The sequence below is a fragment of the Actinophytocola algeriensis genome (genome assembly GCF_014203735.1).
GTDB lineage: Bacteria > Actinomycetota > Actinomycetes > Mycobacteriales > Pseudonocardiaceae > Actinophytocola > Actinophytocola algeriensis.
The window spans coordinates 575,626-805,125 of the sequence record NZ_JACHJQ010000002.1 but is presented as its reverse complement, the minus strand read 5'-3'; the positions used below and the strand labels follow the sequence as shown (position 1 = coordinate 805,125).

Genomic DNA, 229,500 nt, shown 5'->3' with positions numbered 1-229,500 from the left:
GGTCGTCGACGGGTCGGGTTCGCCGTTGACGCCGTCCCAGCAGCCGCCGCTGGTGGATGGCACGAATCAGCCGGAGGTGCCGAGTCAGCGGCCTCCTGTTGTGGATGGCGAGAACTCGCCGGTGGTGCCGTCGCAGCCGCCGCCGTTGGTCGGGCAGCCGAATCCGCAGGTGGAGCAGCCGGTCGTCGACGGGTCGGGTTCGCCGTTGACGCCGTCCCAGCAGCCGCCGCTGGTGGATGGCACGAATCAGCCGGAGGTGCCGAGTCAGCGGCCTCCGGCTGTCGATGGGGAGAACCCGCCGGTGGCGCCATCCCAGCAGCCGCCGCTGGTTGGGCAGCCGAGTCCGCAGGTCGAGCAGCCGATTGTCAGCGGGTCGGACTCGTCGGCGACGCCGCCCCAGCCGCCGCCGTTGGTCGGCCAGCCGAACCCGGAGGTGGAGCAGCCGATCGTCAACGAGTCCGACACGTCGCTCACACAACAGCCCCCGGCGATCGACGGCGAGAACCCGCCGGTGGCGCCGAGCCAACAGCCTCCACCGGTCGAGAAGGTGGAGCAGCCGCCCACCGATGACTCGGACTCGTCGGTGGTGGACCAAACCAACCCGCAGGTGCTGCCCGACCAGGAGCAGCCGACGGTGCGGCACCTGCCGCTCGACGGCAACGGGCAGCAGCCGAACCTCCCACCGTCCGGTCAGGACACTCACCAGCCGCAGTACGTCGACCCGCTGACGCGGCAGCCGGTGCCGGAACAGCAACAGCAGCTGCCGGAGTCGTCGAACCAGCAACCGCCGGTGGTCGCCCAACAGCCACCCCCGGTGGTCGCCGGCCAGGACCGAGGCAACCAGCCCACCACACCGACGGCCGTGCCCCAGAGCACCCGCGTCCCCACCCCGCCCAACACCCGCAAACCCCCGCCAATCCCCAAACCCACCCCGAAGACGACGCCGAACGCCTCCGCGCCGGTCGTGCCCCCGGTCCGCCCGAGCACCCCCATGACGACCGAGGCAGCCGCCGCCCTGGGCGACACCTCCCCGGCCCCCATCCCGGTGGAGACCCACGAGCTGGTCACCAACCCACGCCACCGCACCCCACCGGTCCGCAAGCGCCAGGACAACGACCAGCCGAGCAACGACCAGGGCGAGCAAAGCAAGTCCCCGAAGGCCGACAACCAGCAGAACAAGACACCGGAGATCGACGGCGAGCAGCCCAAGGCGCCGCAGGACAAGAGCGACAGCCAGCGGGACCAGGGCGAGCAAGGCAAGAGCCCGAACACCGACGGCGAGCAGAGCAAGCTCCCAGAGGACAACGGCGGGCAGAGCAGCAGTCAGCAGGACGACAGTCAGCAGAGCCGCACGCCAGAAGTCGACGTCGAGCAGCCTAAGGCGCCGCAGGACAAGAGCGACCAGAGCAACAGCGAGCAGGACAACAAGGGAGAGCAGAGCAAGTCCCCGAAGGACACCGGGGAGCAGAGCGACAGCCAGCAGGACAAGAGCGAGCAAAGCACGGCGCCGAAGGACAAGGACCAGCAGAGCAAGACACCGGAGATCGACGGCGAGCAGCCCAAGGCGCCGCAGGACAAGAGCGACCAGAGCAACAGCGAGCAGGACAACAAGGGGGAGCAGAGCGAGTCCCCGAAGGACACCGGGGAGCAGAGCGACAGCCAGCAGGACGACAGTCAGCAGAGCAAGACGCCGGAGGTCGACGGGGAGCAGCCCAGGGGGCCGCGGAACAAGAGCGACGGTCAGCAGAACGACGGCGAGCAGAGCAAGGGCCCCAACGGCGAGCAGGTCGACGGCCAGCAGGACAAGAGCGAGCAAAGCACGGCACCGAAGGACAAGGACCAGCAGAGCAAGACACCGGAGATCGACGGCGAGCAGCCCAAGGCGCCGCAGGACAAGAGCGACCAGAGCAACATCCAGCAGGGCAAGAAGCCGAAGACCGACGGCGAGCAGAGCACCAGCCAGCAGGACAAGAGCGAGCAGACCAAGGCACCCAGGGACAACGAGCGGCAGAACAGCCAGCAAGACAAAGATCAGCAGAGCAAGACCCCGAAGATCGATGGTGAACAGCCCAAGGGGCCGAAGGACAAGAGCGACCAGGGCAAGAGTCAGCAGGACAAGGGCGAGCAGAGCACGGCACCGAAAGACAAGAGCGACCAGAGCAAGAGTCAGCAGGACAACGGCGAACAGAGCACGGCACCCAAAGACAAGGGCCAACAGAGCAACAGTCAGCAGGACAACGGCGAACAGAGCACGGCACCGAAGGACAAGAGCCAGCAGACCAACAGCCAGCAAGACAACATCCAGCAGACCCACCAGAACAACCAACGCGACAATCAAGACAACAGCCAAGACAACCATCGAGACAACAACCAGCCGAACACCCAACTACCCCAAATCCAACGGGAAGCCGACACCGCCCGCGACCACGTAGCCTCAGCCTTCGGCGTGGCGCGTGCCGCCCACCGGCAGGCGCAGAGCCACCTACCCGCGATCGCCCGGTCCGTCCGCGACGCGCACGGCGCCGTCCTCGGCACCTCGGACGCCGTTGCCCGGGCGCAGCAGCGCGTGCAGGACGCCGGTCAACACCGCGCGAACCTGAACCAGCAGCTCACCAACCTCCGCGGGCAGCAGAACCCCAACCAGGCCGCCATCACCGCCACGGAAGCGGCGATCGCCACCGCGGGCCGGGCCGTGCGCACCGCGCAGGCCGACCTCACGGCCACGCAGGCCTCGCACACCACGGCGACCAACGCGCACAACGACGCCGTCGCCGCGCAGAACCGGGCTCAGCAGGCCGTCAACAGCGCGGGCGCCGCCGTGCGGCGGATCAACAACCAGCTCACCATCGCCAACAACGCTGCCGCCGCGGTGGCGGCCGCCACCGACATCACCACCGCCACCAACCACCGGAACACCGCGCGTGATGCCGAGACCAGGGCGAACACCGCCCGGGACAGTGCCAAGCAGAACGCCGCCACCGCTGAGCAGGCCAAGACCGACGCCACGGACGCCGCCAAGCAGGGCGGGGTCGAACGCGGGCTCACCCAGCTGTCCTCGCTGCCGCCCGGCGCCGAGCTGACCATCGACACGCTCGGGCCGCTGAACCAGGTCGCCGACATGCTCGCCGGGCTGACCGGGGCGCCCTCGGGCGCCGTCAACACCCAGCTCACCAACCTCGGACCGGACGGCCTCGCGAACGCCATCAACGACGGCACGCTCACCATCACCACGCCGACGGGCCCGGTCACGGTCTCACTCACCGCCGACCTGCACCGGCCGGCCGACACCCGGTACGCGCCGCAGCACGACCAGCCCGCCACGACCTCCCGCGACAGCTCGGCGGAGAACTCGAACCCGCTCAGCCAGTCGACGTCGAGCAGCCTGCCGGTGCGCATCCCGGTGCTCTTCATCAGCCCCATCGACGCGGTGGGCGGGGCGATCCGGCCGATGGTCTACGTCGGCGGGGTGGTGAAGCGGGCCCAGAAGTTCGACTCCGGCACCACCTCGAGCAGCAGCACCACCAACCAGCAGACGTACGTGCCGACCACCATGTCGATCACCGCAACGCGGCCGGGACAGCCACCGGCGACGGCACCTGTCCAGACCGGGTTGCGGCTGCCCTCGATCACCCGTACGAACGTCCTCACCCCGAACCCCGTCCCGAACGGCGCGTTCGGGTCGCTGACACCCGTGCCGGTGACCGTCCCGCGGTCGTTCGTGCCGACGCTCGGCGACACGGCGACCGCCGCGCAGGTCCTCCACACCCAGTTGCTCACCCGGAACCAGCACCCCGCGCAGGTCACCGTGGGCGGCACCAACGTGGCCGTCACGCCCACCGGACCGCCCACGATCACGCTCGTCGGCACCTCCGGCGTCGACCACTCGCACTCCAACAGCCATTCCAACAGCTCGTCGACCACCAGGGGCAGCGACTCCACGTTCGGCGCCGGCCTGTACGGCGGCCTGAAGGGCTGGTTCGTCGGCGCGTTCACCGACTTCAGCACCGGCGCCACCGACGGCACCAACCCCGCAGGCGAGCACGGCACCAGCCACTCCACGAGCGACACCGAGCTGGTGTACCGGATCGACCGGCCCATGCGCGTCGGTGGCGCCAACGGCGTGGTGGACACCGTGTCGAGCTCGGTCCAGGTGCCGGTGCCGCTCGCCCGCTCGCTCGGCCTGCCGCTCCCACCGCACCTGTCCGGCTCCCAGAACGTCAACGCCGCCGGGAACCGGCCGACCGCGTACTACTTCGGCAAGGACACGATCCAGTCGGTCAACACGACCAACGTCACGCGCGACCTGTCGCACGGCCTGAGCGCCAAGGGCCAGGCCGCGGTCAACACCAAGTTCGGTTCCCAGAACGGCGCGCGGGACGCGATCTACAACGCCATGCACGGCGGTGACCAGGTCACCTGGCAGGACGGCGGCCGCACCCACGTCCTCGACGTGTACGCCCGTCCCGTGCCGCCGACCACCACCGCACCGTCCGGGCTGACCCAGTCGGGCGCCGAGGACAAGAGCGCCGACCAGTTCCGCCGCACCTACGACTCGAAGCGGTCCGGCCGGTTCGGCGTCGGCGGCGCGCACCTGTTCACCGGCACCGACAGCCCGAACCCCAACGCGCCGAAGGCCACCCCGAAGGACGGTCTACCGAACCCCTACCAGGGCGGGCCCAGCACGTCCGGCGGCCTGCCCCGCGCCTCGATCACCGGCACGTGGGAAGGCGGTCACTCCAACAAGTCCGGCTACACCGGCAAGGACGGCCGCGCGAGCACCTACGACGGCGACCTGCGCGACTTCACCGGCGACGTCGAGTTCGTCACCGTGCACCGCTCCACGAAGACACCGAACTGGGCGCAGCGGTTCTTCTTCGGCGACCGCCAGCTGTTCGGGCCGACCGCCGACAACCGGATCACGGGGCCGCAGAAGGCGGACATCGACCAGGTCATCGCAGGCAACCGGCCCGGGCGCGCCGACCTGCGCACCGTGACGGTGCACAACGCGATCGAGGTGGCGACCGCCGCGGACAAGCTGGAGTGGGCCACCCGGCCGCTGCCGAACAGCACCATGAACCCCGGCATCTACCTCGGCACCCCGCCGACCGCGCCGCCGCGCGTCAACCACGCGGCGTTCGGCGACTACACCAACGTCGAGCACGTGTACGTCACGCCCAACACCACCGAGGGCGTGTACATCGCGATGGCGAAACGTGTCGAGGCGGCGGCGGGCTCCACGGCGGGCCCCGGCGCGACCCGCATCCCGCCGAGTGGTTCCGGGAACTGGTCCTCGTGGGGGCAGCAGCAGTTCACGGAGTCGAGGCCCGACCCGGCGAACCCGGCCGGTCCACCGGTCACCAGGACCTACAACTACAAGAACTCCGAGCTCACCCGCCCGGACACCACCTCCAACGACGCGGTGCGCGACTTCGTCGGTCAGGCGGGCAGCCGGGGCACCGCGACCCAGGGCATCGGCGGCGCCCCCAAGAGCACCGGCCGGATGGTGCAGACCGGCAGGCTCACCGACTTCAACGGTGCCCTGACGGCGAAGGTCGACTACTCCGCGCCACGCCTGATCGACATCCGCCCCAACGGCACGCTGAAGCGCAACCAGGCCGGCGACCACGTCACGGGCAGCACCAAGTCCAACACCTTCGGCATCGACGCCGAGATCAGCCTCGGCTACGCGTCCAAACGCGACGGCAACGTCGCCGCCCTGCTGCGCGGCGTCCTCGGCGGCGGCTGGAAGGGCGGCAAGAGCCACGCCGTCGACCTCACCAGCGGCGCCAAGCACGCGTACGAGTACAAGGGCCCCACCGCGTTCGTGCTGATGGACGCCCGGTACACGTACGAGGCGGACATGAACATCCGCAACGTCATCAGGACCAGGCCGTTCACCGACCTGCCGGTGACCGTCGACCAGCCGAACGGTGTCATCGTGGAGATGCCGGTCGCGCACGCCATCGACCTGTTCGGCGCGGCCGGTGTGCCGGTGCCGACGGACCTCGCGGGTGCGCTGCCCGACGCGAAGACCCCCATGGCCAACCCAGCGCAGACGTTGCTGGCGGGCAACACCGGCTACGCCTCCTACAGCGACACCACCGTCGTCGGCGCCACGCTCAACGGGCCGCTCACGCAGGTCGAGACCACGCTCGACAACCTCGGCGTCACGAGCGGGAAGTGGCGCGCCGACATCCTCGGCCAGATCGACAAGATGCTGAACAGCCCGAGCGGGCACGTGTGGCTGAAGGACGTGCTCGTGGGCGGCCAGGGGCACGGCGGTGTGATCTCCGTGCCGAACTCCGGTGCCGCGCTGGAGGACGTTGTCGACATCCGGGTCACCGCGCAGGAGTCGAACCGGCCGCACCCCGCGCCGCCTGCCCGGCCGATCGACCCGGACAAGCAGAGCAACGCCGACTACGTCACCTCGTCCGTGCAGGACAAGAAGAACAGCGCGTGGAGCGCCGCTGCCGCGATCGAGGCGGGGTTCAACAGCCGTCAGGTGCCCTCGGTCCCGCCGGGGCAGCCGGACGCGAACGGGGTGGTGCGGCAGTCGCAGCCGAACGCCGGTGCGTCGACCGGTTCGTTCACCCCGCAGGTGTTCGGTGGCAGCAAGACGTGGAAGACCGACGAGGTCCTGCCGAGCAGCGAAAGCGACAAGGTCAACACGCAGGTCGACACCGACAAGGTCGGCAGGACGGGCCACGAGGTCGACTACCAGCTGACGATCACCCGTCGACGCGCCCCGATGCCGCTGGTCGACACGCCGCTGCTCGGCGTGCCCAGCCAGTTCGACATGGACCGCACGGCCCCCGCGTTCAACCTGCCGGGGTCGGTCGACCTGCTGTCCCCGAGCGCTGACGCGTCGCCGCCGCTGACGCGGCCGGGGGCGACGCCCACGTTCGACGTGCTGCCCGCACAACCGGCACGGCCGACCCCGATGTTCGACCCGAAGGGCGGCTGGCGCCTCGAGTCGATCGGCGCCGACACCGCCAAGGCGATCCACGACGCGCTGTACGCGCAGCTCGGCAACCAGAAGCTGCCGGCAGGCACGGTGCCGCAGACCCAGATCGACACGGCCGCGAACAACACGACGAGCTACACCAGGCCGGGCAGCAACTCGGAGTACGTGGCGCACACCATGACGAAGGGCTCGTCGATCCACAGCGGCGGGAACGCCATCTTCACCGGCGACAAGTACCACTCCGAGAACACCGTCGGCGGCAAGAACACCTTCTACGACAAGCTGTTCGACTACGGCCTGTCCGCCGACTTCCACCAGAACAGCTTCCGGTTCGTCCAGGCCCTGCCGGAGGGCACGGAGATGAACCTGTCGCAGGAACACGAGAAAGGCAAACCCGAGGGCACGACGACGACCGTGTCCACGAGTTATGGTCCGTCGCTGCCGTTCTTCGCGGGCAGCACGTCCAACACCGGCGCCGCGGGTCCCACGACGGTCGGCACGGGCCCGCCGGTGTCGGAGAACATCACCAACGACGTCACCACCGCGACGTCGTCGAAGACCGGCGGCACCGACGGCGTCAAGTACACGGGCAGGTCGTACCTGTTCCTGGCGAACGCCGACTTCTACAGCGACGTGACCCGCAAGGGTTCCAACTGGACCCACTCGGCGGTCGAGTCGATGCGCGGCGTGTTCGGCAACCGTCCCGACGCCCACACGGTGGTGAGGATCGGTTCGCGGGATGACCTCCACGTCCGGGTGTGGGAACAGGAGGCGCTGGACAAGCGGCTGATCACCATCTCGGACGTGTGGCACCACGCGAACAAGCCGGCGCCGGACGGGTTCACGGTGACCCGCGACGCGGCCGGGGCCGTGTTGCACCACGCTGGTCAGGCCGCGCCGCCCGCGCCCGCGTCCACAGCGCCGGGGCGGACGCTGCACGTGGCGGACGGTGTGGGGCTGGGCGATGTGCGGTCGTTCGTCGGGACGCTGCCGAGGGACATGCGCCCGACCGCGTACACCGTCGACCCGGCCTCCCCTCTCACCCCGGACGCCATCCACGCGGCGGTCGACGACCTCCCGGAACCACCGCCACCGGCAACCACGACGACCACCAACACCGACAGCGGTGGTGGGTCGAGCAAGGGTGGCGGGTCGAACAACGGTGGTGGGTCGAACAACCTCCAGCCGCCGGATTCCAGCAGGGGAGACCAGGGCTCGTCGTCGGGACCGCGGAACAACGACCAGACGTCCGGCAAGGGCAAGGCCCCGGAACAGTTGCCCGCCCCGAACGACGGCAACGGCAAGGCGCCGTCCTTCGACGACTCGGACGACTTGTACTCGGCACCGGCCGACCATCGAGGCAAAGCCTCGGCGCCCGAACAGTTCGTCGACCCGAACAGCGGCAACGGGAAGGCGCCCGCCAACGAGCAGTCCGTGGAGCAGCAGGGCAAGGCGCCTGCGAACGAGCAGGGCGGGAGCCGACAGCCGGAAACCCGGGACCCGAACCCGGACCCAGCCCGGACGACGCGAGTCGACGACGCTCAGGACGCGCTCGGGAACCTCCCACCGGAGCATCAGACCGAACTGTCCGTCGAGCGGCCCGCTGCGGAACAGGCGGCGCGCCGACAGCTGCCGAACCCACTGCCCGACCCCGCCGCGGAAGCGGGGATCGGCGAGCGATCGCGCGACGAGTTCCAGCCCGACGGCGGCCCGGTCACGAGCAACCAGCGCAGCGCCGCCCCCGGCTCGACGGACCAGCTCGGCGCCGCGTTCGACACCGCGAACCAACCACCGGCCCACGAAGACACCGCGAACACGGGCCACACCCCAGCAGAATCCGGACCGGGCAAGCGATCCCGCGACGACTTCGAGGCCGACGGCCCGTCCACCCGTTACGAACCACCCGCGACCCGCCCCGTGCCGGAACGGCTGGTACCACCGTCCCAGGCGGACGTCGACGCGCTGCGTGCCGCCGTGCCGCCCGGCTCGCGGTTCACCGACCCGGCCGACTTCGCCGCGCTGGTCAACGGCACGCGCACGGATTTGGGCCGCGACGTCAACTGCGTGGACGCCTCCCTCGCGTTCCACGCGACCTGGCACGGCGACCCGCGCGTCGCGGGCAGCGCCCCGCGGGGGCCGGCGAGTGGCGCGACGGCGGCCGCCGAGGAGCTGGGGTACGCGCCGGAACTGGTCGGGCGCGGCGCCGACGGGCTCGCCGAGGTGATCGACCGGATCCGGCGCGGCGGTCACGGGTCCGACGCGCTCGTGTTCGGCTTCCCGCGCACCGGCCGGGGACACGCGTGGAACGTCGTGAACCACCACGGCGAGATTTCCATTGTGGACAGTCAGGCTGGCACGGTCGTGCCTGCCGGGCCCGGCGCGCTGCCCGACCTCGACCGGGTCTACGCGATCCCGCTGGACGCCGGCAACGAGTTCATCACCGGGTCGCGCACCCAGCCGCCCCCGGCACCGTCGAGCAGCGACCCGTACGCGCTCGCCGAGCACGAGCGCGCCGTCCGCGTGCACGAGCTGCGCGCGGCAGCGGCGGCGGGGGAGGAGATCCCGGTGCCGGACAACGGCGGGAGGCTCGTGCCCTCGCTCGGCGGGCTGCGGCTCGTCGGCGCGACCGTCACCGCCGCGCTCGCCGCGGAGCTCGCCGCGATGACCGGCCGGGATGTGATCGCGCTCGTCATCGGTGCCGACGCGGAGGAACCCGAACCGCTGCGGTTCACCCCGACCGGACGGCCGCTTCCCGTGTGAGTGAACTCTTCGCGGCCTCCCGACCGTGTCAGGGATGAGTGGGAGGAGGCCGTGTGGAGATCACCGTTGAACGGGTCCGGCACGCGCTCGTCGTCGGGAGGCTCGACGCCGACGGCGCCGCGGTCTTGCTGGCGGCGAACCTGCCACCAAAGCGGGACCGCACGTTCGTCGTCGTGGGCGCCTCCTCCGTCGACGCGATGCGGCGGCTCGACCCGTGGGTCGTCGCCGATCTCGCCGACGAGGTGCGTGGCGACCTGTGCGTGGTGGCGCCGGGCTTCGGGTCGATGGGCGCGGACGGGACCCTGCCGCCCGCCCGGCTGCTCGCGGACCGGCTCGGTGTCGAGGTCACCGCCGCCGACGGCGACCCGGTCGGGCTCGCGGACGGCAGCGTGTTCGTCCCCGGACCGGCAGCGGGCTGGGTGTCGTACCGGCCGGGTGGCAGGCGCACCCGCGTCGGCGCCCGGTTCCCCGCCCCGTGGTGGCAGGACGGACTGCCGGAGGAGGCCGAGCACCTCACCCACGTGCCCGTCGGGCTGTGGCTGCGCCGCCCGGGCAGCGAGGTCCGGCCCGGCGACCCGCTGCTGCGGCAGGTGCCCGACCGCGACCGGATGTACGTCGTGCTCGGCGCGCCGGGTGAGCGGCCACCGGCCGGGGAGACCGTGGCCGAGGTGCTGCGCACGCTGCCCGACGAGGCACGCGACCGCGCCGTCCTCGCCTGGTACGGCGCCGCCGGGCAGGCGGGCGAGCTGGCCCGCGCCGTCGCCGACGCACTCGGCACGCCGGTGCGGGTGGCCCACGGCGTGCCGGGCGACAGCGGACTGGTGCACGTCGACGAGCACGGCACGGCCCGCTGGCGGCCGTTCGCGGTGGAGAGCGTGTACCGGCCCGGCGGGGCCCCGCCGGTGCTGGACCGGTGGGTCGCGCCGCCGCGCCTGCCCATGGCAGAGCCGGGGTCGTTCCGGCTGGTGCCGGGCTGGCGGGTCGACGTCGTGGCGCGGGGACTGGTCGTGCGCCCGGAGACGGTGCGCCCCGACCCCGCGGTCCTGACCGCGCTGGCGGCCGAGACCGGGCCGACCGCCGACATCGTGTTCGCCACCGACGGTCCGGTGCCCGACGGCGTGCTGCCCGCACTGGACCGCCTGGTCCCCGAACTGCCCGCCGACACGAGAGCGGCGCTGCGCATCCTGCCCGCCGACGAGGCCGCCGCGGCGGCGCTCACCGGTGTCGAGGCCGCGGACCACGTCGCGACCGCCGTCACCCTGCTCGACGGCACCGCACCAGGACGGGACCACGCCGTGCCGCCCGTGGGCCGGGTCGTCGTGACCGCAGACGGCCGGATCGTGCCCGAGGCGCCGATCCTCGCCGTCCCGGCACCCCGCGTGGTCTTCACCGCGCCCGTCGCGCCGCTGCCCGCGGTGCCCGCCCCGACGGCGGCACTGGACATCCGGGACGGGGTGCTGGTCGTCGCCGAGGAGGTGGACGAGGAGGAGCGGACCTTCGCGGCCGTGGCGCCCGAGCAGGACGAGGAGGAGACCGAGGCGCCCGAGTTCGTGGCGACCGGTGACGACGCCACCGTGCACACGACCCTGGACCCCGTGCGCGTGGTGGACGGGTTCGCGCCCGCCGTCGGCCCGGTGCTGGACGCCACCACCGTCCCGGACGAGCCACCCAGGTTCGCGCCGTCCGCCGCGCCCGCCGAGGAGGCCGTGAGCGTGGACGAGCCCGTGGCGACCGGGTTCACGGCGTCGGCCGCGCCCGGGGTGCCCGACGCGGACCGCGAGGCCGCGGTGGTCCAGCCCGTCGTGCCCGGGGTCGTGGCACCGGCCGTCGCGGGCCACACCCGGGACACCACGAGGGAAACCACCGTGGTCGTCGTCGGCGCGGGCGGGGACGAGGAGGAGTCCCACCTGGCCGACCTGGCGAACGTCGCCGCGGCGGTCAGCGCGGGGATCCCCAGCGTCGCCGCGGCCACCGCCGTGCCCGCGGTCGTGCCCGTCGCCCAGCCGGAGCAGGCGGCCGAGCCCGCCGCGCGGCCGGTCGCGTCCGTCACCGGACTGCTGCCCGGCCGGGAGTTCGCCCGGCCCGCGGGGAGCGGTGGCCCGGCGGCGATCGAGGTGCCCGAGCACGTGCGCAGCACGGTCGCGCAGCGGCGCGCCATGCGCGCCAAGCTTGGTTCCCGCTACGACATCGCGACCCGCGCGGTCACCCGGCTGCTCTCCGAGCGGCCCGGCCTGCGGTTCGGCGCCGGTGACCACGCGGCGCTGCTCGCCGAGCTGGCCGTCGTGCGGGTGTTCGCCGACGACCCGGCTGGGGACTACGACGCCGACTTCTACGTGTGCCTCGCCGACGGGCTGCGGCGGCTGCCGACGGCACGCGCCGTCGTGGTGCGCGGCATCCCGGCAGGCACCGACCTGCGGCCCGAGTTTGTGATCCGCCTGCCGACGCCGCTGGTCGCCGCGCCCGTCACGGCCCCGGAACCGGTCGGGCCCGCCGAGGCACTGATCTGGACGACCACGGCCCGCCGGCTCGACGGGCTGCTCGACGACCCGCCGCCCGCGGAACCGGACGACGACCGGGAACCCGCCCCCAAGCGGGGCGTCGACGTCGTGCTCTCCGGGCACACCCGGCTGCGGGTGCTCGCCGTCGCGCCGACGCCGGTCCGGCGTGTCCTGCTCGCCGAGGACGGCGCCGCCCCGGAGGCCGCGCTGACCCGGCTGCTCGCGGCCGCCGCGGTACGCGAGGAGGCCGTGGCGACCGCGGCGACCAGCAAGTGGTTCGGCGCGCTGCCCGAAGCGGGCTGAGCGGGCGGGATGAGCGGCGGCATGGGAGGACGTGTGGATCAGCACCGGGAGTTGCTCGCGCTGGCAGGCCGCGCGCCGGACGGCTGGCTCGTCATCGCGCGGGAGGCGCTCGCCGACGACGACACCGCACGGCTCACCGCACTGCTCGACGTGCTGCCGGAGGAGAAGACCAAGTCGCGGCCGTACACGTTCGCGCCGGAGCCCGGCGGCTACGAGAAGGCCGACCGGACACTGGTCGCCGCGGTCCGCACGCACGCGGCCGCCTGCTGGGCCACCACGAGGGACGGCTCCGATCGCGTGTACCTGGTGCAGGCCACCGAAGACACCGACGACACCGACCTGCCCTCGGTCGCCGCCGCGGGCCAGAAGGCGCTGGCCCGGCTCGAGGACACACCCAAGGTGGAGGTGTTCGGGCCGGACACCGAGCTGCCCGACTACCACGAGCGGGCGCTGCTCGCGGCCACGCTGCTGTGGTCGGCGACGCCGGGGACCCCCGTGCACGTCGCCCGCGCGTTCGACGGGGCCGGGGTGCGCGGCCCCTGGTTCGCACCCGACCACGAGCTGGTCGTCGACCCCGCGGAACGCGGGCGGCTGCTGGAGTTCCTGGCGGGCGGCGAGGTCGTGCTCGCCGCGAACGGCAGGCTGACCGACGTGCTCTCCGGCGCGGCGGGCGCGGTGCCCGCGGGCCTGCGCTCCGACGGCACCTGGGTCTGGTCCGACGCGAGCGGGTACTACCTCGACCGCTACCAGCTCGCGCCCGACCCCGAGCTCGCGGTCCACGCGATGGCGACCGAGCCCGCGGGCGCGCAGCTCTCGCCCCTCGTCCGCCACCACGTGCGCGTGGCGCTCAACCCGACCGACCAGGAGGACCCGACGTGGCGAGGATGACCGGTGTGCGCTCCATGCTCGGGGTGTCCCCGACCGAGCCGGACTGCTACCGCACCATCGGCGACGCGATCAGCGCGGCCCGCGACGGTGACGTGATCTCGGTGCGGCCCGGCGTGTACCCGGAGTCGATCGTGCTCGACCGGGACGTCACCCTGTCCGGCTCCGGCTCGGCGGGCGACGTGCGCGTCGAGTCCGTCGGCGAGGCCGTGCTGCGGGTGGCCGTCGAGCACGTCGAGGTGTCCGGGATCGAGTTCGCGCACCGCGACGGCGAGGTCGCGGTCGACCTCCGGGCCGGTGCGCTGCGCCTGGACGAATGCGTGATCACGGCCGACTCCGAGGTCGCGGTCGTCGCGCGCAAGGACGCGCAGTTCCGGGCGGACGGCACCACCGTGCGCAACAAGGGCGGCGCCGGCGTGCTGGTGTTCGACGGCGCACGGGCCGAGCTGTCCGGCTGCACGCTCACCGAGGTGGCCACCACCGCGGTCGTCGCCCGCTCATCGGGCTCCGCCGCCCTGACCGACTGCGCGGTGACCGACGCGAAGGGCGCCGTGCTGGCAGCCGACCGCGGCGTCGTCGAGCTGCGCGAGTGCCGCGTCCGCGACATCACCGGCACCGCGATCGTCGTCGAGGAGCACGGCGCGCTGGTCGCCACCGGCACCGAGATCTCCGATGTGGACGGGGTGGCCCTGCTGTCGGCAGGCGGGTCGCGGCCGGTGCTGCGCGACTGCCGCGTGCGCGACACGACCGCGCAGGCGATCGTGGTGGTGCAGAGCGCGTCCGTCGAGCTGGACCGGGTCACCGTCGACAGCGCCAGAGGGCACGCGGTGCAGGTGCTCGACGGCGCGACCGGCGACCTCTCCGAGTGCGTGTTCACCGGCACCGGCCACGACGCGGTCGTCGCGGGCGAGGACGGCACCATCCGGCTGGCGGGCTGCGAGATCAACGGCGGCTCGGGCAACGGCGTGGTCGTCGAGCGCCAGGCCAGGGCGACGGTGACCGACTGCCGCGTCGTCGGTGCCGCCTCGGCCGGGCTCACCGCCCGCGACCAGGGGCGGCTCGTCGTCGAGGGCGGCGAGGTGCGGGAGTGCCAGTCCGGGGTGACGTGGCACGGGCACGCGGACGGCTCGATCGCGGGCTGCGCGGTCCGGGACAACCTCGGCGACGGCATCGCGGTGCTGTCCGACCAGGACGTCGAGGTCGGCGACAACGTGGTGGAACGCAACCTCGGCGACGACGCCCAGCTGCCCGGCGGCGCCACGCCGTCGCTCAGGACCGGGTCCGAGGAGAAGGGCCACGGCCCGAAGGACGCGGAGGAGCTCGTCGACCTGCTCGGCGAGCTGTCCGGGCTCGTCGGGCTGGACGGGGTGAAGCGCGAGGTGGAGACGCTGGTGCGGCTGCACCAGATGTCCGAGCGGCGGGCCAGGGCCGGGCTGCCGTCACCGCCGCTGTCGCGGCACCTCGTGTTCACCGGCGCCCCCGGCACCGGCAAGACCACCGTGGCCCGGCTGTACGGCCGGATCCTCACCGCGCTCGGTGTGCTCAGGTCCGGTCAGCTGGTCGAGGTGGCGCGCCCGGACCTGGTCGCGTCGGTGGTCGGCGGCACCGCGATCAAGACCACCGAGATGTTCACCAAGGCCGTCGGCGGCGTCCTGTTCATCGACGAGGCGTACACGCTGTCGGCGGGCAACGGCAGCGGGGGCGGACCGGACTTCGGCCGCGAGGCGATCGACACGCTCGTGAAGCTGATGGAGGACCACCGCGACGAGGTCGTGGTGATCGTCGCGGGCTACACCAACGACATGCGCTCGTTCCTGGCCGCCAACCCCGGTCTGTCGTCGCGGTTCTCCCGCACCATCGAGTTCGCCGACTACTCCTCCGCCGAGCTGGTCACGATCGTCGAGGGCCTGTGCCGCGGCCACGACTACCGCCTCGAGTTCGAGACCAGGGCCGCACTGCACACCTACTTCACGAACCTGCCGCGCGACGCCGCGTTCGGCAACGGCCGCACCGCGCGGAAGGTGTTCGAGGAGATGCTCGGCAGGCAGGCCTACCGGCTCGCCGACGATCCGGAGGCCGGGCACGTCGCGCTCACCAGGCTCATGCCCGACGACCTCGGGCCGCTGCCCGGCTCGTCGGTCGGCGCGGGTGCCGGCCGGGTGGACGAGGAACGGATCGAGCAGCTGCTCGCCACCCTGCGCGGCCTGGTCGGGCTGGACGAGGTGAAGGCCGAGGTGTCCGACATGGTCGACCTGCTCGCCTCGGCGCGGCGACGGCAGGCGATGGGCCTGCCCGCGCCGTCGGTGAGCAGGCACCTGATCTTCGCGGGGCCGCCCGGCACGGGCAAGACGACCGTGGCGCGGCTGTACGGGTCGCTCCTCGCCGCGCTGGGTGTGCTGGCGCAGGGACAGGTCACCGAGGTCGCCCGCGCGGACCTGGTCGGCGAGTACGTCGGCCACACCGCGCGGCGCACCACGGAGGCGTTCGACCGCGCGCGTGGTGGCGTGCTGTTCATCGACGAGGCGTACACGCTGTCCTCGAGCCGGGGGAGCGGCCACGACTTCGGCCGCGAGGCGATCGACACGCTCGTGAAGCTGATGGAGGACCACCGCGACGAGGTGGTGGTGATCGCGGCGGGCTACGAACGGGAGATGGGTGGCTTCCTCGCGGCCAACCCCGGTCTGTCGTCCCGGTTCTCCCACCGGGTGCGGTTCGCCGACTACACGCCCGACGAGCTGGTCACCATCGTCAACCAGCACGCCACCGACGCGGGCTACGAGTGCACCGGCCCCACCGTCGCCGCCCTGCGCACGCACTTCGCGAAGATGCGCCGCGGCGAGTCGTTCGGCAACGGCCGCTACGCCCGGCAGGTCCTGGACGCGGCCATCGCGCACCACGCCCGCCGCACCCGCTCGCTGACCGACCCGACGATGGACGACCTGTGCGTGCTGCTGCCCGACGACGTGCCGGCCCCACCCCGCCCGGACCCAGTGCCGTGAAAGACGCGTGGAGCGGGATGCCCCGAAGACGCTTTTCGAGACAGCAACGATGCACGAGCCCCCTTCGGGACGCTCGGTGTGATGAAGGACCCCTTCGTAACGCCCGGTGTGATGAAGGACCCCTTCGTTGTGCTCACCGTGATGAAGGACCCCTTCGTAACGCCCGGTGTGATGAAGGACCCCTTCGTTGTGCCCACCGTGATGAAGGGCCCCTTCATGACATCGGGCCACGTCCCGAAAGTGCCTTTCACGGCATGAAGGCCAACCGAGCATAGGGTGGAAGCCGACCACAAAGGGGCTCCCTGCCATCCCGTCGACCTGGCGAAGCCCGATCACACCGGATCAAGGGGGCACCAACAACCCAAACCGGCAGCAAAACTCGGAACCGCCCCCTTGATCCGGTGTGATAGCCCGTAGGGAGGTCGACGGGATGGCAGGCAGACCCGCACCCAACGCAAGCGAACCGCCAAACCGAGAAGCCATCCCAGAGACCTGCCCCTCCGGCGAGGAGCCCCCGGAGGGCACACCCGCCCGCCGAGAACAGAGGCAGATCCAGGCTGAGCGCACCACGAAAGCCCACCGGGCGCGAGGGCCCCGGTGGGCTTTCGTCGGGTGGAGCGACGGGTCAGGCGGCTTCGAGCTGCCGTTCGGGGACCACGGCGCGCAGCGCCCGCAAAGCGTTGTGCAGCCTGCTCTTCACGGTGCCCGACGGCACGCCGAGCGCCTTGGCGGCGGACGCGGCGGTGCGGTCGGCGTAGTAGACCTCGACGAGCGTGTCGCGGTGCACGGGGGAGAGGCCGTCGAGGATCGCGCCGACCACCACGCGCGTCTCCACCTCGTCGCTGGCCGGGGGCAGGACCACCGCGTACTCGAGGTCCTGGTCGGGCAGTTCGACCTCGGTGGGCCGGGCACGGCGGCCGCGGTGCTGGTCGACGGCGATGTTGTGCGCGACGCGCATCAGCCAGCCGCGGACCGAGCCGTGGTTCTCGGTGAGCCGGTCGAGGTGGCGCCAGGCCCGCACCCACGTCTCCTGCACGACGTCCTCGGCCGCGTGCCGGTCGCCGCCGGTCAGTCGGGTGGCGTAGTTGTGCAGAGCGGCGCCGTGGGCGCTCATGACCGCGTGGATGCTGACATCCGCACCGACCCCGACACCGACACTGGCACTGGCACTGGCACCGACACCGGAGTTGCTTCCCATGTCCCCGACCTCCCCGTCTCGCTTGGCTTCACGAGAAGCCTCGCGCCGGCGGACAGGGAAGTCGCTGGGTCTATCCCCCCAGGTCAGGAGGTTATCCCGCCCCCTCGGGTAGGGATAACCCCATTGACCAACTCAGCGTCACGAAAGGTCGGAGCAGGGGATGGCATTCGGGTCATCCTCGCCACCCGCGACCCACTGGATGTCACGGAACGTCACGTCGAGCGGGCCTTGGGCGTAGACGAGGAACGGCGTGTCGACGAAGGCCTTGTTGAGGCCCATCTCGGTGAAGCAGCTCAAGGGGATCTCGATCTCCGTCTGCTTGCCGACCGGCAGCCGCTGGAACAGCTCGGTGACGTTCAGCTCGGCGGCGCACGGGTAGCGGCAGTGCGCGGCGATCGAGGTCGTGCCGGAGCCGGACTCGTGCACCAGCACGTCGAACCGCAGCGCACCCTTGTTGTCCACGTACGGCGACAGGTCCTTGGTGGAGTTCACCGTCTGCAGGTACACCTGGCCGGGCGTCCCGCCGTGCCATGTCACCCGCAGCCCGTCACCCGAGGTCGCGGAGATCGCCGCGTGCTGCGCGGTGGACGTGCCGACCAGCTCGGTGCCGTCCCACTTCTCCGGCGAGGCGATGAACGCGCGGTAGGGCGGGGTCAGCTTGTCGCCGAACACGGTGAGCGGCTCGGGCAGCGGTGGCGGCGCCTCCACCGACCCCTGCGCGGAACCGGTGCCCGGGGCCGCGACGGTGCCGGACGCGGAGGCCGTGGCCCCCTCGGTGGTCGTGGTGGTCCGCCCCCGGGTCTGCTCCTGGGTTTTCGTGTTGGCGGCGGCGTCGACCGTGTGCCCGCCGTCGTCACCGGTCAGCATCAGCGTGGCGACCAGCGCGCCGACCACGACGACCGCCGCCGCGCTCGCGGGCACGAGCCAGCGCCGCCGCGCCCGCGCGGGCGCGACGGCCGGTTCGACGGGCGGGGGCGCCGGTGCGACCGCGGGCGCCGGCTTGTCCAGTACCTGCGCGGCGACCGCGGCCGCGCCGAGGGCGACGGTGAACTTCGGGTGCTGCGTCACGCGCACCGGTCTGTCGAACTCCTCGAACACCAGCTGCGTCACCAGCGGCACCCGCGACGAGCCGCCCGCGAGCAGGACGGCGGAGAGGTCGTCGTCGCGCAGGCCGGCGGACGCGATCGTGCGCCGCAGCGCGCTGACCGTCAGCTCCACCGACGGGCGGATCACCGCGTTGAACTCCAGCCGGGTGACCGTCACCTCGCGCGGTCCGGACGGCAGCGGCACGGCCAGCGTCACGTCCGGTTCGGTGGACAGCTCGATCTTGGCGCGCACGCAGAGCGCGCGGATCCGGGCGAGCGCGTCGGCCGCGACCGGGTCGATCGGGTCGAGCCTGCTGATCGCGCCGTCGAGCTTCTCGTCGAGGTGGGCGAGCAGCGCGTCGTCGAAGTCCATGCCGCCGAGGTGCTCGATGCCCTCCGGCGTGCCGAGGATCTCCATGCTGTCGGCCCGCATCCGCAGCACGGTGGTGTCGAGCGTGCCGCCGCCGAGGTCGTAGACGGCGACGACCTCGCCGTCGCCGAGCGTGCGTTCGCGGCTGTAGTGCCGGGCCGCGGCCTCCGGCTCGGTGATGAGCGAGTACTCGGCGATGTTCGCCAGCCTGGGCACCTCGGCGAACTGCTCGCGCCGGTACGGACCCCAGATCGCGGGACAGGTCAGCACCACCGACTCCGGCGGGCCGCCCATGAGGTGCGCGACCTGGTCGAGCGAGGTCCGCAGCTGGGCGGCCATCAGCGCGGCCGGTGAGTAGGCGGCGCCTCCGAGCATGAGCGGGGTCGGGTCACCGAGCCTGCGCTTGTACCCGCGGCCGAGCCGTGCCGGGTCGTCGGCTGCCGAGGTCACGGCGGCGGCGCCGGTGAGCAGCGTCCCGTCCGGGGTGTGGCAGGCGACCGACGGCACCACGATCTCCGGTGAGAGCGCCACCATCCGCGTCCCGGCCGCGTCCCCCACCGCCGCGGCGGTGAACGTGGTGCCAAGATCGATACCCACGGCGTACCGCACGACACCTCCATGTGATCGGTCTCGTCATCAAAGCAACCCCACGCAAGTCAAGTCAATCACACACAAGCGCAGGTTGATTACAGTACGGAGCAACATGGTGCGGGGGATATCCCTACCTGGGAAGAGGGGCGGCACCCTTGCCGCGCGTGCACGGTACGACAACCCTGGCAGAGTGCACCGCTTCGCCCGCTGGCCGCGCCGTCTCGGCGCCTCGTTGCCCGGTCTGCTCCGGCCACCCGGCCGCGCCGACGTGCGGCACCGCTTCGGTCTCGAGCGGACCCTGCACGACGGTGCCGTCGCCGACATGTCCGCGCTGGCACTGGAACTCGGCATGATCTCCGCGACGGTCGGGGACACGCACGTGGAGGAACGTATCGCGGCGGCGCAGGACCGGCTCACCGGCATCCTCGAAGACCTCCGCCACGTCGGCACCGTGATCTACCCGCCGGTGCTCGCGACCGCGGGCCTCGGGCCGGGCCTGCTGGCCGTCGCGGAACACCGCGGGCTGCGGATCCTGCTCGACCTGCCCCGCACCGAACTGAGCGCGGAAGCCAGGTCCCGCACCGGTTTGCTCGTCGCCGACCACTTTCACACACTGCGGCCCGGTAGCGTGGTGCGAGTGCGCGTGCGAGGACGGCGGATCGTGCGGGTGACCATCACCGACCGGGAACCGGGCACCCGCGAGCGCCGCGAACACCGGGCGGTGCTGCGATGCGCGTAGCGGTCGCCGAGGACGGTGCCCTGTTCCGGGAAGGCCTCGCACTGTTGCTGCAGGCAGCCGGGCACGAGGTCGCCGGGTGCTACCCCGACGGCGACGCACTCGTGGCGGCCGTCGCCGCCGAACCGGTCGACGTCGCGATCCTCGACATCCGGATGCCCCCGGGTCCCGACGGCGGGCTGCAGACCGCGGAACGCGTGCGCGCACTGCGCCCCGACACCGGGATCCTGCTGCTGTCGCACTACGCCGAGACGCACTACCTCATGCGAGTGCTGGAGATCGGCGCGGAGCGGATCGGCTACCGGCTCAAGGAACGGGTCGCGGGCGTGCGGGTGCTCGGCGACACGCTGGACCGGATCGCGGCGGGCGAGATCGTGATCGAACCGGTACTGGCGCGGCGGCTGGTGAAGGGCGGCGCTTCCCAGACCGGCACGGCGCTGGCCTCGTTGAGTGAACGGGAAACCGACGTGCTGCGGCTGATGGCCGAAGGTCGCGCGAACAACGCGATCGCCGGCGAGCTGTACATCTCGGCCAAGGCCGTGGAGAAGCACGTCGCGGCGATCTTCACCAAGCTCGGCCTGCCGGGGGACGCGACCGTGCACCACCGGCGCGTGCTCGCGGTGCTGGCGTTCCTGCAGGCGAACCGGATCGACGGTGCGGCGCCGTGACGGGGGAGTCGTGACCGGGCAGGTGCTGCGCAGGCGCCGCCCCGGTGTGCCGCCCTACGAGGTGGCCGCCGCGGAGCCACCGGAGAGGCTCGTCGCCGCACTGGTCCGCAACCTGGCCGAGGGTGTGGGCGGGCAGACCGCCTACGCGGTACCGGCCGACGCCGGACATGTGGTTGTCGCGTCCTGGCCGGCCGGCCTGACCGCGGTCGTCGACGCGGCGGGTGAGGAACCGGTCGCCGGCGGCGGTGCGGTGTCGGTCCTCGCGCCGAGCCGGTGGGACGACGCGGCACGGACGATGCTCCGCGACACCGCCGTCTGGCTCGGTGTCGCGGTGCGCCTGACCCGGCAGCGGACCGACCGCGACGCGGCGGACCTGCGGGCGCGCCGGTTGCGGGGCGAGCTGACCACGGCCCGCACCCGCCTGGACCGGGTCCGCGACCTGGAGCGGCACCGCCTGGTCCGCGCGATCACCGCGACGACCCTGCGCGACCTGGACGAGGTGCGGACCCGGTTGCGCGCGGCAGGCGCCGACCTCGGTGACGTCCGCGACGCGCTGGACGAGCTCATCGACGACTTCCGCGTCGTGGTCCGCGGCGTGTTCCCCGCGATGCTGCCCGACCGCGGCCCCCGCGCGGCACTCGAGGAGCTGGCGGCGACGCTGCCCCGCCCGGTGTCGTTCGCGGGCGACCTCGGCAGGCGGACGGGCTGGCAGCTGGAGTCCGGCTTCTACCACGCGGTCGCGGCGGCGCTGAACCTGTTGGCAGGCAAGGAATCCCCGCACCCGATGACGGTCGTGTTCGGGTGCGACGACGCGCTGCGGGCCCGCATCAGCGCGGTGGGCGCGCTGACCGCGGCGCAGCTGCACACCGCGCTGGGGCAGGACATGGAGCGGGTCGCAGTCCTGGGCGGCGACATGGTCTGCACCGTCGTCGACCGCACCGCGGTGATCACCGTGCGCCTGGCGGAACGCATCGAGCCGGTCGCGGCGCAGGCAGCGGACCCGGCCACGTTCGAACGGTCCGCCATCCACCGCCAGGTGCGCGACCTGGTGCGGCAGGGCCAGGAAGCCACCGAGGGCAGGCCGGAACGCGCGTCGTGGGACGTGGTGGCGGAGCGACTGACGATGCCGGTGCGACTGGCTGTCGTGGGGCCGGGGACGGCGCCTCCTTCTGCTCCTGGCGTTTCGGTGCTCGCGGTGGACGCACCGGCGGACCGGGTGCTGGCAGAGGAGTTCCTGGCCGAGTCCGGCCCGCGAGGTGGCGTGGCGGCCGTGCTGTGCCGCACCGTGCCGACACCGGAGTTCCGCACCGCACTGCGCGGCGGCAGGCACCGGGTGGCGCTGACCGAGTCGGGCCAGGAAGAGTTCGCGTCCCACCTGACGGCGGTGGTGGCAGCGCTGTCGGCCCGCGCTCCGGTGATCACCGCCCGCCGCGCGGTCACGACGATGACCGACCTGGTCCGCACCCTGCCGAACGACCACCACCTGCGGTGGGCGGTCGACCGCATCGGCGCGGACACCCACGAGTTCGCCGAACTGGACCTGCTCGACGACCTGACCTGCGGTGTCGTGCTACGTGGCCTGACGACCGCCGCGACCCGCCTCCTGGGTGCGGACGGCATGGATCCCCGGGCCCGCCTGGGCCTGCTCCCGACCACCACCGACGACCAGGTGGCAACAGCGGCCCGCGACGCGATCACCCGCTGGCGCGCCCACGGCGAACACCCGGCGGTCGGCGGACGCGACCGTGCGGCGTGCGAGGTGCTGGTCCGCACGGCGGAAGGCCTGCTGCCGCGTTGAGCGCCGCTGCGCGGCACCGGACCATCAGAGTGGGACCACCCCCGTGACCGTGGTCCCCGCCCCCGGCGCGGACCGCACCTCGACCACCCCACCCACCGACGCCGCCCGCGCGGTCAACCCGGGCAGCCCCGCCCCCGGCGAGGCCACCGCGAACCCGGGCCCGTCATCGGAAACGCTGAACTCCAGCCCCTGGTAACTGTCCCGCACGCTGACCGTCACCCGCGCGCCCGCCGCGTGCTTGTGGGCGTTGTTCACCGCCTCCAGGACCACGAAGTACACAGCGGACTCGACCGGTGCCGGGTAGCGCCGCCGCAACGCCGCCGTGTCGAGGGTGACGTCGTCGTGGCGGGACAGTGCCAGGGCGAGCGCCGCCGCCAGGCCGTCCGCCACCAGGGCACCCGGCAGTATCCCCGCCGCCGTGTCGAGCAGGACCTGCTCGGCCTTGTCCAGCTGTGTCAGCAGATCGGCGAACCCGCCGGTGATGTTCGCGTGTTCGGCCAGTGCCAGCGACATCCGCAGCGCCACGAGGTGGTGTTGCGCCCCGTCGTGCAGGTCGCGTTCCAAGCCGCGGCGCTCCTGCTCCATCTCCGCCGCCGCGCGCCACCGGTCGTCGACCAGTGCGCGGGCCGCCGCGTCGCCGTCGCGGCGCAGGCGGTCGGTCTCCTCGGCCAGCCGGAGCACGGCCACCGGTGCGCCCAGCACGGCCGCGACCCCGGGCAGCGCGCCGACCGACTCCGGCGCCACGGCCAGCACGCCGACAACCGTGCCGCCGTAGGAGATCTCGGTCTCGAGCCACGGGCCGCCCTCGCCCCATGCGAACCGCCGGCCGCCGACGACCAGCGCGCAGCCCGCCGCGCCCACCGCCGCACCGACCACGCGGGCGAGCGCGCGCGGGTCCGGCTCCTGACCGTCCTGCGCGAGGTAGGCCGTGATCGCCTCGGCCACGCGTCGTTCCCGGGTCCGCACGCTCCGACGTTACCTACCCGCGATTCGCTCCGCTCACCCCGGGAGTGACCAGGAAGGGGTGGCGCACGGACCCGGTGTGCGGCAACGGGACCGCGCTTCGCCGGTTACGCGGCGAAGAAGTAGCCGCTGACGTCCACGAGCAGGTCGGCGGTCCCGTCGCTGCCGTTGTGGAAGGTGCCGTTCGAGCCGCCGGTCAGCGCCATGTTCGACACCGGACCGCCCGCCGGGGTGAAGTTCAGCGTGGACTCCGCCGCCCCGGCGAGCGCGTACGCGATCAGGTAGCCGGAGCCCCGGGCGTTCACGACGGTCACGTTCGACACCACCGACCGTGGGGTGACGCCGAACCGAGGCGGCGGGGCGTTCCCGTCCAGCGGGTGGGTCACGTCCGCGCGCGGGGCGATCGGTGTGCCGCTCGTGCGGGTGTCGACCGCGCGCTCCGGCCGCACCGGGACGAAGTAGCCGTCGCCGCCGGGGATGTAGTAGCCCAGGATCGTGACGATCAGGTTGGTCCTCGCGTGGGCGTAGAAGCTGACCCGGCCGTCCTGTCCGACCGGGACGGTGACGGCCTTCCCGATCGTCTCGCCCGCGGCGAAGTTGACGTTCGACGCCGTCGGGCGCGCGGTGCCCGCCGGGTAGGCGGTGACGAACCCGGACGCGGCCGGGTTCACGACCGTCACGTTCAGCAGGACCGAGGTCGCCTCGCCCGGCGCGAGGTCCGACGGGCTCGCCGTCGCGACCACCGGGCTCACCGTGCCACCGGCGGGGATCACCGCGGGCACACCGGCCTCCTGGCCGTGCCCGGTCCGCGTGTCCAGCACCCGTTGCGGCCACAGCTGGTTCATCGCGTCGGCGGACCCGTTCCGCACGTAGTACCCGAGCACGTCGGCCACCAGGTCGACGGTGCCGCCGCTGCCGTTGTACAGGTTCAGGTGCCCACCGGTGCCGAGCGCGACCGTGGCCGGGTTCGACACGGTCCGGCCCGCCGTGTAGTTCAGCGTCGACACCACCGGACGGGTGGCACCGTCCGGGTAGGTGGTGACGAAACCGCTCGACGACGGGTTGGTGGCCGTGACGTTCACGATGACCGCCGTCGCGTCGGCCGGGATGCCCCGTTGTCCGCCCACCGCGAGCCGGACCGTGCCGTTCGGGCCGACCTTGCGTGCGGTGCCGCCGGTGCGCGTGTCGAGGAAGCGGGCCGGCCCGTATGAGACGAATCCCGAGCCGTACGTGGTGAAGGTGATGGGCTTCGTGGTGGCCACGTTGCCGGCGACGTCGGTGATCGTCGCGGTGACCGTGTACGTGCCGGGCCGGTCGAAGCGGCGCGTCGTCCCGAGTGTGTCTCCAAACGTCCAGGAGGGGTTGCCGTCTCCGACGTCGAACCGCACGGACTTCGGGCTCCACGGGTGGTCGGGTCCGAGGTCGACGGAGAGCAGCGCGGAGACCGCGCCATACGGGTCCGCGGTCACGGTCGGGGTCATCGCGCCGCCCGCGGGCACGACGGTGACCTGCCACTGCCGGTCGAGTACCAGCTTGGATGGCGTGGTGGCCTGGAACGCCACGGTGTACGTGCCGGGGGCGGAGAAGGTGTGCGGCGCGGAGCACGCCTGGGCGGTGGTGCCGTCGCCGAAGTCGATCGTGCAGGTGACCGGGAACCCCCAGTCCGACGTGACGTCGCTGGTCACGGCCACCTCACCGCCGACCGGCGCGCGCGTCGCCGAGACCGACACGCTCCACCGGACGAACCGGTCCTGCGCCTCGCGTGCGCCGCGGTCCAGGTACGGGTACGCGCCGCTGCCGGTGTTCGCCACCCGGGGGTCGTCCACCCGCGGTCCGTCGAACGCCGGGTCGATCACGCCGGGGGCGTCCGCGTTGCCGGAGTCCACCTCGGCGTCACCGTCGTCGGGGTGGACGTCGCTGTCGTGCGCGCCCTGGCCGGTGGCCGCGTACAGCTCGGCCGGGCTGAGGTAGTAGTCGTCCCCCCACCTGTAGGGCGGCCAGCCGTCCACGATGTTGTAGTCCAGGGTGGTACCCGGCACGGCGGCCGCGTCCACCTCGATCGCGCGTCGTGAGCAGGGCGCGGAGACGACGTTGTTCTGCACCGAGACGGTCGTCGCACCGGTGATGGCGAGAGCCGCGCCGCACGCGCCGTCGATGGTGTTGCCGGTGATCGCGGCGTCCGTGGTCGACTCGACGAGCACGCCGAGGTTGCGGTACCGCTCCATGACGTTGCCCGTGACGGTGACGCGGGCGCCGCCCGACACCTGGACGGGCCTGCCCTCGCCGTCGAGCCAGGACCGGCTGACCACGACGTCGGTCGCGTCGGTGATCCGCACCCCGTGGCCCCCGTGGCCTCTGGCGCGGAGCCGGTCGATCGTCACGTGGGATCCGCCGTCGACGAGCACGGCGGGGTCGTGGTAGCCGGGCGACGTCCTGAGGTCGTGGAGGACGACGTGCTCCACGTGGTCGAGCGTGATCAGCGCGTCGCGTGGGCCCGAGGGGACGGTCACCTCGCCGCCGGTGATGGTGATCGGCGCGTCCTCGGTGCCGGAGCGGGTGAACACCGCCGCCTGCTGGACCTGACCGACCTTGATGGTCTGTCCCGGCTCGACCACGTCGGCGGCCGCCTGGAGCGTGCAGTACGGGGTGGTCGCCGAGCCGGGGCCGCTGTCACTGCAACCCGTGATCTGGTTGACGTGCAGGGTCTCCGCCTGCGCGTGCGCCGGTGGCGCGATGAGCAACGCGGCTGATGTGGACACGGCGACGACCAGGGCAAGGCCCGCGCGCATGAGCGCTCCCTCCAGACGGACTACCTCGAAGTCGAGGTCGCGCACGGCGGAGTTTTCGTTACCGTGGACCAGCCTGCGGGCCTGGGCGGTCAGACGAGTTCGCGTTCGAAGCAGAGCGACAGGCTCGAGCCGGCGTAGTTGCCGAACAGCGGGATCTCGCGGTAGCCCTCGCGGCGGTAGAACCGTTGTGCGTCAGGCTGTTCGGTGCCGGTCTCCAGGCGTACCGTGTGCCAGCCCCGCTGCGCCGCGGCCGACTCCAGTGCGCGCAGCACCCCCGTCGCGACCCCGGAGCCGCGCCACTCCGGCACGACGTACATCCGCTTGATCTCGGCGGCGCCCGCGTCCAGGCGGCGCAGCGCTCCACAGGCGACCGCCGTGCCGTCGTCGCCGACCGCGACGAGGAAGAGGTCCACGTCGGCGGCGGACGGCGGGGGGCCGGGCTCGTGGTCGTCGCTGCCGTAGCGGGCGTCGAGCTCCGCGCGTTGCCGTCGCCGCAGTTCCGCACCCGCCGGGTCGTCCCACGGCCGGGTCTCGATGATCCAGTCCGTACTCATAACATCTGTTACCGTAACAGCTGCTACGACGCCCAGGTGAGGAGATGCGACCGGTGTCACGCACCGCCGACCTGCCTGCCCAGCACGAACGGCTCTCCCGCGCCGTGTGGGAAGTCCTTGCCGGACAAGGGATCGAACGGCTCACGCTCAGGTCGGTCGCCGCGGCGGCCGGCTGCACGACGGGTCTGGTCATGCACCGCTTCCCGAACCGCAAGGCCCTGCTGCGGCACGCGCGGCAGCTCCTCCACGAACGCACGCGCGAGCGCGTCGAGCGGCTGGAGGCGACGGCGGCGAACCCGCGCGCGGCGCTGCACGCGGTGCTCGCGCAGGGCATGGCCCTCGACGAGGAAACCGCCACGGAAAGCATTGTGTGGGTGGGCTTCCTGGCCGCCACCGTCGGCGACGCCGAGCTCGCCGCCTTACACCGCACGAACAACGAGGCCTGGCGCGACCGCATCAGCAGGCTGGTGGCCGCCGCCGCCCCGGCATGGCCGAAGCCCCGCGTGACGACGACCGCCTTCGCACTGATCGCGATGGTCGAGGGCGCCGCGGCCCTGGCGTCCGCCGACCCGGCCACCTACCCGCCGAAGGCGCAGCAGGCCATGCTGGACGCCACCCTGACCGCCTTCGGCCTGTAGCGTCACGACTCCGCGGGGCCCGCGTACAGGTATGCGCCGGGTGCGCGCGGGTCGGCCACCAGCCGCACCGCGTCACCGTTCCTCGGGATGTGCAGTTTGGACACCAGCGTCCGCACCGCGACCCGGCTCTCGTCGGGAAGCTGTACGAGCAGGTCGACGACCGGGTCGAAGTTGACCAGCTGGCCGGTGTCCTGGATGGACACCACGGTCGCCCGCACGGTCGGCACACCCGCGGCGATCATCGCCTGGACGTCCGCGCCGTTGTTGAACGCGCCGACCGCGCCCTGGATGCGGGCGAAGTCCTCCGCACCGACGAACGCCTTCGTCATCCGGCCGTAGAAACCCTTGCCGCTCGCCACCTTGTTGGCGATCTCCGCACCACGCTCAGCACGGCTCTTGCGGTTGCCGAACAGTCCCATGTCGTCCCCTTCGTTCGTCTCCCTGACGAGGACGACGCTATGGGAGCGCGGTGTCTACCGATCCCAGCTTCTACTCGGTGACGTCGGTCAGGCTGCCGTCCGCCAGGTGCTCCTCGACCGACTTGGGCAGCAGGTACGCCGTGCCACCGCCGGGCTGGTTGTGCCACGGCACGGTCTGGCCCGACAGCGTCCGCAGCTCACGCACCACGCGGTAGCGGCGCATGCCCTGCTGCTCGCGTTCGGCCCGCAGCGACATCGCGGCGAACTCGGTGGCCTCGGCGAACGTCAGGTTCCCCGCGGGCCCGCCGTAGCGGACCACCTCACGGCCCGGCATGAGCACCGCCATGTGCTTCTCCGCGATCAGCGTGAGCGGCGGTTCGCCCGGCAGCGGCTGGACCGGCCAGTCGTTGAGCGCCTGCGCCGTGTTGCGGTCGCTGCCGCCCGCGCGCAGGTTCGTCGGGATGATCGTCAGCGTGCCGAGCAGGTACGCACCCGCGTCCCACAGAGACGTGAACCGCTGCGGGTTGCGGGCCTTGCCGCGCTCGTAGTCGGCGACCTGCCACTCGTCACCGACCCGCTCGAGGCACGTCGCGCCCTCGGCCGAGTCGAGGATCCGGTACGCCTCGGGGATCGCGCCCGCCTCGCTGACCCGCCGCTCGATGATCGCGAGGACCCGGCGGTCGCGGTCGGTCAGCTCACCGGGCGCGGGCGCCGCCGGAGCCTGGGCCGCGGCCGGTGCCTGCGGGGCCGCGGGTGCCTGCGAAGTCGCGGGTGCCGCTTGCGGGGCGGCGGGGACCTCACCGGTCAGCGCGATGTACGCGGCGTCCTTGGCGTCCTGGTCGAGCCCTGGCGCGGTGAACCCGTTGGCACGGATGTGCGCGACGAAGTCCGCCTCCGGTGGCACGCCGTGCTTCGCCAGGTAGTGCGGCACGGACGCGGGCCAGATCCACGTCCCGTCGGTGTGGAACGCGGCGGGCACGTCCGGTGCGCTGCTCGGGTCGAACAGGTCGTTGTCGAACCCGCGTCCGCCCATGATCACGTGCGCGGTGTTCAGGTACTCCAGCACCTGGCCCACCTCGCCATCGGGCACCGGCGGCCGGTTGACGACCGGACGGCCACCCGGGTCGCGGTAGTCGAAGATGCGCGCGTGCCGGAAACGGCCCGCGACCTCGGCCACCCGCTCCGCGTTCGGCAGGACCGCCTTCATCCAGTCCGCGACGTTGTCCGGCGTCCTCGGGAACATCTCCAGCTCGTCGAGCACCGCGGTGCGCGGCGGCGCCTGCCGCCAGCGCGGGTCCTCCTTGGACAGGTAGTTGATCGAGATCTTGATCGGGTACTCGACCACGGTGCTGGCGGCCGACCAGGTGCCGGCGTCCTCCCGGTACATGCCCGCCCGCAGCTGCCGGTAGTACTCCACCAGCTCACGCGGCGGCTCCCATCCCCGGAGCTGGCCGTCGATGCCGAGGATGTGCCCGACCATCTCCTCGTGGTTGCCGGCAGCCCGGTACATCACGCGGATCTGGTCGCGGTCGGCAGGCGCGCGCAGGACGAGCAGATCGGCGATCTTCCGCTGCAGTTCGCGCTGTTCCTCGAAACCGAGCGGCGTTGGGCGGGTCATGAAAGGAGGTCCTCCTACCAGGCGAGGCGAGGTCAGTTCGTTTCCGGTTGGCCTGTCCTGGCCTGTTCGATCGTGCGCCGGAGCCAGCCGGGGACCGCCTCCGCGGGCCGCGGATAGGTCGTGAGGTCACGCTCGAAGAACGCGGGCTGGATCGGTGGCTCCCACAGCGGGTCGTGGTCGTAGTTGTAGAAGATACGGAACTCACCCGGTGGGTTGATCACGTACCTCGCCGACAGCCACGCGCCACGCTGCTGGTCGTACATCAGCTTCCGCAGCTCCAGCAGCGCCTGCCCGGCCGTGGCGGGTGGCTCGACCTCGGGGGTGGACATGTCGGACATGATCACCGTGAGGCCGAAGTCCTGCACCCCCTCGACGATCTTCGCGATCAGGTCGATCCGGCGCCACCCCTGCGGTGCGGTGCCGATCAGCGCCGCACCGATCTGCTGCAGCAGCTCCTCGTACCGCTTCTGGCGGGCCTGCTCGTCCCAGGGCTCAGACATCGTGTCGCGATTCTCCTGCTAGTTGTCGTAACGCCGGAAGTGCAGCCTGATCCTGCCACTGCTGTCCCGCATGACCCACCGCTCGTGCACCGCCGTGGGTTGAGACGGGTTGGCGGCGTGCGAGCCTTCCGTCTCGAGGTCGTGCCACAGGTGGTCGGTGCCGCGGTTCTGCTCGCGCCCGGCCTCCCGGTCCTGGCCGTACCAGGTCTCCCTGGACGGCTGGCCCTTCTGCGGCCGGTTCTCGTCGCTGTCCTGCGGGAACTGGTTCCGCGCGTCGGGTGCGCCGTCGGCCGCGGTCGGCCGGATGTGCCCACCGTCCGTGCCGGAACCCAGCGCCGCGATCAGGTCCTGTGCTTCCTGGCTGCGTGGCGCGGAGTGGCCGTAGGTGCGTTCGTCGGTCGCGTGGAAGGTCACCCCGTGGTCGTTCGTCACGTAGACGTCCTGACCGTTGATCCTGGTGACCGTGTTCGGCGGCAGGTTGTTGAGCTCCGGGTTGAGGTCGGCGACGAGCACGTTGTTGTTGGCCCCGTTGCCCGGGCTCGACCACGTGTCGATCGCCACGACCCCCGCCGTGCCCGTGTTCGGGTCGGCGTCGCCGGTGTAGAGCGTGGTCGTCCTGCCGTTCGACGTGTGGACGATCTGGGAGTTCGGCGGCCAGCCGGTCCGGTCGGACAGCGGGTCGGTGCGGGTCGGCGGGCGCACCCGGTCGTCGGCCGGCGAGAGGTTCGGGTCGGCCGACGGGAACGGATGGGTGCCACCGGGGGTCTGCGGCGGGTTCCACTGCGTGTAGCGGGGCGGCAGGCCGGCGTCGTCGGTGGTGTAGACGTGCTGGGAACCGCCCACGTCGACCCGGTAGGTCGTGTTCGGCTCCGGGTACGACGCGTCCGGGTTCTCGTCCGCCCCGCCGGCCTTGAGCCCGTCGCGCGTGTTCGACACCTCGAGGTCGGCGTGCGTGATCGTGCCGGTCCCGTCGGTGTAGTACGTGCCCCGGCCCGGGACGTTGTACTGCGAGTTGGGCGTGAGCCCGTCCCGCCCGATCAGCCGCTCGCCGTGCCGCAGCGGGCGGTGCGGGTCGTTCGGGTTGGCCGCCGCGGCCGCGTTGTTGTCGACGTTGATCGTGTGCGGCGCACTGGGGTCGGTGACCGTCGGCGGGTTCCACGGCGACTGGATCCGGCCGCGGTCGACGTCGCCGCCGTGCTGGATCGGCTGGCGCGGGTCCGTCGGCGGTGTCGCGTCGCCAGGCGTGGTGCCGTCCGTGCCGTCCGTGCCGTCCGTGCGGTCGGTGCCGTCCGGGCGATCGCCCGGGTCCGGGGCGTCGCTGGGCGCGGGACCGTCGCCGGGGGCCGGGCCGTCACCCGGTGTGGCCGGTGGCCGGTTGTCGACGGGCAGGCCGTTGTGGCCCGCGTCGCGCACGTTCCCGTCGGGGTCGAACGACCGCCAGCCGCCGTCCGGCGGGATGGTCGGCCGGGCCCGGCCCCGGTCGTCCACGCTGTCCACGCTGGACGAGTACGGCGTGGTGTTCTGCTCACCGGACCACGACCGCTCGGTCGGGGCGATGACCTGCGCGTTGGACGCCCGCGCGAGGTCGGCGGCCAGCCCGTCGGGGCTCCTGCCCGCCTCACACCCGTTGAGGATGATCGGGTCGGTGCCGTTCCAGCCCAGGTGGCGGGCCAGGTCGGCGAGGTCCGCGCCGTTCAGCTGCTGACCGTTGACGATCGCGTGCTGCCCGTCGCTGTGCACGTCGAGGATGAAGTGCCCGTCGATCGGCGCCACGGCGTTCGCCGCGTTGCGGGTGCGGACGTCCGACGGGTCGAACAGCGCGCCACCCGCCGGGGTGCGGAAACTGCTGTTGTCCGCGACCGGCCGCAGGTTGTCCGACAGCGGTGGCGTGTCGGTGGCCGGCGTGCTCGTGTCGGTGTCCGGCGTGGGGTCGACACCGTTGTGGGCGTCGTCCACGGAGACGGTGTCGGTGTTCTGCGTGCCGTCCCCGTTGTCCCGGCCGAACGAGTCCGGCAGCACCCGCCCGTCGGTGGGCGGCACGTGGACCTCGCGGAGGGTGCCGTCGTTGATCAGCTGCTGGAGCTTGACGTCCTCCGGCAGCGTGAACTGCCGCCCGCCGCCGGGCTGCCCGAGTGCCGGTGCCACGTCGGCCAGCTCGCCGGGCAGCCCGTTCGGGTCGTCGACGACGTACACGTGGTAGCCGACCTCGGCGTTGTCCGGGAAGATCGCCCGGTCGCGGTAGTGGTACGGCTGCCCGTCCGTGCCCAGCGGCGAGAGGAACCGGCCGCTCTCGGCGCCGAAGCGGTCGAGCACCGTGCCCGGGGGCAGCGTGACCTGCCGTTCCGAGCCCGGCACCGCACCGTCGTTGTCGGGCCACTTGTTGGTCTTGAAGGTGCCGTCGGGCCGGTGGTGCGCGTTGAACTCGTCGCGCGAGCCGTGCTCGCCCCACGGGTTGTGGTCGGAGATCAGCGGGGCCACGCGCTGGTCGTAGCTGCCCATCCCGTTGGAGCGGTCGCCGCCCATCGGGATGTACTCGCCCATGTCGGCGAACCTGTGCTCACCCTGGCGGTTGCCGAGGTAGTTGAGCGGCACACCCTCTTCGTCGACCGGCGGGCCGTCGTCGGTCTCACCCTTGATCGGCGGGGTGTCGGTGTCCGTGCTGTCGGTGGTGCTGGTGTCGGGGTCCGGACCGTCGGTGTCCGGGGTGGGCCCGTCGGAGTCCTCGCCGTTGATGGGCTGGTCCGGGGAGCGGGAGACGTCCGGTTCCGGAGACCGGTCGGGCCCGGTGCTGTCGGGACGGCTGCCGTCCGGACGGGTGTCCGTGTCGGGGAGGGCCGTGGCGTCCGGTCGAGCGGGGGCGTTGCTGCCGTCGGGCCGCGTTCCGTCTGGGCGGGTGGTGTCCGGACGGGTGCTGGCGTGGGGTCGGCCGCCATCGGGGCGTGTTCCGTCTGGGCGGCTGGTGTCCGGGCGCGTGTTCGCGTCGGGCCGGGTGCCGTCAGGGCGGGTGCCGTCGGGACGGGTGCTCGCGTCGGGACGACCGCCATCGGAACGGCTGCCGTCCGGGCGGGTCCCCGCGTCGGGACGGGGACCGGCGTCGGGTCGGGCAGGGGTGCTGCCGTTGGGCCGAGCACCGTCCGGCCGGGCTCCGGCGTCGGGACGGGACCCGTCGGGGCGGGTTCCGGTGTCCGGTCGGGCTGTGGCGTCCGGCCGGTTCCCGTCGGGGCGGGGGCCTGCGTCCGGGCGTGGGGCCGGGCCGCCGGGCTGGGTGCCCGGGTGGGGCTGACCGGCCTGGGGCGGACGGTTCAGCGCCTCCGGGCGAGGACCGCCTGCGTCCGGACGGGGGCCGAAGCCCTGTCCGGCGTTGGGGTTGGCGCCGGGGCCGAACGGGCGTGCACCGGGGCCGAACTCCGGCCGCGGGCCACCCGACTGCGGTGCCGGTCCACCCGACTGCGGTGCGGGTCCACCCTGCTGCGGGCCGCCGAAACCTGCCGCCGGCGGTGGGCCCGCGAAGCCCTGGTTCGGCTGCTGGGGGACGCCGCCGCGCTGGTCGGGCATCCGGTCGGAGGGTCCACTGCCGCGGGTGTCGCTGAACGAACCGGTGTCGGCGAACGCGGACGGGCTCGCGGTGCTGGCACCCGTGGTGGTGAAGGAGCTTCCCTCGTTCTGACGGCCGCCGGGGCCACCGCTGCCGGGGCCGCCCATGGGTGCGCCACCCATCGGGCCTCCGCCACCCTGGTTGTTGCCGCCTGGGCCGTCGCCGGGGGAGTTGAAGCCGTTGCCGGTGTTGTAGCTGCCGGTGTTGTAGCCGCCGGTCGGGCCGAAGTTGCCAGAGTTCGGCGTCGGACCACCCGGCCCGCCGGAGGGGAGACCACCAGGGGTCGGACCACCGGGCGTGGGGCCACCAGGAGTCGGGCCGCCCGGCATGGGGCCACCCGCGCTCGGACCACCAGGAGTCGGGCCGCCGGGAGTGGGACCACCAGGCATCGGACCACCTGGGGTAGGACCACCGGGCGGCGGCCCGCCTGCGTTCAGGTTGTTGGGCGTCGGGCCACCAGGCGTGGGACCACCAGGCGTGGGACCGCCAGGAGTCGGGCCACCAGGAGTCGGGCCACCAGGAGTCGGGCCGCCAGAGCCGGGACCGCCCGGCGTCGAGCTGCCCAGTCCACCCGGACTGGAGCTACCAGGGGTGGAGCTACCCGGAGCGGAGTTGCCAGGGCTCGAACTGCCAGGAGAAGAGTTGCCTGGGGACGAGTTGCCTGGCGACGAGTTGCCCGGGGACGAGTTGCCCGGGGACGAGTTGCCCGGCGAGGAGTTGCCCGGGGACGAGTTGCCTGGCGACGAGTTGCCTGGCGACGAGTTACCCGGAGAAGAGTTGCCCGGCGAGGAACTGCCAGGGGTCGAGCCACCCGGAGTCGAACCGCCGGGGCTCGAGTAGCCGCTCGCCGAACTCGGTGCGGGACCACCCGGCCGGGGCGCACCCCCCGGCGACTGCGACGGCCCGCCACCCTGCTGACCACCGTTGAACCCGCTCGGCGAGTTCTGCCCAGGCCCGTCACCAGGCCCGGTCATCGGCAGCCGAGGCGGCGCACCGGACCCGGGCGCGTTCGAGCTACCCGGCCCGTCCGGCGGCGGCGTGAGACCGCTGGCCGACGTCGTGCTGTCCGGGTTCCGGTTCCCCGGCGCACCCGGCGGCGGCGTCGACGAACCAGGACCGTCCGGCGGGCCGGACGACCCGGGGGACGACGGCGGCGGCGAGGACGGTGATCCTGGCGACCCAGGAGGCGGAGTGCCCGGCGAACCGGGAGAGCCGGGGATGTTCGAGCTGTCCGGCGTGTTCACCGTCGGCGTGTCGAAGTGGGTCTTCGCGCCACCGATGCCGCCGCCGACGCCGCCGGAGACACCCGCGCGGAGCAGGTCGCCGCCGGTGATGTCCTGGCCGGTGATCGCGGCCGTGGCCACCGTGGACGCGACACCCTCGACGCCGCCGCGGACGGCGCCTTCCGCGATGTTGCCGCCGAGGCCGGTCGCGCGGGTCGGGATGAAGTCCATGCCGCCGCCGATGGCGCCCGAGATGGCGCCGGAGAGCGCGGCACCGCCGGTCTTGTTCCAGTCCCAGCTGGTGCGGTCGCCCTTGGCCATCTGCAGGCCCTGGATGGCGACGTCGATGCCGACCTCGATCAGGACCTCCTTGAGGATGGCCATGATCAGACGGCGGAAGATCATCTGGACGGTGATGCGCGTGGCGGCCTGCGCGATCGGGATGCCGGCCGTGGACGCGCCGAAGGTGCCGAAGGCGGCGGCGATCAGCGCGGCGATCTCGATCGCGAGCATGATCAACGCGGCGATGATCGAGTACTTGGCGTACTCCACCTCGAGCGCGCAGTTGTCACACGAGTCGCCGAGGCCCTCGCAGGCTTCCTGGAGCTGCGTCAGGTAGGCCTCTGAGCCTTCGACGAACTGGTTCCAGTACAGCTCGAACTTGTCGGCGGCTTCGCCTTCCATCCCGGCCATGGCCTGGTCCGCGGCGGTCTTCGCCTGCGTGATGACCTCGCCGACGTCGACGCCCCCCGCACGCCAGGCGTCGCCGAGCGCACGAAGCTTGTCCTCGTCGCCTTCCGGCCAGCTCTCCCCTACGACAATGGGGAAGAGCCAGGTGATCTCTGGTGGGATGGTGATCGACAACTGTTCAGCCTTCCACTGCCCGGTATTCTGTGGCGCCCTGGTCATCGACGTTCTCGTACGAGTTCGCCGATTCCTCGAGCGCCGTCTTGATCGCCTGCAGCGCCTCGGCGAGTGAGCCGAACGCGTCACGCACCTTCTGCGAGTTCGGCACGTAGTCCTTGGCGAAGGACTGACCGGACTCGTCGTTGCCCCAGCACTCGCCCTGGCCGTCGAGCGCGCTGCCGAGGGTGGTCCCCGCCTGGCTCAGCGCGTCCCCGGACTCGCCGAAGCCACCGGCTCCGCTCCGGAGCCGGTCCGTCTGGACATTGAATCCACCAGCCATGGGGGCCTAGTCCCTCCCGTAGATGCTGCCGCTGTCGTCGTCGTCCTCGTCGCGCCGCGATGGGCGCGAGGGCAGGTCGTCGTCCTGGCCCGCGTCGCCGGGGGCGGGTGGGCGCAGCAGGTCGGTGAACGACGGTGCGCCCTCGAAGAGGTTGGACAGGTCCGGGGTGTCCGCCGTGAGCGGGGACAGCGCGCCCTCGACCTGTTCCCGCGCCGACCGGGCCGCGGCCTGCGTGGTCTGCAGCACCGCCTTGGCCAGGGTCTCGGGGGTGTAGCGGTCGAACGCCGCCCACGAGAACTCGATGTTGGTGAGCACGCCGGCCGGGTTCACCTCGGCGCGCACCAGTCCGTCCTCTGAGCTGGCCTTGCCGGTGACCGCGTTCGCCTTGGCCTGCGCGTCGGCAAGATCGGACGTGCGGCGCCGCAGGTCGCTCATCAGCGCGGCGACGTTCTCGCGCATGGCGGCGTTGCGCGCCTCGAGCTGCGCCCTGCGGTCGTCGTTCTCGGACATCGTTCTGCTTCCCCCTCGCGGGACTGTCACGGGCTCCGACGCACGGAACCCCGATCCGGATTCACCGAATGCCGACTTTTTTCGCGGCTCCTGTGCGGCGCGGCTACAGCTTCACACACCGCCCCTCCTGCGGGCGGCCCAACCCTCAAGATCCACATTAAAGAAGCGGTGCCCCGGGAGAGCCGGGGCACCGCTTCGGGAAGACCGCGTCAGCGCGCGGTGAGGAACTGGTCGGGACGCAGTGCGCGGGCGACGACACGGGTGTCGCCGATCCACCCGAAGAAGCCCTGTCCGTACGCCTCGGCGAACTGGGTGCCGCCGATCGCGAACGGTTTGCCGAGGGTCGAGATGCCGGTGGACTCCTCGGCCGCGTTCCTGGCGATCCGGGAGCCGTCGACGTACATGGTCGTGTGCCTGCCGTCGTTCACCACGGCCACGTGCATCCAGTGGCCGACGGGCACGGCGTGACTCCACGACGTGGGGTCGGCGTCCCCCGGCACCGGGTACACGACGAACTGCAGGAACCGCTCGCCCGACAGGTTCAGGCTGCAGGTCGGCTCGTCGTCGGACCAGCCGCTGTGCTTGCCGGCGTCACCGGCGCGGCCCTCCCAGCTGAGGATGCCCATCCACGCGTGGTCGCCGGTGAACGGCGACGGCAGCTTGAGGAACGTCTCGATGGTGTAGCCGGACTCGAAGCGCATGGCGTTGACCGGCGCGCCCGGCCCGGTGCGCAGCACGGCGCCGCGGTCGGGTTGCTTGCCGCCGTCGAACCGCAGGCTCGCGTGGGCGGGCGCGTCGTCGTGGTGTTCCGCCGACCACGTCAGCGCCCCGGGGCCGCTCGCGTGCAGCAGCTCGGCCTTCAGGTCGTTGCCGTTGCCGGTCAGGTCCCGCGCGACCGTGCCGGGCGGGACCGGGGCGCCGTCGGTGCCCGCACCCGCGAGCCCGGTGTGGTCGAAACGCCAGTACGCCACGGTGCCGCGGGGCATCACCGCACGCGGCGGGCGCGGCGCGGGCAGCACCGGCGGCGCGAACCCGGCGAACCTGGTGCCGAAGTCGACGGGCACGGTGAACCGGTCGACGTCGCCGGTCAGCTCCGCCGTCTCCTCCTCGAGCAGCGACGGCTTGTCGGCGACCCGCTCGCGCAGCCACGGCGAGAACGTCTCGACGTCGATCACGTCGCGGACCAGGTCGAAGTGGTAGAGCCGCACCATCCCGGCGCCGCCGTAGTAGCGGTCCTGGTAGTTCGTGATGTGCAGGTGCACGGGGTTGCCGTGGTCGTTGGTCATGGTGGTGCGCCCCGGCGGCCAGTAGTGCCCGCCGAGCGCGAGGAAGATCTGGTCGTTGCCGCGGATCAGCCGGTCCCACAGCCGCTGCCCGTTGTCGGACAGGTGCGCCAGCCCGGCGTCGTCGGCCCACACCAGGTCGTGGGTGGTCAGGATCGCGGGCAGGGTGGCGTGGGTGTCGATGACCCGCTGCGCCCACGCGATGCCCGCGTCGGACGCGCGCCAGTCGATCGCGAGCACCAGCCACCGGCGGCCGCCCGCCTTCACGACGTGGAAGTGGTGGTAGCCGTCGGGTGACGCGCCACCGAACGTCTTGTCCTTGCTGAAGCGCCGGGGGCCGAACGTGCGCAGGTAGGGCGTGTCGCCGCGCTGGTCGTCGCCGGACACGTCGTGGTTGCCGGCGAGGACGCTGTAGGGCAGCTTCCCGTCGGCGGTCCGGAACACGCGGTCCGCGAGCCGCATCTCGGTCTCGGTGCCGTGCTCGGTGACGTCGCCGAGCTGGGTCATGAACGCGATGCCCGCCTCGCCGCGAGCCCGCACCAGCCAGTCCAGCGCCGCACGCACCGGCTCCGGGTCCGACCCGCCCTCGTCGAGGAGGTACTGGGTGTCGGGCAGCACGGCGACGGCGAAACGCGGGCTGTCCTCGTCCGGGCGGTCGCCGGCCCTGGTTGTCGCCGTCGCGGCGGCGGCGCCCGCGGCACCCGCTGTCGCGGCGACGACCGGGGCACTGGCGGCGGCCCACAGCAGGCTGCGGCGCGACACGTCTTTCGATCCGGGGGAGGTCGATCTGGGGGCGGTGTCCACGCGCACAGCCTGCGGACCCCGGCTGACGGCCGGGTGACGTACGGCGGAACGGCGGCTGACGGCGCCAGGAATGACAGGACCGTCTCGTCGCGGGTTCACCGCGCACGGCCCGCGCGTTCACCCGCGCCCGGGGGCCACCGGCGGTCGCGCTTTCCCTTGCCACACAAGCGGATCTGACCGGCAGCGTGGCGCTCGCCGTGAACCCGTTGGGGCACAACGACTCTACGTCGCGATGACCGCACGCCGCGCGGCCCGCGTGTCGGGCATCCGGGCCCGTCGCCCCGCATGCTGGCCGCGCCACGGGAGGTCACACTGTGAAACGGGGGCTTCGCTGAACTGGGTGGACCGCATCAGAGCCCGTTTGCGTGGGGGACCGCCGGGTAGCCGATCCGGGTCCGATCGTGAGGGGATCGCCATGTCGTGGACCAAGGTCGTGCTGACGCGCTTGCTCATCGGGGAGATCGTGCACCTGGCGCTGAAAGTGCTCCAGCCCGGTGTGCACGCCAACCACGTGCTCGTCGTGCTGAGCGTCTTCGTCGTGACCACGGTCTTCGGCGTCGTGCCCGGCCCGAAGGCCCCGACCGACTAGCGGCTCGAGCGGGGCGGTTCGGTCGGGTTCGACTGCCTAGCGGTGTGACCGCAACAGCCGGAGCACATCGTCGTCGGTGACCTGGCGGAAGTCGGCGTACGCCTGGCCGACCGCGTAGAAGTACGGCGGCGCGTGCAGGCTCACGATCGCGTCCGCGTCCTCGGCGAGGTCGCGTTCGGCCTGGGCCGCGCAGGTCGGTACCGCGAGCACGACGCGCCGCGGCCCGTTCTCCCGCACCCACCGCAGCGCGGCGCGGGCGGTGACACCGGTGGCGAGGCCGTCGTCGACGACGACCACCTCGCGGCCCTCGACCGCGGGCGCGGGCCGGTCACCCCGGTACGTGCGCGTCCTGCGGTCGATCTCCGCCCGCTCCCGCCGGATCGTTTCGGCCAGGTCCGTCTCGGTGACCCCCAGGTCGGCCAGCGTCAGCTCGTCCAGCACGGGCTCCCCGTCCTCGGCGAGCGCGCCGATGCCGAACTCGGGCTGGCCCGGCGCGCCGATCTTGCGCGCGACCACGATGTCCAGGTCACCGCCCAAGGCCGAGGCGACCTCAGCCGCGACGGGCACGCCGCCGCGGGGCAGCGCGAGAACGAGCGGCCGCTCGTCGTGGACGTGCCCGGCGAGTGCGCAGGCCAGTTCCCGTCCCGCGTGTGTCCGGTCGACGAACCTCGTGCACGTCACTGTCGATCTACCGGATGTCGGCCACATGGGCAGAGGTGTTCCCGGCCACGTGCCGGTAATCCGCGTGGCCGTGTGCTGGACCGTTTCAGACGGTCAGCGTTCGTCGTGTTTCTGGTCGTCCTGCTGGGCCTCGTGCGCGTTCTCCTGCTGCGGCGCGCCACCCAGTTCGTTGACCAGCTCGTCGAAAATCGGCGTGGTCATCACGCTCTGTTCGGACATGGTTCCTCCCCGTTCCCCTGTCGAGCGCGGACGCTCCCACACGTCACGCTCAAACTGGACACTACTGCGCGCGCGACCCGGGGTGTCAAGTGGACTGGGTATGCACGAAAAGCGCGGAGTTCAGCGGGCGAACAACACCGCCCCCGGCAGGCGGCCCTCCGGGTCGAGGATGACGCGGGCCTCCACCGCGAAACCCGCCTGGTGGAGCCATGCCGTCATACGCGCGGGTGGGCGGCGGTGGACGTGCACGTTCATCGGGTGGCCGCCGTAGCCGTCGGTCTTCAACGTGGTGCCGTTGCCCTCGTGGAAGCCGACCATCAGCGGGGCACCCGGTCGCAGCACCCGCCGGAAGTGCGCCAGCGCGATCGCCGCGTCGTCGTCCGGCATGTGGATCAGCGACCACCACGCCAGCAGACCGCCGACCGAGTCGGCCCGCAGGGCCAGTTCGGTCATCGAGCCCACGTCGAACCGGATACCGGGGTGGTCGCGGCGGGCCACCTCGACCATCGCGGGCGACAGGTCGATGCCGAACGCGTCCAGGCCCGCGTCACGCAGGAAACCCGTGACGTGGCCGGGGCCGCAGCCCACGTCCGCCACCGGGCCGCCGCCGGCGGCGCGCACCAGGTCGGCGAACAACGTCACCATCGCGCGCAGGTACGGCTTCGTCGTCAGGCTGTCGCGCACCTGGTCGGCGTAGTGCTCGGCAACCGTGTCGTACGACGTCCTCGTGTTCACCAGCCAGCTCATGTCGCTGACGCTAGTGTGCCGCGCCGGACCGAGGTCGAACGGCAGCCGCGCGGCCGCAGGTCGATCGCCGTGACCGGCGGGTCGGCGTGCGCCAGCGGCGCGGAGTCCACACAGGACGCGAGCAGCAGGTCGCCGCCGAGCACGAGCCCGTCGACCCGCCGGGCAGGCACCCCGCCCGGAGTTGCGCGGCGCGTCCGAGGCCGTCGTCTTCGACACCCCGGCGGCCCGCGCCAGCCCGATCAGGGTGACCGGCTCCTCGGTACTCACGACGGCACCATACGGACCGGTCAGCCCAGGAGCGCGGACGTGGTGCCGAACGCCAGGACCGCGGCGCCGAGCCCCGCGACGACCGTGACGACCACGTTCATCACGGCGTAGAACCACGCCTTCTGCTCGGCCAGCCGCAGGGTCTCGTAGCTGAACGTGCTGTAGGTGGTCAGCGCACCGCAGAACCCGGTACCCACCAGGGTGAGCACGGTGTGCGGGACCGCGGTGCCCGCACCGGCGAGCGCGCCGAGCACCAGGCTGCCCGCCACGTTGACGCTGAGCGTGCCCCACGGGAACAGGCTGTCGTGGCGGGACTGGACGAGGCGGTCGGTGAGGTACCGCAGCGGTGCCCCGACCGCGGCACCGAGGAACACGAGGACCGCGGTCACGTGACGATCCACCGGGTGACCCGAACCCCGGCGAGCACCGCGAACAGCGCACACACGAGCGTGCCGGCCAGGTAGAGGAACGCGACGCCGACCGTGCCGGGGCGCAGCAACCCGTGGATCTCGACGGCGTAGGTGGAGTACGTGGTGTACCCGCCGAGGACGCCGACCCCGAGGAACGGCCGCACCAGCCGGTGGGCCGTCCACGCCTCGGTGACGAGGACCATCAGCACCCCGATGAGCAAGCAACCCGACACGTTGGTGACGAACGTGGCCAACGGGAAGTGCCCCGCCGGGGTGGGCAGCGCGACGGTGAGCCCGTAGCGGGCGAGCGCGCCGAGGCCACCGCCGAGCGCGATCGCGCCGAGCACCGGCAGCGCCGGTTCGCCGCGCTGCGCCGGGACCCGCAGGTCCACATCGGAATCGATCGGTTCGGTCATGCTCGCAGGCACGATACCTGCTCAGCCGAGCACGTACCGCGCGGCGATCCGCACGCCGTCCGTGCGCACCTCGAAGGCCTTGGCCGCGGCCGCCGCACCGAGTGCTCGCTCGAGCGCCCCGGTGAGCGACTCGTCGCCCGCCGCCCCGATGCCGAGCGCCTGCACGCGGTCGGCGAAGTAGTACTGGTCGTAGCGGTGCGGCACGACGACCTGCGGCACCCCGGCGAGCGCGGCCGCGGTCGTGGTGCCCGCGCCGCCGTGGTGCACGACCGCGGCCACCCGCGGGAACAGCGCCCCGAAGTTCGCCTCGGTGATGGCGAGGCAGTCCGGCGCGGCGGCCAGGTCCAGGTCGGCCCAGCCGCGCAGCACGATCGCGCGCCGCCCGAGCGCCCGCGCCGCCTCGACCACCGCCGCGCCCGTCGACCTCGGGGTGTGCGTGCTGCCGAACCCGAAGTAGACCGGCGCCTCGCCGTCCGCGAGGAAGTCGGTCACCTCGGGCGGAAGCGGACGTTCGTCGGGCAGCAGCCACGCCCCGGTCTGCGTCACGTCGAGATCGGCAGGGGCCGGCCACGGCGCGAGCGCGGGGTCGGCCGCCAGCAGCGGCCGGTCGGTGAGGATGTGGGCGAGCACGTCCGTGACCGGGGCCAGACCGGCGGCCGTGCGCTGGTCGTTGAGCGCGGGCCCGAACACGGCGTTCCGGCGCGCCGCCTCCTGCGCCCAGACCGTGCGCGGGTCGGCGCCGGGTTCCGGTCGCGGACCGGGTAGCCGCGGTGGGAGGTGGTGGGCCGAGGGGAACGCGATCGGGCTGTAGTCGGCGAACACGTAGCGCAGACCGAGCAGCTCGGCCACCGAGTGGGCGGCCACCTGCAGCTGGTTGCAGCCCACGAGCACGTCGCAGCCCGCCGCGGCCGCCCGCAGCGTCGCGAACTGTCCCGCGACCATGTCCGCGACGGCGTCCTTCGGATCGCCCGTCGCGCCGCTCCGCACCCGTGGGCCGACGGGCACGAACGGCACGGCGTGCGCGGCGGCCAGTTCCGCGAAGTCCGGCGGCGCGGACAGGCGGGCCTCGTGCCCGAGTTCGCGCAGCCGCACGGCGAGCGCCAGCAACGGCTGGACGTCACCTCTGGACCCGGTCGTCGACAGCAGTGCACGCATCGGAGTTCCCCCTCGTCGGTCGGCGTGAGCTGCGAGTATTCGCCGCCGACGGGGTCTTGCCGCAAGACCGGGGGTGCGCTATACGTTCCAGTGGGAGAGAAATCCGCTGACCGCGTCGCAGAACGCCGCGCAGTCCTCGTCGGTGATCTCCAGGCTCAGCGCGATCATGCCGCGGCGGGCGAGGTGGAAGCCGCTGGCCAGCATCTCCAGGTGGAACAGTTCGCGGTCCTCCGGCGCCGGGCGCAGGTCCCGGGGGGAGACGACCGGACCCGGTCCGAAGTGGACTGTCAGCATGCTGCCCATGCCGGTCCACACCATCGGCCTGCCGGCCGCGATGGCGTTCAGATCGGCGCGCAGGCGTTCGCCCCGCTCGAACAGCTCGCGTGCGGCCGATGGCGGGAACAGCTCGGTGAGGCCCACGTACCCGGCGGCCATGCTCAGCACGTTGTTGTTGAACGTCCCCGCGTGTGCGACGTGGCCGGGGCGGCGCGGGTCGTACCTCGCCATCACGTCCGCGCGGCCGCCGAAGGCGCCGAAACTCATGCCACCGCCCGTGTACTTGCCGAGCGTCGTCATGTCCGGTGTGATGCCCAGCAGCTCCTGCATGCCACCGCCCGCCATCCGGGACGTCATCACCTCGTCGAAGACCAGCAGCGCACCGGTCTCGTCGGCGCGGTCGCGCAGGTACGCCAGGAAGGCCGGGTCGGCGGGCAGGCAGCCGCCGCTGCCCAGCATCGGTTCGACCAGGATCGCGGCGAGGTCGCCGGCGTGCCGGTCGATCACCGCGGCCGTCTCGGCGATGTCGTTGTACTCCGCCACCACGAACCGGTGCGGCACGTTCAGCGGGAACCCGCTGTCCCCGAAGGACAGCACGGAACCGTGGTAGGCGCCCGTGAACACGAGGATCGTGCCGCGGCCGGTGTGCGTGGTCGCGGTCGCCAGCGCCAGCAGGTTCGCCTCGGTGCCCGAGTTCGTGAACCGCACCAACTCCAGGCTTGGCACGCGTTCGCACAGCACCGCCGCGAGCCGCGCCTCGTCCGTGCCGTGCGCGCCGAGGTTCCAGCCGCCGTCGAGCGCGTGCTCGACCGCCTTGCGGATCATCGGGTTGCTGTGGCCGTACAGCCCGGCCGTGTAGTCGCCGAGCAGGTCGACGTAGGTGTGCCCGTCCAGGTCGGTCAGGCGGCTGCCCACGGCCCGCGTCATCGTGAGCGGGAACGGTGTGTAGAACAGCGTCGTCCTCGTGTTGCCGCCGGGCAGGTGCCGCGCCGCCTCCTCGTGGGCCGCGCGGCTCGCCGGGTTCGCCGCGACGAACCGCGCTCGGGCCCGCTCGAGCGACATGTCACGCCGCCTGGGAGAAGAACCGGTCCCTGATCCGTCCGATCGTGCGGAAGTCCGCACTGGACACGTCGTCCATGGAGATCTCGGTGTCCAGTTCGGACTCGATCAGGTACAGCAGCTCCACGAAGTGCATCGAGTTCAGCACCCCGGTGAGCACCAGGTCCTCGTCCTCGCCGATCGGGCCGCTGTCCGGGCACTTGGTGCGCAGGAAGTCGGTGATGAACACGGGCACACCCGGTGCCGGTGGTTGGCTCGCACGCTCGCTCACGACATCTCCTTGACGGGGTTGATCCGGACGGTGACGGGCAGGTCGCAGCCGTGGTGCGCCACCCGGCCGCCGACCTCGAGCGCTGTTGGCACCAGGCGGTTCGTGCGCAGTGCGACAGCCGGGTCGGTCAGCAGCGGGTTCGCACCCGCCACGCCGGCCGCGAACAACGCGAAGACCGGATCGACGATCTTGGTCTCGCCGTCGTCGTCGGTCACCTCGACCCACGCGTGCACGAGGTCGAGCATGCCGACGACCCACCCGATCCTGGTGGTCGCCGCGTACCCCGCGGCCCGGCAGCGGAGCGCGAGCCACCGGCTCGCCGACTCGCAGGTCGCCACCCGGTGCGACGTCACCAGCGTTTCGTCGTCGCGCAACGCGTCCGGCAGCTTCACCCACCGCACACCGAGTCCGGCGAACTCCTCGACGAGCCCGCGCAGCACCGGCGACCGCAACGGTGCCGCGCGGCCTTCGGTGCGGATGGTCGCGGTGACCGTGGACGCGCGGACCACGTCCCGCGACGGGGCCGGGGTCACCGCGCCGCCGTAGCGGTCCGGCCTCGGCACGGCCAGCGTCACGTCCGCGCACGCGCAGTCCGCCGTGAGGGTGAACCCGAGCGTGCGCGGCGACAGCAGCGCGTCGGCGGAGGCGCGCATCCACCGCAGCGAGAACGCGAACGCCTGCTCCGGCACCGTGCGCCCGGTGCCGGAGTGCAGGCCGAGGTTGAACAGGTCGCGGCCGTCGAACCGGTCGCCGGACACCGTCAGTCCGTCGTGGACGAGCGCGTCGATGGCCCGGTCGTCGCAGCCGAGCAGCTCCGCGGCCGTGGCCCGGTCGGTGTCCGGGACGTGGTGCTCCGGCGGGATGAGGTACATCCCGTCCAGCGACAGCGCGGTGGCCGTGGTCACGACGCCACCTTGACGGGGCAGTCGCGCCACATCGTGCGGACCACCGCGCCGGTCCGCAGCACGTACTCGTCGCGCAGCGTCCAGCCCAGCAGCTCGTTGATCCGCACCTGTTCCTCGCCGGCGGACGTCTCGAGATAACCGGGCAGACCGAGCGCGTCCGCCCGCGCCTGGCCCGCCCGCAGCAGCGCGTACCCGACGCCGGGGGAGTCGTCCCGCCTGCCGAGCACCGCGTACCAGACGTGCGGTTCCGTGGGCTTCAACCGTTCCAGGTCGTTCGAGATGCGCACGCAGCGCGCCACGGCGACCGGGCCGGCGAACAGGCACGAGAACGACCGCAGCAGCCACCCCCACCACGGGGTGGGCCGTTCGCCGTGCTCGTAGGAGATCATGACCCCGTCGAGCCGGTCCCCGCGGACCGCGCCGAGCGCGAACCCCTTCTCCCACCGGCAGATCAGCAGCTCCGCCAGGTACAGCAGCGTCAGCGACGCCTGCTTGCGCCACCCGGCGACGGTGCCCGCCGCCGCCCAGATCGTGCCGTCCCGGTAGGCGTGCGCCAACAGCCGCGCCGCCCGCCACGTGTCAGACCACGCGAGGTCCCGTGTTTCCAGCCGCATGGCACACCTCTCAGGCCGCTGCCTTGTACACCGACTGCATCTTGTGCGAGAACCACTCGCCGACCGTGACGCGCTCCAGCTCGCTGTTCGTCTCGGCCATCGGCTCGATCGTCGCGTCGTGGTTGGGCAGGTAGAAGAACGGGATCGAGATCCGCGACCGCACCGCCGCGTCCGGTGGCGTGACCACGCGGTGCACGGTCGACGCCCACTGGCCGCCGGTCCAGAACGCCATCAGGTCACCGATGTTCACCACGAAGCTGCCGGGGATCGACGGCACGTCGAGCCAGTCGTCGCCGCGCTGCACCTGCAGGCCGCCCAGCTCGTCCTCGATGTACAGGACGGTCAGGCTGCCCCAGTCGGTGTGCTTCTCCCGCCGCAGCGCCTCGAGGTCGGGCTCCGCGTAGTAGTAGTTCGCGAGGACCAGCGACACGTGGTTGTCGAACTTGTCGTCGAAGAACCGCTCCGGCAGGTCCAGCGCCAGCGCGGACAGCCGCATGATGTCCGCCGACAGGTCGGTCATCGCCGCGATGTAGTCGTACCAGGTCGCCTTGAAGCTCTCGTCCGGCCAGATGTTCGCGGCCTTCCACGTCGCCGGGTGCGCACCGAGCGCGGCCCGCTCCTCGGCGGGCAGGTCACCGGTCACGTGCGCGGCGAACGCCTCGTACGGGCCGCCGACCCTGCGCAGGCCCGACACCCCGGAACCCTGGTTCAGGCTGCGGTCCTTCACGTCCTCCGGGCTGGTGAAGAAGTCCTTGGTGGTCCGGTACATCCGCCCGACCAGCTCCGGCGCCACGCCGTGCCCGACGACGGTGAAGAACCCCGACGCCTCGCACGCCCTGCCGATCGTCGCCGCGATGGCGGCCCTGCCCTCTTCGGTGTCCCTGGTGGACAGGTCGACCACCGGGACGAACTCGTCTGCCGCGCTCATTTTCCGCACCTCCGTCGGTGGTGGCTCAGGCCGCCCGGCTCTCGGCGGCCGTCTCCTCGATGGCCTCCGGGACCGCCTTCTCGGCGGTCGCGACGACCGGCAGGTCCTTCGCGATCTTGCGGATGTTCCTGGCGTTCGCGACCAGCACGTCGATCGCCGGGATGCCCGCGTTCAGGGGCACCGCGGGGGCGCGCACGGCCGTGTCGATGTTGGTCAGCAGCTCGGGCAGGCAGCGGGGGAACAGGGAGCGCACGAAGCCCGCGCGCTGCCACTCGCGGCGGGCCGACGAGATCGGGTTGCGCCACTTGACCTCACGCAGCCGGAACCGGTTGGCCAGCACGAGCCCCTGGCGGAACTCCTTGTACGGCACCAGCTCCAGGCCGAGGCGCTCGGCGAGCTGCTCGTTCGTCACCGGCGTGACCGGGTAGCTGATGGGCCGCGGCGCGGCGGACAGCGCGTTGTTCAGCACCGCCCTGGACAGCACGTCGCCCGCGACCATCGGGTTGGTGCCACCGAACTGGTAGGTCTGGCCCTGCTGCACCATGTGCCAGACCATGTTCCAGAACGAGTACTCCATGCCGGGGTCCTTGAACCGGGTGCCTGGCCCGCCGAGCGCGAACGGCGCCTGGTACACGTGGATCGGCACGCCGTCGCGGTTCATCTTCAGCGAAAGGTGCTTCACGACGTACTTCATCTTGCTGTAGCCGCAGAAGAAGAAGCTCGGCCGGTAGAAGTCACGCAGTCGCGTGTAGACCTCGCTGCCGACCGACCCGATCACGTGCAGCGTCTTGAACCGCCGGGTGAGGCAGAACTCGGCGAGGGTGACGGTGGGCAGCACCTTCTCCTGCCGGTACCGGGCGTACGGGTACTCGTGCGTGGTGGCGCCCGCGGCGTCGATCACGACGTCCACGTCGGACACCAGGGTCTCGTACGTGGTCTCGTCGAGGCCCATGGACGGTTCGAGGTAGCTGCCCTCCAGCACCACGAGCTTGTCCGACTCCGGCAGGGCCATCTTGTACTTGCGCGCCTGGCGCCTGATCCGCGCCTCGCCCGAGTTCGTCCCCTTGGGACGGACCAGCGCGTACACCTTCTCGACGCGCTCGTCGTCGAGCAGGTCGTGCAGGAAGTGCATGCCGACGAACCCGTTGCCGCCCAGCAGGAGCACGTTCTTGCGCTCATCGTCGGCCCGCCGCGGCAGCGCACGGGAGACGATGGCCGGGTCGGCCGAGTAGTCGACGGACAACAGCTTCGGCCTGCCGGTGAGTAACGCGAGCCGGTCGCTCTGGTGCCGTAGGGAGATGCGCATCGGGGTACCGCCTGTTCGTGAGAGTTACGGGGGGTTTGGTCGCCGCGGCGGCTAGGCCACGCGGCGATCGAGGTGTTGCCAGAAGCGTTCCCGCAGCTCGCGCCGCAGGATCTTGCCGCTGGGGTTGCGCGGCAGCGAGTCGGTGAGTTCGAATCCGGACGGGATCTTGAAGTCGGCGATCCTGCCGCGCAGGAACGCGACGAGCTGGCGGGTGGTCACGGTCTCGCCCTGCCTCGGCACCACGAAGCAGTGGACGACCTCACCCCAGTGTTCGTGCGGGACACCGACCGCGGCGGCCTCCAGCACCGCGGGGTGCGCGGCCACGGCGTTCTCGATCTCCGCCGGGTACACGTTCTCGCCCGCGACGATGATGGTGTCCTTGATGCGGTCCCGGATGAACAGGAACCCGTCGTCGTCGAGGTAACCGGCGTCGCCGGTGTGCAGCCAGCCGTCGACGAGCGTCGCCGCGGTCGCGTCCGGCAGCCCCCAGTACCCGAGCATCGCGGCCGGGGTGCGCAGGCACACCTCGCCGATCCGGCCCGTGGGCAGGGCGTTCCCGTCGGCGTCGACGACCTTGACGGCCACGCCGGGGTAGGGGCGCCCGGCCGCCTGCATGCGCGGCCCGCCGGGCACGTGCTCGGACGGCGGCAGGCACACGGCCGTGTTCCCGCTCTCGGACAGGCCGTAGATCTGCGCGAACTCGCAGTCGAACAGCTCGAGGCACCGGCCGAGCAGCGCCTCGGAGATCGGCGAGCCACCGTAGACCACCTTGCGCAGCGACGCGAAGTCGGCGCGGCGCGGGCGGGGTGGGGCGAGCATCATCTGCAGCTGCGCAGGCACCACGCACGCGGTGGTGACGCCCAGCTCACGGATGCGCCGCACGGCCTGGTGCCCGGCGAACACCGGCACCGACACCATCGTGATGCCCGCGCTGAACCCCTGGATCGACCACCACAGGCCGCCGATGTGGAAGCCGGGGATGCCGATGAGGCTGATGTCGCCCGCTCGCCAGTCGATCCAGTCGAGACCCGATCCCTCCAGCGCCGCCTTGACGGCGAAGAAGCTGCGGTGCGCCAGCACGACGCCCTTGGGGTTGCCGGTCGTGCCGCTGGTGTACACCTGCGCGATGGGCTGGGTGTCGTCGAACGCGGGCGCGAGGTCGGTGTCGTCGGTGCCGCGCCACTCCGCGAGCGCCGGGATGGGCACGATGCGCCGCAGCCGGGGCAGGTCGGCCTTCAGCGTCGCGGTGACGTCGAGGAACTCGTCGTCGGCGAACAGGAGCGTGGCGCCGGAGTCGAGCAGGATGTGGTGCACCTCGGCGGGGGTGAGCCGCCAGTTGACCGGCACCAGGACCGCACCCGCCTTGGCGCAGGCGAAGAGGATGTCGTAGTACTGCTCGGATTCCTTGCCGAGGTAGGCGACCCGGTCGCCGGCCTCCACACCGGACCGGTGCATGGCGTTCGCGGTCCGCGTGCTGGAGCGGTGCAGCTGACCGTAGGTGACGGACCGGTCCTCGCAGAGCACGGCCACGTGGTCGGGCCGCGCGTCCGCGTGGTGCGCGATGACGTCGTGCACCCTCCTCACGCGGCCACCTCCCGCACGTAGTCCACGATGGCCGACTCGGACACGAGGTCCGGGATGACGTTGGGATCGACCTCGACGCCGAACTCCTGTTCCAGTGCCAGGGCCAGCTGCACCTGGCGCAGCGAACTCCAGCCCGGCACGGTCTCCGGGGATAGCCGGGCAGGCACCTCACCCGGAGCGACCGACAACACCGACGCGATCACGTCGCGTACGCGCCCCTCCAACATGTGTTTCCCATCCAGCGATGCGACTGTTGTCCGGAGTAAACAGACCCGAATCCATTGCGCGGTAACTGTCATGAGCAGTCCTCGTGCGACGGTCGCACCGTCTTGTGGTGATCCTGCGCCCGCCGTATAACTCGGCCATGGTCACCGCGCTCCCGCCCGGTTCGAGGCTGCCGGCGCTGATTCAGACGGCGTTGTTCATGACGGTGCGACCGCACCTGCTGCGCCGCATGCGGCGACTGCACGGTGACGTGTTCACCGTTCGCCTGCTGGGCAGCAAGACGGTGGTGACGCTGTCGCACCCGTCCCACATCCGCGAGGTCTTCGCCGGTACGCCCGCGGTGTTCCACGCGGGCGAGGGCAACGAGATCCTCCGCCCGGTGATGGGCCCCCACTCGGTCATGATCACCGACGAGGACGAGCACCTGCGTTCCCGCAAGCTGCTGATGCCCGCGTTCAACGGCGCGGCCCTGCGCGGCTACGGCGACATGATGGCCGACCTGGCGGAGGCCAATGTGGGCACCTGGCCCACTGGGCGGCCGTTCGAGGTGCACGAGGCGATGAACGAGGTGACGCTGGAGATCATCCTGCGGGTGGTGTTCGGCATGTCGGACGGCCCGAGGCTCACGGCACTGCGGCCGCGCATCCGCACCCTGACGGACATCAACCCGATAACGGCACTGGGCTGGAGCTACCCGGCCCTGGCGAAGCTGCCGCCGTGGCGCGGGAGCGCGGACAACCTGCGAGAGGTGGACCGCCTCCTGTACGAGGAGATCACCGATCGCAGGGCGGCGGATGTGACGGCCCGGCGTGACGTCCTGTCGAGACTGCTGAGCGTGGCGGGCACGGACCTGACGGACGCCGAACTGCGCGACCAGATGATCACCCTGCTGCTGGCGGGCCATGAAACCACGGCGACGGCACTGGCGTGGACCTTCCACGACCTGTCCCGCAACGAGCCGGTGCTCCGCAAGGCCCAGCAGGCGGCCGACACGGACGACGAGGACTACCTGCAGGCAGTGGCAAAGGAAGCACTGCGGCGGCACCCGATCATCCAGAACGTCCCCAGGGTGCTGACGGAGCACACGGCCATCGCTGGCCACCACCTGCCCGCGGGGACGATCGTCGCGCCGAACACGACCCTGGCGCACGAGGACCCGGCCCACCACGAGGCGCCGGGGGAGTTCCGCCCGGAACGCTTCCTGGGGAAACCGCTGCCACTGGGCACGTGGATCCCGTTCGGCGGCGGCGTCCGCCGGTGCCTGGGGGCGGGGTTCTCACTGAAGGAGATGGCAGCGGTCCTGCGCGCGGCCCTGACCAGGTACGATCTGCGCCCGGCCCGGCAGGCCCCGGAGTTCGCCAAGCCACGCAACATCACGCTGATCCCGAGCCGAGGCGCCCGGATCATCGCCACCCCACGCGGCTGACGCCCGAACCGTCAGCCCCCGTGCGACCTCGGCTGCCACCCGGGCGGCGGGTCCTCACCCACACGTCCGTCCACAGCCTCCCGCAACAGGTCCGCGTGCCCGGTGTGCCGCCCATACTCCTCGATCATGTCGCACACCAGCCGCCGCACCGACGCGTGGTTGCCCTCGGCATCGGCGGCGTGCGCCGCCAGGTCCAGCCCGCCACCGGCGAGCACCGCGGCGAGTTTCGCCCTGGAACGCTCCACCGCGCTGTCCCAGTACCCGTACAGGACCTCCGGTGGCTCGTCGGCGGCCGACGTGAACGGCCAGTCGTCGTCCCAGTCCGTCGGCCACGGGCCCTCGAGGGGACCGCCGGACAGCTTGCGCGTGAACGTGTAGTCCTCCACCACGGCCAGGTGCTTGAGCAGCCCGCCCAGCGTGAGGGCCGACGCGCCGACGCGGGCGGACAGGCCTGCCGCGTCGAGGTCGTCCGCCTTGTAGCGGAACGTCATGCGCAGACGTTCGAGCGCGCCGGTGAGGTGCTCCGCCTCCGTGCCTGTCAGCGGCGGCTCCCATGGTGTGTCGGTCATGGCAGACACAGTAGAGCGTCGAGGTGCGGGGGACCGGAGGTCGTGTGATCGTGGCCGGGTGACGACCACCATGCCACCGGTGCTGGACGGGCGGCGCCGGAACGTCGTCTTCGCGACGATCGTGCTCGGGATGCTGCTCGCGGCGCTCGACCAGACGATCGTGGGCACGGCGCTGCCGACGATCGTGGCCGACCTCGGCGGGGCCGCGCACATGTCGTGGGTCGCGACCGCCTACCTGCTCGCCGAGACCGTCGCCACGGCGCTCGCGGGCAAGTTCGGGGACCTGTTCGGGCGCAAGCTGGTCTTCCAGGTCTCCACCATCGTGTTCATCACCGGCTCGTTCCTGTGCGGCACGGCCACCTCCATGACTCTCCTGGTCGCGTGGCGTGCCGTGCAGGGGATCGGCGCGGGCGGGCTCATGGTCACCGCCATGGCGCTGATCGCCGACGTCATCCCGCTGCGGGAACGCGGCAAGTACCAGGGCGCGATCGGTGCGGTGTTCGGCGTGTCGACCGTGGTCGGGCCGCTGCTCGGCGGGCTGTTCACCGACCACCTGTCGTGGCGGTGGGCGTTCTACGTGAACGTGCCGATCGCGATCGTCGTGGTGTTCGCCGCCGCGCGGACCATCCCGGTGGTGCGCGCGCAGACCAGGGCCGTCATCGACTACCTGGGCATCGGGCTCATCGCGGTCGGGGCCAGCGCGCTGGTGCTCGCCACCAGCTGGGGCGGCACCGAGTACGCGTGGGGCTCGCCGGTGATCGTCGGGCTGTTCGCGGGTGGCGTGGTCGCGCTCGGCCTGTTCTGCTGGGTGGAGACCCGCGCCGCCGAGCCCATGCTGCCGATGCGGTTGTTCCACAACCCGGTGTTCGGCGTGTGCTCGCTGCTCAGCTTCATCGTCGGGTTCGCCATGCTCGGCGCGATGATCTTCCTGCCGACCTACCTGCAGTACGTCGACGGTGACTCGGCGACCTTCGCGGGCGTGCGCACGCTGCCGATGGTCGTCGGGCTGCTGTGCGCGTCGATCTTCAGCGGCAACGTGGTCAGCAGGACCGGCCACTACCGGACGTTCCCGGTCGTCGGCTCGGTCGTCACCGCGTTCGGGCTGTTCCTGCTGTCGCGGATGGGGCCCGGCACGAGCGGGTTGCTGGTGTCGCTGTACATGTTCGTGCTCGGCGCGGGTATCGGGCTGTGCATGCAGGTGCTGACGATCGCCGTGCAGAACACCGTCGACTACGCCGACCTCGGCACCGCCACCTCCGGCGTCACGTTCTTCCGCACGCTCGGCGGCGCGTTCGGCACCGCGGTGTTCGGCACGATCTACTCGAACGCCCTGACCACCGGTCTCACCGACGGGGTGGCGGCGGCCGTGCGGACCGGTGCCGCCGACCCGGCCACGATCACCGCCGCGGCCCAGAGCCCGCAGGGTCTGCACGCCCTCCCGGCCGCCGCGGCCGGCCCGATCATCCACGCGTACGCCGACGCGCTGACGACCGTGTTCCTGTGGACCGTGCCGGTGGCGCTCCTGGGGTTCGTCGTGTCGCTGTTCCTCAAACAGGTCCGGCTGCGCGACAGCGCGAGGATCGGCTCGACCGACATGGGCGAGGGCTTCGCGTCGCCGACCGGCGCGGACTCGCAGTGCCTGCTCGAGTCCGCGGTCGGCCGCATCATCCGCGGCACCGAGGCCGACGCCATGCGCCGCATCGTCGCCGCCTCCGGCACCCGGCTGGACGTGGCGAGCGCGTGGGCGGTGATCCAGGTCGAACTGGCCACCCGCATGACCGGCCGGGCCGACCTGAACGCGGTCGCGGCCCGCCGCCGCCTGCCCGCCGAGGTGCTGGCACCGGTGTTCGACCGCGCGACCGCCGACGGCTACCTGACCCGCGACGGCTGGGAGTACACCCACACGGCGGCGGGCAGCGCGGAGGCGGAGCTGATCGTCCTGGCGTGGACCGCGTGGCTGGAGGTACGCGTCGAGCAGGACATCGGCCGCCCACCCGGCACCGACCTGCGCGCCGCGGTGAAGACCGTCGCCCGCCGCCTGCTCACCGAGGACGAGACGGACGGGCCTCGGCCGGTTCCTGTCGGCGCCGGGACCGGTCCTGCCACCCGTTGACATGCTGTCGGCATGCGCGTTGTGCTGATCGCCGTCCTGCTCGTCCTGACCGCCTGCGGCGCGCAGACGCAGGGCCCGGCCCCGGAGACCACCACCTCGGCTGTCGTCGACGACGACACCGGCGCGGCGATGGGTGCCGTCGACACCCTGCTGGCGGCCTGCATCCCGGGCGTGCCAGGGCAGAGCGGCTGCACGTGGGCCAGTCTGTCCGGGGCGGTCACCGAGCTGACCGGTGAGATCCGAGCCGCGGCCGCGCACTCGGATCTCACCGTCGCCCTCGACGGCATGGACGAGGCGGTCGCCGCGTTCACGCCGTGCGCCGGGTGGTTCGACTCCGACGCCACGACCGGAGACCAGCTCACGTGCGACGCGGCGTGGTACGACCTGACCGATGCGTGGACCGCGCTGAAGAAGGCCGCCGACTGGCCGTGACCGGACTCAGCCGGCCGTGCACGGGGTTCCGTTGAGGGTGAACGAGGCCGGCTCCGCCGTGTTGCCCGTGTGGGTGGCCTGGAAGCCGATGCCGACGGACGCGGACTGGTTGATCGTCGTGGTGTAGCTGAGTGGGCGCGCGGTGACCTCGCCGCTCGCCGGGCTGTAGGTGGCGCCCCACCCGGAGGTGATCGTCTGCCCGCCCGGCAGGGTGAACGCCAGCGACCAGCCGCTGATGGGCGCGGTGCCGGTGTTCGTGATCGTGACCGCCGCGGTCAGGCCGGTGTTCCACGCGGTCACGTCGTAGGCCACGCGGCACGGGCCGGAGGTCGGCGGCGGTTCCGTGCTGCCACCGGTGATGCCGAAGAACGCGAGCGCCATGGCCGCCATGCCGCTCATCGGGAGGTTGTGCCCCACGCCCTGCAGGCTGACCGCCTCGACCGGCGCCGTGGTGCCCGTGCCGCCGTACCGGGTGCGGGTCCAGCCGGACCGCGGGCTGTCGGTGTACGCCGGGGTCTGGCTCACGCCCAGCACATTGGTCCACTGCTTGACCTGCTCGCCGAAGTTGGGATAGCGCAGCGTCGAATCCTCGGTGCCGTGCCAAACCTGCATGCGCGGGCGCGCGCCGGTGTAGCCGGGGTACGCGCCGCGGACCAGGTCGCCCCACTGCTGCGGGGTCCTCGTGATCCGCCCGTTCGCGCACTCGCTGTTCCACGTGTTCGGCGGTGTGGTGGCGAAACACGCGAACGGCACGCCCATAAACGCCGCGCCCGCCTTGAACACGTCCGGGTAGTCGCCGAGCAGGACGTTCGTCATCATCGCGCCGGACGACGCGCCGGTCACGAAGATCCGCTCCGGGTCGGGGTCGTAGCGCTGCTGGACGTAACTCACCATCGACCGGATGCCGACGGGGTCGCTGCCGCCGTTGCGCCGCAACGCTTCCTGCGTGTAGACGTCGAAGCACTGCCCGCTGCGCGTCGCGGACGGGTAGATGACGATGAACTTGTACTGGTCGGCGAGCCGCGCGAACTCGGTACCGCTGTGGAAGGCGGGACCGGAGCCCGTGCAGTAGTGGACCGCGACGACGACCGCGGGCCGGGTGCCGATGCCGTCGGGCACGTACAGGTGCATCCGCAGGTTGCTCGGGTTGGTGCCGAACCCGGTGACCTCGACCAGGCTCGCCGCCGATCCCGACGACATCGCCGGTGCCGGTACGCCCAGCAGTGCCGCCGCCAGCAACAGGGCGACCCCCAGCCGGCTCAGGAACTTTCTCACGGGAACTCCTCGGAGACTACGGAAGAAGATCGCCTCAATTTCCGGAAATTTTCGGAGTTTGTGCGCCCGTGAGCGGAATGTACACCATTTTTGTGCCATTGTGCTCTGGCGAAATTTTCGCTTCTGTGAGAGAGCGCCGAATTCCGTAGTTCGCGGTGGCCATGGCGAGAGCGATGGCCCAGAGCGGCCACAGCAACATGGGCAGGGCGACCAGCGGCCAGTCACCGATCGCGCTCAGGGCGCCGTCGTCGCCAAGCGACTGGAGCATGTCCTTCGACGCGGTCGCCACCATCACCGCCACCAGCAGACCGGGCACCACCGCCAGCCGGATCGGCACCCGCTTGTCGCGCAGTCCCGGCAGCCACCGCGGGAACACCTCGCCCCAGGGCCGGACGAGCCCGTAGGTCAGCCACGCGCCGAGGCTCGCGGACACCGCCAGCCCGAGCCCGGCCCACAGGATCGGGGCGCCGAACTCGGCCATGTCGAAACCGGGGACACCGAAGAACATCAGCACCCGGGTGAGCGCGTAGACGAGCGGCGCCTCGATGGCGATCCGTGTCCAGAACCTGGTCCTGGCCGTCACGTGCGCGAGGTCGTGCCCGGCCGCCCGGAACCGCCGTGCGATCACCACGCCGAACGCCGCGACGGCGGTGAGCAGCAGCAGCTGGAGCAGCAGGCCGGGGGAGAGGAACAGCGACGCGTCCGCCTCGGCCAGCCCGAACAGCGGACCGATCAGCGTCGCGGGCAGATATCCGATGGCGATCAGTGTCGACGCGTCCATGAGCGCCACCAGCGCGACGATCGCGGCCCCCGCCGCCCATTCCCTGCCCCTGCGCGGCCAGCACGCGGCGGCCAGCGCGACCAGCGCGCAGCCGAGGAAGACCGCGTTGGCCCAGCCTTCCGGGTAGGTGGAGAGCGCCGAGCTGAACGGGCGGCCGGGGTGGTCGAGCGGGTTGTGGGTGCCGGCCAGCAGCCAGGTGGCGCCGAGTGCGGTTGCGGCGAGGGTCGCGGTCGCCGCCGCGGTCCGTGCGATGTCCATACCGCGACTGTCGCGCGATCGCGGGCGCGGCACGTCCCTCCGGAGTAGCAGTGCGCTCCTCCGCGAGAGTGAAACGCGTCATTTGACGATTGTTCAGACACGGTGGTCTGCCGTCGATAATTCAGCGACATTTGCCGTGCGGGCGCGATTATGAAGTTTCGCGAACATGTCTACTTCGTCACATCACAATCTCTTCCCAAGTTTGCCGGGGAGCTCCACCCTGTGGGCACCGGGGCGCCCTGACGGAGAGGAATGCCCATGTCGAAGAAACCTCCCACCGCGATCCCTTTTGAGTCGATCGACCCGGTGCTCACCCCCCAGGGGCACCGGATCCGGCCGTTGGTCGACGGCCGGGACAACGGCAACGCGCCAGGCATCGAACTGTGTGCCGGCGGTCTGGACGTGCCGGGCGGGTTCATCGCGAACCCGCACCGGCACGTGGAAACCGACGTGATCGTGCTCGTCTACGACTGCGGCGACGAGGGCGCCCTGACACTGTTCGGCGAGAACCTGGAGTTCGAGGCCTTACAACACCGCGGCGACGTGCTCCCCATCCAGAAAGGCTGGCCACACACGGTGGTGAACCTGAGCCTCACCACACCGATCCGCGCCTACGAGTTCCGCTCCAACCGCACCGTCGTGGTCGACAACCCGCTGCTCCCGCACCTGCGCCCGATCGCGGAGGACCGGGGGCGGGAGTTCCTCACCGCCGTCCACGGCTCGAACGCGATGGCGTTAGCCCGCCTCTCCGGACTTAAAAGTGTTGGTCCCGACCCAGCGACACCGGGCGGACCGCAGGCGGTTGGTGGCTGAGCGCCGTCACGTTCCCCTGAGGTACCTGCTGACAAAGCCCAGACCCTGCACAAAGATCCACAGGACACTTTCTAATCGATTGACGCAGGCGGCGGACCTGGCCATCATTTCCGCCGTGGCGAAACATTGTTGCCGCTCGCGCGGTCCGGTGGGCTGCTCCATGTCGTGACCCCGTCACGCCGGAGCCGTCCACCGACCGTGGGCGGCTTTTCTTGTGTCCGAGGGGGAATTGTGGTGCGTTCCGAGGTTCTCATCCGCAGGACTCTGCGGGTACCACGCGTCGAGGGGCCGGGTGGGGACGGCTCGACGGTCGTGCGGCAGCTCGACGCGGTGCTCACCGGCGTCGGCTTCGTGGCGTCCCGCGAGCTGCTCGCACACCTCGACGGGCTGGCGCCGGGTGCCGCGCTCGACCTGGCGGTCGACGTCGTCGGCGCGGTGCGCGAGCTGGTCGGCGACGACGTGGCGCACAACGCCTACTTCATCGACTTCCCGCGCAACGTCCCCGACACGTGGGACTTCTGGCTGTCCTGCCTGCGGGAGACGGTGACCGCCCACGGCGCCGCCGTGCCCGCGGGGGTCGTGAACCTGCTGTCGCTGGCGGGCTACGGCCGCTACCAGCACTCCTACGCCGAGCTGCTCGCGGCGCACGACGAGCTCGTCGCCTCCCTGAAGGACCGGGTCACCGTCCTGCACCTCGGCGGCACGCTCGCCGAGGAGACCACGCGCCTGTACACCGAGCTGGCCGGCAGCGGCACCCCGCTCCACGCGGCCGACCTCGAGCTGCTCGCGGAGCTGGCCGCCGAGTGCCTCGACCACCCGATGGCGATCCCGGTGCGGGAGAACCGCGCGGTGGTCAACGCGGTCCGGCTCGCGCACGGCCTGCCGCTCGTCGCCGTCGACACGGTGGTCGACGTGCTGCGGGTCGCGTGCCGGGCGAGCGGTGGTGACGTGACGCTGGCGACGCCGACCCGGTTCCGGTCGTTCCGCAGGAGCGAGCGGCGGGTGCTGCTCGGCGCGCTCGACGCGGTCGTGTCGGCGAACGAGGGCAAGCTCGGGGACGTCGCGCGGCACGCCGAGGTGTGGAAGCGCCTCGCGGCGGGGCTGCACCCGTACGAGGACGACCGCTTCGTCCGTGCGCGGGAGGTGTTCGACGTGGCGCGCGGCGACCGGGTCGTGCGGTCCATCGCGGGCCGCGCGGAGTTCGCCTTCCGCGCGGGCCGGGTGGCCGACGCCGCCGGGATCCTCGCGAAGGCGCCGGGCATGCTGGTGCGTTCGCTGGACCGGCTGCTGCGCACGGCGACCGACACCGGCGCGGTGCTGACCGGGTTCGAGTCCGTGGTGGGTGAGGTGTCCGGGCGGGTCCTGTGCTCGCTGCGGGAGCACGTCGCCAACCGGTCCGGTGTGGACAGTGCGCGGGTGTTCGCGGGCCGGGCGAAGCGGGCGTGGGTCACCGTGGACGCGCGGCTGCCGCTGCCGGTCGACGTGATCGACCGGGTCCGCGGGATCGTCGACACCGAGCTGGCCGCCCGGCTGTCCGGGTTCGGCCCGGTCGTCGTCGACCCGGCCGTGCTGACCGTCGCGGTGCCGTTGTCCGGCAAGGCGGCCGAGGACGGCTTCGCGGTGCTGCCGCGCGGCTCGTGGTCCGTCGTGGACGGTGAGGTGCTGCGGTTCTTCGCCTACTGGCGGGAGCAGGCGCGGCGCACCGACTACGACCTGTCCGCGTTGCTGCTGGACGACGACTTCCGCTACCGCGGCCACGTGTCGTGGACCAACCTGCGAGACGGCGAGGTCGTGTACTCCGGTGACCTGACCGAGTCGGCGAACGGCGCGACCGAGTTCATCGACGTGCCACTCGACAAGGTCGGGGCGACGCGGATCGTGCCGCAGGTGAACGTCTACGCGGGCGAGGGGTTCGACACGGTCGCCGAGTCGATGTTCGGCTGGATGGTGCGGGACCGCGCGCAGAAGGGCGCACCCTTCGAGGCGCGGACCGTGCGCACGCGGTCGGACCTGCGCGGCACCGGCCGGGTCGCGCTGCCCGCGGTGTTCAGCCGGGACGCGGCCGGGCGGTGGTCGGTGCTGTGGACCCACCTGTACCTGACCGGTTCGCCCAACTTCAACCAGGTCGAGAACAACCGCTTGACCACGGGCATGCTGACCCGCGCGGTCGTCGAGCGGCGGTACCTGATGGTCTCCGACCTGCTCGGCCTGCTGCCCGGCCCGGTCACCACGTGGACGCCGGACCTGGTGCTGACCGAGCCGGTGACCTACGTCGGGCTGACCCGTCCGGACGGGCTGCCGGAGGGGTCGCGGGTGCTGGACCTGGGCACGCTAAACCAGTTGGTGCCCGCGTGATCGGCCGGTAGCCTGGCGGTGCGAGGCAATGAGAGCGCTTCCTTCTCTCACTCCCTTTTAAGGATCTAGCTCTCTCGCCTTCCTCGCGCCGCCGGGCTCACCGGCGCCACCTCGAACACGAGCGTCCGGTTCAGGCGCTCGGCGGCGGCACGCAGCCCGGCCGTGGTCGGCGCGCTCAGCACCGCGTACCCCAGCTTGTCCGCCACGTTGTCGTGCCCGCGGACCTCGTCGCCGGGCCCGGCGAACAACCGCACGTCCACCACCTCCGGCATCGCCAGCGCCTCGGTCAGCCCGTGGACGGCGGTGAGCCTGCCCGCGTGGTCGCTCGACAGCGACTGCCACAGCGCCGGCCGCGGCGGGTGCTGGGTGACCGTCATCGGCTCGTACACGGCCGCCGCCACCGAGGCGGCGATCGTGTCCACGCCGTGGCAGCGCAACGTCAGCTCGTCGAGCCCGTTCCCGCTGGTCCGCGCGCCCATCTCGATCAGGTACGGCACGCCGTCCCGGTCGACGACGAGGTCCAGGTTCAGCGGGCCGGTCCGGTACCGCAGTCGCGCGCAGAGCCGCTCGACCATCGTCACCACCGCGCGCCGCGCCTCGGCGGGGACCTCCGAGGGCATCAGGTGCGCGGTCGTGACGGCTCGCGGCGGCGGGCACAGCGTGCGCGTGGTGAGCGCGAGGAACGCCACCTCGCCGCCGGAGATCACGCACTCGCACCCACAGTGCGTGCCAGGTACCTCGTCCTCGACCACGACACCGCCGCTGTAGGAGAGGTCGCGTGCCGCGGCGACCGCGGCGTCCACCATGGACTTCTCGACGCAGCGCGTGACCCCGCGGCCGCTCTGCGCGTCGACCGGCTTCACCACGGCGGGGCCGCGCCACTCCCACTGCGCCGCGTCGGTGATCTCGCTCCAACGATATGCCGGGAAGCCCAGCTCCTCGCAGACACGCCGGAAGTGCCGCTTGTCCAGCGACGCGCGGGCCGCCTCCCGCGTCATCGTGACCGGCAGCCCGAGCCGTTCGGTCAGCGCGAGCAGCGTCGGCAGCGCGATGTCGGTGGACGGGGCGAGCGCGCCCGCCAGGTCGTCGCGGCCGGCCAGCGCGGCCGCGATCGCCTCCGTGTCGCGTGTGGACAGCGGCAGGAACTCGTCGGCGAGCGCCACCCCGGGCGCGGCCGGCGACCGGTCGACGCAGATCGTGCGGTAGCCGAGCGCGCGGGCGGTCCGGTAGGTCGACAGCGAACCGTCGGCCGCACCCAGGACCACCAGCGCCTTCACGGTGTCGTCCTGGCCAGCCGTCTGTCCACCCAGCGCTCCACGGGCGCCGTCACCACCGCGGCCGCCAGGACCAGGTGCACCACCAGGAACACCGTCGCGCCCGGGACACTGGGCGGGCCGCCGGTGAACACGATGATGTGCGACGCCCAGTCCAGTGTGGACGGGCGGCCGTCGGCGCCCCAGTCGTTCATGACCCAGAACCCGAGGTCGTTCAACCCGGAGATCACGATCAGCACCCCGGCGACGCCGACCTTCAGCACGGTCGCGGTGCGCGCGCCGCCGAGCCGGAACGCGAGCAGTCCGAAGAGGACGATGTAGGTGACCACGAACAGCTGGAACTGGTACACCACCGAGAACTCGCCGTCGGCGCGGTAGTCCAGGATCCGCAGGATCAGCGCCGTGTCCAGGTATCCCATGTAGGCCAGCACGCCGACCACGACCAGTGCGGGCCCGAACCGGCCGCGCGGGAACACCGCGACCGCGGCCACCGCGAACAGGAACGGGCTCAGCTTGAACAGCCACTCCGCGAGGTTGTCGAGCGTCTGGTCCGGCGGCAGCACCACCATGATCAGCCCGGCCAGCACCGCCGCCGGGACCGCGGCGGCGAGCCACAGCCACCGGCGGGCCGAATAGAGCGCCGCCGTCACTTCTCCACCCAGAACGGGCCAAGGGCGAGCGCGTCCACGTCGGTCTTGCGGAAACAGTTGATCGCGTCCTCCGGCGTGCACACGATCGGTTCGTTGTTGTCGTTGAACGACGTGTTGAGGACCATCGGGACGCCGGTGAGCTGCTCGAAGTGCGAGATCATGTCCCAGTACCGCGGGTTGTCGTCCCGGCTCACGGTCTGCACGCGGGCGGTGCCGTCCACGTGCGTGATCGCGGGCACCACGTCCCGCTTGTCCTCGAGCACGTCGAACACCAGCAGCATCACCGCGGACGGGTAGCCGCTCGCGAAGTACTCGCCTGCCTTCTCGGCCAGGCACGACGGCGCGAACGGCCGGAACGCCTCGCGGTGCTTGACCTTCTCGTTCATCCGGGTCTTGGAGTCGGGGTCGCGTGGGTCGGCGAGCAGCGTCCGGTTGCCGAGGGCCCGCGGCCCGCACTCCATGCGACCCTGGAACCAGCCCACGATCAGCCCGTCCGCGACGCGCGCCGCGGTGTGCGCCGCGATGTCGTCGACGCGCTGGTACTGGACGCCCGCGTCCTGCAGCGCCTGCTCCATCTGCGCCTCGGTGAACTCCGGGCCGGTGTACATGTACCCGTCCGTGGGCCGGGGCCTGCCGTACTTCCCGACGCTGACCGCGAGCGCGGCGCCCAGCGACGAGCCGTCGTCGGCGGCCGCGGGCTGCGCGAAGAAGTCCTCGAACGGCGTCTCCAGGAAGATCCGCCCGTTCATCACCGAGTTCAGCGCGACACCGCCCGCCACGCACAGCTTGGTGAGCCCGGTCTTCTGGTGCAGCCACCGCGCGAGGTGGAGGCCGACCTCCTCGAGGCGCACCTGCAGTGCGTACGCGATGTCCATGTAGTGCTGGGGGATCGGGTTGTCGGCGGTGACCTTCGTGCGCTCGCGCGGCGGGCCGAAGGTGTCGATGAACCTGTCCGACATGAGGTGGCGGCCGGACGTGTGGTGGCGGAACCAGTCGAGGTTCAGCTCGTACCCGCCGTCGTCCTCGAGGTACACCAGGTCCTTGAACTGCTCGATGTAGGTGTCCTTGCCGAACGGGGCGAGGCCCATCACCTTGCCCTCGTCCATGGTCGGGTAGAAGCCGAGGTAGTTCGTGACGCCCGCGTACATCGCGCCCAGCGAATGCGGGAACTTGAACCGTCGCAGGTCGGTGATCCTGTCGCCCTTGCCGACCGCGAGGAACGTGCTGGTGCCGTCGCTGCCGATGCCGTCGAGAGTCAGGATCGCGGCCTCGTCCCACGGCGAGATGAAGAACGCGCTCGCCGCGTGCGCGCGGTGGTGGTCGATCAGGTGGACCTTGTACCTGGTCGGCCCCGTGAACCCGAGCGCCTCCCGCACGTCGCGGCCGAGGGTGTAGCCGCGCTTGACGTGGCCGAGGACCGCGCCGCCGACGTGGAAGTTGTCGACACCCTTGCCGCCGTGCCGGAACGTCTCGACCAACCCGGACGCCTTCGCGCCCTGGTCGCCCTGGTTGCGGAACACCTCGAGCGTGGCGGGGAAGTACCGGGCGAACACCTTCGCCGCGTGCAGCGGCTCGCGCCAGCGCTGCCAGAAGTACGCCACGTGGTCCACTTCGGACAGCGTGATGCCGGCCCGCTCCAGGCAGAACCGGATGGCGTCGGTGGGGAAGCGGCCGTCGTGCTTGACCCTGCTGAACCGCTCCTGCTCGGCGAAGGCGATGATCTCGCCGTCGCGCACCAGCGCCGCGGCGGCGTCGTGGTGGCGGCTGATACCGAGTACGTACATGGTGGCTCCGCTGTTCTTCTCGTGTTACGGATGGAGTTCCGGGTGCCTGCGCAGCAGCAGCCCGCGCAGGGTGCCTGCCTTGACGGCGGCGGCGAGGACGAGCGCGGTGAGCCCGCCCGCCGCGCCGAGCCACGGCACGACGGCGAGCGCGATCAGCGCGGTGGCGACCAGGCCGACGACGGCCGAGACCGAGGTGATCGTGAGCACGCTGCTGTTCGTGTTCTCCAGCAGGAAGTTCGCGTACATGACCAGGGTGGACACCGCGACCTCGACGGCGAGGACCGCGCCGAGCACGACGTAGGACCCGGTGGCCAGGAGGTCCCGGCCCGCGGGGAAGGCGACCAGCACGGCCACGACCGCCGCGAACGCGAACCCGCCGCGCTCCGCGGTCCGGAGCAGCCGGAACGTCCGCGCCCGGCCACCCGCGCCGCCCGCGCCACGCAGCCGGGCCGACGTCGCGGGCTGGTAGAGCTTCAACTGGTACAGCACGAGCGAGCCTGCCATGCTCGCCACCAGCACCGCGAGGTACAGCGGGCCGCTGTCGGTGGTCTGCCCGGTGAGCGCCAGCACCAGGTACACAGTGGACAGTGCGGCGACGTCGAGCAGTTCGGACAGGCCGAGCAGCCAGGTGCTGCGGCCCAGCGCGGGCAGCAGCCGCCGCCCGCTCCGCACGCCGAGCACCCAGTCGCGGGGGAGTGCCGCCAGGGAGTAGCCGGTGACCGCGAGCAGGCCGGCGAGCAGCAGCGACAGGTGGGTGGTCGGCGACCAGCCCGCCACCCACGTCACCGCCGTCCCGGCGAGCACCACCGCGGTCATCGCGCCGAACGCGGCCGCGTCCAGCATCGGCCTGCCACGCAGGCGTTGCAGCCCGGACACGGTCATCAGCAGCCCGGTGGCCGCCGACCACGCCGCCGTGACGAGGTAGAGCGTGACCGTCCCCTGTGGATCGACGAGCAGTGCCACGGCGAACGCCGCGACCAGCGCCAGCACCGGTGCCGCCGCGAGCCGGACCACCAGCCGCGCCACCTGCGCGGTGAGGAAACGCATGCGCGGCAACACCTTCAGCGCGGCCTTCTCCGCCGCCGTCGGCACGAACAGCAGCCACGCGCACAACCCCATGGCGTTGGCGAAGCGGCCGAACGACTCGGCACCCCACACCACGGCCAGCGCCACCGCCATCAGCTGGCTCGCCAGCCGGAACACCCCGCGGCCCGCCGCGAGGCGCACCATCACCGACAGCCGGGGCGGTGCCGTGGACGCGATGGTCATGGGCCGGCCAACTCGACCCGCAACGTCCGGTCCACCACCGCGGCCGCGGCCCGCAGCCGGCTGGCGGTCGCCGCCGACAGCACCACGTACCCGACCTTGTGCGCGGCCTGTGTGTACGGCCGCACGTGGTCACCCGGCTGCGCGAACAGCCGCAGGTCCACGACCTCGGGCAACGCCGTGACCTGCCGGATCCCGTGGACGGCCGCGAGGGTGCCCGGCCGGTCCGCTGCGATGACCCGCAGCATCACGGGCCGGGGCGGGCGTGGCGCGAGCACCACCCGGTCGCCGACCGCCAGCGCGATCGTCGCCGACAGGGTGTCGACGCCGCACATCGTCTCGATCAGCTCGGCGAGCCCGTTCCCGCCGGTCCGCGCACCCATCTCGACGAAGTACAGCTGTCCGTCCGGCGCGAGCACCACGTCCAGGTTCAGCGGCCCGCTGACGTACCCCAGCTCGGCGCACAGCTTGTCGAGCATGGTGACGAGCCTGCGGTCGACCTCCGGCGGCAGGTCCGCGGGCAACAGCTGCTCGGCGGTGATGAAGTACGGCGGCGCGGTCAGCGTGCGCGCGCTCACCGCGTGGAACAGGACCCGGCCCGAGGACACGACCGCCTCGACGGTCAGGTGCTCGCCGGTGACGTGCTCCTCGACGACCACCCGGCCGGACGGCGAGTGTTCGATCGCGGCCCGGATCGCGGCCGTCAGCCCACCCGGCTCACCGCACGGCACCACACCGCGGCTGCCGGTGCTGTCCACGGGTTTCACGAGCGTCGGGAACCGCAGTCCCAGCGCGGCTTCCCGCAGTCCCGACCCGACGGTGCCCGCGACCGCGCCGTAGACGGGGAACCCGAGCCGCTCACACACCTCCCGGAACACGGACTTGTCCGCCGACGCCAGCACGGCCTGCTCGGAGATCGGGTCCGGCAGGTCCCAGTGCCTCGCGAGCCAGCGCTGGGACGGCAACGCGATGTCGCTCGCGGGCGCGAGGACGCCGACGATGTCCGTGCGGCCTGCCAACGCGGCGGCGACCTGTTCCGGCGCGCGCGTGCTGATGTGCAGGTACTCGTCGGCGAACGGCACACCCGGCGCGCCCGGCTGGATGTCCACGCAGATCGTGCGGTAACCGAGTTTCGCGGCCCGCTGGTAGGTCGGCACCGCGCCGTCGGCCGCGCCGAGGACCACCAGTGACGTCACGAGCGGACCTCCTCGCCGAGCTGTTCGGTCATCAGCCGGTCCGCCGGGGCGACCGGCATGGTCGCCTCCCGGACGTAGAACAACGCTGGTCTCGCCTGTCCGGCACCGACGGCGACGAGGTAGCGGACCGAGACCGCCAGCACGGTGAGCACGGCGAGCAACGCGCCCAGCACCACGGTCGTGACCACGTCCGTCCTCAGTAGACCGACCGCGGCACCGACCGCGCCGAGCCCGGTGACCGCCGCCGCGAACAACGCGAGCAGCGACGCGGCCGCCGCCATCCGGTTGGAGAAACCCACGAACAGTCCCATCGCGTGCCCGACCAGCCAGCGGAAGTGCAGCTTGGACCCGCCGCGCTGCCGTGCCCGGTGCGCCACCGGCACCGTCGAGTACCGGTTGGTCAGCCGGGGGACGGTGGCGAGGAAGTACGGCGTGCCGAGGCGCAGGTCCACGATCGCGCGGGCCAGTTCGGCACGCACGAGCCGGAACGTCGTCGCGCCGGGTGGGATCTCGATGCCGAGCACCCGCCGGGCGACGAAGTGGTAGAACCGCGCGCCGACCCGCCGCACCAGCGGGTCGTGCCTGGTCTCGCGCACGCCGAACACCGCGTCCTGGCCGGCTTCCGCGGCCGCGACGAGTTTGTGCGCCTCGGCCACCGGAAACTGCACGTCCGCGTCGATGTGCAGGATCCACGACCTGCTCGCGTACCGGTAGCCGGCCGAGAACGCCGCCTCGAAGCCGAAGTTGCGGGTGAACGACAGGTACTGCACGCGCGGGTCGGTGCGCGCGAGTGCGCGCACCTTCTCCAGCGTGCCGTCAGAGCTGCCGTCGTCGACGAACAGCACCTCGAGGTCGTGCTCACCGAGTTCGGTGACGATCTCGCGGTACGCGTGCTCGACGTTGTCGGCCTCGTTGAAACAGGGCACAACCGCGGTCATACCCGTGCTGACCGGACCGGACATGCGTGCCGCCCTAGTTGGCCGTGCGGACGAGCTGTTCGCCTTCCGGGACCGACCAGTGGATGCCCTCGTGCTCGATGAACCAGTCGACCGTGCGGGCCATGCCCTCGCGCAGCGACACCAGCGAGACCGGGTCGATGCCGACCGCGTGCAGCGTCTCCGGGTCGGCGGTGACGACCGCGCCCGCCTGCTCACCCGGCCGCATCGGCAGGTCCTCGACGGGCACGGGGGAGTAGCCGCGTGCCACGCACAGCTCGATGATCAGCTCGGCGACCGACCGGATGCTCGTCGACTCCAGCGGCCCGACCTCGACGACACGGTCGAGCACCTCGCCGCGCGCGGCGACCTCGAGCGCGGACACGAGCGCGCGGGCGACGTCGCCGACCCACACCATGTCGGAGATCTGGCGGCCGCCGCCGTACAGTTCGACAGGCCACCCCGCGAGTGCGCGGCAGATGACGGCGGGGGTTATCTTGCGCACCTTGCCGGAGCCGAACGGCGCGGCGGCGAGCTGCCTCGGGCCGTACGCGTTGACCACGCGGACATTGTTCACGCGTGTTCCCCGGTCGGCGTTGAACATGTGCACAAAACGCTCGACGGCCGACTTGGAGATCGAATAGCTGTTGTTCATCCAATGATTGCCGACGGCGATGTTCACGCCAGGAAGATCATATTGTGCGACGGCCTCGAGGAAATTCAGGCCGCCGATCAGATTCGTTTCCGCGGCCGGCCGCGGATTGCGGATCGTCTCCTGGGTGCCGAGCACGGCCGCGAGGTGGATGATGCCGTCGCAGTGCGCGGCGAGCTCCACCATCGCCGTCGCGTCCCTGATGTCGCCCAGCATCACGGCATGGTCCTGACCTGCGGTTCGACCGTAGTGGTCGAACACGAGCGGCTCGTGACCTCTGCTGATGAGCTCCTCGCAGACATAACGGCCGATGAAACCGTTACCCCCCGTGACGCCAACCTTCATCGATGGATCTCCGATCCCGTCCCACTGTCGAAGTGCCTTGGGTGGTGGCACGCCGCATTTCCTAGCAGGCGAAACGTGTAATGGGCAGTGAGCGCTACGTAATTCGTCCGTTCAGATGAGTGGGAGGTGTGGGGTGCTAGGGCGTTCGGCCGCAGAATCGCACCCGCGAGCCGGGGCAGGCAAACGGGTGGCACACTCCCGGCTCGTGAACATCGAGCCCTGGTGGTGGATGGCTTACCGGCGAAAGGTGGCCTCCGCGTTTCGCACTGTCCCGCTCTACCGGGAACGGTGGGCGCTGTCGGGTCGCACGGACCCCGTGGTGGTGCCCGGGCGGCCGGGTGTACACAGTGGAGCGATTCAGAAGGCCGAGGCGTTGCGCCGCTTGGTCGACCTCGTTCCGCTGGAGGGCGGTACGGCGTTGGTCGAAACGCTCCGCGGGCTCGGTCCGGCGCTCGACGCCCGCTTCTCGTTCCGTGGCACGGGACTCGTGGTAGTTCTGGACAAACCGGATGTATTGCCGCCACATGATCTGCCACGCGGTGTGACCGGCTGCGTCCTCGACCTGAGCGCGGGTCCCGCCGAGAGCGCGTGGCGCGCACTGACCGTCGCGTTGGGACGTGCGATGCCGGTGCTCGCCGTCGGCGCCGACAAGGAGCTCGCGGCACTGGTGGCGGAATTGCCGGAGGACCTCGCGATCCGGCTCGACGCTATTCCCAAGAGGACGGTGGACGAGCTGGACAGTGGTCCGCACGGCCTTCTCCACGATTCACTGCTGGGATATCTTGGCGCGTTGCGACAATGCGGCCGATGGCACCTGGACTGGCGGCGCGTGTACGCACGGGAGACCGACGCCGGGCTCGCGGTCACCCTGCTGACGCAACGGTCGCCGTGTCTCGTCGACATCCTGGTCGGGTCGGCCGCGCTCGGCCGCTGCCCCCGGCACGGGACACCGGTGGTGCTGCCGTGAACGTGACCGTCCACGACCCCCGCCACGACCCCCCACCGACCGGTTGGTCCGGTTTCGTCGCTCGGCACCACCTCCACGCGCCGTGGGACTACGCGCTGATGGGCGTCGAGGCCTGGCTGTCCCGCAACCCGCCGCTGCTGGTGGTGGCACACGCGGACGGCGAGGTCGTCGGCGCGATGGCCGTGATGGTGTGCGTGCCGGGCCGCGGCGACAACTACGCACCGCCGCGGACGCACCGGCTGACACCCACGGTGGCGCAGGTGTACCAGCCGTGGCTCGGTGGCGAGGGGTTCGTGGTCCCGTCCGGTGACGTGGAGGTGGTGCGTGCGCTGGAGAAAGGGGTGCGGGCCCGCCTGGGACCGCCGCTGTTGGGCCTGGTCTACCGGAACGTACCGGCCTCGCTCGCGCCCATGGTGGCCGGCAGGGGACGGCTGGTCCGCCCGGTGACGCCGGCGGCCTCCGTGCTGGAGAACCGGTTCGCCGACGAGGACGAGTGGCTGGCGAGCCTGTCCCGCAACCGCCGCAAGAACGTCCGCCGCATCGACCGGCTGATCGCGGCCGACACCTCGCTCGCGGTCCGGTTCGCAGCCGCGAGGTCCGATGTGGACGGCACGGTGCTGGCCGGTCTGCTCCGCACGCACCGCGCGAAGTTCGGCGGGCAGCCGTTCGACCCGCGTACCCCGGTCGCCGGCGCGTACCTGGCCGCCGCGGTTCGGCGTGCCGACGTCCACACGCTCACCTACTCCGATGTGGACGGTCAGGTGGTGGCGTTCAGCACGTACCTCGACCACCCGGTGACCCCGGTGCTCCAGTTCTGGGCGAGCCGCGAGGACCGGGGACACCTGTACTTCGACTGCCACGCCCGCGCGATCCGGCACGTCATCGCGACCGGCCGCAGGCAGTTGTCCGCGGGCCGGGCGAAGTTCGAGCAGAAGGAGTCACTGGGTTTCGGCGCGTACCCGATGCGCGTGGTCGGGGTTCCCGGACCGCTGGTGGGCCGATGAGCGGAGCGAACCGTCGGATGCGAGGACTTCCCGGTGCCTGCGAGGGGGAGTCGTGAGCTGGGAGGTGCTCGACCCGCGCTATGACGAGGAACCGTCGTACTGGCGGGATCTCCGGGCGAGGGCCGCGCTGCGGGCGGACTGGGCGTGGGAGGTGCTGGCGGCGCAGGCGTGGACGTCCCGCGTCCCGCTGTTCGTGTCGGTGCTGCGCAACGGCCCGGCCGCGGACGGCGTGGTCTTCGCGAACTGGGCCGGACTCCCGGTGCGCCGCAACGGTTTCGTCGGCACCGGCCGGGGCAGGCTCGTCGGTGTCCTGCATGTGCGCAGCCCCGGCACCGGTTCGGTCACCGGCTGGTGGGCGAACGACCTCCCGGTCACCGACTTCCTCCGCGACTACACGTCCGCCATGCGCCGCGAGCTGGGCCTCGGCTGCGGCGGCGCACTGCTGCGCCAGCTGACGACGGCCGAGGTCGAGGCGATGGGCCGCTGCGTCTCCCGCCCGACCGAGGCACTGGGCGTGCTGCGCACGTCGGCGTGGCAGTCGGTCATGGAGTGGGTGCAGTCGATGAAGCGCAAACGCAGGCACAACATGCGGCAGGTCATCCGCACGGTGGACGGCGACGAGGCGCTCACGGTCGACCTGGTTCCCGGCGCCACGCTGGACCCGCTGGAGATCGCGCGGGTGCTGCGCCACAACGAGAAGAAGTACGCGGGGAAGCTGTCCCCCCTGCCGCAGACCACTGGCTACCTGACGGTGCTGCTGCGCCAGCCGGACGTCCTGGTGGGCACCTACCGCGCCACGGACACGAGCGAGCTGGAGGCGTTCATCTCGATCCTCGACCACCCGCGGTGGCCGGTCACCCGCCATTGGTCGGCACGTCCCACCACCCGCCCGGACCGCCCCAACCTGTACCTGGACCACTACCGCAGGGTGGTCGAGTACGCCCAGCGCACCGGCAAGGAAGGCGTGGTCGTCGGCCGGGGCATGCCGGAGCTGAAGGAGTCCCTCCGCGCGGACCTGATCCCGCAACACGCGGCCGCGATCCGCTAGCGGGGACCGCCGTGCCGCCGTGCTCAGGCCATGAGCGGGGTCAGCAGGCGGTGGCGGGACCGCAGCGCGACGCTCACCGCGTCGTCGCGGACCGGGCGCATGCCGGGGCCCGGGGTCATGTCGATGTCCGCCGGTGGCGGGACCGTGCCGCAGGCCGGGCAGAGACCGGTCGGTTCGAGGGCGGTGTCGCACGCGGCGTGGGTGAAGATCCGGCGGCGGCCGTTCGGGGCGCGGTGCCGTTCGCCCCACTGGGAGAGTGCGAACAGTGCGGGCCACAGGTCGAGGCCGCGCTGGGTGAGGCGGTACTCGTGGCGGCCGCGGCGGTACTCGGTGCGTTCGAGGATGCCGTCGTCGACGAGTGTCGTCAGGCGTTCGGTGAGCACGGCCCTGGGGACGTCCAGGTGCGCCTGCAGGTCGGTGAACCGGCGGACGCCGAAGAAGCAGTCCCGCAGTACGAGCATCGTCCAGCGCTCGCCCACGATCTCCAGTGCGCGCGCCAGGGAACAGTCCTGGCCGTCGTAGTTCTTCCCGAGTCCCACGTGACGAGATTATCAGTTCAGTCACTGAACCAGTGAGCTACGGTTCGATGACCGAACTGAAGGGATCGATCGTGAACCGGACACTGGCCGTCGCCGCGGGCGGGACCTTTCTCGTGCTCGTCGCGTTCACCACGCCGCTCGCGTCCCTCGCGGACACGGCCGAGACCCTGCACAGCGACCCGGGCGGGCAGGCCTGGATCCTCAGTTCGATGTCCGTCGGCCTCGCGGTCGCGCTGCTGGTGTCGGGCGCGGTGGCCGACGACCACGGCCGCCGCAAGGTGTTCGTCGCCGGGACGGTGCTCCTCGCGCTGACCTCGGTGCTGGCCGCCGTCACCCCGGACACGCTGGTGCTGGTGATCGCGCGGATCGGGCAGGGGATCGGCGGCGCGGCCGTGCTGTCGTGCAGCCTCGGCTGCATCGCCGCCGAGTTCCCGGCCGGTCCTCGGCGCGCGCACGCCACCGGTGTCTGGGGCGCGAGCGTCGGCGCCGGCATCGCGGTGGGCCCGGTCGTGATGGGCCTGCTGGCGGTCGCGGGTTCGTGGCGGGCGGGGTACTGGCTGCTGGCCGGGTTCGCCGCGGTCCTCGCGGTAGTTGCTCGGCTGACCCTGACCGAGGAGCGGGCCGACCGGCCGCGCCCGGTCGACGTCACCGGCGCGGTCCTGCTCGGCGCGGGGCTGGTCGCGCTGCTCTCCGCTCTGGTCGAAGGGCGGCAGGACTGGGGCAGGCCGGTCGTGACCGGGCTGTTCGCGGCGGCGGCCGTGCTGCTGGCCGCGTTCGTGCTGTGGGAACGCCGCGCCCGCGCGCCGATGCTCGCTCTCGGCCTGTTCCGGCGCCCGGAGTTCGTGGCGTCGGTCGTCGCGGGCACGGCCACCGGTGTGGGCATCATCGCGCTGATGTCGTTCACGCCCACGTTCTTCCAGCGCGCCTTCCACTACACGACGCTCGACGCGGCGCTGCTGCTGCTCGCGTGGTCGGCGACGAGCGCGGTGGTCGCGCTGCTCGCCCGCAGGCTGCCCGCCGGGTGGAGCGCGCGGGCCAGGATCGTCGCCGGCCTGATCGTGATCGCGGCCGGGCAGCTGATGCTGACCGGCCTCGACACCGGCACGTCGGCCCTGGACCTGCTGCCGGGCCTGCTCGTCGCGGGGGTGGGCAGTGGTGTCCTGAACGCCGCCCTCGGCCAGATCGCGGTGACGAGCGTGCCGCCGGGCAAGGCGAGCGTGGGCAGCGGCGCGAACAACACCGCCCGCTACGTCGGCGCCGCGCTGGGGATCACGATCGTCGCGGTGATCGCCGCCCACGCCGACCGGGCGGCGCTGATCGCGGGCTGGGACACGGCGGCGGTCGTCACGGCGGCGCTGTCCGTGGCGGGTGCGCTGCTGGTCGCGGCGACCGGCGTGAAACTCCGTGTGAGGGTCAAGTCCTGACCTGCCATGATGCGGATGTGGATCAGCACAGCCTGCGTACCGTGGCGGCCACCCGCTACGTGACGCCGTTCCGGGAGGGCGGGTCGCTCCCCGGTCTCGTCGAGGCGGACGACCTCGGCATGTACGTACTCAAGTTCCGCGGCGCCGGCCAGGGCCTGAAGGCGCTGACGGCGGAGATCATCGTCGGCGAACTGGCTAGGCGGTTGGGTTTCCGCGTGCCGGAGCTGGTCCTCGTGGACCTGGACCCGGAACTGTCCCGTGCGGAGCCGGACGAGGAGATCCAGGACCTCCTCCGCGCGAGCCAGGGCACCAACCTCGGTGTGGACTACCTGCCGGGCTCGTTCGACTTCAACCCGCGCGTCAAGGAGCCGGGCAGCGACCTGGCCGCACGCCTGCTGTGGCTGGACTCCCTGGTCCTCAACGTCGACCGCAGCTGGCGCAACCCGAACATGCTCCTGTGGCACCGCCAGATCTGGCTGATCGACCACGGCGCGGCCCTGATCTTCCACCACCGCTGGCAACCGGGCTGGCGCCCGGCGCCGACGTACCGCTACGACGCCGCCGACCACGTGATGATGCCGGTGGCAGGCTCGATAGCGGAGGCGGACGCGGCACTGCGCCCGCAGGTGACCCCGAGGCTGATCAGCGAGATCCTGTCCCTGGTCCCGGACGAGTGGCTGGACCCGGCGCTGGGGTCGCCGGCGGCGGCCCGGGACGCCTATGCGGCATACTTCGCGGCGCGCCTCGCCGACGCACCCGACTGGGTCGCCGCACTGGAGGAGACCCGTGCCGCACGTGTTTGAGTACGCCCTCGTACGCGCCGTGCCCCGCCAGGAACGCGGCGAGTTCATGAACGTGGGCGCGATCGTCTACTGCGCCAAGCTCCGTTTTCTGCGCTGCGCGGTGGCGGTGGACCGGGACCGCCTGCGCGCCCTCGACCCGGACCTGGACCTGGACACCCTGGACGCGGCCCTCCAGTCGATGTGCCAGGCCTGCGAGGGCACCGGCCCCATGGCGGGCACCAGCGTCGGCCAGCGCTTCCGCTGGCTGACCGCCCCCCGCAGCACCATCCTGCAGACGTCCCCGGCCCACACCGGCCTGACCGACGACCCGGCCGCCGAGCTGGACCGCCTGGTGACCACCCAGGTCCGCCTCTGACGCGGGACGTCGAGGACGGTCCACCGCGTGACGCCTGCCCCTCGGGCGGCGGCCGGCGTGTGAACAGGTGTGCGGAACGACGATCACCCTAAGCTCGCCGGGTGGCGAAGTACTTCGACGTGCATCCCGACAACCCGCAGCGGCGCTCGATCGGCCAGATCGTCGACCTGGTGCGGTCCGGTGGGCTGATCGCGTACCCGACCGACTCGTGCTTCGCGCTGGGCTGCCAGCTCGGCAACAAGGAGGGGCTGGAGCGGATCAAGACGATCCGGCAGCTCGACGACCGCCACCACTTCACGCTCGTGTGCCACGACTTCGCGCAGCTGGGCCAGTTCGTCTACCTCAGCAACACGGTGTTCCGCGCGGTCAAGGCGTCCACGCCGGGGCCGTACACGTTCATCCTGCCCGCCACGAAGGAGGTGCCGCGCAGGCTGATGCACGCCAAGAAGAAGACCGTCGGCGTGCGGATCCCCGACCACGTGGCCACGCGGGCCATCCTCGCCGAGCTGGGGGAGCCGTTGCTGTCGAGCACCCTGCTCATGCCGGGTGAGGAGGAGCCGATGACGCAGGGCTGGGAGATCAAGGAGGCGCTCGACCACGTGGTCGACGCCGTGATCGACTCCGGCGACTGCGGCACCGAGCCGACCACGGTGCTCGACTTCTCGGAGGACGAGGCCGAGGTCATCCGCGAGGGCGCCGGCGACCTGGCCAGGTTCGGCCTGGCCTGAGGCCGGGTCCGCTCAGTCCGGGATGACGCGGACGATGACCCGCTGCTCGTCGGCCTTGCGCCACGGGTAGCTGTCGGCGCCGAGGTACTTCTTCGCGAGCTTGTCGATGTGGTCGTCGGCGCCCTCTTCGACGATCTCGGCAGTGCCGCGCACGTTGACGAGGCGGTAGAAGTCGTCCTTGTCGACCACCGTCACGGCGACCTTCGGGTTGCGCACCAGGTTGCGGTGCTTCACGCGCCCCTTCGCGGTGTTGAACAGGATCGCCTCGCCGTCGGTGTCGATCCACACCGGGGTCAGCTGGGGCGAACCGTCGGCCATCACGGTCGCGACGGTCGCGATCTGGGGCTCGTTCAGCAGCTCAAGTTCTTGAGGGCTCAACTTCTTGGTCATGTCGCCACCAACCGGCCACGCTGCGCGTCTATTCCCGGCGCCCGGGGAAATAACCCGCTGGTCCACGCGGTTAGGCTCGGAGACGAGATGAGTACGCCCACCCGCACCCATGACCTCCGCGCGCGCCTGTCCGAGCTGATGCTCCGGGACGAGCGCAGGCTGCGCCGCCGCATCGACGGTCTGGGGAAGATCAAGAACGCCGACGTCCGGGACGCGCGGGCCGCGGAGATCGCCGACGAGATCGACAAGGCCGAGGGCCGCGTGGCCGCCCGCGCCGCGTCGATCCCGAAGGTCTCCTATCCCGGCGAGCTGCCGATCAGCCAGCGGCGCGACGACATCCGCAAGGCCATCGAGGAACACCAGGTCGTGATCGTGGCCGGGGAGACCGGCTCCGGCAAGACGACCCAGCTGCCGAAGATCTGCCTGGAGCTGGGCCGAGGGGTCCGCGGCCTGATCGGGCACACCCAGCCGCGCCGGATCGCCGCCCGCACCGTGGCGGAACGGATCTCCGAGGAGCTGGACGTCAAGCTCGGTGACGCCGTCGGCTGGAAGATCCGGTTCACCGACCAGGTCAGCGACAAGACCTACGTCAAGCTGATGACCGACGGCATCCTGCTCGCCGAGCTGCAGTCCGACCGGATGCTGCGCCAGTACGACACGCTGATCATCGACGAGGCGCACGAGCGCAGCCTCAACATCGACTTCATCCTCGGCTACCTCAAGCGCCTCCTGCCGCGCCGCCCCGACCTCAAGGTGATCATCACCTCCGCCACGATAGATGCGGAGCGGTTCTCGCGGCATTTTCGGGGGTTGGGGGGATCGTCCCCCGGAGGACAACACAGTGACGACGCCCCGATCGTCGAGGTCTCCGGCCGGACCTACCCGGTCGAGGTGCGCTACCGCCCGATCGTGGACCCCGACGATCCCGACGCCGATCCGGACCGTGACCAGACGCAGGCGATCCTCGACGCGGTCGACGAGCTGTCCACCGAGGGCCCCGGCGACATCCTCGTGTTCCTCTCCGGCGAACGGGAGATCCGCGACACCACGGACGCGCTGGTGGCGATGGAGAAACCGGGCCTGGAGATCCTGCCGCTGTATGCCCGGCTGTCCTCCGGCGAGCAACGCCGGGTCTTCCAGCGACATCGTGGGCGCCGCGTCGTCCTGGCCACGAACGTGGCGGAGACGTCGCTGACGGTGCCCGGCATCAAGTACGTCATCGACCCCGGCTTCGCGCGGATCTCCCGGTACAGCAACCGGTTGAAGGTCCAGCGGCTGCCGATCGAGCCGATCTCCCAGGCGTCGGCGAACCAGCGCAAGGGCCGCTGCGGCCGCACCTCGGACGGCATCTGCATCCGGCTGTACCCCGAGGACGACTTCGACGCGCGGCCCGAGTTCACCGACCCGGAGATCCTGCGGACCAACCTCGCGTCGGTCATCCTCCAGATGGCCGCCGCCGACCTGGGCGACATCGCCGAGTTCCCGTTCGTCGAGCCGCCGGACCGCCGCAACATCACCGACGGCATGAACCTGCTGCACGAGCTGGGCGCGCTCGAGACGTCCACGAAGGACACGACACCGCGGCTGACCCCGTTGGGGCACAAGCTCTCCCGCCTCCCCGTTGACCCGCGCCTCGCGCGCATGGTCCTGGAAGCGGACAAGAACGGCTGCGTCACCGAGGTCACGGTCATCGCCGCCGCGCTGTCCATCCAGGACCCCCGGGAACGGCCCGTCGACAAGCAGACCCAGGCCGACCAGCAGCACGCCCGGTTCCGGGACCCGGAGTCGGACTTCATGTCCTACCTCAAGCTCTGGGAGTACCTGACCGAGCAGAAGCGCGACCTGTCGGCCAACCGGTTCCGCAAGCTGTGCCGCGCCGAGTACCTGAACTACCTGCGGGTGCGGGAGTGGCAGGACGTGGCCGGTCAGCTGAAGCAGATGACCAGGAGCCTGGACGTGGTGCCGAACGAGTCACCAGCGCCGGCCAAACAGGTGCACATGTCGCTGCTCGCGGGCCTGCTGTCACACATCGGCCTGAAGGACGTCAAGGAGTCCAAGCACGACTACCTCGGTGCCCGCAACGCGCGGTTCGGCATCTTCCCCGGTTCCGCCCTGTTCAAGAAGCAGCCGCGCTGGATCATGGCCGCCGAGCTGGTGGAGACGACCCGGCTGTGGGGCCGGATCGTCGCGAAGATCGAACCCGAGTGGATCGAACCGCTCGCTGGGCACCTCGTGCGCCGCAACTACAGCGAACCGCGCTGGGAGAAGAAGCGCGGCGCGGTCGTGGCGACCGAACGGGTCACGCTGCTCGGCGTGCCGATCGTGGTGGACCGGACGGTGAACTACGGCCGCATCGACCCGCCGGTGGCGCGGGAGCTGTTCATCCGCCACGCCCTGGTCCAGGGGGAGTGGGAGAGCAGGCACAAGTTCCTCAAGCGCAACGCCGAGCTGCTCGCCGAGGCCGAGGAGCTGGAGCACAAGGCGCGGCGGCGCGACATCGTCGTCGACGAGGAGACGCTGTTCGCCTTCTACGACGAACGGGTCGGCCAGGACGTGGTGTCCGGGCGGCACTTCGACACGTGGTGGAAGAAGACCAGGGAGTCCCAGCCCGAGCTGCTGACGTTCACCCGCGACCTGCTGGTGAACCCGGACGTCGGCGTCACCGCGGCGGACTTCCCGGATGCCGTGCGGTCAGGCGACATCCAGCTCCCCCTGTCGTACCGGTTCGAGCCGGGCGAGGCGACCGACGGGGTGACCGTGCGGGTGCCGCTGCCGCTGCTGAACCGGGTGAGCGCGGACGGTCTGCCGTGGCAGGTGCCCGGCATGCGCACCGAGCTGGTGACGGCGCTGATCCGGTCGCTGCCCAAGCCGGTGCGCCGCAACTTCGTCCCGGTGCCGGACTACGTGGCCGCGGTGCTGGCCCGGCTGGGCCCGGAACCCACGGTCGACGACGTCGGCGCGATCCTGCGTGAGCTGACCGGCGTGGTCGTGCCGCCGGACGCGTGGCAGCTCGACCAGGTGCCGCAGCACCTGAAGACCACGTTCCAGGTCGTTGAGGAGTCCGACGGCAAGCCGATCGTCGAGGGCAAGGACCTCGGCGCGCTGAAGCGGGAGCTGGCCGACCGGGTGCGCGAGTCGCTCTCGACCGGCGCCGAGGGCATCACAAGAACCGGCATCACTTCGTGGGACTTCGATGAACTGCCGAAGTCGGTGTCGCTGCGCCGCGCGGGCCAGCAGGTCACGGCCTACCCCGCGCTGGTCGACGAGGGCACGTCGGTGGCGATACGCCTGTATGACAACGAGCGCGAACAGGCGTCGGCGATGTGGCGCGGCACGCGGCGGCTGGTGCTGTTGACGGTGCCGTCGCCGGTGAAGCAGGTGGTGCGCCGCCTGGACAACGCCGCGAAGCTGGCCCTGTCGGCCAACCCGCACGGCAGCGTGCCTGCTCTGCTGGAAGACTGCCTCAACTGCGCGGCCGACCACCTCGTCACCGCCGCGGGCGGTCCGGTGTGGACGGCGGACGCCTTCACGGCGCTGTGCGACAAGGTGCGAGCGGACCTGCACGACGTCCTGTACGACGTGCTGGCCAGGACCCGCGGCGCGCTGACGGTGAACGCGACCCTGGACGCGGCGATGTCGCCGATGACGGGCAAGGTGTTCGCCGAGTCGATGGCCGACATGCACGCCCAGCGGAACGCGCTGGTGTTCGACGGTTTCGTGACGGCCACCGGCTACCGCCACCTGTCCGATGTGGAGCGCTACCTGGGCGGCATCCTCCGCAGGCTCGACAAGCTCCCGGAACGCCCGGCCCGCGACGCCGACTGGGCGTACGCCGTGCAGGGCGTGTGGGAGGCGTACGAGGAGGCCGTGGGCCAGCTGGGCGCCGACGACCCGAGGCTGCGCGAGGTCCGCTGGATGATCGAGGAACTGCGCATCAGCTACTTCGCGCAGACCCTCAAGACCGCGTACCCCGTCTCGGAGAAACGCATCTACCGCGTCATCGACGAGGCCCTGGGTTACTGACGCGCGACCGCCGGGCAGGCTCACGCATCGCTGAACGGTGACCGCGGCCGCTCCTGCTGCTCGCCGTCGACGTACAGGTCCACCTTCTCGTTGTAGAAGCACGCCATGCCCGTGATCTTCTGGCTCTCCGGCAACGGGCTGCGGTAGATCCACACGATGTCCTCGTGGTCGCCGACGCTCCAGTACGACGCCGTCCCCTTGTACGGACAGGACGTCGAGGTCGCCGAAGGCCGCAGCAGTTCCATCCGCACGTCCGACAGCGGCAGGTAGTACCGAGGCGGCAGCGAGGTCTCGAAGAGGATCCTCGGCTGCCGCGACGACGCGACGGTCTCCCCGTCGATCCGCACCTCCACGTGCCGCGAGCTGGCGAGGATGTCCACCCGCTTGTACGGGTCGCGCGGGTGCACGTAGATCGGCTCGTCCTCCTCCAGCCACTCGTCCATGGCCGAGAACTCCAGCCGCACCAGGTCGTCGACGCGCGTGGCCGCCCCCGGCAACGTCACGTCACCGACCACCACGTCGCCGTCTGGCGTGACCTCGGCGAGGACGTCCGCCGCGGGCAGGTAGTAGGTCGGGTAGTGCGGGATCTCCCACACCAGCACCGGCGCCTTGCTGTCGGCGACCAGCCGGCCACCCGCATACACCCGGACCCGCTTGGGGCTCACCTCTTTGCGCACGCGGCCTCCCATGTTCGCTCCGCAAGCTCCGCTCAGTTCCGATGTTCGCTCCGCAAGCTCCGCTCAGTTCCGATGTTCGCTCCGCAAGCTCCGCTCAGTTCCGATGTTCGCTCCGCAAGCTCCGCTCAGTCACATTGTTCGCTCCGCAAGCTCCGCTCAGTCACATTGTTCGCTCCGCAAGCTCCGCTCAGTAGAAATTTACTCTGGACCTGGAGCGCGCTCCACGTACCACGATGGTCAGACATGACGACACGACCACTGGGGGACCGCGAGGTCAGCGCACTCGGCTTCGGGTGCTGGGCCATCGGCGGCCCCTTCTCCGACACGGAGGGCAAACCACTCGGCTGGGGCGAGGTCGACGACGACGAGTCGGTCGCCGCCATCCACGCCGCGCTCGACCTCGGGGTCACCTTCTTCGACACGGCCGACGTCTACGGCGCGGGCCGCAGCGAGCGGGTGCTCGGGCGGGCACTCGGCAAGCGGCGCGACGAGGTGGTGATCGCGAGCAAGTGGGGCAACGTGTTCGACGAGGACACGAAGGTGCTCACCGGCACCGACCAGACCGTCGAGTACATGAACAGGGCCATCCGGGCCACGCTCACCCGGCTCGGCACCGACCACCTCGACCTCTACCAGCTCCACACCGGACCCACCGTCGAGGAGGCCGCGCCGCTCGCCGACGCGGCCGAGGACCTGGTCAAGGAGGGGCTCATCCTCGGCTTCGCGTGGAGCACCGACGACCCGGAGCGGGCGGCGGCCTGGGCGGGCAGGCCGGGTCACGTCGCCGTGCAGCACGAGCTGTCCGTGCTGCACGACGCGCCGGAGATCCTCGACCTGTGCGAGCGGCACGGTCTCGCGAGCGTCAACCGCACCCCGCTCGCCATGGGCCTGCTCGGCCGACGGGACGGCAGCAGGCCCGCGACCGGCGCGGACATCCGCTCGGCCGCGCCGGAGTGGCTGCGGTTCTTCAGCGACGGTGTGCCGACCGCCGAGTGGGCGGCGGTGGTGGACGGCCTGCGCGACATCCTCACCAGCGACGGCCGCACCCTCGCACAGGGCGCGCTGGCGTGGCTGTGGGCCCGCAGCGGGCGGACCATCCCGATCCCGGGTTTCCGCAACGTTACCCAGGCGAAGGACAACGCGGGCGCGCTCGCACACGGCCCACTGCGTCCGGAGCAGATGGCCGAGGTCGCGCGCCTACTGCACGGGTGAGTCGGGCGGCGGCGCCTGGTACACCCGGGACCGTTCCACGTCGACGACACCGGGCACGGTCGACAGGGAGGCCAGCGCCGCCCCGTCGACCGTGCCGGTCACGACTCCGGCACTGCCGAGCACCTCGCTCACCCGCAGGCCGGCGGCCCGCAGCGCGTCCACCACGGTGGACATGTCGTCGACCTGGTCGTCGGCCACCGAGATGACCACCTGCTCGTCCGCCACCAGGCCTCCTCGACTTTCTCAGGGCGCTTGCATCAATCCTGCACCAACGTCGGTGGCAGGCAAAGGCAGCCGCCGCGCGTACTGCGACAACCGGGCCCACAGCTCCAGTCCCCGTGCGCCGGTGGCCTGCGCGATGAGCGCCGCGACGCCGGCCGAGTGCGGGGTCGCCATGCTGGTGCCGGAGATCCTCTTGTACCGCAATGGCATCGGCCAGCTGGAGTGCACGTCGACGCCGGGGCCGGTCAGGTCGATGGCACCGATCGCGTCCACCGTCCCGCACGAGAAGTACGCCATCTTCCCGGCCACGTCGACCGCGCTGATCGCCATGATCGACGGGCAGTTCGCGGGGTGCCCGACCGGGTTGATCCGGTCCGACCGCCGGTCGCTCTCGTTGCCCGCGGCCGCGATGATCAGCGTGCCCTTCTCCAGCGCCCTGGTCGCGACCCGCTCGAACGTGCGGGAGTACGCCTGCCCCGGCTGGGTCGGCGCGCCGAGCGACATCGACACGACCGAGCAGCCGTTCGTGATCGCCCAGTCGATGCCGGACAGGATGCCGCCGTCCGCGCCGGAGCCCCGGTTGCTCAGTACCTTGCCCACGTAGATGTCCGCCTTGTGGGCCACCCCGTAGCCGGGGCCGTCGTCGACCTCGCGGGGGCCGCAGGACGTGCCGACGCAGTGCGTGCCGTGACCGTGGCCGTCCTGCGCCTCCTCGCCCTGGACGAAGGACTGGGACACCACGGTCCGGCCCCCGAAGTCCGGGTGCTGGAGGTCGAAGCCGGTGTCCAGCACGGCCACCTTGATGCCCTCGCCGGTCGCCAGGCTGTTCTGCGCGCCCGTGGCCTGCAGACCCCAGGTGAACACCGACTCGTCGACCGTCTGGGTGTCGGTGTCCGCCACCGGCGTGGACGGCTCGATCGCCTCCACGTAGCGCTCCGGTTCGATCAGCGCGATCGGGCCCGGCTCGTCGGCGGCCCGCGCGAGTGCGGCGACCTGGTCGCCGTCGGCGCTGACCAGCGCGACCCCCAGTTCGTTCATCAGCAGACCGTCCGCTTCCCACAGCGCCGCCGCCTCACCGTCCGCGGTGTCCGCGGTGCGGATGCCCGCCACCCGGTTCAGCTCGCTGGTCGCGTCGGTCCAGTCGTCCTCGAGCAGGACCAGATACCGTCCTGTCGTCCCGTCTGCAGCCGCTGTCATGGCCGCCACCTTCTTCTCGTTCGCTCGGCTCGCGTACTTGGTAGGTCGCGCTCCGATGACGCGGTGTAACGGGCGTCACATGATCCCGTCGTACGGACCCCATCCAGTCGGACGTTTAGGGTCGGAAGCATGCAGAGCTGGCCATCCACCCCGGTGCCCCGGGTACCCGGTACCCCCCGTCCGCTGCGGCTTTACGACACCGCGGCGCGCGAGATCCGCCCGACGGCCCCCGGCCCGGTCGCGACCATGTACGTGTGCGGCATCACCCCGTACGACGCGACCCACCTCGGGCACGCGGCGACCTACCTCGCGTTCGACCTGGTGCACCGGCAGTGGCTCGACAACGGACACGACGTGCACTACGTGCAGAACGTCACCGACGTGGACGACCCGCTGCTGGAACGCGCCGAACGGGACCAGGACGACTGGGTCGTGCTGGCCATGCGCGAGACGGCGCTGTTCCGCGAGGACATGACGGCGCTGCGCGTGTTGCCGCCGAGGGACTACCTCGGTGCCGTCGAGTCGATCCCGGAGATCGTGGAGGCGGTCGCGAAGCTGCTGACCGACGGCATCGCCTACCGCGTCGACGACCCCGAGTTCCCGGACATCTACTTCTCGCACCTGGCGTCCGGCCGGTTCGGCACGGTGTCGCACTACTCGCCCGACGAGATGGCCACCTACTTCGCCGAGCGCGGCGGCGACCCGGACCGCGCGGGGAAGCGGCACCCGCTCGACGCGCTGCTGTGGCGCGCGGCGCGGCCCGACGAGCCGAGCTGGGAGAGCGAGCTGGGTCCTGGCCGTCCCGGCTGGCACGTCGAGTGCAGCGTCATCGCGCTGAACCGGCTCGGGATGCGCTTCGACCTGCAGGGCGGCGGGTCGGACCTGATCTTCCCGCACCACGAGTTCAGCGCAGCGCACGCCGAGGCGCTGACCGGCGAGCAGCCGTTCGCCAGGCACTACACGCACGCCGGGATGATCGGCCTGGACGGCGAGAAGATGTCCAAGTCGCGGGGGAACCTCGTGTTCGTGTCCCGCCTGCGCGCGGACAAGATCGACCCGATGGCCGTCCGCCTCGGCCTGCTGTCCGGCCACTACCGCGACGACCGCCCGTGGACCGGCGAGGTGCTGTCGACCGCACAGGAACGCCTCGCGCGCTGGCGGGCCGCGGTGGCCCTGGACGCCGCACCGCCCGCGGCGGACCTGGTCGGCAGGCTGCGGTCACACCTGTCGAACGACCTGGACAGCCCGGCGGCCTTGGCGGCCGTGGACGCGTGGGCGGCGGAGGCCCTGTCGACGGGCGGTTCCGACGCGGACAGCGGCGCACTGGTCCGCACCGCGGTGGACGCCCTGCTCGGCGTTCTGCTCTGACATCCGCCGGTGGCCCCGGCCGCACGATCGGGGCCACCGCTCAGACCGCGATGACCGTCACCATGTCGTCGAGGCCTGCGAAGTCGTCGATGTCGCGGGTGTAGAGCGGCAGGCCCCGCGACGACGCGATCGCGGCGATCATCAGATCGAGCTTGCGTGGCCTGGGGTCCCGGTCGGCCTCCAGGGTCAGGGCCACGAGCGAGCCGTAACGAGTCGCGGCGTCGCCGTCGAACGGCAGGGGATCGAAGTCGACGATGGCAACGCCCAGCTTCTCGGCTCGGGCCGCTCGGGCCGCCGCGCTCTTGGCCATCGCGACGCCCTGGTGCAGCTCAGCCATCGTGATCGCGGTGATTTCCGGGATCGACGGCAGCGCGGTCGCGTCGAGTCGTTCAAGATCGATGTACACGCAGGTGTTCAGTACGCCTGACTCGTGACGATCAGCCACGGGCACGCTCCCATGGATCGTGCTGGCCGACGCGGTCCTCGGTGCCGAAGAACTCGTCGGCTTCCCGCCGCATCTCGGCGTAGTCGACACTGAGCAGTTTCTTGTGCCGCTCCACCAGTTCCTCGGCGCTCAGCTTGCGCCTGCGGGAAACCGGGCGTAGCTCGGCGACCATGACGCCGTTGCGCGTTACCTGGTAGGTCTCGCCGGCCTCGACCGCGTCCATGATCGCGGCGGAGTTGTTCCGGAACTCCCGCTGCGTGATGACCTTCACCGCGCCAGTGTAGCCCCGGGTAGCCACCGGTGCTACGTCAGCGGCTCACCTTCGCGTAGCCGCGGCTCATCAGTGCCACGGGTGCCGTCACCACCAGCAGCACTGCCGGGATCAGGAAGCCCAGCACCGCCGAGTGGTGGTAGATCGGCGTGATCGCGATCGGGGCCGCCGCCGCGCCGATGAACCGGAACGCCTGTACGACCGACACCGCACCCGCCGGGTTGTGGTCGCTTGTCAGTACGAGCGTATTGAGACCGACCTGGATGAACTGCGCGCAGAAACCGCCCAGTGCCCACAGCACCCCGACGGCACCCACCCACGGCACCATGCCGATCAGCGCCACCGGGACCGCGCCCGCCACCGCGCCGATCAGTGCGCCTCTGCGCCCGCCGATGCGTTCCACGACGCGGCCGACGAGCCCGGCGGTGAGCATGCCGACCACGCCGAACGCCGTCAGCAGCAGTCCGCGCTGGCCGGCGGTCAGGCCGAAGCCGTCGTCGGTGCGGAACGCGACCAGGAACGTCAGCCCGCCGAGACAGCCCCAGCCCACGAGCGCCACGGCCGCGGCCCGCAGCACCTCCGGGCGCCACGCCGAACGCAGGCTGACCGGCTCCGGTGGACGGCCGCCGTGGTCGTCGCGCGGCACGCCGATCATCGCCAGCACCACGGCCGCCACCCCGACCCCCACGAACGCCAGCCGCCACGTCGCCTCCGCGGCCAGCCCACCGACCAGCGGCCCGCTCGTCTGGCCTGCCGCCTGCAGCGACGCGAACAGCCCGAGCGACCGCGACAGCCGGTCGCGCGGTGTGGTGGCGGCGAGTGTCGCCAGCAGCAGGGGAGTGGTGAACGCGTTCGCGATGCCCTGCACGCCCCGGCCCACCAGAAGCAGCGGGAACGTGGTCGAGACCACGCACAGCACCGAGCCCGCGAACGACACCACGTACGCGCCCAGCACGCTGCGCCGCCTGCCCCAGCGCGCGCCGAGCGTGCCGGAGAACAGCATGAACGCGGCGAACGGCACCAGGTAGGCCGTGATGGTGGCCGAGGCCACCGACGTCGAGACGCCGAAGTCGTTGCCCAGCTCCGGCAGCATCGAGGCGGTGACGCCGCCGCCGAACGGTCCCAGGAACCCGCCCGCGTGCAGTCCGGCGCGTGTGATCCGGGCGCGGTCGGTCAGTGGCACCAGGTCAGACGCGCATCACACACCGGAGGGGCCCCGGCCAGGACCCGGCCGACGCCGCCGCAGGTAGCGCTCGAACTCGGCGGCGATCGCGTCGCCGCTGGTCTCGTTCAGCGCCAGGTCCGCGTCGCCGCGCTCCTCGAGTGCGCGGACGTAGTTGCGGACGTCCTCGTCCTCCTCGGCCATCTCGCTGACCGTGCGCTGCCACTCCTCGGCCTGGTCGGGCAGGTCACCGAGCGGGACCTCGATGTCCAGGACCTCCTCGACGCGGTGCAGCAGCGCGAGTGTGGCCTTGGGCGACGGCGGCTGCGACACGTAGTGCGGCACCGCGGCCCAGATGGAGATCGCGGGCACCCCGGCCTGCACGCACGCGTCCTGCAGCACGCCGACGATGCCCGTCGGGCCTTCGTACCGGGAGCGTTCGAGGCCGAACCGGGCGGCGGACGCCGCGTCGTAGGCGGTGCCGGTCACCGGGACCGGGCGGGTGTGCGGGGTGTCGGCGAGCAGCGCACCGAGCGTGATCACGGTGCTGATGCCCAGTTCGTCGATCTGCTCGATCAGCTCCGAGCAGAACTTGCGCCAGCGCATGTTCGGCTCGATGCCGTGCATCAGGACGACGTCTCTGGTCGCACCGGGCGGCCTGCACACCGACAGCCTCGTGGTCGGCCACTCGACCCGGCGCGTCACCCCGTCGACCATGCGGACGGTGGGGCGCGTGACCTGGAAGTCGTAGTAGTCGTCCGGGTCGACCTCGGAGAGCGCGTTGGCCTCCCAGGTCAGCTGCAGGTGTTCGATGGCAGCTGTCGCGGCGTCGCCCGCGTCGTTCCACCCCTCGAAGGCACAGATCATCACTGGCTCGACGAGCGGCTCGTCGGCTGGGACGTCGGGTGCGGTCGGCTGCTGGTCCGGATCGGTCACCGGGCAAGCCTACGACCCGAGGGCTTCGGCCGGAGATCGTAGGCTGGTCGACATGCCAGCCGAGACCGAACCGAGGTCCCCGCACGCCCCGGCCGCGGTCCTGTGGGACCTGGACGGCACCATCCTCGACTCGGAGAAGCTCTGGGACATCCCGCTGTACGAGCTGACCGAGAAACTCGGTGGTCAGCTGTCCATCGCGACCCGGCAGGCCATGGTCGGCACGAACGTCATGGTGACCCTGCGCCTGCTGTACGCCGAGGTCGGGATCACCGACCCGACCCCGGAGCAGGTCGCCGACAGCGCCGCCTGGATCGACCGCCGGATGGCCGAGGTGTTCCGCGGTGACCTGCCGTGGCGGCCCGGCGCGGCAGCGGCCCTGGCCACGGTGCGGGCCGCCGGTTTCCCGACCGCGCTGGTCACCTCCACCGAACGCGACCTCGTGGAGATCGCCCTCGACACGATCGGCCGGGAGAACTTCGACGTCACCGTCTGCGGCGACGAGGTCGGCGGCCGCAACAAGCCACTGCCGGAGCCGTACCTGAAGGCGTGTCGCCTGCTGGCCGTGGACCCGGTCGGCTGCGTCGCGATCGAGGACTCCCCGACGGGCGTGTCGTCGGCGGTGGCAGCGGGCGCGACGGTGCTGGTCGTGCCGTGTGAAGTGGACGTGGACCAGGGCGAGCGCCGCGTGTTCCGCACCTCGCTGGAGGGCCTGACCGTGGCCGACCTCACGGCGTTGGTGGGCTGACCCGAAAGTGGGTTGGCGGGTGATGGCAGGATCATCGTCGTGAAGACGTTCGACGAGCTGTTCGCCGAACTCCGCGATCGGGCGGTCAACCGTCCCGAGGGCTCCGGCACCGTCGCCGCGCTCGACGCGGGGGTGCACGCGCAGGGCAAGAAGGTACTCGAGGAAGCGGGCGAGGTGTGGATCGCCGCTGAACACGAGTCCGACGAGCGCCTCGCCGAGGAGGTGTCCCAGCTCCTCTACCGAGTGCAGGTGCTGATGCTGGGCCGCGGCCTCACCCTCGACGACGTCTACCGGCACCTCTGAGCGGAGCTTGCCGGAGAGAACATCACTGCTGAGGAGAGTTCATCGATGCTCCGGGTCGCCGTGCCGAACAAGGGTGCGCTTGCCGCACCCGCCGCCGAGATGCTGTCCGAGGCGGGCTACCGGAAACGCCATGACCAGCGCGACCTGACCGTCCTCGACCCCGCCAACGACGTCGAGTTCTTCTTCCTGAGGCCCAAGGACATTCCCATCTACGTCGGCTCCGGCGAGCTGGACCTGGGCATCACGGGCCGCGACCAGGCTCTGGAGTCCCGCGCCCAGGTGGCCGAACGCCTCCCGCTGGGCTTCGGCGCGTCCACATTCCGGTACGCCGCCCCCGCGGGCACGGACTGGAAGGTCGGCGACCTGGAGGGCAAGCGCCTGGCCACGTCGTACCCGAACCTGGTGAAGCAGGACCTGGCTGCCCGCGGCATCACAGCGACGGTCATTCGCCTGGACGGTGCCGTGGAGATCTCGGTCCAACTGGGCGTGGCGGACGCGGTGGCCGACGTGGTGGATTCGGGCCGCACCCTCCGCCAGCACAACCTGACCGTCTTCGGCGACCCGATCTGCGAGTCCGAAGGCGTCCTGGTGCACGGCACGAACGCCGCCGACTCCCCGGCGAAGGACCAGCTGACCGGCCGGCTGCAGGGCGTCGTGTTCGCGCAGCAGTACATGATGCTCGACTACGACTGCCCGAAGTCCCTGCTGGACGAAGCCATCACGGTGACTCCTGGGCTCGAGTCGCCGACGGTGGCGCCGCTGGCCTCGCCGGACTGGGTGGCCGTGCGAGCGATGGTCTCCCGGAAGGAGGCCAACGTGGTGATGGACCGGTTGGCCGCACTGGGCGCGAGGGCGGTTCTGGCGTCGGACATCCGTTCCTGCCGCCTCTGACGCTCCTGACGTGACCGGAGGCCGGGCCGACGAGGGCCCGGCCTCCGTTGCGAAGGCACCTCAAAATCACTGAGGCCGCACCAGCAAAGCCTGCGCCCCCCGCCCCACCGCCCCCTGCACGTCATGCAGGACGGACACCGCGGTCCCAAAACCGTCCGGCCCGATGGCCGTAGCCGCGTCCAACGCGATCCACTCACCGACAGGCTCCCGGTGCACGTGCACCGTCAGATCGGAGTTGATGAACAGCCACTTCCGCGGATCCAACCGGTTGGACACCCCGTTCCCCGAATCCGCCACCGTCAGCAACCGCTGCAGGCCCGTCGGTTCCTCGGTGCCCACCAGAGGAACACCCTGCCGGGCCCACACCGTCGCGGGCCCCGGCTCACCGAGCGAACCCTTCAACGCCCGCCACTCCATGACGTCCAGGTACCCGGCGCCCCAGCCTTCCGGCCGCGTCATCACTCGCCCGTCCTCGGGCGGCGGCAGCCGCGTGTCGATCTCCGCGGCCACCGCGGTCGTGTCCGAACGGACGATCCGCCATGCCCGCGCACGCACCGCGACCCGTCCGTCGGCGGACAACTCGGCGCTCAGCAGTTCCACCGATCGGCCGGGGCGGTCCACGGCCGCGGTGACCGTCAGCTCCGCCACCGGCACCGGGCCCAGGATCTCCACCGTGACCCGCGCGATCGACATGGGCGCCGCGGACGGCAGCTGTTCCATCGCGCGCACCAGCAGCGCCGACGGCGGGCCGAGGTGCTGGGTGAGCGGCGACCACGGACCCGTGGTGTGCACAGTGGACTGGTACCGGCCGTCGCCGAGTGGTTCGTAGAACATCAGTCCGCCCTGTCCACAACGGTTTCCTCGCCCGGGTCGGGTTCCGGCCAGCCCGGGTAGTCGGGTGGGGTGCCGCCGAACTCCGGGCACAGGGCCTGGTGTGAGCACCAGTCGCACAGCCTGCTCTTGTTCGGGCGGAAGTCACCCGTCTTGCCGGCGCGGAGAATGGCCTGCCACACCGCGTCGAGGGTGCGTTCGAAGCGTTGCAGCTCCGCCTCGTCCGGGGTGTACCGCAGGGACTGGCGGTCGGCAAGGTACATCAGCTGCAGCTGCTTGGGCACCACGCCGCGCAGCCGCCACAGCACCAGCGCGTAGAACTTCATCTGGAACAGCGCCTTCGCCTCGCCGATCTCGCGGGGCGCCGTGCCGGTCTTGTAGTCGACGACCCGGATCTCACCCGTCGGCGCGACGTCCAGCCGGTCGATGTAGCCGCGCAGCAGCACCCCCGACGCCAGCTCGGTCTCCACCAGCAGCTCACGCGCCTCGGGGTCCAGGCGGCGCGGGTCCTCCAGCGTGAAGTACCCGTCGATCAACCGTGCCGCCGTCTCCAGCCAGTGGTCCTGGCTGTCGTCGGTGGGGAACAGGTCGGCGAACTCCTGCCGCTCCTCCCTCAGCCGCTCCCACACCGGGCCGAGCAGCGCGTGCGCCCGGGCGGGCACCCGCTCCGCCGCGGGCAACGCGAACAGCTCCTCCAGCACCGCGTGCACGACGATCCCGCGCACCTGCGCGACCGACGGCGTCTCCGGCAACCGGTCCACCGCGCGGAAGCGGTAGAGCAACGGGCACTGCTTGAAGTCACCGGCCCGCGACGGCGACAACGCGGGCCGCCGCGGTCGCGGCACGACCTCCTCGAGGATCGCGGCTGGGGTTTCCGTCATGCCCAAGACCCTAGGCCGTACCACCGACAATCCCGGCGGAGGTGTACCAGGTATGTCCCTCACACGGCTTTCCCACACGATTCCGCATACCCTGCTTCGCATGACCAACGGACCGGACTGGGCGGAGCGCGATCCGGGCCTGGTGCTCTTCCGGTTCCGTGGCGTGCCCGTGCTCCTGTCCCCGTCGTGGTGGGTCGGGTCGGTCGCGATCATCGTGCTCTACGCGCCGCTGGTCGAGCGCTTCCTGCCGAACGCGGACGCGGTCGTGTCGATCTCGCTCGCGGCGGCGTTCGCCGTACTCCTCGGCGCTTCCGTGCTCGCCCACGAGCTGGGGCACTGCGTCGTCGCCCTGCACCTGGGCATCCCGGTCCGCAGGCTCCGGCTGTTCCTGCTCGGCGGGCTCGCCGAGATCAGCAGGACGCCGCGCAAACCGTCCCAGGAAGGCCTGATCGCGGCCGCGGGCCCCGCTGTGTCCGCGGTCCTCGCCGGGCTCTGCGGTCTGGTGCTGCTGTTCATGCCCGCCGAGGGACCGGTCTGGCTGCTGGTGCTCGAGTGCGCGGTCGCCAACGTGGCCGTCGCCGTGTTCAACATCCTCCCCGGCCTTCCGCTGGACGGCGGCCGCCTGCTCCGCGCGGGTGTCTGGGCCGTGTCGGGGGATCGGGGGATCGGCACCCGCGCCGCGGTCGTCGGCGGCTGGCTCGTCGCCGGCCTGCTGATGCTGTGGGCCCTGTGGGGGCTCGCCAACGAGAGCCCGGACCGCTGGCTGCGCTTGGGCGTATGTGCGCTCACCGCGTGGTTCGTGGTGTCCGGGGCGCGGGGTGAGCTCGCCGCCGACCAGCGCAGGACCTGGCCGGACGGGCTCGCGCTCGCCGACCTCGTCCGCCCGATCCTCCAGCTACCGGCCGAGAGCCCGGTGGCCGACGCGCTCAGTGCCGCCGCGGGCCGAGGCGTGGTGCTGGTGCGCGCCGACGGGGTCGCGGCGGGCCTGCTGGACCCGGTCGCCGCCGAACGCCTGGCGGAACGGTCCCCGATGGCGCCCGCCGAACAGGCGGCCGAGCCGATCCGGCCCGAGTCGGTGCTCCTGGACTCGGATCCGGGCGAGGACATCGCCGAGCGCGTCCAGGAGACAGCGGCGTGGCAGTTCCTGGTGGTCGACGCGGAGGGCAGGCCGGCCGGTGTCCTGCACAGGGACGACCTGCGGGCCAGCCTGACCCCGCGCCACCGCTACTAGTTGCTCGACTTCGGGATCGGGTTCGGGATCGAGCCGGTGTTGGCCGGTCCGTCCTCGCTGCCGCTCGACGTGCTGTCCGTGCCCTCGCTGCCGCCGGGGCTGTCCCGCTGGTAGAGGCCGCAGACGACGAAGTGACCGTCCTCCTTCTTGACGTCCATCTTCATCGGGTCGCGCTCGTCGTCGCCGCGCTTCTGCGTCATGTCGAACGTGGCGCCCTCGCCCTCCTCCTTGAAGTTGGAGACGGCGAAGGTCGTCTTGTCCGGCTTCTCTTTCGCGTCGCCTTCCTTCTTCGCGTCCTGCAGCTCGCTGTTCAGCTCGTCGTAGTCGTCGGCGCACATCAGCGGCTTGACCTTGTCCAGGGTCGCGTCCGCCGGGCTCATGCTGACCGCGGTACCCAGCTCCTTGACGAACGAGTCCGCCGCCGCGCGCGGGCTCGCCTCGCTCCCGCCCCCGCCGCCGCCGTCGTCCTTGAGCAGCAGGAACGCGGCGACACCGCCACCACCCAGCACCAGCACGCCCACGATCACCAGCGTGACGATCAGCCCGGTCTTCGACTTCTTCGGCGGTGGGCCGGCCGGGAAGCCGGGCTGCTGGCCCCACTCCGGCTGCTGACCCCACTGCTGCGGTTGCTGCCCGTACTGCGGTTGCTGCCCGTACTGGGGTTGCTGGCCGTACGGGTTCTGCTGACCGTACGGGTCCTGTGGACCGTACGGGCCGGGCTGCTGCGGTGGGTACGTCATGATCTCCCCTGATGATCACCGGCTGCGTGGGCGCTCGCCAGGGTAGTAGCGGTCCCCGACAACGGACCGTCGCGGGTCTCTGCGACTATCTCGCGGTTGGTAACACGCGGGAACGAGATGGAGCGGGATTCGGGTGACGGAGGTCAGGGCGAGCGGGCCGTTTCGGGTGGGCGACCGGGTACAGCTCACCGATCCGAAGGGACGGCATTACACGCTCGTGCTCGCGGAGGGCGAGCAGTACCACACCCACCGTGGGGCGGTGGCCCACGACGACCTCATCGGTCGGCCGGAGGGCTCGGTGGTCACCTCGGTGGGTGGCACCGGCTACCTGGCCCTGCGGCCGCGCCTGGCCGACTACGTGCTCTCGATGCCGCGTGGCGCGCAGGTGATCTACCCGAAGGACAGCGGGCAGATCGTGATGTGGGGCGACATCTTCCCCGGCGCCCGCGTGCTGGAGGCAGGCGCGGGATCCGGTGCGCTCACCTGCTCGCTGCTGCGTGCGGTGGGCCCGGAGGGGCACGTGATCTCGTACGAGGTACGGGACGACCACGCCGTGCACGCCGTCCGCAACGTGACCTCGTTCTTCGGCGAGGAACCCAAGAACTGGGACCTGCGCGTGCGTGACCTGGCCACCCACGAGGGGGAGGTCGACCGCGTCATCCTGGACATGCTCTCGCCGGAGGAGGTGCTGCCGACGGTGGCGGCGAACCTCATCCCGGGCGGTGTGCTCGTGGTGTACGTGGCGACGACGACGCAGCTGTCGCGGGTCACCGAGGCCCTGCGTGAGCAGCAGTGCTGGACCGAGCCGGAGGCGTGGGAGACGCTCATGCGGCCATGGCACGTGGTCGGACTGGCGGTGCGGCCGGAACACCGGATGCAGGCGCACACGGCGTTCCTGCTGACGGCCCGCAGGCTCGCCGACGGTGTGGTGACGCCGAGACCGCAGCGCCGGGGGCGCCAGCCCTGACAAACACTGTCGCCAGCCCTGACCAACACTGCCGCCGGTCCTGACCCCAGGGCCAGGACCGGCGGCAGTGTTGTTATGGGCAGCTCGTCAGGACGGGATGCACCAGCGCCCGTCTTTCTTGGTCAGCGGCATGGGCACGACGGCGGGCTCACTGTTCGCGATGGTCAGCTCGAGGTCGATGGTCGCCGTGTCGCCGTTGATCTTGGGCTCACCCACGACCTTGGCCCTCGCGTCGGCGGGGAAGGTTTCCTCCGTCGCGGGGTTGGACGGGTCGCACGACATCTTGTTGAGCGCGTCGATGTCGGCGGTGGAGATCGCCGCCGCGGCCTGCTCGGCGACCGTCCCGGCCGCGTCGGCCTCCGCCGGGGTTCCCGGCGCTCCGGTCGCCCCGGTCGCGGTGGCAGGCGGCGCCACGGAGGCGCCCGTGGTGTCGCCCGGGGTCGTCGGTGCGGCCGAGCCGGTGATGGTCGGGACGTCCCCGCCCTCTGCCGCGTTCTCGGGTGAGTCGTCCCTGGTCAGCAGGTAGACGACGACACCGGCCACGACGAGCACGACCACCGCGGCCACGGACGCGAGCAGAACCTTGTTCCGCCCCGCGGGCGCGGGTTCTGTCGTTGTCCCGGTGGTCGTTGTCCCGGTGGTCGCTGTCTCAGTCTCTGCCGGGGACTCCTTCGGGTCCTCGTCAGATCGTGACACACCAGGCTCCGTCCTTGTACTCGAACGGCAGCGGGATCGCCTGCCCGGAGGCACCCGCCACGGTCATGTCGACGGTGGCCAGGCCCTCGCTGATCGTGGTGACCTTGCCGACCTCTGCGGTCGCCTGGCCCGCGAGGGTGTCGTACATCGTGCCCCCGCCGGTCTTCGCGCAGGTCAGCGCGGTCGCCGCGGCCTCGTCGGAGTTGTTGACCGCGTCCGCGTACTCCTGGGCGGTCGCGGTCAGCTCGGCCTCGTCGCCGCCGCTCGGCTCCTCCTCGGAGGTGGGCGCGTCCTCGGACGTGGGCTCCTCGGCGGTGGGCTCCTCGGACGGCTCGTCCGTCTGCGTGCTCTCGGTGTTCTGCGTCGCGTTCCCGCCGCCCTCGTCGTCCTTGTTGAGCAGGAGGAACGCGGTGAGGCCGCCGCCGATCAGCAGCACCGCGGCCACGACGATCGCGATGATCATGCCGCGCTTGCTCTTCGGCGGCTCACCGCCCGGGTAGCCGGGCTGGCCGCCGTACTGCTGCTGCTGGCCGTAGGGGTCCGTGCCGAACTGGCTGGTCTGGCCGTACTGACCGTACTGTCCGCCCTGCTGCTGGGGCTGCTGGCCGTACTGGCCCGGCTGACCTTGCTGACCCGGCTGACCGTATTGTCCCGGCTGGCCCGGCTGGCCCGGCTGGCCCGGCTGGCCCGGCTGCTGACCGTACTGTCCCGGCTGACCCTGGCCGGGCTGTCCTTGCTGGCCGTACGGGTTCTGCTGGCCGTACGGGTCGGGCTGTCCCGGCTGCGGCGGGTACGTCATTACTGGGCTCCGATGGTCGGGTACAGATGGTCAGGCGGTGCCTTCGCCGCAGAACCGCCACTCGCCGCTCTCCTGCACGATCTTGATGAGGATCTTCGGCTCCTGCGTCTGACCGTCGCCGACGAGCGTCAGGTCGATCTTCGCGGTGGCGGTGTCCGGGTGTTCGCTGTCGATCTCCGCTTCCCCGTCCGGCGACGCGGAGATGTCATAGCCCTCGAGCTTGGTCTCCAGCTCCGAGGTGTCGGTGCCGAACTTGGTCTTGTACGCCCGGCAGGCGCTGTCGACCACGTCGGCGAAGTCCTTGTTCTCGTATGCGGCCATGTAGTCATCGCGCACGTCGTCCGGAGTGTTGCTCGCGTCAGACTCGTCGGACTCTTGATCCTGGTCACGATCCGATGACGCGTCGTCGGACGGGGTCTGGTCGCTGCCCGTGTTGTTCGAGTTGTCGCGGTTGGTCCGATCGGAGGACGCGTCGTTGCTCGAACTCCCGCTGTCCCTGGTGAGGAAGTAGGTCGCGACACCGCCGCCGCCGAGCACCAGGACCGCGATCACGACGATCGCGATGATCTTGCCGGTGTTCCGCCCGCCCGGCCCGGCCGGCCCGCCCTGACCACCACCGGAGTAGCTGCCGAGACCCTGGTAGGACGACTGGCCGTACTGGCCCGGCTGGCCCTGCTGGCCCGGCTGTTGCGGTGGATACGTCATCTTCGGCCCCGAACTCCTCACGCACGTGCTGCACTAGAGACGGAGCCGGCGCGCCGTCCGTTCCCGACAATTCCGTCGACGGTGCCCATCGTAAGCAAGACCCAAGACAGCGGCCGCCGCCGGGACACGCCCGGACGACGGCCGCTTGATCATTTCGTTACGTCAGCCGTCCGCGCCGCCCATGTCGAGGCCGGTGATGCACCAGTCCCCGCCGTCCTTCTTCATGTTCAAGGTCGCGGAGATGCTCTCCGGCATCGCGCTGGCGTACTCCTCGGGCAGGTTGGTGAGCTTCATCGAGACGTCGGCGGTCGCCGAGTCACCGTTTTCCTGCACCTCACCCAAGGTGTACTCGACCTTGACGTCCTTGAGCGCCGGGTCGATCTCACCGGGGTCGACGTTCTGCTTGACGTCTTCCTTGTTCGCGGCGCAGGTCAGGTCGGCGAGGGCGTCGTAGTCCTCGCCGTTCACCGCGCTGACGGCCGAGTCGGCCAGCTCTTGAGGACTGCTGGAGCCGCCGCCACCGGTGAGGACGATGATGAGCACCACCACGACGGCCACCACGACCACGCCGCCACCGGCGAGGATCCACGGCATGGGGCTCTTCTTCTGCGGCGGGTAACCGTAGCCACCCTGTTGACCGTAGGGCTGCTGCTGTCCGAATTGCGGCTGTTGCCCGTACGGGTTCTGCTGCTGCGGCTGCGGCCCGGACTGGGGGTAGCCGCCCTGCTGCGGATATCCGCCCTGCTGTGGGTAACCACCCTGCTGCGGGTAGCCGCCAGGCTGCTGACCTGGGCCGGGCTGCTGTCCCCACCCGGGCTGCCCGCCCCATTGCCCCGGCTGCTGCGGCGGTTGCGACATCGCGTGTATCTCCCTTTTCCGTGGCGACCCCATCGCCAAGTCTCCGAGTTGCCGCCGACGGCTCCATCATCGGACGACTACCTGACGCACCGTAGCGGGTGGGTGGTGCCGCTATGCGCCGAGATGGCCTAATCCACTTCCGACGGTGACCGTTTCCACGGTGCTACGCGACGGTTCCGAGATGTGGATGGTCTTACTTTGTCGGTCTACACCGGTACCGTGGGGGTAGGAAGAATTTCGGGAGGAGGTGCCGACATGCAGCACGATCGTCCCGGTGGTCGGCCAGAGGAGGCTGACGAGCACGGCGCTGGACCGGAGGCGGCTTCTGGGCACGAACCGTCGGAAGCTGCCCAGATCCGGTTCCTCGAAGAGGAAGTAGCGCTGCTGCGCCGGAAACTGACGGACTCGCCTCGGCATGCCCGCCTGCTTGAGCAGCGGCTCGCCGAGGCGTCGGAGCGGGTCAGCCAGTTGACTGAGCGTAACTCCAAGCTGGTCGAGACCCTACGGGAGGCGAGGAGTCAGCTCCTCGCGCTCCGGGAGGAGGTCGACCGCCTCGCGCAGCCGCCCAGCGGCTATGGCGTGTTCCTGCAGGGACACGAGGACGGCACCGTGGACGTGTTCACGGCAGGCCGGAAGATGCGGGTGGCCTGCTCACCCGCGGTCGAGGTGGGTGACCTGCGCCGAGGGCAGTCCGTGCGGCTGAACGAGGCGCTCACCATCGTCGAGGCAGGCTCGTTCGAGCGCATCGGCGAGGTGTCCACACTGCGGGAACTGCTCGCGGAGGCGGACGACTCGCCGCCGATGCGCGCGCTCGTGGTCGGGCACGCCGACGAGGAGCGCGTGGTCTGGCTCGCCGACCCGTTGCGGGACGCCCCCCTGAAGCCGGGTGACTCGCTGCTGGTGGACTCGAAGTCGGGCTACGCCTACGAGCGGGTGCCGAAGGCCGAGGTCGAGGACCTGGTGCTGGAGGAGGTGCCGGACGTCCGCTACGAGGACATCGGTGGCCTGTTCCGGCAGATCGAACAGATCCGCGACGCGGTGGAGCTGCCGTTCCTGCACGCGGACCTGTTCCGCGAGTACGAGCTGCGGCCGCCGAAGGGCGTCCTGCTCTACGGTCCGCCCGGCTGCGGCAAGACGCTCATCGCGAAGGCGGTGGCGAACTCGCTGGCCAAGCAGGTGGCGGCGGCGCGGGGTGACGGCAAGGCGCACGAGGCCAAGTCGTACTTCCTCAACATCAAGGGCCCTGAGCTGCTCAACAAGTTCGTCGGTGAGACCGAGCGGCACATCCGCCTGATCTTCCAGCGGGCGCGGGAGAAGGCATCGGAGGGCACACCGGTCATCGTGTTCTTCGACGAGATGGACTCGATCTTCCGGACCCGCGGCAGCGGTGTCTCCTCGGACGTCGAGACCACGATCGTGCCGCAGCTGCTCAGCGAGATCGACGGTGTCGAGGGCCTCGAGAACGTCATCGTGATCGGTGCCTCCAACCGCGAGGACATGATCGACCCGGCGATCCTGCGGCCAGGCCGGCTGGACGTCAAGATCAAGATCGAGCGGCCGGACGCGGAAGCCGCGCGGGACATCTTCACGAAGTACCTGACGCGGAACCTGCCGATCCACGCCGAGGACCTCGCCGAGTTCGGCGGGGACCCGAAGGCCACGATCGACGCGATGATCCAGCACACCGTCGAGCGCATGTACGAGGAGACGGAGGAGAACCGGTTCCTCGAGGTCACGTACGCCAACGGGGACAAGGAGGTCCTGTACTTCCGTGACTTCAACTCGGGCGCGATGATCCAGAACATCGTGGACCGGGCGAAGAAGGCGGCGATCAAGTCGGTGCTGGAGACCAAGCAGCCCGGCCTGCGCGTGCAGCACCTGCTGGACGCGATCGTTGACGAGTTCGCGGAGAACGAGGACCTGCCGAACACCACGAACCCGGACGACTGGGCGCGTATCTCCGGCAAGAAGGGGGAGCGGATCGTGTACATCCGCACCCTCGTCACGGGGAAGAACCAGGAGTCGGGTCGGGCGATCGACACGGCGACGAACACGGGGCAGTACCTGTAGGTGCGGCTCGGACTGGGATTGGCGGCACTCGGCCGGCCGGCGTACATCAACGTCGGCCGGTCCGAGCTGCCGCCTTCTCGTTCTGTGGCGGCCATGCGGGACGCGTCGTGGGCGGTGCTGGACGCCGCGTACGCCGCCGGTGTCCGCTGGGTGGACGTGGCCCGCTCCTACGGGCTGGCTGAGGAGTTCCTGGCGGGCTGGCTGGACTCCAGGGCGCCGTCCGGTGTGACGGTGTCCAGCAAGTGGGGCTACGCCTACGTGGGTGGCTGGCGGCTCGACGCGGCCGTGCACGAGGAGAAGTCCCACACGCTCGACCGGTTCCGCACGCAGTGGACGGAGAGCACCGCCCTGCTCGGCGACCGGCTCGCGCTGTACCAGGTGCACTCGCTGACCCCGGACAGCCCGCTGTTCGACGACCTGGCGCTGCAGGACGCGCTGGCGGCCTTGCCGGTGCGGGTCGGCTTCTCGACGTCCGGCCCCGAGCAGGCGTCCGTGGTGCGCAGGGCGCTGGCGCTGGAACGCCACGGGAAGCCCGTCTTCACCGCGGTACAGTCGACCTGGAACCTCCTGGAGCCCTCCGCGGGCCCCGCCCTCGCCGAGGCGCACGCCGCGGGCGCGCACGTGCTCGTCAAGGAGGCGCTGGCCAACGGCAGGCTCGCGGTCGAACCGCCGGAACCGGTGGCCGCGCTGGCGAAGTCCCTGGACGTGGGCCCGGACGCGGTCGCACTGGCCGCCGTGCTGGCACAGCCGTGGGCCGACACCGTGTTGTCCGGCGCGGCGGGCACCCACCAGCTCGCGAGCAACCTCGCGGCGGAGTCGGTGCCGCACGCGGCGCTGCCCGAGCTCGCCGAGGCGCCCGCCGACTACTGGAAACACCGCTCGGATCTCGCCTGGGCGTGATTGGATCCCCCGGTGCGCAGGGGGAAATCACTGGTCATGGCGATGCTCGCGGTCACAGCACTCGCGGGTTGTACCGAGGAAGAGAAGCCGATCGACGTGCCGGAGCACGTCCAGCAGGGCGTTCTGGCGCTGCTGACGGCCGTCGACCCGGACGTGGACGCGACGTTCACGGGTGAGACGTGCAACACCGACCCGCTCGCCGACCCGCCGGACGACCACCGCTGGCGCCTGGAGGCACGTTTCGACGGGTCGCCGGAGGCCGTGCGGGCGGCCGGGGCGAAGCTCGGCTGGCAGCCGGAACGCGCCGAGGACGGCACGCTCGTCATGGTCAACCACCACCAGTTCGGCGAGACCGTCGACGTCGTCGTGCGGGACGGCACCGCGCGGATGATGGTGGAGAAGGACTGCACCGGCTACCGGCGCGCCGAGATGGACCTGCCCGCCGTGTCGGTGCCGGAGCCGACCGGCACGCAGGGCGAACGGCTCGGCGAGATGCTCGACGAGGTCGAGGAGACACTCGCCGGCATCACTCGTGACCTGCGGCTTCGCCCGAAGGAGGGCAGGTACGTCGCGGAGGAGGAGCCGCGCACGTACTCGGGCTGTGCCGCGGGTGAGCGCAGTGGCGCCAGGTGGTCCCAGTACGACGTGGTCCTCGCGGAGGCGACCAGCGACGACGACCTCGGCCCGACCGCCGACCGGCTCGTCGACGCCGTGCCGGTCTGGGAGGTCGTCACACGCGAGGAGGGCGTCGACAGCAGGGGTCATCGGGAGGTCGACCTGGAGCTGCGGTCGCGCGCGAGCGGAACGACGTTCACGGTCCACATCAGCTTCTGGGCCCAGCCGGACCGGCCCGACAGGCCTGACGGCGTGCGGTTCCACCTCACCAGCGGCCGCACCGAATGCGTGGCTGTCGACGCGGAGTGAGTACGTCCCCGTAGGCTGGTGACATGCGCAGGATCATGGGTACCGAGGTCGAATACGGCATCGCCGTGCCAGGGGATGCCGCCGCCAACCCGGTACTGACCTCCACCCAGGTCGTACTCGCCTACGCGGCCGCCGCGGACATCCCCCGCGCCCGCCGGGCCCGCTGGGACTACGAGGTCGAGTCCCCCTTGCGTGACGCCAGGGGCTTCGACCTCGGCGCACCCGGCATGCCGCCGACCGACCCCGAGGTCGAGGACCTCGGCGCGGCCAACGTCATCCTCACCAACGGCGCCCGCCTCTACGTCGACCACGCGCACCCGGAGTACTCCGCGCCCGAGGTCACCAACGCCCGCGACGCCGTCATCTGGGACAAGGCGGGCGAACGGGTCATGGAGGAGGCGGCCATGCGGGCCGCCACCGTGCCCGGCCAGCCGCGGCTGCAGCTGTACAAGAACAACGTGGACGGCAAGGGCGCGAGCTACGGCACCCACGAGAACTACCTGATGGCCCGCAACACCCCGTTCACGGCCGTCATCGCGGGCCTCACGCCGTTCTTCGCCTCGCGGCAGGTCGTGGTCGGGTCGGGCCGCGTCGGCGTCGGCGCGGCGGGGGAGGAGGCCGGCTTCCAGCTTTCCCAGCGCGCCGACTACATCGAGGTCGAGGTCGGCCTGGAGACCACGCTGAAGCGCGGCATCATCAACACGCGCGACGAGCCGCACGCCGACGCGGACAAGTACCGCCGTCTGCACGTCATCATCGGCGACGCGAACCTGGCCGAAACGTCCACGTACTTGAAGGTCGGTACAACGGCGCTGGTGCTCGACTTGATCGAGGCTGGAGTCCGTTTCGACGCTTTGAAGCTCGCGGACCCGGTCCGCGCGGTGCACACGCTGAGTCACGATCCCACGTTGAAGGCGACCGTCGAACTGGCCAACGGGCGCAAGTTCACGGGTCTCGACATCCAGGCCGCCTACCACGAGATGATCACGCAGAACATCGAGCGCACCGAGCAGGACGAGGTGTCGATGAACGTCCTGCAGACGTGGGGCGACATCCTCGACGCGCTCGGCCGCGACCCCATGGAGTGCGCCGACCGGCTCGACTGGCCGGCCAAGCTCCGGCTGCTCGAGGGCTTCCGCGCCCGCGACGGCCTCAACTGGAACTCGCCCCGCCTGCACCTCGTCGACCTGCAGTATTCCGACGTCCGGCTGGCCAAGGGCCTGTACAACCGGCTCGTCACCCGGGGGTCGATGAAGCGGCTCGTCACCGAGGAGGAGGTCCAGGCGGCCATCACCACGCCGCCGCACGACACCAGGGCGTTCTTCCGCGGCCGCTGCCTCGAGCGCTACCCGAACGCGATCGCGGCGGCGTCGTGGGACTCGGTGATCTTCGATCTCGGCAGGGAGTCGCTGGTGCGGATCCCGACGCTGGAGCCGCTCCGGGGCACCAAGTCGCACGTCGGCGAGCTCATCGAGGCGTCCGCGACCGCGGAGGAACTGGTCGACGCGCTCACCGGAACCACGCGGAAATAGCCGGGAGCGGAGCATGCGGAGCGAGCCATCGAGCACAGTTCGCGTACAGCGAACCTGATCATCAGCCGGATGGTCCGCGAAAATGTCAGTGCCGGTCGGTAATCTTGACGGCAACCAGTCCCGATACCGGGAGGCGAGATGGCTCAGGAACAGACTCAGCGGCAAGGCGGCGGTGACGGCGACGAAGACGTCGACGGCGCGGCCCCTGCCGGCCAGGAACGCAGGGAGAAGCTCGGCGAGGACGTCGACACCATCCTGGACGAGATCGACGACGTGCTCGAGGAGAACGCCGAAGACTTCGTCCGCGCGTACGTGCAAAAGGGCGGCGAGTAGCGGGGTAGTTCCCGCACCGTCCTCCTCCCCGCCGACAGGACAGAAAGAGGCATGGAAAACACCTCATCCCGCGCCATGCCGGGCGCCGCGCTCCCGGCTGCCTACATGACCGCCGAGACGTCCTCGTTCATCGACTTCCTGCGTGTGCAGGCTCCGCACCTGCTGCCGGGGACCTCCGGCCTGGGCATCGAGGAGCCGGTACGCGTGCGGAACGCGGCGGACCTGGCCCAGCAGCCGCCGCACGGCACCACGATCGTCGCGATCACGTTCAAGGGCGGCGTGCTGATCGCCGGTGACCGGCGTGCCACGTCGGGCAACCTCATCTCCCACCGCAACATGGACAAGGTCGTCGTGACCGACTCCTACTCCGCGGTGGGCATCGCGGGCACGGCGGGGCTCGCGCTGGAGATGGTCCGCGTCTACCAGGTGGAGCTGTCGCACTACGAGAAGATCGAGGGCGTCCCGCTGTCCCTGGACGGCAAGACGAACAAGCTCGCGGCGCTGGTCCGCGGCAACCTCGACGGCGCCATGGCGGGCCTCGCCGTGCTGCCGCTGTTCGTCGGCTTCGACGTCGACGCGCCCGACCCGGACACCGCGGGGCGGATCGTGTCGTTCGACGTGGTCGGCGGCCGGTACGAGGAGCGGGCGGGCTTCCACGGCGTGGGTTCCGGTTCGCTGTTCGCGCGCTCGGCGCTCAAGAAGCTGTGGGACCCGGACAGCGACAAGGACACCGCGATCCACAACGCGGTCGAGGCGCTCTACGACGCCGCCGACGACGACTCGGCGACCGGCGGCCCCGACCTGGCACGCAAGATCTACCCGAGCATCGTGACCATCACGGCGGCCGAGGGCGCGGTCCCGGTGCCCGAGGAAGAGGCGGCCGCGGTCGCCGAGGCCGTCGTGGCCGAGCGGACCAGCCAGCCGCGCGGCTGACGCGGCCGACCCGAGACAAGAGAGACGAGGAGCCCCCACCGTGACGATGCCGCTGTACGCCTCACCCGAGCAGTTGATGCGGGACCGCTCGGAGTATGCCCGCAAGGGCATCGCCCGGGGCCGCAGTGTGGTGGCGCTCAAGTACTCGGGCGGCGTGCTGTTCGTCGCCGAGAATCCGTCGGCGACGCTGCACAAGGTCTCCGAGATCTACGACCGGATCGGCTTCGCCGCCACCGGCCGCTACAGCGAGTACGACGGCCTGCGCAGGGGTGGCATCCGCCACGTCGACCTGTGGGGCCTCGCGAACGACCCGCGGGACGTGTCGGCGCGCCAGCTCGCCAACGTGTACGCCCAGACCCTGGCCTCGGTGTTCTCCGACCAGCTCAAGCCGTTCGAGGTGGAGCTGTGCGTTGCCGAGGTCGGGGCGACCGCGGCAGGCGACCAGCTGTACCGCCTGACCTACGACGGTTCGATCGTGGACGAGCCGTCGTACCTGGTCATGGGCGGTCAGACGGAGCCGATCTCGAACAAGATGAAGGAGACCTACGAGGAGGACATGTCGTTGGAGGCCGCGCTCGCGTTCGCGGTCGCGGCGCTGTCCGCCGGGGTCACCAACGGCGACAACGGCATCGGCAAGCTCGAGGTCGCGGTCCTCGACCGGGGCCGCCCCAAGCGGGCGTTCCGCCGCATCGAGGGTGCCGCGCTCACCGCCCTGCTGCCGTCCGAATCATCCGAGTCGGCGGAGCAGCCGGAAGAACCCACCGAGTCGGAGCCGACCGGATCCGACGAGGCCTGATGAGGAGTTATTCGATGACGCGTTCATCTCACCTCGGAGCGGCCAGGAGATCTCCGGCCGGGAAGCGCCTAGGCTGAAGGGATGCAGCGGCGGATCTTCGGCATCGAAACCGAGTTCGGCGTGACCTGTACCTTCCACGGACAGCGCAGGCTGAGCCCGGATGAGGTCGCGCGGTACCTGTTTCGGCGAGTGGTGTCCTGGGGACGTTCCTCGAACGTGTTCCTGCGCAACGGCTCGCGTCTCTACCTCGATGTCGGCTCGCACCCCGAGTACGCCACCGCGGAGTGCGACGACCTGGTACAGCTGGTCACGCACGACAAGGCGGGTGAGCGGATCCTCGAGGACCTGCTCGTCGACGCCGAGCGGCGGCTGGCGGACGAGGGCATCGGCGGCGACATCTTCCTGTTCAAGAACAACACCGACTCGGCGGGCAACTCGTACGGCTGCCACGAGAACTATCTGGTCACCCGCGCGGGTGAGTTCTCGCGGATCGCGGACGTGCTCCTGCCGTTCCTGGTCACGCGCCAGCTGATCTGCGGCGCGGGCAAGGTCCTGCAGACCCCGCGTGGCGCCGTGTACTGCCTGTCGCAGCGCGCGGAACACATCTGGGAAGGCGTGTCCTCGGCGACGACGAGGTCCCGCCCGATCATCAACACCCGTGACGAACCCCACGCGGACGCCGAGCGCTACCGCAGGCTCCACGTCATCGTGGGCGACTCGAACATGGCCGAGGCCACCACGCTGCTGAAGGTCGGCAGCGCGAACCTGGTCCTGGAGATGATCGAGGACGGCGTCCAGTTCCGGGACTTCAGCCTGGACAACCCGATCCGCGCCATCCGCGAGATCAGCCACGACCTCACCGGTCGCCGCCTGGTCCGCCTGGCAGGCGGCCGCGAGGCATCGGCCCTGGACATCCAGCGCGAGTACTTCTCCCGCGCGAAGGAGCACGTCGAGAAGCGCGGCCCGGACCCGATAGCCGACCGCGTCATCGAACTGTGGGGCCGCACCCTCGACGCGGTCGAGGCCCAGGACCTGTCCCGCATCGACCGCGAGATCGACTGGGCCATCAAACACCGGCTGGTCGAGCGCTACCAGGCCAAGCACGGCATGGAGCTGTCCTCCCCGCGCATCGCCCAACTCGACCTGGCGTACCACGACATCCGCCGTGGCCGCGGCATCTTCGACCTGTTGCAGCGCAAGGACCTCGTGGCGCGCGTGACCGATGACGGCGAGATCGAGGCCGCCAAGGACACCCCGCCACAGACCACCCGGGCGAAGCTACGCGGCGACTTCATCGCCGCCGCTCAACAGGCCGGCCGCGACTTCACGGTGGACTGGGTGCACCTCAAGCTGAACGACCAGGCACAGCGGACGGTGCTGTGCAAGGACCCGTTCCGTGCGGTGGACGAGCGTGTGGAGCGGTTGATCGCTTCTCTGTGAGCGGGTCCGGTCCGGGCCAGGACTGGGCCGCCGGGAAGAGGTGTGGCTGGGGGTTGGCATGGATCGTCGCCAACCCCTTGGTGGTTGATTGATGTGCTTGCGCCCCACACTTCGGCCGTCGCCGACGCGTCGGCTGCCTACCATCGACACCATGTCGGTTGCCTCAGTCGCTGCCGTTCTCGCTGATGAGAGCCGCGCGACGATGTGTATGGCGCTCATCGACGGGCGGGCCTGGACCGTCAGCGAGCTGGCGCACGCCGCCCGCATCGCCACCTCCACCGCCAGTGAGCACGTCCGCGTCCTCCACGACGCCGGGTTTGTCCGCACTCTCAAGCAAGGCCGCCACCGCTACGTTCGCCTGTCAGGCCCGCAGGTCGCCGACGTCATCGAGCGGCTCGCCAACCTCGCCGGGCCCGAGCCGCCGCGTGGGCTCAGGCAAAGCGTGCGTGCTCGTCGACTGGCCCACGCCCGCACCTGCTACGACCATCTCGCCGGGCGACTGGGCGTCGCGTTGCGGGACGGGCTCGTCGGCGACGGCCTGATCAGCGACCGGGACGGGCTCGCGGTCACCGAGCGCGGGTGGGCCACCTTCGCCTCGCTCGGGATCGAGGTCCAGCGGCCGCGGCGAGCGCTGCTCCGGGAATGCCTCGACTGGACGGAACGTCGTGAGCACCTCGCAGGCGCACTGCCGGCCGCGATCCTGAGCCGGGCACAGGACGCGGGGTGGCTCAGCCGCGACTCGCACCGGGCGGTCACCGTCCACGACACCGCCTGGCTCGAACAGCTCGGCGCCCAGAGTCCGCAGACCCTGGGCGCCGCGCTGGCTCCTTAGACCGGTTCGTGTTCGCGCAGGCCGATGCGGTCGTGGATCTTCCGCATGAACGGTGGCGACCACCACGCCGCCTTGCCGAGCGCACGCATGCCGACCGGCACCAGCACGCCCCGGATGAGCGTCGCGTCGACGAGGATCGCCAGGCCGCTGCCGATGCCGAACATCTGGACGAAGCTGACCCCACTCGTGCCGAAGGCGAGGAGGCTCACCGCCAGCAGCACCGCGGCCATCGTCACCAGCCTGCCTGTGCGCGACAGGCCCTGCTTCACCGACTCGCCCAGGTCCGCGCCCTGGTCACGCATCTCCTTGATGCGGCTCAGCACGAACACCTCGTAGTCCATCGACAGGCCGAACACCACGCAGAACAGCAGCACCAGCATGCTCGTGTCGAGCGGTAGCGGTGTGAAGCCCAGCCAGGACGCCAGCCAGCCTTCCTGGAAGATCATCACCATCAGGCCGATCGTCGCCGACAGGCCGATGACGTTGAACAGCAGGGCGCGCAGTGGCTGCAGCACGCTGCCGGAGAACAGGAACAGCAGGATGAACGTGCTCACCGCGATGATGCCCGCCGCCAGCGGCAGCTTGTCCGCGATCGCGTCCTTGCTGTCCACGAGCCGGGCCGCCGAACCGCCCGCCAGCACCTCCATGCCGCGCGACGGCATGTCGCGCACCTGCTCCGCGAGTGCCTGCCCCTCGGTCGAGTGCGAGTCGTACTCGGTCAGAACCGTCATGCGCTGGTGCAGGTCCTTCGCCGCGAAGTCCGCGTTGCCAGGGCCCACCGCGCGCCCGTCCGCGTAGGTGCCGACGCTGCTCGTCACCGACTCCACGCCTGCCAGGCGCGACAGCTCCAGCGCGTAGTCGCCGACGATCGTCGTCCCCGCCGGGTGCCTGGTCACCAGCTGGATGGCCTTCGCCTCGTCGCCGGGGAAGTCCGCGCGCAGCACGTCGCCGACCGCCCGTGTCTCCACCGAGCCGGTCAGCACCCGGTCGTCCGGCGTGCCGAACTCCACCTTCAGCAGCGGCACCGCGGCCAGCACCAGCAGGAGCACCACCGGCGCGCCCATCAGCACCGGGCGCTTCAGCGCGGCCCCCGCGACCTTCGCCCACAGCGCGGACACCGACGTCGGCGTCCGCTTCGCCCACGGCAGGCGCAGCGAGTTCACCCGCTCGCCCAGCAGCGCGAGCATCGCCGGGAGTGCGAACAGCGCGCTCACCATCGCGATGATCACCACGCCCATGCCCGCGTAGGCGAAGGACCGCAGGAAGTACAGCGGGAACAGCGCCAGCGCACCGAGTGCGACCGCCACGGTCAGCGCGCTGAACACGATCGTCCGGCCCGCCGTCTCCACGGTGTTGACCACCGCCTCCGGCGTGTCCTTGCCCTTCGCCAGCTCCTCGCGGAACCGGGACACCATCAGCAGGGCGTAGTCGATGGCGAGCCCGAGCCCGAGCGCGGTGGTCAGGTTGATCGCGAACACGGACACGTCGGTGACCGAGCCGAGGACCGCGAGCAGTGCGAACGTGCCGAACACGGCAATCGTGCCGATCGCCAGCGGCAGCAGCGCCGCGATCACGCTGCCGAACACCACGACCAGCAGCACCAGGATGATCGGCACCGCGATCGCCTCGGCCAGAGCCAGGTCCTTCGCGACCTGGCCGCTGATGTCGACGCCGATCGCGTCCGCACCACCCACCTGGACGTTGATCGGGCCGTTGCCGTCGCTGTACTCGGCCCGCAGGTCCTTGACGTGGCCCTCGTCGGTGAGCCGCGCGGCGCCGATCGCGTACTGGCCGTCCGCCGAGATCATCGGCGGCGCCTTCGTCGTGAAGTACGAGGTGAAACCGGTGATTCCGGGGTCGGTGGCGAGGCGGTCGGCCAGGTCGGCCGCGGCGTTCATCGCGGCCGGGTCGTCGACCGAGCCGGTGTCGGACGAGAACAGGAACACGACGTCGTTCTCGCCGCCGAACTGGCTCTCGATCAGCGCCTTCGCCTGGCTCGACTCCGAGTTCGGGTCGTCGAACCCCTCTGTCTGGAGCTTGCCGAACGCGGTGACCCCCAGGGCGGCGGCGGCGACCGCGAGCAGCGCGGTGACCAGCAGCACCCCCTTCGCATGGGATGCGGCGAACCGCCCGATCCGTCCGAACATGGCGTTCCCCTTGCTTCACCCGAATGTGTGCGACCGTAAACTTGTCGGGTGTTAACTTGCCATGGATGTTTACTGCTGTCAACATTGCCTGCATGGACGACTCAGCGTCGAGCAAGCGCGGCTACCACCATGGCGACCTGCGGAACGCCCTGGTCGCGGCGGCCGCGGAGCTCGCGGCGAAGGGTGGGCCCGCGTCCGTGACCATCAGGGCGGCGGCCAGGGAGGTCGGCGTGACGCCGACCGCGGCGTACCGCCACTTCGCCGGTCATGAGGAACTGCTGACCGCGGCGAAGGAACGCGCGCTCGAGGAGCTGACGACGGCGATGACCAAGGCGGTCGCCGACCGCCCGGCGACCGAGGGCGACGCGGTGCGCCACGCGCTGGCCCGCTTCGGCGCGTTCGGCCGCGGCTACCTCACGTTCGCCCAGGAGGAGCCCGGCCTGTTCCACACCGTGTTCGCGTCCGCGTCCGCGTCGAGCCAGTCGCCGCCGCCGTTCGAACGCACCGAGACGAGCCCGTACCAGCTGCTGGTCAGCGCGCTGGACGACCTGGTCGCGGTCGGCTACCTCACGCCGGACCGCAGGCCGATCACGGAGTTCACCGCGTGGGCGATGGTGCACGGCCTCGCCACACTGCTCAACGGGCCACTGGCCGACCTGCCTGCGAACATGCGCGACGAGGTGGTCGTGCGGAGCATGCTCGTGCTCGGCCACGGCCTGAAGGGCAACGGCCTGAACAAGGAGCAGGAGTCACTGCTGACAGAAGAGCTGACCGAGCTGAGCTAGGCGCCCGCCTCCCGGGCGTGCAGGTCACGCACGGTGGGGGAGGTCGTTACCGTCGTCGCGTCCGGGTAGGTGCCGAGCACGCGGTCGGCCGTGCCCGAGCTGGTGACGGTGAACCAGTAGTGCTCGTTCTTGTAGTGGTGCAGGCGGTGGTTGCGCCAGATGGCGCGGTAGACGCGCGACTTGGGCCGGTAGTCGCTGTGGATCAGGTAGTGGGTCCACTCGTAGCCGAGCCCCAGCAGTCCGACGACGGTCATGAAGGTGAGCCCGAGGCCCGCGCGGGGGAAGGCGAGCAGCCCGATCGCCGCGATCAGCGGCACCAGCCACAGCTGCACCTGCCACGGGATGAACACGAGCGGCGTGTCACGCGGGTCGACGTGGTGGGCGCGGTGCTTGCGGGACAGCAGCGGGTCGATGGTGATCCGGCCTACGTGCCGGGGCCGCCAGTGCAGGACGCAGACGTGCACGGCCCACTCGAAGAACGGGAAGACCGCGAGCATGACCAGCGGTGTCCACAGGTCCGACAGCCGCCAGTCGCCGACCAGGCCACGCGCGGTGGCGGCGCACACCAGGAGCGTGGCGATCAGCCAGGGGGACGGGTGGCGCCAGAACGCCCTCGCCGCGTCGCCGATGCCGACCGGGCGGCGCTTGGCGGCGGTGAGCGCCGCCTCGTCCGCTGCGAGGCGTTGCTTCGCGAGCCGGTCCATGTCCGTCACGGGAGCTCCTCGAGTTGTCGGATGGCGGTGAGCAGGGCGTCCGTCGCCGGTGCGAGCAGGTCGTGCGCGGCACGGTCCGCCCCGTCGGCGTCGCCGCCGGTGATCCGGCCCGCGAGCGCGCGGTACACGTCGACCTGGTCGACCTCGTTGGCCATGAGCGTGGCGAGCGCGCCGAGCGCCGGTTCGTAGGCGGCGCGGAGGCTGTTGAACATCAGCCGGAACACGATCGAGTCCGCGCCGTCGACGATGTGGTCCCAGAACACGAGCGCGTGCCGCTGCCGTGCCACCGGGTCCGGGTCGGCCTCGATCGCGGCGACGGCCGTCAGCAGCCGCGCCTCGAGCCGTGCACCGGCGCGTTCGGCCGCGAGCCGCGCGACCCGGGGACCGATGAGCAGGCGGGCCTCGAGGATGCTGCGCGCGACGGACGGGTCCAGTTCGCCGCGGGGGAGGAGCAGGCGGGGGAGCAGGTCGAGGCTCGCGTGCCTGCGGTAGTCCCGCACGGTCGTCGAATCGCCCTGCCGCACCTCGACCAGCCCGGCCTGGGCGACCCGTTGCAGCGCCTCCCTGACCGCGGGCCGGGAGACACCGAGGACCTCGGCGAGTCTTCGCTCGCTCGGCAGCGCCTCGCCGGGGGTGAACTCACCACTGACCACGTCGTCGAGAATCTGGTCGAACACTTCGTCCGGCACCGAGCGCCGGGCAACGGGTTGGAGCGCCATGCTCAAGAACTACCTGGTCAGAGACTAGAGGTCAAGTGGTCATACCAGTCGATTTTGCTTCTTGACCGAGTCAATGGACCGTTCGCACGAACACCCTGGCGCGCCAACGGGACTCCCCTCGCCCAGTCGGGCTAGAGTTCGAAACGTGTCCGTCGTCCGCGCAGAAAGACTCGTGAACCTGGTGCTGTGCCTGCTGTCCACACGCCAGTACCTGCCCGCCGAGAGCATTCGCAAGATTGTCCCCGGCTACAAAGACGCGCCCAATGACGAGGCGTTCTTCCGCATGTTCGAGCGCGACAAAACCGAGTTACGGGAGCTGGGCATCCCGCTCGAGACCGGGCGCAACTGGTCGTTCGACAGGGTCGACGGCTACCGCATCGCACGGCGCGACTACGAGCTCGGCGACATCGAGCTGGAACCGGACGAGGCGGCGGCCGTCGCGCTGGCCGTCCGCCTGTGGGACTCCCCGGAACTGACCGGAGCCGCGCACGGCGCGTTGCTGAAGCTGCGGGCCGCGGGTGTGGACGTCGACCAGGGTGTGCCCGCGGTGGTGGAGCCGAAGGTGCGCACGACCGAGCCCGCGTTCGGTCCGCTGCTGGCCGCCGTGCAGACCGGGCAGGCGGTCAGCTTCGACTACCGCAGGCCGTCACCCGCCGAACTGCGCGGCCGCACGCTGGAGCCGTGGGGCGTGGTGTCGTGGCGTGGCCGCTGGTACGTGGTCGGGCACGACCGCGACCGCCACGCGCCCCGGTGCTTCCGCCTGTCCCGCATCGTCGGTGACGTGCGGTTGGTGGGCAGGCCCGGCACGGTCCGCCGCCCGGAGGAGGTAGACCTGCTGAAGTTCGTGGCCAGTTCCAGCAACGAGCCACCGGAGACGTCGACCGTGCAGCTGTGGCTGGCGAAACACCGCGCGGCGGGACTGCGCAGGCGCGCGACCGTGGTGGGGGAGCGCGAACTGGACGGCGAGCAGGGCGACCTGGTCGAGCTGGAGGTGCTGCACACCGACTCGGCGGCGAGCTGGATCGCGGGCTACGGCCAGGACGCGGTGGTGCTGGAACCGGACGTGCTGCGCAAGGCAGTGCACGAACGGCTGCTCGCCGTGGCGGAGGCGACGTGAACACCTCGACCGACCGGCTGCCGAGGCTGCTCGCGCTGGTGCCGTACCTCATCGCCCGTCCGGGCATCGCCGTCGACGAGGCGGCGAACGACTTCGGGGTCAGCGCCAAACAGCTGCGCAAGGACCTGGAACTGCTGTGGATGTGCGGTCTCCCGGGCTACGGCCCGGGCGACCTCATCGACCTGTCCTTCGAAGGCGACACGATCTCCGTCAACTTCGACGCGGGCATGAGCCGCCCCCTGCGGCTCACGGGCTCGGAAGCGACGGCGCTGCTGGTGGCCCTGCGCACCCTGCTCGACGCCCCGGGCGTAGCCGACGCGGACGCGGTCCGCAGAGCGGTGGCCAAGATCGAGGCGGCGGCAGGCCAGGCCCAACCGGCCGGCGTGGCGGTGGGCCTTGGCGTCCGGGAAGGCGCGACGACGGCCAAGGCGCGCGAGGTGGTCCAGAAAGCACTGCGCGGCAACCGGGCTCTGCGGATGACGTACTACACGGCGTCCAAAGACGAGATCACGGAGCGCACGGTCGACCCGATGCGCATGCTGATCGTCGAGGGCCGCGGCTACCTGGAAGCGTGGTGCCGCCGAGCGGAGGGCGTCCGCCTGTTCCGCATGGACCGCATCGACGACGTGACAGAACTGGACGAGCCCGCGGCCCCGCCTCCCTATGCGGAACAGACCGACACGACAGCAGGCCTCTTCCACCCGCAGCCCGACCAGCCGGTGGCACAGCTCGTGCTGTCCCCGGACGCCCGCTGGGTGTCGGAGTACTACCCGGTGGAGGAATCAGCCGAACTGGACGGCGGTCATCTGCGGGTGTGGATGCGGTACGCGGACCTGTCGTGGATGGTCCGGCTGTTGCTCGGGCTGGGCGGCGACGCGGTGGTCGAGGGACCGGCGGATCTGGTGTCTGCGTTGCGAGAGCGGGCGGTGCGGGCGTTGGCTCGTTATCGGTGAGGTTCACGGCCGGGCGGGTCGCGGGAGGCTTTGTGCCCTTACCTTCCACGCGGCGTCGCTCGCTGCGGCTCTGCATAACTTCGCCGCGCTGCCCGGCCCGCTTCGTCCGGTTCCGCCGCTCCGCCGTGGTGCGGAGCCGCCTGGCCCCGCGTCGTCGGACCGCTCTGCCCCGTCCCTCCGCCCGCAGCCCCCGCCGGGCGTGTCGACCCACCCCGAGGCATCCCGACGTCCACCGCGACCGCACCCAGCGGCGCCGTCCTAGTGCCGTCCTGACCTCTCCCTGACCTGCCTCGACACCCCCGGCACCCGGAGCCGGCCATCTCCGCCCAGGTCACACGCCACTCAGCCGCACAAGCCAGTCACCAGCCGATGTGTGATCTGTGTTAAGTGACGACGCGGGCGTCGTACTTCCACCACACGCCCACTACGGTAGAAAACGTGATGTCGTACCTGCCGACCTGGATCGCGGTCGTCGTGGGGTCGTTGTTGCTCTGTTGGGTGTCGGTCCGGGTGCTCCGCCATGTGCGGCGGTTCAACCGGGCCGCGGGCTCGACCGGAGCCCACTTCACCCACGAGACCGGCACTCTCAAGGCGCGGTCCGCGGCCCTGCGGGTGGCGATGAGAGAGACCCGGGCACGGGTGAAGCACGCTCCGGCTGACGTACCATCGAACAGCCGGGGGAGACAGGAGGAAGACCGTGGGTAACCTGGGTGTGCCCGAGCTGCTGATCATCGCGGGTGTGATCATTCTGCTCTTCGGGGCGCGAAAGCTGCCCGAGATGGCGCGTTCGCTCGGCAAGTCCGCCAAGGCCTTCAAGGAAGAGACCAAGGGCATGCGCGGCGAGTCGGACGAGGAAGAGAAGCCTGCCGCTCAGCCGATCCAGCAGCAGCAGCTTCCCCCGACCCAGCCGCCGCAGACGAACGGCGTCACGCCGCAGTCTGTCGAGCAGCAGAACAAGAACGCAAGCTGAGAGAACAGGTCCTAGACGGTGGCGCGCAAACCGCACCGCCGGGACGACGGCCGTCGCGAGAAGAAGAAGCTTCGTAGCCGACGGCACAATCCCGACGGCACTATGACCCTTCGGGATCACCTGTACGAACTGAAGCACCGGCTGGGCTTGGCGTTGCTCGCCCTGTTCGTCGGCTGCGTCCTCGGGTTCCTGTGGTTCCAGTGGCGGGTCGGCCCGGTCCCTTCTCTCGGCAGCCTGATGACGGGTCCGTACTGCGAGCTGTCATCCCCACCCCGGGTGGAGCTCGAGCCGGGCAAGTGCCAGCTGCTCCAGACCCAGCCGTTCGAGGCTTTCCTCGTCCAGTTCAAGGTGGGTCTGGCCGCGGGCGCGGTCTTCACCAGCCCGTTCTGGCTCTACCAGATCTGGGCGTTCATCACTCCCGGCCTGTACGACAACGAGCGCAAGTTCACCCGCGTCTTCGTGGTGCTTGCCTCGTTCCTGTTCCTCTGCGGCGCGCTCCTGGCCTACTACGTGGTCCCCAAGGGCCTCCAGGTGCTGGTCAGCTTCGGTGGGGACCAGTTCGCGACAACACTGGTGGCCAACGAGTACATCTCGTTCGTCCTGGTGATGCTGCTGATCTTCGGCGTGAGCTTCGAGCTGCCGCTGCTGATCACCATGCTGAACCGGATCGGCATGCTCCCGTACCGCAACCTCAAGAAGTGGCGCCGCGGGCTCATCTTCACGCTGTTCGTGTTCGCGGCGATCGCGACGCCCGGCACCGACCCGATCGGCATGCTCGCCCTCGCTGGCGCCATGACGGTCCTGTTCGAGGTCGCCGTGCAGATCGCGCGCATCCACGACCGCAAGAAGGACCGGGAGGCCATCGCCGATGGCTGGCGTCCGGACGAGGACTACGACGTCGAGCCGGCCAACTCGGGCAAGGCCAACGTCGACGACGTGACCTGACATGCGCGCCGCCATGGTCGTGCATCCCGCGTCCGGGCTCGGCCGGGCGGGGCGCATCGCGGGCACCGTCGCCGACCGGCTGCGGACCGCGGTCGACGACCTCGTCACGGTCGAGGCGAACACGGTCGAGGACTCACGCCGTCTCATGCACAAGGCCCGCGACGCCGGCCTCGACCTGGTGGTCGTGGTCGGCGGCGACGGGTCCGCCCACCAGGGCGTCCAGTTCTGCGCCGACACCGGCGTCGCGCTGGCGGTCGTCCCGGCAGGCACCGGCAACGACCTCGCGCGCACCCTCGCCGGCGTGCCCGAGGACCCGCTGAAGGCGACGGACCACCTGGTCAGGGCCATCAAGGACGGCGAGCAGACCACCATCGACCTCGGCCGGGTCGACGGCGGGCCCTGGTTCGCCGGCGTCCTGTGCGCCGGGTTCGACTCCGCGGTCAACGAACGCGCCAACCGGATGCGCTGGCCGTCCGGACCCCGCCGCTACGACCTAGCGATCCTCGCCGAACTGGCGAAGCTGCGTGCCGGGCGGCTCACCGTGGAAGCGGACGGCGACCGGACCGAGCTGGACGCCACCCAGATCGCGATCGGCAACATCCCGTTCTACGGCGGCGGCATCCCCATCTGCCCGGACGCCGACCCCGCCGACGGGTTGTTCGACGTGACGCTCGTCCGCGCGGCCAGCCGGTTCGACCTGGTGAAGATGCTCCCCGGCCTGCGCACCGGCAAACACGTCCACCACCCCATGGTCACCACGTCGCGGACCACGAAGATCCGCATCGGCGAGGCCAACGGCTGGGTCGCCTACGCCGACGGCGAGCGCATCGGACCCCTGCCCGTCGAGGTGACCTGCGTCCCGAACGCGCTGAAGGTGGTCGGCCGGACCGCGTGACCCACGACTCGTGTGACAACCTTGGACACGTGGCTGCCAGCCCTTCTCCCGCATCCGGGTCTTCGCCCGAGCACTCGCCCGCCGAGTCCTACACGGCCGCCCGCAGGCGTGCGAGCCACCCGAAGCTGACCGAGTTCACCTCGGTGCTGTCGTTCACGCTCGACCCGTTCCAGGTCCAGGCGTGCGCCGCGCTCGAGGACGGGCACGGCGTGCTCGTGTGCGCGCCGACCGGCGCGGGCAAGACCGTGGTCGGCGAGTTCGCCGTGCACCTCGCGCTCGAGCAGGGCCAGAAGTGCTTCTACACGACACCCATCAAGGCGCTGTCGAACCAGAAGTACACCGACCTCGTCCAACGCTACGGCGCCAAGTCCGTCGGGCTCCTCACCGGCGACACCTCGGTCAACGGCAACGCGCCGATCGTCGTGATGACCACCGAGGTGCTCCGCAACATGCTGTACGCGGGCTCCCCGACGCTCGACGGGCTCGGCTACGTGGTCATGGACGAGGTGCACTACCTCGCCGACCGCTTCCGCGGCGCCGTGTGGGAGGAGGTCATCCTGCACCTGCCCGAGTCGGTGCGGCTGATCAGCCTCTCCGCCACCGTCAGCAACGCCGAGGAGTTCGGCGACTGGCTCGTCGAGGTCCGCGGCGATACGACCGTCGTGGTCGACGAGCACCGGCCCGTGCCGCTGTGGCAGCACATGCAGGTCAACAACCGCATGCTCGACCTGTTCACCGGCGAGGGCCCGGACGGCGAGCCGCGCATCAACCCCGAACTGCTGCGCCGTACGGAGAACGAGAGCCGCAGCCAGGACACCTGGGGCCCGAGGTCAGGCCGCAACGGCAGGCGCTCCGGTGCCCCCCGGGGCCCGCGCTTCCGGCCGCCGTCGCGCGTCGACGTGATCACCCGCCTCGACGCGGCCGGGCTGCTGCCCGCGATCGTGTTCGTGTTCAGCCGGATCGGCTGCGAGGCCGCCGTCTCCCAGTGCGCACGGTCCGGCCTCCGCATGAACACCGAGACCGAGGTCGCGGAGATCCGGCGGATCGTCGACGCCCGCACCAAGGACCTCAACGACGCCGACCTGCGCGTCCTCGGGTTCTGGGAGTGGCGCGAGGCACTCGAGCGCGGCTTCGCGAGCCACCACGCCGGGCTGCTGCCCGCGTTCAAGGAGACCGTCGAGGAACTGTTCGTCCGCGGCCTCGTGAAGGTGGTGTTCGCGACCGAGACGCTGGCGCTCGGCATCAACATGCCTGCGCGCACGGTCGTGCTGGAACGGCTCGTCAAGTACAACGGCGAGGCCCACGTCGACCTGACGCCGGGGGAGTACACGCAGCTCACCGGCCGTGCGGGTCGCCGGGGCATCGACGTGGAGGGGCACGCGGTCGTCATCTGGCAGCCCGGGGTGGACCCGCGCCAGGTCGGTGGGCTCGCCTCCACCCGCACCTACCCGCTCCGGTCGTCGTTCCGGCCCGCCTACAACATGGCGGTGAACCTGGTCGACCGCCTGGGCGCCACGGCGGCCCGCGAGATGCTGGAGCAGTCGTTCGCGCAGTTCCAGGCCGACCGCGGCGTCGTCGGGCTGGCGCGGCGGATCGAGCGCAACCGCGAGGCGCTCGCGGGCTACCAGGAGTCCATGACCTGCCACCTCGGCGACTTCACCGAGTACGCGGAACTGCGCGCGAAGCTGAACGAACGCGAGAAGGCGTTGTCCCGCAAGAACTCCGCGGCCCGTCGCGCGGAGGCGGCCCGGTCGCTGGAGTCGCTGCGCAAGGGTGACGTGATCGCGGTGCCGTCCGGGCGCCGCGCGGGGCTCGCGATCGTCGTCGACCCCGGGCTGGACCCGACGGGTGACGCGCGCCCGCTCGTGGTCACCGAGGACCGCTGGGCGGGCAGGCTGTCCGTGGCCGACTTCCCGACGCCGGTCGAGGCGCTCGGCCGCGTGAAGCTGCCGAAGCAGGTCGACCTCCGCTCACCGCGTTCGCGCCGGGACCTCGCGTCCACGCTGCGCAACACCGGCATCGAGGCGCCGGGCAGGGGCAGGCGCAGCGGCGGCGGCGCCGACGAGGACGGTGAGATCGCGGCCCTGCGCAGGGCGCTGCGAAACCACCCGTGCCACGGCTGCAGCGACCGCGAGGCACACGCGCGGTGGGCAGAGCGGCACCGGCGGCTCAAGGCGGAAACACAAGCGCTGGAACAGAAAGTGGCCACACAGACCCACTCGCTGGCGCGCGCGTTCGACCGCATCCGCAGACTGCTGGTCGAACGCGGCTACCTGGCGGGCAGCGCCGACGGCGCCGACACGGTCACCGACGACGGCAGGCGCCTCGCGCGGCTGTACAGCGAGTCGGACCTGCTGGCCGCGGAGTGCCTGCGGCACGGCGTGTGGGACCGGCTGCCGCCACCGGAGCTGGCCGCTGTCGTGTCGTCGCTGGTGTACGAGGCGCGCCGCGACGGGCCGAGCGAGGCACGCGTGCCCGTCGGCCTGGTCACCGACGCGCTGGCCGAGACCGCGCGGCTCTGGGCGTCGCTGGAGGCCGATGAGCGGCGGCACAAGCTGGAACGCACCCGCCAGCCCGACGCGGGTTTCGCGTGGACCGTGTTCCGCTGGGCGCGCGGCGAGACCCTCGAACGCGTGATGACCGCGGCGGAGTCGGCGGGCAGCGAGTTCTCGGCGGGCGACTTCGTGCGGTGGTGCCGCCAGGTCATCGACCTGCTGGAGCAGTTGCGGGACGTGGTCGGCTCGGACGCACCCGTCGGCGCGGCGGCGAAGGAGGCCGTGAAGGCGATGCGGCGCGGCGTGGTCGCCCTGGGCACCGTCTGAGCGAAGCCCGCGCGTGAACCATCGGCCCTGGACTGGTCCACCGGGGTTCGATTTCGCGTGGCGGACCACACGCCCTGCCCACCTCCCGCTATGGTTTGATCGCGCCCTGGCACGACCTCGATTTCGCGGAGGCGAACAATGACCAGCCCTTACGGGCCGCCCGGTGGGAACGACCCGCAGCAGCAGTGGGGACAGCAACCCTACGGCGGTGGTCCCACACCCGGCACACCGTCCGGTGGGATGCCTGCGCAGGGTGGTTACCCCCAGCAGCCTGGTCAGCAGCAGCCGTACGGGGGTTACGGCCAGCCGCCGCAGCAGCCCCAGCCGACGCAGCAGTACGGCCAGCCGCAGTACGGGCAGCAGCCCCAGTACGGCCAGCAGCCGCCGTCGGGCGAGTTCCCGAACCCCTACCAGCACCCGTACCAGCAGCAACAGCCGCAGAAGAAGGGCGGCGGTGCCTGGATCTGGATCACCATGGTGGTCGTCGTGCTGGCCGCCGCGGCGTTCCTGGTGCTCGGCCTGGTGACCCCGGGCTTCCTGAACACCAAGGTGCTGGACCAGGCCGCGCTGCAGGGCGACGACGGCGTCAAGAAGGTGCTCGTCGACGAGTACAAGGTCGAGAACGTCGAGTCGGTTTCCTGCCCCGCTGACCAGGAGGTCAAGCAGGGCAACAAGTTCGACTGCACGGTGAAGATCGGCGGTGACGACCCCAAGGAGGTCAAGGTCACCATCACGATCACCAACGAGGAGAACGCCGAGTACCAGGTTTCTCTGCCGGAGTAAGAACTTCGGAAGCCCCGGGGCGGTGGCAGGTTGCTGTCACCCACCCGGGGCTTTTCCGTACACTGGAAGGGACAAATCCGACATCACACTTCAGATGAGGAACTTCGTGCGCTTTCGCCTCGCCCTTGCCGTGGTCCCTGTCCTCGCCCTGGCCGGTTGCTCCGAACTGCCCGAGGTCGACGTGCCCGACGTGCCGGACGTCCCGACGCTGGAGAGCCTCTCCGAGGGCGCGCTGGAGGGCGCGGACGGCATCGCGAAGGTGCTGCGGGAGGAGTACCAGCTGACCGACGTCGGCAGCGTCGACTGCCCGCCGACCCCGTCGCTGAGCTTCGAGAAGGGCGCCACGTTCGACTGCACCGTCGTCGTCGCGGGCGAGGAACGCACGGTCGAGGTGAGCGTCCTCAACGAGAACGGCGGCATCCAGGTCAGCGAACCGAAGTAATCGGTCGCGTTCCTGGCGTCCGGTGTGCATCATCGGGCGGTGACTCAGACTCTGCTGCCCACCGGGCTCATGTTCCGCTCCGTGGCGGAGGACCGGCTGCGTGGTGCCCACGACCTGTTCCTCACCGCGCTGCACGCCAAGCCGGCGTCGGACGAGCTGTGGGACGTCATGCGCGACGCCTACGTCGCCGACCGGACCTTCGGCGCCTTCGACGGGGAACGCCAGGTCGGCACCGCGACCTCGTTCCCGGCCAGCCTCACCGTGCCCGGCGGGGCGATCCTGCCCGCGGCCGGTGTCACCTACGTCGGCGTGCGCAGCGACTACCGCCGCCGCGGTGCGCTCACCGGGATGATGCGTGCCCAGCTCGAGGACATGGCCGCGCGCGGTGACGCGTTCTCCATGCTGCACGCGTCGGAACCGGTGATCTACGGCCGTTTCGGGTACGGCGTCGGCACCGTCACCCGCGACATCCGGGTCCGGTCGAAGCGCGCGCGGTTGCGTGCTGAGGTGCCGGTGACCGGCACCGTCCGGCTGCTCGACGGCGACGAGGTGCTCCCCGCGCTCCGGGCCGCGTATCCGGCGCTGCTGCCCACGCGCACCGGGCTGATGGGACGCAGCGACGAGTGGTGGGTGCTCAGTTACACGCGCCGGCTCAAGACCGACCACCTGCTCGTCGCCGCGCACTACTCGCCGTCCGGCGACATCGACGGCTGGGTCGCCTACAAGCCCGCGGAACCGGAGTCCCGCGACATCCGCGCCCGGGGCAACCTCTACGTCCTCGACTTCCAGGCCGCCGACCAGCACGTCGCCAACGCCCTGTGGGGCTACCTCGTCGGCATCGACCTGATCGACGAGGTGGTGGCGTACGTCCGGCCGATGGACGACCCGATCGAGGCGATGCTCGAGGACGCCTACGCGGTCCGCGACGAGAGCGAGGCGGAGCTGTGGCTGCGCATCGTGGACGTGCCCGCCGCGCTCGCCGCCCGCACCTACGGCATCGCCGAGCCGGTGGTCATCGAGGTCGTGGATCCGTTGCTGCCTGGCAACTCCGGCCGGTACCGCGTCAGTCCACAGGGGATGGAGCGGACGACGGGCGCGCCGGCGCTCACCATGGACGTGGAGGTGCTCGCCATGATCTATCTCGGCGCGTGGCGGTCCACTGTGCTCGCGGACATCGGCCGGATCACCGTCGCCGACCCGGCCGCGTTGCCGGCCGCCGACCGGCTGTTCGCGGTCGGCAGGCCGGCGTGGAACGGGTCGCTCTTCTAGGCGGTTCAGCCGTCTCAGCGTTTCACGTGTCTTACGCGGCGAAGCGGTCGGCGCGCTCCTGTCCGGACAGTCCGGCGATCGCCAGCATGACCTCATCGGTGACCGCGCGCCGGGCACGCGGCGACTTCGGGTCGCCGGTGAACGTGAGCGGCGGCCCGAACCGGACCGTCACGCGGTGCGGGCGGGGCAGCCGTTTGCCGACCGGCTGCAGGCGTTCGGTGCCTTCGAGTGCCACCGGCACCACGGGTGCGCCGGCGGCGAGCGCGAGCCACGCGACGCCGGTGCGGCCGCGGTACAGCTTGCCGTCCAGTGACCGCGTGCCCTCCGGGTAGATGCCGAACGCGTTGCCGCCCGCGAGCACCTCGCGTGCGGTGTCGAGCGCCGCCTGCGCCGCGCGGTGGCTGCCGCGGCTGACGGGCACCGAGCCGGCGGCGGTGAAGAACCACCGCATGATCCGCCCGCGCAGCCCCGTTTTGACGAAGTACTCGTCCTTGGCGAGGAACATGACGCGGCGCGGCGCGGCGAGCCGGATGACGACGCTGTCGACGAACGACAGGTGGTTGCTGGCGATGATGACCGCGCCGGTGCGCGGCAGGTGTTCCCGGCCTTCGACCCGGATCAGGGGCATGTCACGACCTGTCCCGCCCACGACAGGCCGCCGCCGAACCCGAACAGCAGTGCCCTCGTGCCCGGCTGGATCTCGTTGCGCGTCAACAGTTTCGACAACGCGATCGGGATCGACGCGGCGGAGGTGTTGCCGGACTCGACGACGTCCGTGGCCACCAGCACGTCCGGCACGTCGAGCTGTGCTGCGATCGCCTCGATGATCCGCAGGTTCGCCTGGTGGGTGACGATGGCGCCGAGGTCCCGCGGCGCGATCCCCGCCCGCTCGCAGGCCTGGCGCGCCAGTGGTGCCAGAGTCGTTGTGGCCCAACGGAAAACGGTCTGTCCGTCCTGTGCGAACGACGGGTGCCAGTCGCCGAGGATGCGGACCGCGTTGCCCTGTGCGGGATCCGAGCCCCAGACGACGGGCCCGACGTGCTCTGTGGCGTCCGCGGACAGCACCGCCGCGCCCGCGCCGTCGCCGAGCAGCACGCAGGTCGACCGGTCGGTCCAGTCGGTGATGTCGCTCATCTTCTCCGCGCCGATCACCAGCGCGTGCCGGGCGGCACCCGCGCGGATGGCGTGGTCGGCGGTGGCGAGGACGGTGCAGAAGCCGGCGCACGCGTTGTTCACGTCGAAGGCCGCGGCGGCGGGGATGCCGAGCCGCCCCGCGACCTGCGCGGCGATGCTGGGGCAGCGGTCGATCGCCGAACAGGTGGCGACCTGCACGAGCCCGACGTCCGCGGGATCCACGCCGGCCGCCGCGAGCGCCTTGCCCGCGGCGGCGGCAGCGAGATCGGTGACTGTTTCCTCGCGCGCGATCCGCCGCGTCACGATGCCGGTCCGCCTGCGGATCCACTCGTCGCTGGTGTCGATGGTGCGAGCGAGGTCGTCGTTGGTGACGACGTGGTCGGGTTGGTGGTGGCCCATGGCGACGATGCGGGATCCCGGCACAAGTGCTCCTTTTAGCGTCCGAACGTTCGGTCGCCAAATGCTACTGTGTCGTCCATGAGTCCGCGACGGTCAGTTGCCGAGGCCCGCCAGACGAGGGTGGAGATACTGGCGTGCGGGGTGCGCCTGGCGTCGGCGGAGGGCCTGGAGGGCTTGACGATCGGCCGTCTGGCGGCGGAGCTGAACCTGAGCAAGTCAGGCGTATTGGGACATTTCGGCACCAAGGAAGAACTGCAGCTGGCGGTGATCGACGCGGCGGCGGACATCTTCGCCCGCGAGGTGGCCGATCCTGCCCGTGCGGCGCCCCCTGGCCTACGCAAGCTGACGGCGATGTGCGAGGCGTGGGTGTCGTACCTGGAACGCCGCGTGTTTCCCGGTGGCTGCTTCTTCACAGCCGCGGCGTCGGAGTTCGACGACCGGCCGGGCCGCGTGCGCGACACCATCGCGGGCCTGACGTCGGTGTGGGACCGCGACCTGTACCGCCAGATCCGCACCGCGACCGCGGACGGCGACCTGCCCGCCGGCACGGACGCGGAGCAGTTGGTGTTCGAGGTGTCGGGGGTGATGCTGGGGCTGAACCACGCCCTGCAGCTACACCGCGACACGACGGCGCCTGCGAAGGCCAGGCGCGCCTTGGGGAGGCTGCTGGGTCAGCCGGTGGCCGCGGTGCTGGTGATGCTGGCGCTGGCCTCCGGCCCCCGGTTCGAGTCTTCCATCCGCCACCGACTTTTCCGGCGCGGCCGGGTTCGGTTGTCCACAGCCGGTCGAGGGGCTGCCTGGCGGGAGCGGCGGCCCGCGCTGAAGCGTTCGGGTCGACTGAAGTGCGGGGCCGCCCACACTGGCTGAGGCGGCCAGGCTCCCGCGGCAGGCGACGAGCCGCTGGGGGTGCGTGGCCTCCGGCCCCCGGTTACCAGCTTGCCATGGGGCACCGACATTTCCGGGCCGCCTGGCGCCACTTGTCCACAGGCGCAGGTCCCGTAGCGGGGTTGTCCACAGCCACCAGCCTCGGCCGCCGGTTGTGTCGGTGGGCTCCGGTAGCGTGGGAAACGGGGGCCGGAGGCCACGCCCCTCACCGAGGTAGCGTGGGCGTGTGGTCACACGCGTGCTCGTCGCACTGTTCGTCGTCGCCCTCCTGGGCGCGTGCGGGCCCGCTGACGACGGGCCCGATCTCTCCCGCTTCGCGGGCGTCAGCCCGGTAGTGCCGCCAGCAGCCGGTCGATAGAAGCGCCCAGGTCCCACGTCTCCTGCAGCTCCCGCACCCGGTCGAGATCCCGCGCCTCAGCAGGCACCCGGTCATCCCGGTCCTGCACGACCTCCGCGTCCAGCGCCACCCGCACCACCAGCGGCGCCGCCGCGACGTAGTCCGCCGCGTCCGTCAACGCCGAGCGGACGCGCAGGGCCACGTCCGACGGGTCGGCCGCCGCTGCCGCCAGCAGCCCTTCGAGCGACCCGTACTTGACCATCAGCCTTGCCGCCGTCTTCTCGCCGATGCCCGCCACGCCCGGCAGCCCGTCCGACGGGTCGCCGCGCAGCAGGGCCATGTCCGCGTACGCGATGCCGGTGTTCTCCGACGGCAGGTCGTACTTCGCCGCCAGCTCGCGGGGGCCGATGACCTCGGCTTTTGCCCAGCCTCGGCCCACATACACGACGCTGGCCGGGGTCGGCTCGTGGCGGACCACCTGGAACAGGTCGCGGTCGCCCGTGATCACCTCGACCGGGTCCTTCGACTCGCGGTGGGCCAGGGTGCCGATCACGTCGTCGGCCTCGTACCCCTCCGCCTCGGCCACGGCGAACCCGAAGGCGTCCAGGACCTCCAGGATGATCGGGACCTGGGGCGTCAGAATGTCCGGGATCTCCTCGACGTTGTTCGCCGGGTCGGCCACGCGGTGGGTCTTGTACGTCGGCAGGGCGTTGACCCGGAACGCCGGGCGCCAGTCGGCGTCCATGCACGCCACCAGCCGCGACGGCTTGCGGTCGTTCAGGATCCTCGCGATGGTGTCCGTGAACCCCTTCACGGCGTTCACCACCGTGCCGTCCGGCGCGGTCAACGAGTCGGGTAGCGCGTAGAAGGACCGGAAGTACAGGCTTGCCGAGTCCAGCAGTACGAGTGGGCCAGTCACGGGGTCAGCCTCCCACGTCCACGCCAAGGGGCAGAACCACCCGAGTGCGTGTCGCGATGCTCGGTCCCCTCGGCGTGCGGGCCGACGACGGATCTCCGGCGCCGGTCCCCGCCTGCGCACGCTCCTGATCATCCTCGCCCTCGACGCCGGGCGCGTCGTTCCCACCAGCCGGCTCGTCGACGGCGTCTGGGGCGACGAACCACCCGCCGAGGCCGCCAACGCCCTGCAGGCACGGTTTCCCGGCTGCGCCGCACCGGGCGCACCGTCGAGTCCCGGCCCACCGGCTACCTGCTCGCGCTCGACCCCGACGACGTCGACGTGCACCGGTTCGAGCGGCTCGTCGCGCAGGGTGGCACCGACCCCGCGACCACCGCCGCCGCGCTCGCGCTGTGGCGTGGGCCCGCGCTCGCGCAGGCGCCGATCGCGCGGCTCACCGAGTTGACACGGGGCTGAGATCCGCCTGATCCGCGTGTCGGTACGGCTGACACAGGCTGCGGGCCAGTGCCCCGTCCACGCGGGGTGGGCACGGCTCTCCGCGGCCCAGGCGGCCGCTGGCGGCGTTGCCGAAAGCCCAAGTACATCCAGTACGAGCGGCTTTCCGGCGCCTTGTCAGCGTCCACCTGGATCCACGGATGGCCGACCCACCCCACGCGGACGGGGCACTAGGCTTTCCGTCATGTCGACCACCGTCTCCGCGATCAACCCCTCGGCACTGTCGAAGCGGCTCGACCGCGCCGCCGCCGCTGCCGCGAGCGCCGGGGTGGCTGCCCTGCTCATGGCGCCCGGCTCGGACCTGCGGTACCTCCTCGGCGCGGGCGGCAGCTCGTTCGAGCGCCTGACCTGCCTCGTGGTGCCTTCCGACGGGTCGCCGACGCTCGTGGTGCCGAAGCTCGAGGCACCCGGCTACGACCCGGTGCCGCTCGGCGACCTGGGGATCGACGTCGCGACCTGGGTCGACGGCGAGGACCCGTACGCGCTGGTCGCGTCCCGCGTCGGCACGGCGGCGAAGGTCGCGGTCGGCGACGTGATGGTCGCGATGCACGTGCTCGGGCTGCGTGCCGCGCTGCCGGACACCGAACAGGTGCTGGCCGGGCCGATCGTGCGCGAGCTGCGGATGCGCAAGGACGCCGAGGAGATCGCCGCGCTGCGGGCCGCGGGCGCCGCGATCGACCGCGTGCACGCCCGCATGGGCGAGTTCCTGCGAGTCGGCCGTACCGAATCCGAGGTGGGCGCGGACATCGCCGCCGCGATCGTCGAGGAGGGCCACGCGGTCGCCGAGTTCGTGATCGTCGCCTCCGGCCCGAACGGCGCGAGCCCGCACCACAGCCTGTCCGACCGCGTCGTCCAGGACGGTGACGTCGTGGTGATCGACATCGGCGGTCCGGTGCCCGAGGGGTACTGCTCGGACAGCACCCGCACGTACATCATGGGCGAGCCACGCGATACGGATGTACTGAAGACCTACGCGGTGCTCCAGGAGGCACAGCAGGCGGCCGTCGACGCGGTCCGTCCCGGCGTTCCCGCCCAGGACGTCGACGCGGCCGCCCGTGACGTGATCGCCTCGGCCGGGTTCGGCGAGTTCTTCATCCACCGCACCGGCCACGGCATCGGCCTCGACGTGCACGAGCACCCGTACATCGTGGGCGGCAACGACCTGCGGCTCGAGCCGGGCATGGCGTTCTCCGTCGAACCGGGCATCTACCAGCGGGGCCGGTGGGGCGCGCGGATCGAGGACATCGTGGTGGTCACCGAGGACGGCGTCGAGCCGCTCAACACCCGGCCGCACGACCTCGTGTCGCTGCCGACCCGATGACCGCGTCCGAGCTGGAGCCGATCGACCAGGCGATCGCGCGTGAGCTGGCCGACGACGGCCGGTGCAGCTTCACGGACCTGGCGGAGCGGGTCGGGCTGTCCGTGTCCGCCGTGCACCAGCGGGTGCGGCGGCTCGAGCAGCGCGGGGTGATCCGCGGGTACCACGCGCAGCTCAACGGCGAGGTCATCGGCCTGTCGCTGACCGCGTTCATCTCGCTGACCCCGATCGACCCCGCCGCGCCGGACGACTACCCGCACCGGCTGGAGCACATCCGCGAGATCGAGGCGTGCTACTCGGTGGCGGGCGACGAGTCGTACATCCTGCTGGTCCGGGTGGCCTCCCCGGCCGCGCTCGAGGACCTGCTGCGGCAGATCCGCGAGGCGGCGAAGGTGTCCACCCGGACCACGGTCGTGCTCTCGACCCCGTACGAAGGCCGGTCGCCCGCGCTCTGATCAGCGCACCGCCACCAGGACATGGTCGTCGCCGAACTGCCACACCGGGCCTGCCTCGGCGAAACCGGCCTGCCGCAGCAGGTCCGCGTGCTGCCACACGGTGAGCCCGTTCTCGCCGCTGTGCGCGATCGCGGCGTTGGACCGGGCGTCGACCAGCGGCGCCAGCTCGTCGTCGGTGCGCAGCGCCTGCCACCACGCGGCCCACTCCTCGTTGTCCTGCGTGCCCACCCGGCGAGTGCGGGCGGTGCGGACCGCGTCGGCGATGCCGTCCAGCGCGGGCTGGCCGACACCCATGTTGTCGGCGTTGACGAACACGCCACCGGGCCGCAGGTTCCGCGCGAGGATCCGGTACAGCTGACCCAGGTCCTCCGGCGACAGCCAGTGCAGTGCCGTGCTGGACACCGCCGCGTCCCACGGCCCCGGCAGACCGGTCGCGTCGGGCCAGCCGGCGTTGGCGAGATTCGCCTCGATCAGCCGGACCCGCGGGTTCGTGTTCGCCCGGCCGAGACCGAGCAGGAGCGGGTCGGCGTCGACACCGACCACCTGGACGTCCGGCAGCGCCTCGGCGAGCCGCTGGGACAGCGACCCGGGCCCGCAGCCGAGGTCCACCACCGCGGCGGGCCCGTCGCCTGCCGCGGTCCTGACGACGTCGATGACCACGCGGAAGCGCTCCTCGCGGTCCGGGACGTAGCGTTCCTGCTGCGCGTCCCACCGCTCGAGCCACCGGGTCGCGGTCGTCTGCTGCATCTGATCCTCCGTAACTGGCGTTAAGCTTGACGACAGTGACGCTAACTCGAACGGAAGTAACTGGTCAAGTGGAATTCGACAGTCACACGAGCGACGTGGTCGAGTGGGCGGTCGCGGTGGTCAACAACGTGACCCCCGGCGAGCGGCACGGCCGCCCGTTCCCGGCACCGGAGGGGGAGGCGCTCACGGCGGCGGTGCGGGACGCGCTGCCGCCGGCCCGTACAGCTGACCTGCCAAGGGCGTCGGACGCGGCGGAGCTGGCCGCCTGGGCGGTCCGCCTGCGGCAGGTGGTGGCGAAGGTCGACGGCGGCGACATGGACACCGCCTGCACCGACCTGAACGCGATCATGCGGGAGGCGAACGCGATCCCGACGCTGGCGCGGCACGACGGCGAGCCGTGGCACCTGCACTTCCACAGCGTCGAGGCGACGTGGGCGGTGAGCTGGGCGGCGTCCATGGCGACCGCGCTCGCGATCGTGCTCGGCAACGCGGCCGTCGACCGGCTCGGGCTCTGCAACGCGCCGGCGTGCGACCGGGTCTACATCGACGTCTCGCGCAACGGCACCCGCCGGTTCTGCTCGACGACCTGCCAGAACCGGGTCAAGGCGGCCGCGTTCCGCGCCCGCAGGGCCGCAGGCGCATAGCTGTCGATTTCTCCGCCGCCCGTTCGCCGGGCAGGTGTGGGTGCCAGCCCGGCACCCGGAGGAGGAGAAGACATGCGGAAGCTGACGGCGATGTCGTTCGTGTCCCTGGACGGCGTGATGCAGGGCCCGGGCGGTCCCGACGAGGACCGCACGCAGGGGTTCGAACACGGCGGCTGGGCCGTGCCGCACTTCGACCAGGACACGCTCGACGTGATCACGGCGCTGACCCGGCGGGGCGGCGCGCTGCTGCTCGGCCGCCGCACCTATGAGACCTTCGCCGCCACCTGGCCGCTCGCCGAGGCCGACGACCCGGTGGGCGCGAAGCTGAACGCCATGCCGAAGTACGTGGCCTCCCGCACCCTCGACACGGTGACGTGGACCAACTCGACGCTGCTGACCGGAGACGTCCAGGAGGCCGTGCGCGAGCTGAAGCGCGCGGACGGCGACGAGATCCAGGTGCACGGCAGCCCGGGCCTGCTCCAGACACTGCTCGCGCACGACCTCGTCGACGAGTTCGTCGTGTTCACCTTCCCGGTGCTGATCGGCTCCGGCACCCGGCTGTTCGGCGACGGCACGGCACCCGGCAGGCTCCGGCTGACCGACGTCACTGGCTTCGGCGGTGGTGTCGTCGCCGGTACGTACGTGCGGGACGGCAAGCTTGAATACGGTGCCATGGGGCCGGAAACCGGGAACTGGTGAGGACGATGCCGCAGTACGCGATCCTGATCTACGAGAAGGAGCTGCCCGGCGGGGTGGCCGACATACCGCCGGACGTGATGGCGGCGAACATCGCGGCGGGGGAGAAGATCGCCGCGATGGGGGTGCGGGTCGTGCACGAGCACGGGTGCGAGCCCGCCGCGGCCGCTCGCACCATCCACAAGGGAGGGATGGTCACCGACGGCCCGTTCCTGGAGACCAAGGAGGTCATCGCCGGGTTCTTCGTGATCGAGGCGGCCGGCCTCGAGCAGGCCCTCGCCGTCGGCAGGCTGCTGCCGATCATGGACGGCGCGGTCGAGGTGCGGCCACTCATGCAGTGAAGCGATACACATGACCGACATCCGGGCCGCGCTGGCTGACGCGCACCGTCGCGAGTGGACCGCCGTGCTCGCCGCGACGGTGCGCGTCACCAGGGACCTCGACCTGGCGGAGGAGTGCGTGCAGGACACGTACGCCGCCGCGCTGCACGAGTGGGCACGGGACGGCGTGCCCGCGCGCCCGGGTGCCTGGCTCACCACCGCCGCCCGGCACAACGCGCTCGACGCGCTCCGCCGGGCGCGGACACTGCGGTCGAAGCTGCACCTGCTCGTCGAGCCAGTCGCCGAACCGGCACCGGACGACTCGCTGCGGCTGGTGTTCCTGTGCTGCCACCCCGCACTCGCGGTCGAGTCGCAGGTCGCGCTGACGCTGCGGCTCGCGTGCGGGGTGGCGACACCGGACGTGGCGGCGGCGTTCCTCGTCCCCGAGGCCACGATGGCGGCCAGGATCACCCGCGCGAAGAAGAAGATCGTCGCGGCGGGCATCCCGTTCCGGATCCCCGCCGCGAGTGAGCTGCCGGACCGCCTCGACGCGGTGCTGACCGTGCTGCACCTGCTGTTCACCACCGGCCACACCGCGCCCGCGGGCCCGTCGCTGACCAGGGACGACCTCGCGCGGCACGCGATACGACTGACCCGCATGCTGCGCGCGCTGATGCCCGACGAACGCGAGGTGCGGGGCCTGCTCGCGTTGCTGCTCGCCAACCACGCCCGCCGCGCGACCCGCGTCGACGAGCACGGACGCCTGCTCCGCCTGTCCGAACAGGACCGTGCGCGGTGGGACCGGGAGGCGATCGCGGAGGCGGACGCGCTGGTGGTCAGCGCGTTGCGGGGCGGACGGCCGGGGCGGTTCGCGGTACAGGCCGCCATCGCGGCACTGCACGCGACCGCACCGTCCTACGCCGACACCGACTGGCCGCAGATCCTGGTCCTGTACGACGAACTGCTGCGGGTGTGGCCGTCACCCGTGGTGGCGCTCAACCGGGCGGTCGCGGTCGCCGAGGTTGACGGGCCCTCGGCCGCCCTGGCCGAAGTGGAGACCCTCGACCAGGACGGCAGGCTCGCCGGGTACCGCTACCTGCCCGCGGTGAAGGCCGACCTGCTGCGCCGCCTCGGCCGTGCCGCGGACGCCGCGTACGAGGACGCGATCGCGCTCGCGGACAACGACGCCGAGCGGGCCTTCCTCACCGATCGTCGCGCAGGAAGTCCGCAAGCCCCTTCAAGTCATCCGTATTGATGTGGTCGACGTCCGCGGCCACCAGCTCCCGCCAGACCGCGTCCCGCGCCGGGCCCGCCACGTCCGGGGTGGCCCAGAACCGGACCCGCTGACCCGCGCGGTGCGCGGTCCGCACGATCTCGCGCAGCTCGGCCTTCTCGTCGGCGGGCATCGGACCCGCACCGGTCCACGAGAACAGGTTCGTCCAGTTGTCCGACACCAGCGGCGTCAGGCGCGCGTCGGAGCCGGGACCGAGGTCCGACTGGTTGGCGATACGACCGTCATAGAACGCGACGCGGGTGCGCTGTGCCGCCATCGTGGCGCGGGGCCGGTTGCCGGACACCACCGCGGTGACCGCACGGGTCCGGACGTGGCCGTACCGGTACGTGGTCCACAGGAACGCGTAGCGCGGCTCGCGCAGCAGCGCGTCGAGGGCGGCGTAGGTCGACTCGCCCTCGGTCTTGATGTCGATCAGCAGCTGGAAGTCCCGGAAACCGCGGTAGACGCCGCCGCGGTTGTCGAGCACCCGCTCCCGCAGCGGTTCCAGGTACAGCGAGGTCAACGTCCTCGCCGGGTCCAGGTCCTCCGGGTCGTGGGCGACGAGCAGCTCGCCGTCCACGAGGTAGATGTCGGCCTCGACGCTGGTAAAGCCCTCGCCGAGCGCGTCGAACAGTGGCCGGTCGTGCTCGTAGTCGTTGTGCGCGTGGGCCTGTGCGAGCGGGCGGACCCGCTCGTGGTGCGCGGCGGTGGCGGTCGCGGGCACCGCGCCCGCGACGAGGCCCAGGACGGCCAGCAGGAGGAGCAGGGGACGCCGCACGGGGACAACCTCCAGAGTCTCGGGTGGCCGACACGGTAGGGCACCGCGGCGAACCACGGGTGAACCACCGATGATCGTCGCCTACCGCGGCGGTACTCACCAGCATCCGCACGATGCGGATCAAGCGACGTCGCCGGGACCTGCGGGTCACCAGGGTGCGCAGGCTCGCCGATCCGCTCGCACCCGGCGTGCACCCGGCGGCCATCCCGTGCCGCCGTTCGTGCCGAGGGGCCGGCTGCCGGACCTGGTCGATGCGCTCGGGCGGGGGGTTCGTGCTTGTCGTCGGCGACGCCGTGGCGGGCAGGACCAGGCTCGCGTACGAGGCCCTGCGCGCCTCGCTGCCACATCGCCGGTGCGTGGTGCCCGACGGTCCCGCCGCGCTCGAGGCGGCCGCCGACCTGCCCGCGGACGATCTCGCCGACCTCCGGCTGCGCCGGGTGTGGCACACCGGCGCGACGGTCGACGGCCGCGGTGACCCGCACCGCGCCGCAGGCCTGGCCCGGGAGCTGGTGCGGGACCGCGCGGACCACGTTGGAGATACGCCTGTCCCGCATCGCCGCGCTGGACGCCGCCCAACGCCACGACGAGGCACTCGACCTGGCAGAACACCTCGCGGCGGACGCGGAACACGTGCTCGGCCCGGACCACCCGACGACGTCCGACGCCCGATTCGCGGTCGCCGACATCGCCGCCCGCCGGGCATGATCGGCGCCGTGGTCAACACAGAACTCAACGGGCGCACGGTCCTGGTGACCGGGGGAGCGGGCGGCATCGGCGCCGCCATCAGCCGCGCGTTCGCCGCCGAGGGCGCCCGCGTCGTGATCCACCACCTCGCCGAGGCGCCGGCCGCACCCGACGGCGTCAGCTGGGAACACACGCTGCCGACGGGCGCGGAGGAACTGGCGGCGGAGCTGGGTGGCGTCGCCGTCAGCGGCGACCTCGCGGCACCGGACGCCGCCACCCGCCTGTTCGACGCGGCCGGGCCGGTGGACGTGCTGGTCAACAACGCGGCGCACTGCGAGAGCCCGGACACCATCGACGCGCTCACCCACGACGGTCTCGACCGCCACTACCGCGTCAACGCCATCGCACCCGCGCTGCTCGTCGCCGAACTGGCGCGCAGGGCGGGCGACCCGCCGCCGTGCGTGGTCAACATCTCGACCGACGCCGCCCGCGCGTTCCCCGGGCAGCTCGGCTACGGCACGTCCAAGGCCGCGCTGGAGGCGTTCACCCGCGCCGCCGCGCTCGACCTCGGCCCACGCGGCATCCGCGTCAACGCCGTCGCCCCGGGACCGGTGCAGACCGGCTGGATAGCCGACGACCTGGTCGAACAGGTCAGCGCGATCGTGCCGCTTGGCCGCGTGGGCACCCCGGAGGACATCGCCGACGCCGTGGTGTTCCTCGCCTCGCACCAGGCCAGGTGGATCACCGGCCAGGTGCTCCAGGTCGCGGGCGGGCACGCGCTGTGAGCGAGCGAACCGCGGCCGCCGTGACCTTCGACGCGATCCTGTGCGACCTCGACGGGGTGCTCCGCCGCTGGCCCGCGCTGACCGACCTCGAACGGGCGCACGGCGTGCCGGATGGCGCTCTCGCCGCCGCGGCGTTCGCGCCGCACCGGCTCCTGCCCGCGATCACCGGGCAGTGCACCGACGACGACTGGCGGGCCGCGGTCGCCGACGACCTCCGCGTGCACACCGACCGGGCGGCGGACCTGGTCGCGGCGTGGTCGGCGGGCGCGGGAGCCATCGACGACGACGTCGCCGAGGTGCTCGCGGACGCCCGCGCACACGGCCCGGTCGTGCTCGTCACCAACGCGACCACCCGTCTGGAGTCCGATGTGGACGCGCTGGGGCTGGCCCGGCACGTGGACGCGATCGTGAGCAGCGCCCGGCTCGGTGTCGCCAAACCGGAACCCGCCATCTACCTCGCCGCGGCCGTCGCGGCCGGGGTGCCGCCGGAGCGCTGCCTGTTCGTCGACGACAGCGCCACGAACGTCGCCGCCGCCCGCACGCTCGGCATGGCCGGGCACCACTTCACCGAGGTGGCGCGGTTCCGTGCGCTGGTGGCTAGTCAGCGCTTGCCGCGGCGTGCAGTTCACCGTCGCGGCCGACGAGGCACGCCGCCGCCCGGTCGGTCGACGTGAGGAACTCCGACAGGCACTGACCGAACTGCCGGTGCCCGTTCGCGTTGGGGTGGAAGGACTCCTGCAGCGCGTGGGTGGCGCGCTCGTCGTGCTCGAGGTTGTCCCACTCGACGGCCAGCCGCCGGAACCACTCGCTGTCCGGGTCACGCTCCGACGTGCACGCCTCGCGCCCGACCCCAGCCCGCGACAGGTCGAGGAACCGGACGTCCGCGTCGCGTGCCGCGGTGCGCACGCCCGCCGTGAGCACCGGGACCGCGTCGCCCTCCACCCACCGCAGGTCCTGCGTCAGGAACGGGCAGCCCGACAGGTCCTGCAGCCCGCGCACGACGTCCGGGCCGACCGGTGCCGCGTACGACTGGACGACCAGTTCGTAGTCGGTACGGGCGTAGCCGGCGTTGCGCATCACGGTCTTGATGTCCCGCAGCGCTTTCGTCAGCTTGGGGATCATCCGGTCGACCCGCCGCTCCCACTCCGGCCCGACCGACTTGCTGCACGGCTGCCCGCGCCCGGCCCACGCCTGCACGCACGAGTCGAGCACGTGCGAGAAGGACGGGTCGTCGTTGGCGCCGGACGCCACCACGATCGCCGTCACCCGGTTGCGGGTGGCGATCCGCGCGAGCTGCTTGGACTGCGAGATCTCGGTGTACTGCTCGACGTTGCCGAGCCCGACCTGCGCGGACGGCGCGCCGGAGCACGCGAGGTTGAACGCCTTGTCCACCCCGGGCACCTCCACCTGGAAGATCGACGCGTGGGAGGAGCGGTGGCACCAGTTGCCCTTCTCCCCGTCGGTGCCGCGCTCGTAGTCGCCCGCGCCCTCACCGGAGATCGTGCTGTCCCCCATGGCGACGATCGCGGTCGGCGCGTCCTCCGGCGGGCCGGGCAGGGGTTCCGGCGCGGGAAACCGGTGGTCGCCGGCCAGCCCGAACGTGGCCATGACCAGGACGAGGAAGAGGACAAGCCATCCCGAGGGTCGCATCGGGACTCATCTTAAGGAACAACGGCCGACGGCAGGCCCCGAGATCATCGCGAGGCCTGCCGTCCGGTCGTGCTAGATGGGACGTCGCTGCAGGTCAGGGTTGCGCGAGTCGAGCACCGCGGTCGACGAGGACCGCTGTGCCGCCTGCGTCGCCACCCCGGCCCACCGCAGCACGGCCGCCCGTGCCGCCGCCGCGTCCGCGGCGGTCAGGCGGGCGATGTTCGCGCCGTGGTTCGCGCCCGGCGCGGTGTAGGTGTACGAGTCCTTGCCGCTGGGGTGGAACGGTTCCGCACCCCACGGGTCGTTGGAGCCGTACACGAACAGCATCTGGCTCGCCGTCTTCGTGACCCAGTGGTCGACGTCGGCCATCGGCCACGCGTCGTGCCGCGACTGCAGCTCGGCGGGCAGGCTGGAGTTCGCCTGGTACATGCCCGGGTAGCGCACCCCGTCCCGCAGGTAGCGGAACTTCGGCTGCGGCCAGCCCAGCTGGGTCGCCGCCTGGTAGAAGTACGGCGCGTACGGGAGGATCCCCTCGTCCGAGTAGAACGAGAAGCCCGCGGTCTGGTCGATGAACGCGAAGATCTCGTCGCTCGTCGCGTCCCGGCCGGGCACGTCGCAGTTCGCCTCTGTGTTGTACTGCCAGAACGCCCACTCGGTGTCGAGCACGGCCATCTCGAACGCCTTGTCCGTCGACCCGAAGACCTGGTCGAAGTGCAGGCCCTGCTCGGCGGCGAGCGCGTCGTACCGGTTCACCATGTCGGTGCGCCGCGACAGCGCCTCGTCCTGCAGCGTCTTCAGCGCGGTGCGGCACGCGGGCGTGCTGCCGACCGAGTCGAAGAACTCGTCGTACGCGCTGTCCTCGCGGTTGTTCGGGTCGTTCGGCGCCACGTACGCGACCACGCCGTCGACGTCCCTCGGGTAGAAGCGGCGGTGGTACACCGAGGTCATGCCGCCCTTGCTGGCGCCGGTGGACAGCCACTTCGCCGAGTAGATCGTCTTCAGCGCCTGCGTGATCCGGTGGTGGTCGGTCGCCGCCTGCCAGATGTTCAGCTTGCTCCAGTCGGCGGGGTTCGGCCGCGACGGGGAGAAGAAGCGTTGCTCCACCGAGATCTGGTTGCCGTCGACGAGCTGCGTCGGCTCGGCGCGGAACGCGTACTCCGGCATGTCGTAGCCGGTGGTGTGCAGGATCATCGGGCGGCTGACGTCGCGGTGCAGCAGCTGGAGCCGCTGGGCGAACGTCTGCCCGGACGGTTTCGTGTGGTCGACCGGCTGCCGGTAGGTCAGGAAGAAGAACCGGTAGCCCGCGGAAGGCGGGGGCTGCTCGGCCACGGTCATGCCGGGGATCGCGGCGAGCTGGTCGGCGATGTCGGCCGGCGCCGCCTGGACGGGCGCGGCCGTGGTCAGCCCGATCGCGGTGGTGGCGAGCAGCGTCGCCGCCATGGCCGCGAACGTCTTTCTTCGGTTGTGCACGCGGGGACTCCTCGGGGATGCGCAGGGTCAACCTCGCCGGATTGTTCCCGAGCACCCGCGCCGCGAACAGCCGCCAAAAGGACGGTCGGTCAATCGGCGCGGGACCGCGTGCGGGTCAACCGACGCCGAGGCGGTCCAGTGCCTGCACCAGCGGTGCCAGCTCCGGCACCTCGCCGGCCTCGTCCAGTGCCGCCGAGACCGTCGCGTCGTGGGTGGGGCGGGCGGCGGCCAGCAGCTCGTGGCCCGCGGGGGTCACCTCGGTGTAGATGCCGCGGCGGTCGGTCGGGCACAGGTACCGCTGCAGCAGGCCGCGGTCCTCGAGCCGGGTGACGAGCCGCGTCGTCGCCGACTGGCTCAGTACGACGGCATTGGACAGCTGGGTCATGCGCATGTGCCAGCCGTCCTGCCTGGCCAGCACGTCCAGCACGCCGTACTCGCTCACCGACAGGCTGTGCTCGCGGCGTAGCGCCTTCTCCAGCGAGTCCTCGATCCTGGCGTGCAGTGCCGCCAGCGTGCGCCAGCCCTGCGCCCTCGCCTCGGCGGCGTCATCATCGAGTGACAAGCGACTCAGCTCCTCGCGCTGCAAATACCTGCGTGTGCAACTATTGTCGACGCTGGTATTTGCATAGTACTGGAGGAACATGAACATCGACCTCACCGGGAAGAGAGCCCTCGTCACGGGCTCCACCTCGGGCATCGGGCAGGCCACCGCGGCGACCCTCGCACGGGCAGGCGCCGCGGTGGTGGTCAACGGCCGGAGCAAGGACCGCGTCGACGCGACGGTCGAGGCGTTACGGGCCGAGGCCGGGTCGGACCTCGTCAGCGGCGTCGCGGCGGACGTCGGCACCGCCGACGGCGCGAACGCCCTGATCGCCGAGGTGCCCGACGTCGACGTCCTCGTCAACAACGCCGGCATCTTCTCCGCCACGCCCGTCTTCGAGATCCCGGACGCAGAGTGGCAACGGTTCTTCGAGGTCAACGTCCTGTCCGGGGTCCGCCTCGCGCGGCACTACGCACCCCGCATGGCGGACCGCGGCTGGGGCCGGGTGATCTTCGTGAGCTCGGAGTCGGCCGTGTTCATCCCGACCGAAATGGTGCACTACGGCATGACGAAGACCGCGCAGATCTCGGTCGCGCGCGGCATGGCGCAGGAGGTCGCGGGTACAGGAGTCACCGTGAACACGGTCCTGCCCGGTCCGACGCTGACGCCCGGCGTCGCCGAGTTCGTCCGCGACCGCATCGGCGCCGACGTGCCGTTCGAGGAGGCCGAGCGCCGGTTCATGGCGGAGGAGCGGCCGACGTCGCTGCTCGGCAGGCTGATCCGGCCACAGGAGATCGCCAACCTGATCACCTACGTGGCCTCCGACCTCGCGTCCTCGACCACCGGCGCTGCGTTGCGCGGCGACGGTGGCGTGGCGCCCACGATCATCCCCTGACCAGGAGAAAGCGATGACTGTCCCGAACGTGAAGCTGAACAACGGCGTCGAGATGCCCCAGCTGGGCTTCGGCGTCTTCCAGGTCCCGAACGACGAGACCGAGGCGGCCGTGACCGCCGCGCTCGACGCCGGGTACCGCAGCATCGACACCGCCAAGATCTACGGCAACGAGGAGGGCGTCGCCGCGGCGCTCGCCAAGTCCGGCGTCGCGCGCGACGAGCTGTTCATCACGACGAAGCTGTGGAACAGCGACCAGGGCTACGACTCGGCGCTGCGGGCCTTCGACGACTCGCTGTCCAGGCTGGGCCTGGAGTACCTCGACCTGTACCTGATCCACTGGCCGACGCCGCAGCGCGACAGGTACGTCGACACCTGGCGCGCGTTCGAGAAGCTGCTGGCCGACGGCCGCGTGCGGGCCATCGGCGTGTCGAACTTCCAGCCGGACCACCTGCGGCGGCTGGTCGACGAGACCGGCACCGTGCCCGCGGTGAACCAGGTCGAGCTGCACCCGTACCTCACCAACGAGGCGGTCCGCGCGACCGACGCCGAGCTCGGCATCGCCACGGAGGCGTGGAGCCCGCTCGCGAAGGGCGGCGACCTCCTGGCGGAGGACGTCGTGACGTCGCTCGCGAAGAAATACGACCGTACCGCCGCGCAGGTCGTGCTCCGCTGGCACCTGCGGCTGGGCAACATCGTGATCCCGAAGTCGGTGACCCCGTCCCGGATCGCGGAGAACCTCGACGTCTTCGGCTTCGAACTGACCGACGACGACGTGGCGTCGCTGTCCGCGCTGGAGCGCGGCCTGCGCACCGGCCCGGACCCCGACCAGTTCAACTGACGCACCCGTGACTGCGCCCGGCGTCGCCCCTGCGCACGCCGGGCGCACTCACGGTCAGGCCTCCGAGCCGGCCGAGCTGTGTTTGTCCGGGTCGCTACTCTCCCGAGTCACGCCACCACTGCTGACCGGCCTCGGGCAGCGTGCTGATCGGGTCGTAGTACGGGTAGTGCCGCGACAGGGCGTCGGCGTCGGCGTGCTCGATGCCCGTGCGGTAGTTCTTCGTCCAGTACGAGATGCCGTGCTCGCGGTCGTACTCCGCCAGCTGGTGCACCCAGCGCTTCCCGACGTACGGCACGTCGCAGATGATGCGCGGGGTCGCGTAGCCGGGCAGGTAACCCATGATCGCGTGCTGCAGCGCCTGTGCCTCCCACACGGCGACCCGCCAGTGCTCGGCGTTCGGGATCATGTCGCACATGTAGAAGTAGTACGGCAGGATGTTCGCCTCGCCCTGCAGCGCGAAGCACAGGTCCAGCAGATCGTCCGGGGTCGCGTTGACGCCCCGCATCAGCACGCCCTGGTTGCGGACGTCGCGCACCCCCACGTCCAGCGCCGTGCGGGCGGCCTCCGCGACCAGCGGGGTCACCGACTGCGCGTGGTTCACGTGCGTGTGTATCGCCAGGTTGACGCCGCGCCGGTGCGCGGTGCGCGCGACCCGCTCCAGGCCCTCAACGACCTTGGGCTGCAGCCAGTGCTGCGGCAGGCCGGCCAGCGCCTTGGTGGCGAGCCGGATGTCCCGCACGGTCTCGATGTCGAGCAGCCGCATGAGGAACGACTCGAGCTGGTGCCACGGGACGTTCGCCACGTCGCCGCCGGAGACCACCACGTCCCGGACGCCGGGGGTCTTCTTCAGGTAGTCGATCATCTGGTCCTGGCGGTCGACCGGCTTGAGCGACAGCTTGTGCTTGTCCACCGACGGGGTCGAGTTGCCGACCAGGTCCATCCGCGTGCAGTGCCCGCAGTACTGGGGGCAGGTCGACAGCAGCTCGGCCAGCACCTTGGTCGGATAGCGGTGGGTCAATCCCTCGACGACCCACATCTCCGCCTCGTGCAGCGAGTCGCGCGACGAGTGCGGGTGGTTCGGCCACACCGGGTCGCGGTCGCTCGCGACCGGCATCATGTACCGGCGTACCGGATCCGCCAGGAACTCCTTGGTGATGTCGCCACCGGTCGCCGTCGGCGCCATCGTGTTCAGCATCTGCGGCGGCAGCAGCATCGACATCGTCGCCAGCCGCTCCTGGTCCGCCACGAGGTCGTCGTAGAACGACTCGGCGAGCAGATCGCCCATCACGGCGCGTAGCTGCTTGATGTTCTTCACACAGTGCACCCGCTGCCACTGTGCGTCCCGCCACTGGGCGTCCGTGATGTGACTCCACCCCGGGAACCGGCGCCAGTCCGGCTCGACCAGCTCTCTTCTGACGTACTCGTACGGTTGCCGCGCGGTCTCTTCCACTGCGTCGGAGACCGTCGTGGCGGCGGTGACCGTCTCATGAAGCGCCGTCATCCGTCCTCCTGGTCGCTAGGTTGACGTAAAGATATGCTGCCAGAACGTAGTACAGACGCAAATCCTACGGAAGGAGGTCGTGTGTCTTCTCCATACGGGCTACACCGGGTGATCGAGCCGGAAGGGGTCCTGCCACAGCAAGCGTGGCGACTGTCACCTGCGCCAGGGTCGTGGCCGGATGAAGTCCTGGTGGACGTCGAGCGCCTGAACCTGGACGCGGCCTCCTACCGCCAGCTGCGTGAGGAGCACGGGACTCCGGACGCCGTGCGTGGCGCGGTGGCGGGGATCATCGAGCAGCGCGGGAAGATGCACAACCCCGTGACCGGTTCCGGCGGGATGCTGCTCGGGACGGTCCGCGAGGTCGGCCCCGAGTCGCCGCTCGGTCTCAAGCCAGGCGACCGGATCGCGACGCTCGTGTCGCTGACGCTCACGCCGCTGCGGATCGACGGTGGCGTCGACGGCCTCGCCGGCTGGTCGGGCGAGAGCGAGCAGGTGCCCTGCCGGGGGACGGCGGTCCTGTTCGGGCGGTCCATCGCGGCGGTGCTGCCGCCGGACCTGCCGGACGAGCTGTCGCTGTCGGTCCTCGACGTGTGCGGCGCGCCCGCGCTGACCGACCGCGTCGTGCGCGAGGCCGGTTCCGGGTCATCCGTACTGGTACTCGGCGGTGGCGGGAAGTCGGGCAGCCTGTCGCTGGCGGCGGCCCGCAAGGCGGGGGCCGGGCGACTGGTCGCGCTCGTGCCGACCGAGGACGAGGCCGACGCGGTGCGCGGGGCCGGGCTCGCCGACGAGATCGTGGTCGCCGACGCGCGGAACCCGCTGGCCGTGGCCGATGCGGTCGGCGAACGGGTCGACGTGACGATCGTGTGCGTCGACGTGCCGGGCTGCGAGCACGGTGCGGTGCTGGCCACCGCGGACGGCGGCACGATCGTGTTCTTCTCGATGGCCACCTCGTTCTCGGCCGCCGCGCTCGGCGCCGAAGGCCTGGCCGCGGACGTCCGCATGCTCATCGGCAACGGGTTCGTCCCCGGTCACGCGACGTTCGCGCTCGACCTGTTCCGCGAAACGCCAGGTGTGCGCGAGCTGTTCGAGCGCAGGGAACGGCACACTGCTTCGACATGACGACCCTGTACACGAACGCGCGGATCCACGGTGACGCGCCGGGCGCGACCACCGCGACCGCCATGGCCGTCGACGCGGGTCAGGTGACCTGGCTCGGCACGGACCACCGGGGCCCGGTCGCCGACACGGTCGACCTGGGTGGCGCGTACGTCACGCCCGCGTTCGTGGACGCGCACGTGCACGCCACCTCCGCCGGCCTGCTGCACACCGGCCTCGACCTGACCGCGACGGAGTCCTTGTCCGACCTGCTCGACGCGGTCCGCGACCGGGTCGAGCAGGACGTACTGCTGTGGGGGCACGGCTGGGACGAGACCCGCTGGCCGGAGAACCGGCCGCCCACCCGCGCCGAACTGGACGCGGTGGCGGACGGCACACCCGTGTACCTCTCCCGCATCGACGTGCACTCGGCGCTGGCGTCGACGGCGCTCGTCGACCTCGTGCCAGGAGCGCGGACGGCGGCGGGCTGGTCGGCCGACGGCCCGCTCGCCCAGGACTCGCACCACCACGTGCGCCGCGCGGCCCGCGAGTCGATCACCCCGGCACAGCGGGAGGCGGCGCAGCTGGCGTTCCTCCGCCACGCCGCGTCGATGGGCATCGCGTGCGTGCACGAGTGCGCGGGACCGGACATCTCGGGTGCCGACGACCTCGCGGATCTCCTTGCCAGGCCAGGTGACCTGCCACAGGTGGTTGGCTACTGGGGTGCGCTCGGCGAGTCCGTGCCCGGTGTCCGGGGACAGGCCGGCGACCTGTTCGTCGACGGCGCCTTCGGCTCCCGCACGGCGGCGCTGTGCGAGCCGTACACCGACGCCCCGCACACGAGCGGCGCCCGCTACCTGAGCGCGCGGCAGATCGCCGACCACGTCGTCGCGTGCACGGAAACCGGCCGCCAGGCCGGTTTCCACGTGATCGGCGACGCGGCCGTGGCCGAGGTGGTGGCCGGTTTCCGGCTCGCCGAGAAGGTCGTGGGGGAGCGGGCCATCGTCGCGGCGGGCCATCGCCTGGAACACCTGGAGATGGTCACCGGCGAGCAGATCGACGAGCTGGCCCGGCTCGGTGTGCTCGGGTCGGTGCAGCCGCTGTTCGACGCGTACTGGGGCGGCCGGGACGGCATGTACGCGCAGCGGCTCGGGGACCGCGCCGCCGCGCTGAACCCGTTCGCGACACTCGCCGCCCGCGGGGTGACCCTCGCGCTCGGCTCGGACGCCCCGGTCACCGCGGTCGACCCGTGGGCCACCGTCCGCGCCGCCGTCGAGCACCGAACCCCGGGCTCGGGGCTGACCTGGGAGCAGGCGTTCGCCGCCCACACCGAGGGCGGCTGGCGCGCCGCGGGCATGTCCGGCGGCCGTCTCGAGGTCGGCGCGCGCGCCACCTTCGCCGTCTGGGACGGCGACCCGCGCACGTCACCGCGCTGTCTTCGCACTGTCCATGATGGAATCACGATTCACGAGGTTCGATGATGCCCTTGCTGGACCTGGATCCCGACGTCGTCGCGACCGCGCGCGAGCTGGCCGCGCGAGCGGCGGAACCAGTCGTGCGTATCGCCACCGCGCACACGACGGTCGCCGTCGAACGGGCGACCCTGCGGCTCGCGGGCATCACGGGTGCCGACACCACCCACAGAGCCGGTGACGTGCCGTGGGTCAACCGCGTCGTCGACACCGTCCGCGAGCACTGCGGCCTAGAGCACGGTGTCGTCCTGCCCGCCTTCCACGCGCTCCGCGAGCACGACCTCGGCTCGCTCACGGACCTGGCCGAGGCGACCGCCGCCGGCCAGATCCAGTACCGCGTCCCGGCGGGCCGCGACGCCGAGCGCGCCGCCAAGGCCGGCCGCGTCGCGGTGGCCAAGGGTCTCCGCACGGTCGACCGCAATCGCGCCCAGCGCGACCGGCTCATCACGAGGTTCGGCGATCCGCCCCGGCGGCCGTGGATCTACCTCATCGTCGCGACCGGCGACATCGACGAGGACGTCGTGCAGGCCGCGAACGCCGCCCGCGCGGGCGCGGACATCATCGCGGTCATCCGCTCCACCGGTCAGTCCCTCCTGGACTACGTGCCGGAAGGCGCCACGCACCACGGGTTCGCCGGCACCTACGCCACGCAGGAGAACTTCCGGATCATGCGTGCCGCCATGGACGACGTGTCCAAGGAGGTCGGCCGCTACATCCGCGTCACGAACTACGCGTCGGGCCTGTGCATGCCGGAGATCGCCGTGCTCGGCGGCCTGCAGCGCCTCGACATGATGCTCAACGACTCGATGTACGGCATCCTGTTCCGCGACATCAACCCGATCCGCACGTTCGTCGACCAGCGGTTCTCCCGCCAGGTCCACGCCCGCGCGGGCATCATCATCAACACCGGCGAGGACAACTACCTCACCACCGCCGACGCCGTCGACGCCGCGCACACGGTGACCGTGTCGCAGCTGCTCAACGAGCACTTCGCGCACGAGGCGGGCCTGCCGGACGAGCTGCTCGGGCTCGGCCACGCCTTCGAGATCAACCCGAAGGTCCCCGAGTCGTTCCGCCTCGAGCTGGCGCACGCGCTGCTGGCGCGGGAGCTGTTCCCCGACGCGCCGCTGAAGTGGATGCCGCCCACGAAGCACATGACGGGCGACGTGTTCAACGGCTACCTGCTCGACGGGTTCTTCAACCTCGCGGGCGTCCTCACCGGACAGTCGATCCTGCTGGTCGGCATGATGACCGAGGCCGTGGTGACGCCGTTCCTGTCCGACCGCGACCTGGCGCTGCAGAACGTGCGGTACGTGCTCGACGCGGCAGCGGGCCTGCGCGAGGACTTCCACCCAGCGCCCGGCGGGTTCATCGTCAAACGCGCCCACCAGGTGCTCGGCGAGGCGGTCGACCTGCTCGACCGGATCGTCCGCGACGGGCTGCTGAACGCCATCGCCGACGGTACGTTCGGGCTGATGAAACGCCCGCCGGACAAGGGGAAGGGCGCCGACGGCGTGGTCGAGAAGGCGGACGGCTACCGCAACCCGGCCGCCGACCTGCTGGAGTCGGGGGAGACGAAATGAGTTCGATACGCCCGTATGGCGACACCACCGGAGACGGCATGGTGCAGACGTCGTTCACACTGCCGATGCCACCCGGCCCCAAGGCCGAGGGCGCGGCCATGCAGCTCGCGAACAAGATGGGCATCGAACCCGCGATGGTCGTGCACTCGCACGGCATCGGGTCCGACTTCACGTTCTTCGTGGTCTACGGCTCGGTGCGCCACCTCGTCGACCTCGACGCGATCACCGTCGTCGAGCGCGAGTACCCGCTGCTGTCGCCGGCCGAGGTGAACGGCGAGGTCAGGAAGAGGTTGCGGCGCAAGCTGGTCGTGGTCGGCGGCTGCATCGGCACCGACGCGCACACGGTCGGCATCGACGCGATCCTCAACATCAAGGGCTTCGCGGGGGAGAAGGGCCTCGAGTACTACCGCGAGCTGAAGGTGGTCAACCTCGGCGCGCAGGTCACCGTGCCGGAGCTGGTGAAACGCGCTCGCGCGGAGAAGGCCGACGCGGTGCTCGTCTCGCAGGTCGTGACCCAGCGCGACGCGCACATCCTGAACACCCAGGAGATGTCGGCGGCGTTCCGCGAGGCCATGGGCGACCGGCGCCCAGTGCTGATCGCGGGCGGCCCCCGGTTCGACCCGTTGATGGCGGGACAGCTCGGCGTGGACCGGGTCTTCGGCCGCGGCACGACGCCCGGCGAGGTGGCGAGCTACCTCGTGCACGCGATGAAGGAGAGCAAGGGAGTGGCGGCGTGAGCGGAGCGAACCATCAGGCAGAGCGTCTCGCAGTCGGATTTTCGGTGACGCACCGCAGGTACGTGCCCTACGCGCACGCGCACTACGGCGGCAACCTGGTGGACGGCGCCTACGGGCTCGCCATGTTCGGTGACGTGGCGACCGATCTCGCCATCCACACCGACGGCGACGAGAGCCTGCTCGCCGGGTACTCGAACGTCGAGTTCCTCGCACCCATCCAGGCCGGTGACGTGGTCGAGGTGACCGCCACGGTGACCCGCGTCGGCACCCGCTCCCGCGACCTCGAGTTCGAGGCGAAGGTGCTCTGCCGGGCCGCGCCGGAACGCGGTCCGTCGTCCGCCGACGTGCTGGACCCGCCGGTGGTGGCGACGAAGGCGACCGCGACGATCGTGGTGCCGCCGACAGCCCCCATGGTCCGCTCCGCAAGCTCCGCGAAACAGGAAGGCGGATCGCCCGTCGCCTGACTTACCGTCTGGCATGGACACCATACGGTTGACCGGCGACGACTGGCGGCTGTTGCGGGACGTCCGCCTGGCCGCGCTCGCCGACGCCCCGTACGCTTATGGGTCCTCGCTCGCGGTGGAGGAGGCGTTCGAGGAGGCGGACTGGCGACGCCGCCTCCACGGCGGCGCGCTGTGGACGGTCGTGCGCCGCGCCGGCGAAACCGTGGGCCTCGTCGGCGCCTACGTGCCGGACGACACGCCCATGCTCGTCGCCATGTGGGTGCGGCCCGCCGCGCGAGGGCTCGGGATCAGCGACTTGTTGATCACGGACGTGTTGCGGTGGGCGGGCGAAAACCGCTGGTCCCGGGTCGTGCTGCGGGTCGCGGACGGCAACGACGCGGCGCGGAAGTTGTTCCTCCGCCACGGGTTCGAGCCGACCGGCAGGCGCGAGCCGCTCGAGAGCGATCCCGGGGTGAGCACGGAACTGCTGTCGCGTGCGATATAACGTCCACATCACGGAACCGGGTCTTGCTCCGAATGGAGCACGCTGCTAGTAACACTAGCTCTGGGCGTTCGCCCCGCGGACGGAGGAGCATGGCGACCGATCTCGTCGAGGTGACAGAAGTCCTCGACCACCCGCTCGACCGAGTTTGGTCACTGCTGACCGATCTCGAGGCCTACCCGAAGTTCGTCGCCGAGGTGGCCTGGTGCGAGCACCTCGGCGAGGCCGGGGCGGGTCGGTACGAGGTGCGGTTCAGCGTCGACCAGGGACCGGTGGTGCGGCACGAGGTCGAGGTGCTGGTCAACCGGCCGCACGAGCACCTGGTGATCGTCAGCGACAAGTGGCCGGGCGGGCACGTGTCGCTGAAGTTCGCGGCACTGGACCGTGCGCGCACCGAGGTGGAGCTGACCGTCTCACTGCCGAACGTCGACACCTCGGTCACCGGCTCCTGGCTGCGGAAACGGGTCCGGCGCGCGTTCACGCTCATCCACCACCACCTCGCGGGCATCCCGATCACCGCTTCGCGCAAGGGGATCGACCAGGCCGCGAAGAGCCAGTCGCAGCTGACCGCGGCCCGGATCCTGACCAAGGCGGGCGTGCTCACGCCCGGCCGCCCGGACCGGTTGCTGCGCCAGCTGAACGTGCTGGCCAAGTGGGGTGCGACCGTCGCGGGCGGCTACCGGGCGGCGTGCGTGCGGTTCCCGAAGGAGGATGCGATCTCCGACGAGCTCGGCACGCTCAACTTCACCGAGGTCGACCAGCGCACCACCCGCCTCGCGAACGGGCTGGCGAAGTACGGGGTCCGGCAGGGGCGGCGGGTCGCGGTGATGTGCCGCAACCACGCGGGCATGGTCGAGTCGATCGTCGCCTGCGGGAAGCTCGGCGCGAGCGTGCTGCTGCTGAACACCGGCCTGTCGGCGAACCAGGTGCGGGACACGGTGATGACGCACCGGCCGGCGGCCGTGCTCGTCGACGAAGAGTTCATGACGCTGATGCACTACCTCCCCACGTCGCTGCCCCGCATCCTGACCTGGGGCCGGGGCCACGAGGGCGAGCTCACGATCGACGGGCTCATCGAGGACGCGTCCCCGGAGCGGATCAAGGCGCCGTCGTCGGCGGGCAAGATCATCGTGCTGACGTCCGGCACGACCAGCAACCCCAAGGGCGCGCGGCGGCGCAACCCGCACGGCATCCGCACCGCGGCGGCTGTGCTGTCGCGGATCCCGTTCCAGGCAGGCGAGCGGATGATGGTGGCGGCGCCGCTGTTCCACACGTGGGGCCTCGCGGCGATGCAGCTCGGCATGCCGCTGCACGCGAAGCTGGTGCTGCACCGCAAGTTCGACCCCGAGGCGACGCTCGCCGCCATCGAGGAACAGCGCTGCACGACGCTGATCGCGGTACCGATCATGCTGCAGCGCATCCTCGACCTGCCGCGCCAGGTGATCCGCAGCTACGACACGTCCTCGCTGCGGGTCGTCGCGTCCAGCGGGTCGGCGCTGCCCGCGTCCCTGGTCACGGGGTTCATGGCCGAGTTCGGGGACGTGCTCTACAACCTGTACGGCTCGACCGAGGTGTCGTGGGCGAGCATCGCCGACCCCGAGGACCTGAAGGCCGCGCCGACGACCGCTGGCCGCTGCCCGGTCGGCACCCGCGTCGGCATCCTCGACCCGGACGGGCGGCCAGTGCCGCCCGGTGTCGTCGGCCAGATCTGCGTCGGCAACGACATGCTGTTCGAGGGCTACACGGGCGGCGGCAGCAACGCGGTCTACGACGACATGATGGTCACCGGCGACCGCGGCTACCTCGACGCCGACGGACGGCTGTTCGTGTCCGGCCGGGACGACGACATGATCGTCTCCGGTGGCGAGAACGTCTTCCCCCGGCCGGTCGAGGAGCTGCTGATGACGTTGCCGCAGATCATGGACGCGGCCGTGATCGGGGTGCCGGACCGGGAGTTCGGGCAGCGGTTCGCCGCGTACGTCGTGCCCCGCCCCGGGGCCGCGATCAGCCCCACGGCGGTGCGTGAGTACGTGCACGCGCACCTGCCGCGGTTCGCGGTGCCTCGGGACGTGATCTTCGTGAACGCGCTGCCGAGGAACGCGACCGGGAAGGTGGTCCGGCGGCGGCTGCTCATGGACAGCTGAGCACCTACCGGGTCGTGTCGATCACGCAGAAGCGGTTGCCCTCGGTGTCGGCCAGGACGGTGAAGTCGGCGTCCGGCGGGTAGTCGTCCCAGTCGACGCGCTGGGCGCCGAGGTCGAGCAGCCGGTCGATCTCCTCGGCCGGGGTCGCGGTGTACAGGTCGAGGTGGACGCGCGGCTTCTCCTGGACGGGTGTCGAGCTGAGCATGAGCGAGACGTTCTGGCCCACCCCGTCGGCGGGCGACAGGACCGCCCACGTCTCCTTGATCTCGTCGCGCGGCACATACCCCAGCGCCCGGCTCCAGAACTCGGCGGCACGCCGCACGTCGGAAGCACCCAATACAGTCGACCCGATTCGCAACATGCGGCGATTCTCGTAGTACCGGAGTACTACGCGCAGGTTGGCTCCGCGGTGTGACGATCGCGGGTGGTCCGGTCCCTAGCGTCGTGCCCATGACACGCACGCTCCGCCACCTCGCCTACGCACTCCTCCCGAGCCGCGGCGTCGCCGCCCGGCTGGGCTTCTCGTGGCGGCCGGTGGTGTACCTCGCGTTCCCTTTCGCCGTACTCGCCGTGTTCGTCACCTGGAGCGGGTGGTGCTATCCCTTGCGGCCGGACGCGATCGGCGCCCTCGGTCACCCGTTCACCGCCGACGCGCGCTTCTCCGGTGCCTGGGGTGGTCCGACGCTCGCCGGTGCCTGGTTCGTCCACGCCATGTGCGCGTTCGGCATGCAGGTCATCTGTATGGCCTTGATCCGGCGCGTGCACGGCCGAGAGCTCGCCGAGGCGGTCTAATGGTCGCCGTGACCTACCGCCGCCTGGGCCTCGGGGTGACCGTGGCCCTTCTGGTGGGGCTGGGCGCGCTCGACCTGGTCCAGCACTACCGCACGGATCCGCCGGCCGCGCTCGCGTTCGGCGTCGTCCGTGCGGTGCCGTTGCTCTTCTACCGGCGGCTGCCGCTCGAGGCGTGGCTGTTCGAGCTGGCGGCGGTGGTCGCGCTCGCGGTCGTGTCGACGCCGGTGACGTCCGCCGAGCCGTGGCCGTGGGCCGTCACCAGCACCGCGGCGCTGACCGCGCTCGGCGGGCTGGTCGCCGCGCGGGGACACCGGCGCCTCTCGCTGACCATGCTGGGCGTGCTGACCGGGCTGGGCCTGCTGCTGTGGGTCTGGCCGGACCGGGGCGACCTGACCTCGGTCGTGGTCAACTCCGTCCTGTGCGGGGTCGGGGTGCTCGTCGGCGACATCGTCCACTCCCGGCGGAGCATGGCTGTCGAGCTCGCGGAGGAACGGCAGGTCAGCGCGGCGGAACGGGAGCTGCGGTCGGTGGTCGAGGAGCGGGCGCGAATCGCCCGCGAGCTGCACGACGTGGTGGCGCACCACATGTCGGTGATCGTCGTGCAGTCGGAGACGGCCCGCTACCGGCTCGACGGCCTCCCGGAGGCGGCGGCCGCCGAGTTCACCGAGATCGCGCGGCTGGCCCGTGGCTCGCTGTCGGAGCTGCGCGGGCTGCTGTCGGCACTGCGCGACGACGGCGCCGACCCGAACCGGGCGCCGCAGCCCACGCTCGCCGAGCTGCCCGCGCTGGTGGCGCGGGTCGAGGCTGCCGGCACACCGGTGACGTTGACGGTCGGGCCTGGCACCGACGACCTGTCGCAGGTCCTGCAGCTGGCGGTGTTCCGCATCGTGCAGGAAGGGCTCTCCAACGTGGTGCGGCACGCGCCCGGCGCGCGGACGTGGGTCGACGTGGGTCGCACCGGGGAGACCCTGAGGGTGGAGGTCACGAACGAGGCGGTGGCGGGTGGCGGCCCGCTCACGGAGAAGGAAGGCGGGCACGGGCTGGTGGGCGTGCGGGAACGCGTGACGTTGCTGGGTGGGCGTTTCGAGGTGGACCAGCCGGACGGGGGCTGGCGACTGAGGGCGGTGTTGCCGTTGTGAGCGGAGCTTGCGGAGCGAACCATCAAACACAGGGCGGAGCTTGCGGAGCGAACCATCCAGCACGGGGCGGAGCTTGCGGAGCGAACCATCCAGCACGGGGCGGAGCTTGCGGAGCGAACCATCCAGCACGGGGCGGCCCGATCACCGTTGTCGTGGCGGACGACCAGGACATGGTGCGGGCCGGGTTCGCGGCGTTGCTGGACGCGCAGTCCGACATCTCCGTCGTCGGGCAGGCCGCCGACGGGCAGGCTGCCCTGGAGGTCTGTGCCGCCACCTCGCCCGACGTGGTGCTGATGGACGTGCGCATGCCGGTCCTGGACGGGGTCGAGGCCACGAAACGGCTGGCGGACAGCTCGTCGCGGGTGCTCATGATCACCACGTTCGACATCGACGACTACGTCTACGCGGCGCTGCGTGCCGGGGCGTCCGGCTTCCTGCTCAAGGACGCCACCCCCGACGAGCTGGTGGCGGCTGTGCGGGTGGTGGCGGTGGGGGAGTCGCTGCTCGCGCCGGCGGTCACCAGCCGGTTGATCGGGCACTTCGCACGGCAGCCGACGCTGGTGAGCACGCCGCCGTCGCTGACCGGCCTGACGCCGCGGGAGCGGGAGGTCCTCGTGTGGGTGGCGCGCGGGGAGTCGAACGCGGAGATCGCCGGGCGGCTGGTGCTGGCCGAGCAGACCGTGAAGACGCACGTCAGCCGCATCTTCCTCAAGCTCGGCATCCGGGACCGGGCGCAGGCGGTGATGGTCGCCTACGAGACCGGCCTGGTGTCGCCCGGCGTCCTCTGAGTCGCGGCCAGCACGCGCGACAGTGCGGCGTGGAGCTCCTCGAGTTCGGACAGCTCCATGCCGAGCTGCTCCACGACCTGGTACGGGATCTTCTCGGCCTCCGCCCGCAGTGCGCGGCCCTTGTCGGTGAGGTCGACGGCCAGGGCCCGCTCGTCGCGGGGGCTGCGGGTGCGGCTGAGGTAGCCCAGCGCCTCCAGGCGTTTCAGCATGGGGGAGAGGGTGGCCGGTTCGTGGCGCAGTGTCTCGCCGATGTCGCGGACGGTCCGGGGCGAGCGGTCCCACAGGGCCAGCAGCACCAGGTACTGCGGGTGCGTCAGGCCGTGCGGCTCGAGCAGCGGCCGGTAGATCGCGATGACGCTGCGGGAGGCCAGCGACAATGCGAAGCAGACCTGCCGGTCCAGTGCCAGCGGGTCCGGGCCCAGGTCGATGGGTGGCATCGCTCATAGTCCTCTGATAGTTAGCGTACTAAGTGTTAGTGTACTAGGTATGCAACGACCGAATCCATTCCAGTGGCTCTGGTACGCGGTGGGTGGTCGGCTCCCCGAGCGGCTCGCGCCCTGGGTGCTGCACGACGTCACGGCGCGGACCAGGGTGTTGCGCCACGCGGCCCGCGGTGCGGTCGTGCTCGCGCCGATCGCGGCCGGGTGCCTGCTGCTCCCCGGACCGCTGGGGCTGCGGCTCGCGATGGTGCTGCTGGTGGCCATCGTCGGCGTCTACTTCTCCCTGTCGTACGTGGACGAGAGCTGTGAACTGCGGGCAGTGAAGCACGGCTACGAGCACGGCATCGCCCGCGCCACCCGCGAGGCCCGCAACGAGAAGACGGAAGAGGCGGCGCGGGCCCGCTACGCCGCGCAGTTCCGTTCCTAGACTTCACGGGGGGCATCACGCGGTGCAGTGGTCCGGGACGGCTGGAACACGAAGCGAACATCCGACGCCGTACCCTTGCCGGGTGGTCGCACCCGCAGTCTCGCCGGAAGAGCCGGCAGTGTCCGACAAAACGGACGAACGCACGCCTGCCTGGCGAAATGTGCTCCTGCGTGTCGTGATCTCGACCGCCGCGGGCCTCCTGATCTACTTCAGCGGCCCGCCGCGCACGCTGTGGTGGCTCGCCCCGATCGGGTTCGCCATCCTCGGTGCGGTGATCTACGGCGCCCGCGCGCGGGCCGGGTTCGGCTACACGCTGTGCGCGGGACTCGGCTTCACCGTCCCGCTGCTCGCGTGGACCGGCGAGTTCGTCGGCGTGGTCGCGTGGCTGCCGCTGGCACTCCTGGAGGCGGCCCTCATGGGTCTGGCCGGTGCCGCCATCTCCGTGGTGAGCGTCCTGCGTGCCTGGCCGGTGTGGGCGGCGCTGGTGTGGGTCGCGGGAGAGTACCTGCGCTCGATCTTCCCGTTCGGCGGGTTCCCGTGGGCGCGGATCGCGTTCACACAGCCGGACGGCGTCTTCCTCCCGCTCGCCACCGTGGGCGGCACCCCGCTGATCGGGCTCGCGGTCGCCCTGACCGGCTTCGGGCTGACGATGCTGGTGCGCACCCTGCTCCTGGACCGCAGGCCGCGCCGGATCGTGGCACCCGCGCTCGCGGTCGTGCTGCCCGTCGTCGCCGCGTTCGGCGCCCTGCCGCTGGTCGGCACCGACGCCAACGACGGGGAGGCGACGGTCGCGGTCGTCCAGGGCAACGTGCCGCGCGCCGGGCTGGACTTCAACGCCCAGCGCCGCGCCGTGCTCGACAACCACGTGGCACGCACCGAACAGCTCGCCCAGGACGTGCGCGCAGGCAAGGTCGACCAGCCCGACCTGGTGATCTGGCCGGAGAACTCGTCCGACATCGACCCGTACCGCAACCCGGACGCGTGGGCCCGCATCGACGACGCGGCCCGTGCGATCAAGGCGCCGATCGCCGTCGGCTCGGTGCTTCTCGGCGACGACGGGCTGCCGCGGAACACGATCCTGCTGTGGGACCCCCAGCGCGGCCCGATCGAGCAGTACACGAAGCGGAAGCTGCAGCCCTTCGGCGAGACCATGCCGATGCGGTCGTTCTTCCGGCTGTTCACCTCGGCGGTCGACCGCGCAGGGCAGTTCGTGCCGGGTGAGAAGGCGGTCTCGTTCCGGATGGGCGACGCCACCGTCGGGTTCGCGACCTGTTACGAGGTGGCGTTCGACGGCGTGGTGCGGGAGTCGGTCGAGGGCACGAACCTGCTCGCGGTGCCGACGAACAATGCCACGTTCGGCTACACCGAGATGACCTACCAGCAACTCGCCATGGACCGCGTGCGTGCCGTCGAACACGGTCGTGCCGTGGCGGTCGCGGCCACGAGCGGCGTCAGCGCGTTCGTCCGGCCGGACGGGTCCGTCAGCCAGTCGACCGGCATGTTCGTGCCCGGCGCGCTGGTCGAGACGGTGCCGCTGCGGACGACGACTACGCTGTCTGACCAACTGGGCCCGGTCCCGGAATGGATCATGGTGCTCGCCGGGCTGGGGGCGGTCGGCGTGGCGATCGCGGCCCGGCGGCGTGCCAGGACAAGCAACTGACCGAACGAACGACGTGAGTGAACCGGCGCGCGGGACGTGCCGGCGAGGAGGGTGACGGATGGCGGAGCAGCTCGAGCCGGTGCTCGTGGTGATCCCGACGTACAACGAGCGGGACAACATCGAGCGGATCGTGAGCCGGCTGCGTGCGGCACTGCCGAAGGCGCACGCTCTGATCGTCGACGACGGCAGCCCGGACGGCACGGGTGAGATCGCGGACCGGCTCTCCGCCGAGTCCGACGGGCACGTGCACGTCATGCACCGGACCGAGAAGAACGGGCTCGGCGCCGCCTACGTCGCCGGCTTCCAGTGGGGCCTGGAACGCGACTACGCCGTGCTGGTCGAGATGGACGCCGACGGCTCGCACTCGCCGGAGGACCTGCCGCGCATGCTCGACGCGCTGGCGGACGCCGACCTCGCGATCGGCTCCCGGTACGTGCCCGGCGGCAAGGTCGTGAACTGGCCGAAGCACCGCTACATGCTGTCGTGGGGCGCCAACACCTACGCCCGCATCGCGCTCGGCGCGCGGGTGAAGGACATGACGGCGGGCTTCCGCGCCTACCGCCGCGAGGCACTGCAGAAGATCCGCATCGACAACGTCGCGTCCCGCGGCTACTGCTTCCAGATCGACCTCGGCTGGCGCACGATCGAGGCGGGTTTCACGGTCGTCGAGGTGCCGATCACCTTCACCGAGCGCGAGCACGGCGTGTCGAAGATGAGCAGCGACGTGATCCGCGAGGCGCTGATCCGTGTCACCAAGTGGGGCCTGCGCCGCCGCGGCACCCAGCTGAAGTCGCTGTTCTCGCGATGACGCACGCGGTCTCGCCGGAGCGCCGTCACGTTCCCGTGAGATAACTGCTGATCAGCGCGAGACATCGGCTCGATGCCTCGCGCTGATCCATCGGGCGTGTCAGCAGTAGAGGTTGCCGCCTGCCGGGACGCCCAGCATGCCGACGAACCGGTTGTAGTTGTCGACGCGGCTCTGGACCTGGCCCGGGTTGCCGCCGTTGCACTCGATCGAGCCGTTGATGCTGCGGATCGTCTCGCCGAAGCCGCGCTGGTTCACCATCGCGTCGTGCGGGGTCATCGTGCCGGGACCCCGCTGGGTCATCCAGTACCAGAGCGCGGTCTTCCACGCGATCGCCGAGTCGTTCTGCACCAGCCACGGGTTGCCGAGCAGGTCGATGCCCAGGTGGTCACCGGCCGCCTTGTAGTTGAAGTTCCAGCTCAGCTGGATCGGGCCGCGGCCGTAGTACGCGGCCTGCCCCGCTGGGCAGCCGTACGGCTGGCTCCAGTCGCAGTAGTGCGGGTAGTTCGCCTCGTTCTGCTCGACGATGTGCACGAGACCGCCGGTCTCGTGGGACACGTTGGCGAGGAACGCCGCCGCCTCCTGCCGCGCGATGGTGTCGCCACCCGCGGACGAGAACGCGGGGAAGGCGTCCATCGCCGCGGTCAGGCCGCTGTAGGTGTAGAAGGAGTTCCTGTTCGGGAACATCTGGTTGAACTGGGCCTCGGACACGACGAACGCGCGTTTCGCGGTGACGGAGTCCGAGCCTGGGGTGGCGGTCGCCGGGGACGACGCCATGGTGAGGGCCACCCCGACGGCGAACAGGGTCGCCAGTAGCCGCTTCATGGTCACTCCTCGATGCAGGGTAATTCCGGAGTGTCACCACCATCCCGTATTGGTCCAGACCAGTCAAGGGCTATGGCGCGAGGCCCAGCGTCGCCATCGCGGCCTCGACGGTCGCCGTGCGCAGCTCGTCCTGCGGCACGTCCGGGAACTGCATCGTGCAGTCCTGCATCCCGCCGAGCGCCATGACCCCTCGGGTCGCCTGCTGGAGCGTCGGGTCCGGGCCGAACAGCAGCCGGGTCAGGCGGGCACGCCACTCCAGCACGACGTCGATGAGACCCAGGTCGGCGAGCGTGGTCATCTCCGTCAGCACCAGCAGCACGTCCGCGCGGTACTCGAAGTGGAAGTCGAAGAAGCCCTCCAGCAGGGCCCTGGCGTTCTGCTCAGGCGCCTGCTCCTGCCGTTCGAGGAACTCCTGACCCGCGTCGACCAGCGGCTGCACGATGCTGCGCACCAGCTCCTCGCGTGACTGGAAGTGGTAGTACAGCGCGGGTTTCGTGATCCCGAGCCGGTCGGCGATCTCCTGCAGGCTCGTCTTCTGCACGCCCTTCTGCGTGAACAGTTCGCGGGCCACCGCCTGTATCCGCTTCTTCGTGTCCGATGCCACGTGCGCAGCGTAACTGACTTAACGATAGGTCAGTTCGATGCTAGCCTTACTTACCGATAAGTAAGGGGGGATGGTCATGAAGGTTCTCATCTCGGGCGCGAGCATCTCGGGGCCCGTGCTGGCGTACTGGCTGAACCGCTACGGCTTCGAGGTCACGGTCGTCGAGCGCGCGCCGCGGCTGCGCAAGACGGGCGGCCACGCGGTCGACCTGTTCCGCCCGGCCATGGAGATCTCGGAGCGCATGGGGGTGCTGCCGCGCGTCGAGGCGGCGGCCACCGGCACGACGCGCCTGACGGTCGTGCGGGAAGGCTCGGCGAAGCCGGTGGCCGTGGACCTGTCCAAGCTGTTCGGCGCCACCTCGGACCGGCACGTCGAGATCATGCGCGACGACCTCAGCGAGATCTACCACGACGCCACGAGCGCGGATGTCGAGTACGTCTTCGGCGACTCGATCACGGCCATCGAGGGCCGGACCGTCTCCTTCGAGCGTGGTGCGGCACGCGAGTTCGACCTCGTCGTCGGTGCCGACGGCCTGCACTCGAACGTCCGGCGGCTCGTGTTCGGGGACGGGAACGAGGTGTTCATCGGCGCCTACCTCGCGGTGCTGAGCGTGCCGAAGGACCTGCTGGCGGACGGCGAGTTCGTCAGCCACATCGGGCCCGGCCGGATGGCGGGCGTCTACTCGGCGCGGCACGCGGACGACGCGCGCGTGGTCTTCCTCTTCCGCAGGGAGCGGCCGCTCGACTACCACTACCGGGACGTGCCGAGGCAGAAGGAGTTGCTACGCGCGGCGTTCGCGGGCATGCACCCGCGCGTCGACTCCTGGCTGGCGGAACTGGACCGGACGGGGGCGTTCTACTTCGACTCGATCACCCAGCTGCGGATGGACAGGTGGTCGGCGGGCCGCGTCACGCTCGTCGGCGACGCGGGCTACTGCCCGGGGCCCGCGGTGGGTGGCAGCACGAGCCTTGCGGTGCTCGGCGCGTACGTGCTGGCGGGGGAGCTGGCGGCGGCCGGTGGTGACCACGAGCGGGCCTTCGCCGCGTACGAACGTGAGATGTCCGACATCGTGCGGCGCAGCAGGGCGTTCGCGATCGGTACGGCCAAGGGCCTGATCCCGTCGTCGCGGCTCGGGGTGTGGGCGCTGACGCAGGGCGGGCGGCTGGTGTCAGCGTTGCCCGCCGGGGTCAGCAGAGCGCTCGCGAAGCTCAACACCAGAGGCGTCCGGCTGCACGACTCGTTGCCGGTGAAGGACTACTCGGTCACGGTGACCAGCTGAAACACGCCGAATGCCACATCGGTGCGCCCGATGTGGCATTCGGGGTGGGAGGGAGGGTTCAGGCCGAACGGCTGCGGCGAACCTTCAGTTCCTGCAGTCGCTCGGTCAGGAGGTCTTCGAGCTCGGGGATGGTCCGGCGTTCGAGGAGCATGTCCCAGTGAGTGCGCGGGGGCTTGACCTTCTTGGTCTCCGGTTCGGTGCCGTCGATCAGCTTCGACGCGGTGCCGTGCAGACGGCACTCCCACATCGACGGAACCTCGGCGTCGTCGGAGAAGGGCACCTCGAACTCGTGGTCCTTCGGGCATGCGTAGCGGATCGTCCGCCGGGGCGCGAGGTCGTGGTTACGATCTGTCTCGTAGCTGACCGCGCCAAGTCGGCTTCCACGGAGTACACGGTCGGCCATGGCGACGTCCTTTCGTTCAGCTCACAGCTCCCAGCTGGAGCCAGGGTGGTGCTCACCAAGAGCAACGTCCGAGTGGGTCGAAACGTTCCCGCCCGCCACACCCAGTTGCTCAGGGTGACCTGCGGCAACCCCTGCTTCTATAGCTTCCACCGTAGAGATGCCCCGTAAACGTGTTCGTGACGCGACACTCGTCGGATTGCCGAATGATGTCGCCCACTTGGGGGTACTGGTTGCCCAGGATGGCCGGTCAGGCCAGGCTGAGCTGGCCTCGTCCTGCCACCGCTGGGCCGAGATCGCCCACGCGGAAGTGTCTCCGGCACAGTACTTGGTAACGCACTGTAGTCACCGGGGTGGAATCCGGTAATTCACGGTCCGTGTCGGCGACTAGCACTGTGTCCCCGGCCCTGATGACCGCGCCGTCGGCGACCCGGGCGTTGAACCGCGCGGGCAGCCCGCACCAGCACAGCACGTCGACCTGGACCGGCTCCAGCTCGTCGGCGAGCTCGAACAGCCGCTGCGAGCCGGGGAACATGCGGCTGCGGAAGTCGGTGGCGATGCCGAAGCAGTACACGTCGACCTGCACGTCGTCGGCCAGTTCCGCCAGTTGGTCGACCTGGCCCGGGGTGAGGAACTGGGCCTCGTCGACGATCACGTAGTCCACCCGGTGGCCCTCGGCCCAGCGGGCGCGGACCAGTTCCCGCAGGTCGACCCCGCCGTGCACCTCGAGCGCCTGGCGGGTGATCCCGATGCGGCTGGAGATCTGCGGCTTGCCGGAGCGGTCGTGGTGGACGAGGAGAAGCCCTCTGCGGCCCTGTCTGGCCTGGTTGTGGTCGACCTGCAACGCGAGTGTCGACTTCCCGCAGTCCATCGGTCCGTAGTAGAACCGCAGGTGCCCCACCACGGGCACCGCCCGCCGCGACCCTGCGGCGGGCACCGAGGACAGCGCGTCGGTCGGGTCACTGAGATGAGGCGGCATGGGCTCCACGGCTGGTGACCCTATCCCGACCTCGATCACCGGTATGGGACCCGAGGTGCGTGGGTATCCACGGCGGTGTCAGCGCAGTAGGTCGAAAGGTGACGAATGTCCGTCTTTCCCATCCATCAGCTGATCGACCGGGCCCGTGACGAGGCGGCCGACGGGGTCGCGTGGCTGACCGGCCGCACCGCGGGCCTGCTCGACGACACGGCCGTGGTCCTGGCCGACGTCTCGGACGCCGCGGCCCTCACCGCTGCCCGGGTGAGCGGTGAGGCCGGTGCGGCCGCCGGCCGGTACGCCACGCAGGCGTGCGGCTGGCTCGCGGACCAGGTGAGCGACCTCGGCGAGCGCGTGACGGGTCGCGTGGAGGGCTGACCCGGCGGGGCTGACTTGAACCTGACACCTGTGTCAGGTTCGACCATGCCCGCATGGGACTTCCGATCAGGGCGCTCGCTGCCCTCACCACCGCCGCGTTCGTCACCGTGCTCACCGAGGCGTTGCCCGCCGGTGTGCTGCCCGCCATGAGTGCCGACCTGCGGGTGGGTCAGTCCGCGATGGGGCAGGCCGTCACGATCTACGCGATCGGCACCGCGCTCGCCGCGATCCCGCTGTCCTCGGCGACGGCGGGCTGGCGGCGCAAACGGCTGCTGCTGTTCGGCGTGGCCGGGTTCGCCATCGCCAACACCGTCACCGCGGTGTCGGGGGACTACGTGCTGACCATGGCCGCCCGGTTCGTCGCCGGGATCGCGGCCGGGGTCGTGTGGGCGCTGCTCGCCGGGTACGCGGCGCGGCTCGCGCCGGAGCCGCTGCGGGGCAAGGCGATCGCGGTCGTGATGGCCGGTATCCCGCTCGCGCTGTCGCTCGGGGTGCCGGCCGGGACGTTCCTCGGCGACCTGCTCGGCTGGCGGGTGACGTTCTGGGTGATGACGGCGGTCGCCGTGGTGCTGCTCGGGTGGATCGTGGCGCTCGTGCCCGACTTCCCGGGATCGCGGGGTGGCAGGCCGGACCTGCGGGCGACGCTGAGGGTGCCGGGCGTGCCCGCGATCCTGTTCGTGACGCTCGTGTTCGTCCTCGCGCACACCGTGCTCTACACCTACGTCGCGACCTTCCTCGGTGCGCGCGGCATGGGTGGCGCGGTCGACGTGGTGCTGCTGGTGTTCGGGGTCGCGTCGATGGTGAGCATCGTGGTCGTCGGGGCGCACGTCGACCGGCGGCTGCGCACACTGACCGTCGTGAGCGCGGCGCTGTTCGCGGTCGCCGTGGCGGTGCTGGCGGGGAGCACGGCGTTCGTGTTCGTCGCGGCCGCGGTCTGGGGGCTCGGGTGGGGTGGTGTGCCGACGCTGCTGCAGACCGCCGCCGCGAAGGCCGGTGGTGCCGCCGCCGACACCGCGCAGGCCATGCTGGTGACGTTGTGGAACGCGGCGATGGCCGCGGGCGGGGTGGCCGGCGGTCTGCTGCTCGACCACGGCGGGCCGGGCGCGCTGCCGTGGACCGCGCTGGTGCTGATGCCGCCGGTGCTGGCCGTGGTGCTCGCCGCGCGCAGGCACGGGTTCCCGTCAGCTCGCGCCCACGACCAGCGACACGCCGAGGGTGACCATCGTGGCGGCCACCAGGCCGTCCAGCACACGCCATGACGACGCCCGCGCGAAGAAGCCGGTCAGCAGCCGCGCGCCGAAGCCCAGCGCCGCGAACCAGCACAGGCTCGCGAGCGTCGCGCCGACGCCGAACGCCCACCGCAGGTCACCGCGGTGGGCGGCAACGGTGCCCAGCAGCAGCACGGTGTCCAGGTACACGTGCGGGTTCAGCCACGTCAGCGCCACGCAGGTGAGCACGACCCGGCGCGCGGACCGCGACGACCCTGCCGGGTCGCCCATGACGTTCATGGCCGACGGGCGCAACGCCCTGCGGGCCGCCAGGAACCCATAGCACAGCAGGAAGGCGCCGCCCACGATCCCGACGACCGTCAGCAGCCTCGGGTACGCCGCCACCACCGCGCCGACGCCGCCGACCCCCAGGGTGATCAGCGCCGCGTCCGACAGCGCGCAGATGGCGACCACCGCGAGCACCCCGTCCCGGCGGATGCCCTGCCGCAGCACGAACGCGTTCTGCGCGCCGATGGCCACGATCAGGGACAGGCCGGTGCCGAACCCGGCGACGGCCGCGAGCAGGGCGTCTCTCATGACGGCGAGGCTAGGTGCGGCCATGTCGACAGTACAGCTAAAGATTCTAACGTAACATTAGCGATCGTGATGACAGATCTGCCACCCGACCAGGTCCGCACGCTGCTGGCGGTCGCCGAGGAGGGCACCTTCGACGCGGCCGCCGCCGTGCTGCACGTGACGCCGTCGGCGGTGAGCCAGCGGGTGAAGGCACTCGAACAGCGCACCGGCAGTGTGCTGGTGACGCGCACGAAGCCGGTGCGGCTCACCGAGTCGGGGCAGGTCGTGATGCGGTTCGCGCGGCGGCTCGCGGCGCTGGAGCGGGACGCGCGTGCCGAGTTGGGCATGAGCGGTGCCGGTGAGCCGGTCCGGCTGCCCATCGCGGTCAACGCGGACTCCCTCGCGACGTGGTTCCTGCCCGCGCTCGCACGGGTGTCGACGGACCCGCCGGTGTGTTTCGAGCTGCATCGCGAGGACGAGGACCACACGACGACGCTGCTGCGGGACGGCACGGTGATGGCCGCGGTCACGTCGTCGCCGACGCCGGTGCAGGGCTGTTCGGTGCGCCCGCTCGGCGGCCTGCGGTACCTGCCGTCGGCGACCCCGGAGTTCGCGGCGCGGTGGTTCGCCGGGTCGTTCGCCGAGGACCTGGTGCGGGCGCCGGTGGTGGTGTATGACCGGCGTGATGATCTACAGGACGCGTTCGTGCGCGCGGTGAGCGGCCGCGACGCGAGCACGTTGCGGCACTACGTCCCGGCGTCGGAGTCGTTCGCGGAGGCGGTCGCGGCGGGGCTCGGGTGGGGGATGGTGCCGTCGGTGCAGGCCGAACCCCGGCTGCGGGCGGGCGCGCTGGTGACGCTCGCCGACCGGCCGGTGGACGTACCGCTGTACTGGCAACAGTGGAAACTCGACTCGCCTGCTCTGTCCGCGGTGGCGGACGCCGTCGCGGCGGTGGCCGCCGACTCGTTGCGGAGGACCCGTGCGGTTCGTTGACCATACGTTTGACTTGCCACTCGACCACGCGCGGCCGGACGGCGAGCGGATCACCGTGTACGCGCGGGAGGTCACGGCGGATCCCGCGCTGCCGTGGCTGCTGTACCTCGGCGGTGGCCCGGGTTTCGCCGCGCCCCGCCCGCTCGGTGGTGAGGGCTGGCTGCTGCGTGCGCTGCGGGACTACCGGGTGCTGCTGCTGGACCAGCGCGGCACTGGCCGGTCGACACCGGTGACGAGGCGGGTCGCACTGGACCGCGGTGCGGAGTACCTGACGCACTTCCGTGCGGACTCGATCGTCCGCGACGCGGAAGCGATCCGTGCCCGGCTGCTCGGTGACGTGCCGTGGACGGTGCTGGGCCAGAGCTTCGGCGGGTTCTGCACGGTGTCGTACCTGTCCTTCGCGCCCGGCGGTCTGCGAGCCGCGCTGGTGACCGGCGGCTTGCCGGGGGTGGAGACGGACGCGGTGGGTGCGTACCGGGCGCTGTACCCGGTGGTGGCCGAGAAGAACGAGGCGCACTACCGGTCGTATCCGCAGGACGTCGAGCAGGCCCGCCGGGTGGCGGCGTACCTGCGTGAGCACCGGGTGCGCCTGCCGACCGGACGGCGGCTCACGCTGGCGGCGTTCCAGTCGCTGGGCAACCTGCTCGGCGGCCGGGACGGCAGCGCACGGCTGCACTACCTGCTGGAGTCCCCGTTCGACGGTGCCGTTCTGTCGGACGCGTTCCTGCTGGACGCGGCGGCGGCACTGTCGTGGGCGACGGCGGCGAACCCGCTGTACTACCTGTTGCACGAGCCGACGTACGCGCAGGGTCCCGGTGCGACGGCGTGGGCGGCGCACCGGGTACGCGCGGAGTTCCCGGAGTTCGTCTCGGCGGACCCGGTGTACTTCACCGGCGAGATGATCTACCCGTGGATGTTCGACGACGACCCGTTGATGGCTCCGCTGCGGGGCGTCGCGGACGACGTGGCCGCCCGTCCGGAGTGGCCCATGCTGTACGACGTGGACCGGTTGCGCGCCAACGAGGTCCGGTGGTGGCCGCGGTGTACGACACGGACATGTACGTGAATCGCGACCTGTCCCTGCGGACGGCGTCGCTGATCGGTGGCGCCCGCGTCTGGCACACGGCTGACCACCAGCACGACGGCCTGCGCGTCAGCGACGGCGAGGTCATGTCCCGCCTGCTGGAGCTGCTCTGAGTCAGCAGGGTTTCGCGTAGCGGCAGGCCACCACCGACGGCTGTTCCACCGGGTGGCCTTCCGCCACCGACCACGCCAGGCGGATGTACTGGGCGTGGGTCCACACCAACGGTGTCGCCGACCCGGTGCCGGTGCCCGGACGGGCGCCAGGCGGCGCCGCGGCGTCCCACACCTGCTCAGGGAGCATGAGCCCGCTGTTCGCCGTCGCGGCGATCGTCGACAGGCGGGCACGGGCCGAAGCCGGGTCGCCGGCGAGTAGTTCGTACTCGCCGCGTTCGCCGGCGAAGATCGGCCACAGCCTGCCGTACGTGCGGGTCGGGGTCGGCCAGTTGACGTTCCACGGTTCGCCGGACGCTGTCTCGCCGTAGCCGTCGCTGGTGAAGCGGTGCCACAGTTCGCCTGCCGGGGTTCGTTCGCCCAACTCCTCGTCCACCACCGCGATCGTGTTGCGGATCGCGGGGTCGTCGGCCGGGCGGAGGCCGAGGCGGACCACCTCCAGGAAGCTCGGGTCCACCACCGTGCGCTGATCCACCTCGCCGACGTTGTTGTCGCCCAGGTTGTACGTCGTGCCCGCGTTCGGGTTGCCGTCCTTCGTCAGGCGCAGGTAGTACGGCTCCGGCGACAGCGGGCCCGTCGACGTGACCGTCCACTCCTCCAGCGACGCGGCCCAGTCGTCCGCGATCGCCAGGTACCGGTCCGCGGAAGCCTGGTCGCCCGCCCGGGTCAGCAGGTCCGCCAGGCACACCAGGCCCGCCACCTCCGACGCGATCGTCGCGGGGGAGTAGCCGCTCTGGTTCTCCCAGCGTTCCTGTTCGGTGAACGGGGCGTCCGGGTAGTTCACCATGAACTCGGCCGCCCGCCGAAGACCGTCCAGTGTGGACTCGTCGGTGCGGTTCAGCAGCCACGCCAGCAGCATCGGGGCCGCCGTCTCGTCCAGCTGGACGCTCGTCCAGTACGGCTCGCCGGTCACCCTCGTGTTCTGCGCCAGGTGGCCGTCCGGTTGCTGTTGCACGTTCAGCATGTAGTCCAGCGCGCGGTGAGCACCGTCCTCGTCGCCGGCGGCCAGCAGGCCTGTCGCTATCTGGTACAGGTCCCGCGGCCACACCAGTGCGTAGGAACCGAACTCCGGCGCCAGCTCGCGGTCGAACCCGAACGCCCACGGGAAACCCGGCGCCGCGATGTACGCGCCCGGGTTCCGCTTGTCCTCGGAGGCCGCCAGCACCAGCACCGAGCTGCGGTACACCGCGCGGGACGCCGGGGGCGGCGGCTTGCGCAGGCCGGAAACGTAGTCCTGCCAACCCTTCGCGTAACGCGACGCCACCTCGTCGAAGCCCGTCGCCAGCGACGCGCGGGCGGTGGCCACCGCGGACCGGCGGTCGGGTCCGAAACCCAGCGCGAGGGTCTCGTGCCGCCTGCCGTCCACGCGCAGCTCACCGGTCTGCACGATGTTGCCGGGGCCCGCCTTCGGGTACCGCCAGTCCATGCGGTGGTCCGCCAGGTCGGTCCAGCCGTCGCTCGTGCCGAGGTAACCCGTCGACGTGGCACCGAATCCGCGGCCGGCCACCAGCGCCGACGCCGTCGCGCCGTCCGACGCGACCAGAGCGCCGCCGCTCGACCCCGTGTCGTCGCCGCCCTCGCGGGACAGCGCCGGGTCGAGCACCGCGTACACCCGCAGCGGGCGGTGCGAGCGGAAGTCCAGGTCCACCAACACGGTCGCGCGCGCCGGGTCGGTGACGTACGTGGTCACCGCGGTCCAGCCGGTGCCGCGGGCGGTCTGGCGGAACTTCAGGTCGCCGACCTGTTCCGTGCGGCCGCGCACCGGCTCGGTGAACGTGCGGCCGTCGGTCACCACGAACTGCAGCTCCCGGATGGCGGGTGTGCTGAGGTCGGGGTAGAACACCTCGGTCATGCGGCCGCCGCCGAGGGTGAACCACACGGGGCTCTCCGGGCCGCTGCGCGCCGTGCCGAAGCCTTGTTTGTCGGCGGGCTGGTAGATCGCCGGTGCGCCGGGCGCACCGGGCGCGTCACCTCCCGGGACCGCCGCCGCTGTCGAAACAGTCGTCGCCACCACCGCCAGGACCGATAACAGCACTGTCATCCGCACGCGTCCACGGTGCCCCACCCGGCGGGCCGCCGCACGACGAGCGAGCGGAATCCACGGCGACCAGGCACGATTGAGGGACTATGGCAGCTGGGAAACAGGTCAAGCGGGCGACGATCGCGGTGGTTGGCGCGGTCGTCCTCCTCGTCGGTGTCGCGTTGCTCGTCCTGCCGGGGCCCGGACTGTTGCTGGTCCTCGCCGGTCTCGTCATCCTCGCCTCGGAGTTCCCCGCGCTGGAGCGGCACGTCGATCCCGTGCGGGACCGTGCGATGAAGGCCGCGGAGGACAGCGTGTCGTCGCCGCTGCGGGTCGCGGGGTCGGTGGTCGTCGGGCTCGGGCTCGTCGCGGCCGGGATCATCTGGGGGCTGCGGGTGTTCCCGTGGCTGCCGTTCCCGGGTTGGAGCACCGGGTCGAGCCTGATCCTGTCCGGGATCGTGCTGTTCGCCCTGCTGGGGTGGAGTTACCGCAAGGTCAGTGAGCGGGAGCGAGGGAGCGGGCGCCGTCTGGACTGAGGAGCGCGCGCAGGCGCGCCAGCGCCGAGCACGCGACGAGGGAAGACGGGGTCTTAGCGGAGGAGCGGAGCGAACAATCAGCAGTGCACGGCGTCGGTGATCTGCTTGCCCAGCAGGTCCGGTGCCTGTGCGTGCGCGAGGTGGCCCTGGCCGGTGATGCGCTGGACCTTGGCCTGCGGCAGCGCACCCGCGAACATCGCGTGCGGCTTGCCGTAGGGGAGGCGGCCCTCGGACAGCTCTCCGACGAGCAGTGTGACCGGCAGGTCCAGGCCCGGGTAGCGGCCGAGCGCGGGGCTGTGGTCGTTGACCGCCGCCAGTTCCTCCGCGAGCGGCGCGGCGAGCCGCACGAGCGCGGGCCACACCGGTGTGCGGCGCAGGTTCTCGACGTACTCGGCGGAGAACCCGGACACGTCCCGGTTGACGATCTCCACGGCCCGGTCCAGGTCACCGCGTGCGGTCGCGTCCCGCAGCGGCGCGACGTGCTCGGCGGCGAACGGGGTGGCGACCGGCTCGTACAGCGTGAGCGAGCGCAGGTCGTACCGCTCGGTCGCGGCCTCGACGGCGATCAGCCCGCCGTAGCTCCAGCCGAACAGGTGGGTGTCGGTGCCGAGGTCGTCGAGAATCCGGTGCAGGTCGTCGATCTCGGTGCGGACGGAGTAGTGCGGCCCCAGCGGACCGCTCGGGGTGCGGCCGCGGCGGTTGATCACGATCACGGGGTTCGGCAGGGTGATGTGCTCGACGACCGGTAACCACGACTCCGCGTCCGCCATGACCCCGGGCAGTACCACCAGTGGCGTGCCCGCACCGTCCCGCACGAGTGCGGTGAGCGTGGTGCCGGCCCGCTCGAACCGAAGAGACCGCATGCCGCCATCCTGTCACTCACCGGATCGCGCCGGTTTCGAGGTGGGCATGGAGCGGCCCCCGGCACGGAGTGCCGGGGGCCGACTCACTGTCGAGCTGTCACACCGTGTGCACGGTCAGGAAGCGCCGCCCGGCTGGACGACACCGTTGACCGTCAGGGTGTACGGCGCGTACTGGTTGACGAGCTCGGTGGGCTCGTCGTACGCGACCACCGCGACAACCTTCGGGAACGGGGTCAGGAACAGCAGCTGCAGCCAGCCGAGGTTGACCTTGTTCTTGCCGTTGAACTCGACCTGCAGTGCGATCTGGTTCTTCTCGTCATACGCGATGAGCTTGAGGTTCCAGTTCTGCACCGGGAACGGCCGGATCTCGGTCGGCGAGTCGAACGGCTCCAGCGACGAGCCGTCGGACACGGCCGTGCCACCGACGGTGATGTCGTCGATGAGGATGCCGCCCTCGTTGACGCCGCCGTCGCTGATGTACTGGAAGCCGACCAGCACCGTCTGGCCCGCGTACGCGGACAGGTCGAACGAGTGCGGCTCGAACCCGTCTGTCGTGCCGTTCAGCGACGGGCCCTGCGGACCCGGCACCGTCTTGTCACCACTGATCGGCGTGTAGGTGGCGCCGCCGTCGGTGGACACGACCACGTAGCCGTAGTCGTAACCGAGCTCGGCGCCGTACTTCGCCTCGAAGCGCAGCGTCGGGTCGGTCGCGGGCACGGCCACCGACGTCACCGCGGTGGCGTTGATGTTGTTGCCGTTGCCGGAGAACAGCACCGGGTCACCCGGGCTGTCCGGGTCGTCGGACACGACCGTCCACTCCAGCGGGAGTGCGGGCAGCGTGGCGGCACCGTTGAACGACAGCGACTTCAGGTCCTTGCCCCTGAGCACGGTCCCGTCGGCCTTCTGCAGCGGCACGAAGTCGGCGCCGTTGGGTGCGGCACCCGGATCGTCGTAGGACTGCGGGTTGGCCAGGTTCACCGTCGAGCGCAGGCTCGGCGTGGTCACCCTGCTCTTCGGCACACCGAGCACGACTCCGCGCCGCGAGTCGCCGACGATCTTGTCCAGCAGCGTCATCGACTGGTAGTCGTGCAGCACCTTGTACATGTCGGACACGCCCTCGGCCTCGAGCGCCGCGTCGAGGCTGGCCAGCCCCTGGTGCTCGCCGTCGTTGTGCAGGCGGGTCATGAAGTCCTGGCCGTAGCGGTCGGACAGGAACTGCATGACCGAGTACGCGTTGCCGTAGTCGGCGAGGACGGCGTTCGGGTTGCCCTCACCCCACAGGTTAAGCGAGTTCTCCGCACCACCGCAGTCCCTCGGGTTCGTGTTGTACGGCGTCTGGACGATGCCGAAACCCTGGTAGCAGTAGATGTGGCTGTCGCCGCCCTTGTCGAACACGGTCAGGCGCGGGTCGACGTAGCCGACGAGCGTCTGTGCCCAGTCCGAGAGGCCCTCGTTGATCCAGTTCCCCTCGAAGGGGTCGGTGTAGTACATGAGCAGGTGCTGCCACTCGTGCGCGAACGTGCCCTCGTACAGGCGCGGACGTGCCGGGCGGCTGGTGCACAGGTCGTCCGTCGGCTCGTCGGCGGGCTCGACACCGGTGCGGTGCGCCCAGTCGAACGCGTCGACGGTCATCACGTTCCGGTCGACCAGCTCGTTGAACTGGCCGGAGAAGAAGCCGGCGATGTAGGTCGGCGCCTCCGGGAACGTGTAGTAGTTGTCGTCGCGCACGTTGTCGATCAGCGCGACCGTGTTGTCGCCGTCGCCGGTGAAGTCGAAGCCCTCCAGCTGCGGGTCGGCGTTGGAGCCGTCCCGGTCGGGCGGCGTGGAGAAGGCTGCCGTCTCCTTCGGGTACATGTTCGTGTCGAACTGGTTGACGAGGTCGGCGACCTGGGCGTCCGTGACGTCCGTGGTGCCCGCGATCTGGTTGCGGCAGTCGGCGGCCGGGAACGACGTGTCGTTCGCGACCCAGACCTCGATCTTGTCGCCGACACCGCGCAGCGTGTAGTCCTTCAGGTACAGCTGGCCCTGGGCGTCGTCCAGCGCGAGCCACGGCCGCACCGTGCCGACCGGCGGCGTCACCGCGGCGGCACTCGCCGACCGCTTCGCGCTCGGCGAGTAGCTGGCCGGCACGTCCACCGGCTTCCCGTCGAGCGTGAAGTCCTTGCGGGTCAGCTCACGGGTGTCGTCGGCGGGCACGGCAGCGGTCGGCGCGCCCGCCGCCGCCGGAGCGGGCAGTACCTGGAGCAGTGGAACCACGAGCAGAGCGGCCGCGACCGAGACTAATCGGCGTCGTCGCATGGAAACCCTTTCGATATGCGCGCCCGCCGTGAGGTGTGTCCACGAGCGGGCACGGTTGTACATGCCCCCGTACCTGGGTTTCTCGGTTCGGGGGTTGCTCGCGTTTCACAAGCGGGAAAGCGGGTTTTTCCCGGTTAAGAGCCTGCGGGTGATCACACGGCTACGTGTCGTGTCGACTTCTCCGCCCAACGGACAGCGCCCGGAGCGGGTGCTCCGGGCGCTGCCGGGAACTGGGTCGAACGCAGGAGTCACGTTCGTGCGTGTGCCTCCGCGGCCACCGGCGCCCGCCGGTCCGTCGCGGTCGAGGCTCGCCAGCGTCGCCGCCGAGGTCAGGGACAGTCCACCGGCCGGGTTGAGGCGCCGGAAGAGCCGCACCAACTCCTCGAGGGCGACAGCAACGTCCGCGACGTCAACATCTGCTTATATCTTGGCCGAGCCCGGCCAGGAAGGTGCGGACCGCCTGGTCGAAGAGCGCGTCCTGGTCCGGTGCGTCCAAGTGGTGGTTGGCGGCGAGGGTGGGGTAGCGGTCGGCGTTGGCCTGGATCAGCTCGTGGGCCGAGGACCGCGGCAGCTGCCCGTGCCAGGTGGACTCGGTGAGCGCGGCGCCGATCGTCAGGTTGGCGAGGCCGTGGGTCGCGGCCGCGAGCGACGGGCCGGTGCGGCCGCCGCGGGCGAGGGTGGACTGCAGGAACTCGGTGCGCGCGAGCACGTTCGGGCCCAGCATCGGGCGGCCGATGAGCGCGGGTGACCACGGGTGGCACAGCATCGTGGCCCGCCACCGCAGGACCAGCGTGCGCGCGTCCTGTGCCCAGTCGTCGGTCCGGCTCGGGATCTCGACCTCGGAGAAGACCGCGTCGACGGCCAGGTCGAGCACGTCGTCCTTCGTCTTCACGTGCCAGTACAGCGTCGGCGGCGCCACCTCGAGGCGCTCGGCCAGCTTGCGCATCGTGAGGTGCGCCGTGCCGTGCGCGTCCAGCAGTTCGATCGCGGCGACCGTGATGCGGTCGCGGGTCAGCGTGTCGCGGCGGGGTTTCTCCGCGCGCAGCCACACCTCGCCCGCGACTCCGCCCGACCGGCCGCCGCGCCCACCCGCCCGCAAACCCTTCGCGTCCACGCGCCGCACTCTAGTACGTTGGTCGAACACTCGACCAACGTTCGAGGAGGCACCGTTGGCGCACGTGGAGGTCACCGGCCTCACCCACCGCCTCAGCGACGGCAGGGTCCTGTTCGACGACGTGTCGTTCCGCGTCGGCGCCGGGGTCACCGCGGGGCTGGTCGGCCCGAACGGCGCGGGCAAGACGACCCTGTTGCGGCTGGTCGCGGGGGAGCTGCGGCCGCAGGCGGGCACCGTCGCGACCACCGGCGGCATCGGCGTGATGCGGCAGTTCACCGGCCCCGGCCGGGTTCGTGACCTGCTGCTCGGCGTCGCCCCGGCCCGGATCCGCGCGACCACCGCGGCACTCGCCGCCGCGGAGGCCGCGCTCGCCGCGGACGAGGCGTCGCAGCTGCGGTACGCGACCGCGCTCGCCGAGCACGTCGACGCGGGTGGCTACGACATCGAGGTCGTCTGGGACACCTGCACGACCGCCGCGCTCGGGCTGCCGTTCGACGAGGTCGCGGACCGGCCGCTCGGCACCCTGTCCGGCGGCGAGCAGAAACGGCTGGTCCTGGAGGCGCTGCTGCGCGGGCCGGACGACCTGCTCCTGCTCGACGAACCCGACAACTACCTGGACGTGCCGGCGAAGCAGTGGCTGGAGGAGCGGCTGCGGGCCAGTGCCAAGACGATCCTGCTGGTCTCGCACGACCGGCAGCTCCTCGCCGCCGCCACCGACCGGATCCTGTCGGTCGAGAACCGGGACGTGTGGGTCCACGGCGACGGCTACGCCACCTTCCCCCCGGCCAGGAACCGGCGCGTCGCGGAGCTCGACGACAAGCGGAAGCGCTGGGAGGACGAGCACCGGCGGCTGCGGGTCATGGTCAACACGTTGCGCCAGAACGCCGCGAAGAACGACGCCGTGTCCTCGGCGTACAAGGCGGCCCGCACCCGGCTGGACCGGTTCGAGGAGGCCGGACCGCCGAAGCGGCCGCCGCGCGAGCAGAACATCCGGATGCGCCTGTCCGGCGGGCGGACCGGGAAGCGCGCGCTGAGTTGCGAACGGATCGCGCTGACCGGGCTGACCGAGCCGTTCGACCTGCACGTGTGGTTCGGTGAGCGGGTCGGCGTGCTCGGCGGCAACGGCTCCGGCAAGTCCCGGTTCCTGCACGCGCTCGCGGGCGAGGACGTGCCGCACACAGGCACCGTCGAACTGGGCGCCCGCGTCGTGCCCGGCCTGTTCTCGCAGACCCACGTACGCCCTGACCTGCACGGACGCCGGGTCGCGGACATCGTCATGGCCGACGCCGCGCTCGTCCGCAACGACGCGATGGCCGCGCTCGCCCGGTACGAGATCGCCGCCGCGGGACAGCAGACGTACGAGACGCTGTCCGGCGGGCAGCAGGCGCGGCTGCAGATCCTGCTGCTGGAGCTGGCCGGCGCGACCCTGCTGCTGCTCGACGAGCCGACCGACAACCTCGACCTCGCGAGCGCGGAGGCGCTGCAGGCCGGGCTGGCCGAGTTCACCGGCACGGTCCTCGCCATCACCCACGACCGCTGGTTCGCCGGAGACCTGGACCGGTACCTGTACTTCGGGCACGACGGCATGGTGACCGAAGTCGGCAGTCCACTGTGGACGTGAAGCGCGGTCGGCCGGAGCTGGGCGCACGAGGCGGCCGACCGGATGGCCGCGGCGGGCCTGGCCGACCCGCGGCCGGAAATCGGTTGATCACACCCGGTAGCGTCTACCGCATGACGACAACGTTCTTCCGACTCGGCTAGTCAGCCGCTAGCCGGATCGAGGAACCCCCGCGGCTGGCGATGTGGGGCGGCTGTCCGCCGCTCCAGGTCGCACTCCGGGAGTGTCGTCATGCCCGCGCACCGCCCTCCGGCGGTGGGTACCCGCCTGTTCGCCCGCACAGTCCACGGCCTCGAGCACGTGGCACTGGCGGAGCTGCGCGAACAGGGCTGCACGGTTCTCACCGTCACCCCACGCCAGCTCGTCCTGACCGCACCGGCCGCCCTGTGTCCACCCAGGACGGTCGACGACCTGTTCCACCTCGTGCTCGCCATGCCGGATCCCGGTGTCACCAAAAGGGATCTGGCCGCGGTGGCGCGGGCACTGGCATCGGCGCCGCTGGGGGTGTCGCCGGCGCCGGTGCTCAGCGTCTCCGCGTCGACCACCGGCCGCCGCACCTACAGCCGGTACGACGTGGAGGACGCGGTCGGCGCCGTGCTCGCGTCCCGGCTCGGCGCCGAGTACGCATCACGCCGGGACGGCGGGAAACCGCCGCCCGGCGCGGTGGACTGGCGCGTGACCGTCGACGACTCCGGTGTCCACATCGGACTACGCGGTGACCGGCCGCCGCTGCACCGCAGGCCGTGGAAGGTCGCGTCGGTGGCGGGCACCCTGCACCCGCCGGTCGCCGCGGCCATGGTGCGCCTGGCCGGGATCCGGCCCGGTGACGTGGTGGTCGACCCGTGCTGCGGCGCGGGAACGCTGCTGGCCGAGGCACCGCCGGGAACCTACCGCGCGGGCAGCGACCGCGCGGGGGTCGCCGCGGCGCGGACGAACGCGCCGCACCTGCCCTGGTTCACCGCGGACGCGCGGCGGCTGCCGTACCCGTCCGGGTCGGTCGACCACGTGCTGACGAACCCGCCGTGGGACCGGCAGGTCGCGTCCCACGGCACGTTCGCGGAGTTCGTCCGCGAGTGGCGCCGCGTGCTCCGGCCCGGTGGCCGGCTGACCTACCTCGGCCCGTGGGACCCGCCGCGCGGGTGGCACGTGGTCGGCCGCCACCCGATCAGCCTGTTCGGGCAGCACCCGGTGATCACGGTGTGCGAGCGGTAATGGGAAGTACGGGAATTTCCGGACTCGTTCGGCTGTGGTGCCGGGTCGGTTCGTGGCGCACTCTGTGGGGCGTTGTCCTTCTCCCCCTGCTGGAGGCAGCATGCGTACCTTTCTCGTTTCACTGACCGCGGGCGCGCTCGTCGCGTTCGCCGCCCCGGCGGCCGCCGCGCCGCCGACCGCGCTCGCCGCACCGGACATCCCGGTCGCGAACGTGCGGGCACACCTGAACCAGTTCCAGTCGATCGCGACCGGCAACGGCGGAAACCGTGCCCACGGCAGACCCGGGTACCGCGCGTCGATCGACTACGTCCAGGGCAGGCTGAACGCCGTCGGCTACACGACATCGTTGCAGCAGTTCACGTCCGGTGGTCTGACCGGCTGGAACCTGATCGCGGAGTGGCCCCGCGGCGACGCCAACAACGTGATCATGGCGGGCGGGCACCTCGACAGCGTCACCGCCGGGCCCGGCATCAACGACAACGGGTCGGGTTCCGCCGCGCTGCTGGAGGTGGCGCTGACGGTCGCGAGCCAGAACCTCAACCCTGCCAAGCGAATCCGGTTCGGCTGGTGGGGCGCTGAGGAGCGCGGGCTGATCGGGTCCACGTACTACGTGAACAACCTGCCGTCCGCGGACCGCTCGCGCATCAAGGCGTACATCAACTTCGACATGATCGGCTCGCCGAATGCGGGCTACTTCGTGTACTCGGCCAGTGGTCAGCCGTCGGGATCCCTTGCCCTGCAGCAAACCCTGCAGGCCCCGTTCGCCACGATGGGCGTCCCGACCGAACTGACGTCGGTGGGCGGCCGGTCCGACCACGCCGCGTTCGCGAACGCGGGCATCCCGATCGGCGGCCTGTTCACCGGCGCCGAGGTGACGAAGACCTCAGCACAGGCCCAGAAGTGGGGCGGCACCGCCGGGCAGGCGTTCGACCGCTGCTACCACGCCTCCTGCGACACGACGAGCAACATCAACGTGACCGCGCTGGACCGGAACTCCGACGCGATCGCCTACGCCGTCTGGACGTTGTCCGCGGGCACCCCACCACCGACGGGTCCCCGCTTCGAGAACCCGGCGGACTTCGCGATCGCTGACCTGTCCACAGTGGAGAGCCCGATCTCGGTGACGGGTGTCGCGGGCAACGCACCCGCGGGCCTGCAGGTGACCGTCGACATCCGGCACACCTACATCGGCGACCTGGTGGTGGACGTGCTCGCGCCGGACGGCAGCGTGTACAACGTGCACAACCGGTCCGGTGGCAGCACGGACAACCTCGCGACCACGTACACGGTCAACGCGTCGAGCGAGGTCGCGAACGGCACCTGGCGCCTCCGCGTCCGCGACGCCGCGTCCCAGGACACGGGCACGATCAACGCGTGGAGCCTGCAGTTCTGACCCCTGCCCGACCCGGCTGCCTGGGCCGGGTGCGCACCCGGCCCAGGCAGTTTCCTCTTTGGACGTCGTACGTTCGCGCGCGGTTCGTTGATGTTCACCGTTGAAGTGGCATTTCCTGTGGACAACCCACCACAGGAGGTTGTCTTGAACACACGCATGTCGCGGCGGCGGGCACTGGGACTGGGCGGCGCGGGCGCCGCGGCGGTGCTGCTGGGCACCGGTGCCTGGAACGCGGCCGGTGCCTTCGCCGCGCCCAGGGCCGGCGGCGTGTTCACGCTCGGCATCGCGTCCGGTGATCCCACGCCGGACGGTGTCGTGCTGTGGACCCGCCTCGCCACCGACCCCTTCGCCGTGGACGGCAAGGGCGGCATGCCGGACCGCCCCGTCCGCGTCGCGTACGAGGTCGCCGTGGACGAGCGGTTCCGGGGCGTCGTGCGGCGCGGCAGCGTCGTCGCCACCCCGTCGCTCGGCCACTCGGTGCACCCGGAGATCCGCGGTCTCGCACCGGACCGCGAGTACTTCTACCGGTTCCGCGTCGGCGACGAGATCTCGCAGGCAGGCCGCACCAGGACCATGCCGGCGCAGCACTCGAACCCGAGGGAGCTGAACTTCGCGTTCGCGTCCTGCCAGGCGTGGCAGGACGGGTACTTCACCGCGTACGACCACATGGCGGCCGAGGACCTGGACTTCGTGGTGCACCTCGGCGACTACCTGTACGAGTCCGGCGTGCGGACCAACCGGCGCGGCGTCCAGACCGACCCGCGTTTCCACACCGAGACGTTCGACCTGGCGCGGTACCGGCTGCAGTACTCGCTGTACAAGACCGAGGCGCCGCTGCAGAACGCACACGCGCGACACCCGTTCATCACCACGTTCGACGACCACGAGGTCGAGAACAACTGGGCGGGCGACCTCTCGCAGGCCGACACCGAGCCGGACCAGGACCCGGCCGTGTTCCGCAGGCGGCGCGCGGACGCGTTCCAGGCCATGTACGAGAACCTGCCGCTGCGCCGCGCCCAGATGCCGACGGGCCCGGACATCCACATGCACAGGCGGTTGACCTACGGCAAGCTCGCCGACCTGACGATGCTGGACACCCGGTCCTACCGCGACGACCAGCCGTGCGGCGACGGCAACGGGGTCGACTGCGCGGACCGGCTGGATCCCGATCGGACCATCCTCGGTGCCGCACAACGGAAGTGGCTGCTGGACGGCTTCTCCCGCTCGCACGCGAGGTGGCAGATCCTCGGCAACCAGGCCCCACTCGGCCAGACCGACCGCGACCCGGGCCCGGCACTGAACGTCTGGTACGACCCGTGGGACGGCTACGTCGCCGACCGCGACCGCGTACTGGCGGCGGCACAGGACCGCGGTGTCCGGAACCTGGTGGTCATCACCGGCGACCGGCACCAGAACTACGCGTGGGACCTGAAGCGCGACTACGCGGACCCGACGTCGCCCACGGTCGCGTCGGAGTTCGTGGGCACGTCGATCACCAGCGGCGGCGACGGCGCCGACATGAACCAGGACGGCGTGAACTTCATGGCGGCGAACCCGCACATGAAGTTCTTCAACGCCCAGCGCGGGTACGTCCGCGTGAACGTCAACCGGGAACGCTGGCAGAGCGACTTCCGGGTGCTGCCGTACGTCCAACAGCCGGGCGCGCCGGTCGCCACCCGCGCGAGCTACGTGGTCGAGGACCGCGTGCCGGGCGTCCAGGAGGCCTGACCGGGGCTCGGCTCGCCGGAAGCCTCAGTGAGTCTGGGCCTCGTAGACGGCCGCGGCGACGGCCAGGTCCTCCCAGGCCATGCCGACGCTCTTGAACACGCGCGGACGGTCGTCCGGCACGGTGGTCTCGTGCCGGACGACCGACGCGAGGGGGATCAGGTCCGCGGTCCCGGCCATGATCACGTCACCGGCCTCACGGCGTGCGGTGGCAACGGACTCCACGACCACCGTCCCCATCAGTTCCGCGGGGAGTTCGCGGGCGTCCGGTTCGTGGGAGCCGACCGCCACGACTGTCGCGTGGGGCCGGATGAGCCCCGCCTCGAACAGAGGCGTCCGTGCGGTGGTCGCGCAGCAGACGATGTCGGCCCCGGCGACCGGGGCCGGGTCGTCGCCGCGGCCGAGGAGGGTCACGTCGACCACCTCGCGGACCGCGTCGATCGCCGCGACATGGCCGTGCGCCTGTGGGCCCCTGCCGAAGACCACCAGCCGCGCGGGCGCCTTCGGTGCCAGGTGGTCCACGGCGAGCGCGGACACCGCCGGAGTGCGGAGGGTGGTCAGCGCCGGGCCGTCGAGCAGCGCGAGCGGGGCCAGCGTCGCCGCGTCCATCAGCACGTAGACGCCCTTGATCCGCGGGGTGCTGTCCGGTGCCACCGTCGCCAGCTTCACGCCCGTGTACCGGGTGCCCGACGACGGCATCAGCAGCAGCTGCCCCGCGGGCACCGGCACGACCGTCCGCGCCGGGTCGGCGTCCACGTCGAGGCCGGAGAGCAGGGCCTCGCGCAACGCGGCCACCGCGCCCGCGTACGTGAGGCCCATGACGGTGTCGCGATCGAGGAACGGCAGCACCCCTGCACGGTAGTCACTCGGCGGGGGAGGCGTTCCAGCGTTCGATGGTCTGGATGACCCAGAAGACCGCGAAGAGCACGATCAGCGTCACCTCCACGACCAGGACCCCGTGCGCCCAGTCGCCGAAGAAGGCGATGCCCCCGATGACCAGGCCGCTGCCTGCCATGAGGATCGCGATCGTCAGGTACCGCCACCTCCACCGCCGCCGGGAGTTCAGGAACACCACCACGATGATGAAGACGAACAGGGGGATCGCCGCGCCGTAATGCGCGGCCCTGTCAAAACTGTCCCGGTCGGCGAAGAACCAGATGACACCGCCGATGAAGACCGCAGCGGCCACGCCGATCCCGACGCCCTGGGACATCTTCCTGCTCGCCTGCCCGAGCCACGTGATCACCGCGGCCACCAGGCCGATGAGACCCGCGAAGAAGAGGGCGATCATGTTGTTCTCGATGTTCTCCGGAGCGGTGGCCACGGCTTCGCCCATCGACCGGCACCCGCCGGGTTCCGGGGTGGGCACCAGGGCGACGACCGGGGCGAGCAGCCCGCCCAGGTTCATGAAGGTGTCCTCGATGTCGGTGAGGCCCCGCAACGCGACCATGCAGACGCCGATGGTGATGAGCGTGCCGACGAAGATCGACTGGACCGGCGTGTAGTAATAGGCGCTGAGTGAGCTTTGCCAGCAATCGGGCCCGGTGTTCTGCCATTCGAACACCACCGCGGCCAGCAGCATGATGATCACCGCGATCATGGCGATCCGGAGATAGCGGTATGTCTTGATGGCGAATTCGTTGTCCATGTCGGATCGTCGCCCGGCCAGGCGGGCTCGTTGCGGGGGCGGCCGAAGGTGTTACGTCAACGTGACTACGTACCGTCACAGTCGTCGCACTGCGTAGCGCAATTTGTTGACGAAGTTGCGCAAGTATCTAGCAAAGCAGTGTGATCTGGGTTACGGTCCGCCCGTGACATGGACTCGTTGGTTGGTGGTGGGCGCGGTCGTCGCCCTAAGTGTGGGCGATGCGGCCGCGGTGGCCGAGACGCCGAAAGCCGCAGGGCCGGTCGTCACGCGGGCCGCGCTCGCGCCGCACCTGGTCGAGGGCCGGGGCGCGGAGGTCGCGTTCCTCGAGCAGGAGGCCGAGAACGCGGCCACGAACGGCACGGTCATCGGGCCCGACCGGACCGCCTACACGCTGCCCGCCGAGGCGTCCGGGCGCACCGCGGTCCGGCTCCTGCCCGGCCAGCACGTCGAGTTCACGCTGCCGGCCGACGCGAACGCGATCACCGTCCGCTACAGCATTCCCGACGCGCCGAACGGCGGCGGCATCACCGCCCCGCTCGGCGTGTCCGTGAACGGCAAGCACCGCGCGACGATGACGCTGACCTCGCAGTACGCGTGGCTCTACAACCAGTACCCGTTCAGCAACGACCCCGGCGCCGACCTGCTGCACCCGGACTGGTGGATCACCGAGTGCGCCTGCGTGCCGTCGCAGACCACGCCGCCGCCGGTGATCCGGAAACCGTTCCGCCCCACGCACTTCTACGACGAAGCGCGGCTGAAGCTCGACCGCACCTACCGCGCGGGCGACCGGATCCGGCTCACCGCGTCGAACAAGGCCGCGTGGACGGTCATCGACCTGCTCGACTCCGAACAGGTCGGGCGGCCGCACGTCGAGAAGAGGGCACTCGACGTCCGGCTGTTCGGCGCCGACCCGGCCGGCCGCCGCGACGCCGCACCCGCGATCGAGCACGCCATCGCGCTGGCCAGGTTCCTGAACGTGCCGGTGTACCTGCCGCCGGGCACGTTCCAGGTCAACCGGCACATCATCGTCGACGACGTGACGATCGTCGGCGCGGGCAACTGGCACACGGTCGTCAAGGGCCGCGAGGTCGCGCTCGACCCGCCCGCGCCGGACGGCTCCGTGCACACCGGCGTCGGTTTCTACGGCCGGGACGCGGCGGACGGCGGCTCGTCGAACGTGCACCTGTCCGGGTTCACCATCGAGGGCGACGTCCGCGAGCGCATCGACACCGACCAGGTCAACGGCATCGGCGGCGCCATGAGCGACTCCACGATCCGCGGCATGTACATCCACCACACCAAGGTCGGCCTGTGGTTCGACGGTCCCATGTCCGGCACCGTGGTCGAGGACAACGTCATCACCGACCAGATCGCGGACGCGCTGAACTTCCACGTCGGCGTCACGGACTCCGTGGTGCGCGACAACTTCGTGCGCAACACCGGCGACGACGGGCTCGCCATGTGGGCCGAGCACCAGCAGAACGCCCGCAACACGTTCGACAGCAACACCGTGCAGTCCCCGGTACTGGCCAACGGCATCGCGCTGTACGGCGGTACGGACAACACCGTGTCGGGCAACCTCGTCGCCGACCCCATCCGCGAGGGCAGCGGCATCCACGTCGGCTCGCGGTTCGGTGCGCAGCCGTTCACCGGGCACGTGTGGATCACCGGCAACACGACGGTCCGCGCAGGCACGTACGAGCTGAACTGGAACATCGGACTCGGCGCGATCTGGTTCTACGCGCTGGACCGCGACATCGACGCCGACATCCAGGTCGTCGGCAACCACTTCCTCGACAACACCTACAACGCGATCATGTTCGTGAGCGACTGGCCGGTGAAGGACCTGTACTCGATCCGCGGCGCCCACTTCGCGGACACGCGGATCGACGGCACGGGCACGTCGGTGCTGAGCGCCCGCGTGATGGGCGATGCGACGTTCGAGAACACGGACGCGCGCAACGTCGGCGCGGTGGGCGTGAACAACTGCGGCTCGTTCAACTTCCCGGCGACGGGTTCCGAGTTCACGGTGACCGACGCCGGTGGCAACGACGGCGGCTGGCTGCAGCCGTGGATGCTGCCGAACACCGTCACCTGCGACGACCGGCCGCCGGTGGTGCCGCCCCCGGCGCCGTCGGAGTGGTGAGGTATTAGTACCGGGTGTTCGAGACCTATCTGCTGCCGGTCACCACGGCACTGACGGTCTTCCCGCTGCTCGTGCTGATCGTGATGCTCCCGGTCGCGGTGGTCTCGTACCGCCGCCGCGGCCGGGCGGGTGGATGGTCGACGCTCGTCTTCTACTGTTTCCTCTTCTACCTGCTCGCGGCGCTGATGCAGACGATCATCCCGCTGCCGGCGAACCCCGCGGAGTACTGCGCGGGCCAGACGTACGCGTCGGACCCGCAGCTGCGTCCGTTCTACTTCGTCGACGTCCTCCAGACGCGTGCCAGTGTGTCCGGCACGTGGCTCAACCCGGCGCTGTGGAGCACCGCGCTGAACGTGATGCTGCTGGCGCCGCTCAGTTTCTTCCTGCGCTACCTCGCGGGCACCCGTTTCCTGGCGGCGACGGCATTCGGGTTCGGCACGTCGCTGTTCTTCGAGCTGACCCAGCTCACCGGGCTGTGGTTCATCTACCCGTGCGCGTACCGCCTCTTCAGCGTGGACGACCTGATCCTCAACACCGCGGGAGCCGTGCTGGGCTGGGTCGTCGCGGGCCCGCTGATCCGCCTGCTGCCCGACCTCGACCCGGTCCGCGACCGCCGCCGGTACGCGGAGCGGGTGACCGCGAGCCGCCGCCTGCTGGCGCTGCTGACGGACATGGTGGCGTTCGGCGTGCTGATGGTGCTCGTGCTCGGCCTGGTGAAGCTGTTCGGCCTGGGCGTGCCCCGCGGCCCGAGCGTGCTGGCGCTGGCGATCGGCTACTTCTGGCTGGTGCCGGTACTGATCGACGCCACGCCGGGCAAGCGCGCGATGCTGCTGCGGGTGGCACGCGCCGACGGGCATCGGGCGGGGCCGGTGGCGTGGCTGGTGCGCAACGGGGTGCTGCTGTCGCCGTTGTGGCTCGTGTGGCTGGGCCTTTCGGTGGACCGGTGGGACGTTTTCGGTGCGCCGCAACAGCTTCTGATCCCCGTTGGGCTGCTGGTGTCGGTGTTCGTCGTCGGTGTCTGGGCCCCGTTGGCGGTCTTCTTCGGCGACGAGCCGGCGCCGTACGAGCGCCTGACGCGGACGCGCATCGTGGCGGCGGTGCCGTCGGAGAAGTCGGCGACATCCGCACCGTCGTAGCGCATTGTAATAATGAATTATGAACTATATAGATGTCCGATTTTTATCGAGTCAGGCCGAGGTGCGGTCCGCCAGGGCCGCCGCGAACCTGGAATCTTTCGACGTCCCTGCGCCCCGACACCCCGGAGCGGGTCGCGGCCTCGACGGACGGCTCGTCGTGTCCTTCTTGGCTTTCCGGCATCCACGCCGACAACGTGACGCCGGCCCCGGACGGCCCGATCCCGGCGGCCGGCTAGTCCATCGCCCGCGTGTCCCTCGGCGGCAGGAACGGCTCCTCGTCCTCGGGAAGCCCCTGCGCGACCTCCTTCCCGCGCGTCAGCTCGGCATCGAACTCCGCACCGAACACGATCGCGAGATTGGACAGCCAGAGCCACACTAGGAACACGACCACGCCGGCGAGCGACCCGTAGACCTTGTTGTACGAAGCGAAGTTCGCGACGTAGATCGCGAACCCGGCCGACGCGGCGGCCCACACCAGCACCGCCAGCAGGCTGCCCGGCGTCACCCACCGGAACCCGGGCTGCCGCACGTTCGGCGCCGCCCAGAACAGGATCGCGATCGCCAGGCTGACCAGCAGCGCGAGCACGGGCCACTTCGCGATGTCCCACACCGCGATGCCGGTCGAGCCGAGTCCCAGCGCGCGGCCGACGCGTTCGGCGATGCCGCCGGTCAGGACGACGCCGAGCGCGGTCGCCGTGAGCAGGACCATCATCGTGAGCGTCAGCGCGATCCGCAGCGGGATGGTCTTCCAGATCGGCCGGCCCTCCTCGACCTCGTAGATCGCGTTCGACGCGCGGATGAACGCGCCGAGGTACCCGGACGCGGCCCACAGCGCGCTCAGCAGACCGATGATCGCCACCGGTCCCGCGATCGACGACGACCCGGCCAGCTGCCGCACCACGTCGACGAGGGTGTCCTGGGCCTGGCTCGGTGCGAACTGCCGCAGGTTGTCCGCGAGCTTGTTCGGGTCGCCGACCAGCCCGATCAGGCTGGCCAGCACGATCACCGCGGGGAACAGCGAGAGCACGCTGTAGTAGGTGAGCGCGGCCGCCCAGTCGGGCAGGTTGTCGTCCATGAACTCGCGGAACGTGCGTTTCAGCGCGCCCCACCACGCGTGCTTCGGCAGGTCCGTTGGCGTCTCGGCACGCATGTCCTTCTCCTTCGCGCTGCGTCGTCGGAAACGGCCGGTTACCCACGTATCGCGGCGATGCAACCCGCGAGGGCACATCCGCGTGTAAGAGATCATGAACCTGCGCAGAAGCACCGGCGCCATCGCCGGTCTCGCCGTCGTGGCCGCGGTCGTGTCCGCGAGCCCCGCCGGCGCCACGGACCCGCCGCCCGCGGCGGCCGGGCCGGGCCGGCTGTCGACCGTCACCCTGCTCACCGGTGACCAGGTGCGTGTCGTGGACGGGAAAGTCGCCGGTATCCGCATGGCGCCAGGACGGGAGGCGCAGCCCGTCTGGCAGTACGACATGAACGGGCACCAGTACGTGCTGCCCGCCGACGCCGCTCCGCTCGTCGAACAGGACCGGCTCGACCGGCGGCTCTTCGACATCACCGAACTGGTGGACCAGGGCCTCGACGACGCCGCCACCCGCACCGTGCCCCTGATCGTCCAGGGCGCCGCCGCGCCGCGCGCCACCGAACGCACCGCGACCGTCCCCGCGCGCGGGCTGACCGTCGTCGAGGCGCCCAAGGACGGCGCCGCCTGGCGGGACATGCGCACCGCGAGGGCCGCCGGCAAGATCTGGCTCAACGGCCGCGTGCGGCCGCTGCTCGAGGACAGCGTGCCGCGGATCGGCGCCCCGGAAGCGTGGGCGGCCGGGTTCACCGGCACCGGCGCGAAGGTCGCCGTCCTCGACTCCGGCTACGACGCGAACCACCCCGACCTCGCCGGGATCGTCGACGCCGCACAGGACTTCACCGACGAGAGCATCGCCGACACCGTCGGGCACGGTACGCACGTCGCGAGCACGATCGCCGGTTCCGGCGCCGCGTCCGACGGCCGCCGCACCGGTGTCGCACCCGGTGCGCGGCTGCTGATCGGCAAGGTGCTCGGTGAGTTCGGCGGCTCCGAGGCGGGGATCATCGCAGGCATGCAGTGGGCCGTCGACCAGGGCGCCGACGTCGTCAACATGAGCCTCGGCGGCGGTCCGAGCGACGGCACGGACCTCATGTCGCAGACGCTGAACGAGCTGTCCGACACCAGCGGCACGCTGTTCGTCGTGGCCGCGGGCAACAGCGGCGCCCGCGAGACCGTCGGCTCGCCCGGCACCGCGGACCGCGCGCTCACGGTCGGCAGCGTCACCAAGGGCGACCAGCTCTCCGAGTTCTCCAGCCAGGGCCCACGCGTCGGCGACCACGGCCTCAAGCCGGAGATCGCGGCGCCCGGCTCGGACATCGTCGCCGCCCGTGCCGCCGGGACGAACCCGGGCACGTCCGTCGACGAGCACTACACGCGGATGTCCGGCACCTCCATGGCGACCCCGCACGTGGCCGGTGCCGCCGCCGTCCTCGCCGGGCAGCACCCGGACTGGACCGGCGCGCAGCTCAAGGACGCGCTCGTCGGCAGCGCGAAGCGGCTGCCGGGCATCGACACCTACGCGCAGGGCGCCGGGCGGCTCGACATCGCCCGCGGTGTCGCGCAGCGGGTGCGTGTCGAAGGCGTGCTCGGTTTCGGCACCACGTGGGCGGGCGACGCGGACACCGTCGAGCGCAGGATCGGCTACGTCAACGACGGCGACACCCCGGTGACGCTTGACCTGTCGCTGGAAACTGACAGTGACCTGTTCACAGTGGACAGTCCGGAGGTGACCGTCCCGGCACACGGGAACGCCGCGGTGACCGTGACCTTGCGCGTGCCGGACGAGGCGGCGGGGGAGCCGAGCGGCGCACTCGTCGCCACCGCGGACGGCGTCACGCTCACCACGCCCGTCTCCGCGTACCTCCCGGGGACCGCGCACACGCTGACGGTGAACGTCCAGCCCCGCGAAGTGACCCCGGTGACGTCCCTGCTCGTCGTGCAGGACACGCGGACCGGCAAGGCGCGGGGCGGTGTGTTCTTCGACGGCGAGACCGCCACGTTCACCGTGCCGGCGGGCGACTACCGGGTGCTGGGCCGTGCCATGGACTTCACGGCCGCGACCGACACCCTGTTCGCCGAAGGGACGCGCGTCGCGGACGACACCGAACTGGTCGTGGACACCAAGCGCGGCAAGGAGATCACGGCCGCGGTCGACGACCCGGACGCGCGGTGGCAGTCCGGCGGCGGCACCGCGGTCCTGTCCGAGGTGGCGGGCACCGGTGCGAGCGTCGCCCGCACCAGCAACGTGTCCCGGCGCGAGAAGCTGTACTCGATCGGCAGCCCGCGCATGAGCGGTGTCAGCCTGGTGCACTTCGGGTACTGGACCCAGCCGTTCGCGACGATCACGGTCGACGGGCAGGACGGGTTCGAGGTGGAGGACACCTATGTCGCGCCCTACCCACGCCTGAGCGGCACGGTCAGTGGTGAGATCGCGTACGTCGGCCATGGCGACCGCGAGGCCATCGATGCGGCCGGTGACGTGCGCGGCAAGATCGCGGTGATCGCCGCGACCGGCCCGGACGACCCGGTGTACCCGCCGGAACAGCAGTTGCAGGACGCCATCGCGCTGCTCGCCGAGCGGGGCGCGACACTCGTGCTGTCGAACTACAACCCGCAGTACAGCGACCCGAACCCACCGGACCTGCCGCTGCCGGTCGTGATGGTGTTCAACGCCGACGACCTGCAGGAGATGACGGCCAGGCTGGCGGACGGCCCGGTCACGGTCACGGCGACGGGCAGGAGGAACGCGGAGGCGTCGTACTTCCTGGCGGACAAGGTGAACGGTCGTGTCCCCGACGGCCACAGGTTCCAGTTCGCCCGCAAGAACCTGGGCGCCATCGACCGCGACCTGGTCGACACCCTGCCCGCGAAGAAGTACCGCTACCTGCCGGCCAACTGGTCGTTCGGCGGCTTCACGGCAGGCGCGGACGTGGAGGTCGACTGGCCCCGCCGGGGTACCGACTACGTGTCGCCAGGCGCCGCGCTGACCATGTTCGGCTCAGCGGGCTTCACCGACGACGGCTACGGCTTCGGCAACGAGGTGGCGATCCCGATGACGGTGAAACGAGGCGAACGCGAGCACGTCCGGATGTTCGGCGCCCCGTTCGGCCCGGAGCTGACGACGGCCCCGACCAGCCGCCAGGACGGCAAACCGGTTCCGTACGCGTACCGCCAGAACAACCGCCTGACCCTGTCGATCCCGATGTTCGCCGACAACGACCCAGCCAACGCAGGCATGTTCGACACAACGAACACCGGCACCACGGTCGTCACGGCGAACGGCCGCGAGGTGGGCAGACGAGACGACATAGCAGGCCTTGGCACGTTCGACCTACCGGCGGGCCCAGGCACGTTCACGGTGGTGGCAGACGCCGACCGCCCGGCCGCGTCGTCACTGGAACCAGCACTGTCGACGCACACGAGAGCGGAGTGGACGTTCCGCGCGCCCGCGGGCACGGGGGAGCGGGCCGCACTGCCGTTCCTGGACGTGCGCTGGTCCCTGCCGCTGGACGCCCACAACCGAGCGTCCACAGGCACGTTACGCGGCGGCCTGACCGTAGCGACCCAGCCGGGAACAAAGGCGTCCAGGATCAGGTCGCTGACGGTAGAAGTCTCCTACGACGATGGCCAAACCTGGAAGAAAGCAACGGTCACCCACAACGGCGACCGTTTCGAGGTTCGCATCCCAGGCGGCGGCACCCCGGGCGGCTACGCCTCGCTACGAGCAACAGCCACCGACAAGGCAGGCAACAAGGTGACGGAAACAGTCACCCACGCATACGCCCTGCGCTGACGCACGTGAAGGCGCGTTCGGGACTGTCCGGCCCCGAACGCGCCTTCACAACCGCCGGCAGCGATCGTCCGACACCCCCACACAACGAGCGGCGACAAGCCCACCTACGCCGAGTCGCACTGACCTACACCTCCCGGCAACCACGTCCCCACCCAGCCTGCCCGCTCGGCCCCGCCCTGGACCCGGTCCGGCCCAGTCCAGTCCGCCCAGGCCCGCTCCGTCCGCTCCCGGTCCGGCGCGGCCCGCCTGCCCCGGCTCCGCTTTTGGCCCGCTCGCCCCGGCCGCTCCGCCCGGGCACGCCTCGACCCGTCCCCGGCCCGCCACCCTGGCTTGTTCGACCCGGTCCGCCCCGACCTGTTCGACCCGGTCTGTGCATACAGCCCGACCCGGCTCCGCCCGTCGCGGACCCCCCGGTTCGGTCCGGTCCACCCCATCGCTCGACCCAGCCCGGCTCGCCACGACAGTCCCGCCCCCAGTCCCACCCTGACTCGACTCGGCTCCCCGTTCGACCCGGCTCGGCCGGGTTGGTCTCTGGTGGGTGTGTCCTCGTCGGAGGTTCTGATCGGTGTGGTTTGTCCTCGCCGGACGGGTCTCCTCGCCGGAGGGGCAGGTCGACGGGATGGCAGGCAGTCTCGGGTGTGGTGTGGGGCTTGCGCCCTCGCGACGTCCCGTAGTGCTGTGAAAGGCGCTTTCGCGGCGTTGGCCGTGCTGTGAAAAGGCGCTTTCAGGGCGCTCAACGCCCTCAACGCCCTCAACGCGCCTTTCACAACGCCGGCGATGACCCGAACGCGCCTTTCACAGCACACCAGCCCCACCCCCGGGTACGACGATCACCGTGGCTTGGCCGGACCCGCCACAGGACCCGGCGAACGTCGGTGGACACAGCACTAGGAGGCGAAGTCGACCTCCTCGGCCTTGACCGTCTTCAACCGACCGTCTTCCTGCCGAGTGCCGCTGGAGCTGTCGCCGTCCCGCCTCGTCCCGCCCGGCCTGCCCGCCTCCCGGCACCTGCCTCGAAGGGGCACTTTCGAGGCGTTGACCGTCCCAAAAGTGCCCTTCAGGGCACCTACCTGGGTGAAAGCGGCTGATTACGGTAAAGAACCTCCGAACGGGCCCTTGATCTGCGGCGATCCGGATGGTTCGGTGCATCCGGCCCGTTCCACGGACTCGCCAGACCGGCGAGGACCTGGCGGAGCGGGCAGATGGAGGTATCCCAAGTGCGAAGAACCACCTTCCGAGCGTTCGTCGCGGCGGCGGTGGCGGTGTCCGCTGCCGGCGTGACCGCGGCGACCGCTACCCCTGCCGTCGCGCAGGACGCGGCCGAGGCGCACTTCGTTGTGCTCGGTCCGCAGCACGGGTCGCTCGGCAAGACCGAGTCGTCGATCCGGGCGGCAGGCGGCGAGGTACTGCAGAGCTGGCCGCAGATCGGGGTCGTGATCGCGACCTCGACCAGCGCGGACTTCGCGTCGACCGTGCGGCATAAGCCGGGCGTTGTCGCCGCGGGGGCCTCCAGGAACCTGGCCGAGCTCGGCGCCGCGGCGGCAGCCGGTGCGCGCGCGGCCGGTGCGGCGGAACAGCAGGGCATGCTCGCCAAGATCGACGCCGTGGCGACCACCGCCGCGAAGTCGGCTCCCGCGGCGAGCGCGGTCACGCCGGAACCGCTCGAGGCCAACCAGTGGGGCGTGCGGGCGATCAAGTCGGACCAGGCCAACGCGATCTCCGGCGGTAGCCGCCAGGTGCTCGTCGGCGTGCTCGACTCCGGCATCGACGCGGCGCACCCCGACCTCGCGCCGAACGTGGACGCGTCCGCGTCGGTGGGCTGCACGAACGAGGGCGTGCCCGACACGTCCCCGGCCGCGTGGGCCCCGACCACCAGCTCACACGGCACGCACGTCGCGGGCACCATCGCCGCGGCGCGCAACGGTGTCGGTGTCGCGGGTGTGGCGCCGAACGTGCGGCTGGCGTCGGTGAAGGTCGTCGACGACGACGGTTACATCTACCCGGAGTACGCGATCTGCGGGTTCGTGTGGGCGGCCGAAAAGGGCATCGACGTCACGAACAACTCGTACTTCATCGACCCGTGGTACCTGTGGTGCAAGACCGACAAGGACCAGGCGGCGGTCATCCAGGCCGTGCAGCGGGCGGTGGACTACTCCCACCGCCGGGACGTGCTGAACGTGGCCGCCCTCGGCAACAGCAACTGGGACCTGTCACACCGGATCACCGACACCGGCAGCCCGAACAACGGGACGCCGGTCGAGCGGACCGTCGGCAACGAGTGCATGGACATCCCGGCCGAACTGCCGGGCGTCGTCGGTGTCTCGGCGATCGGCCCGGAGAACCGCAAGTCGTACTACTCGAACTACGGCGTCATCGAGTCCGACGTGACCGCCCCCGGCGGTGACTCACGTCAGGTCGCCGACACCCCGGACCGCAACGGCCGGATCCTGTCGACGATCCCCGGCGGTGGCTACGGCTACTCCCAGGGCACCTCGATGGCCTCACCGCACGCGACCGGTGTGGTGGCGCTGATCCGCAGCACCCACCGCAACTGGCCGGCGCCCCTGGTGGCGGCGTCGCTCGGCCTGCGCGCCGACCGGCTCCCGTGCCCGCAGGGCGTGTACGACCCGGACGGCAGTGGCGCCTGGCTCGCCACCTGCCAGGGCGGGCCGACCGGCAAGGGTTTCTACGGCCTCGGCGTCGTCGACGCCCTGGACGCGGTGACCCGCTGAGGTAGACAGACAGGCGCCCCGGTGGTCGACGGCCACCGGGGCGCTCCTCTGTCCCGGCTTGCTCGGGGTGGCCTCCGGCCCCCAGGTTCCATTCTTCCAGCGTGCACCGACATTCCCCGGCGCTCGGGACGGGGGCTGTGGACAACCGTGGTGGATCCGTTGGACGTCGGTGTGCTCGTCTGCGGCTGACCGGGCGGATCGTCGCGGTGGTTGGCCTCCGGCCCCCGGGTTCCATTCTTCCACGCGGTACCGATATTCCCGGGTCGTCGCGACGGGGGCTGTGGACAACTGCGGTGGCAGCTGTCGGTCGTCGAGGCTCGCTTGTGGCTTGGCGGGTCGGGCCGCCGCGCAGGGTGTGGCCTCCGGCCCCCGGGTTCCATTCTTCCACGCGGTACCGACAATCCCGGGCGGGCGGGGACGGTGGCTGTGGACAAACGGCGGCCGCCAGGGCGGACTTTCGGGCATTGCGTTGACCGTGCGGGCGCTGCTCCGCCACCGTCGACTCCATGCTGGCCAGTCGGCGGATCGTGCTCGTGGTGCTCGGGTCCCAGGTCGCGTTGTTCCTGGTGCTGGCGCTCGTGGTGCGCGTCGTCCTGGTGCCGGGGCTCGTCATCGCTCTCATCGCGCTCGCGCTCTTCTTCGTCGTCCTGATTCGGTGGCAGCGGGCTGATGCTCGTCGGGACGCGCTCCTTTCCGGCGGGGCGCGGGTGGCCGCCCGGCTGGTGTCCTCGCGGGCCACCGCCACCCGGATCCGCAACCGGACCGTCCAGGCGCACACCTTCGAGGCCCACACCGGCGGCGGTCGCACCATCCGCGTCGAAGCGAGGGCCTTCACGCACCTTCCCGTCGGCACCGTCGCGACCATCGCCTACGACCCGGCCGATCCCGGCAACGCGACGGTGGTCGAGGACCTCGACGGTTCGTGACTCGGTCGCTGGAACGGGTGGACTTCGGTTCACACACATTGGTGACAGCCGACGGCAATGCACAGGTCAGCCGCCACTGATGCGAATCTGGACATATTTCGTGTAGCGGACAACACACCTGATCTTCGGGTTTCCTGTTGGCATCAGGCCAGTCGGGCCTCGACCGAATTCCTCCCCGCGTATCTCGAAGATCACGGAGTCGCGAATGATCGAGCCCTCCGGCCAGGACCTGCCGCCGCCCGCCAGAAAGCGGCTCTTGTCCTGTGCCACAACGAATCTCAAGCACGACCTCCCTGCCTCTCTCGTCGTTTTCCTCGTCGCCGTCCCGCTTTCGCTCGGTATCGCGTTCGCGTCCGGGGCGCCGATCGTCGCCGGGCTTGTCGCCGCCGTCGTGGGTGGTGTGGTCGCCGGGCTGCTCGGTGGGGCGCCACTTCAGGTCAGCGGGCCCGCCGCCGGGCTCACCGTCATCGTCGCCGAGACCATCGAGCGGTTCGGCTGGGCCACCACCTGCGCCATCACCGTGCTCGCCGGGGTCGTCCAGCTCATCCTCGGTGCCAGCCGGGTCGCGCGGGGCGCGCTCGCGATCTCGCCCGCGATCGTCCACGGGATGCTCGCCGGCATCGGGGTCACGATCGTCCTCGCCCAGGTGCACGTCATCCTCGGCGGCGACACCCAGACCGCGCCCCTGGACAACCTCCTCGAGCTGCCCGCCCAGCTCGTCAGCGCCGATGTGCCTGCCACCGCGACCGGGCTGCTGACGCTCGCGATCCTCCTCCTGTGGGGCCGCCTGCCCGCCAGGGTGCGTGCCATCCCGGGACCACTCGCCGCCGTCCTGTGCACGACCGCGCTGACCGTCGTCACCGGGCTGTCGCTCGACCGCGTCGACGTGCCGGACAACCTGCTGCACCTCGAACTGGCACCCGCCTTCCCCGACGGCGACTGGACCGCGTTCGTCCTCGCCGTCGTCACGATCGCGCTCGTCGCCAGCGTCGAGAGCCTCCTGTCGGCCGTCGCCGTCGGCAAGCTCCACACCGGACCGCGCGCCAACCTCGACCGCGAGCTCGTCGGCCAGGGCGCCGCGAACATCGCCTCCGGCGCGCTCGGCGGGCTGCCCGTCACCGGCGTGATCGTCCGCAGCTCCACCAACGTCGCGTCCGGCGCCCGCACCCGCGCGGCCGCCGTCCTGCACGGCCTGTGGGTCTTCCTGTTCGTGGTGTTCCTCGCCGGGCTGCTGCGCGAGATCCCGTTCGCCGTGCTCGCCGGGCTGCTGGTCTACATCGGCGCGAAGCTCGTCGACCTCGGCCGCATCAAGGAGGTGCGCAGGCACGGCGACCTGCTCGTCTACCTCGCGACGCTGCTCGGCGTCATCGCCATCGACCTCATGTACGGGGTGCTGCTCGGCATGGGTGTCGCCGCGGTGCTGACGTTGCGGCGCCTGCTGTGGTCGGGGATCCGGGCCGAACCCGACGGCGACGGCTGGCGGATCGTCGTCGAGGGCGCACTCGCCGCGCTGTCGATCCCGCGCCTGTCGTCGGTGCTCGGCGCGATCCCCGCGGGCAGCACGGTGACACTCGAACTGGTCGTCGACTACCTCGACCACGCCGCGTTCGAGACGTTGTCCAGCTGGCAGCAGGCACACGAACGCGGCGGCGGCACGGTGATCGTCCAAGAGCTGGGCCACCCCTGGTTCGCCCGCGGCAAGGCGGGCAACCCGACCGTGCACAAGGCCGCCGCGCGCCGGACCACGCCGAGGTGGTTCGCGCCGTGGTCGGAATGGCAGCGAGCCGCCGTCGGGCCCGTGGTGCCCGCGCAGCGGACCGAGCCGCCGTCGGTGCTGCGCGGCACCGCCGAGTACGAGCGGAACGTCGCGCGCCTGATGGAGCCCACGCTGCGGCGGCTCGCCGACGTGCACTCCCCGTCGTCCATGTTCCTCACCTGCGGCGACGCGCGGATCGTGCCGAACGTGATCACCTCGAGCGGGCCGGGGGACCTGTTCACCGTGCGGAACATCGGCAACCTCGTCGGCACGGACAGCTCCGTCGCCGCCGCCGTCGAGTTCGCCGTCGGCACACTCGGCGTGCGGGAGATCGCCGTGTGCGGGCACTCGTCGTGCGGGGCGATGAAGGCACTGGTGAGCGGACCACCCGCGGGCGCACCCGCGCTCACGTCGTGGCTGCGGCACGCGGGCCCGAGCCTCGAGCGGTACCGCACCCAGCCGCCGCCCACCATCGAGGGGCACGTGCCCGCCGCAGCGTGGGACCGGCTGGCACTGCACAACGTGCTCGCCCAGCTCGACCAGCTGCGCGCGAGCCCCGCGGTGGCGACAGCGGTGGCGCAGGGCAGGCTCCGGCTGCTCGGCATGTACTTCGACGTGGCCGACGCCCGGGTCTACCTGCACGACCCGGCCACCGACGACTTCGGCCCGACGACGGTCCACAGCGGACACTTAGCCGACTAGCACGACGTCGTCTCCGGTTCCGGCACCTGGTTGATTCCTGTAGGCCCGAAGTTCACTTCTCCGGGAAGGGCCGGCCGCTTAGGCTGGGTCGTGACCCCGCGTAAGCGGGACACCACTCCCCGGAGGCATCGGTGAAACGACGGAACTTCCTGCGCGCCGCCGTCATCGGCGCGGGCGTCACCGCGTTCGGCAACACCCTCACCCCGTCCGCCATGGCGGCCCCCGCACAGAACGGCCCGAGCCCGTACGGGCCACTGCAGGCCGCCGACGCCAACGGCATCCGGCTGCCGAGCGGGTTCACCAGCCGGGTCGTGGCGCGATCCGGGCAGCAGGTCGCCGGATACACGTGGCACCCGGCGCCGGACGGCGGTGCGGTGTTCGCCGACGGGACCGGCTGGATCTACGTCTCCAACTCCGAGGTCAACCCGAGCGGCGGCGCGAGTGCGCTGCGGTTCGACGCGAACGGCACCGTCACCGACGCCTACCGCGTCCTGTCCGGCACCCGCCAGAACTGTGCGGGTGGCGCGACGCCGTGGCACACCTGGCTTTCCTGCGAGGAGGTGGACCGCGGCTTCGTCTACGAGACCGACCCGTGGGGCGGCCCGTCCACACAGCGGCCCGCGATGGGCCGGTTCATCCACGAGGCGGCCGCCGCCGACCCGGTGCGCCGCGCGATCTACATGACCGAGGACGTCTCCAACGGCTGCTTCTACCGGTTCCTCCCCACCACGTGGGGCGACCTGTCGGCGGGCACGCTGCAGGTGCTCGTCGCCGGATCCGCCACGTCCGGCAGCTTCACCTGGGCGACCGTGCCCGACCCCGACGGTTCGCCGACCGCCACCCGCGGCCAGGTGTCCGGCGCGAAGCGGTTCAACGGCGGCGAAGGCCTCCACTACGCCAACGACACCGCCTGGTTCACCACGAAGGGCGACAACCGCGTCTGGCAGGTCAACCTCGCGAACAGCACCTACGAGCTGGCCTACGACGACTCGCTCGTCACCAACGGCACCGCCCCGCTGACCGGCGTCGACAACGTCACCGGCACCGCGTCGGGCGACCTGTTCATCGCCGAGGACGGCGCCAACATGGAGATCTGCATCATCACACCGGACGACATCGTGGCGCCGTTCCTGCGGATCTCCGGGCAGAGCGGATCAGAGATCACCGGGCCCGCTTTCACTCCGGCGGGGGACCGCCTCTACTTCTCGTCACAGCGCGGCACGAGCGGTTCGTCGTCCGGCGGAATCACCTACGAGGTCACAGGAGTGTTTCGATAGCCTCCCTCCGCTCGGCTGTTCGCGGGCCTCGACCCGGTGTCTTCCCTCCCTGCGCTGCTCACTCACTCGTGGCCGAGTTCCCTCCGCTGCTCGCTCAGTCCAGACACCGGCGGCCCGCGAACGTTCGGAGGTGAGGTCGATGTGAGGCTCCGTCACTGCGCGTGTACCGTCCCCGCCCAGGTGGGTGCCCGGGGCACGGCGCGGGGAAGGGGCCACGATGCGCGTTCTGATCAGCGGAGTCACGTCGGACCTCGGTCGTGCGTTCGCGAGAGCTGTCCTCGGCGCGGGGCACGACGTGCTCGGCGTCGGGGCGGAGGCGCACCGCGACCTGCCGCCCGACGTGGCGTTCACCGCGGGTGACGCGGCGACCGCCGAGTCGCTGGTGGCCGGTACCGACGTGGTGGTGCACATGTCGCCGGTCGAGCGGGAGGTGCCCGAGTCGGGTGGCATCCCGGCGCTGCGCAGGCTCGCGACCGCCGCCGCGCGGCACGGCATCCGGTTCGTGGTGCCCATCGCGCACGGTCCGGACGCGGCCGACGCGGACAAGGTGGTGCGGGACAGCGGGACCCGGCACGTCGTGGTCCGCGCGGCGCCGCTCGGCGGGCGGCTCCTCGACTGGCACGCCTGCCGCACCGTGGCGACGCTGCTGACCGTGCCGAGGGACACGCAGTGGCGGCTGCTGCACCACGACGACCTGGTGCGCTTCCTGGTGCACGCCATCACGTCCGACCGCGTGGGTGTCGTGACGCTCTCCGCACCGGACGTGCTGCTCGCCGGCGCCGCCCGCGACTCGCTGAAAGGCGTGTCGGCCCGCGGCATCCCGGCCTGGCCCGCGATGTCCACATCGGACCGCAAGGGCAGCGCGCGGGACTGGGGTTTCGAGTGCGGCTGGACGTCCGCCGAGGTGGTCGCCGATCTGGCGCGCGGCGCCCGCGGCCGCAAGCTCACGAAGGACGGCGCCGAGCCCGACGCCGCCCGGCTGCCGATCCCCGCGCACGTGCCGCCGCGCCGCCGCCAGCCGGCGGACGGCACCACGCTCACGTCCGTCGCACTGCCCAGCATGGCGGTCGAGATGGACGACCGGATCGACCCGCGCTACCCGGTGTTCGCCGCGCAGCAGACCGCGGAGCTGTTCCCCGGCCCGCTCACACCGCTGTCGATCGACGTGCACACCGCGGGCCTGCGCACCGCGGGCCGGACCCTCGGTCGCGTGCTGGGCCTGCCCACGTCCGTCGCGGACGAGTGGACGGGCCGGGGGCACGCGGTGTTCGGCCACCACCTGTACACCGGGGTGTCCGCGCTCGCGGCGGCCCCGCCGCCCGGGTGGACGGAGCGCACGGTCACCGACCAGCTGATCGGCCCACGCGCCGACGCCGACCTGTTCCCGCTCGAACGGCCCGCGCGGCGCGGGATCGTGGCGCGGGCGGCGGCGTGGGTGCGGTTCGCGGGCATGGCGCGGCGCTACCGGACCTTCGTGCGGGACTACGCGGCCGCGGCCGCGAAGGAACAGGTGGCCGACGTCGCCGCGCTGTCGGACGGTGCGCTGGTCGTGCGGGCGTTGTTGCTGCGGGACCGGCTGGCCGAGGGCTGGACGCTCACGCAGCTCGGGCAGTTCGTCGCGTACTTCGCCGGCGCGCCGCTGCGGAAGCGGGCCAAGGCCGACATCGCCGCGCTCGGCCGCGGCGTGGACGTCGAGCACGAGCCGGTGTACCCGGCGATCGTCGGACTGGCGGACCTGCTGCGCGCCGACGACGACCTCCGCGCGCTCGCCGAATGGGGTGACCTCGAGGCGGTGCGGCAGAAGTCGCCGGAGTTCGGGGCCGCGTTCGACGAGCTGGTGGCGCGCATCGGGCACCGTGGGCCGTGTGAGACGGAGCTGGCGGGGACACCGTTCGGGCAGCGCCCGGAGCTGGTGTTCGCGGCGGCGCTGAGCGCGTCCCGCAGGCCCGCGCCGACACCACCACCGGCACCGACCCCGCCAACACCGTCGCCGTCTCCTTCGCCGGACCTGGTCGAGCCCGAGACCGGCGACGCGGCGGCCGACCCCGAGACCGAGAAGTCCGAAGAGGACCAGCCGGAGTCCACACCGGACACACCGGTGCGCGCGAAGCGCACCCTGCTGGAGAAACTGGCGATCGCGGGCCGCAGGCAGCGGGACACGGCCGTGGACGCCACCGTCCGCTACACGAACGAACTGCGCGGCATCGTGCGCGAGTGGGGCGGCAGGCAGGTCCACGCCGGTCGCCTGGTGGACGTCGACGACGCGTTCTACCTGACCCTGGACGAACTGCTCAACCCGCCTGCCGACGCCCTGCGCAGGATCGAACGCCGCCGCGCCGACCGCGAACGGCTGCGCCGGGTCCGGGTGCCTGCCGTGGTCAGCGGCTCGTGGCGCCCGGAAGCGGCGGTCGATCCCGTGCCGGAAGGCAAGCAGCTGCACGGTGTCGGCGTGTCGCCTGGGGTTGTCGAAGGCCTGGTCCGCGTGCTCACCGACGACAAGGCGGACGTCGAGGCGGGTGAGGTCGCGGTGGTACGGGTGGCCGACGCCGGCCGCGCCGCCCTGTTCGGCCCGGCGGCCGCCATCGTGACCGACCTCGGCGGGCCGCTGTCCCGCGCCGCGGTGGTGGCGCGGGAGCTGGGCATCCCGTGCGTGACGGGTGCGCGGGACGCGTCCGCCAGGCTGGCTCCCGGGACGCTGGTCCGAGTGGACGGCACCACCGGCGACGTGCTGGTCCTGGCCCCAGCCCCCATGACGGTGCACAACTAGGCGGTGCGGCGGCCGAACGCTCCGGGCCCGGCGTGGAAGAGGCCGATCAGCAGCACGCCCGCGCTGACCGACGCGAACGCGGCGACCGGGTGGGCAGGCAGCACCACAGGACGAGCGCGGCGAGCACGAACCCGGTCCAGCCCGCGAGCAGGTTCGGGATGGGGCCGTCGCTTCGCTCGCCCGGTCTGCCCCCTACAGCGAAGCCGACCGCCGGACGCCCGTCGTCGCGACCCTGATGTCCCCGCCCATGACCATGAGCCGATCGCCGGCATCAGGCGCCGTCGTGTGGTGGTCCGCCATCGCGCGAACCGAACGGACGAAGTAGACGCACAGCAAGGCAACGCCGACCGCGCCCGCGATCCCGACGAGGACCTGCCAGACGATCCCGAGATCCAACCGTCACGCCGTGATCGTCACGACGACCAGTTCGCCGATGCCACCGGCGATCGTGACCGCGGCGGCGGTGAGCATGCCCCGCACGGAGTACCGGTCCGACGTTCTCACCTTGGTCGCCGAGAGGATGACCGGACCCGCGCCGATCAGTGCCACCGCGATGGCCGAACCGACCGTGGCCAGGGCGATGGCGCTGTCGGCGTCACTGCCGAGCAGCGCCTTGACCACCTCCGACGTGCCGAAGACACCGGTGAGCAGCCCGCCGAGCACGGTCACGTTGCCCGCCCAGCTCTCCTTGAAGGACCAGGAGGACTCCACGAACAGCTCCGTCTTCCCTGCCTCCTCGAGCCGCCGGTGCCATCGCCACGCGATGACGAGGAACACGGCGAGCGCGACCACGAACACGAACAGGAACCACCACTGGGTGAGTTCCGCCTCGGCTGGTTCCGGAGTGACGTCGACCGAGGTCCCGTCGGCGCTGAGGGTGAACGTCGTGTCGCAGCGTTCGGGCACCGTCACCGTCACCGTGGCGGACGTTGCCGTGGGCAGCGATTCCGGGCTCGCGGTGGCGCAGCCCTCCGGGGTGATCGTCAGCGGCAGTCTGCCGCTGGTGAGGTTCGTCAGGCTCAGGGACACCGTGCGGTCCCCGGTGAGGACCGGGGACGTGTCGTCGATGGTGAAGGTGGCCGGAGCGGTTGCCGCCGTGCAGGCCAGCGCTGCCGCTACTACCAGTAGTGCTCGCCTCATCCAGCGCCCCCTGTCGACACGGACCGTGTTGGGGGATTCGCGGGTAGGCTCGGAACCGTTACGGCGAACGGAGTAGGCGAATGAGTGCGGACAAGGAACCGATCGACGCGGAGATCGTCGAGGACAGCAAGGAGCTGGACTCGCCACCGCCGGTGGTGCCTCCGGGCGACTACACCGAGGCCGGGGTGCCGAACTTCGACTACGTGCGGGACCGGATCGAGAACCGGGTCGGCACCGGGATCGGGGCCGCCGAGCTGGCCGACGCCACACCCGAGGGCAAGGCCGTCGAGGACCAGTTCGAGGCTCGGAAGAAGGCGGGCCTCGACAAGCTCGCGGAGATCCGCCGGTCTATGGGGAAGAGCTAGTGTCCCGCGCCGGAAATCAGGCAACTGATTCGGCGGCCCAGCTTCCTGCTGGCGGCGTTGCCGGTCCGCCCAAGTACGATCCAGTACGAGGACGAACCGGCGCCTTGCCAGCAGAAACCTGGATCCACCGACTCAGTCACCGCATTTCCGGCGCGGGACACTAGGCAGCGACAGGCGGAACGTGGCGCCCTCACCCGTCCGCGTGTCGACGGTGAGCTCGCCGCCGTGGGCCGTCACCAGCGACCACGCGATCGCCAGGCCCAGACCCGCACCACCGCCCTGGTCGCGGGTGCGGGACGTGTCCGCCCGGTAGAACCGGTCGAACACGCGACCCGCCGCTTCCGGGGGCAGGCCAGGACCCGTGTCCGCCAGTTCCAGGACCGACCGGCCGTCCGACGTGCCCACTCCTATGCGCACAGCCGAACCCGCCGGGGTGTGCGCGACAGCGTTGCCGACCAGGTTGCTCACCACCTGCCGCAGCCGGGCCTCGTCGGCCTCCACCGGGGCGGGCTGGGGATCCGCCGTCGAACCAAGGCCCGTCAGCGTCACCGCACGGGCCGGGTCCAGGGCGCGGAGGTCGTGCAGCGCATCCGCTGCCAGGGTGCGGAGATCCATCGGGGCGCGGCGGAGTGCCAGGCCCTGCTCGTCCACCTGCGCCAGCAGGAGCAGGTCGTCCACCAAGTCGGTCAGGCGGACCGACTCGCGTTCGATGCGGTCCATCGTGGCCGCCACTTCCGCGCCACCCATGCGATACAGCTGCGCGAAGCCGCTGATGCCCGCCAGCGGGGTGCGGAGTTCGTGGCTCGCGTCCGCGACGAACCTGCGCAGGCGTTCCTCGGACCGTGCTCTCGCCGCCACCGCTGACTCGATCTGCGCCAGCATCCCGTTGAGCGACGTCGTCAGCCTGCCCACCTCCGTGGCATCCCCGGTGGTCGGGGGGACCCGGCGGGACAGGTCGCCGCCCGCGATCGCCGCCGCGGTCTCCTCTATGCGGCGTAGTGGGCGCAGGCCCGCCCGCACCCAGAACCAGCCCACCGCCGCCAGTACCGCCAGCAACCCCGCGCCCACCAGCAGGCAGAGGAGCCGCACCCGGTCCATCGTCGCGTCTACTTGGGACAGAGCGCCCGCCACCACCACGCTGCCGCCGCCGGAGCGGGTCGGCAGCGCGAGCACGCGCCACCCCGGCACCTCGAACGGCTGGCCGTGGTGGGCCAGCACCGCCGAACGGTCCAAGGCGGGCAGTGCCGGCACCGACCGGCCGCGCAGCGACATCGTCGTTTCGCCGGCGTCGTCCAGGTAGGCCAGGTACAGGCTGCCGACCAGCTCGGTGTCCGGCAGCGCCGGGACGTCCTCGGTCAGGTTGCGGATCAGCGGCTCCGGCACCCGCGACAGGACCCCGGCGGCCATGGTCACCTGCAGGTCCACCCGTTCCACCAACGGTTTACGCAGCGCCACCAGCACCACCGCGTCGCTCGCCACCATGCCCGCCACCAGCAACGTCATCGCGATGAGCAGTACCCGCGCCCGCAGCGACAGCCGCCTCACCGCGGCCTGCGCAGCACGTACCCGACGCCGCGGACCGTGTGGATCAGCCGCGGCTCGCGGTTGTCGGCCTTGCGCCGCAGGTAGCTGATGTAGGACTCGACGATGCTCGCGTCACCGCCGAAGTCGTAGCGCCACACGTGGTGCAGGATCTGCTCGCGCGACAGCACGTGGTCCACGTTCTCCATCAGGAACCGCAGCAGCGTGAACTCGGTGGGGGACAACGACACCGGCTCGCCGCCGCGCGCGACGAGCCGGGCCGCCGGGTCCAGTTCGAGGTCACCCGCCGTGAGCACGTCGCGGCTCGCCCCGCCCGCGCGGCGCAGGATCGCGCGGATGCGGGCGATCAGCTCCTCCAGGCGGAACGGCTTGGTCACGTAGTCGTCGCCGCCCGCGGTCAGCCCGGCCACCTTGTCCTCACCGGCGTCGCGGGCGGTGAGGAACAGCACCGGCACGTCCCGGCCCGGTGCCGCGCCGTCCCGCAGGCGGCGCAGCACCTCGAACCCGTCGACGTCGGGCAGCATCACGTCCAGCACGACCAGGTCGGGCGGCCGGTGCGCGGCGATCCGCACCGCGTCGGCGCCGCTCGCGGTCGTGGACACCGCGAACCCGGCGAACCGCAGGCTCGCCGCGAGCAGCTCACGCAGGGTCGGGTCGTCCTCCACGACGAGCAGGTTGGCTCCGCTCATGTCCGTTGACGATGCCAGTACCCGGCCGCCGCGACGAGCAGGCACGCCACCAACCCCGCCGCGAGCCCGGCACCGGCCGCGATGAGCACGTCACCGCTCACCCCCAGCTCGATGCGGAACGGACCGGCGGCGACGTCCAGCGCGGCACCGCCGAAGCCCGCCATCGCCGCGAAGCACAGGGCCGTGACCCACGGCGCGTGCCAGCGGGAGAACACCGCCACGAGGCCGATCACCACGGCGGCGAGCACCGCCAGCGGCCAGACCGGGACCGCGAGCGGGCCGAAGTCGCCGGTCTCGATGGTGGGCAGCGGCAGGTCGGGACCCTGGACCTGCCACGGCACGCCGAGACCGCGGGTCAGCGCGACGCACAGCAGATTGGGCCCGGCGAGCACCATGGTGCCGAGCATGCGCGCGCCCCCGGAGATCGACAGGACCGCGCCGAGGACGATCGAGAACCCGCCCGCGCCCATGATGACCACCAGCACCCGCCGCACGCGCGGGAACCACCACGAGGCGACCCGCAGGCCGACGACCACGGCCAGCCACCCGACGCCGCCGACGACGGTGGGCCAGAACCGCACGTCGAGCTGCCCAGCGGGCAGGAACGGCAGCGTGCCGAGCCCCGCCACGAACACGGCCGCCGCCCCGGCGACCCGCGGCCACGACGTGAGCACGGTCGCGAACAGGAGCGCGCCGAGCAGCGAGACGCCCAGCGGCAGCACGGAGACGGAGCCCGTCACGAGGTCCTGGCCGAGTCCCGCCGACCCGCCGACGGCGAGCGCGACGGCTGCCGGGGTGGTGGCGGCGCCCAGGCCGAGAAGGGTGACGCCGAGCAGCGCCCACCCCGCCATACCCGCCCACGCGACGATCCCGGCCAGCACGCCGACCGCCACCTCCCTCGCCCGGAACCCCCTGCCCTGAAAGGCGCGGTCGGGACGCCCCATGCCCTGAAAGCGCCGTTCAGGTCGTTCCGGCGCGCGCATCACGTGTCCCGCGTGCGGAAGGTCGCGTAGCCCGCCGCCACCACGACGGCCACGAACCCGCACAGGATGGCGAAGCCCTGCCACGGGCCCAGGGTGCCGGGGACCGGCACCACCGACACGATGTTCTCGCCCGCCGCGGTCGGCCAGTAGCGGCCCATCCACTCGCGCCAGGACTCGGGCAACGTCTGGGCCACCAGGCGGATCACCAGCGTCACCGACACCAGCGTGCCGATCGCACCCGCTGTGGACCGCAGTACCGCGCCCAGGCCCAGCCCCAGCACACCCACCGCCGCCAGGTACAGGCCGCTGCCGATCACCGCGCGCAGCACGCCCGGCTGGTCGAGCGTCGCGTGGGGAGCGCCGGCACCAGCGATCATGGCCTGGCCCGTCAAGAACGACGCGAAGCCGATCAACTGGCCCAGCGCCAGCGCCGCCGCCGTCAAGACCGCCGCCTTCGCCGCCAGCAGGCGACCGCGCCGGGGTGCCGCCACCACCGACGGCTGGATCGTGCCCGTCGCGTACTCGGCCGTCATCACCAGCACACCGAGCACGCCGATCGCCAGCTGCGCCACGATGATGCTCGTCAGGCTCGCCGCTGTCGGGTCCCAGCCCTCGCCGCCGGACTCGCGTGCCTGCGCGCTCGCCGACAGCGCGCCGACACCGACGCCCAGCACCACCGTCACCGCCGCCGTCAGCCACGTCGAGCGCAGGCTGCGGAACTTCGTCCACTCGGAACGCACCAGGTTCATGCCGGCACCCCGTACTCGACCGCGTCGTTCGTCAGTGCCATGAACACGTCCTCGAGCGACCCCCGCCGCGGGTGCAGCTCCGACAGCGCGATGCCCTCCGCCGCCGCCAGCTTGCCGATCTCCCTCGCGGTCAGCCGGGACACCACCAGAGCGTCCACTTCGGACTCCAGATCGGCGCCCGCCCGGCGCAGGAGCCGTGCCAGGCGGTCGGGTTCCGCGCTGCGGACCAGCACGGACTCGGTGCCGTGGGTACGCAGGAAGTCCTCGATGTCCGTGTCCGCGATGAGCCTGCCCCGGCCGATCACCAGCAGGTGCTGCGCGGTCAGCGCCATCTCGCTCATCAGGTGGCTCGACACCAGCACCGTGCGGCCCTCGGCGGCCAGGTCCCGCATGAGGGTGCGGATCCAGCGGATGCCCTCGGGGTCGAGGCCGTTGACCGGCTCGTCGAACATCAGCACCGGCGGGTCGCCCAGCAGCGCAGCGGCGATGCCCAGCCGCTGCGACATGCCCAGCGAGAACGTGCCCGCCCGCCTGCCCGCCACGTTCGCCAGGCCGACCTCGCCCAGCACCTCGTCGACCCGCTTCCTCCCGATGCCCGCGGTCTGCGCCACCGCCAGCAGGTGGTTCGCCGCGGTGCGGCCCGGGTGGACGGCACGGGCGTCCAGCAGCGCGCCGACCGCGTGGGCCGGGCCCACCAGGTCCGCGTACCGCCTGCCGCTGACGGTGACCGTCCCGGCGGTGGGGGAGTCCAGCCCCAGCACCAGCCGCATCGTCGTCGACTTGCCGGCGCCGTTCGGACCCAGGAACCCGGTCACCCGGCCCGGCTCGACGGAGAACGTCAGGTCGTCCACGGCGATCTTGTCGCCGTAGCGTTTCGTGAGGCCACGAGCCTCGATCCGCTTGCTCATGCCGCCAGGCTGTCGGCGCGAGGTGACGGGTTCCTGGGAGCCGGGCGGCCGTCCTGCGCGAACGCCGCCGGGCTCCCAGGAAACTCCCAGGAACTACGCCGGCTCGTCGAGCCGGTCCATCTCCCGCAGCGCGTCGGTGCCCACCTCGACCAGCGCGCGCAACGCCTCGCGCGCCACCACGAACTCGAACGCCTCCGACGGCACCCACCCGCACGTGATCTGCGCCTGGTCCTGCCCGTCGACCGAGATCGCGATCGGGCAGCCCTCCCTGATGATCACGTACGAACTCACGACCAGACTCGCGCCCAGCACGGCCATCTCCCGCCTCTCCTCATGCCTCGCCCTCCCACCGCGGTGGCGTCGCGAGGAACCTGATCGCGGCACGCAGCGTGCCCGCGAAGCTTTCTGCCCTGATGGCGGGACCGGCCCGGCCGTCGATCGGCCTGCGGTTGGCGCCGACGTGCAGCCCGTCGGCGATGTGCACGGTCTCCACGAAGTACTCGTACGTCCGCTGACAGCACGCCTCGCCGTCCGGCCGCACCGAGACGTGCCACGGCGGCCCCGGCAACGCGGCCACCAGCGCCGCGGCGAGATCCACCTGATCGGATGAACCGTGCGGCAGCGGCCGCGTCGAGTTGATCACGTCTTGCCTCGCTTCCGCTGTGTTCGCGCAGTTCAGGACTGGTGGGACCGGGGCCGGACCTGGTGGTCGCGCCCGATCGTGCCGGGCTAGATTCCAGCTCGGCGGTTGACCATCTCCGCCTATAATTAAGCGTGCTTGAATCAAGCAGGTCAAGCTCAACCATGTAGCCTGATGGGGTGAACAGCGTGAACGAGTCAGGTCTCCCGCCGGCGCTCCGCTCCGGAAGCCCGGCGTTGTTCAAGCGGACGATCGCGCTGTCGCTGAAGAAGTGGCGCCTCGAAGCGAAGCTCCCGCAGAAGGACGCGGCCAAGCGGCTCGACCGGACCGTCCAGCACATCAGCAACCTCGAGGCCGGGCAGCTGCCGACGGCCGCCGATCTCGAGTTGCTGCTCGGGCTCTACGGCAAGGCCGACCGGATTCCCTTCATGCGGGAGCTGCTTTCCGCCGCCCGCAAGGCGAAGAACTGGTGGACGGCCTTGTCGGGCGTGACCCCGAAGTGGTTCGACCTCTACCTCGGCTTGGAGTCCGGAGCCACCGAATTGTCCCTCTACAACTCGGTTGTGCTGCCAGGTCTGCTTCAAACGCGCGAATACGCGACCGCCGTGCTGCGTGGCAACACCGACCTGGGTGAGGAACAGGTCGAGCAGGGCGTGGAGCTTCGCCTTGGGCGGCAACAGATTCTCGATCGCGCGCATGAGCCGGTCCACCTCTGGACGGTGCTCGACGAATCCGTGCTCTACCGGCAGCGCGGTGACGCCAAGACGATGCGGGATCAGTTGAAGCACTTGCTGGAGATGTCGAAGCGGCCGCGGATCGACATCCAGGTGCTGCCATTCGATGCGGGCTCGACGCCTGCGCAGGATGGCGGGAACTTCGTCGTGATGAAGTTCCCGCCGGAGATGGAAGGCGATCCGGGTCTCGTCTACGTGGAGTTGCTGACCGGTGGGCAGTACTTCGAGAAGCCGGACGAGATCGCGGAGTATCGCCGGGCCCTCACACGATTGCACGCGTTGGCGGCTGACCAAAAAGTGACGCGTGGGATCATAGAGAGAGCTATGAAGGAGGTGAAGTGATGCGGGAGGCCGAGTTCCGCAAGTCCAGCTTCAGCGGTGCCAATGGCGGTGAGTGCGTGGAGATCGCGCGCGGGGAGATCTCGTTCGGCGTCCGTGACTCCAAGAACGCATCCGGTCCCGTTCTGATGCTCGATGAGTCCCAAGGTGCGGCGTTTCTGGCGGCTGTGAAGCAGTCCCGCTGACGTCTCGCGTGCCCCGCATCCGGGCCAGGGTGCGGGGCGCGTCCAGCTCAGCGACTTCGCGGCGCCCGGTACGGCGCGCTGACGATCTCCGGCACGGACCGGCGGATCGTCAGGTCGATCTCGCCGTCCGGCGCGACCCCGCCCTGCAGTGCCACGCGGTCGACGGTCTCCTGCCAGAACGGCAGGTGCGACTCGACGACCTCGCTGCGGGCCAGCAGCGGCGAGTAGTTCACGCCGGCGATGAAGCCGTCGTCGGCGACGTCGACCGTCACCTCCTGCCAGCGCGAGTCCGGTGAGCCGGGTGCGCTGACCGTGATGCCGCGGGCGAAGTCCGACACCAGCCTGCGGGTCGCCTCGACGACCTGGGGGACCGTGTCGGTGGTCGCGAACGCGTACCGCTCGGACACCTGCGGGCCCGCGGCGAGGTACTGGCCGACGTCCGGGGCCTGGTTGGCCTGGGCGACGTCGACATCGCGGATCCACTCCGAGCGGCGGATGCCGAGCCAGCGGACCGCGTCCGGCGGTGCGTCGTCGTCGCCGAAGTCCTCGACCGGGTCGCTGCGGTACACGCCGAGGAACCGCATCGCGCCGCCGTGGTCGATGAGCGTCGTCAGCCACGGCGTGAACACGAAGTCCTCGCCGCGCAGCGCCGCGCTGAAGAACTCCACAGAGGACAGTTTGGCGTGGGCGACCCGCCGCAGCGTGGCCGGTGTCGGGCGCAACGTCGCGGGATCGCGCACGCGGAACCCGGGGTACCCGGCCGGCACGTTGTCGCTCTCCCTGGTCAACGCGTCACTCCCTCGAAATCATCAGTCAGCGTAGTCATCGACGTTCCCGACGTACTCGCCGGAGCGCGGGTCGGCGCCCTTGCGGACCGCCCAGATGTTGCCCGACCGGTCGACGTAGAGGTCGAAGTGGCTCATCGGGCCGGGCAGGTCACCCTTGACCTCGTGCGGGTCGACGCCGTTGCGCTTGAGCCACTTGTCGTCCCGTTTCTTCGGCACACCATCCGGTTGCGGCGTCGTGAAGTCGCCATTCGGATCAGCCGGGTCCCCGGGGTCGCCAGGATCACCGGGATCGCCCGGGTCGCCGGGGTCGTTCGGGTCGCTGGGACGGCTGCTGCTTGGCTGTCCCGCCGCCAGCTTCTCCCGCGCCGTCTGCTGCGCGGGCTGCACGGCCTTCGCCGGGGGTGGCGGGTTGCCGCCGTCGGGCCGGTTGCGGCCGGGTGGACCGCCCGGCGGGTCACCACCCGGTGGCCGCCGCTGGTGCAGCGCGAACCGGACGGCGAGCACGAGCAGCGCGAGGAGTGTCAGCATCGCCCTACCCGTCCAGGAGCTTCGTGAGGTTGGTGAGGCTGTTGATCAGGCCCATCGTGTAGGTGAGGATGCGCCCGGCCCACTTCACGACCGCCGCCGCGATCTGCGACGCGATCACCGGGATCGTCACCACGAAGATGGCCTCGACCGCCCACACGATCACCCGCGCGACGAGGTCGGCGATCAGGTCGCGCACGAGCTCGCGGGTCATCTCGACCAGCCCGCCGGCACCCTCGGTCGCCGCCGCGACGGCCGCCGAGATCGCGGCCAGCCCGCCGATCGCCTCGACGTTGTTGGCCATGAGTCGCTGGTAGGCGTTCGCGGCACCGCCGTGCCAGTCGGGCATGTCGTTCTTGACGTGCTGCTCGAGGTCGGTCGCCATGCTCTGCAGCTCGGTCGCCATGTTGTTCCAGGTCGCGGCGTGCGAGGCGACGACGTCCGGCTTGCCGGTCAGCTCGTCGAGCATCTCCCGCAGCGGCTCGAAGTACTCCATGGCCCAGCCGAGGCCGTTGGCGAGCAGCGCGCTGATCGGGTCCATGACGGTCGCGGCGACCTCGACGCCGAGCGTCGCGCCCGCGAGCACGTCGTCGACCCAGCCTTCGCTCTTGATCGCGTCGACCAGGCCCTCGATGCTGTCCGCGAGGCCGGAGCCGGTCCACACCTCACGGGACGACTCCACCGGTGCGACGAGGTCGTTCATCGCTCACCCGCGGCGTTGATGCGGCGCTCGTTGTCGTTGTCCATCGCGTCGTAGTCGTCCGCGCTCTCCCGCAGCTCCCGCGCTACGTCGCCGAGGTTGCGCTCCGCGAACGTGAGCAGGTCGTCCTGCGTGGCGTGGCGGCCCTCGAGGATGCCGGAGATCCACCCGCACAGCAGGCCGTACGCCTGGTCGTCCTGCGCGATGTGGGCGCTGGCCGCCTTGACCGCCTGGAAGCGCGCCATGATCGCCTCGACGTTCCCGGCGTGCGTGCGGAGCTGCTCGGTGTTGACGTCGTAGTCGCTCATGGCTACCGGCCCAGGTCGTCGCGGACGTCGAAGCCGTCCTCGTCGTCGGTGGCGGGGACGGCCGCCTGCTCGTCCCCGGACGGGGTGCGCAGCTGCCGGTCGACGCTCTCCGCGATCGCCCGCGCGGCGGCGGACTCGGTCCCGACCGTCTCCGCGATGATCTCCTGCGACCGGTCCGCGACCTTGTTCTTGGCATCACGGAGCGTGCCCATGATCGCCCGCGCGACGGCCGCCGGATCGGTCTGCTGGATCCGTTCGGTCAGCCGCAGATCCACCAGCGAACCGGTCGAGTCGACCGTGACCTCCGCCAGCCCGTTCGGGTCGGTGGCGGTGACCTGCACATCTTGCAGCTGGTCACTCATCGCCTTCGTGTCGGCGGCCAGTTTGTCGATCCGGCCCTTCCACGCGTCGAGCCGCTCCCGCGCGCCGTCCGGATCGAGGATGTTGCCGTTCATGTCTCCCCAGGGTCGCGTTCCGTGACTGCCTTCGCAGTGTAGGTAGCCGAACGGCGGCGAGTGGGTCGAACCGGGAATCCTTCCGGGGGATCGTCGTCCGCGACGAGGGCTACCCGTCGAGCCTCGCGGCCCGGACCTGCGGCGGGTCGCCCGGGATCACGTGGTTTCCGGGGGTGCGGCGAGCAGGACGGCCACGCGGCCGGTGGTCTTCGCCAGCAGGTCGGCCAGTTCGGGGAGGCGGTCGTCGGTGATGCGGACCGTCGGGCCCTGGATCGCGATGGCGCCCGCCACTCCGCCGCCCGGCAGGCGGACCGGAGCGGCGATGGCGCGGACGCCCGGGTTGCGTTCCTCGTCGTTGAGGGCCCAGCCGCGGTCGCGGACCAGTTCGAGCTCGGCGCGCAGCTGGTCGCGGTCGGTGATGGTGCGGTGGGTGGCCCGCACGAGGTCGCCGAGACCGGTGATCTGCGCGTCGATGTCGGCACCCGCGGCGAGCAGGCATTTGCCCATCGCCGAGACGTGCATCGGGACGCGGCTGCCCGACTCCTGGTTGAAGCGCAGCGGCTGCCGGGACTCCACGTCCAGCACCACGCGGACCTCGTTGCCCGCGCGGATGCCCAGGTTGATCGACTCGCCCGTCGCCGCCGCCAGTTCCTCCAGCAGCGGCAGGGCCTGGCGGTAGCCGAGGCGGCGCTCCGCCTTCCTGCCCAGCACCACCAGCGCCGGGCCCAGCTGGTACCGCTCGGTGCCCGGGTCCTGGACGAGCAGGCCCGCGTCCGCCAGCGTGCGGGCGAGGCGGTGCGTGGTGCTGACCGTCAGTCCCGCCCGCTGGGCCAGGTCCGTGATCCCGGCACCGCTGTCGGTGGCCTCCACGCATCGCAGCACGGCGAGCGCCCGCTCGACGGCCTGTGCGCCGGACCGCGGCTGACTGCTGGATGGGTCGGTCACCTCGGCATCCTCGCACGCCACCGCCGGTCCGGCCCGGGGCGGCGATGCGGACCCTTTGCCTGCCGGGAGGTCCTGCCGATCGACCTGGCTGACGGACCTCAGCGCAGCGAGACGGTCAGCAGCACCACGGCGTCGGTGATCGCGGTGAGGCCGTGGCGCTGGCGGGGGACCGCGGCGAGCTGACCGGCTTCCAGGACCCAGTCGCGGTCGCGGGTGTGCAGGCGCACCCGGCCGGTGACCACCTGGAGGGTCGCGGCCGGTGGTGCGTCGTGTTCGGCCAGGTCCACGGTTTCGAGCATGGCGATGAGGGTCGCGCGCTGGGCCAGGCCGGTGACGAGGGTGCGGGCGGCGCGGCGCGTGGCGTGCCGCTTCGCCTCCTCGAGCAGTTCGGCCGCCACGGTGTCCACCTGGCTGACCTCCGGGTGATCGGTCATCGAGCACGCTCCTGACGTCATCGGCAACCGGTAACCCCGGCCTTGTCGTAGGACCCTACCTTCGTAGGGTTGTGAGGTATTTCGGCCTGGTCGTACGTTCAAATCTGTCGGGGTATTGGCCCTCGAATTGTTTCATCGCTCGTGTTTCTTATCCCTGCTATCGAAGGAATGCGCGATGTCGAGGTTTGTCGTAAAAATGTTGACGGTGGCGGCTGCCGCCATCGGGTTCGTTTTCTTCGGGATTCCGGTTACCGCCGGTGCCGCTCCCGCGGACGACGCGCGGGCCGCGGACGTCACCGCGCAGGCATGGTCGTACCACATCGAATCGTCCTGCGGCGGATGGGAAGGATCGATCCGCCAGGGCGCGAACTACTGGGGTGACGTTACGGAGGGTGGCGGCACGCCGGTGCGGTGCCAGAACTCCGCGATCACCGACTGCGGATTCCTGGCCGAGGGAATCGAGGTCATGGACGTCCACGGAAATCTGATCGTGGTCGGCTGCAACTACGGTGCGGGCCAGTTGATCAAATTGTTCCCGGGTGCGGTGAACGACGCGGCGCTGCTCGCCGCGCACGAATTCGGGCACAACTGGTACGGGCATTCCTACGACGGTTGCGCGTCGTGGGCGAGCCCGACCGACGTGATGGCCACGACCATGTGCTGACCGGGTAGCGCCCGTGAACGCACAGGATGCCCCCGCCGGCAGGCGGGGGCATCCTGTGTCTCGGCCGGTGCCGACCGGCTCCGATCGGGTCAGAAGGCGTAGCCCTTCGGCGGGATGAGGGTGGCGAGCTGGCTGAAGTTCAACCAGTAGACGCCCAGCGAGAACTGTGCCGAGTCGGCGATCAGCACGGTGTTGTAGTTGGTGTCGTAGCCGACCACGGCGACGTAGTGGTACACGGTCTGGTTGGGCGGGTAGCCCGGCGGCTGGTTCCCCGGCGGCGCGACGATGTTCGCGACGACCGCGAACCCGGCGTCGATGTCGGCGATGATGTCGCGCCAGAGCTGATCGCGCTGCCACTGGGTGGGCGGATCGTTCGGCATCTCGCGGTATTCGTACGGCACGCCGAGGTTGGCCCGCAGCACGGTGGACACCTGGCTGATGTGGTCCGTGCCGCCGGTGTGGGTGCCGAGCTGGGCGGCCAGCGTGGCCTGGCTGGGCGGGTTGTTGGTGCGTGCCGAGATGGCGACCCTGGTGGCCGCCGGGCCGCACCAGTAGCCGGTCTCCTGCCACTGGTGCTGGAACGGAAGGATCTTCTCGACGCCCTGGGCCGACGACGCGGTCGCCGGCCCCGATGGTGCTTCGTTCGGGGCGGCGGCGGCACCGCCGACCAGCCCGAAGGTCCCGGCCAACGTGAGTACGAAGGCGGATATCACAACACGACGCATTGGCATCTCCCCGACCTGAATAGTTTTCCAACTCATACGTTAAGTGGAAAATAACTTGCCAAGGCAGCCGCCAGATGGAGCAATGCCGATGCTCGCGGGCAGGAACGTCCACGCGGGCGGCGTGACCGACCCCCCGGCGAGCCGGGGGGTCACTCCTCGGTCACGAGCCCGTCCGCGACGTGTACGTGGCGGTTCGTGTGGACCGCGTCCAGCATCCGGCGATCGTGCGTGACCAGCAGCAACGTGCCGGGGTAGTTCGCCAGCGCCGACTCCAGCTGCTCGATCGCGGGCAGGTCGAGGTGGTTCGTCGGCTCGTCCAGCACCAGCAGGTTCACGCCGCGGGCCTGCAGCAAGGCCAGCGCGGCACGGGTCCGCTCGCCCGGCGACAGGCTCTCCGCCGGCCGCATCACGTGGGCCGCGGTCAGGCCGAACTTCGCGAGCAACGTCCGCAGCTCCTGCGGCGTCGTCTCCGGCAGCTGCGCCTCGAACGTCGCGAGCAGCGCCCGGTCGTCGGTGAACAGCGCGCGGGCCTGGTCGACCTCGCCGATCCGCACCCCGGACCCGAGCGACGCCGTGCCATCGTCGAGCGGGACCCTGCCGAGCAGCGCGGCGAGCAGCGTCGACTTGCCCGCCCCGTTGGCGCCGGTGATCGCGACCCGGTCCGCCCAGTCGATCTGCAGGTTCACCGGGCCGAGCGTGAACGCACCGCGCCGCACCACCGCCCCGCGCATCGCCGCGACGACCGTGCCGGACCGGGGTGCTGCGGCGATCTCCATCCGCAGCTCCCACTCCTTGCGCGGCTCCTCGACCACCTCCATGCGCTCGATCATGCGGTCGGTCTGCCGGGCCTTCGCGGCCTGCTTCTCCGTCGACTCGACCCGCTTGTTCTTGCCGATCTTGTCGTTGTCGGGTGCCTTGCGGCGGGCGTTGCGGACACCCTTGTCCATCCACGCGCGCTGCGTGCGGGCCCGCAGTTCCAGCGACGCCCTGGTGTCGGCGAACTCCTCGTACCGCTCCCTGGCGTGCCGCCGCGCGACCTCGCGCTCGGCGAGGTAGGACTCGTAGCCGCCGCCGTAGACGTTCACCTGCTGCTGGTGCAGGTCCAGTTCGAGCACCGAGGTCACGGTCCGCGCCAGGAACTCGCGGTCGTGGCTGACCAGCACGGTCGCCGACCGCAGGCCGGTCACGAACCGCTCCAGGCGCGCGAGCCCGTCGAGGTCGAGGTCGTTGGTCGGCTCGTCGAGCAGGAACACGTCGTAGCGGGACAGCAGAAGCGACGCCATGCTCGCCCGCGCCGCCTGCCCGCCGGACAGCGACGTCATCGCCGCGTCCATGCCGACGGTCAGCCCGAGGTCGGCGACCACCTCGCCCACCCGCTCGTCGAGGTCGGCGCCGCCGAGCGCGAGCCACCGCTCCAGCGCGGTCGCGTAGTCCTCGTCCGCACCCGGTTTCCCGTCGGCGAGGGCCGCGGTGGCGGCGTCGAGGTCGGCCTGCGCGACGGTGACCCCGGTGCGGCGGCCGAGGAACGCGCGCACGGTCTCACCCGGCCTGCGGTCGGGTTCCTGCGGCAGGTAGCCGACGGTCGCGGTCGGCGGGCTCAGCCGGACGGACCCTTCTTCCGGCGGGTGCACGCCGCCGAGCACCCGCAGCAGCGTCGACTTGCCTGCCCCGTTGACCCCGACCAGCCCGACGACGTCGCCGGGCGCGACGACGAGATCGAGATCGGTGAACAGGACGCGGTCCCCGTGGCCCGCCGCCAGCCCTTTGGCGACCAGTGTTGCGCTCATCGGGACAGAGCCTAGATATGAGAAAACCCCGCGGTGCTGCCAGGTCGGGGGTCCGCCAGCACCGTGGGGTCACTGATGGCATCGCACCGCCCTGGAGATGCGTTACCAACTACGTTGAACGCATGACGCCGGAGGAGTTGCTGACCACCACCCGCACCGTCCGCAAGCGGCTGGACCTGACCCGCCCCGTCCCGTTGGACCTGGTCAAACGGGCGCTGACGGTGGCGCTGCAGGCCCCGAGCGGCTCGAACCGGCAGACCTGGGAATGGGTCGTCGTGACGGACGCCACTCAGCGCGCCCGGGTCGGTGCCGTGTACGCGAAGGCGTGCGAGGCGTACCTCTCGTCGTCCGGCGCCGCGGGCAGGCTCTTCGCGGACGACCCGTCCCGGTCGGTGGTGCAGCAGCGGGTGCACGACTCGGTCGCGTACCTGGCCGAACGGATGGGTGAGGTGCCGGTGCTGGTGATCCCGTGCCTGCGCACCGGGCGGGCCGAGCTGCCGGCCGGGAACCAGGCAGGTCTGTGGGGGTCGGTACTGCCCGCGGCGTGGAGCTTCATGCTGGCGGCGCGGTCCTACGGGCTCGGCACCGCGTGGACGACCCTGCACCTGACGTACGAGGACGAGGTCGCGGACATCCTCGGCCTCCCCGACGACGTCCACCAGGCCGCCCTGATCCCGACCGCGTACTACACGGGCGAGTCGTTCAAGCCCGCTCCGCGTCAGCCGCTGGACGAGGTCCTGCACGTCGACCGCTGGGCATGACATGGGCTGGGTGGTCGACATCCCGGTCGCGGAACCGTTGTCACACGAGCTGGTCCCGTTCCACGACGGCGGGTACGCGGCGCTCGTCTTCGTCATCGCCCGCGAGGCCGACACGCCGGACCTGCTGCGCGGCTTCCTGAACGACTGGCCGAGCATCACGACGTGACCGGCCGCCACGTCGCCGTCCTCACGCCCGCGCCCAACGGCGCGGCCCTGATCCGCCCTGGCGTGCGCGCACGGGGCCTCGCCCTGTTCGGCGACGAGACCCGGAACATCGCGCAGGTGAGCGCGGCCGCGTCGGCGCCGTGGTTCGCCAGGACCCTGCCCGGTGCTCCCGCGGAGCACGCCGTGGCCGTCACGACCGTCGCGACCCAGCCCGGTGCTCGCCCGGGTGCGGCGGGCCGACACCGAACTCGCGGGCTCACCGGGTTGCGTGCGCTCAACCGGGTCCGCGCACGGCTCGTGTTCGCCGCGCTGCTCGTGGAGGTGCTGGCACTGGCCGCGATGGCCGTCGCCGTGACGGTCTCGTTGTGGCCGATGCTGTAGGGGCTCAGCCGATCGCGGCGTTCACGCGTTCCGGGGCCAGCAGGTACTCCAGCATCAGGTGCGCCCCGCCCGTGACGCCCGCCAGCCTGCCCGTGCGGGTCGTGATCACCTGCAGGTCCTCGGTGGCCATGGGGAGGCAGCGTTCGTACAGGGTCGAGCGGATGCTCGCCACGAACGGCTCCGCGCGGCTGAACTGGCCGCCGACCACCAGCACGTCCGGGTTGAAGAAGTTCACGATCGTCGACAGGATCTCGCCGGTCGCGTGGCCCGCTTCGCGGAGCATGCGGGTGGTCACCGGGTGGGCGTCCCAGGCCAGCTCCACCACCTCGGCGGGGTCGCGCACGGCCACGCCCGCCGCGGTCAGGTCGCGGACCAGGGCCGCGCCGCTCGCCACCGCGTCCAGGCAGCCGTTGCGGCCGCAGGAGCACTCGACGTCCTCGCGGCCGCGCACCGCCAGGTGGCTGATGTCGCCCGCCGCGCCGACCGCGCCGTGGTGCAGGCGCCCGGACGCGATCACGCCGCAGCCGATGCCCGTGCCCGCCTTCACGAACACCAGGTGCCGTACCGGGTCCGCGCTGTGCTCGCCGACCGCCATCAGGTTAGCGTCGTTGTCGACGACCACCGGCAGGTCCGTGTGCGCGGCCAGGACCTCGCGCACGTCCACGCCGTTCCACCCCGGCATCCGCGACGGCGACACGACCCGCCCGGTCCGCGCGTCGACCGGGCCCGGCACGCCGACCGTGATGCCGCGCAACGGGATCGCCGGGTCGGCGAGCTGTGTCACCTCGGAGAACACCTGCGACAGCACCACCGACGGGCCGTCACCGATCCGCACCGGCTGCTCGTGCTCGGCGAGCAGCGTGCCGCACATGTCGAAGACCGCGAGCGACGCGTGGTGGCTGCCCAGGTCGACCGCCGCCACCGAGCCGGAGTCCGCGCGCAGCGCGAGCCGCCGTGGCCTGCGGCCGCCGTGGGACTTCCCGTCACCCGCCTCGCGCAGGTAGCCGTGGTCGATGAGCGCCTGCACCCGGCCCGCGGCGGTCGAGGCCGACACGCCGACGAGCCGTGCCACGTCGGACCGGGACGCCGCCGCCCCGGACCGGATCAGCCGCAGCACGCCGCCGGGGGAGTCGGGCGCGACCTGGGGACCAGTCATGGCCTCTTCATACCAGCTTGTTACGAACCAAGCTTGACTTGTTTCGATTTTTGGACTTACGGTTCCGACATCCGGCGTAAGGCGAAGGGACTCTCCATGAAGCGTCGCGTGCTCGTTGCCCTGACCGGCGCCCTCGCGGTGGTGCTCGCCGGGTGCGGCGGCGGAGGTGACTCGGCCGTGCCGCCCGCGGGTGGTGGCGCCGCGTCGAGCCCCGACCTGTTCGCGGACGCGCCCCAGGCCCCGGCCGACGCGATCCTGCCCGGCTCCACCATGGAGAAGATCAAGCAGCGCGGGAAGCTGGTCGTCGCGGAGGCGCTCGACGCGCCGCTGCTGTCCCAGCAGAACCCGTCGAACCCCGACGAGGTCACCGGCTTCGACGCCGACCTCGCGAAGCTGCTCGCCGTGTACATCCTCGGCAAGCCCGAGGTGGAGATCGTGCCGCCGGCGACCGAGACCCGCGAGGCGCTGCTCGCGAACGGCACGGTCGACGTCGTGTTCAACACGTACACGATCACCGAGGAGCGGGCCCAGCAGGTCGACTTCGCGGGCCCGTACTTCTCCTCCGGCCTGGCCGTGGCCGTGAAGAGCGACAACACCGACATCAAGGGCATCGACGACCTCGCGGGCAAGACCGTGATCGTCGGCGCCAACACCCCGGCCGTCACCGCGGTGCCCGAGAAGCAGCCGACCGCGAACGTGGTCCAGTTCGGCACCGACCCGCAGGCCGTGACCGCGCTGCTGCAGGGCCGCGGCGACGCCTACGTGCAGGACCTGACGCTGCTCGCCAGCAACGCCAAGGCCAACCCGCAGCTGAAGGTCGTCGGCAACCCGTTCACCACCGAGCCGTACGGCATCGGCCTGAAGCACGGTGACGCCGACTTCAAGAAGTTCGTCAACGACTGGCTGACGAAGATCCAGGACGGCGGCCAGTGGGCGACGGTCTGGGAGAACTCGCTCGGCACGGTCGTGGACGCGGAAGCGCCGACCCCGCCCGCGATCGGCTCGGTGCCCGGGTCCTGATGGGAGCACTGCTCGACAACCTCGCCCCACTGCTGCAGGGCCTGCTGACCACGCTGTGGATGGCGGCCCTGTCGGCGGTGGGCGCGCTGGTGCTCGGTGTGGTCGTGACGGCGATGCGTGTCAGCCCGATCCCGGTGCTGCGCGGTGTCGCCTTCGCGTACGTGCAGCTGTTCCTGAACATCCCGCTGCTCGCGCTGCTGGTGCTGTTCGTGTTCGCGCTGCCCGACGCGGGCCTGCTGATGCCGCTGCCGATGACCGCGGTCGTGGTGCTGGTCATCTACGAGGCGGCGTACGTCGCGGAGGCCGTGCGGTCGGGCGTGAACACGGTCGCGCTCGGGCAGGCCGAGGCGGCGCGGGCACTGGGGCTGACGTTCCGGCAGACCCTCGGGTCGGTGATCCTGCCCCAGGCGCTGCGCGCGGTCGTGCAGCCGGTCGGCAACGTGATGATCGCGCTGGTGATGAACACGTCGCTGTTCGCCGCCGTCGGCATCGTGGAGCTGACCTCGGCCGCGAACAAGACGAACCTCGTACACGCGCAACCGATCCCGATCTTCGTGGGCGCCGGGCTGACCTACATGGCGCTGGCGTTGTTGATCGGGCTCGGCACCGGGTGGCTGGAGCGGCGGGTGGCGATCCTGCGATGAGTTCTGTTCTCTACGACGCGCCGGGTCCGCGCACGCGTCGGCGCATTCTCGTCTGGTCGGTGCTCAGCGTGCTGGTGCTCGCCGGGCTGCTCGGCCTCGGGCTGTGGCAGTTCGCGTCACACGGGCAGCTCGACGCGGCCAAGTGGGCGCCCTTCACGCAGTGGCCCATCTGGGAGTACCTGTTCGTCGGGCTGCTCGGCACGCTCGAGGCGGCCGCGTACGTGGCCGTGCTGAGCGCGTTCGCCGGGATCTTCCTCGCCCTGGGCCGGCTTTCCCGGGTGAAACCGCTGCGGTGGGTCGCGACCGGGTACATCGAGATCGCGCGCACGCTGCCCGTGCTGCTGATGATCTACGTGACGCTGTTCGCGCTGCCGAGCGCCGGGGTGAACCTGCCGCTGCTGTGGAAACTGGTGCTGCCGCTGACGGTCGCGAACTCGGCCGCCTTCGCGGAGATCTTCCGCGCGGGCATCCTGAGCCTCCCGAAAGGACAGTCCGAGGCGGCGGTGTCGCTCGGGCTGTCCGGTGCGCAGACGATGCGGCACGTGGTGCTGCCGCAGGCGGTCCGGCACGTGACACCGTCACTGGTGAGCCAGCTGGTGAGCCTGCTGAAGGACACGTCGCTGGGCTACATCGTCGCGTTCACGGAACTGCTGTACCGCGCACAGGTGCTGTCCGCGTACAACCACCTGCTGGTGCAGACGTTCCTCGTGGTGACGTTCATCTACCTGGTGTGCAACGGAACGCTGTCGTTCGCCGCGCACCGGCTGCAACGCTGGGAGAGGCATGACTGAGCTGGCGGTCGTCGAGCGGTCCGGGTTCGTCGAGAGCAGGCACCACGGGACGCTCGTGGGGCTCGCGGCCGACGGGTCGGTCGCGGTGTCGCTGGGTGCGGTGTCCGCGCCGATCCTGCCGAGGTCGTCGACGAAACCGTGGCAGGCGGCGGGCTGCCGCGCCGCGGGACTGGAACTGTCGGTGGCCGGGACCGCGCTGTCGGCGGGCAGCCACACCGGCGAGGACCGGCACGTCGCGCTGGTGCGGGAGATCCTCGCGGGCGCGGGACTGTCCGAAGAGGACCTCCGCTGCCCAGCGGACTGGCCAGAGGACGAGGAGACCCGCCACCGGCTCAACCGCGCGGGCGACGGCCCGAGCCGCGTGCGGATGAACTGCTCTGGCAAACACGCGGCGATGCTCGCGACCGCGGTCCTCAACGGCTGGTCCACCCACGACTACCTGTCACCGGACCACCCGGTGCACAAGGCGATCCGCGAGCGCCTCGAGGCCGTGGCGGGTTCGGTGTCGCACGTGGCGGTCGACGGCTGCGGCGCACCGCTGTTCTCGACCACCGTGCCCGGCCTGGCCCGCGCGGCCCGCGCGATGGCGACGGCGTCCCTGAGCACCCCGGAGGGCGCGGTGGCGGCGGCCATGCGGGCCGAACCCGAGTACGTCGGCGGCAGGGGACACGAGAACAGCGAGTTCATGCGCCTCGTACCGGGCTCGATCTGCAAGGGCGGCGCGGAAGGGGTGCTGATGGCCGCCGCGGCGACCGGGCAGGCGGTGGCCATGAAGGTCGTCGACGGCAGCCCGCGCGCGACCACGCTGCTGGCACTGACGGTGCTGGGTGCGCTGGGCGTGAACGTGTCGGCCGCGACCGCGCTGGCCGAGCTGCCCATACTGGGCGGGGGAGTGCCGGTCGGCGAGATCCGCGTGAGCGACGAGGTCCGGGCGGCGCTGCGCTAGTCAGTCTAGACAGAACTCGTTGCCCTCGATGTCCTGCATCACGAGGCACGACTCGTTCTCTTCGTCAGCGACCAGCAGTTGATAACGTACCGCGCCGAGCGGGACCAGCCGTGCGCACTCGGCCTCGAGCGCGGCGAGGCGCTCGGCGCCCACGAGACCGGTGCCGACCCGTACGCACAGGTGCACACGGTTCTTGACGACCTTCCCCTCGGGCACGCGCTGGAAGTACAGCCGCGGGCCCACGCCTGTGGGATCGGCGCAGACGACTCCCGACTCGTGCAGCTCGTACCCCAGCACCTCGCACCAGAAACGGGCGACACGCTCGGGTTCGGCGCAGTCGAAGGTGACCTGGAACTGTTTGGCTGCTGGCACCGGTCCACCCTAGCGGGCCCTGCCTGCGAGGATGGGGCCATGGCACGCGTGGGCATGACCGCTGAGCGGCTGACGGTCGCGGCGGCGGAAATGGCCGACGAGGTCGGCTACGAGAACGTGACCGTCTCGGCGCTCGCCCGCAGGTTCGGGGTGAAGGACGCGAGCCTTTACTCGCACATCCGCAACGCCGCCGACCTGCGGGTCCGCGTGGCCGTGCTGGCACTCGCCGAGCTCGCCGACCGGGCCGCCGACGCGCTCGCGGGCCGGTCCGGCAAAGCCGCGCTCGTCGCGTTCGCCGACGCCTACCGGACCTACGCGAAAGAGCACCCGGGCCGGTATGCGGCGGGCCAGCTGCGGCTCGACCCGGAGACCGCCGCGGCCAGTGCCGCGCGCAGGCACTCGGACATGACGAAGGCGATCCTGCGCGGCTACGACCTCCCCGAGTCCGAACAGGTGCACGCGGTCCGGTTGCTGCACAGCACTTTCCACGGATACGTGACCCTGGAACGGTCCGGCGGCTTCGACCACTCCGGTCAGGTCGAGGAGTCGTGGCACCGCGTACTCGACGTCCTCGACCACACGCTGCGGAACTGGCCCGGCGAGTGATCGGCTAGCATCCCCCGGCGCAACCGGACCCGGGGATTGGATTGCCGATGACGAGCGGTACGCCGCAGCCACCTGACGAGGCCACACCCGCCACCGCCGCGGTGACCGCCGACTCGGTGGATCCCGGCAAGAGCACGGGGTTCGGCTTCGTCGCCCTGGTTCTGGGCGGCTTCGGTGGCGTGCTCCCGTTCCTCCCGGCGGACCTCGGCGACGCGCGTGCGTGGCTCCCGCTGCCGTTCGCACTGGCCGGTCTCGTCGTCGGGATCGCAGGCTGCAGCGGCCCGCGCCGGGGCAACGTGTGGGCGATCGTGGGATCGGTGGTGTGCGCGATCGCGGTCGGGCTGTCGACGGTCATGCTCATCGCCGCCCCTCGGAGCGGCAAGGACACCGCAGGCCCCGGCCACACAGAGGAAATCCTGCGCGACGAGCTGGACGTGCGTTTCGGCGACCGCCGCATCGACCCGGAGACGGGCTACCTGTACGTCTCGGTCACCTTGTACAACAAGGGCCCCTACACCGCCTCGTACGGCGTCACGATCGAGGTGAGCGGCGCTGACCTGTGCGAGGACAGCGTGAGCGCGTCACAACTGCCCCCCGGCGCCAGCCACCAGGGCGAGGTCGGCAGCTGCAGCAAGCCAAGCCAAGGACGCGAACTGCGTGTCCAGGTGAAGGAAGCACGCAAAGAGCCCTACTAGCTCGGCATCCCAGGGCACCGCGGCGTCAAGCCCGCCGGTTCAGCCGAGCCGTCGGGGCAGCGGTCGCCGGGTCCTCCGGCCACGGGTGCTTCGGATAGCGGCCCCGCAGCTCGGCACGCACCTGGCGGTAGCCCTCCCGCCAGAACGTCGCCAGGTCGCGGGTGATCGCGACCGGCCGGCCCGCGGGCGACAGCAGGTGCAGCAGCACCGGCACCCGGCCGTCGGCCACGGCCGGGGTGTCGAGCCAGCCGAACGTCTCCTGCAGTTTCACCGGCAGCACCGGGTCGTCCGCCGAGTAGTCGACCCGGACCCGCGCACCCGACGGCACCTGGATGCGGTCCGGCGCCAGCTCGTCGAGGCGACCGGCCGCGGGCCAGGGCAGCAGCCGCTGCAAGGCGCCGTGCGTGTCGACCTTCGCGAGGTCGGCGCGGCGGCGGGCGGTCGCCAGTTCCGGGCCGAGCCACACGGGAGCGGCTCGCAGCAACGCGTCGTCGTCCACCGCGGGCCACGGGTCGCCGAGCGCGCGGTGCAGCAACGCGAGCCGCTGCCGCAGCCGGGTCGCGGATTCGTGCCACCGCAACAGGTCCAGCCCTTCGGCGCGCAGCCCGTCGACCAACGCGGCGCGCACCCGCTCCGGGTCGGGGTCCGGCAGCGGCCGCGCACGCAGCACGATCGCACCGAGTCGGCGGACGTGCCGGGCCACCACGTCCCCGTCCGCCCAGCCGATCTCGTCCACTTCGGACAGCAGGGCGGGCGCGGCGCGTTCGGCCAGTGCCTGGTCCGCGCGGGCGGCGAGCCGGATCTTGCCCTGCGTGCGGCCGGGTTGCCGGTCGGCGCTCGCGACCGCGAGCCACTCGGCGTCCGCGCTGCCGTCCAGTTCCGCGGCCGTGCCGCCGGCCATGAGGTACACGTGCGAGCCGGGTGCCCTGCGGCGCGCGAGCCGCTCCGGGTGCGCGAGGGCCACGACCAGCGCGGGGTCGGGTGTCCCGGGGCGACCCTTCGGCACGAGCGCGGCGAGCCTGCGGACCTCGCGTGCCCACCGCCGGTCGCCGTCGCGCCGCAGCCTGCGCAGCGTGTCCTCGACGGACGTGCCGGTGGCGAGCGTGTCGTCGTCCAGCAGCGCGACGACCTCCGCGGCCGCGGTCGCACCCACCGCCTCGGCGCCGTCGAGCAGCGCCCGCGCCAGGCGGGGATGCAGGCCGACGTCCGCGATCCGCCTGCCGCGGCCGGTGACCGCGCCGTCGGCGCCGAGCGCACCCAGTGCGGTGAGCACGGCCCGGCCTGCCGCGAGCGCACCCGCCGGCGGCGGGTCCCACCAGTCGAGGGCCGAGCCGTCCGGGGTGCCCCAGCAGGCCAGCTCCAGCGCGAGCCGGGTGAGGTCGGCGGTGCGGATCTCCGGTTCGGGCTGGGCGGGCAGCGTGGCGTGCTCGTGCTCGGCCCAGCAGCGGTACACGCGGCCGGGTGCCTCGCGGCCCGCGCGCCCGGCCCGCTGTTCGGCCACCGACACCGACACGCGGGTGGTGACGAGCCCGGCCAACCCGCGCCGGTGGTCCATCCTCGGCACCCGTGCCAGCCCGGAGTCGACGACCGCCCGCACGCCCGGCACGGTGAGGCTGGACTCGGCGACGGCCGTGGCGAGCACGACGCGGCGCGCCGTGCCCGGGGTCAGCGCGGCGTCCTGCTTCGCGGCGGGCAGCCTGCCGTGCAGCGGCACCGTTCGGACCCCGGACAGCAGCCCGGTCACCCGGTTGATCTCGGCGGCGCCCGGCAGGAAGACCAGCACGTCGCCGTCCTGCTCGGACAGTGCGGTGTGGACGGTGCGAGCCACGAGCTGCTCGATCCGCTCGCGGCGGGCGGGCGGCGTGTAGGTGGTCGTGACCGGGTAGGTCCGGACGTGGGCCTCGATCACCGGCGTGCCGTCGCCCAGCAGCGTGGCGATCCGGTCGGTGGCGACGGTCGCGGAGGTGGCGAGCAGCCGCAGGTCGGGCCGCAGCCCGGCGCGGGCGTCGAGCAGGAGCGTGAGCAGCAGGTCGGCATCGAGGTGACGCTCGTGGATCTCGTCGAGCAGCACCGTGTCGACGCCATCGAGGGCCGGGTCGTGCTGGAGGCGCCGGACCAGCAGACCGGTCGTGACGACCTCGATCCGCGTGTCCTTCGACGTCTTCCGGTCGCCGCGCACCGCGTACCCGACCGTCCGGCCGACGGGCTCGTCGATCAGCTGCGCCATCCGGGTGGCGGCCGCCCGCGCGGCGAGCCTGCGTGGCTCGGCCACCACCACCTTCCCGGTCAGCGCCAGCGGCAAGACCGTGGTCTTGCCGGTGCCGGGCGGCGCGACCAGTACCGCGGTGCCGTGCCGGTCGAGGGCGTCGGTGACGTCGTCGAGGACCGCGCGGATCGGCAGGTCGGGCAGGTGGGCGGGAAGCACGAGGTGAGTCTAGGTATGGTCACGCGGGTGGTCTCGAAAGTGGACGTCGCCGACGCGGCGGAGCGGTTCGCGGGGGTGATCCCGCCCAGCCTCCTGCAGCGCAACGAGCGGCTCTCCGTGCGGCACGACCTGGACGTGTGGCTCAAGCGGGAAGACCTGAACGCGGTCCGGTCCTACAAGGGGCGCGGGGCGTTCAACTTCATCAGCGTGCTCGACCGCGCCGCCAGGGAGCGGGGCGTGGTCTGTGCGAGCGCGGGCAACCACGCGCAGGGCGTGGCGTTCGCGTGCGCGTCGCTGGGTGTGCGGGCCACGGTGTACCTGCCGCGCACGACCCCTCGTCAGAAGCGTGGCCGGGTGGCGGCGCTCGGTGGCAGGCACGTGACGGTCGTGGTCGAGGGCGAGACGTACGACGAGGCGTCGGCCGCGGCGTCAGCTCATGCGGCCGCCACGGGCATGACACTGATCCCGGCTTTCGACGACCCGCGCACCATCGCGGGCCAGGGCACGGTCGTGGCCGAGATCGTGGCGCAGCTCGGCCGCCTCCCGGACACCCTGGTGGTCCCGGTCGGCGGCGGTGGCCTGCTGGCGGGCACCCTGGCGTGGCTCGGCTCCGGCACGCGGGTGGTCGGCGCGGAGCCCGCTGGCGCGGCGAGCATGGCGCACGCACTGGCGTCAGGTGGTCCGGCGCCGTTGGCCGACCTCGACCCGTTCGTGGACGGCGCCGCGGTCCGGCAGGTGGGCACGCACACCTACGCGCTCGCGGCCGAGCACCGGCCGCGCCTGGTGGCGGTGCCGGAAGGCCAGATCTGCGTGGAAATGCTGGACCTGTACCAGTCGGACGGCATCATCAGCGAACCCGCGGGCGCTCTGGCCTCGGCGGCACTGACCGGGCTCGACCTGCCCTCCGGCGCGACGGTCGTGTGCGTCCTGTCGGGCGGCAACAACGACGTGAGCCGGTACGCGGAGATCGTCGAGCGGGCGCTGGTCTTCGAGGGGCGCAAGCACTACTTCCTGGTCGAGTTCCCGCAGGAGCCGGGCGCGCTGCGCCGCTTCCTGGACGACGTGCTGGGCCCGGACGACGACATCACGCTGTTCGAGTACGTGAAGCGCAACAACCGGGAGTTCGGGCCCGCGCTGGTCGGGATCGAGCTGGGCGCCCCGGAGAACCTCGCCGCGATGCTGAAGCGCATGGAGGCCGCGCCGCACCGCATCGAGCGGGTGCCGCCGGACAGCCCGCTGTTCACGTTCCTGGTCTGACCGGCAGGTAGGGCTCGAAGTGGTCGGCGACGACGTCTGCCACGGCGTCCGCGTCACGGGTGCCGTCGACCTCGAGCACGCGGATGCCGAGCCGCGTGGCGGCATGGACGGCGTCCTCGGTGACGAGCCGGTCCCGCTCGAGCCGGTTCCGCTGTGCCCGGACGGGATCGCTGACCCGGTGGCCTGTCGTGCCCGCCCTCGGCAGCACGCGGAGCTGGTGCTCCCGGAACTCGTCGGTGGGCACCATCACCAGCATCCGGCGCGGTGAGTCGAGGATCGGCGTGACGAACTCGGGACGCAGGCCCCAGCCTTCGGCGAGGACCGGCTGCCCGGACACGAGCGCACGCAGGTCGTCCAGCACCCACTCGAACCGGACCGGGAAGTCGGCCAGCGTCCTGGCGGCCATCTCCTCGGGCGTGGGGTCGACCCACACCGCGTCCGGGTGCGGTTCCTCCGGCGGCTCGCCGAGTGCCAGGCGCCGGGCGACACGGCGGTCGTTGTGCGCCCGGCCGTCCTGGTAGTCGTAGTGGTAGGCGGTCATGCCGTACCGGGCCGCGAGGATCCTGGCGACCGTGGACTTGCCCGCCCACTGGCCACCGCCGATCCACAGCGCGTCGTGGATCGTGCCGAAGGGGTCCCAGACCGTCTCAGCCGCGGGTCAGTCCTTTGTGGATGGCCGCGGCGAACTCCGCCGGGCGTTCGACGTGCGGGCTGTGGCCCGTGCCGGGGAAGACGATCTCCTCGTACGTGCCACCCGCCGCAGCATACCGGTCCAGCACCGCCCGGGTCTGCGTCACCATCGGCTGCGGGGCATGGGTTTCCGCGCCCGGCCAGCCCGGGATCGCGCCCAGCTGCCCCAGGTGCGCCAGGTCGAACATCGACGTGTCCGACACGATCTGGTCGTCGGCGCCCCGCAGCCACAGGATGGGTGGCTTCGGATCGATCGTGTGCAGGTCGTCGACGCGGAAGTGGTTCGGGGCCATGGTGTTCAGCACGCCCCTCGGACCAGGGGCCGCGCCGGGCCAGGCGTCCGACGGGACCGAGTCGCCCGGGTAGTTGTCCTCGCCGGTGCGGGTGGTCAGCATCGACTCCACGAACTCGTCCTCGTCCGCCGCAGGGACCGTGCCGTGCACGTAGAACGTGTTCATGATCGTCCGCGGGGAGGTCTGCTCGCTCCCGCGGTCGCCGTCGGCAAGGCGTTGCACGAACTCCGGGTTCGCGCCGGCCGCCCCCGCACCCGCGCCGTCCGGGGAGATCAGGGTGCCCTCGGGACCGGTGGTGCCGCCGAAGCCGTACGGCGACACCGGGTTCACCAGTGTCAGTGTGCGGACCAGTGCCGGGTGGTCGCGCAGCAGCTGCATGAGCACGCCCCCGCCCATGCTCCAGCCCACGTAGTGCGCGGGGCCGAGGTCCAGGGACACCACGTCGTCCGTGAAGTCGCGCAGGCCCCGCGTCGCGTCGACCGGCAGCGGGTCCGTGCCGCCGAAGCCGCGCAGGTCCACCGCCAGCGGGCGGTAGCCGGCGGGCAGGTCCAGCATCTGCCGCTGCCAGAACAGGCTCGAGGACACGTTGCCGTGCACGAACACCACCGGGTCGCCCGCGCGGCCGTCGACCGACAGGACCTGAGCCGTGAGGCGGGGCGTGGTCACCCGCGTCGCCGTGATTCCGTCCAGCATGTGCGTTCTCCTCAGGCCAGCCAGCTCACGACCTGCGACATCGACGATGTCGCCCAGCCCAGCTGCAGGTGGTTCACGGTCGAGACCAGCGCGGTGCCGCCCACGGTCGACACGCCCGCGGTGGACAGTGCGCTCGCGACGAACACGATGCCGTCACTCGGGCCGCGGGTCTCGTTCCACACGCCGACGATGTTCGGTGCGCCGCCCGCCAGCAGGTACACCGACACCGCCGACGGGGTGCCCGCGTTCTGGATCGTGGAGATCAGCGAGCCGGCGTTGATCGCCGCCTGGATGCCGGGACCGTCCGTGTAGAAGCCCTGGCCGCCGTAGTACGTGGTGTACCAGTCCTGCGCGCTCGTGTTGACGCCGAACGTGCCGTCCCACCGCGCCAGCATCTGCCGCTGACCGGGGTACGCGTCGAACCCGCCTGCCGGCGTGATCGACAGCTCCGGGTGGTAGGTGTACTGGCCGTAGCACGTCATCCTGGTGTGCGGGGACGGCGCGTTGATGGCACCGCCGCACTCCGGCCAGATCGAGAAGTCGTGCGCCCAGCCGTGGGCGAACGGGTAGTCGTAGCCGCCGTTCGGCCCGCCGAGCGTGACCAGCTTCCGCACGTCACCCGCGTAGTTCCGGCCCCAGGACGGCTTCACCGACGACACGTACATCCGCGACGACATCATGCCCTTGCTCCACCCGACGACGTCCACCTTGGACACGCCGAGCCGGGACTTGATGACCGCGATCGCGTCGCCGACCTGCTGCGCCTGCTGCCGGTTGTCGCCCTGCTTGTGTGCGAAACCGATGGCGAACACCTTGTAGCCGCGGGCGTTCAGGTACTGCATCAGACCCGTCGACGGGCAGGTCGCCGAACCGCAGCCGAAGCCGCCGGACTCGTTCGGGTTGGCCCACGCGCGGTCCGGGTTGTCGTTCGCGCCGTGGACGAGCAGCACGGGCGTGGCCTTCGTGCCGGTCTGCCAGCCGGGCGCGGAGTACAGCAGGAACCGCGACGACGACGGCCGCGCCACGTTCCCGAAGAACGTCCTGCGCTGGCCGTCCTGGTCACCCCGGCCGTCCGGCGGGTACTGCTCGTCGGAGAAACCGGCCGTGGTGTCGCGGTACCGGTCGACCTTGGCCCACCCGTTCGCGACGGACGTGTAGGTGGCCTCGAGGGTCAGGTAGGCGGGGTCGGCGGCGGCCGGGGCGACCGGCACGAGTAAACCGAGCGCCAGCAGCGCCACGGCCAGGATGCGTCTCAACAGGTCTCCTCAGGACAGTGCGGCGGCGACGGCACGTGCGCCGTCCTCGCCGAGCAGGATCGTGTAGTGGTTGGTGCCGGGCACGGTCGTCACGTCGAGACCGATCGCGGCCGGGTCCGGGTAGAGGCCTCGGGGCTCGTCGAACATGCCGCGCCCGGCCCGCAGGAACACGGTGTCGCGCGGCAGCGCCTCGTACGCCGCGAGCGGTTCGGCGCCCTTGTGCAGGTCCACGAAGTCGGTGCGGACCGCGTCGCCGTTCACCTTGCTGTGCAGCTCGGGTTCCGCGCCGGTCAGGTCGTAGTCCACATAGGACTCGATGGCGTCGTGCCACACCGCGAACGACGGGTGCCGCTGCCAGAAGTCGTGGTACTCCGCGTGCGACGCGAACCGCATCGACAGGCGCGCCACCGCCGGGCCGAGCGCGGTCTCGATGTCCACGCCGTCGGGCAGGGCCAGGGGCGCGCCGCCGTCGACGAGCACGAGCCGAGACACGCGGTCGGGGTACCGGTGTGCCAGCACCGATGCCACGAACCCGCCCATCGAGTGTCCGGCCACGATCGCCCGCTCGATGCCCAGTGCGTCCAGCACGGCGACGCAGTCCGCCGCGTGCGCGGCCATCCCGTACGGCCCGGGCAACGTCCCGCTGCCACCGCGGCCACGCAGGTCGGGCGCCACGACCGGCCCCGGCACCAGCGGCGCGACCATGCCCCACGCCAGGTGGTTCGCCGTGATGCCGTGGATCGCGAGCACGGGCGCTGAGTCCCTGGGCGCTGAGTCCCCGGGCCACTGGCCGATCGTCAGCTCGCCCCCGGGCACGGGCACAGCGGACACCGCGGGAGACACCACTGTCATGGCACGTACCCTCGCTCGCGCGCACCCGCCGGTCAACGTGGCGGGCCGCCACCCCGTCGGGAACGTACATGTGGCCGCCCCACACGGCCGACCGGCCGAGTATGGATGCGGCAGCCGTGGAACCCCGTCCCATGGGCGTCGTAGGTTCACCAACCATGAGTGCTGGGGATCTGATCGGACGGCGGGCGCTGGTGACCGGCGCGGCCAGCGGCATTGGACGGGCATGCGCGGCGCGGCTGGTGGCCGCCGGGGCGAAGGTGGTGGCCGCGGACCGGGACGCGGACGCGCTGGCCGCCATCGACCTGGACGTCGAGCCGGTGGTGGTGGACCTCGCCGACCTCGACGCGGTCGACCGGCTGGACCTGGCCGTCGACATCGTGGTCAACAACGCCGGGCTGCAGCACGTCGCGCCGATCGAGGAGTTCCCGCCGGAGCGGTTCTCCTACCTGCTGCGGGTGATGCTGGAGGCGCCGTTCCGGCTGGTGCGTGGCGCGCTGCCACACATGTACGAGCGGAACTGGGGCCGGATCGTCACGATCTCCAGCGTGCACGGGCTGGTCGCGTCGCCGTACAAGTCGGCGTACGTGGCCGCGAAGCACGGCGTCGAGGGCCTGTCGAAGGTGATCGCGATGGAGGGCGCCGCGCACGGCGTGACCTCGAACTGCGTGAACCCGGCCTACGTCCGCACCCCGCTGGTGACGAACCAGATCGCCGCGCAGGCGAAGAGCCTCGGCATCCCCGAGGAGCGGGTCATCGACGAGGTCATGCTCGAACCGGCGGCGGTCCGGCGGCTCATCGAGCCTGAGGAGGTCGCCGAACTGGTCGCCTACCTGTGCTCCCACGCGGCGTCGGCCATCACAGGTGCGTCGATGAAGATCGACGGCGGATGGACCGCGCACTGAGCGCTATGGCGGAAATGAACACAACCGGGTCACACCTTGTGGATGGTTGGGCCATGTTGCGCTGACCGGCCTAGTCTCTAGGGTCTTCCGGGTGACGGACGCCACACCGCACGAGCGGTAGCGAAGGAGCGGTTGCTGTGCGGAGCTTGCGGAGCGCACTTTGGGCACTGAGCGGATGAGCGAAGCGACCCAGCCAGCACAGTTGCGTACTCGGGGACTCCTACGGGAGTTCAGCGGGTTCGTCGCCGTGAACGGCGTCGACCTGGATGTCGAAGCGGGGACCGTGCACGCGCTGGTCGGACCCAACGGCGCGGGCAAGACCACCCTGTTCAACCTGCTCACCGGCTTCCTCAAGCCGACGGGCGGCCGGATCGAGCTGGACGGCGAGGACGTCACCGGGCTGCGACCGGAGCGGATCGCGCAGCGCGGGGTCGCCAGGTCGTTCCAGATCACGAGCCTGTTCGAGGAGCTGACGCTCGTCGAGCACGTCGAGCTGGCGTTGCAGGGCCGCGACGGCCTCGGCTACCGCTTCTGGCGCTCGGACAAGGCGCTGCGCCGGTACCGCGCGGAGACCGACGACCTCCTCGAGCAGGTCGGGCTGATCGAGCACGCGAACAAGCAGGCGGGCAGCCTCGCGTACGGCCAGAAACGGGCGCTCGAGCTGGCGCTGGCGCTGGCGTTGTCGCCGCGGCTGCTGCTGCTCGACGAGCCGACCGCGGGCATGGGCGTCGAGGACGTGGCACGGACGGTCGAGCTGATCCGGCGGGTGCGGGCGGACCGCACTGTCGTGCTGGTGGAGCACAACATGAAGGTCGTCGGCGACCTCACCGACCGGGTGACGGTGCTCCAGTTCGGCAAGGTCCTGGCCGAAGGACCGTACGAGGAGGTCCGCAACGACCCCCGTGTGATCACCGCGTACCTGGGGGAGAACGTTGCTTAGAGTAGCCGACCTCACCGCCTCCTACGGCGAAGCCCAGGTGCTGCAAGGGGTCTCTCTCGACGTCGCCGCGGGCGAGGTGGTCACGCTCGTCGGCCGCAACGGCGCGGGCAAGACCACGTTGCTGCGCTGCCTCATGGGACTGCACCGGCCCGGGTCCGGCCGCATCGAGCTGGACGGGCGGGACATCACGAAACTGCCGCCGCACAAGCGGTGCGCGCTCGGCCTCGGGTACGTGCCCGACGACCGCGGCATCTACTCGACCCTCACCGTCGAGGAGAACCTCACGCTGCCACCGAGGACCGGGCCGGACGCGTGGTCGCTGGCGCAGGTCTACGAGACGTTCCCGGTGCTGCGCGAACGCAGGAAACAGGCGGGCACCCACCTGTCGGGCGGGGAGCAGCAGATGCTGTCCGTCGCGCGGGTGCTGCGCATGGGCGCGCGCCTGCTGCTCGCCGACGAGCCGACGGAAGGGCTCGCGCCGATCCTGGTGCAGCAGATCGGCGAGATCATCCGCACGGTGAAGGAGCACGGCGTCACCGTGCTGCTGATCGAGCAGAACATCCACTTCGCGGCCACCGTGGCCGACCGGCACCACCTCATCGCGCAGGGCCGCGTCGTCGAGTCACTCGACAACGCGGAGGTGGCGCGGCGAGAGCACGAGCTGCTCGAGTACCTCGGCATCTGAGACCAGATTTCTGAGACTCGGCATCTGAACAAGGGAGAGAAGTCAATGGCGACCAGGCTCAAGTCGGCCGCGACGCTCGTCGCGGTCGGCGCGCTCATCGCCGGCTGCGGCGGTGGCCCCCAGAGCGGCGGCGGCAAGGTCAGCGGGGACGCGGTCAAGCTCGGCGTCATCACCGACCTGTCCGGCGTCTACTCCGAGCTCGCGGGCGAACACGCCGTCGAGGCGGTCAAGATGGCGGTGGACGACTTCAAGGCGCGCCACAAGGACGACGCGGTGACCCAGAACATCGAGGTCACGCAGGCCGACCACCAGAACAAGCCGGAGATCGCGAACACCGCGGCGCGCGAGATGTACGACCGCGACGGCGTCGACGCGATCTTCGACGTGCCGACGTCGTCGGCCGCGCTCGCGATCGCCACCGTGGCCGGGCAGCAGAAGAAGATGTACTTCAACATCGGCGCCGCGACCACGGAACTGACCGGCGCGCAGTGCAACCCCTACACGTACCACTACGCCTACGACACCTACATGCTGGCGCACGGCACCGGCACCACGGTGACCGAACAGGGCGCGAAGAACTGGTACATCATCTACCCGGACTACGCGTTCGGGCAGGACATGAACAAGAGCTTCACCGAGGCCATCGAGGCCGCGGGCGGCACGGTCGGCGTCGCGGACCCGACCCCGTTCCCCAACGACAACTTCTCGACGTTCATGACCAAGGCGCCCAACCTCAACCCGAAGCCGGACGTGCTCGGCGCCATGCAGGCGGGTGGCGACCTCGTCAACGTCGTCAAGCAGTACAACGAGTTCGGGCTCAAGGAGAAGGGCGTCGGGCTCGCGGTGGGCCTGATGTTCGACACCGACATCGCGTCGATCGGCGTGGA

At 71.3% G+C, this 229,500-nt stretch carries 217 protein-coding genes (1 of these 217 only partly in view); 113 read left to right on the top strand and 104 right to left on the bottom strand.

Translation table 11 applies throughout. The annotated features are described in order from the left end of the window. Positions 1–100: 100 nt before the first annotated feature. The 5 genes from FHR82_RS09860 (at position 101) to FHR82_RS09840 (ending at position 16,667) form a co-directional block, all read left to right on the top strand. Entirely contained in the window at positions 101–9,724 is a 9,624-nt protein-coding gene (locus FHR82_RS09860) for a toxin glutamine deamidase domain-containing protein (RefSeq protein WP_221463589.1), read from the top strand. 53 nt (positions 9,725–9,777) lie between these two features. Further along, complete coding sequence (locus tag FHR82_RS09855) at positions 9,778–12,525, top strand: hypothetical protein (protein ID WP_184809965.1); 2,748 nt, start codon at positions 9,778–9,780, stop codon at positions 12,523–12,525. A 33-nt stretch (positions 12,526–12,558) separates the two neighbouring features. Then, complete coding sequence (locus FHR82_RS09850) at positions 12,559–13,413, top strand: hypothetical protein (protein ID WP_184809964.1); 855 nt, start codon at positions 12,559–12,561, stop codon at positions 13,411–13,413. Continuing rightward, positions 13,410–16,409 (top strand): AAA family ATPase, encoded by a 3,000-nt coding sequence (locus tag FHR82_RS09845; protein WP_184809963.1) that lies wholly within the window; start codon positions 13,410–13,412, stop codon positions 16,407–16,409. Before FHR82_RS09850 ends, FHR82_RS09845 begins: the two co-directional genes overlap by 4 nt. Positions 16,410–16,490: 81 nt before the next feature. Continuing rightward, positions 16,491–16,667, top strand: a complete 177-nt coding sequence (locus FHR82_RS09840) for a hypothetical protein (protein ID WP_184809962.1) — start codon at positions 16,491–16,493, stop codon at positions 16,665–16,667. Positions 16,668–17,034: 367 nt separating this feature from the next. Here FHR82_RS09840 and FHR82_RS09835 read toward each other — a convergent pair whose 3' ends face one another. Continuing rightward, a complete protein-coding gene (locus FHR82_RS09835) occupies positions 17,035–17,607 on the bottom strand; it encodes a sigma-70 family RNA polymerase sigma factor (RefSeq protein ID WP_184809961.1) in 573 nt (190 codons plus the stop codon). Positions 17,608–17,745: 138 nt separating this feature from the next. After that, a complete protein-coding gene (locus tag FHR82_RS47310; RefSeq protein WP_184809960.1) occupies positions 17,746–19,671 on the bottom strand; it encodes an Hsp70 family protein in 1,926 nt (641 codons plus the stop codon). Positions 19,672–19,843: 172 nt separating this feature from the next. Here FHR82_RS47310 and FHR82_RS09825 point away from each other — a divergent pair, with 172 nt between their 5' ends. Genes FHR82_RS09825 through FHR82_RS09815 form a run of 3 tightly spaced genes read left to right on the top strand, consistent with a single transcriptional unit; the run spans position 19,844 to position 22,855 of the window. Then, positions 19,844–20,392 (top strand): histidine kinase, encoded by a 549-nt coding sequence (locus FHR82_RS09825; protein ID WP_184809959.1) that lies wholly within the window; start codon positions 19,844–19,846, stop codon positions 20,390–20,392. Next, positions 20,383–21,057, top strand: coding sequence for a response regulator transcription factor (locus FHR82_RS09820; protein WP_184809958.1), 675 nt, complete (start codon positions 20,383–20,385; stop codon positions 21,055–21,057). Before FHR82_RS09825 ends, FHR82_RS09820 begins: the two co-directional genes overlap by 10 nt. Positions 21,058–21,067: 10 nt before the next feature. Then, entirely contained in the window at positions 21,068–22,855 is a 1,788-nt protein-coding gene (locus FHR82_RS09815; protein ID WP_184809957.1) for a hypothetical protein, read from the top strand. A 24-nt stretch (positions 22,856–22,879) separates the two neighbouring features. Here FHR82_RS09815 and FHR82_RS47305 read toward each other — a convergent pair whose 3' ends face one another. From FHR82_RS47305 to FHR82_RS09800, 3 genes are all read right to left on the bottom strand, one after another. Further along, positions 22,880–23,821, bottom strand: coding sequence for a sensor histidine kinase (locus tag FHR82_RS47305; RefSeq protein ID WP_184809956.1), 942 nt, complete (start codon positions 23,819–23,821; stop codon positions 22,880–22,882). Positions 23,822–23,925: 104 nt separating this feature from the next. Continuing rightward, positions 23,926–26,607 carry a PKD domain-containing protein gene (locus FHR82_RS09805; RefSeq protein WP_184809955.1) on the bottom strand — a complete coding sequence of 894 codons (2,682 nt, stop codon included), beginning with the start codon at positions 26,605–26,607 and terminating at the stop codon, positions 23,926–23,928. An 89-nt stretch (positions 26,608–26,696) separates the two neighbouring features. Then, a complete protein-coding gene (locus FHR82_RS09800; protein ID WP_184809954.1) occupies positions 26,697–27,161 on the bottom strand; it encodes a GNAT family N-acetyltransferase in 465 nt (154 codons plus the stop codon). A 44-nt stretch (positions 27,162–27,205) separates the two neighbouring features. On the opposite strand from FHR82_RS09800, the gene FHR82_RS09795 reads away from it, so the two are divergent. Then, complete coding sequence (locus FHR82_RS09795) at positions 27,206–27,799, top strand: TetR/AcrR family transcriptional regulator (protein WP_184809953.1); 594 nt, start codon at positions 27,206–27,208, stop codon at positions 27,797–27,799. Between the two features lie 2 nt (positions 27,800–27,801). On the opposite strand, the gene FHR82_RS09790 is transcribed toward FHR82_RS09795, so the two are convergent. From FHR82_RS09790 to FHR82_RS09760, 7 genes are all read right to left on the bottom strand, one after another. After that, a complete protein-coding gene (locus FHR82_RS09790) occupies positions 27,802–28,218 on the bottom strand; it encodes a hypothetical protein (protein ID WP_184809952.1) in 417 nt (138 codons plus the stop codon). A 70-nt stretch (positions 28,219–28,288) separates the two neighbouring features. Beyond that, on the bottom strand, positions 28,289–29,836 hold the full coding sequence (locus FHR82_RS09785) for a TNT domain-containing protein (RefSeq protein WP_184809951.1): 1,548 nt from the start codon (positions 29,834–29,836) through the stop codon (positions 28,289–28,291). A gap of 32 nt (positions 29,837–29,868) precedes the next feature. Then, positions 29,869–30,336: a hypothetical protein gene (locus FHR82_RS09780; RefSeq protein WP_184809950.1), complete on the bottom strand. Its 468-nt coding sequence runs from the start codon at positions 30,334–30,336 to the stop codon at positions 29,869–29,871. An 18-nt stretch (positions 30,337–30,354) separates the two neighbouring features. Next, positions 30,355–36,018, bottom strand: coding sequence for a WXG100-like domain-containing protein (locus tag FHR82_RS47300; RefSeq protein ID WP_184809949.1), 5,664 nt, complete (start codon positions 36,016–36,018; stop codon positions 30,355–30,357). Between the two features lie 4 nt (positions 36,019–36,022). Further along, entirely contained in the window at positions 36,023–36,340 is a 318-nt protein-coding gene (locus FHR82_RS09770) for a WXG100 family type VII secretion target (protein ID WP_184809948.1), read from the bottom strand. Positions 36,341–36,346: 6 nt separating this feature from the next. Next, a complete protein-coding gene (locus tag FHR82_RS09765; RefSeq protein ID WP_184809947.1) occupies positions 36,347–36,850 on the bottom strand; it encodes a YbaB/EbfC family nucleoid-associated protein in 504 nt (167 codons plus the stop codon). Positions 36,851–37,059: 209 nt separating this feature from the next. Then, complete coding sequence (locus tag FHR82_RS09760) at positions 37,060–38,895, bottom strand: LamG-like jellyroll fold domain-containing protein (RefSeq protein WP_184809946.1); 1,836 nt, start codon at positions 38,893–38,895, stop codon at positions 37,060–37,062. A 457-nt stretch (positions 38,896–39,352) separates the two neighbouring features. Here FHR82_RS09760 and FHR82_RS09755 point away from each other — a divergent pair, with 457 nt between their 5' ends. After that, entirely contained in the window at positions 39,353–39,526 is a 174-nt protein-coding gene (locus FHR82_RS09755) for a hypothetical protein (RefSeq protein ID WP_184809945.1), read from the top strand. A 36-nt stretch (positions 39,527–39,562) separates the two neighbouring features. Here FHR82_RS09755 and FHR82_RS09750 read toward each other — a convergent pair whose 3' ends face one another. The 15 genes from FHR82_RS09750 to FHR82_RS09685 form a co-directional block, all read right to left on the bottom strand. After that, complete coding sequence (locus tag FHR82_RS09750; protein WP_311770991.1) at positions 39,563–40,207, bottom strand: phosphoribosyltransferase; 645 nt, start codon at positions 40,205–40,207, stop codon at positions 39,563–39,565. A 93-nt stretch (positions 40,208–40,300) separates the two neighbouring features. Then, positions 40,301–40,426 carry a hypothetical protein gene (locus tag FHR82_RS45845; protein WP_260418017.1) on the bottom strand — a complete coding sequence of 42 codons (126 nt, stop codon included), beginning with the start codon at positions 40,424–40,426 and terminating at the stop codon, positions 40,301–40,303. Between the two features lie 120 nt (positions 40,427–40,546). After that, positions 40,547–41,173 carry a class I SAM-dependent DNA methyltransferase gene (locus FHR82_RS09745; protein WP_184809943.1) on the bottom strand — a complete coding sequence of 209 codons (627 nt, stop codon included), beginning with the start codon at positions 41,171–41,173 and terminating at the stop codon, positions 40,547–40,549. Beyond that, on the bottom strand, positions 41,170–41,343 hold the full coding sequence (locus tag FHR82_RS09740) for a hypothetical protein (RefSeq protein ID WP_184810509.1): 174 nt from the start codon (positions 41,341–41,343) through the stop codon (positions 41,170–41,172). Before FHR82_RS09740 ends, FHR82_RS09745 begins: the two co-directional genes overlap by 4 nt. A gap of 117 nt (positions 41,344–41,460) precedes the next feature. After that, positions 41,461–41,829, bottom strand: coding sequence for a fluoride efflux transporter CrcB (gene crcB / locus FHR82_RS45840; protein ID WP_184809942.1), 369 nt, complete (start codon positions 41,827–41,829; stop codon positions 41,461–41,463). Then, on the bottom strand, positions 41,826–42,266 hold the full coding sequence (crcB, locus tag FHR82_RS45835) for a fluoride efflux transporter CrcB (protein ID WP_184809941.1): 441 nt from the start codon (positions 42,264–42,266) through the stop codon (positions 41,826–41,828). Before crcB (FHR82_RS45835) ends, crcB (FHR82_RS45840) begins: the two co-directional genes overlap by 4 nt. Before the next feature lie 21 nt (positions 42,267–42,287). Next, positions 42,288–43,421: a glycosyltransferase gene (locus tag FHR82_RS09725; RefSeq protein ID WP_184809940.1), complete on the bottom strand. Its 1,134-nt coding sequence runs from the start codon at positions 43,419–43,421 to the stop codon at positions 42,288–42,290. 78 nt (positions 43,422–43,499) lie between these two features. After that, a complete protein-coding gene (locus FHR82_RS09720) occupies positions 43,500–44,759 on the bottom strand; it encodes an aspartate aminotransferase family protein (protein ID WP_184809939.1) in 1,260 nt (419 codons plus the stop codon). Between the two features lies 1 nt (position 44,760). Beyond that, positions 44,761–45,027, bottom strand: coding sequence for an acyl carrier protein (locus FHR82_RS09715; RefSeq protein WP_184809938.1), 267 nt, complete (start codon positions 45,025–45,027; stop codon positions 44,761–44,763). After that, complete coding sequence (locus FHR82_RS09710) at positions 45,024–45,932, bottom strand: transglutaminase-like domain-containing protein (RefSeq protein WP_184809937.1); 909 nt, start codon at positions 45,930–45,932, stop codon at positions 45,024–45,026. The genes FHR82_RS09715 and FHR82_RS09710 overlap by 4 nt, the downstream gene beginning before the upstream one ends. Beyond that, on the bottom strand, positions 45,929–46,546 hold the full coding sequence (locus FHR82_RS09705; protein ID WP_184809936.1) for a hypothetical protein: 618 nt from the start codon (positions 46,544–46,546) through the stop codon (positions 45,929–45,931). Before FHR82_RS09705 ends, FHR82_RS09710 begins: the two co-directional genes overlap by 4 nt. 10 nt (positions 46,547–46,556) lie before the next feature. Then, complete coding sequence (locus FHR82_RS09700; protein WP_184809935.1) at positions 46,557–47,474, bottom strand: isopenicillin N synthase family dioxygenase; 918 nt, start codon at positions 47,472–47,474, stop codon at positions 46,557–46,559. A gap of 25 nt (positions 47,475–47,499) precedes the next feature. Further along, complete coding sequence (locus tag FHR82_RS09695; protein ID WP_184809934.1) at positions 47,500–48,780, bottom strand: SDR family oxidoreductase; 1,281 nt, start codon at positions 48,778–48,780, stop codon at positions 47,500–47,502. 51 nt (positions 48,781–48,831) lie between these two features. Next, on the bottom strand, positions 48,832–50,364 hold the full coding sequence (locus FHR82_RS09690; protein WP_184809933.1) for a long-chain-fatty-acid--CoA ligase: 1,533 nt from the start codon (positions 50,362–50,364) through the stop codon (positions 48,832–48,834). Beyond that, positions 50,361–50,591: an acyl carrier protein gene (locus FHR82_RS09685; RefSeq protein WP_184809932.1), complete on the bottom strand. Its 231-nt coding sequence runs from the start codon at positions 50,589–50,591 to the stop codon at positions 50,361–50,363. The genes FHR82_RS09690 and FHR82_RS09685 overlap by 4 nt, the downstream gene beginning before the upstream one ends. Before the next feature lie 137 nt (positions 50,592–50,728). Between FHR82_RS09685 and FHR82_RS09680 the strand changes: the two genes are divergently transcribed. After that, positions 50,729–52,015: a cytochrome P450 gene (locus tag FHR82_RS09680; RefSeq protein WP_184810458.1), complete on the top strand. Its 1,287-nt coding sequence runs from the start codon at positions 50,729–50,731 to the stop codon at positions 52,013–52,015. A gap of 11 nt (positions 52,016–52,026) precedes the next feature. On the opposite strand, the gene FHR82_RS09675 is transcribed toward FHR82_RS09680, so the two are convergent. Then, entirely contained in the window at positions 52,027–52,584 is a 558-nt protein-coding gene (locus tag FHR82_RS09675) for a mycothiol transferase (protein ID WP_184809931.1), read from the bottom strand. Between the two features lie 70 nt (positions 52,585–52,654). Between FHR82_RS09675 and FHR82_RS09670 the strand changes: the two genes are divergently transcribed. Together FHR82_RS09670 and FHR82_RS09665 are read left to right on the top strand one after the other, a co-directional pair. After that, positions 52,655–54,697 (top strand): MDR family MFS transporter, encoded by a 2,043-nt coding sequence (locus FHR82_RS09670; protein WP_184810457.1) that lies wholly within the window; start codon positions 52,655–52,657, stop codon positions 54,695–54,697. A 12-nt stretch (positions 54,698–54,709) separates the two neighbouring features. Further along, on the top strand, positions 54,710–55,129 hold the full coding sequence (locus FHR82_RS09665) for a hypothetical protein (protein WP_184809930.1): 420 nt from the start codon (positions 54,710–54,712) through the stop codon (positions 55,127–55,129). Positions 55,130–55,135: 6 nt separating this feature from the next. Here FHR82_RS09665 and FHR82_RS09660 read toward each other — a convergent pair whose 3' ends face one another. Next, a complete protein-coding gene (locus FHR82_RS09660) occupies positions 55,136–56,404 on the bottom strand; it encodes an extracellular catalytic domain type 1 short-chain-length polyhydroxyalkanoate depolymerase (protein WP_311770989.1) in 1,269 nt (422 codons plus the stop codon). A gap of 34 nt (positions 56,405–56,438) precedes the next feature. Next, complete coding sequence (locus tag FHR82_RS09655; RefSeq protein WP_184809928.1) at positions 56,439–57,443, bottom strand: hypothetical protein; 1,005 nt, start codon at positions 57,441–57,443, stop codon at positions 56,439–56,441. 258 nt (positions 57,444–57,701) lie between these two features. Here FHR82_RS09655 and FHR82_RS09650 point away from each other — a divergent pair, with 258 nt between their 5' ends. Next, positions 57,702–58,256 carry a cupin domain-containing protein gene (locus tag FHR82_RS09650; RefSeq protein ID WP_184809927.1) on the top strand — a complete coding sequence of 185 codons (555 nt, stop codon included), beginning with the start codon at positions 57,702–57,704 and terminating at the stop codon, positions 58,254–58,256. A gap of 234 nt (positions 58,257–58,490) precedes the next feature. Further along, on the top strand, positions 58,491–60,611 hold the full coding sequence (locus tag FHR82_RS09645; RefSeq protein ID WP_184809926.1) for a hypothetical protein: 2,121 nt from the start codon (positions 58,491–58,493) through the stop codon (positions 60,609–60,611). A gap of 65 nt (positions 60,612–60,676) precedes the next feature. Here the strand turns inward: FHR82_RS09645 and FHR82_RS09640 are convergent, their stop codons facing one another. From FHR82_RS09640 to FHR82_RS09610, 7 genes are read right to left on the bottom strand one after another with little or no spacing between them, the layout of a single operon-like run. After that, positions 60,677–61,888: an ATP-grasp domain-containing protein gene (locus FHR82_RS09640; protein ID WP_184809925.1), complete on the bottom strand. Its 1,212-nt coding sequence runs from the start codon at positions 61,886–61,888 to the stop codon at positions 60,677–60,679. Next, positions 61,885–62,535 (bottom strand): hypothetical protein, encoded by a 651-nt coding sequence (locus FHR82_RS09635; protein ID WP_311770988.1) that lies wholly within the window; start codon positions 62,533–62,535, stop codon positions 61,885–61,887. The genes FHR82_RS09640 and FHR82_RS09635 overlap by 4 nt, the downstream gene beginning before the upstream one ends. Further along, complete coding sequence (locus FHR82_RS09630) at positions 62,532–64,319, bottom strand: carbamoyltransferase family protein (RefSeq protein WP_184809924.1); 1,788 nt, start codon at positions 64,317–64,319, stop codon at positions 62,532–62,534. Before FHR82_RS09630 ends, FHR82_RS09635 begins: the two co-directional genes overlap by 4 nt. Positions 64,320–64,343: 24 nt before the next feature. Next, positions 64,344–65,588 carry a hypothetical protein gene (locus tag FHR82_RS09625; RefSeq protein ID WP_184809923.1) on the bottom strand — a complete coding sequence of 415 codons (1,245 nt, stop codon included), beginning with the start codon at positions 65,586–65,588 and terminating at the stop codon, positions 64,344–64,346. Then, positions 65,585–66,781: an ATP-grasp domain-containing protein gene (locus tag FHR82_RS09620; protein WP_184809922.1), complete on the bottom strand. Its 1,197-nt coding sequence runs from the start codon at positions 66,779–66,781 to the stop codon at positions 65,585–65,587. Before FHR82_RS09620 ends, FHR82_RS09625 begins: the two co-directional genes overlap by 4 nt. Beyond that, positions 66,778–67,719, bottom strand: a complete 942-nt coding sequence (locus tag FHR82_RS09615; protein ID WP_225943795.1) for a glycosyltransferase family 2 protein — start codon at positions 67,717–67,719, stop codon at positions 66,778–66,780. Before FHR82_RS09615 ends, FHR82_RS09620 begins: the two co-directional genes overlap by 4 nt. Positions 67,720–67,753: 34 nt before the next feature. Continuing rightward, complete coding sequence (locus FHR82_RS09610; protein ID WP_184809920.1) at positions 67,754–68,713, bottom strand: NAD-dependent epimerase/dehydratase family protein; 960 nt, start codon at positions 68,711–68,713, stop codon at positions 67,754–67,756. 382 nt (positions 68,714–69,095) lie between these two features. Here FHR82_RS09610 and FHR82_RS09605 point away from each other — a divergent pair, with 382 nt between their 5' ends. Genes FHR82_RS09605 through FHR82_RS09595 form a run of 3 tightly spaced genes read left to right on the top strand, consistent with a single transcriptional unit; the run spans position 69,096 to position 71,732 of the window. Further along, positions 69,096–69,680 carry a hypothetical protein gene (locus tag FHR82_RS09605; protein ID WP_311770987.1) on the top strand — a complete coding sequence of 195 codons (585 nt, stop codon included), beginning with the start codon at positions 69,096–69,098 and terminating at the stop codon, positions 69,678–69,680. Beyond that, positions 69,677–70,684: a GNAT family N-acetyltransferase gene (locus FHR82_RS47295; RefSeq protein WP_184809918.1), complete on the top strand. Its 1,008-nt coding sequence runs from the start codon at positions 69,677–69,679 to the stop codon at positions 70,682–70,684. The genes FHR82_RS09605 and FHR82_RS47295 overlap by 4 nt, the downstream gene beginning before the upstream one ends. A 52-nt stretch (positions 70,685–70,736) precedes the next feature. Beyond that, positions 70,737–71,732, top strand: coding sequence for a GNAT family N-acetyltransferase (locus FHR82_RS09595; RefSeq protein WP_184809917.1), 996 nt, complete (start codon positions 70,737–70,739; stop codon positions 71,730–71,732). A gap of 23 nt (positions 71,733–71,755) precedes the next feature. On the opposite strand, the gene FHR82_RS09590 is transcribed toward FHR82_RS09595, so the two are convergent. Then, positions 71,756–72,271 carry a winged helix-turn-helix transcriptional regulator gene (locus FHR82_RS09590; protein WP_184809916.1) on the bottom strand — a complete coding sequence of 172 codons (516 nt, stop codon included), beginning with the start codon at positions 72,269–72,271 and terminating at the stop codon, positions 71,756–71,758. Positions 72,272–72,318: 47 nt separating this feature from the next. Between FHR82_RS09590 and FHR82_RS09585 the strand changes: the two genes are divergently transcribed. From FHR82_RS09585 to FHR82_RS09570, 4 genes are all read left to right on the top strand, one after another. After that, entirely contained in the window at positions 72,319–73,695 is a 1,377-nt protein-coding gene (locus FHR82_RS09585) for an MFS transporter (protein ID WP_184809915.1), read from the top strand. A gap of 17 nt (positions 73,696–73,712) precedes the next feature. Next, entirely contained in the window at positions 73,713–74,498 is a 786-nt protein-coding gene (locus FHR82_RS09580) for a HipA family kinase (protein WP_311770986.1), read from the top strand. Next, complete coding sequence (locus FHR82_RS09575) at positions 74,482–74,853, top strand: DUF3037 domain-containing protein (protein ID WP_184809914.1); 372 nt, start codon at positions 74,482–74,484, stop codon at positions 74,851–74,853. The genes FHR82_RS09580 and FHR82_RS09575 overlap by 17 nt, the downstream gene beginning before the upstream one ends. 101 nt (positions 74,854–74,954) lie before the next feature. Continuing rightward, the gene (locus FHR82_RS09570; protein ID WP_184809913.1) at positions 74,955–75,581 is read left to right on the top strand and encodes an L-threonylcarbamoyladenylate synthase; all 627 of its coding nucleotides are present in this window, start codon (positions 74,955–74,957) and stop codon (positions 75,579–75,581) included. A 12-nt stretch (positions 75,582–75,593) separates the two neighbouring features. Here FHR82_RS09570 and FHR82_RS09565 read toward each other — a convergent pair whose 3' ends face one another. Then, a complete protein-coding gene (locus FHR82_RS09565) occupies positions 75,594–75,971 on the bottom strand; it encodes a PPOX class F420-dependent oxidoreductase (RefSeq protein WP_184809912.1) in 378 nt (125 codons plus the stop codon). 87 nt (positions 75,972–76,058) lie between these two features. Between FHR82_RS09565 and hrpA the strand changes: the two genes are divergently transcribed. Continuing rightward, positions 76,059–79,994, top strand: a complete 3,936-nt coding sequence (gene hrpA, locus FHR82_RS09560; protein WP_184809911.1) for an ATP-dependent RNA helicase HrpA — start codon at positions 76,059–76,061, stop codon at positions 79,992–79,994. A 20-nt stretch (positions 79,995–80,014) separates the two neighbouring features. Here hrpA and FHR82_RS09555 read toward each other — a convergent pair whose 3' ends face one another. Next, positions 80,015–80,683 (bottom strand): DUF427 domain-containing protein, encoded by a 669-nt coding sequence (locus tag FHR82_RS09555; protein WP_184809910.1) that lies wholly within the window; start codon positions 80,681–80,683, stop codon positions 80,015–80,017. A 231-nt stretch (positions 80,684–80,914) separates the two neighbouring features. Between FHR82_RS09555 and FHR82_RS09550 the strand changes: the two genes are divergently transcribed. Beyond that, positions 80,915–81,883 carry an aldo/keto reductase gene (locus FHR82_RS09550; protein WP_184809909.1) on the top strand — a complete coding sequence of 323 codons (969 nt, stop codon included), beginning with the start codon at positions 80,915–80,917 and terminating at the stop codon, positions 81,881–81,883. Here FHR82_RS09550 and FHR82_RS09545 read toward each other — a convergent pair. Further along, entirely contained in the window at positions 81,869–82,108 is a 240-nt protein-coding gene (locus tag FHR82_RS09545) for a hypothetical protein (RefSeq protein WP_311770984.1), read from the bottom strand. The genes FHR82_RS09550 and FHR82_RS09545 overlap by 15 nt on opposite strands. Before the next feature lie 18 nt (positions 82,109–82,126). After that, positions 82,127–83,302 carry a S8 family peptidase gene (locus FHR82_RS09540; RefSeq protein ID WP_184809908.1) on the bottom strand — a complete coding sequence of 392 codons (1,176 nt, stop codon included), beginning with the start codon at positions 83,300–83,302 and terminating at the stop codon, positions 82,127–82,129. Between the two features lie 129 nt (positions 83,303–83,431). Here FHR82_RS09540 and mshC point away from each other — a divergent pair, with 129 nt between their 5' ends. Then, positions 83,432–84,670, top strand: a complete 1,239-nt coding sequence (gene mshC, locus FHR82_RS09535) for a cysteine--1-D-myo-inosityl 2-amino-2-deoxy-alpha-D-glucopyranoside ligase (RefSeq protein WP_184809907.1) — start codon at positions 83,432–83,434, stop codon at positions 84,668–84,670. A gap of 40 nt (positions 84,671–84,710) precedes the next feature. Here mshC and FHR82_RS09530 read toward each other — a convergent pair whose 3' ends face one another. Genes FHR82_RS09530 through FHR82_RS09515 form a run of 4 tightly spaced genes read right to left on the bottom strand, consistent with a single transcriptional unit; the run spans position 84,711 to position 87,484 of the window. Then, positions 84,711–85,076: a PIN domain-containing protein gene (locus tag FHR82_RS09530; protein ID WP_311770983.1), complete on the bottom strand. Its 366-nt coding sequence runs from the start codon at positions 85,074–85,076 to the stop codon at positions 84,711–84,713. Between the two features lie 31 nt (positions 85,077–85,107). Continuing rightward, complete coding sequence (locus FHR82_RS09525) at positions 85,108–85,386, bottom strand: type II toxin-antitoxin system Phd/YefM family antitoxin (RefSeq protein ID WP_184809905.1); 279 nt, start codon at positions 85,384–85,386, stop codon at positions 85,108–85,110. Positions 85,387–85,423: 37 nt separating this feature from the next. Further along, a complete protein-coding gene (locus tag FHR82_RS09520) occupies positions 85,424–86,569 on the bottom strand; it encodes an MFS transporter (protein WP_184809904.1) in 1,146 nt (381 codons plus the stop codon). 15 nt (positions 86,570–86,584) lie between these two features. Continuing rightward, complete coding sequence (locus tag FHR82_RS09515) at positions 86,585–87,484, bottom strand: PAC2 family protein (RefSeq protein WP_376706394.1); 900 nt, start codon at positions 87,482–87,484, stop codon at positions 86,585–86,587. 52 nt (positions 87,485–87,536) lie between these two features. Between FHR82_RS09515 and FHR82_RS09510 the strand changes: the two genes are divergently transcribed. The 3 genes from FHR82_RS09510 to hisG are packed head-to-tail and all read left to right on the top strand — an operon-like array spanning position 87,537 to position 89,423. Beyond that, positions 87,537–88,229 (top strand): HAD family hydrolase, encoded by a 693-nt coding sequence (locus FHR82_RS09510; RefSeq protein ID WP_184809903.1) that lies wholly within the window; start codon positions 87,537–87,539, stop codon positions 88,227–88,229. A 39-nt stretch (positions 88,230–88,268) separates the two neighbouring features. Further along, complete coding sequence (locus FHR82_RS09505) at positions 88,269–88,532, top strand: phosphoribosyl-ATP diphosphatase (protein WP_184809902.1); 264 nt, start codon at positions 88,269–88,271, stop codon at positions 88,530–88,532. 45 nt (positions 88,533–88,577) lie between these two features. Further along, complete coding sequence (gene hisG / locus FHR82_RS09500; RefSeq protein WP_184809901.1) at positions 88,578–89,423, top strand: ATP phosphoribosyltransferase; 846 nt, start codon at positions 88,578–88,580, stop codon at positions 89,421–89,423. A 66-nt stretch (positions 89,424–89,489) separates the two neighbouring features. Here hisG and FHR82_RS09495 read toward each other — a convergent pair whose 3' ends face one another. Together FHR82_RS09495 and FHR82_RS09490 are read right to left on the bottom strand one after the other, a co-directional pair. Next, a complete protein-coding gene (locus FHR82_RS09495) occupies positions 89,490–90,257 on the bottom strand; it encodes a thioesterase family protein (RefSeq protein WP_184809900.1) in 768 nt (255 codons plus the stop codon). Next, positions 90,257–91,135 carry a RecB family exonuclease gene (locus FHR82_RS09490; protein ID WP_184809899.1) on the bottom strand — a complete coding sequence of 293 codons (879 nt, stop codon included), beginning with the start codon at positions 91,133–91,135 and terminating at the stop codon, positions 90,257–90,259. The genes FHR82_RS09495 and FHR82_RS09490 overlap by 1 nt, the downstream gene beginning before the upstream one ends. Positions 91,136–91,235: 100 nt before the next feature. Here FHR82_RS09490 and FHR82_RS09485 point away from each other — a divergent pair, with 100 nt between their 5' ends. Next, positions 91,236–92,366, top strand: a complete 1,131-nt coding sequence (locus FHR82_RS09485; protein ID WP_184809898.1) for a M50 family metallopeptidase — start codon at positions 91,236–91,238, stop codon at positions 92,364–92,366. Here FHR82_RS09485 and FHR82_RS09480 read toward each other — a convergent pair. Then, positions 92,363–93,106: an Rv0361 family membrane protein gene (locus FHR82_RS09480; RefSeq protein ID WP_184809897.1), complete on the bottom strand. Its 744-nt coding sequence runs from the start codon at positions 93,104–93,106 to the stop codon at positions 92,363–92,365. The two genes, FHR82_RS09485 and FHR82_RS09480, sit on opposite strands and share 4 nt — an antisense overlap. Positions 93,107–93,239: 133 nt before the next feature. On the opposite strand from FHR82_RS09480, the gene FHR82_RS09475 reads away from it, so the two are divergent. Further along, positions 93,240–94,073: a tRNA (adenine-N1)-methyltransferase gene (locus tag FHR82_RS09475; RefSeq protein WP_184809896.1), complete on the top strand. Its 834-nt coding sequence runs from the start codon at positions 93,240–93,242 to the stop codon at positions 94,071–94,073. Between the two features lie 87 nt (positions 94,074–94,160). On the opposite strand, the gene FHR82_RS09470 is transcribed toward FHR82_RS09475, so the two are convergent. The 4 genes from FHR82_RS09470 to FHR82_RS09455 form a co-directional block, all read right to left on the bottom strand. Further along, positions 94,161–94,640, bottom strand: a complete 480-nt coding sequence (locus FHR82_RS09470; RefSeq protein ID WP_184809895.1) for a hypothetical protein — start codon at positions 94,638–94,640, stop codon at positions 94,161–94,163. Positions 94,641–94,755: 115 nt separating this feature from the next. Continuing rightward, positions 94,756–95,568, bottom strand: a complete 813-nt coding sequence (locus FHR82_RS09465; RefSeq protein ID WP_184809894.1) for a flagellar basal body-associated FliL family protein — start codon at positions 95,566–95,568, stop codon at positions 94,756–94,758. Between the two features lie 30 nt (positions 95,569–95,598). Next, complete coding sequence (locus FHR82_RS09460) at positions 95,599–96,273, bottom strand: hypothetical protein (RefSeq protein WP_184809893.1); 675 nt, start codon at positions 96,271–96,273, stop codon at positions 95,599–95,601. A 162-nt stretch (positions 96,274–96,435) separates the two neighbouring features. Then, a complete protein-coding gene (locus FHR82_RS09455) occupies positions 96,436–97,131 on the bottom strand; it encodes an Rv0361 family membrane protein (RefSeq protein ID WP_184809892.1) in 696 nt (231 codons plus the stop codon). Between the two features lie 255 nt (positions 97,132–97,386). Here FHR82_RS09455 and arc point away from each other — a divergent pair, with 255 nt between their 5' ends. The 9 genes from arc (at position 97,387) to FHR82_RS09410 (ending at position 106,891) form a co-directional block, all read left to right on the top strand. Next, complete coding sequence (gene arc, locus FHR82_RS09450; RefSeq protein ID WP_184809891.1) at positions 97,387–99,201, top strand: proteasome ATPase; 1,815 nt, start codon at positions 97,387–97,389, stop codon at positions 99,199–99,201. Beyond that, positions 99,202–100,101, top strand: a complete 900-nt coding sequence (locus tag FHR82_RS09445; RefSeq protein WP_311770982.1) for an aldo/keto reductase — start codon at positions 99,202–99,204, stop codon at positions 100,099–100,101. Between the two features lie 12 nt (positions 100,102–100,113). Next, a complete protein-coding gene (locus tag FHR82_RS09440; RefSeq protein WP_184809890.1) occupies positions 100,114–101,025 on the top strand; it encodes a hypothetical protein in 912 nt (303 codons plus the stop codon). A 23-nt stretch (positions 101,026–101,048) separates the two neighbouring features. After that, a complete protein-coding gene (dop, locus tag FHR82_RS09435; protein WP_184809889.1) occupies positions 101,049–102,557 on the top strand; it encodes a depupylase/deamidase Dop in 1,509 nt (502 codons plus the stop codon). 138 nt (positions 102,558–102,695) lie between these two features. After that, positions 102,696–102,890: a ubiquitin-like protein Pup gene (locus FHR82_RS09430; protein ID WP_184809888.1), complete on the top strand. Its 195-nt coding sequence runs from the start codon at positions 102,696–102,698 to the stop codon at positions 102,888–102,890. A 51-nt stretch (positions 102,891–102,941) separates the two neighbouring features. Further along, positions 102,942–103,823: a proteasome subunit beta gene (gene prcB, locus FHR82_RS09425; RefSeq protein ID WP_184809887.1), complete on the top strand. Its 882-nt coding sequence runs from the start codon at positions 102,942–102,944 to the stop codon at positions 103,821–103,823. Between the two features lie 40 nt (positions 103,824–103,863). After that, entirely contained in the window at positions 103,864–104,619 is a 756-nt protein-coding gene (gene prcA, locus FHR82_RS09420; protein ID WP_184809886.1) for a proteasome subunit alpha, read from the top strand. Between the two features lie 81 nt (positions 104,620–104,700). Next, entirely contained in the window at positions 104,701–106,059 is a 1,359-nt protein-coding gene (gene pafA, locus FHR82_RS09415) for a Pup--protein ligase (protein WP_184809885.1), read from the top strand. Positions 106,060–106,201: 142 nt separating this feature from the next. Then, entirely contained in the window at positions 106,202–106,891 is a 690-nt protein-coding gene (locus FHR82_RS09410; RefSeq protein ID WP_184810451.1) for an ArsR/SmtB family transcription factor, read from the top strand. Here the strand turns inward: FHR82_RS09410 and FHR82_RS09405 are convergent. Beyond that, positions 106,888–109,038 (bottom strand): MMPL family transporter, encoded by a 2,151-nt coding sequence (locus FHR82_RS09405; RefSeq protein ID WP_184809884.1) that lies wholly within the window; start codon positions 109,036–109,038, stop codon positions 106,888–106,890. The genes FHR82_RS09410 and FHR82_RS09405 overlap by 4 nt on opposite strands. Positions 109,039–109,130: 92 nt before the next feature. Here FHR82_RS09405 and FHR82_RS09400 point away from each other — a divergent pair, with 92 nt between their 5' ends. Further along, complete coding sequence (locus tag FHR82_RS09400) at positions 109,131–109,823, top strand: TetR/AcrR family transcriptional regulator (protein ID WP_184809883.1); 693 nt, start codon at positions 109,131–109,133, stop codon at positions 109,821–109,823. Here FHR82_RS09400 and FHR82_RS09395 read toward each other — a convergent pair. Next, positions 109,820–110,527: a sterol desaturase family protein gene (locus FHR82_RS09395; RefSeq protein ID WP_184810450.1), complete on the bottom strand. Its 708-nt coding sequence runs from the start codon at positions 110,525–110,527 to the stop codon at positions 109,820–109,822. The two genes, FHR82_RS09400 and FHR82_RS09395, sit on opposite strands and share 4 nt — an antisense overlap. A 5-nt stretch (positions 110,528–110,532) precedes the next feature. Continuing rightward, entirely contained in the window at positions 110,533–111,255 is a 723-nt protein-coding gene (locus FHR82_RS09390) for a FadR/GntR family transcriptional regulator (protein WP_184809882.1), read from the bottom strand. A 145-nt stretch (positions 111,256–111,400) separates the two neighbouring features. On the opposite strand from FHR82_RS09390, the gene FHR82_RS09385 reads away from it, so the two are divergent. From FHR82_RS09385 to FHR82_RS09340, 10 genes are all read left to right on the top strand, one after another. Continuing rightward, the gene (locus FHR82_RS09385; RefSeq protein ID WP_184809881.1) at positions 111,401–112,372 is read left to right on the top strand and encodes a helix-turn-helix transcriptional regulator; all 972 of its coding nucleotides are present in this window, start codon (positions 111,401–111,403) and stop codon (positions 112,370–112,372) included. Then, positions 112,369–113,325 (top strand): helix-turn-helix transcriptional regulator, encoded by a 957-nt coding sequence (locus FHR82_RS09380; protein WP_184809880.1) that lies wholly within the window; start codon positions 112,369–112,371, stop codon positions 113,323–113,325. Before FHR82_RS09385 ends, FHR82_RS09380 begins: the two co-directional genes overlap by 4 nt. Before the next feature lie 441 nt (positions 113,326–113,766). Then, on the top strand, positions 113,767–114,030 hold the full coding sequence (locus tag FHR82_RS47940) for a bacteriophage holin (RefSeq protein ID WP_225944237.1): 264 nt from the start codon (positions 113,767–113,769) through the stop codon (positions 114,028–114,030). Next, positions 114,023–114,295, top strand: coding sequence for a Sec-independent protein translocase subunit TatA (gene tatA, locus FHR82_RS09370; protein ID WP_184809878.1), 273 nt, complete (start codon positions 114,023–114,025; stop codon positions 114,293–114,295). The genes FHR82_RS47940 and tatA overlap by 8 nt, the downstream gene beginning before the upstream one ends. A gap of 102 nt (positions 114,296–114,397) precedes the next feature. Then, entirely contained in the window at positions 114,398–115,240 is an 843-nt protein-coding gene (gene tatC / locus FHR82_RS09365; protein ID WP_184809877.1) for a twin-arginine translocase subunit TatC, read from the top strand. A gap of 1 nt (position 115,241) precedes the next feature. Next, positions 115,242–116,135: a diacylglycerol/lipid kinase family protein gene (locus FHR82_RS09360; RefSeq protein ID WP_184809876.1), complete on the top strand. Its 894-nt coding sequence runs from the start codon at positions 115,242–115,244 to the stop codon at positions 116,133–116,135. Between the two features lie 29 nt (positions 116,136–116,164). Next, positions 116,165–118,957, top strand: coding sequence for a DEAD/DEAH box helicase (locus tag FHR82_RS09355; protein WP_184809875.1), 2,793 nt, complete (start codon positions 116,165–116,167; stop codon positions 118,955–118,957). A 138-nt stretch (positions 118,958–119,095) separates the two neighbouring features. Then, positions 119,096–119,740, top strand: coding sequence for a DUF4333 domain-containing protein (locus FHR82_RS09350; protein ID WP_184809874.1), 645 nt, complete (start codon positions 119,096–119,098; stop codon positions 119,738–119,740). 94 nt (positions 119,741–119,834) lie between these two features. Further along, on the top strand, positions 119,835–120,182 hold the full coding sequence (locus FHR82_RS09345) for a DUF4333 domain-containing protein (RefSeq protein WP_184809873.1): 348 nt from the start codon (positions 119,835–119,837) through the stop codon (positions 120,180–120,182). Between the two features lie 39 nt (positions 120,183–120,221). Next, on the top strand, positions 120,222–121,451 hold the full coding sequence (locus tag FHR82_RS09340) for a GNAT family N-acetyltransferase (RefSeq protein ID WP_311770981.1): 1,230 nt from the start codon (positions 120,222–120,224) through the stop codon (positions 121,449–121,451). 31 nt (positions 121,452–121,482) lie between these two features. Here the strand turns inward: FHR82_RS09340 and FHR82_RS09335 are convergent, their stop codons facing one another. Beyond that, entirely contained in the window at positions 121,483–122,079 is a 597-nt protein-coding gene (locus FHR82_RS09335) for a lysophospholipid acyltransferase family protein (RefSeq protein WP_184809872.1), read from the bottom strand. Then, the gene (locus FHR82_RS09330) at positions 122,070–123,008 is read right to left on the bottom strand and encodes a beta-ketoacyl-ACP synthase III (protein WP_184809871.1); all 939 of its coding nucleotides are present in this window, start codon (positions 123,006–123,008) and stop codon (positions 122,070–122,072) included. Before FHR82_RS09330 ends, FHR82_RS09335 begins: the two co-directional genes overlap by 10 nt. Positions 123,009–123,062: 54 nt before the next feature. Between FHR82_RS09330 and FHR82_RS09325 the strand changes: the two genes are divergently transcribed. Beyond that, positions 123,063–123,851: a TetR/AcrR family transcriptional regulator gene (locus FHR82_RS09325; protein WP_184809870.1), complete on the top strand. Its 789-nt coding sequence runs from the start codon at positions 123,063–123,065 to the stop codon at positions 123,849–123,851. A gap of 341 nt (positions 123,852–124,192) precedes the next feature. On the opposite strand, the gene FHR82_RS09320 is transcribed toward FHR82_RS09325, so the two are convergent. Continuing rightward, positions 124,193–125,125, bottom strand: coding sequence for a 5'-3' exonuclease (locus FHR82_RS09320; protein ID WP_184809869.1), 933 nt, complete (start codon positions 125,123–125,125; stop codon positions 124,193–124,195). Positions 125,126–125,443: 318 nt separating this feature from the next. Here FHR82_RS09320 and FHR82_RS45825 point away from each other — a divergent pair, with 318 nt between their 5' ends. From FHR82_RS45825 to FHR82_RS09310, 3 genes are all read left to right on the top strand, one after another. Further along, entirely contained in the window at positions 125,444–125,578 is a 135-nt protein-coding gene (locus FHR82_RS45825; protein WP_260418016.1) for a hypothetical protein, read from the top strand. A 223-nt stretch (positions 125,579–125,801) separates the two neighbouring features. Continuing rightward, the gene (locus FHR82_RS09315) at positions 125,802–126,938 is read left to right on the top strand and encodes a M24 family metallopeptidase (protein ID WP_184809868.1); all 1,137 of its coding nucleotides are present in this window, start codon (positions 125,802–125,804) and stop codon (positions 126,936–126,938) included. Beyond that, positions 126,935–127,390: an Lrp/AsnC family transcriptional regulator gene (locus FHR82_RS09310; protein ID WP_184809867.1), complete on the top strand. Its 456-nt coding sequence runs from the start codon at positions 126,935–126,937 to the stop codon at positions 127,388–127,390. Before FHR82_RS09315 ends, FHR82_RS09310 begins: the two co-directional genes overlap by 4 nt. On the opposite strand, the gene FHR82_RS09305 is transcribed toward FHR82_RS09310, so the two are convergent. Beyond that, entirely contained in the window at positions 127,391–128,137 is a 747-nt protein-coding gene (locus FHR82_RS09305; RefSeq protein WP_184809866.1) for a class I SAM-dependent methyltransferase, read from the bottom strand. A 68-nt stretch (positions 128,138–128,205) separates the two neighbouring features. Here FHR82_RS09305 and FHR82_RS47290 point away from each other — a divergent pair, with 68 nt between their 5' ends. From FHR82_RS47290 to FHR82_RS09285, 4 genes are all read left to right on the top strand, one after another. Further along, on the top strand, positions 128,206–128,781 hold the full coding sequence (locus tag FHR82_RS47290; RefSeq protein WP_184809865.1) for a CGNR zinc finger domain-containing protein: 576 nt from the start codon (positions 128,206–128,208) through the stop codon (positions 128,779–128,781). Between the two features lie 72 nt (positions 128,782–128,853). Then, a complete protein-coding gene (locus FHR82_RS09295; protein WP_184809864.1) occupies positions 128,854–129,480 on the top strand; it encodes a dihydrofolate reductase family protein in 627 nt (208 codons plus the stop codon). Positions 129,481–129,485: 5 nt separating this feature from the next. Then, entirely contained in the window at positions 129,486–129,818 is a 333-nt protein-coding gene (locus FHR82_RS09290; RefSeq protein ID WP_184809863.1) for a YciI family protein, read from the top strand. A gap of 10 nt (positions 129,819–129,828) precedes the next feature. After that, the gene (locus FHR82_RS09285; protein ID WP_184809862.1) at positions 129,829–131,052 is read left to right on the top strand and encodes an RNA polymerase sigma factor; all 1,224 of its coding nucleotides are present in this window, start codon (positions 129,829–129,831) and stop codon (positions 131,050–131,052) included. Here FHR82_RS09285 and FHR82_RS09280 read toward each other — a convergent pair. Continuing rightward, positions 131,000–131,848, bottom strand: coding sequence for a phosphatidylinositol-specific phospholipase C/glycerophosphodiester phosphodiesterase family protein (locus FHR82_RS09280; RefSeq protein ID WP_184809861.1), 849 nt, complete (start codon positions 131,846–131,848; stop codon positions 131,000–131,002). The genes FHR82_RS09285 and FHR82_RS09280 overlap by 53 nt on opposite strands. A gap of 471 nt (positions 131,849–132,319) precedes the next feature. Here FHR82_RS09280 and FHR82_RS09275 point away from each other — a divergent pair, with 471 nt between their 5' ends. Genes FHR82_RS09275 through FHR82_RS47285 form a run of 3 tightly spaced genes read left to right on the top strand, consistent with a single transcriptional unit; the run spans position 132,320 to position 133,991 of the window. Next, positions 132,320–132,553: a hypothetical protein gene (locus FHR82_RS09275; protein ID WP_184809860.1), complete on the top strand. Its 234-nt coding sequence runs from the start codon at positions 132,320–132,322 to the stop codon at positions 132,551–132,553. An 8-nt stretch (positions 132,554–132,561) separates the two neighbouring features. Then, the gene (locus tag FHR82_RS09270; RefSeq protein ID WP_184809859.1) at positions 132,562–133,317 is read left to right on the top strand and encodes an SDR family NAD(P)-dependent oxidoreductase; all 756 of its coding nucleotides are present in this window, start codon (positions 132,562–132,564) and stop codon (positions 133,315–133,317) included. Then, positions 133,314–133,991 carry an HAD family hydrolase gene (locus FHR82_RS47285; protein ID WP_184809858.1) on the top strand — a complete coding sequence of 226 codons (678 nt, stop codon included), beginning with the start codon at positions 133,314–133,316 and terminating at the stop codon, positions 133,989–133,991. Before FHR82_RS09270 ends, FHR82_RS47285 begins: the two co-directional genes overlap by 4 nt. Here the strand turns inward: FHR82_RS47285 and FHR82_RS09260 are convergent. The 3 genes from FHR82_RS09260 to FHR82_RS09250 form a co-directional block, all read right to left on the bottom strand. Further along, the gene (locus FHR82_RS09260) at positions 133,915–134,967 is read right to left on the bottom strand and encodes a GDSL-type esterase/lipase family protein (RefSeq protein WP_184809857.1); all 1,053 of its coding nucleotides are present in this window, start codon (positions 134,965–134,967) and stop codon (positions 133,915–133,917) included. The genes FHR82_RS47285 and FHR82_RS09260 overlap by 77 nt on opposite strands. 72 nt (positions 134,968–135,039) lie before the next feature. Next, positions 135,040–136,437, bottom strand: a complete 1,398-nt coding sequence (locus tag FHR82_RS09255; RefSeq protein ID WP_311770980.1) for a S28 family serine protease — start codon at positions 136,435–136,437, stop codon at positions 135,040–135,042. A gap of 115 nt (positions 136,438–136,552) precedes the next feature. Next, on the bottom strand, positions 136,553–136,999 hold the full coding sequence (locus FHR82_RS09250; protein WP_184809856.1) for a MarR family winged helix-turn-helix transcriptional regulator: 447 nt from the start codon (positions 136,997–136,999) through the stop codon (positions 136,553–136,555). A gap of 79 nt (positions 137,000–137,078) precedes the next feature. Here FHR82_RS09250 and FHR82_RS09245 point away from each other — a divergent pair, with 79 nt between their 5' ends. Together FHR82_RS09245 and FHR82_RS09240 are read left to right on the top strand one after the other, a co-directional pair. After that, the gene (locus FHR82_RS09245; protein ID WP_184809855.1) at positions 137,079–137,873 is read left to right on the top strand and encodes an SDR family NAD(P)-dependent oxidoreductase; all 795 of its coding nucleotides are present in this window, start codon (positions 137,079–137,081) and stop codon (positions 137,871–137,873) included. A gap of 13 nt (positions 137,874–137,886) precedes the next feature. Then, positions 137,887–138,711 (top strand): aldo/keto reductase, encoded by an 825-nt coding sequence (locus FHR82_RS09240; RefSeq protein WP_184809854.1) that lies wholly within the window; start codon positions 137,887–137,889, stop codon positions 138,709–138,711. A gap of 94 nt (positions 138,712–138,805) precedes the next feature. Here FHR82_RS09240 and FHR82_RS09235 read toward each other — a convergent pair whose 3' ends face one another. Then, positions 138,806–140,212, bottom strand: a complete 1,407-nt coding sequence (locus FHR82_RS09235; protein WP_221463581.1) for a KamA family radical SAM protein — start codon at positions 140,210–140,212, stop codon at positions 138,806–138,808. Positions 140,213–140,245: 33 nt separating this feature from the next. Between FHR82_RS09235 and kdd the strand changes: the two genes are divergently transcribed. The 7 genes from kdd to FHR82_RS09200 all read left to right on the top strand — a co-directional run bounded on the left by kdd (position 140,246) and on the right by FHR82_RS09200 (position 148,188). Next, positions 140,246–141,331 (top strand): L-erythro-3,5-diaminohexanoate dehydrogenase, encoded by a 1,086-nt coding sequence (kdd, locus tag FHR82_RS09230; RefSeq protein ID WP_184809853.1) that lies wholly within the window; start codon positions 140,246–140,248, stop codon positions 141,329–141,331. Then, positions 141,328–142,788, top strand: a complete 1,461-nt coding sequence (locus tag FHR82_RS09225) for an amidohydrolase (RefSeq protein ID WP_184809852.1) — start codon at positions 141,328–141,330, stop codon at positions 142,786–142,788. Before kdd ends, FHR82_RS09225 begins: the two co-directional genes overlap by 4 nt. Further along, entirely contained in the window at positions 142,785–144,362 is a 1,578-nt protein-coding gene (gene kamD, locus FHR82_RS09220) for a lysine 5,6-aminomutase subunit alpha (RefSeq protein ID WP_184809851.1), read from the top strand. Before FHR82_RS09225 ends, kamD begins: the two co-directional genes overlap by 4 nt. Next, the gene (gene kamE, locus FHR82_RS09215) at positions 144,359–145,099 is read left to right on the top strand and encodes a lysine 5,6-aminomutase subunit beta (RefSeq protein WP_184809850.1); all 741 of its coding nucleotides are present in this window, start codon (positions 144,359–144,361) and stop codon (positions 145,097–145,099) included. Before kamD ends, kamE begins: the two co-directional genes overlap by 4 nt. A 44-nt stretch (positions 145,100–145,143) precedes the next feature. Continuing rightward, on the top strand, positions 145,144–145,563 hold the full coding sequence (gene kal, locus FHR82_RS09210) for a 3-aminobutyryl-CoA ammonia lyase (protein ID WP_311770978.1): 420 nt from the start codon (positions 145,144–145,146) through the stop codon (positions 145,561–145,563). Between the two features lie 13 nt (positions 145,564–145,576). Then, positions 145,577–146,047, top strand: coding sequence for a GNAT family N-acetyltransferase (locus FHR82_RS09205; protein ID WP_184809849.1), 471 nt, complete (start codon positions 145,577–145,579; stop codon positions 146,045–146,047). 89 nt (positions 146,048–146,136) lie between these two features. Further along, positions 146,137–148,188, top strand: coding sequence for an AMP-binding protein (locus FHR82_RS09200; protein WP_184809848.1), 2,052 nt, complete (start codon positions 146,137–146,139; stop codon positions 148,186–148,188). Positions 148,189–148,192: 4 nt separating this feature from the next. Here FHR82_RS09200 and FHR82_RS09195 read toward each other — a convergent pair whose 3' ends face one another. Continuing rightward, entirely contained in the window at positions 148,193–148,549 is a 357-nt protein-coding gene (locus FHR82_RS09195; protein ID WP_184809847.1) for a VOC family protein, read from the bottom strand. An 89-nt stretch (positions 148,550–148,638) separates the two neighbouring features. On the opposite strand from FHR82_RS09195, the gene FHR82_RS09190 reads away from it, so the two are divergent. The 3 genes from FHR82_RS09190 (at position 148,639) to FHR82_RS09180 (ending at position 150,907) form a co-directional block, all read left to right on the top strand. Then, complete coding sequence (locus tag FHR82_RS09190; RefSeq protein ID WP_184809846.1) at positions 148,639–148,980, top strand: hypothetical protein; 342 nt, start codon at positions 148,639–148,641, stop codon at positions 148,978–148,980. 8 nt (positions 148,981–148,988) lie between these two features. Further along, positions 148,989–150,119, top strand: a complete 1,131-nt coding sequence (locus FHR82_RS47280; RefSeq protein ID WP_184809845.1) for a sensor histidine kinase — start codon at positions 148,989–148,991, stop codon at positions 150,117–150,119. Positions 150,120–150,271: 152 nt separating this feature from the next. Next, positions 150,272–150,907, top strand: a complete 636-nt coding sequence (locus tag FHR82_RS09180) for a response regulator (RefSeq protein ID WP_311770977.1) — start codon at positions 150,272–150,274, stop codon at positions 150,905–150,907. Here the strand turns inward: FHR82_RS09180 and FHR82_RS09175 are convergent. After that, positions 150,871–151,344 carry a MarR family winged helix-turn-helix transcriptional regulator gene (locus tag FHR82_RS09175; protein ID WP_184809844.1) on the bottom strand — a complete coding sequence of 158 codons (474 nt, stop codon included), beginning with the start codon at positions 151,342–151,344 and terminating at the stop codon, positions 150,871–150,873. The genes FHR82_RS09180 and FHR82_RS09175 overlap by 37 nt on opposite strands. A 49-nt stretch (positions 151,345–151,393) precedes the next feature. On the opposite strand from FHR82_RS09175, the gene FHR82_RS09170 reads away from it, so the two are divergent. From FHR82_RS09170 to FHR82_RS09160, 3 genes are all read left to right on the top strand, one after another. Then, complete coding sequence (locus FHR82_RS09170; protein ID WP_184809843.1) at positions 151,394–151,774, top strand: DUF5313 family protein; 381 nt, start codon at positions 151,394–151,396, stop codon at positions 151,772–151,774. A gap of 118 nt (positions 151,775–151,892) precedes the next feature. Next, the gene (lnt, locus tag FHR82_RS09165; protein ID WP_311770976.1) at positions 151,893–153,434 is read left to right on the top strand and encodes an apolipoprotein N-acyltransferase; all 1,542 of its coding nucleotides are present in this window, start codon (positions 151,893–151,895) and stop codon (positions 153,432–153,434) included. Between the two features lie 58 nt (positions 153,435–153,492). Continuing rightward, positions 153,493–154,242: a polyprenol monophosphomannose synthase gene (locus tag FHR82_RS09160; RefSeq protein WP_184809841.1), complete on the top strand. Its 750-nt coding sequence runs from the start codon at positions 153,493–153,495 to the stop codon at positions 154,240–154,242. Positions 154,243–154,341: 99 nt separating this feature from the next. On the opposite strand, the gene FHR82_RS09155 is transcribed toward FHR82_RS09160, so the two are convergent. Beyond that, on the bottom strand, positions 154,342–155,016 hold the full coding sequence (locus tag FHR82_RS09155) for a chitinase (RefSeq protein WP_311771028.1): 675 nt from the start codon (positions 155,014–155,016) through the stop codon (positions 154,342–154,344). A 118-nt stretch (positions 155,017–155,134) separates the two neighbouring features. After that, positions 155,135–155,668 (bottom strand): TetR/AcrR family transcriptional regulator, encoded by a 534-nt coding sequence (locus FHR82_RS09150; RefSeq protein ID WP_184809839.1) that lies wholly within the window; start codon positions 155,666–155,668, stop codon positions 155,135–155,137. A gap of 76 nt (positions 155,669–155,744) precedes the next feature. Between FHR82_RS09150 and FHR82_RS09145 the strand changes: the two genes are divergently transcribed. Next, positions 155,745–156,947, top strand: a complete 1,203-nt coding sequence (locus tag FHR82_RS09145) for an FAD-dependent monooxygenase (protein WP_184809838.1) — start codon at positions 155,745–155,747, stop codon at positions 156,945–156,947. A gap of 58 nt (positions 156,948–157,005) precedes the next feature. On the opposite strand, the gene FHR82_RS09140 is transcribed toward FHR82_RS09145, so the two are convergent. Together FHR82_RS09140 and FHR82_RS09135 are read right to left on the bottom strand one after the other, a co-directional pair. After that, a complete protein-coding gene (locus FHR82_RS09140) occupies positions 157,006–157,350 on the bottom strand; it encodes an RNA polymerase-binding protein RbpA (RefSeq protein ID WP_184809837.1) in 345 nt (114 codons plus the stop codon). Positions 157,351–157,597: 247 nt separating this feature from the next. After that, on the bottom strand, positions 157,598–158,326 hold the full coding sequence (locus tag FHR82_RS09135) for a thymidine kinase (RefSeq protein WP_184809836.1): 729 nt from the start codon (positions 158,324–158,326) through the stop codon (positions 157,598–157,600). Positions 158,327–158,431: 105 nt separating this feature from the next. Between FHR82_RS09135 and FHR82_RS09130 the strand changes: the two genes are divergently transcribed. Both FHR82_RS09130 and FHR82_RS09125 read left to right on the top strand, forming a co-directional pair. Beyond that, on the top strand, positions 158,432–158,701 hold the full coding sequence (locus FHR82_RS09130; protein WP_184809835.1) for a hypothetical protein: 270 nt from the start codon (positions 158,432–158,434) through the stop codon (positions 158,699–158,701). Positions 158,702–158,754: 53 nt separating this feature from the next. Beyond that, positions 158,755–159,960, top strand: coding sequence for an MFS transporter (locus FHR82_RS09125; protein ID WP_184809834.1), 1,206 nt, complete (start codon positions 158,755–158,757; stop codon positions 159,958–159,960). Here the strand turns inward: FHR82_RS09125 and FHR82_RS09120 are convergent. Next, the gene (locus FHR82_RS09120) at positions 159,883–160,506 is read right to left on the bottom strand and encodes a LysE/ArgO family amino acid transporter (RefSeq protein WP_184809833.1); all 624 of its coding nucleotides are present in this window, start codon (positions 160,504–160,506) and stop codon (positions 159,883–159,885) included. The two genes, FHR82_RS09125 and FHR82_RS09120, sit on opposite strands and share 78 nt — an antisense overlap. 69 nt (positions 160,507–160,575) lie before the next feature. Between FHR82_RS09120 and FHR82_RS09115 the strand changes: the two genes are divergently transcribed. Genes FHR82_RS09115 through FHR82_RS45810 form a run of 3 tightly spaced genes read left to right on the top strand, consistent with a single transcriptional unit; the run spans position 160,576 to position 162,675 of the window. Then, positions 160,576–161,478, top strand: a complete 903-nt coding sequence (locus FHR82_RS09115; protein WP_184810444.1) for a LysR family transcriptional regulator ArgP — start codon at positions 160,576–160,578, stop codon at positions 161,476–161,478. 13 nt (positions 161,479–161,491) lie between these two features. After that, positions 161,492–162,544, top strand: a complete 1,053-nt coding sequence (locus tag FHR82_RS09110) for an alpha/beta fold hydrolase (RefSeq protein ID WP_225943798.1) — start codon at positions 161,492–161,494, stop codon at positions 162,542–162,544. After that, the gene (locus tag FHR82_RS45810) at positions 162,535–162,675 is read left to right on the top strand and encodes a hypothetical protein (RefSeq protein ID WP_225943799.1); all 141 of its coding nucleotides are present in this window, start codon (positions 162,535–162,537) and stop codon (positions 162,673–162,675) included. Before FHR82_RS09110 ends, FHR82_RS45810 begins: the two co-directional genes overlap by 10 nt. A gap of 1 nt (position 162,676) precedes the next feature. On the opposite strand, the gene FHR82_RS09105 is transcribed toward FHR82_RS45810, so the two are convergent. Continuing rightward, positions 162,677–164,773 carry a glycoside hydrolase family 15 protein gene (locus tag FHR82_RS09105; protein WP_221463580.1) on the bottom strand — a complete coding sequence of 699 codons (2,097 nt, stop codon included), beginning with the start codon at positions 164,771–164,773 and terminating at the stop codon, positions 162,677–162,679. An 86-nt stretch (positions 164,774–164,859) separates the two neighbouring features. Here FHR82_RS09105 and FHR82_RS09100 point away from each other — a divergent pair, with 86 nt between their 5' ends. Beyond that, on the top strand, positions 164,860–165,288 hold the full coding sequence (locus tag FHR82_RS09100) for a PGPGW domain-containing protein (protein WP_184809831.1): 429 nt from the start codon (positions 164,860–164,862) through the stop codon (positions 165,286–165,288). 77 nt (positions 165,289–165,365) lie between these two features. Here FHR82_RS09100 and FHR82_RS09095 read toward each other — a convergent pair whose 3' ends face one another. The 3 genes from FHR82_RS09095 to FHR82_RS09085 form a co-directional block, all read right to left on the bottom strand. Further along, the gene (locus tag FHR82_RS09095; RefSeq protein ID WP_184809830.1) at positions 165,366–166,151 is read right to left on the bottom strand and encodes an alpha/beta fold hydrolase; all 786 of its coding nucleotides are present in this window, start codon (positions 166,149–166,151) and stop codon (positions 165,366–165,368) included. A gap of 114 nt (positions 166,152–166,265) precedes the next feature. After that, a complete protein-coding gene (locus FHR82_RS09090; protein ID WP_221463579.1) occupies positions 166,266–168,407 on the bottom strand; it encodes a choice-of-anchor J domain-containing protein in 2,142 nt (713 codons plus the stop codon). A 451-nt stretch (positions 168,408–168,858) separates the two neighbouring features. Next, positions 168,859–169,563 carry a TetR/AcrR family transcriptional regulator gene (locus FHR82_RS09085; RefSeq protein WP_221463578.1) on the bottom strand — a complete coding sequence of 235 codons (705 nt, stop codon included), beginning with the start codon at positions 169,561–169,563 and terminating at the stop codon, positions 168,859–168,861. A 64-nt stretch (positions 169,564–169,627) separates the two neighbouring features. Here FHR82_RS09085 and FHR82_RS09080 point away from each other — a divergent pair, with 64 nt between their 5' ends. The 4 genes from FHR82_RS09080 to FHR82_RS09065 all read left to right on the top strand — a co-directional run bounded on the left by FHR82_RS09080 (position 169,628) and on the right by FHR82_RS09065 (position 175,514). Next, positions 169,628–171,184 carry an ATP-binding cassette domain-containing protein gene (locus FHR82_RS09080; protein ID WP_311771027.1) on the top strand — a complete coding sequence of 519 codons (1,557 nt, stop codon included), beginning with the start codon at positions 169,628–169,630 and terminating at the stop codon, positions 171,182–171,184. 228 nt (positions 171,185–171,412) lie between these two features. Next, positions 171,413–172,393, top strand: a complete 981-nt coding sequence (locus FHR82_RS09075) for a methyltransferase domain-containing protein (protein ID WP_184809827.1) — start codon at positions 171,413–171,415, stop codon at positions 172,391–172,393. A 100-nt stretch (positions 172,394–172,493) separates the two neighbouring features. Continuing rightward, positions 172,494–173,786, top strand: a complete 1,293-nt coding sequence (locus tag FHR82_RS09070; RefSeq protein WP_184809826.1) for a M28 family metallopeptidase — start codon at positions 172,494–172,496, stop codon at positions 173,784–173,786. A 156-nt stretch (positions 173,787–173,942) separates the two neighbouring features. Next, a complete protein-coding gene (locus tag FHR82_RS09065; protein ID WP_184810442.1) occupies positions 173,943–175,514 on the top strand; it encodes an alkaline phosphatase D family protein in 1,572 nt (523 codons plus the stop codon). A 24-nt stretch (positions 175,515–175,538) separates the two neighbouring features. Here the strand turns inward: FHR82_RS09065 and FHR82_RS09060 are convergent, their stop codons facing one another. Further along, positions 175,539–176,360 (bottom strand): ornithine cyclodeaminase family protein, encoded by an 822-nt coding sequence (locus FHR82_RS09060; protein WP_311770975.1) that lies wholly within the window; start codon positions 176,358–176,360, stop codon positions 175,539–175,541. Between the two features lie 13 nt (positions 176,361–176,373). Further along, positions 176,374–177,159: a hypothetical protein gene (locus FHR82_RS09055; protein WP_184809825.1), complete on the bottom strand. Its 786-nt coding sequence runs from the start codon at positions 177,157–177,159 to the stop codon at positions 176,374–176,376. A gap of 229 nt (positions 177,160–177,388) precedes the next feature. Here FHR82_RS09055 and FHR82_RS09050 point away from each other — a divergent pair, with 229 nt between their 5' ends. Both FHR82_RS09050 and FHR82_RS09045 read left to right on the top strand, forming a co-directional pair. Next, complete coding sequence (locus tag FHR82_RS09050; protein WP_221463577.1) at positions 177,389–179,305, top strand: glycosyl hydrolase family 28-related protein; 1,917 nt, start codon at positions 177,389–177,391, stop codon at positions 179,303–179,305. Between the two features lie 14 nt (positions 179,306–179,319). Then, entirely contained in the window at positions 179,320–180,441 is a 1,122-nt protein-coding gene (locus FHR82_RS09045) for a VanZ family protein (RefSeq protein ID WP_184809824.1), read from the top strand. Positions 180,442–180,673: 232 nt separating this feature from the next. Here the strand turns inward: FHR82_RS09045 and FHR82_RS09040 are convergent, their stop codons facing one another. After that, positions 180,674–181,591: a YihY/virulence factor BrkB family protein gene (locus FHR82_RS09040; RefSeq protein ID WP_221463576.1), complete on the bottom strand. Its 918-nt coding sequence runs from the start codon at positions 181,589–181,591 to the stop codon at positions 180,674–180,676. A gap of 94 nt (positions 181,592–181,685) precedes the next feature. Between FHR82_RS09040 and FHR82_RS09035 the strand changes: the two genes are divergently transcribed. From FHR82_RS09035 to FHR82_RS09010, 6 genes are all read left to right on the top strand, one after another. Continuing rightward, positions 181,686–185,318 carry a S8 family serine peptidase gene (locus tag FHR82_RS09035; RefSeq protein ID WP_184809823.1) on the top strand — a complete coding sequence of 1,211 codons (3,633 nt, stop codon included), beginning with the start codon at positions 181,686–181,688 and terminating at the stop codon, positions 185,316–185,318. Positions 185,319–186,535: 1,217 nt separating this feature from the next. Beyond that, positions 186,536–188,050 (top strand): S8 family peptidase, encoded by a 1,515-nt coding sequence (locus FHR82_RS09030; protein WP_311770974.1) that lies wholly within the window; start codon positions 186,536–186,538, stop codon positions 188,048–188,050. Positions 188,051–188,556: 506 nt separating this feature from the next. Next, positions 188,557–188,976: a DUF3592 domain-containing protein gene (locus FHR82_RS09025; protein ID WP_184809821.1), complete on the top strand. Its 420-nt coding sequence runs from the start codon at positions 188,557–188,559 to the stop codon at positions 188,974–188,976. 205 nt (positions 188,977–189,181) lie between these two features. Next, positions 189,182–191,434, top strand: coding sequence for a SulP family inorganic anion transporter (locus tag FHR82_RS09020; protein WP_184809820.1), 2,253 nt, complete (start codon positions 189,182–189,184; stop codon positions 191,432–191,434). 131 nt (positions 191,435–191,565) lie between these two features. Next, positions 191,566–192,711, top strand: coding sequence for an alkaline phosphatase PhoX (locus tag FHR82_RS09015; protein ID WP_184809819.1), 1,146 nt, complete (start codon positions 191,566–191,568; stop codon positions 192,709–192,711). A 217-nt stretch (positions 192,712–192,928) separates the two neighbouring features. Then, positions 192,929–195,478, top strand: a complete 2,550-nt coding sequence (locus FHR82_RS09010) for a PEP-utilizing enzyme (RefSeq protein WP_184809818.1) — start codon at positions 192,929–192,931, stop codon at positions 195,476–195,478. Between the two features lie 192 nt (positions 195,479–195,670). Here the strand turns inward: FHR82_RS09010 and FHR82_RS09005 are convergent, their stop codons facing one another. Together FHR82_RS09005 and FHR82_RS09000 are read right to left on the bottom strand one after the other, a co-directional pair. Beyond that, positions 195,671–195,874, bottom strand: coding sequence for a hypothetical protein (locus FHR82_RS09005; protein WP_184809817.1), 204 nt, complete (start codon positions 195,872–195,874; stop codon positions 195,671–195,673). A gap of 3 nt (positions 195,875–195,877) precedes the next feature. Continuing rightward, positions 195,878–196,618 (bottom strand): hypothetical protein, encoded by a 741-nt coding sequence (locus tag FHR82_RS09000; RefSeq protein WP_184809816.1) that lies wholly within the window; start codon positions 196,616–196,618, stop codon positions 195,878–195,880. 80 nt (positions 196,619–196,698) lie between these two features. Between FHR82_RS09000 and FHR82_RS08995 the strand changes: the two genes are divergently transcribed. Further along, on the top strand, positions 196,699–196,983 hold the full coding sequence (locus tag FHR82_RS08995; protein ID WP_184809815.1) for a hypothetical protein: 285 nt from the start codon (positions 196,699–196,701) through the stop codon (positions 196,981–196,983). Positions 196,984–197,115: 132 nt separating this feature from the next. Here the strand turns inward: FHR82_RS08995 and FHR82_RS08990 are convergent, their stop codons facing one another. The 7 genes from FHR82_RS08990 to FHR82_RS08960 all read right to left on the bottom strand — a co-directional run bounded on the left by FHR82_RS08990 (position 197,116) and on the right by FHR82_RS08960 (position 202,497). Then, complete coding sequence (locus FHR82_RS08990) at positions 197,116–198,528, bottom strand: sensor histidine kinase (RefSeq protein ID WP_311770973.1); 1,413 nt, start codon at positions 198,526–198,528, stop codon at positions 197,116–197,118. After that, positions 198,525–199,214 (bottom strand): response regulator transcription factor, encoded by a 690-nt coding sequence (locus tag FHR82_RS08985; protein ID WP_184809814.1) that lies wholly within the window; start codon positions 199,212–199,214, stop codon positions 198,525–198,527. The genes FHR82_RS08990 and FHR82_RS08985 overlap by 4 nt, the downstream gene beginning before the upstream one ends. Beyond that, positions 199,211–200,158 carry a hypothetical protein gene (locus FHR82_RS08980; protein WP_184809813.1) on the bottom strand — a complete coding sequence of 316 codons (948 nt, stop codon included), beginning with the start codon at positions 200,156–200,158 and terminating at the stop codon, positions 199,211–199,213. The genes FHR82_RS08985 and FHR82_RS08980 overlap by 4 nt, the downstream gene beginning before the upstream one ends. 38 nt (positions 200,159–200,196) lie before the next feature. Beyond that, on the bottom strand, positions 200,197–200,946 hold the full coding sequence (locus FHR82_RS08975) for an ABC transporter permease (protein WP_184809812.1): 750 nt from the start codon (positions 200,944–200,946) through the stop codon (positions 200,197–200,199). After that, positions 200,943–201,854 (bottom strand): ABC transporter ATP-binding protein, encoded by a 912-nt coding sequence (locus FHR82_RS08970; protein ID WP_184809811.1) that lies wholly within the window; start codon positions 201,852–201,854, stop codon positions 200,943–200,945. Before FHR82_RS08970 ends, FHR82_RS08975 begins: the two co-directional genes overlap by 4 nt. A gap of 93 nt (positions 201,855–201,947) precedes the next feature. Further along, positions 201,948–202,172 (bottom strand): hypothetical protein, encoded by a 225-nt coding sequence (locus FHR82_RS08965; RefSeq protein WP_184809810.1) that lies wholly within the window; start codon positions 202,170–202,172, stop codon positions 201,948–201,950. A 13-nt stretch (positions 202,173–202,185) separates the two neighbouring features. Continuing rightward, on the bottom strand, positions 202,186–202,497 hold the full coding sequence (locus FHR82_RS08960; protein WP_184809809.1) for a hypothetical protein: 312 nt from the start codon (positions 202,495–202,497) through the stop codon (positions 202,186–202,188). A 176-nt stretch (positions 202,498–202,673) separates the two neighbouring features. Between FHR82_RS08960 and FHR82_RS08955 the strand changes: the two genes are divergently transcribed. Both FHR82_RS08955 and FHR82_RS08950 read left to right on the top strand, forming a co-directional pair. Beyond that, a complete protein-coding gene (locus FHR82_RS08955; protein ID WP_184809808.1) occupies positions 202,674–203,570 on the top strand; it encodes a helix-turn-helix domain-containing protein in 897 nt (298 codons plus the stop codon). Continuing rightward, positions 203,570–203,752: a DUF397 domain-containing protein gene (locus tag FHR82_RS08950; RefSeq protein WP_184809807.1), complete on the top strand. Its 183-nt coding sequence runs from the start codon at positions 203,570–203,572 to the stop codon at positions 203,750–203,752. The genes FHR82_RS08955 and FHR82_RS08950 overlap by 1 nt, the downstream gene beginning before the upstream one ends. Before the next feature lie 47 nt (positions 203,753–203,799). On the opposite strand, the gene FHR82_RS08945 is transcribed toward FHR82_RS08950, so the two are convergent. The 7 genes from FHR82_RS08945 to FHR82_RS08915 all read right to left on the bottom strand — a co-directional run bounded on the left by FHR82_RS08945 (position 203,800) and on the right by FHR82_RS08915 (position 207,907). After that, a complete protein-coding gene (locus FHR82_RS08945; protein WP_184809806.1) occupies positions 203,800–204,540 on the bottom strand; it encodes a hypothetical protein in 741 nt (246 codons plus the stop codon). 21 nt (positions 204,541–204,561) lie between these two features. After that, complete coding sequence (locus FHR82_RS08940; RefSeq protein WP_184809805.1) at positions 204,562–205,068, bottom strand: polymorphic toxin type 33 domain-containing protein; 507 nt, start codon at positions 205,066–205,068, stop codon at positions 204,562–204,564. Between the two features lie 4 nt (positions 205,069–205,072). Then, positions 205,073–205,768, bottom strand: coding sequence for a WXG100 family type VII secretion target (locus tag FHR82_RS08935; protein WP_184809804.1), 696 nt, complete (start codon positions 205,766–205,768; stop codon positions 205,073–205,075). Next, positions 205,765–206,073: a type VII secretion target gene (locus FHR82_RS08930; protein WP_184809803.1), complete on the bottom strand. Its 309-nt coding sequence runs from the start codon at positions 206,071–206,073 to the stop codon at positions 205,765–205,767. The genes FHR82_RS08935 and FHR82_RS08930 overlap by 4 nt, the downstream gene beginning before the upstream one ends. Positions 206,074–206,075: 2 nt before the next feature. Continuing rightward, positions 206,076–206,528 (bottom strand): YbaB/EbfC family nucleoid-associated protein, encoded by a 453-nt coding sequence (locus FHR82_RS08925; protein WP_184809802.1) that lies wholly within the window; start codon positions 206,526–206,528, stop codon positions 206,076–206,078. A gap of 156 nt (positions 206,529–206,684) precedes the next feature. Further along, the gene (locus FHR82_RS08920; RefSeq protein ID WP_184809801.1) at positions 206,685–207,473 is read right to left on the bottom strand and encodes an IclR family transcriptional regulator; all 789 of its coding nucleotides are present in this window, start codon (positions 207,471–207,473) and stop codon (positions 206,685–206,687) included. A gap of 98 nt (positions 207,474–207,571) precedes the next feature. Beyond that, positions 207,572–207,907 (bottom strand): cupin domain-containing protein, encoded by a 336-nt coding sequence (locus FHR82_RS08915; protein ID WP_184809800.1) that lies wholly within the window; start codon positions 207,905–207,907, stop codon positions 207,572–207,574. 115 nt (positions 207,908–208,022) lie between these two features. Here FHR82_RS08915 and FHR82_RS08910 point away from each other — a divergent pair, with 115 nt between their 5' ends. Further along, positions 208,023–208,571 carry a hypothetical protein gene (locus FHR82_RS08910; RefSeq protein ID WP_184809799.1) on the top strand — a complete coding sequence of 183 codons (549 nt, stop codon included), beginning with the start codon at positions 208,023–208,025 and terminating at the stop codon, positions 208,569–208,571. 89 nt (positions 208,572–208,660) lie between these two features. On the opposite strand, the gene FHR82_RS08905 is transcribed toward FHR82_RS08910, so the two are convergent. Next, entirely contained in the window at positions 208,661–209,302 is a 642-nt protein-coding gene (locus tag FHR82_RS08905; RefSeq protein ID WP_184809798.1) for a C39 family peptidase, read from the bottom strand. 143 nt (positions 209,303–209,445) lie between these two features. Then, positions 209,446–211,083 (bottom strand): ABC-F family ATP-binding cassette domain-containing protein, encoded by a 1,638-nt coding sequence (locus tag FHR82_RS08900; RefSeq protein WP_184809797.1) that lies wholly within the window; start codon positions 211,081–211,083, stop codon positions 209,446–209,448. 122 nt (positions 211,084–211,205) lie between these two features. Here FHR82_RS08900 and FHR82_RS08895 point away from each other — a divergent pair, with 122 nt between their 5' ends. The 3 genes from FHR82_RS08895 to FHR82_RS08885 are packed head-to-tail and all read left to right on the top strand — an operon-like array spanning position 211,206 to position 212,390. Beyond that, entirely contained in the window at positions 211,206–211,844 is a 639-nt protein-coding gene (locus FHR82_RS08895; RefSeq protein WP_184809796.1) for a nitroreductase family protein, read from the top strand. A gap of 1 nt (position 211,845) precedes the next feature. After that, positions 211,846–212,010 (top strand): hypothetical protein, encoded by a 165-nt coding sequence (locus FHR82_RS08890; RefSeq protein ID WP_184809795.1) that lies wholly within the window; start codon positions 211,846–211,848, stop codon positions 212,008–212,010. After that, positions 212,007–212,390 (top strand): hypothetical protein, encoded by a 384-nt coding sequence (locus FHR82_RS08885; RefSeq protein WP_184809794.1) that lies wholly within the window; start codon positions 212,007–212,009, stop codon positions 212,388–212,390. The genes FHR82_RS08890 and FHR82_RS08885 overlap by 4 nt, the downstream gene beginning before the upstream one ends. Before the next feature lie 4 nt (positions 212,391–212,394). Here the strand turns inward: FHR82_RS08885 and FHR82_RS08880 are convergent, their stop codons facing one another. Continuing rightward, positions 212,395–213,546: an ROK family transcriptional regulator gene (locus tag FHR82_RS08880; RefSeq protein ID WP_184809793.1), complete on the bottom strand. Its 1,152-nt coding sequence runs from the start codon at positions 213,544–213,546 to the stop codon at positions 212,395–212,397. A 96-nt stretch (positions 213,547–213,642) separates the two neighbouring features. Here FHR82_RS08880 and FHR82_RS08875 point away from each other — a divergent pair, with 96 nt between their 5' ends. From FHR82_RS08875 to FHR82_RS08860, 4 genes are read left to right on the top strand one after another with little or no spacing between them, the layout of a single operon-like run. Next, the gene (locus tag FHR82_RS08875; protein WP_184809792.1) at positions 213,643–214,566 is read left to right on the top strand and encodes a glutamate ABC transporter substrate-binding protein; all 924 of its coding nucleotides are present in this window, start codon (positions 213,643–213,645) and stop codon (positions 214,564–214,566) included. Then, positions 214,566–215,210, top strand: a complete 645-nt coding sequence (locus tag FHR82_RS08870; protein ID WP_184809791.1) for an amino acid ABC transporter permease — start codon at positions 214,566–214,568, stop codon at positions 215,208–215,210. Before FHR82_RS08875 ends, FHR82_RS08870 begins: the two co-directional genes overlap by 1 nt. Next, positions 215,207–216,001 (top strand): amino acid ABC transporter permease, encoded by a 795-nt coding sequence (locus FHR82_RS08865; protein WP_184809790.1) that lies wholly within the window; start codon positions 215,207–215,209, stop codon positions 215,999–216,001. Before FHR82_RS08870 ends, FHR82_RS08865 begins: the two co-directional genes overlap by 4 nt. Continuing rightward, the gene (locus FHR82_RS08860; RefSeq protein WP_184809789.1) at positions 215,994–216,947 is read left to right on the top strand and encodes an asparaginase; all 954 of its coding nucleotides are present in this window, start codon (positions 215,994–215,996) and stop codon (positions 216,945–216,947) included. Before FHR82_RS08865 ends, FHR82_RS08860 begins: the two co-directional genes overlap by 8 nt. Here the strand turns inward: FHR82_RS08860 and FHR82_RS08855 are convergent, their stop codons facing one another. Continuing rightward, a complete protein-coding gene (locus FHR82_RS08855) occupies positions 216,948–217,319 on the bottom strand; it encodes a VOC family protein (protein WP_184809788.1) in 372 nt (123 codons plus the stop codon). A 39-nt stretch (positions 217,320–217,358) separates the two neighbouring features. On the opposite strand from FHR82_RS08855, the gene FHR82_RS08850 reads away from it, so the two are divergent. Together FHR82_RS08850 and FHR82_RS08845 are read left to right on the top strand one after the other, a co-directional pair. Beyond that, positions 217,359–217,925 (top strand): TetR/AcrR family transcriptional regulator, encoded by a 567-nt coding sequence (locus tag FHR82_RS08850; RefSeq protein ID WP_184809787.1) that lies wholly within the window; start codon positions 217,359–217,361, stop codon positions 217,923–217,925. A 47-nt stretch (positions 217,926–217,972) separates the two neighbouring features. After that, entirely contained in the window at positions 217,973–218,620 is a 648-nt protein-coding gene (locus FHR82_RS08845; RefSeq protein ID WP_184809786.1) for a hypothetical protein, read from the top strand. A 25-nt stretch (positions 218,621–218,645) separates the two neighbouring features. On the opposite strand, the gene hrpB is transcribed toward FHR82_RS08845, so the two are convergent. After that, a complete protein-coding gene (gene hrpB, locus FHR82_RS08840; RefSeq protein ID WP_184809785.1) occupies positions 218,646–221,045 on the bottom strand; it encodes an ATP-dependent helicase HrpB in 2,400 nt (799 codons plus the stop codon). A gap of 27 nt (positions 221,046–221,072) precedes the next feature. Between hrpB and ilvA the strand changes: the two genes are divergently transcribed. Then, positions 221,073–222,302, top strand: a complete 1,230-nt coding sequence (gene ilvA / locus FHR82_RS08835; RefSeq protein WP_376706393.1) for a threonine ammonia-lyase IlvA — start codon at positions 221,073–221,075, stop codon at positions 222,300–222,302. Here ilvA and FHR82_RS08830 read toward each other — a convergent pair. The 4 genes from FHR82_RS08830 to FHR82_RS08815 form a co-directional block, all read right to left on the bottom strand. After that, positions 222,286–222,843 (bottom strand): hypothetical protein, encoded by a 558-nt coding sequence (locus FHR82_RS08830; RefSeq protein WP_225943800.1) that lies wholly within the window; start codon positions 222,841–222,843, stop codon positions 222,286–222,288. The two genes, ilvA and FHR82_RS08830, sit on opposite strands and share 17 nt — an antisense overlap. Before the next feature lie 106 nt (positions 222,844–222,949). Next, positions 222,950–223,978 (bottom strand): alpha/beta fold hydrolase, encoded by a 1,029-nt coding sequence (locus tag FHR82_RS08825; RefSeq protein ID WP_184809783.1) that lies wholly within the window; start codon positions 223,976–223,978, stop codon positions 222,950–222,952. Positions 223,979–223,989: 11 nt separating this feature from the next. Further along, positions 223,990–225,234 carry an esterase/lipase family protein gene (locus FHR82_RS08820; protein ID WP_225943801.1) on the bottom strand — a complete coding sequence of 415 codons (1,245 nt, stop codon included), beginning with the start codon at positions 225,232–225,234 and terminating at the stop codon, positions 223,990–223,992. Between the two features lie 9 nt (positions 225,235–225,243). After that, on the bottom strand, positions 225,244–226,086 hold the full coding sequence (locus FHR82_RS08815) for an alpha/beta hydrolase (protein ID WP_184809782.1): 843 nt from the start codon (positions 226,084–226,086) through the stop codon (positions 225,244–225,246). 155 nt (positions 226,087–226,241) lie between these two features. Here FHR82_RS08815 and FHR82_RS08810 point away from each other — a divergent pair, with 155 nt between their 5' ends. From FHR82_RS08810 to FHR82_RS08795, 4 genes are all read left to right on the top strand, one after another. Then, positions 226,242–226,988 carry a 3-hydroxybutyrate dehydrogenase gene (locus tag FHR82_RS08810; protein WP_221463575.1) on the top strand — a complete coding sequence of 249 codons (747 nt, stop codon included), beginning with the start codon at positions 226,242–226,244 and terminating at the stop codon, positions 226,986–226,988. Positions 226,989–227,163: 175 nt separating this feature from the next. Beyond that, positions 227,164–227,928, top strand: coding sequence for an ABC transporter ATP-binding protein (locus FHR82_RS08805; RefSeq protein ID WP_184809780.1), 765 nt, complete (start codon positions 227,164–227,166; stop codon positions 227,926–227,928). Continuing rightward, positions 227,921–228,613: an ABC transporter ATP-binding protein gene (locus FHR82_RS08800; RefSeq protein ID WP_184809779.1), complete on the top strand. Its 693-nt coding sequence runs from the start codon at positions 227,921–227,923 to the stop codon at positions 228,611–228,613. Before FHR82_RS08805 ends, FHR82_RS08800 begins: the two co-directional genes overlap by 8 nt. Before the next feature lie 45 nt (positions 228,614–228,658). Continuing rightward, positions 228,659–229,500, top strand: the 5' portion of a protein-coding gene (locus FHR82_RS08795) for an ABC transporter substrate-binding protein (protein WP_184809778.1). The gene runs 400 nt beyond the window's last position; the window shows 842 of its 1,242 coding nt (coding positions 1–842); the start codon lies at positions 228,659–228,661; its stop codon lies off the right edge, out of view.

Coding starts and splice junctions, on each gene's coding strand:
- FHR82_RS09845 (WP_184809963.1), top strand. CDS start 13,410: ATGACCGGTGTGCGCTCCATGCTCGGGGTGTCCCCGACCGAGCCGGAC.
- FHR82_RS09840 (WP_184809962.1), top strand. CDS start 16,491: ATGAAGGACCCCTTCGTAACGCCCGGTGTGATGAAGGACCCCTTCGTT.
- FHR82_RS09835 (WP_184809961.1), bottom strand. CDS start 17,607: ATGGGAAGCAACTCCGGTGTCGGTGCCAGTGCCAGTGCCAGTGTCGGT.
- FHR82_RS09820 (WP_184809958.1), top strand. CDS start 20,383: ATGCGCGTAGCGGTCGCCGAGGACGGTGCCCTGTTCCGGGAAGGCCTC.
- FHR82_RS09805 (WP_184809955.1), bottom strand. CDS start 26,607: ATGCGCGCGGGCCTTGCCCTGGTCGTCGCCGTGTCCACATCAGCCGCG.
- FHR82_RS09800 (WP_184809954.1), bottom strand. CDS start 27,161: ATGAGTACGGACTGGATCATCGAGACCCGGCCGTGGGACGACCCGGCG.
- FHR82_RS09795 (WP_184809953.1), top strand. CDS start 27,206: ATGCGACCGGTGTCACGCACCGCCGACCTGCCTGCCCAGCACGAACGG.
- FHR82_RS09790 (WP_184809952.1), bottom strand. CDS start 28,218: ATGGGACTGTTCGGCAACCGCAAGAGCCGTGCTGAGCGTGGTGCGGAG.
- FHR82_RS09785 (WP_184809951.1), bottom strand. CDS start 29,836: ATGACCCGCCCAACGCCGCTCGGTTTCGAGGAACAGCGCGAACTGCAG.
- FHR82_RS09780 (WP_184809950.1), bottom strand. CDS start 30,336: ATGTCTGAGCCCTGGGACGAGCAGGCCCGCCAGAAGCGGTACGAGGAG.
- FHR82_RS09770 (WP_184809948.1), bottom strand. CDS start 36,340: ATGGCTGGTGGATTCAATGTCCAGACGGACCGGCTCCGGAGCGGAGCC.
- FHR82_RS09765 (WP_184809947.1), bottom strand. CDS start 36,850: ATGTCCGAGAACGACGACCGCAGGGCGCAGCTCGAGGCGCGCAACGCC.
- FHR82_RS09755 (WP_184809945.1), top strand. CDS start 39,353: ATGTCGTGGACCAAGGTCGTGCTGACGCGCTTGCTCATCGGGGAGATC.
- FHR82_RS45845 (WP_260418017.1), bottom strand. CDS start 40,426: ATGTCCGAACAGAGCGTGATGACCACGCCGATTTTCGACGAGCTGGTC.
- FHR82_RS09745 (WP_184809943.1), bottom strand. CDS start 41,173: ATGAGCTGGCTGGTGAACACGAGGACGTCGTACGACACGGTTGCCGAG.
- crcB (WP_184809941.1), bottom strand. CDS start 42,266: ATGACCGAACCGATCGATTCCGATGTGGACCTGCGGGTCCCGGCGCAG.
- FHR82_RS09725 (WP_184809940.1), bottom strand. CDS start 43,421: ATGCGTGCACTGCTGTCGACGACCGGGTCCAGAGGTGACGTCCAGCCG.
- FHR82_RS09720 (WP_184809939.1), bottom strand. CDS start 44,759: ATGTCGCTCGAGCGGGCCCGAGCGCGGTTCGTCGCGGCGAACCCGGCG.
- FHR82_RS09705 (WP_184809936.1), bottom strand. CDS start 46,546: ATGCGGCTGGAAACACGGGACCTCGCGTGGTCTGACACGTGGCGGGCG.
- FHR82_RS09700 (WP_184809935.1), bottom strand. CDS start 47,474: ATGAGCGCGGCAGACGAGTTCGTCCCGGTGGTCGACCTGTCCACCAGG.
- FHR82_RS09695 (WP_184809934.1), bottom strand. CDS start 48,780: ATGCGCATCTCCCTACGGCACCAGAGCGACCGGCTCGCGTTACTCACC.
- FHR82_RS09685 (WP_184809932.1), bottom strand. CDS start 50,591: ATGTTGGAGGGGCGCGTACGCGACGTGATCGCGTCGGTGTTGTCGGTC.
- FHR82_RS09680 (WP_184810458.1), top strand. CDS start 50,729: ATGGTCACCGCGCTCCCGCCCGGTTCGAGGCTGCCGGCGCTGATTCAG.
- FHR82_RS09675 (WP_184809931.1), bottom strand. CDS start 52,584: ATGACCGACACACCATGGGAGCCGCCGCTGACAGGCACGGAGGCGGAG.
- FHR82_RS09670 (WP_184810457.1), top strand. CDS start 52,655: ATGCCACCGGTGCTGGACGGGCGGCGCCGGAACGTCGTCTTCGCGACG.
- FHR82_RS09665 (WP_184809930.1), top strand. CDS start 54,710: ATGCGCGTTGTGCTGATCGCCGTCCTGCTCGTCCTGACCGCCTGCGGC.
- FHR82_RS09655 (WP_184809928.1), bottom strand. CDS start 57,443: ATGGACATCGCACGGACCGCGGCGGCGACCGCGACCCTCGCCGCAACC.
- FHR82_RS09650 (WP_184809927.1), top strand. CDS start 57,702: ATGTCGAAGAAACCTCCCACCGCGATCCCTTTTGAGTCGATCGACCCG.
- FHR82_RS09630 (WP_184809924.1), bottom strand. CDS start 64,319: ATGTACGTACTCGGTATCAGCCGCCACCACGACGCCGCCGCGGCGCTG.
- FHR82_RS09625 (WP_184809923.1), bottom strand. CDS start 65,588: ATGACCATCGCGTCCACGGCACCGCCCCGGCTGTCGGTGATGGTGCGC.
- FHR82_RS09615 (WP_225943795.1), bottom strand. CDS start 67,719: ATGACCGCGGTTGTGCCCTGTTTCAACGAGGCCGACAACGTCGAGCAC.
- FHR82_RS09610 (WP_184809920.1), bottom strand. CDS start 68,713: ATGAAGGTTGGCGTCACGGGGGGTAACGGTTTCATCGGCCGTTATGTC.
- FHR82_RS09585 (WP_184809915.1), top strand. CDS start 72,319: ATGACCGAACTGAAGGGATCGATCGTGAACCGGACACTGGCCGTCGCC.
- FHR82_RS09565 (WP_184809912.1), bottom strand. CDS start 75,971: ATGACCAAGAAGTTGAGCCCTCAAGAACTTGAGCTGCTGAACGAGCCC.
- hrpA (WP_184809911.1), top strand. CDS start 76,059: ATGAGTACGCCCACCCGCACCCATGACCTCCGCGCGCGCCTGTCCGAG.
- FHR82_RS09555 (WP_184809910.1), bottom strand. CDS start 80,683: ATGGGAGGCCGCGTGCGCAAAGAGGTGAGCCCCAAGCGGGTCCGGGTG.
- FHR82_RS09550 (WP_184809909.1), top strand. CDS start 80,915: ATGACGACACGACCACTGGGGGACCGCGAGGTCAGCGCACTCGGCTTC.
- FHR82_RS09540 (WP_184809908.1), bottom strand. CDS start 83,302: ATGACAGCGGCTGCAGACGGGACGACAGGACGGTATCTGGTCCTGCTC.
- mshC (WP_184809907.1), top strand. CDS start 83,432: ATGCAGAGCTGGCCATCCACCCCGGTGCCCCGGGTACCCGGTACCCCC.
- FHR82_RS09510 (WP_184809903.1), top strand. CDS start 87,537: ATGCCAGCCGAGACCGAACCGAGGTCCCCGCACGCCCCGGCCGCGGTC.
- hisG (WP_184809901.1), top strand. CDS start 88,578: ATGCTCCGGGTCGCCGTGCCGAACAAGGGTGCGCTTGCCGCACCCGCC.
- FHR82_RS09495 (WP_184809900.1), bottom strand. CDS start 90,257: ATGTTCTACGAACCACTCGGCGACGGCCGGTACCAGTCCACTGTGCAC.
- FHR82_RS09490 (WP_184809899.1), bottom strand. CDS start 91,135: ATGACGGAAACCCCAGCCGCGATCCTCGAGGAGGTCGTGCCGCGACCG.
- FHR82_RS09485 (WP_184809898.1), top strand. CDS start 91,236: ATGACCAACGGACCGGACTGGGCGGAGCGCGATCCGGGCCTGGTGCTC.
- FHR82_RS09480 (WP_184809897.1), bottom strand. CDS start 93,106: ATGACGTACCCACCGCAGCAGCCCGGCCCGTACGGTCCACAGGACCCG.
- FHR82_RS09465 (WP_184809894.1), bottom strand. CDS start 95,568: ATGACGTACCCGCCGCAGCCGGGACAGCCCGACCCGTACGGCCAGCAG.
- FHR82_RS09460 (WP_184809893.1), bottom strand. CDS start 96,273: ATGACGTATCCACCGCAACAGCCGGGCCAGCAGGGCCAGCCGGGCCAG.
- FHR82_RS09455 (WP_184809892.1), bottom strand. CDS start 97,131: ATGTCGCAACCGCCGCAGCAGCCGGGGCAATGGGGCGGGCAGCCCGGG.
- arc (WP_184809891.1), top strand. CDS start 97,387: ATGCAGCACGATCGTCCCGGTGGTCGGCCAGAGGAGGCTGACGAGCAC.
- dop (WP_184809889.1), top strand. CDS start 101,049: ATGCGCAGGATCATGGGTACCGAGGTCGAATACGGCATCGCCGTGCCA.
- FHR82_RS09430 (WP_184809888.1), top strand. CDS start 102,696: ATGGCTCAGGAACAGACTCAGCGGCAAGGCGGCGGTGACGGCGACGAA.
- prcB (WP_184809887.1), top strand. CDS start 102,942: ATGGAAAACACCTCATCCCGCGCCATGCCGGGCGCCGCGCTCCCGGCT.
- pafA (WP_184809885.1), top strand. CDS start 104,701: ATGCAGCGGCGGATCTTCGGCATCGAAACCGAGTTCGGCGTGACCTGT.
- FHR82_RS09405 (WP_184809884.1), bottom strand. CDS start 109,038: ATGTTCGGACGGATCGGGCGGTTCGCCGCATCCCATGCGAAGGGGGTG.
- FHR82_RS09400 (WP_184809883.1), top strand. CDS start 109,131: ATGGACGACTCAGCGTCGAGCAAGCGCGGCTACCACCATGGCGACCTG.
- FHR82_RS09395 (WP_184810450.1), bottom strand. CDS start 110,527: ATGGACCGGCTCGCGAAGCAACGCCTCGCAGCGGACGAGGCGGCGCTC.
- FHR82_RS09390 (WP_184809882.1), bottom strand. CDS start 111,255: ATGGCGCTCCAACCCGTTGCCCGGCGCTCGGTGCCGGACGAAGTGTTC.
- FHR82_RS47940 (WP_225944237.1), top strand. CDS start 113,767: ATGTCGTACCTGCCGACCTGGATCGCGGTCGTCGTGGGGTCGTTGTTG.
- tatC (WP_184809877.1), top strand. CDS start 114,398: ATGACCCTTCGGGATCACCTGTACGAACTGAAGCACCGGCTGGGCTTG.
- FHR82_RS09360 (WP_184809876.1), top strand. CDS start 115,242: ATGCGCGCCGCCATGGTCGTGCATCCCGCGTCCGGGCTCGGCCGGGCG.
- FHR82_RS09350 (WP_184809874.1), top strand. CDS start 119,096: ATGACCAGCCCTTACGGGCCGCCCGGTGGGAACGACCCGCAGCAGCAG.
- FHR82_RS09345 (WP_184809873.1), top strand. CDS start 119,835: ATGAGGAACTTCGTGCGCTTTCGCCTCGCCCTTGCCGTGGTCCCTGTC.
- FHR82_RS09335 (WP_184809872.1), bottom strand. CDS start 122,079: ATGCCCCTGATCCGGGTCGAAGGCCGGGAACACCTGCCGCGCACCGGC.
- FHR82_RS09325 (WP_184809870.1), top strand. CDS start 123,063: ATGAGTCCGCGACGGTCAGTTGCCGAGGCCCGCCAGACGAGGGTGGAG.
- FHR82_RS09315 (WP_184809868.1), top strand. CDS start 125,802: ATGTCGACCACCGTCTCCGCGATCAACCCCTCGGCACTGTCGAAGCGG.
- FHR82_RS09310 (WP_184809867.1), top strand. CDS start 126,935: ATGACCGCGTCCGAGCTGGAGCCGATCGACCAGGCGATCGCGCGTGAG.
- FHR82_RS09305 (WP_184809866.1), bottom strand. CDS start 128,137: ATGCAGCAGACGACCGCGACCCGGTGGCTCGAGCGGTGGGACGCGCAG.
- FHR82_RS09295 (WP_184809864.1), top strand. CDS start 128,854: ATGCGGAAGCTGACGGCGATGTCGTTCGTGTCCCTGGACGGCGTGATG.
- FHR82_RS09290 (WP_184809863.1), top strand. CDS start 129,486: ATGCCGCAGTACGCGATCCTGATCTACGAGAAGGAGCTGCCCGGCGGG.
- FHR82_RS09285 (WP_184809862.1), top strand. CDS start 129,829: ATGACCGACATCCGGGCCGCGCTGGCTGACGCGCACCGTCGCGAGTGG.
- FHR82_RS09260 (WP_184809857.1), bottom strand. CDS start 134,967: ATGCGACCCTCGGGATGGCTTGTCCTCTTCCTCGTCCTGGTCATGGCC.
- FHR82_RS09245 (WP_184809855.1), top strand. CDS start 137,079: ATGAACATCGACCTCACCGGGAAGAGAGCCCTCGTCACGGGCTCCACC.
- FHR82_RS09240 (WP_184809854.1), top strand. CDS start 137,887: ATGACTGTCCCGAACGTGAAGCTGAACAACGGCGTCGAGATGCCCCAG.
- FHR82_RS09235 (WP_221463581.1), bottom strand. CDS start 140,212: ATGACGGCGCTTCATGAGACGGTCACCGCCGCCACGACGGTCTCCGAC.
- kdd (WP_184809853.1), top strand. CDS start 140,246: ATGCTGCCAGAACGTAGTACAGACGCAAATCCTACGGAAGGAGGTCGT.
- FHR82_RS09225 (WP_184809852.1), top strand. CDS start 141,328: ATGACGACCCTGTACACGAACGCGCGGATCCACGGTGACGCGCCGGGC.
- kamD (WP_184809851.1), top strand. CDS start 142,785: ATGATGCCCTTGCTGGACCTGGATCCCGACGTCGTCGCGACCGCGCGC.
- kamE (WP_184809850.1), top strand. CDS start 144,359: ATGAGTTCGATACGCCCGTATGGCGACACCACCGGAGACGGCATGGTG.
- FHR82_RS09205 (WP_184809849.1), top strand. CDS start 145,577: ATGGACACCATACGGTTGACCGGCGACGACTGGCGGCTGTTGCGGGAC.
- FHR82_RS09200 (WP_184809848.1), top strand. CDS start 146,137: ATGGCGACCGATCTCGTCGAGGTGACAGAAGTCCTCGACCACCCGCTC.
- FHR82_RS09195 (WP_184809847.1), bottom strand. CDS start 148,549: ATGTTGCGAATCGGGTCGACTGTATTGGGTGCTTCCGACGTGCGGCGT.
- FHR82_RS09190 (WP_184809846.1), top strand. CDS start 148,639: ATGACACGCACGCTCCGCCACCTCGCCTACGCACTCCTCCCGAGCCGC.
- FHR82_RS09175 (WP_184809844.1), bottom strand. CDS start 151,344: ATGCCACCCATCGACCTGGGCCCGGACCCGCTGGCACTGGACCGGCAG.
- FHR82_RS09170 (WP_184809843.1), top strand. CDS start 151,394: ATGCAACGACCGAATCCATTCCAGTGGCTCTGGTACGCGGTGGGTGGT.
- FHR82_RS09160 (WP_184809841.1), top strand. CDS start 153,493: ATGGCGGAGCAGCTCGAGCCGGTGCTCGTGGTGATCCCGACGTACAAC.
- FHR82_RS09155 (WP_311771028.1), bottom strand. CDS start 155,016: ATGGCGTCGTCCCCGGCGACCGCCACCCCAGGCTCGGACTCCGTCACC.
- FHR82_RS09145 (WP_184809838.1), top strand. CDS start 155,745: ATGAAGGTTCTCATCTCGGGCGCGAGCATCTCGGGGCCCGTGCTGGCG.
- FHR82_RS09140 (WP_184809837.1), bottom strand. CDS start 157,350: ATGGCCGACCGTGTACTCCGTGGAAGCCGACTTGGCGCGGTCAGCTAC.
- FHR82_RS09135 (WP_184809836.1), bottom strand. CDS start 158,326: ATGCCGCCTCATCTCAGTGACCCGACCGACGCGCTGTCCTCGGTGCCC.
- FHR82_RS09130 (WP_184809835.1), top strand. CDS start 158,432: ATGTCCGTCTTTCCCATCCATCAGCTGATCGACCGGGCCCGTGACGAG.
- FHR82_RS09125 (WP_184809834.1), top strand. CDS start 158,755: ATGGGACTTCCGATCAGGGCGCTCGCTGCCCTCACCACCGCCGCGTTC.
- FHR82_RS09120 (WP_184809833.1), bottom strand. CDS start 160,506: ATGAGAGACGCCCTGCTCGCGGCCGTCGCCGGGTTCGGCACCGGCCTG.
- FHR82_RS09115 (WP_184810444.1), top strand. CDS start 160,576: ATGACAGATCTGCCACCCGACCAGGTCCGCACGCTGCTGGCGGTCGCC.
- FHR82_RS45810 (WP_225943799.1), top strand. CDS start 162,535: ATGTACGTGAATCGCGACCTGTCCCTGCGGACGGCGTCGCTGATCGGT.
- FHR82_RS09105 (WP_221463580.1), bottom strand. CDS start 164,773: ATGACAGTGCTGTTATCGGTCCTGGCGGTGGTGGCGACGACTGTTTCG.
- FHR82_RS09100 (WP_184809831.1), top strand. CDS start 164,860: ATGGCAGCTGGGAAACAGGTCAAGCGGGCGACGATCGCGGTGGTTGGC.
- FHR82_RS09095 (WP_184809830.1), bottom strand. CDS start 166,151: ATGCGGTCTCTTCGGTTCGAGCGGGCCGGCACCACGCTCACCGCACTC.
- FHR82_RS09075 (WP_184809827.1), top strand. CDS start 171,413: ATGCCCGCGCACCGCCCTCCGGCGGTGGGTACCCGCCTGTTCGCCCGC.
- FHR82_RS09070 (WP_184809826.1), top strand. CDS start 172,494: ATGCGTACCTTTCTCGTTTCACTGACCGCGGGCGCGCTCGTCGCGTTC.
- FHR82_RS09065 (WP_184810442.1), top strand. CDS start 173,943: ATGTCGCGGCGGCGGGCACTGGGACTGGGCGGCGCGGGCGCCGCGGCG.
- FHR82_RS09055 (WP_184809825.1), bottom strand. CDS start 177,159: ATGGACAACGAATTCGCCATCAAGACATACCGCTATCTCCGGATCGCC.
- FHR82_RS09040 (WP_221463576.1), bottom strand. CDS start 181,591: ATGCGTGCCGAGACGCCAACGGACCTGCCGAAGCACGCGTGGTGGGGC.
- FHR82_RS09035 (WP_184809823.1), top strand. CDS start 181,686: ATGAACCTGCGCAGAAGCACCGGCGCCATCGCCGGTCTCGCCGTCGTG.
- FHR82_RS09025 (WP_184809821.1), top strand. CDS start 188,557: ATGCTGGCCAGTCGGCGGATCGTGCTCGTGGTGCTCGGGTCCCAGGTC.
- FHR82_RS09020 (WP_184809820.1), top strand. CDS start 189,182: ATGATCGAGCCCTCCGGCCAGGACCTGCCGCCGCCCGCCAGAAAGCGG.
- FHR82_RS09010 (WP_184809818.1), top strand. CDS start 192,929: ATGCGCGTTCTGATCAGCGGAGTCACGTCGGACCTCGGTCGTGCGTTC.
- FHR82_RS09000 (WP_184809816.1), bottom strand. CDS start 196,618: ATGAGGCGAGCACTACTGGTAGTAGCGGCAGCGCTGGCCTGCACGGCG.
- FHR82_RS08995 (WP_184809815.1), top strand. CDS start 196,699: ATGAGTGCGGACAAGGAACCGATCGACGCGGAGATCGTCGAGGACAGC.
- FHR82_RS08985 (WP_184809814.1), bottom strand. CDS start 199,214: ATGAGCGGAGCCAACCTGCTCGTCGTGGAGGACGACCCGACCCTGCGT.
- FHR82_RS08980 (WP_184809813.1), bottom strand. CDS start 200,158: ATGGGGCGTCCCGACCGCGCCTTTCAGGGCAGGGGGTTCCGGGCGAGG.
- FHR82_RS08975 (WP_184809812.1), bottom strand. CDS start 200,946: ATGAACCTGGTGCGTTCCGAGTGGACGAAGTTCCGCAGCCTGCGCTCG.
- FHR82_RS08970 (WP_184809811.1), bottom strand. CDS start 201,854: ATGAGCAAGCGGATCGAGGCTCGTGGCCTCACGAAACGCTACGGCGAC.
- FHR82_RS08965 (WP_184809810.1), bottom strand. CDS start 202,172: ATGGCCGTGCTGGGCGCGAGTCTGGTCGTGAGTTCGTACGTGATCATC.
- FHR82_RS08950 (WP_184809807.1), top strand. CDS start 203,570: ATGCGGGAGGCCGAGTTCCGCAAGTCCAGCTTCAGCGGTGCCAATGGC.
- FHR82_RS08940 (WP_184809805.1), bottom strand. CDS start 205,068: ATGCTGACACTCCTCGCGCTGCTCGTGCTCGCCGTCCGGTTCGCGCTG.
- FHR82_RS08935 (WP_184809804.1), bottom strand. CDS start 205,768: ATGAACGACCTCGTCGCACCGGTGGAGTCGTCCCGTGAGGTGTGGACC.
- FHR82_RS08930 (WP_184809803.1), bottom strand. CDS start 206,073: ATGAGCGACTACGACGTCAACACCGAGCAGCTCCGCACGCACGCCGGG.
- FHR82_RS08925 (WP_184809802.1), bottom strand. CDS start 206,528: ATGAACGGCAACATCCTCGATCCGGACGGCGCGCGGGAGCGGCTCGAC.
- FHR82_RS08915 (WP_184809800.1), bottom strand. CDS start 207,907: ATGACCGATCACCCGGAGGTCAGCCAGGTGGACACCGTGGCGGCCGAA.
- FHR82_RS08905 (WP_184809798.1), bottom strand. CDS start 209,302: ATGCCAATGCGTCGTGTTGTGATATCCGCCTTCGTACTCACGTTGGCC.
- FHR82_RS08900 (WP_184809797.1), bottom strand. CDS start 211,083: ATGAGCGCAACACTGGTCGCCAAAGGGCTGGCGGCGGGCCACGGGGAC.
- FHR82_RS08895 (WP_184809796.1), top strand. CDS start 211,206: ATGACGCCGGAGGAGTTGCTGACCACCACCCGCACCGTCCGCAAGCGG.
- FHR82_RS08890 (WP_184809795.1), top strand. CDS start 211,846: ATGGGCTGGGTGGTCGACATCCCGGTCGCGGAACCGTTGTCACACGAG.
- FHR82_RS08880 (WP_184809793.1), bottom strand. CDS start 213,546: ATGACTGGTCCCCAGGTCGCGCCCGACTCCCCCGGCGGCGTGCTGCGG.
- FHR82_RS08875 (WP_184809792.1), top strand. CDS start 213,643: ATGAAGCGTCGCGTGCTCGTTGCCCTGACCGGCGCCCTCGCGGTGGTG.
- FHR82_RS08870 (WP_184809791.1), top strand. CDS start 214,566: ATGGGAGCACTGCTCGACAACCTCGCCCCACTGCTGCAGGGCCTGCTG.
- FHR82_RS08865 (WP_184809790.1), top strand. CDS start 215,207: ATGAGTTCTGTTCTCTACGACGCGCCGGGTCCGCGCACGCGTCGGCGC.
- FHR82_RS08860 (WP_184809789.1), top strand. CDS start 215,994: ATGACTGAGCTGGCGGTCGTCGAGCGGTCCGGGTTCGTCGAGAGCAGG.
- FHR82_RS08850 (WP_184809787.1), top strand. CDS start 217,359: ATGGCACGCGTGGGCATGACCGCTGAGCGGCTGACGGTCGCGGCGGCG.
- FHR82_RS08845 (WP_184809786.1), top strand. CDS start 217,973: ATGACGAGCGGTACGCCGCAGCCACCTGACGAGGCCACACCCGCCACC.
- FHR82_RS08830 (WP_225943800.1), bottom strand. CDS start 222,843: ATGACCGCCTACCACTACGACTACCAGGACGGCCGGGCGCACAACGAC.
- FHR82_RS08825 (WP_184809783.1), bottom strand. CDS start 223,978: ATGCTGGACGGAATCACGGCGACGCGGGTGACCACGCCCCGCCTCACG.
- FHR82_RS08815 (WP_184809782.1), bottom strand. CDS start 226,086: ATGACAGTGGTGTCTCCCGCGGTGTCCGCTGTGCCCGTGCCCGGGGGC.
- FHR82_RS08810 (WP_221463575.1), top strand. CDS start 226,242: ATGAGTGCTGGGGATCTGATCGGACGGCGGGCGCTGGTGACCGGCGCG.
- FHR82_RS08805 (WP_184809780.1), top strand. CDS start 227,164: ATGAGCGAAGCGACCCAGCCAGCACAGTTGCGTACTCGGGGACTCCTA.